This window comes from Planctomonas deserti (assembly GCF_003067705.1).
Classification (GTDB): Bacteria; Actinomycetota; Actinomycetes; order Actinomycetales; family Microbacteriaceae; genus Planctomonas; species Planctomonas deserti.
Genome location: NZ_QANL01000002.1, coordinates 398,241 through 628,926 on the forward strand (window position 1 = coordinate 398,241; position 230,686 = coordinate 628,926).

A 230,686-nucleotide genomic window follows, 5' to 3' on the forward strand; every position below is an offset into this window, starting at 1 on the left:
CCGAGATCATGGATCTCATCAACATCCTGCAGAAGATGGGCGCCATCATCTCGGTCGACACCGACCGCGTGATCCGCATCGAGGGCGTCGACCGCCTCGAGGGCTACACGCACCGCGCGCTCTTCGACCGCAACGAGGCCGCGAGCTGGGCCTCCGCCGCGCTGGCCACCGAGGGCGACATCTTCGTGGGCGGCGCGCGCCAGCAGGAGATGACCACGTTCCTCAACGTGTTCCGCAAGGTCGGCGGTGCGTTCGACATCGAGGACGACGGCATCCGCTTCTACCACCCGGGCGGACCGCTGAAGCCCGTGGTCATCGAGACCGACGTCCACCCCGGTTTCATGACCGACTGGCAGCAGCCGCTCGTCGTGGCCCTCACCAAGGCCAAGGGCGTCTCGATCGTGCACGAGACCGTCTACGAGCAGCGCTTCGGCTTCGTCGACGCGCTCGTGGAGATGGGCGCGACGATCCAGATCCACCGCGAGTGCCTCGGTGGGCAGCCCTGCCGGTTCGGCCAGCGCAACTTCAACCACTCCGCCGTGATCTCCGGCCCGACGCCGCTGAAGGGCGCCGACATCGTCGTGCCCGACCTCCGCGGCGGTTTCAGCCACCTGATCGCGGCGCTGAGCGCCGAGGGCACGTCCACGGTCAGCAACGTCGGCATCATCAGCCGGGGGTACGAGAACTTCATCGCGAAGCTCGAGCAGCTCGGGGCAGAGTTCGTTCTCGAAGGATAATGGGCGGATGCCCCGCCCCACCGCCTCTCCCGAACCCGCTCCGTCCCCGCGCCTGAAGGCGACACCCGAGAAGACCCGGCCGTCCATCTTCTGGGTGCTCGCCGCGCTCGCCGTGCCGCCCATGAACCTGGTGACGCGGTACCGCATCGAGGGTGCCGAGAAGCTGCCGCGCGAGGGCGCCTTCGTGCTCGCGCCGAACCACTACAGCGAGATCGACCCCGTCGTCATGGGTCACGCGGTGTGGCGGCTCGGCCGCGCCCCGCGGTTCCTCGCGAAGGCCGGCCTGTTCAGGATCCCCGTGGTCGGCTGGCTGCTGCGCCGGTCCGGCCAGATCCCCGTCGAGCGGGCGGGCACGGTGCGCGGCAGCGAGCCGCTCCGCGCCGCCAACGAGCTCGTGGAGAAGGGGCGCCTCGTCATCGTGTACCCCGAGGGGTCACTGACCCGGGACCCCGACCTGTGGCCCATGCGCGGCAAGACGGGGGCCGTGCGGATCGCCCTCGAGCAGGGAATCCCGATCGTCCCCGCCGCCCACTGGGGCACCCAGCAGCTGATGGGGCGGTACTCGAAGAAGATCTCCCTGTTCCCGCGGAAGACGATCCGCATCCGGATCGGCGACCCGGTCGACCTGTCCGCCTTCCGCGGTCGCGCCCTGGACTCCGGTACTCTCACGGAGGCGACAAGCGTCGTGATGGACGCCATCACGGCCCTGCTCGAGGACCTCCGGGGGGAGAAGGCGCCGGAGCAGCGCTGGGACCCGAAGATCAACAACCAGAAAGAGACCGGCCGGTTTGAGTAGTTCGCCGAAGGACGCGCAGCGCAGCGCCAAGATCGTCGTCCTCGGCGCGGGCAGCTGGGGGACGACCTTCGCGAAGGTCCTCGCCGACGGCGGCTCGCCGGTCACCATGTGGGCGAGGCGCGCGGAGCTCGCGACCGAGATCACGATCAGCAAGCGCAACAGCGACTACCTCCCCGGCATCAACCTGCCCCGCAGCCTCCGCGCGAGCGCGAAGCTCGACGAGGTGCTCGACGGGGCGACCCAGGTCTACATCTCGGTTCCCAGCCAGAGCCTCCGCGCCAACCTCGAGCAGGCCGCCGCGCTGATCCCCGACGAAGCGATCGTCGTCAGCCTCATGAAGGGCGTGGAGCGCGGCAGCGGCCTGCGGATGAGCCAGGTCATCGAGCAGACGCTCGGCATCGAGCCCGACCGCATCGCCGTCGCCTCCGGCCCGAACCTCGCCCTCGAGATCGCCAAGGAGCAGCCCACCGCGGCCGTGGTCTCGTCGAGCAACCTGGAGACGGCGCACATTGTGGCGCTCACCGCCTCCAACAGCTACTTCCGGTCGTTCGTGAACACCGACGTCATCGGCACCGAGTTCGGCGGGGTGCTCAAGAACCTGGTCGCGGTTGCCATCGGCATCGTGGACGGCGTCGGCTACGGGGAGAACACCAAGGCCTCGATCGTCACTCGCGGCCTCGCCGAGATGACCGACTTCGCCGTCGCCTACGGCGCCCGGCCGGAGACGCTCGCCGGACTCGCGGGCCTCGGCGACCTCATCGCCACCTGCGAGTCGCCGCTGTCGCGCAACAACACCGCGGGACGTCTGCTCGGCCAGGGCTACACGTTCAGCGACGTGGTGAACTCCATGCAGCAGACCGCCGAGGGCCTGGCGTCGGTCACGCCGATCCTCGAGCTCGCGGCCGCGCGCGGGGTGTCCATGCCCATCGCCGAGCAGGTGCAGCAGGTGCTGCAGGGGACGCTCGCGCCGCGGGACCTGGCGCCGCACCTGACCACCGATTCCGACACGCCCCAGGGGGAGTAGAGCATGTCCACGAAGATCACCGTCGCGCTTCTGTTCGGGGGACCGTCGAGCGAGCACTCCATCAGTTGCGCCACGGCGGGAGGCGTGCTGGCCGCGATCGATCGCGACCGGTTCGACGTCATCCCGATCGGGATCACGCGCGACGGCGCCTTCACGCTCGAGGACGACGACCCGGCGAAGTTCGCGCTGGACGCGACGGCTCTGCCCACGGTCGACGACAATGGCACGCGCATCCTGTGGCCGCAGAGCATGCTGTCCCGCGAACTCGCCGTCACGCTCGCGGACGGCACGGTGCGCGTCCTCGGCGACGTGGACGTCGTATTCCCCATCCTGCATGGACCGTACGGCGAGGACGGCACGGTGCAGGGCATGCTCGAGCTGCTCGGCCTGCCCTACGTGGGCTCGGGCGTGCTCGCGTCGAGCCTCGGCATGGACAAGCACTTCACCAAGACGGTGCTCCGCGCCGCCGGGATCGCGGTCGCGCCGTGGATCACCGTTCAGGGCCGCGAATGGAACGAGTCCGCGGACGCGGTGCGCGAGCGCGCGGGGGCCCTCGGCCTGCCCGTGTTCGTGAAGCCGGCGCGCGCCGGCTCGAGCGTGGGCGTCAGCAGGGTCGACGACTGGGCCGGGCTCGACCGCGCCATGACGATCGCCCTCGCGGAGGACAGCAAGGTGCTCATCGAGGCGGGCGTCGTCGGGCGCGAGGTGGAGTGCGCCGTGCTCGGCGGGCGCCCCGGCCAGCCGGCTCGCGCATCCGTCGCCGGCGAGATCGTGGTCTCCGGCCGCGACTTCTACGACTTCGACGCGAAGTACCTCGGCGCCCCCGGCATCGACCTCGTCTGCCCGGCGGAGCTGACCGAGGCGGAGCTCGCCGAGATGCAGGAGCTCTCGGTGCGGGCGTTCGAGGCCATCGACGGCGCGGGCCTCGCCCGGGTGGACTTCTTCCTCACCGCTGACGGCTTCGTGATCAACGAGCTGAACACCATGCCGGGCTTCACGCCGATCTCGATGTTCCCCAAGTGCTGGCTCGCCTCGGGCCTCAGCTACCCGGAGCTTATAACGGAGCTCCTCGACGTCGCGCTGGCCCGCGCGGATGTGTTCCGCGGCGCGGTGCCCGCCCCCGTCCCTTCCTCCGTCGCCGAGTAGCCGCGGGAGGCGCGTTCCGCGCATCCGCACCACATCGTGCCCCTGCCCAGGCAGGAGAATCCTGCCCAGCTAATAACTGGGCAGGATCCTTCTGCCTGGGCAGGATCGGGCGCGGGCCGTGGAGAGGGTTCGGGACCGGGACCGGGACCGGGGGCAGGCGCGCGTGCACGGTCCACACGGTCGCTGAGCCTGTCGAAGCGACGAGGCCGACCTCCTCGCGGGGCTCATCAACGTGATTCAGCAGATCCGCTCGACCCTCCGACGCAATTCAGCAGATCCGCTCGACTATCCGACGCAACTCAGCAGATCCGCTCGACTATCCAATGCAACTCAGCAGACCCGCTCGACCACCCGGCGCAATTCAGCAGATCCGCTCGACCACCCGACGCAATTCAGCAGATCTCGCCCGACACGCCGCTCCCGGCGTCGCGCCAACGGCGTGTCGCCTGAGATCTGCTGAGTTGCGTCAGGGGATGGGGAGCGCTGCACGTCGGAGTTCCTGCCGCGTCCCTTCGACAGGCTCAGGCTCAGGGACCGTCGCGCGCGGGCCGCCGAGAGGGTGGGTCCGCACCACATCGTGCCCCTGCCCAGGCAGGAGGATCCTGCCCAGCTAAAAACTGGGCAGGATCCTTCTGCCTGGGCAGGATCGGGCGCGGGCCCATCGGCAGGCTCAGGGACCGCAGCGCTCAGGGACCGCAGCGCTCAGGGACCGCAGCGCTCAGCGACCGCAGGGCCTCAGGGGCCGCAGCGCTCGGAGACCGCAGCGCTCAGGGACCGCGGGCCGCGGGACCGCGGCGGCCCCTAGCCCGCCGGGGCGACCGGGGCTTCGGTGCTCAGGAGCTCGGCCGGGTCGGTGCAGCCGCCCGTGGCCTCGATGCTCCCGCCGATCGCGTCGGACAGCGCGGCGAGCACGGACGATCCGGAGATGCCGCCGTCGTCGGGGTCCTCGTTCACGAACACCTCGACGGCCGGGTCGCGCCCGTAGGTCGTGTACGTCATGAGCGGCTGGCGGGAGTCGTCAATCACCCAGTCGACGCCGCTGACGCCGATGCAGCGCGCGGTGGTCGGCCCGGGCACGTCGACGCCGCAGCGCATCAGCACCGTCGAGTCGGGGGATCCCCACGCCGCGGTGCCCTGCGCGTCGGTCTCCCGGCTGCGCTGGCCCGCGACCTCCTCCGGCAGGTTCACGACGACGTCGGCGCACGCAGTGTCCGTCGCCGCGGGCGCGGCCTGCAACGGGACCTTCGGCGTGCACCCGGTCAGCAGGGCGGCCGCGAGAAGCGGAAGCAGTACGGGGGAGAGGCGCCGAGCGGTGCGCGATGCCCGCGAGGGGCGGGGGTGGCGCGGGGAACTCATTCCATCCACGCTACCGTGGAACGCGTGACCGCCCACGACACCCTCGGCTCCGTCGGGGAGCGCGCGGCCCTCGCCCGGATCTTTCCCCGCCTTCCCTCGGCCGACACCCAGCTTGTCGGCCCCGGAGACGACGCCGCCGTGCTCGCGGCGCCGGACGGCCGGTTCGTCGTGACGACGGACATGATGATCCACGGACCGGACTTCCGGCTCGCCTGGTCGAGCGCCCACGATCTCGGGGTGAAGGCCGCGGCCTCCAACCTCGCGGACGTCGCCGCCATGGGCGCCGTCCCCACCTCACTCGTCGTCGCGCTCGCGGTGCCCAAGTCGACGGAGGTCGCCTGGCTCGAGGCGTTCGCCGACGGCCTCCGCGACGGGGTGTCCGCGCTCGCGCCGGGCTGCGGCGTCGTCGGCGGCGACCTGTCGGTCTCGGATGCGCTCACCATCGTGGTCACGGCCTTCGGCGACCTCGAGGGCCGTGCCCCCGTCCTGCGCTCCGGCGCCCGGGGCGGCGACGTGCTCGCCGTCGCGGGCGTGCTCGGCCGCGCGGCCGCGGGCGTGCGCCTGCTGTTCAGCGAGGCGGTCCGCTCGGGAGACGGCACGGATGCGCCCGAGCCCGCCGCGGATCTCGCCCGCGCCCTGCGCAAGCGGCACCCGGAGGTCGTCGGCGCTCAACTCGCCCCGTCGCCGCCCATCGGCCTCGGCCGGGACGCGGCAACGGGCGGGGCGACCGCCATGCTCGACGTCTCCGACGGCCTCCTGCTCGACGCGTCCCGCATCGCGGCGGCGAGCGGCGTCGGCATCAACGTCTACACCGAGGCCCTCGCGGAGGACATGTTCTGGGTGTCCTCGGCGCATCCGGCGCTCCGCGATGTCGCGTACGACCTCGTGCTCACCGGTGGCGAGGACCACTCGCTCCTCGCGACGTTCCCGGCGTCCGCCCCGCTTCCCGCGGGCTTCCGCGCGATCGGGCTCGTCAACGACCACGCGGGCGTCGTCACGGTCGACGGCGCGCCGCACCGGGGGACCGGCGGCTGGGATCCCTACCGGGACTGGAACGGCTCGGCGGGCTGATCCTCGCCGGCCGGGGCGTGCGCCTCGGCCGAAGCCTGCGCCGCCGCGTCGCGCTCGCGGTCCCCGCTCGCGTCGGCGCCGGCCTCCTCGTCGGAGTGCACCGCGGACGCCCACCAGAGCGTCGTCTCGCCGTAGTCCTTGCGCCGGTCGAGCGCGATGCCGCTCGGCCACACGGGCTCCGGCGACCGGGAGGAGCGCTCGACCATCACGATCGCGCCCGGCCGGAGGCTGCGCACGAGGGAGGCGAGGGCCTTGCCGAGCTCGGACGGCCCGAGGTCGTACGGCGGATCGAGGAACACCACGTCGAAGCCGCCCGGCGTGTGGTCGAGGAAGGTCTGGGCGGCCTGCGCCGCGACGGTGATCTCCGGCTCGGCGCCCCGCGGCGCGACCCGCCGCACCAGGGCGGCATTCGCCTTGCAGATCGAGGCGGCTCCCGACGCGCGCTCGACGAGCGTCACGGCGCTGGCGCCGCGGCTCGCCGCCTCCAGGCCCAGTGCGCCCGACCCCGCATACAGATCGACGACGTGGGCGCCCGGCAGCACGTCGCGGGCGTCGAGGGCCGAGAAGATGGCCTCGCGCACGCGATCGCTCGTCGGCCGGGTGCCCGAGCGGGGCACCTTCAGCACGAGGGAACCGGCGAACCCCGAAATGATCCTGGTCATCGGATCGAGGCTACCTCCCGCCGCGGCCCCCGCCTGCCGCCCGCCCCGCCTGCCCTCGCGCATCCCGCCTCTCCACCCCTCCTCGCCGACCACCAGCCCGCGCCTCCCTCCCGTCACCGTTCGCAATTCAGGCTGAGCTGCGACACGCCGCGTTTCGAGGCCTCGAAACGCGGCGTGTCGCAGCTGAGCCTGAATCCGGAACGCCACCCCGAAGCTGAACCTGAATTCGGAACAGCACTCCGTAGCTGAGTCTGAATCCGGAACGCCACCCCGCAATCGAGCCCGAATCCGGAACAGGCCACCGTGCGGGGGAGGCGGAGGCGGGAGACGCCGCAGCGCACCGGCACCGCAGGGGAAGGGGACGGGCGGAACCGACAGCGGACGCGCTCCCGCGGCGAGCGGAAGTGGTAGGGATCCCACAACGGATTCGAGGCTCGACCACGGTGTCCCCACAATCGGGACCCATGGCACGAGTAGACCGGGCACAGCTGCCCTCCTTCACCAAGCAACTCTTCCTCGGGCAGGTCGCCGCCGAGACCGTCATGCCCTTCCGGCTCTTCGAGGGCGAGGAGAAGCTGCGCGTCGAGGCGCTCGCCGCCTGCGCGCGGGAGTACCTCGAGAACGATTACGACCCCAACCGCGCCGAGGCGGACCGCTGGGTCGGCGACGACACCATCCGCGACCTCGGCGAGCGCGGACTCCTCGGGCTCTTCGTCGACCCGAAGTACGGCGGCCAGGGCCTCAGCCAGAGCGGATACTGCCGCGTCATGGAGGAGTTCGGCCGCGCCGACGGCACGCTCGCGGTGGTCATGGGCGTGCACCAGTCCATCGGCACGAAGCCCCTGCACCTGTACGGGACGGACGACCAGAAGGCCCGCTGGCTGCCGGACCTCGCGGCCGGGCGCAAGCTGGCCGCCTTCGCGCTCACCGAGCCCAATGTCGGATCCGACGCGTACAACCTCGAGACCCGCGCGGAGCGGCAGAGCGACGGCAGCTGGCTGCTGAACGGGGAGAAGCGCTGGATCGGCAACGGCGACAAGGACGTGCTCACCGTCTTCGCCCGCAGCGAGCTCGGCCACGTCGCGCTCATCGTCGAGAAGGGGATGCCGGGCGTCACGACGGGGCCGCGCTTCGACACGCTGGGGCTGCGCGCCAACAGCCTGCAGCGCGTGTGCTTCACCGACGTCCGCGTGCCCGCCGAGAACCTGCTCGGCGAGCCCGGCGACGGCTTCCGCATCGCGATGAACACCCTCAACAACGGCCGGATGTCGATGGGCACGTCCATCGCGGGCGGCATGAAGCGCTTCCTCGACCTCACCCTCGAGCACGCGAACTCGCGCCACCAGTTCGGCCGCCCGCTCATCGACTTCGAGCTCGTCGAGGACAAGGTCGCCTGGATGAACACCCAGATCTACGGCCTCGAGTCGATGTCGTACCTCACGACGGGCCTCGTCGACCGCGGCGACAGCGACTTCTCGCTCGAGTCCGCCATGACGAAGATCGTGGCGAGCGACCTGGGCTGGTACGCCCTCAACCGCGCGGTGCAGGTGCACGGCGGCGAGGCCTACATGACGCAGAACCCGCTCTCCAAGGCGCTTCGCGACTTCCGGATCTTCCCCATCTTCGAGGGCTCGAACGACGTGATGCGCGCGTTCGTCGCGCTGGGCGGGCTGAAGGCGCTCTCGGAGGACCTGCCCGACGTGAAGAGCCTCAGCATCAGCGAGCCGGCGAAATCCATCGGCGTGCTGGCGCCGTACCTCGCGGGTCGCGTGAACCGGGCCCTCCGTCCGGACAGGGTGACGGGCGCCCACCCCGCGCTGGCCCGGCAGAGCGCCGCAATCGCCGACCAGACCGGACGGCTCCGGATCGCGGCGGAGTCGGCCCTGCGGAAGTACGGCAAGCGGGTGCAGGAGAAGCAGCTGATCCAGAAGCGGCTCACCGCCGTGGCCTCGGGCATCTACGCCCAGGTCGCGGTCGTCTCCCGCGCATCGGCCTCCTTCTCCCGCACCGGCGTGACGGCCGCCGCGGCGGAGAAGACCGTCGCGATCAACTTCTGCAAGAGCCAGGCGCGCGAGGTCGGCCGCCAGTTGCGGGCGCTCGAGCTCAACGACGACGCGTACACGCGGCAGATCGGCGGTCGCGTGCGCGACGCGGGAGGATACGAGTTCTCCCTGTGACGGCGGGCCTCCGCACCGGTCCCGACACTCGACGAGGCCAGTCGACGGGACCGCTCGGCGCGGGCCGCACGTCCCCCGGATCTCCCTGCTGCGGACGCGGACGCGTGACGTAGGATCAGGGCACGTCTGCGACGCTTCAGGAGAACCTGCGTGAACAATTACTCGGTCGCGGCTGCGACGAACTCCGCCTCCGGCGGTGCGACGGAGCAGTTCGAGGAGAGCGGTGCCGCTCTGTCGCTCGATGAGGTGCGCACGCTCGCGGACCGCATCATCGGCAACATCGAGTCCGTGATCTCCGGCAAGCACGAGGCCGCGCAGATGGCGCTCACGGTGCTGCTCGCCGAGGGGCACCTGCTGATCGAGGACGTGCCGGGCGTCGGCAAGACGGTTCTCGCCAAGGCGCTCGCGACCTCGGTGAACTGCACGGTCAACCGCATCCAGTTCACGCCCGACCTGCTGCCGTCCGACGTCACCGGCGTGTCCATCTACAACCAGGTGGAGCGCCGCTTCGAGTTCCAGCCCGGCGCGGTCTTCGCGAACATCGTCATCGGCGACGAGATCAACCGCGCCAGCCCGAAGACGCAGTCCGCGCTGCTCGAGTGCATGGAGGAGCACCAGGTCTCCGTCGACGGCGTCACCCACCCGCTGTCCTCGCCGTTCACCGTGATCGCGACGCAGAACCCCGTGGAGATGGAGGGCACGTACGCCCTGCCCGAGGCTCAGCGCGACCGGTTCATGGCCCGCATCTCCATGGGCTACCCGGACGCGGAGGCCGAGCTCGACATGCTGCACTCCCGCGACCTGGCGAGCCCGCTCGACGCCCTCGAGGCCGTGGCCACCGGCGAGCAGCTCGCCGCCATGATGGCGGCGGCGCGCACCGTGTTCGTGTCCCAGCCGGTCAAGCAGTACGCCGTGCACATCGTGCAGTCGACGCGCAGGCACCCCGAGCTCCGGCTCGGCGCGAGCCCGCGAGCCACCCTGCACCTGGTCCGCGCCGCCAAGGCCCGCGCCGCGCTCGAGGGGCGCGAGTTCGTGCTGCCCGACGACATCGACGCGCTCGCCGTCTCCGTGCTCGGGCACCGCCTCATGCCGACCAGCCGCGCGCTCGGTCAGCGCGGGCACGGCGCCGCGGCGGTCGCCGACGTCGTCGAGCGCATCCTCGCGGCCACGCCCGTGCCGCTCTCCGCGGGCGCCTAGGCGGCCAACGGCCATGTCCTCGCGGGGGCGCCACCCGGGCCGGACCTTCCGACCCCGCCTCAGCATGCGCGGCTTCGCGTTCCTGAGCGCGGCCGCCGCGTGCCTCGTGCTCGCCTACGTCCTCGACCGCCGCGAGCTGCTCGTCCTCGCGTTCTTCCTCGGCCTGATGCCCGCCCTCGGCGCCCTGCTGCTCTCGATCGGCCGTCCGCGCTTCTCCGTCACCCGCACCTTCCAGCCCGAGACCGTCGAGGCGGGCAGGCCCGTCCACGTGACGATCGGCGTCCGCAACACGGGCGGCACCGCGTCCCCGGAGGCGCGGTGGTTCGACACCGTCCCGCCCGATGCCGGGCGCACGCCGTCCGCCGAGCTCCCGGTGCTCGGCGGGTCACTCCTCCGGGCCGTCGCGGGCGCGGACGATGCGACCGAACTGACCTACGAGCTTCAGCCCGAGCACCGCGGCGTGTACCCGATCGGGCCCTTCGTGGTCGCGGGCCAGGATCCGTTCGGCCTCGTCCTGCGCACGACCGAGGTCGGCGGGTCTGACCCGCTCGTCGTGACGCCGCGCATCACGCCCCTTCCCGAGGTCCCGTTCGGCCGGGCCGTCGCGGACGGATCGGCCGCCGAGCTGCAGCGGCACGGCGTGATGGGCGACGACGACCTGATCACCCGCGAGTACCGCCCGGGCGACGCCAAGCGGCGCGTGCACTGGCGCAGCACCGCGCGCTTCGGCGAGCTCATGGTGCGCCAGGAGGAGCCCCGCAGCAACCCGGAGGCGGTCGTCTTCCTCGACACGCGACCGCGCAGCTATCCGCACGCGCACGGGATCGGGGTGTTCGACGGCGCGCTGCGGCACGCGGACGACTTCGAGCGCGCGATCGAGCTCTGCGCCTCCGTGACCCTGCACCTGCAGGGCGGCGGATACGAGGTCGACGTGCTGCAGTCGGCCGCGCGGACCGGCTGGCTGGTGCGCCCGCGCGAGGCGTTCGGCGCCCCCGGCGGCTCGGAGGAGTTCCTGGCGGGGCTCGCGGCGGTCGGCGCGCCCGGCGCCGTGGACCGCGGCTTCGCAGACCGGTTGAGCGGGGAGCTCCGCCACCGCGGCGGCGGCACGCCCCTCTTCGCCGTGCTCGGGTCGCCGAGCGCCGAGGAGGCGGAGCGGCTCGCCACGCTCCGCCCGCTCGCCGACCCGGCGGTCGCCTTCCTCGTCACGAACGACCCCGAGCCCGACGAGGAGTCGACGCTCACCGGAGCCGGGTGGACCTGCGTGCGCGTCGGCACGGGGGACGACCTCGCCGCGGCCTGGCGGCGCATCGGCGAGCGCGCGGTGCACCATGAGCACGTCTGACGTCCGCATGCCGTGGGCCGCCGCGCGCGGCCTGCTCTCGCTGCCGCGGGTCCCCGGATCGGCGTCGCTCAGCGCCGCCGTCGCCCTCCTGGCCCTCTCCGGCGTCGTGGCGCTGTCTCCCGTGTTCGCGCCGGGCGCGTGGTGGGCGCTCGCCGCCCTCGTAACGGCCGTCGTCGTCGGCGGCGGGGCGTGGCTGCGGGCGCTGCGGATGCCCACCCTCGTCTCCGCCACCGCCCCGGTGCTCGCCGCGGGGGTCGGCATCGTGCTCGCCTTCACGCAGGCGAGCCTGCTCGCGGGCGTCCTGCCCACCGAACGCACGCTGCGCAGCATCGAGGCGCTCGCCCGTGGCGGCGTCCGGTCCCTGCGCGACGGCGCGGCGCCCCTCGAGGTCGACCGGCCGGTCGCGTTCCTCCTCCTGCTCGGCGTCGCCCTGCTCGCCTTCGTCCTCGACGCGCTCACGTTGGTCGCGCGCGCCCCCGCCCTCGCCGGGGTGCCGCTGTTCTGGGTGCTGGCGATCGCGCCCCTGGTCGCGGGCGGGGCGTCGGCGTGGACGTTCGTGCTCGCCGCGGCCGCCTACGCCTTCCTGCTGCGCGCGGGCATCCGCTGGCGCGCCGACGGGCGCCGCTCCGCCGCCCACCCGGGCGGCACCGCCGCGGAGGGCGGGCCGTCGGGCAGCAGCGCGCCGAGTGCCGCAGCGACCCCGCGGGCGACCGGGACCGGCGGGGCGCACCGGGTGGCGGGTGGCCGCGCCGTCGCACTCGCCGCGGCCGCGATCGGCGGCGCCCTCGTGCTGCCGCTCGGCATGCCCACCTCGCTGCCCGCGCTCCCCGCGCTCTTCGGCGGAGAGTCCGGCGGCCGGGGCGGTGGGGCGCTGAATCCCATCGTCGCGCTCGAGGACGACCTCCGCGGGCGGAGCGACGTGCCCGTCTTCAACTACACGAGCACAAAGAACCGCCCCTCCTACCTGCGGTCGGCGGTCCTCACGTCCTTCGACGACACGACCTGGCAGCCGCGGCCCTTCCGACTCAACACGAACCGGACGCCGGACCGCATCGGCCCGCCCCCCGGGCTCACCGACCGGATCGAGACGGAGGCGGTGACGACCGAGATCCAGTTCATGGACGCGGGCAGCCGCTGGCTCCCCGTTCCGTACGCGGCCCGGTCGATCAGGGGCCTGAGCGGGGACTGGTACTGGGAGCCCGCGGCGCTCACCGTGCAGTCGCGCGACGCGTCGACCGCCGGGCAGCTCTACACGGTGGAGAGCGCGACGGTGGTGCCGACACGGGAGCAGCTCACCGCCGCGGGCCGACCCGATCCGCAGCGCCTGAGCGAGGAGCTCGACCTCCCGCGCGACGGCGTTCCGGAACCCATCACCGCCCTGGCGAACGAGCTGACCGCCGGCCTGACCAGCGACTACGCCCGCGCGGTCGCAATCCAGGACCACTTCCGCCGCGGCTCCTTCGACTACTCCGAGCAGGCGCCCGTGCGCGGCGGCTACGACGGCAGCGGTCCCGAGCTCATCGCCCGTTTCCTCGAGGAGGAGTCCGGCTACTGCATCCACTTCTCGTCGGCCATGGCGCTGCTCGCCCGCGTCGTCGGCATCCCCTCCCGCGTCGCCGTCGGCTACACCTACGGCGACCGCACGGACGGCGAGCGCGACGGCCGCCGGATCTGGGAGGTGACCGGACGGGACGCCCACGCGTGGCCCGAGCTGTACTTCGAGTCCGTCGGCTGGGTGCCGTTCGAACCGACGCCCGGCCGTGGCTCCGTGCCCGAGTACGCGTCCCCTGCCGCCGCCGAGCCCGGTGCGGATGACGTCGCCCCCGAGGCCGCCCCGTTCACCGGGCAAGCCGCCGACCCGCGGCAGCTGCGGGATGAGGCCCTCGGACTGAGCGCCGGCGCGGCGGCCGAGCGGGACTCCTGGAACGGGGTCGGCGCGGCGGCGTTGATCGCGCTCGCGCTGCTCGCCCCGGCGCTCGCCCGGGCGGCGGTCCGCCGCGCCCGCCTCCTGCGCATGCGGACCGGGCGCGGCACGGCGGCGGATGCGTGGCGCGAGGTGCACGACACGGCGCTCGACCTCCGGTTGCCCGGGCCCGCGGCGGACACCCCGCGGGCCTTCGCGACCCGGCTCGGGGGCATTGAGGGGCTCGGCGAACCCGAGCGCGACGCACTCGCGCGCATCCGGTCCGCGTACGAGCGCGAGAGCTTCGGCAGGCCGGGGAGCGCGGGCGGCGCCCCGCTTCCGCCCGACGCGGGAGCCGCGCTCGCCGGGGACGCGTCCCTCGTCGTCGCCGCGCTGACGGCCGCGGCACCGGTCCGGGTGCGGCTGGCCGCGGCCCTGCTGCCCGTCTCCCTGCTCCCGTCCAGACCCGGCCTCAGCCGCGCCGCCTAGAATCCCGCGCATGGCCCGCCGAGACCCCCTGCAGCACGCGCGAGCCGCCGCGCGCGCACTCGCCGCCCGCGCGCGCATCCTGCGCGTGCCGCGGCCGACCCTCCGCGGCGCCGGACTGCTCGCCGCGGGGGTGACGGCGCTCATCGTGGCGTACGCAACCGGTCGCCGGGAGTTCCTCTTCGTGTCCGTCGTGCTCGTGGCGCTGCCCGTGCTCGCCGCGGTCTACCTCCTGGCCGCGCGCACCCGGCTGACCGTGACGAGGTCGTTCGGCCCCGCCATCGTCGAGGCCGGCCGGCCGACGATGGTCGGCGTGCACGTGCGCAACGAGCTGCCCCTCGCCTCGGCGCCCGTCGTGTGGCGCGACCTCCTGCCCGCGCCGGTGGGATCGACGCCCCCGGGCGCCATGCCCGCCCTGAGCGGCTCCCGCTTCGGCGCCGACCGCTCCGGCGAAGCGGCGACGCTGCGCTACTCGCTGACCCCCGACCGCCGCGGCGTGTTCCCCATCGGGCCGCTCGTGCTCGACGAGCAGGATCCGTTCCGGCTGGTCACGCTCCGGCACGCCGTCGGCCCGGCCCACGACCTGGTCGTCACCCCGCGCATCAGCCGCCTGCCCACGGTCGCCCTCACCCGCGCGCTCAGCGACGGTGACGCGCACCAGGTGCACCGTCAGTCGAGCGCGGGCGAGGACGACGCCATCACCCGCGGCTACCTGGCCGGCGACCCGCTCCGGCGCGTGCACTGGCGGGCGACCGCGCGGCACGGCGAGCTGATGGTGCGGCAGGAGGAGCAGCGCAGCGACCCCGAGGCCGTGATCCTGCTCGACACCCGCGCCGGGCGGGGCGACGAGGACGCCGAGGCGTTCGAGCGGGCGGTCGAGTTCACCGCGTCCCTCGCGCTGCACCTGAGATCGATCGGCTGCGGGGTCCTCGTGCTCGAGACCGGGCGACCGGTCGCCAGCCGCGTCAGCAGCGACAGCGGCAACGAGGACGGCGCTCAGCGCGACCTCCTCGTGCGCCTCGCGGAGCTCGAGCGGGTCCCGGCCGACGACCGGGACGACGCGTTCCCGTCTGTCGCGGGGGAGTTGCGCCGCAACTCGTCGGCGACGCCCCTGTTCGCCGTGCTCGGGACGGTGACCGACGCCGACGCGGACCGGCTCCGGACGCTTCGGCACTGGTGCGACCCGGCCGTCGCGTTCCTCCCGCCCGGCACGCGCCGCGCATCCCGGCTGGCGCTCGAGGACGAGGGCTGGACCTGCATCACCCTGGATCCGGCCACCGGTCCCGCCGCGGCCTGGGCGGCCCTGGACCGCGTCGGGGCCGCCGCGTGACGGCCTACGGCGGCCCGGTCGCCGCGGCTCCCGCGCGCCGGTCCTCCCGCGTGGCGGAGAGCACGGTCCCCGGCGGCTGGCGGCTGCTCCTGCCTGTCTATCTCGCCCTCGCCGTCGGCGTGAGCGCGCTGACCCCGGTGCTCCGGCTCGGCGCGTGGCTTCCCCTCTCCCTGCTCGTCGTGGCCGTGATGCTCGGGGCCGGCGCCGTCGTCCGCTGGCTCGGCGGCCACGTCCTGCTGGCGAGCGGGGCGGTCGCGGGGTCCGGCCTGCTGCTCATCACGCTGATCTTCGGCCAGTCCACCGCCTTCCTCGGCATCGTGCCCACGCTCGACACGGCCCGCCTGTTCGCGCGGGTGTTCGAGCAGGGGACCGTGCAGGTGGTGGTCCAGGGGGCGCCGGCGACCCCGGTGCCCGAACTCGTCTTCCTCGTCGTCTGCGGCATGGCCGCGGTCGCCATCGTGCAGGACCTGCTCGTCTTCGCGCTGCGCGTGCCCGCGCTCACCGGCGTGGCCCTCATCGTGCTGCTCGCCATCCCCGGCTCAGTGCTCTTCACCGAGTTCGACCTCGCCGTCTTCGCCATCCTCGTCGCGCTCTACTTCTGGCTGCTGCGGGCGGACGTCCGGGTGCGGGAGCGCGAGGAGTGGCCCGCGCGGCCGGCCTCGGCCGCATCATCGGGCGGACCGGCGGTCGGCCGCCTGGGCGTGCGTGCCGCGGCGCTCGCGGCCGGGGCGGTGGTCGTCGCCCTCGTCGTGCCCAACGTCGTGCCCGCCTTCACCACGAGCGGCTTCACGGCCGCCGCGGGCACGGGCGGCACGGGCGGGATCAGCAGCGGACGGGTGAACCCCATCCTGAACCTCGGCGACGACCTGCGCCGGCCGGGCAACACCGAGGCGCTTCAGTACACGACGGACTCCGACGAGGACCTCTACTTCAAGCTCGCGACGCTCTCCCGCTTCACGGGCCGCACCTGGGCGCCGGAGCGCATCCTGCCCGACGAGCGGAACACCCTGAACGGCATCGCCCCCGCCCCCGGGCTTGCCGAGGCCACCCCGGTGACCGAGGTGGTCGTCGACGTGCGGGTGCAGGCGTCGAACACGCGCTGGCTGCCGGTGCCGTACTCGCCGACCGAGGTATCCGGCCTCGACGGCGACTGGTACTGGGAGGCCGACGGCATGACCATCGCGACGTCGAACGCCTCGACCCGCGGCCAGGACTACCGGGTGACCAGCGCGGTGCCCCAGCCGACCCGCGAGCAGCTCGCCGGCGTCGTCGCCCCCGCCGTTCCGTCGCCGTACCTGCAGCGGAACCTGGAGCTGCCCGAGGACCTGCCCGCCGTCATCCGCAGCACGGCCCAGGAGGTCACGGCGGAGGCGACGAGCGACTACGAGCGGGCACTCGCCCTGCAGGACTACTTCCGCTCCGCGGAGTTCCGCTACTCGGAGGAGGCGCCCGTTGAGGAGGGCTACGACGGCAACGGCATGGACGTCATCGCCCGATTCCTCGACGAGAAGATCGGCTACTGCGTGCACTACGCCTCGGCGATGTCGGTCATGGCGCGCGCCCTCGGCATCCCCGCCCGGGTCGCGGTCGGCTACCTGCCTGGCGACCGGCGCGGCACGGAGGACGGCCGGACGCGCTACCAGGTGGGCACGCAGGACCTGCACACGTGGCCGGAGCTCTACTTCGAGGGCGCCGGCTGGCTGAAGTTCGAGCCGACGCCGGGCCGCGGCGACCTCGCCGAGTACGCCTCCCCGGCCCCCGTCGACGCCCCGAGCGTCGAGCCGAGCGCCGCGCCGAGTGCGGCTGCCCCCGTCGCTCCCACGACGCCGCCCGATCAGACCCGGAACGACCCGGGCGCCGCGAGCGCCGCGAGCGTGGACGACGCGGGTGTGCCCGCGGGCGCGGTGGTCGCCGCGCTCCTGCTGCTCGCGCTGCTGGTCCCGGCCGCCCTGCGCGCGCTCCGCCGCTCGCGGCGTCGCACCGCCCTGCTCCGCGGTCGGGCGCCCGCGTCGCTCGCCTGGGCCGAGGTGCAGGACACGGCGCGCGACCTCGGGCTCCCGGTCCGGTCGACGGACACGCCCCGCGCCTTCGCCGCGGAGCTCGCCGAGCGGCTGGGGGTCGACGAGGCCGCTGGCGTCGCCCTGGCCGGCCTGCTCGAGGCGCTGGAGCGGGAGCGCTTCGCCGCCCCGGGGTCCGCCGCGGTCGTGACGCCGGAGCGCGGTCACCAGCTCGTGTCGTGGACGGCGGACGTGTCGGCGGCCCTCTCGTCGCACGCTCCGCGCCGCCGGCGGCTCGCCGCCGCGATGCTGCCGGCGTCGCTCGTCACCACCCTCCGGCCCGGGCGACCGCTGCGGGTGGGTCGTCCCGCCTAATCTGTAGGGATGGTCGGTTCGGCGCTCGATGCGAAGCTCGCGTCCGTGCTCGGCGGGCGCACCGCCACGGCCTTCGAGAAGGCATTCGGCATCCGCACGGCCGCGGACCTGCTCAGCCACTACCCGAGGCGCTACGCCAAGCGGGGTGAGCTGAGCGCCCTCGACGAGCTGCCGCTCGACGAGAACGTGACGATCATCGCCGAGGTGCGCGAGGTGCGCGAGCGCAGCATGAAAGCGCGCCGCGGCACCATCCTCGAGGTGCGGATCACCGACGGCAAGGGCTTCCTCACCCTCACGTTCTTCAATCAGGCGTGGCGGGCCAAGATGCTCGTCCCCGGCATGCGCGGCATCTTCGCGGGCAAGGTGACCGCCTACCGCGGCGCCCTGCAGCTCGCCCATCCGGACTACGAGCTGTTCGACCCGTGGGACGACGACCTCGGCCACGCGACGCCGAGTCCCGCCGCCATCCGCTGGGCCGAGTCGCCCATCCCCATCTATCCGGCGACGTCGACGCTCGCCAGCTGGCAGATCGCGAAGTCAATCGAGCTCGTGCTCGACGGGCTCGGGCCGGTCGCCGACCCCGTGCCCCCGGCCGTGCGCGCCGAGCGAGGGCTCGTCGACTACCGCGCGGCGCTCGAGGGCGTCCATCGCCCGAAGCGCGACGCGGACTGGCGGGCCGGCCAGCACGCCCTGCGCTTCCAGGAGGCGTTCGTGCTGCAGGCCGCCCTGCTGCAGCAGCGCGCCGCCAACCGGTCGTGGAACGCGACGCCGCGCACGCCCGTCGCCGGCGGGTTCCTCGAACGCTTCGACAGGCAGTTGCCGTTCGCGCTGACCGGCGACCAGCAGCTCGTGGGGGAGGAGATCGCGCGCGACCTCGCGGGCACCCACCCCATGAACCGTCTGATCCAGGGCGAGGTCGGCTCGGGCAAGACTCTCGTCGCCCTCCGCGCGATGCTCGCCGTCGCGGACAGCGGAGGGCAGGCGGCCCTGCTCGCCCCCACCGAGGTCCTGGCCGCCCAGCACCTGCGCTCCCTCGTGCGCGTGCTCGGCCCCAACCTGGCGGCCGAGCTCATGCCGACCCTCATCACGGGCCAGCTGCCCGTCGCCGAGCGGCGGAAGGCGCTGCTGCGCACGGTCGGCGGCCAGGCGCGCATCGTGGTCGGCACGCACGCCCTGCTCGGTGAGTCGGTGACCTTCTACGACCTCGGGCTCGTCGTCGTGGACGAGCAGCACCGCTTCGGCGTCGACCAGCGCGAGGCGCTGCGCCAGAAGGGCACGACACCGCCGCACGTGCTCGTGCTCACCGCCACCCCTATCCCGCGCACCGTCGCCATGACGGTCTTCGGCGACCTCGACATCTCGACCATCAGCGAGCTGCCGGCGGGACGCAAGGGCATCGAGACCTTCGTCGTGCCGCTCGCGGAGAAGCCCGACTGGATCAACCGGGTCTGGGCCCGGGTCTCGGAGGAGCTCGAGAAGGGGCACCAGGCGTTCGTCGTGTGCCCGGCGATCGAGCCCGCCCCGGCCGGCGCCTCCGGTGGCCCCGCCGGCACCGGCGGCGTGCGCGAGGACGACGACGTGGATCCGGATGCCGAGGCCGGCGCCCCGCAGCGGCCGCTCACGACCGTGGTGCAGCTGACCGCCGAGCTGCGCGCGCATCCGCTGCTCGCCGGCCGCCGGGTCGAGGGCCTGCACGGGCGGATGTCGAGCGACGAGAAGGATGAGCTGATGCGCGGCTTCGCCGCCGGGCGCATCGACGTGCTCGTGGCCACGACGGTCATCGAGGTGGGCGTCGACGTGCCGAACGCGTCCACGATGGTGGTGATGGATGCCGAGCGCTTCGGCGTCTCGCAGCTGCACCAGCTGCGCGGTCGCGTCGGCCGCGGCGGGGTGCCCGGCCTGTGCCTGCTCGTCACCGGCGCCGAGGAGAGCAGCCTCGGGCGCGAGCGGGTGGACGCCGTCGCGTCGACGCTCGACGGATTCGAGCTCGCCCAGGCCGACCTCGAGCTGCGGCGGGAGGGCGACGTGCTCGGCAGCTCTCAGTCCGGAGGACGCTCGTCGCTGCGGCTCCTGCGCGTCGTGCGCGACACGGACGTGATCGAGGCGGCCCGTGAGCAGGCGTCCGGCATCCTCGACGCCGACCCGAGCCTGTCCGAGCACCCGGAGCTCGCCGCGGCGATCGCACGACGGCTGGACGAGTCGACCCGCACCTTCCTCGCGAAGGCGTGACCGGCACCGCCGCCGGGCGTGAAACCTGGCTGCAACAGAGGGCCGTTAAGCTTGTCCCATGAGCAGAATCGCGGTCGTACCAGGTTCATTCGACCCCGTGACCCTCGGGCACCTCGACGTGATCGACCGCGCGGCCGGCCTGTTCGACGAGCTGCACGTGCTGGTCGTGCACAACCCCGCGAAGACCGCGCTGCTGCCCATCGCGGAGCGCGTGTCCCTGCTGCGCGAGGCCATCGCCGAGGCCGGGCTGCCGGACAACATCCGCGTCGAGTCCTGGAGCGTCGGCCTGCTCGTCGACTACTGCACCGACGTGGGCGCCAGCGTGCTTGTCAAGGGCATCCGCTCGCAGGTCGACGTCGCCTACGAGACGCCCATGGCCATCGTCAACCGCAACCTCGCGGGCGTCGAGACCGTCTTCCTGCTGCCGGACCCCGCCCACGCGCACGTCTCGAGCTCGCTCGTTCGCCAGGTCGCATCGCTCGGCGGGGACGTGTCGCCGTACGTGCCGCGGGTCGTCGCCGACCTGCTGCAGGGCGAGTCGCTGTCCTGAGCCGCCCGGCGGCGGGCGACTACACTCGTTCTCCGTGTCCAGATTCATCAAGACCCCGTACATGGTCAACGTCCGCGACATCGTGAACCGGCCGGGGGAGATGCGGGAGCACGATCTCACCATCGTCGTTCCGGAGCACCTCGGCGAGGGCCTGCTGCAGGTTCGCGAGGGCCAGGAGCTGCACGTCCACGTGCGCCTGGAGTCCGTTCACGAGGGGATTCTCGTGACCGGCGACGTCGAAACGATCGCTGAGGGACACACCGCGCGCACCCTCACGGAGATGCAGCAGACCATCGAAGTCGAGTTTCAGGAGTTATTCGCGTATTCTCTTGACGAAGCCTTCGACTATCAGGTTCTCGATGACCACGTGGATCTAGAACCTGTGATCAGGGATGCCGTAGTTCTGGAACTGCCGTTCCAGCCGGAACTGCCGGACGAACAGCTCGATTTCGAGCTGGGTTCGGGCATCAGCCTGGTCCTGTCGGACTCCGAGGACACCACCCCCGAGGTGGATGCCCGCTGGGCCGCGCTCGCGGGGTTCGAGGCTTCCACGGACAGCAGTGCGGGGGACACCACCACCGACACTGTCAAGGCCGAAAACGGCCCTGATCAAGAAAAGAGTTGAACCATGGCAGTTCCCAAGCGGAAGATGTCCCGCTCCAACACGCGCGCTCGTCGCTCGCAGTGGAAGGCCGAGGTCCCGAACCTCGTCAAGACCGTCGAGAACGGCCGCGTCACCTACAGCCTCCCGCACCGCGCGAAGGTCGTCGAGGACTCCGCAGGCACCGCCCTGTACATGGAGTACAAGGGCCGCAAGGTCGCCGACGTCTAGTCCGACCCGCACAACGCTTACCGGCGTGTCAGCCGTGATCCCGGACAGGGCCGCACTTCGTGCGACCCTGTCCGTGGACGTGAGTCCCGAGCTCCTCGAGCTCGCGCTGACGCACCGGTCCTACTCGTACGAGCACGGCAACATCCCGAACAACGAGCGCCTCGAGTTCCTCGGCGACTCGATCCTCGGGCAGGCCGTGACCGTGATGCTGTACCGCGATTTCCCGACCCTCGACGAGGGCGAGCTCGCGAAGCGGCGGGCGAGTCTCGTCAGTTCCGTCGCGCTCGCGGAGGTCGCGAAGTCCATCGACGTCGGACCGCACCTCCTGCTCGGACGCGGCGAGGAACTGACGGGCGGACGCGAGAAGTCGTCCATCCTCGCCGACACGGTCGAGGCGCTCATCGGCGCCGTGTACCTGGACGCCGGCGGCGACGCCGCGACAGACCTCGTGCTGCGCCTCATCTCCCCGCTGCTCGCCGACCCCGCGCGCTTCGGCGCCGCCATGGATCCGAAGACGAGCCTGCAGGAGGTCGCCGCCCGCGCGGGCGTCGCGGCCCCGGAGTACGCGGTGACCGACACCGGACCCGACCACCGCAAGCGGTTCCACGCCGTCGTGACCGTGCCCGGCCTGGTGACGGCCGAGGGCGACGGCACGAGCAAGAAGCAGGCCGAGATGGCCGCCGCGCTCGAGGCGTGGACCCTGCTCCAGGCCGACTCGCAGCGCGCCTAGGCAGCCCGTGCCCGAGCTCCCCGAGGTCGAGGTGGTGCGCGCCGGCCTCGAGCCCGCGGTCACCGGTGCCGTCGTGCACGGCGTCGAGGTGTTCGACGAGCGCTCCCTGCGGCGGCACGACCGCACGCGCGGCTCGTTCGAGTCCCTGCTCACCGGCGCCCGGATCGCCTCCGCGGTCCGCCGGGGCAAGTTCCTCTGGTTCCCCCTGGAGCCAGCCGCGGTCCCTGAGCCGCACGGGGTCCCTGAGCCCCGCACGGTCCCTGAGCCTGTCGAAGGGACGCAACGGATCTCGCCCGAGGGTCGATCCACGACCCCCGCACCCGCGGACCGGCGGCTCGCCCTCGTCACCCACCTCGGAATGAGCGGGCAGGTCCTCCTGCGTTCGCCCGGCGCCGCGGACGACGCCCTGCTCCGCATCCGGCTGCACATTGAGCATCCGGAGCACGGCGAGCTGTGGCTGCACTTCGTGGATCAGCGGATCTTCGGCTCTATGGCCGTCGACGCGCTGCTGCCCACGGAGGCGGGACTGCCGGCGGGGTTCGGCTCCGACCTGCCGCTGATCCCGTCGCAGGTCGCGCACATCGCCCGCGACCCCCTGGATCCGAACTTCGATGACGCCGCGTTCTTCCGCGCCCTCGCCCGGCGCAACACGGGCATCAAGCGCGCGTTGCTCGACCAGACGCTGGTGAGCGGCATCGGCAACATCTACGCCGACGAGGCGCTGTGGGCGTCGCGCATCCACTTCGACCAGTCGACGCGCGAGCTGTCCCGTCCCCGCGCGAAGACCCTGCTCGCGGAGGTGCGGCTCGTGCTCGCCCGGGCCCTCGCGGAGGGCGGGACCAGCTTCGACTCCCAGTACGTGAACGTGAACGGCGCGTCCGGGTACTTCTCGCACAGCCTAAACGCCTACGGGCAGCACGGGCGCCCGTGCCCCCGCTGCGGCAGGCTGATCGCCCGCGCGACCTTCATGAACCGGTCGAGTCACTTCTGCCCGTACTGCCAGCGCCTCCGCGCTCCGCGCACGGCCCGCCCCGCGTCCCCCTCTCCGTAGGGTTCCGCCGCCGGCCCGCGCAGGGTTCCGCCGGGGGCCTGCCTCCCTGCCCGCAACCGTGCCCATGCAGGTTCACGTGTACCCAACGCAGGCTGTCTCCCGCCTAACGCAGGCTCGGGCGAAACCACCACAGCAAGATTCCGCACTCCCGTGCTGGCCGAGGACAGCGCGAGCCTGTATTGCGTACATCCGGAGCCTGTGTTGGGTGCGCAAGGGGTGCGGAGGAGGGGTGGAAGGGGTGGTGGTGGCGCTGCGGGAGAGGCGCCCACGCTGGGGGTGCCCGGGGAGAGCGGGCGGGGATCCCCTGGATTGCGGACTAAGCCCGGTGCGGCACCGACGCCATCCCCGGCGCTGTCAAGTCAGCCACCGAACGCAACTCAGCAGATGTCGACAGGGGGGCGGCGTGTCGGTGCTCTGAGGCGGCGTGTCGCGACGGATCTGCTGAGTTGCGTCGATCTGAGGTCGGGATCTGCTGAGTTGCGTTGAGTAGGGCCGGGATTTGCTGAGTTGCGTCGGTGAAGGGCCGGGATCTGCTGAGTTGCGTCGGTGTGGGGTCGAGATCTGCTGAGTTGCGTCGGTCGGGGGTCGAGATCTGCTGCATTGCGCTGATCCGCGGTTGAGATCTGCTGAATTGCGTCGCCCTCCCGTCGTCGTCCACGGCTCGGCACGCGGGACCCGCACCCACCCCCTCAGGCGGGCGGGGTGGACTTCTTCCAGGATCCCTCGTAGCCGATCGCATCGAAGCCGAGGGCCTCGTTGACCCGGAGCATGTGGCGGTTCTCCTCCGCGTTGAACGTGACCACCAGCGGAGTCTCGGGCGCCTCCTCCGCGAGGTACTGCAGGTTCGCGGCCTTCAGCAGCATCCCGAGCCGGCGGCCGCGGTGCTCGTCGAGCACGATCGTCTCCTCCTGCTCCGTCGGCCTGGACCGGTCGGCGGGGACGGCCAGGCGGGTGAACGCGACCAGGCGCCCCGACGGCACGTGCTCGGCCGCCGCCGTGAGGAGGGTCCGGCCGCCGCCCTGCAGCACCTCCTCCTCCTCGACCACCCGCTCCTCGTCGTACCGCGCCTCGATCACGGCCAGTCCCGCGAGCGGCTCCGCCGTGCTCATGCGCGTGTACAGCGCGGCGAGGTCCGCGCGCCGCTCCTCCGGGGTCGGGCCGGTCCACACGACGACGCGGTAGTCGGATCCGGCGACGGCCGCCGCCCGTGCCCGGTGCGCCGCGAGCACGTCAGGGTCGACGGGCAGGCGCAGGATGCTGCCGCGCGAGACCTGCTCGAGCGTCATTCCGCGAGCGACCAGGAACCGGGCGCCGGGGTCGTCGGCGGCGACGCTGCCGTACCCGGTCGGCGGCACGAGGATGCCACCCGCACCCGCGCCAGCACCCGCCGCACCCCCGGTGACACCCCCGCCCGCGAACGCGTGCGCCACGAACCCCTGCAGCACTGACCGCCCCGTCTCGCGGTGCGCGCCCTCGACGGCATCGGCGAGGGCGGTCCCAATGCCGCGGCGCCTGTACTCCGGCAGCACCTCGACGAGGGCCCAGCACGCCGGGTCGTCCTCGTCGGTCGACCACTCGAGCACGCCGCGCCCCACGACGCGTCCGCCCGCGCGGGCGAGGAAGACCTGCCGGCGGTCGTAGCGCTGCAACCGGTACTGCGGCAGCAGCTCGTCAGCGCGCACCGCGAGCAGGTCGGTCTGGTACGTCGCGGCCTCGACCGCGTTGCGCACCTCGACCATCGCGGAGAAGTCCCGGCCGCCCGCTCCGTCGAGGCTGTCCGGGATCTGCAGCTCGTCGATGGCGAACCCGCTGGCAGTCATGCGCCCTCCCACGGCCCTCGTCGTCGCGGGCCGACGGCCGGAACGATACCGCGGCGGCCCGCCTCGCGCCTCCCCGAAAGCGGCCGGACCGTCGGGTACCGTGGTGGCTGCGCGCCCGCCGGGGCGCGGCGGCGGGAGAGCGACGTGTACCTGAAGAGCCTGACCCTCAAGGGGTTCAAGTCCTTCGCGCAGCCGACAACGTTCGCCTTCGAGACCGGCGTCACCTGCGTCGTCGGACCCAACGGATCGGGCAAGTCCAACGTCGTCGACGCGCTGGCCTGGGTGATGGGGGAGCAGGGCGCGAAGACCCTCCGCGGCGGCAAGATGGAGGACGTCATCTTCGCCGGCACGTCGACGCGGGGTCCGCTCGGCCGCGCCGAGGTGCAGCTCACGATCGACAACACCGACGGCGCCCTGCCGATCGAGTACTCCGAGGTGACGATCAGCCGCACGCTGTTCCGCAACGGCGGCAGCGAGTACGCGATCAACGGATCCGCCGTGCGCCTTCTCGACGTGCAGGAGCTCCTCAGCGACTCCGGCCTCGGCCGCGAAATGCACGTCATCGTGGGGCAGGGGCGCCTCGACAACGTGCTGCAGGCCACGCCGGAGGACCGCCGCGGCTTCATCGAGGAGGCGGCCGGCATCCTCAAGCACCGCAGGCGCAAGGAGAAGACCCTGCGCAAGCTCGAGGCGATGCAGGCGAACCTCACCCGGCTGAGCGACCTCGCCGGCGAGGTGCGGCGCCAGCTGAAGCCCCTGGGCAAGCAGGCGGAGGTGGCGCGCGAGGCGCAGACCGTCGCCGCCGTCGTGCGCGACGCCCGGGCCCGGCTGCTCGCGGACGACGTGGTCGCCCTGCGCGCGGCCCTCGACGACCACACGCGCACCGAGAACGAGCGCTCGACCGAGCGGATCGTGCTGCAGGAGCGGCTCGACCAGAACACGCTGCGCTCCGAGCGGATCACGGCCGAGCAGCGGGGCGACGCCGTGGACGCCGCCCGGCAGACCGCCTTCGGGCTCGAGCAGGTGCAGGACCGCCTGCGCAATCTCTTCGCGCTCGCGACGCAGCGCATCGCCCTGCTCGAGGCGCAGGCGGAGTCGACGGACGGCGCGCCCGGCGTCACGCCGCAGATGGTGTCCGACGCGGCGGCCGAGGTCGAGCGCCTGCGCGGCGCCGTCCAGGACGCGGAGCGTGCCCATGCCGAGAGCCGGGAGGCGACGGCCGCCGCGCGGGCCGCCCTCGACGCCGTCGACGTCGAGATCCAGCGGCAGAGCGAGCTGGTCTCCCGGTACGACCTCGACATCTCCAAGCTCACCGGCCAGGCGGACACCGCCAACTCCCGGCTCGCCGCCGTCCGCGGCGAGGTGCTGCGCCAGACGAACGCGCTCGAGGCGGCGAGCGACCGCCGGGAGGCCGCGAAAGCCCAGTTCGCGATCCTCGAGGCGGAGGCCGCGACGGCGGAGGTGGACGAGACGGACCTCGGCCAGGCCTACGAACAGGCGCAGAACCGCGTCGCCGAGGCCGAGGCCGAGATCGAGCGGATCCGCGAGGAGTTGCACACCCGCGAGCGGGAGCGCGACGCGCTCGCCGCGCGCACATCGGCGCTGTCCCTCGCCCTCGACCAGAAGGACGGCTCGAGCGAGCTGGTGGCAGCCCGGCTCGACGGCATCCGCGGTCTGGTCGCCGAGCACGTGCAGGTCGAGGCCGGTTACGAAGCCGCCGTGGCCGCCGCCCTCGGCAGCCTCGCGGACGCCGTGCTCGCGGAGACGCACGGCTCCGCCGCCGACGCCATCGCCCACGCCCGCCGGGCCGAGGCGGGCCGGGTCGAGATCGTGGTCGCCGACGCGGCGGGCGCCGTCGACGCGTCGACCGGGGCCGGTTCCGCGGCTCGTGCCCCGGCCAGGCCCGGCATCCGCGCCGCCGTCGACGTCGTCCGTGCGCCCGACGGCGTGCTCAGCCTGCTCGGCAGGACCCTGATCGCCGACGACCTGGACGCCGCGCGCACCGCCTGGGCAAACCTCGGCGAGGATCGCCCGCTCACCACGATCCTCACGCGGGAGGGCGACGTGCTCTCCAGCGCCGTCCTCCGCGGCGGGGCCGGCGCAAAGCGCTCGCGACTCGAGCTCGTGGCCGACCGGGACGCCGCGGCCGCCCGGCTCGCCGAGGTGACCGAGACCATCGATCGATCCCGGGAGGCGCTCGCCGAGCAGCGGGGCGTGCTGCAGACCGCGAAGGACCGGGCCAAGGGCGCCCTCGCCGCCCTCCGCGAGTTCGACGCGCAGCTGGCCGCGCAGACCGAGCGGCTCAACCGGCTCCGCGTGCAGGTGGAGGCCGCCGGCGCCGAGTACGAGCGGCTCGCGAAGGGCCTCGCCCTGGCGACAGAATCCGTTGCCGGGGCCGAGGCGAAGGCCGAGGCAGCGAAGGCGGAGCTGACCGCGGCCCGATCCTGCCCGCGCCCCGTGCTCGACGCGAGCGCGCGGGACGGCCTGGCCGCCGGGGTCGAGGCCGCCCGCGAGGCCGAGATCGAGGCGCGGCTGCAGGTCGAGACCGCCAGGGAGCGCGTGCGCGCGGAGCAGTCCCGGGGCGAGCAGCTCGCCCGGCAGCTGGAGCGCGAGCGGGCGGCGGCCGAGGCGGCGGCCCGTCGCGCCGTCCTGCGCAGGCGGCAGATGGAGGCGGCACAGGCCGTGCTCGACGCGCTGCCGCCTGTGCTCGCGCTCGCCGAGCGGTCCGCGTCCGCCGCCAAGCACGAGCTCGCCCGCGCGGAGCAGCAGCGCGCCGCCCAGAACGAGGAGCTGTCGGCCCTGCGGCGCGAGGAGTCGATGCTGCGCGAGCGGTTGCAGGCCATCACCGAGAACGTCCACGGCCTGGAGCTGCAGATCTACGAGAAGAAGCTGCACCTGTCGCAGCTGCTCGAACGGGCGGGGAGCGAGCTCGGCCTGGTCGAGGACGTGCTCGTCGCGGAGTACGGGCCGCACGTCCCCGTGCCCGCCGACGCGGCCATTCCCGGCGGCCCTGCCGGGAGCGCGGCCGGCTCCGCCTTCGACGACTCCGCCTCGGATGACGACGACGAGACCGACCCGGGGGACCGGTTCGCCGCGGCCACCGGATGGGGCGGCATCGCCGCCGGATCCGCGGAGCACGACGGATCCGCAGGGCCCGCCCAGAGCGCGGACGACGCCGGCGTGCCGTACAACCGGGAGGAGCAGAAGCGCCGCCTCGCCCAGGCGGAGCGCTCGCTCGCCCGGCTCGGCCGCGTCAACCCGCTCGCGCTCGAGGAGTTCGCCGCGCTCGAGCAGCGGCACCGGTTCCTCACCGAGCAGCTCACCGACCTCACCGACACCCGCAAGGACCTGCTCACGATCATCGAGGAGATCGACGACCGCATGCAGGACATCTTCGCGGCGGCGTTCGAGGACACGAAGAACGCGTTCAACGACGTCTTCCCGGTGCTGTTCCCGGGGGGCACCGGCAGTATCTCGCTCACGAACCCGTCCGACCTCCTGACCACGGGCATCGAGGTGTCGGTGAAGCCGGCGGGGAAGAAGATCGAGCGACTCTCACTGCTGTCGGGCGGGGAGCGGTCCCTCGCCGCGGTCGCCCTGCTCATCGCCATCTTCAAGGCCCGGCCGAGCCCGTTCTACATCATGGACGAGGTGGAGGCCGCGCTCGACGACGCCAACCTCGGACGCCTGCTGACCATCTTCGAGGACCTCCGCGAGACGTCGCAGCTGATCGTCATCACGCACCAGAAGCGCACGATGGAGATCGCCGACGCTCTGTACGGGGTGTCCATGCGTCAGGACGGCGTGTCTGCGGTGGTCGGCCAGCGCCTCTCGCAGGAGGCGAAGGCCTCCTAGCCGGGACCATCACGGTCCCTGAGCCTGTCGAAGGGACGGGACCTGCTCCGGTCGCGTCCCTTCGACAAGCTCAGGGACCGTATTCGCTCAAGGCCCGCGGCGGGTCGGCGACCGCAGCGGGTCAGGGACCGTATGCGCTCAGGAACCGTATCTCGCGCGGGGACCGCGCCGGCTCAGTACTGGCGGGTGTCCGCCAGGGAGACCACCCGGAGCCAGCGGTAGCCGTAGGCGCCGAGCGGCAGTTCGAGGCGGCCGTCCTCGGGCAGCGGCAGCGACTCTCCCGTGAGCAGGTCGTTGAGCACGCCGCCACCCTCGGGCACCTGCAGGGTGAGCGGCACGACGGCCGGATCGGACGCGAAGTTGTGCAGGGCGACGACCTGCCCGCCGTCGAGCGTCAGCGTGTGCGCGAGCACCGAGGGGCTCGGGGTGGGCAGGACCCCGAAGGCGCCCCAGCCGAACTCGGGGGCGTTGCGGTAGTGACGCACGAGGGTGCTGAAGAACGAGAGGAGGGAGTCCGGGTCACGGCGCTGGGATGTGACGTTCACGTGTGCGGGGCCGAAGCCGCCCTCGACCACGCCGCTGCGCAGCCGGGACTTGGGGGCGGCCGAGAAGCCGCCGTTCGTGCCCTCGTTCCACTGCATGGGCGTGCGCACCGCCATCCGGCCGGGCTGGTCGAGGTTCTCGCCCATCCCGATCTCTTCCCCGTAGAACAGCACGGGGGTGCCGGGCAGCGAGAACAGCAGGCTGTAGACCATGCGGATGCGCCGCGGGTCGCCGCCGACCATCGGAGGCAGGCGGCGCACGAGCCCGCGCCCGTACACCTGCATCCGCTCCTCGGGCCCGAAGGCGGCGAACACCTCCTGGCGCTCCTCGTCGGTGAGCTTGTCCAGGGTCAGCTCGTCGTGGTTGCGCACGAAGTTGGCCCACTGGCTGTCCGGCGACCCCGCCGGTCGCGACTGCAGCGCCTCGATGAGCGGCGTCACGTCCTCGCGGGCCAGCGACAGGTACAGCTTCTGCATGGTGATGAAGTCGAACTGCATCGTGAGCTCGTCGCCCTCGTCGCCGCCGAAGAATGTTTCCTGCTCGTCGCGCGGCAGGTTCACCTCGCCGAGCAGCACGCCCTCGCCGGACCGGCGGCCGAGGAAGGTGCGGAGGTCGCGCAGGTACTCGTGCGGATCGGGGAGCAGCTCGCTCCCGTTCGCCACGGCCGAGGTCTCCAGCAGGAACGGCACGGCGTCGACCCGGAAGCCGGAGAGGCCGAGCTGCAGCCAGAACCCCATGATCCTGGCGATCTCGTCGCGCACGGCGGGGTTCGTGATGTTCAGGTCGGGCTGCTCGCGATAGAAGATGTGCTGGTAGTACTGCCCCGTGCGTTCGTCGTACTCCCAGTTGCTCGTCTCGGCGTCGGGGAAGACCGGGGCGCCCTCGTCCTCCGGCGGCTCGTCACGCCAGACGTAGTAGTCGCGGTAGGGCGAGTCGCGGCTGGCGCGGGCGCTGCGGAACCACGGGTGCTTGTCCGAGGTGTGGTTGATCACCAGGTCGGCGATGACGCGGATGCCGCGATCGTTCGCCGTGCGGATGACCTCGACGAGGTCGCCCAGCGAGCCGAGCCGCGGGTCGACCGAGTAGAAGTCGACGATGTCGTAGCCGTCGTCGCGGCCGGGGGTCGGGTAGAAGGGCATGAGCCACAGGCACGTGATGCCGAGCTCGGCGAGGTAGTCGAGCCGGTTGGCGAGGCCGGCGAAGTCGCCGACGCCGTCGTCGTTCCAGTCCATGAACGTCTCGACGTCGAGGCAGTACACGACCGCGCTCTTCCACCAGAGGTCGCTCGTGTCGGTGATCCGCACGATCAGGCGTTCCGGAGGCGCGGCAGCACGTGCTCGCCGAAGGTGTCGAGGAATCGGTCCTGCTGCTTGCCCACGTGGTGCAGGTAGATGCGGTCGAAGCCGAGCTCGATGAACTCCTCGAGCCTGCGCACGTGCTCCCCGGGGTCCGAAGAGATGATGACGGAGGAGTGCATGTCCTCGGGGCGCACGTGTGTGCCGGCCGTGTCGAAGCCCTCCACCGAGTCGATGTCCCAGGCGAGGGGCGGGCCGACGACGTTCGAGCGCCACTGGTCGTAGGCGATGTCGAGCGCCTCGTCGTCCGTCTCCGCGTAGCTGAGGTGTACCTGCAGGATGAGCGGTCCCCGCCCGCCGGCGGAGCGGTACGCGTCGGCCCAGGCACGCAGGTCCTCGACCGGCTGGTTGATGGTGGCGGCGCCGTCGGCCCATTCGGCGGACCAGGCGGCGGTCTCGGGCGAGACGGACGGGGCGATCAGCGGCGGCGGGGTCGGCGGGAGAGACCACAGCTTGGCGCGGTCCACCGTCACGAGCCCGTCGTGACTCACCTCCTCGCCGGCGTGCAGGGCCCGGATGATGTCGACGCACTCACGGAGCCGCGCGTTGCGGATCGACTTGCGCGGCCAGCCCTGGCCGGTGATGTGCTCGTTCGCCGCCTCACCGCTGCCGAGCGCCATCCAGAACCGGTCGGGGAACATGGCCTGCAGCGACGCCGACGCCTGCGCGATGATCGCCGGGTGGTACCGCTGGCCCGGCGCGTTGACCACGCCGTAGCTGAGCGACGTCGCCTGCATGGCGGCGCCGAGCCAGGACCAGGCGAAGCCGGACTCGCCCTGCGCCGAGCTCCAGGGGGCGATGTGGTCCGAGCACATGGCCGCGTCGAACCCCACCTCCTCGGCGCGCTGGGCCGCCGCCAGCAGGATGGCCGGGGGGATCTGCTCGTGGGACGCGTGGAAGCCGAAGATCGTCATGAAGCCACCTGCCTTTCAGGTGCGACCCTATCGACGGCGTGTCTCCCGTCCTAGGGAATGGGCCGACGGGACCTCCGCGGGTGCGGAAACGTCAGGGGATGCGCGCCTCGGGCAGCGGGGCGTCCGTGGCGTCCGGGACGGGCTCCTCCGCGAAGGACACGTCGTTCACCGTGAGCACGCGCCAGCCGTCTGCGGTGCGCTCGACGAGGCTCGTCGCGGCGTTCAGGATCGGCGGGATCGGCGCGTCCGTCATCCGGCGCAGGATCTCTCGGATGAGCGTGCCGTGCGCCACCACGATCGCGCTGGCGCCGGGCAGGTCGGCGGCGATGCGGTCGAGCGCCGCGAGCCCGCGCTCGGCGACGGACGGACGCGGCTCGAGCTCCGGGAACTCGCCGTCCGGCCAGCGCGCCGCGGCCTCCCCGTCGGTCAGCCCCTCCGCTCCCCCGTAGTGCCGTTCGCGGAGCTCGTCGTACGTGCCGCCGAGCGCGATGCCGAGGCCGGCCGCCAGGATCTCGCCCGTCTCCCGGGCCCGCACCAGCGGAGAGGTGACGACCGCGTCCCACTCGGCCGGGGAGAAGCGCTGCACGGACTCCGCCGCCTGACCGCGACCCACGTCGTTCAGGGGCACGTCCGACGAGCCCTGCAGGCGGCCGGCGGCGTTCCAGTCCGTCTGACCGTGACGGGTGAGCGCGAGGGTGAGCACGGAGCGGGAGGGAGGGGTCACGGTCGGCAAGCCTAGACGCGAGAATCCGGCCTGGCCCGCCGCCGTTAGGCTTGCCCCCATGGCAGGCCGTTCAAACCCGTGGTCCCTCGGCAACGCGCTTCGCGGCATGTTCGCGAAGCCGACGATCGACGAGAACACCTGGGACGACCTCGAGACGGCCCTCATCACGGCCGACTTCGGCCCCGACATCAGCGAGGCCGTGATCGCCGATCTCCGCGAGCGCGTGCAGCGCTACGGCACGACCGACCCGCGCGACCTGCAGCTCATGCTGCGTGAGCTGATCGAGGAGCGGCTCGCGAACTACGACCCGACGCTGCACCTCAGCGAGCGTCCGGCCGTCATCCTCGTCATCGGCGTCAACGGGGTGGGCAAGACGACGACGATCGGCAAGTTCGCGAAGTTCCTCGGCAACTACGGGCGCAGCGTCGTGGTCGGCGCGGCAGACACCTTCCGCGCGGCCGCGGTCGAGCAGGTCGCAACCTGGGCCGAGCGCGCCGGCGCCGCCATCGTGCGCCCTCAGCAGCCGGGTCAGGACCCGGCCTCGGTGGCCTTCCAGACCGTCGAGTACGCCAAGCGCACGGGCACCGAGATGGTCATCATCGACACCGCGGGCCGCCTGCACACCAAGGGCGGGCTCATGGACGAGCTCAGCAAGATCCGCCGGGTCATCGAGAAGCAGGCGCCCATCGCCGAGGTGCTGCTCGTGCTCGACGCGACGACGGGGCAGAACGGCCTCGCCCAGGCGCAGGCCTTCATCGAGCACGCCGGCGTGACGGGCCTCGTGCTCACGAAGCTGGACGGATCGGCCAAGGGCGGGTTCGTGCTGAACGTGCAGGAGAAGACCGGCATCCCCATCAAGCTCATCGGGCAGGGCGAGCGGATCGGCGACCTCACCGGTTTCACGCCCCACGTGTTCGCTCAGAACCTCGTCGGCTAGCCCCCTCCTGGGCGGGATGCGCCCGCGCAGCGGTTAAACTGGGAGCACTATGGCCACTTTTGGAACCCTCTCCGACCGCCTCGCCGAGACGCTCAAGAACCTCCGCGGCAAGGGCAAGCTCTCCGCCGCGGACGTCGACGGCACGGTCCGCGAGATCCGCCGCGCCCTGCTGGACGCGGACGTGGCGCTCGACGTCGTGCGCGCGTTCACCGCGAACGTGCGGGAGCGGGCGCTCAGCGACGACGTCAACAAGGCGCTGAACCCGGCGCAGCAGGTCGTCCAGATCGTCAACGAGGAGCTCGTGGCCATCCTCGGCGGCCAGCAGCGTCGCCTCGAGTTCGCCAAGCGCCCGCCGACCGTCATCATGCTCGCGGGCCTGCAGGGCGCGGGTAAGACCACCCTCGCGGGCAAGCTGGCGAAGTGGCTCGTCAAGGACCACCACACGCCGATGCTCGTGGCCGCCGACCTCCAGCGCCCGAACGCGGTGAACCAGCTCCAGGTCGTCGGCGAGCAGGCCGGCGTGCCGGTGTACGCGCCCGAGCCCGGCAACGGCGTCGGCAACCCCGTGCGAGTCGCGAAGGACGCCGTCAAGCTCGCGATCGACCGCCAGCACGACATCGTCATCATCGACACCGCCGGCCGCCTCGGCGTCGACGCCGACATGATGAAGCAGGCCGCGGACATCCGCCGGGCGACGAACCCGGACGAGGTCCTGTTCGTCATCGACGCCATGATCGGCCAGGACGCCGTGGCCACGGCGAAGGCCTTCCAGGAGGGCGTCGACTTCACCGGTGTCGTGCTCACGAAGCTCGACGGCGACGCCCGCGGTGGTGCGGCGCTGTCCGTCGCCTCGGTGACCGGGCGCCCCATCATGTTCGCGTCCACCGGCGAGACGCTCGACGACTTCGAGCCCTTCTACCCCGACCGCATGGCGAGCCGCATCCTCGACCTCGGCGACATCCTCACCCTCATCGAGCAGGCCCAGGCCGCGTTCGACGAGGAGGAGGCGATGAAGGTCGCGGAGAAGATCGCGACCGACAACTTCACGCTCGAGGACTTCCTCAAGCAGATGCAGCAGCTTCGCGGCGCCGGCTCGATCAAGAAGATGATCGGCATGCTGCCCGGCATGGGTGCGATGAAGGACCAGCTCGACAACTTCGACGAGCGCGAGATCGTGCGCACCGAGGCCATCATCCAGTCGATGACCAAGGCCGAGCGGCAGAACCACAAGATCCTGAACGGCTCGCGCCGCCTGCGCATCGCGCGCGGATCCGGTGTCACCGTGACCGAGGTGAACCAGCTCATCCAGCGGTTCGAGCAGGCCGCCAAGATGATGCGCACCGTCGCCCGCGGCGGCATGCCGCAGATCCCGGGCATGGGCCCCATCCCCGGTCAGCACGGCGGCGCCAACCGGAACAAGCAGAACGCGAAGAAGAAGGGCTCGAAGTCGGGCAACCCGGCCAAGCGCGCGGCGGAGAACGCGGCGCTCGCCGCGGGGCAGAAGCCGGGCGGGGCGATCACCTCGGGCGGCGGCACGGGCTTCGGCCTCGGCGCGGCGAAGGGCGCGCCCTCCGAGGAGGAGCTGGCCTCCCTGCAGAAGCTCCTCGGCCGCTGACCTTCACGCTCCCTGAGCCTGTCGAAGGGACGACTTCGCGGTCCCTGAGCCTGTCAAAGGGACCTCTCCACGGTCCCTGAGCCTGTCGAAGGGACGTCCCGTTACGGTCCCTGAGCCTGTCGAAGGGACGGAACTCGCGTCGCTTCGACGAGCTCAGCGACCGTGGGGGCTCAGCCGCCGGAAGGGCTCAGCGAGCGTGGGGGCTCGGCAGCGTCCCGCTAGTCGCGGATGCCGTCCCGGAGCTCCTTCACCAGATGCGCCACGACCGCCTTCAGGCTGCCGCCGTGCTCCGCCGCCACGGCCTGCTGCCGCTGGTAGCTCGCGCCGCGGTCGAGGATGCTCGCGACGTCGCGGAGCTCCTCGAGGCAGCCGAGGTCGGCCGCCACGGGTTCGAGCCGCTCGAGCAGCCGGGTGGTGTCCTCGCGCACGTGGCACTCGTCGCCCGCGGCGTTCTGGATGATGATGGCGTCCATGCCGTAGCGCGCCGCGCGCCACTTGTTCTCGCGCACGAACCACGGCTGCATCTGCGGGATGTCCTCGCCGCGGTCGAGCATGCGCGACAGGTCCTCGACGAGGCACTGCACGAGCGCGCCGAGGGCGGCGACCTCGCGGACGGACGAGATGCCGTCGAACACGCGGACCTCGATGGTGCCCCACTTCGGCGACGGGCGGATGTCCCAGCGCAGCTCGCTGAAGTGGTCGATCACGCCCGTGTGGGTCATGTCCTGCACCATCTGCTCGTAGTTCGCCCACGCGCCGAACTGCGGGGGCAGGCCGGCGGTCGGCAGCTGCTGGAACATGAGGGCGCGGTTCGAGGCGTACCCCGTCGACTCGCCGACCCAGTAGGGGCTCGACGCGGACAGGGCCTGGAAGTGCGGGATGTATGTAAGCAGGCCGTTGAGGATGGGCAGCACCTTGTCGCGGTCCTCGATGCCCACGTGCACGTGCACGCCCCAGATCATCATCTGCCTGCCCCACCACTGGGTCCGGTCGATGAGCGTTGCGTAGCGCTCCTTGTGCGGAGTGACCTCCTGCTGGAACCACTGGCTGAAGGGGTGGGTGCCGGCGCACATCAGCTCGACGCCGAGCGGCTCGACCACCTCGCGCACCCGGTCGATGGTCCGGGCGAGGTCCGCGACGGCGTCCCCGACGCGCTCGTGCACGCCGCTGACCACCTCGACGGTGTTCGTCAGCAGCTCGGCGGCCACCTGCGGGAACACGCCGTCCTCGGTGCCGAGCGCCTCGAGCACGATGGGCGCCGTGGGCGCGAGCTCGCCGCTCGAGTGGTCGACGCACGCGAGCTCCCACTCGAGCCCCACGGTCGAGCGACGGGAGGGGGAGAACTCGATCTCCATGGCTTACCCGGTCCTTCCCGTTCGCCGCGGACGCGGCGCATCGGAACAATCCTGACACGCCGCCCACGACTTCCGGCCAGCGTCCTTCCTTCTCCCGCCAACGCCCGGGCGGCCGCGTCGCCGCCGACGGTCGGCGGCTACCGTGGGCGGATGGCCACGCTCCGACCGCAGACCCCGACCCCGGTCGCCGCACCCGTCGAGGGGTCCGGCCGGGTGCTCGCCGCCATCCTCATCACGCTGCTGGCCTGGGCGAGCGCGTTCATCGTCATCCGTGGGGCGGGAACGGAGTTCACCCCGGGCGCGATGGCGCTCGGTCGCCTGCTCGTCGGCGCCGTGTGCCTCAGCCTGCTCGTGCTCCGGCGGCCGCTCGTGCGCCTGACCGGGCGGGAATGGGTGCTGACCGCCGCCTTCGGCATCGCCTGGTTCGCCGCGTACAACGTCGCGCTGAACACCGCGGAGCAGACGCTCGACGCGGGGACGACGGCGATGATCGTGAACATCGGCCCCATCCTCATCGCCGTGGGCGCCGGACTCGTCCTGGGCGAGGGCATCCCGCGCTGGCTGGCCATCGGCGCGGGCGTCGCGTTCTGCGGGGTGCTGCTCATCGGCATCAGCACGGGCGCCGACGGCTTCGGAGACATCTCCGGCATCCTCTGGTGCCTGGTCGCCGCGGTCACCTACGCGGTCGGCGTGCTCTGCCAGAAGCCCGTGCTGCGCCGCGTCTCCTCAACGCAGCTCACCTGGATCGGCTGCGTCATCGGCGTCGTCGCCTGCCTGCCGTACGCGGGGGATCTGCTGCGCGACGTGAGCACGGCATCGACGGGGAGCATCCTCGGGGTCGTCTACCTCGGCGCGATCCCGACCGCGCTCGCCTTCACGACCTGGGGCTTCGCGCTCTCCAAGATGCCCGCCGCGCGCCTCGGCGTCTCGACCTACGTCGTGCCGCCGCTGACCATCATCCTGGGGCTGATCGTGTTCGGCGAGGTGCCCGGCCCGCTCGCCGTCATCGGCGGCGTCGTGTGCCTCGTGGGGGTCGCCCTGTCCCGGCGCTCGCCGCGGCTGCCCGGCTGAGCGACGCGTTACCCGAACGCCCGGAAAATCTGTCACAATGGTTAGTCGAGTCTGCGGCCGCCCGACCCTCTAATCAGGCGCCGTGCCGACTCCCTTCGAGCTTGTGCCGAGTGTGCCCCCACGCTCACGGCCATCAGTTCAACCACACACACATACATTCAGGAGAATTGTGGCTGTAAAGATCCGTCTGAAGCGCATGGGCAAGATCCGCGCTCCTTACTACCGCATCGTCGTCGCCGACTCGCGCACCAAGCGCGACGGTCGTGTCATCGAGGAGATCGGCAAGTACCACCCCACCGAGGAGCCCTCGTTCATCGAGGTCGACTCCGAGCGTGCGCAGTACTGGCTCGGCGTCGGCGCTCAGCCGACCGAGCAGGTCGCCGCGATCCTCAAGCTCACGGGTGACTGGGGCCGCCACAAGGGCGACGCCAGCGCCGTCAGCACCGTCAAGACCAAGGAGCCCAAGGCTGCCTTCGTCGCCGACGAGAAGAAGAAGCCCGTCCTGAAGCCCAAGGCCGAGAAGCCCGCCGCTTCGGAGGCGCCCGCGCCCGCCGAGACCGCTGACAGCGAGCAGGCGTAGTCCATGCTCGCTCCCGCTCTCGAGCACCTCGTCAAGGGGATCGTCGATCAGCCTGACGAGGTGCGCGTCGCGGCGAAGAGCTCGCCGCGCGGCGAGGTCCTCGAGGTGCGCGTGCACCCCGACGACCTCGGCCGCGTGATCGGCCGGGCCGGCCGCACGGCGAAGGCGCTCCGCACGCTCATCACCGCGCTGGCCGACGGCAAGCGCGTTCGCGTGGACGTGGTGGATACCGATTCCTAGTAGCAAGCAGACCGAACTCCGCGTCGGTCGCCTGACGAAGGCCCACGGCCTCAAGGGCGGACTGAAGCTGGAGCTGTTCACCGACGACCCGGCACGACGATTCGTGCCGGGCGCCGTGTTCTCCCTTCAGGTGCCCACCTCGTCCGAGTGGCACGGCAAGACCCTCGAGCTGGCCGAGCTGCGCTGGTACAACGCGCAGCCGGTCGGCTTCTTCACGGGGGTCTCCGACCGCAACGCCGCCGAGACGCTCGTCAAGGCGATCCTGTGGATCAGCCAGGACGAGTCGGAGCAGTCCGACGAGGAGGACGCCTGGTACGACCACCAGCTGGTCGGCCTCGGCGTCGTCCGCGATGGTGAGCGCATCGGCGTCGTCCGCCGCGTCGATCACCTGCCCGCGCAGGACCTGCTCGCGATCGAGGTCGCCTCGGGCGACGAGGTGCTCGTGCCGTTCGTGAAGGCCATCGTGCCCGCCGTCGACCTCGCCGCGGGCATCGTCACCGTGACCCCGCCCGCCGGACTCTTCGAGGAGCTGCCGGACGAGGATCCCGCGCCTCAAGCCGCGGCGGATGCAGCCGATGGCGACGACGCCGGTGACGCGGACGTGGACGCAACCGACGCCAATGCGACCGACGCCGAGGCGACCGACGCCGTGGCGACGGACGCCCCCGCTGCGGATGCCGGGGCCGAGGACGCCGACGCCGCGCCTGCCGACGCCGCGCCTGCCGACGTCGCGTCTGCCGAGGACGCGGCGCCGTCCGACGACTCGGCCCGCGACTGACACGCGGACCAATGCGCGTCGACATCGTCTCGATCTTCCCCGGCTACTTCGACGTCCTCGAGCTGTCGCTGCTCGGCAAGGCGAAGCAGACCGGGCTCCTCGACCTCGCTGTGCACGACCTGCGCGAGTTCACGCACGACCGGCACCGCACCGTCGACGACACCCCGTACGGCGGCGGCGCCGGCATGGTCATGAAGCCGGAGCCCTGGGGCGAGGCGCTCGACAGCATCCTTCCCCCCGAGCCGGCCGACGACGAGGCGCCCCTGGTGATTTTCCCGTCGCCCGCGGGGGAGCTGTTCACCCAGGCGATGGCTCACGAGCTCGCGGGGGAGAAGCACCTGGTGTTCGGCTGTGGCCGGTACGAGGGCATCGACCAGCGGGTGTTCGACCACACGGCGGAGCGCGCCCGCGTGCGCCTCGTCAGCATCGGCGACTACGTCGTCAACGGGGGAGAGGTTGCGGTGCTCGCGATGATCGAGGCCGTGGGCCGGCTCCTGCCCGGCGTCGTGGGCAACCCGCACAGCCTCGTCGAGGAGAGCCACTCCGACGGCCTGCTCGAGTACCCCAGCTACACCAAGCCCGCCGAGTGGCGCGGGCATCAGGTGCCGCCGATCCTGCTGAGCGGCAATCACGGTGCGATCGCGGCCTGGCGCCGTGAGCAGCAGCTCGAGCGCACCCGCAGGGTCCGCCCGGACCTCCTGCCCTAGCCGCCCCGGCCAGCACGGTCCCTGAGCCCGTCGGAGGGACGCAACGGACTCCGGGACGGCCATCACGTCCCTGAGTCCGGCACGGTCCCTGAGCCTGTCGAAGGGACGCAACGGACGTCGCTTCGACGGGTCCGCGATGGCATCCGCTCAGGGACCGCAAGCGCCGCCGGCGCCGCCCTAGTCGCGAGCGGTGAGGATCAGCGGGCCGTCGGGGGTGATGGCGATGGTGTGCTCCATGTGGGCACCGCGCGAGCCGTCCTGGCTGCGGAGGGTCCAGCCGTCCGGGTCGGTGAAGATGCGGTCGGTCGACTCGAGGAACCACGGCTCGATGGCGATGACGAGGCCCGGCTTCAGCGGCACGCCGCGGCCCGGCCTGCCGTTGTTGGCCACGTGCGGCTCGCCGTGCATGGTGCGGCCGACCCCGTGGCCGCCGAAGTCGGTGTTGATGCTGTAACCGGCCGCCTTCGCGACCGCGCCGATGGCGGCGGAGATGTCGCCGACCCGGCCCCCGGGCTGGGCGGCCGCGATGCCGGCCTCCAGCGCCGCGGTCGTCACCTCGATCAGGCGCACGTCCTCGGGGCGCGGCGTGCCGACGATGACGGTGAGCGCAGAGTCCGCGACCCAGCCGTCCACCGACGCGGCGAAGTCCAGGCTCAGCACGTCCCCGTCCTTCAGCACGTAGTCGAAGGGAAGGCCGTGCAGCACCGCGTCGTTCACCGAGGTGCAGAGCACCTTGCCGAAGGGACTCGCGCCGAACGACGGGTGGTAGTCGATGTAGCAGGACTCCGCGCCACGCCTGCGGATCTGGTCGTGCGCGAGCGCGTCGAGGTCGAGCAGGTTCACGCCGACGTCCGCGGCCTCCGCGAGGCGCACGAGCGTCTCCGCCACGAAGCGGCCTGCGGGCCGCATCTCCTCGATCTCGGCCGGAGTCTTCAGTTCGATCACCCGACAACTGTAGTTCGCGAGCCCCGGTGCCGGGCGTCGCCCACGATCAGGGGAGGTTGAGGCGGGGCGTCGTATTCTGGTGCCATGACCGCGCGGCGCGCCTTCTTCCACTGGCAGTTCGTCGCGGCCGTGCTGCTTCCCCTCTGGGTGCTTTTCGGCCGTGGCCTCTTCGGTGCTGCCGTCGGCTGGCAGTTCCTCCTGCTGATCGTGCTCATGCCGCTGCTCAGCCTCGCGATGTTCGCGGTCGGCGGCATCACCGCGGCACGCAAGGGCGTGCGGCAGGCCCGCGCCGTCTCCTGGCTCGACGTCGCCGTCATCGGCTCCTGGCACCTCGCGATTCTCGCGCTGGGCTTCTTCGTCGTCGACTCCAACGCCGGTGCCGACGTCCGCTCCTCCGCCTTCACCCGGGTCGCCGGGCAGGAGACGGCGGCGCTGTCCGAGGCGCTCGCCAATGTGTCGGGGGCGCTTGTGGTGATGCTCGCGATCGCCGCGTTCTGGGCGGCGGGCAGGCAGCTGGTCCGCGAGACCCGCGCGCGCGTCAAGAGCGCGATCCAGACCATCGAACGGGAGGCCGGCTGGGTCAATCCCGAGGGGCTGCCCTCCCGGCTCGCGGCGCCGCAGGGCCCCGCCGCCGGCCGGGTCATTCGCATCGACCCGCCCGACGCACCGCCCGCCCCGCGTCCCTAGCCTGACCGCTATCGAGCACAGCAGACGCGCTCGGCGCCGGTGCGCCTTTGCGGAAGGGCACCGCTCGTGACAGAATGACTGTTTGTGCTTGCGGCGGACCCTGCCATGGGGGAGTCCACCAGTTGCGTGAGCGCCATCCCCTCTTCGAAACACCTATAGCGCAGTCGACCCGTGGCGGTTGCAGAGAGCGAATCACCGTGCACATTCTCGACTCCGTCGACAAGGCCTCGCTGCGGTCGGACGTCCCCGACTTCCGCGCCGGCGACACCGTCAAGGTCCACGTGAACATCATCGAGGGCAACCGCTCGCGTATCCAGGTGTTCCAGGGCGTCGTCATCGGCCGCCAGGGCGAGGGCGTCCGCGAGACGTTCACCGTCCGCAAGGTGAGCTTCCAGGTGGGCGTGGAGCGCACGTTCCCCGTGCACTCCCCGGTCATCGACCACATCGAGGTCGTCACGCGCGGTGACGTGCGTCGCGCCAAGCTGTACTACCTGCGCGAGCTGCGCGGCAAGAAGGCCAAGATCAAGGAGAAGCGCTTCAACTAAGAGCGTCTGTCCAGACTCGAGCTCCCCAGCGATTACTATTGCTGGGGAGCTCGGGCGGTTAAATGACGGATAGTACGGTGCCAACGGATACAGAGTCCGTCGGCCGCAACGGCAAACCCCGTTTGCGGGGATGGAAGCTTTTCCTTCGCGACGTCGTGGTGATCTTCGTGATCGCCCTCGTCGTGTCGGTCCTCATCAAGACGTTCCTCGTGCGGTCGTTCTACATCCCCTCGGAGTCGATGTCGGACACGCTCGTGCAGAACGACCGGATCATCGTGAACCAGCTCGCGCCGGATCTGATGCACCTGCAGCACGGCGACGTCGTGGTGTTCAAGGATCCGGGCAACTGGTTGACCCCGACGCCGCCGGTGGAGCAGAACGCGTTCGCCGCGGCCGTCGACTGGACCCTCGCCCTCGTGGGCCTGTCCGCGCCGGACAGCAACGACCACCTCATCAAGCGGGTCATCGGCCTGCCCGGGGACCACGTCGTGTGCTGCAACGAGCTCGGCCAGCTCTCGGTGAACGACGTGCCGCTCGACGAGCCGTACGTGTCGCTGCCCGACGGTTCCACCGATGTGTCGAAGGACGACTTCGACGTCACGGTGCCGGCGGACTCCCTGTGGGTCATGGGCGACAACCGCTACAACTCGAAGGACTCGCGCTACCAGCAGGACACCCCGAGCCGCGGCTTCGTGCCCCTCGAGGACGTCGTCGGTCGCGCGCTGCTCATCAGCTGGCCCATCTCGCGCTGGACCTGGCTCGACAACGCCCCGGACACCTTCCGCGGGGTCGAGCAGGGCGCCGCGTCGGAATGATGGCCGTCGCCGACCCCACGCTGCGGGTGGAGCGCGCGCTCTTCCGCGACGGGGCTCAGTACGTGATCGGCCTGGACGAGGTCGGGCGTGGGGCTCTGGCCGGTCCCGTCGCCGTGGGCGCCGCCCTCATCCCCGGCTCACGGCGGAAGATCCCGGATGGTCTGCGGGACTCGAAGATGCTGAGCGAGAAGCGCCGCGAGGAGCTGGCGCCCATTGCCGCGTCCTGGGCGCTGCACTCGGCCGTCGGCCTCGCGACTTGCGACGAGGTGGACGAGCTCGGCCTCACGGTCTGCCTGGGGCTCGCCGCCCGCCGCGCGCTCGCGGCCCTCGCCGACTCCGGTGCGCCGATGGCGGAGGCCGTCGTGCTGCTCGACGGCAACTGGGACTACGTGAATCGCGGCGTGACGGATCAGGTGCCCGTCCGCACCCGCATCAAGGCCGACCGGGACTGCGCGTCGGTTGCCGCGGCGTCCGTGATCGCCAAAGTGCACCGCGACCGCCTGATGATCGATCGCCACGAGCTCGAGCCCCGGTACGGCTGGGCGGGCAACAAGGGGTACGCGAGCCCGGAGCACATGGCGGCGATCCGGGAGCACGGCCCGTCCGACTTCCACCGGCGCACCTGGCTGCATTCGCCCCCGGAGATGCTGCCCGGCATGGAAGACGTAGGATTGGTGAACCATGGATGACGACGAATTCGACGACTACGACCGCGAAGTCGAGTTGGCGCTCTACAAGGAGTACCGCGACGTTGTCGGCCAGTTCAAGTACGTGGTCGAGACCGAGCGCCGGTTCTACCTCGCGAACGACGTCGAGCTCGTGCGCCGCGACACCGAGCACGACTTCTACTTCGAGCTGACGATGACGGACGTCTGGGTGTGGGACGTGTACCGCTCCGACCGGTTCGTGAAGTCCGTGCGCGTGCTCACGTTCAAGGACGTGAACGTGGAGGAGCTCTCCTCGAAGGAGTTCGAGCTCCCCAAGGAGCTCGCGCTCGACGAGTAGCTCGCGCTCGGCCATTCCCGCAGTACCTCCGCGCTCCCGCAGTACTTGCGCGCTCCCCCATCACTTGCGCGCTTGTGCGTGCTCGCTGAGCCGCGACAGCCGCCGGTTCCTCGTGCCCCTGCCCAGGCAGAGGCGGCGTGCCCAGGTTCAACCTGGGCAGGATGCCCGTGCCTGGGCAGGAGCGCGTGGCCGGTGGTGCTCCGCCCCTGTGCCGCGGAGGGCCCAGCGCTGAGCGCTGCCCCTGTCCCGCACAGGGTCAGCTGACCCCGGGCTTCCGCACCGGATCTCGGCCCGCGGACCGACGGCAACCGCGTCGCGCCACCCTGTTCCCGGAAGGGCGGGGCGATGGCGGCGAAGGACGAGCTCGGGCGGCGCGGCGAGGATCTCGCCGCCGCACACCTGCGGGCGCAGGGATACCGACTGTTGGACCGCAACTGGCGCTGCGAGCTCGGCGAGATCGACCTCGTGCTCGAGCACGGCCCCGAGACGGTGTTCGTCGAGGTGAAGACCCGGTCCGGAACTGGGTACGGGCACCCGCTCGAGGCCGTCACCGTGGTCAAGCTCGCGCGTCTCCGGCGGCTCGCCTCGCTCTGGTGCGAGCGCCACGGCGCACAGCGCCGGGCCATCCGCATCGACGCCGTGTCCGTGATCGCCCTGCCGGGGACGGAGCCGGTCATCGAGCACCTCGAGCGGGTGTTCTGATGCCGCTCGGCCGCACGTTCGCCGTCTCCCTCGTCGGGCTCTCCGGCGCGCTCGTCGAGGTGGAGACCGACCTGTCGAGCGCCCTGCCCGGGTTCGTGCTCATCGGCCTGCCCGATGCGGCGCTCGGCGAGGCCAAGGACCGGGTGCGCGCCGCGTCCGCCAACTCCGACTGCCCTCTGCCGAGCCGCAAGCTCACCGTCAACCTCTCGCCGGCCGCGCTGCCCAAGCACGGGTCGGCCTTCGACCTCGCGATCGCGGTGTCGGTGCTCGCGGCGACCGGTGTCGCCTCCGCGGAGTCGGTGGAGCGGGTCGTGCACATCGGGGAGCTGGGGCTCGACGGGCGGCTGCGCCCGGTCGCCGGCGTGCTGCCCGCGGTGCTCGCCGCCGTTCGTTCCGGGCACACCCGCGTCATGGTGCCCTCGGGGAACGCGGACGAGGCGTCGCTCGTGCCCGGCGCCGAGGTCGTCGCCATGGCGTCGCTGCGCGACGCGGCCATCTGGCACGGCGCGGAGCTGGATCCGATCCCGGTCGACCCGCTGCCGGCGGCCGCGCTCACGGAGCAGCCGGACCCCGGACCGGAGCCTGACCTCGCCGACATCGTGGGCAACGAGGAGTCCGTCGCCGCACTGCTTGTCGCCGCGGCGGGCGCGCATCACGTGTTCCTGCTCGGGCCGCCGGGGGCAGGCAAGACGATGCTGGCGAGCCGGCTGCCCGGCCTGCTTCCCGACCTCGACGCCGACGCCGCGCTCGAGGTCAGCTCGGTCCGGTCGCTGTGCGGGGCACCCGTGGGCCGCGCGCTCGTCACTCGGCCCCCGCTCGAGAGCCCGCATCACACGGTCACGGCGGCGGCCATGGTCGGTGGCGGCAGCGGTCAGATCCGGCCCGGCGCGGCGGTGCGGGCGTCCCACGGCGTGCTCTTCCTCGACGAGGCCCCGGAATTCAGCGCCGCCGTGCTCGACACGCTCCGCCAGCCGCTGGAGAGCGGGGTCATCAGCATCCACCGGGCCAACGCGACGGCTCACTTCCCGGGGCGCTTCCAGCTCGTGCTCGCGGCCAATCCGTGTCCCTGCGGGAACTACGGTGCCCGGGACTCCGAGTGCACGTGCCCGCCCCACGCCCGACGCCGCTACCTCGCGCGCATCTCCGGTCCGCTGCTCGACCGCATCGACATCCAGCTGAGCGTGCGGCGCGTCACGGCGGCCCAGGTGGCGCTGTCCGCCGAGACCCCGCGGATGACGACCGCCGAGGGGCGCCGACGGGTGCTGCACGCGCGGGCGGCGGCGGGGGAGCGGCTCTCCGGCACCCCGTGGTCCGTCAACTCGCAGGTGCCCGGACCCTGGCTGCGCGGACCGGCGGCCCTCGGCGGACGCACGACCGCCGCACTCGACCGGGCGTTGGAACGCGGCGGGCTGACCATGCGCGGCTACGACCGGGTGCTCAGGCTGAGCTGGACGGTGGCCGACCTGGACGGCGCCGAGCGCCCCGCGGCGGAGCACGTCGGCCGCGCGCTGTACCTGCGCCGGGCGATGTCATGACAGCGTCGCCCTCCTTCGCCCCCGACCTTCCCGGGATCCGGCGGCTGGTGGCCGCCGTCGTGCCGCCCGGCGCGCCGCCTCCCGACGACCCGGACCACGCCCGCGACGCGCTGGCCCGGGCGGCGTGGACCGGCATCGCGGAGCCTGGTGACCGGGCGGCGACCCTGCTCGTGAGCGGGTTGGGCGCCTGGCGGGCGCTCGCGGCGGTGCACGCCGGAGCGACTCCCGCAGGCCTGCTCGCCGCGCTGTCGGAGACAGCGGAGGATGCGCTGGCCCTGCCCGAACGGGAGTGGACGGCGGCCCTGGCGCGATGGGCGCCGCGGCTCGACCCGTCGGCCGCGGAGCGCCACCTGCGGCAGGCCGCGATGGTCGGGGCTCACCTCCTCACCCCGTCGTCACCGCTCTGGCCGACCGGTGTCGACGACCTGGGGGAGCACGCGCCCATCGCCCTCTGGTTGCGCGGCATTCCCTCCGCGCTCCAGGCGTCGACGCGCTCCATCGCGCTCGTCGGTGCCCGTGCCGCGACCGGGTACGGGGACCACGTGGCGGTCGAGGCATCCGCGGGGCTCGTCGATCGGGGCTTCGCCATCGTGTCCGGCGCCGCGTACGGGATCGACGGCACGGCCCATCGGGCGGCCCTGGCGAGCGGCGGGACGACCGTCGCGATCCTTGCGGGCGGCGTGGACCGGTTCTACCCCAGCGGCCATGACGCTCTGCTCGCCCGCATCGCGAGGGAGGGCGCCGTGGTGTCCGAGCTGCCGTGCGGCTCCGCGCCGACCCGGTGGCGATTCCTCCAGCGCAACAGGCTGATAGCCGCGTGGAGCGGGGCGACCGTCGTGCTCGAGGCGGGCTGGCGGTCCGGATCCCTCAACACGGCCGGACACGCCGCGGCCCTCGGCCGTCCCCTCGGGGCCGTGCCCGGTCCCGTCACCTCCGTGTCGTCCGCGGGCTGCCATCGACTGCTGCGCGAGTACGACGCCGTCTGCGTCACGAACGCGGACGAGATGGCGGAACTGGCGAGCGGGCTCCGTACCGGAGCGGGCGTCGACGGGGGAGCCGCCACGAGGGTCGGGGCAACCACCGGGGACAGGGCGCCTGACGACCGAACGCGGGGGGCGAGCTCGGAGGAGCGGCGCGTGCTCGACGCCCTGAGCCGGCGGGCAGCGAGGAATGAGAGCGAGGTGGCCCGGCGCAGCGGGCTCTCCGTCGCCGCCGTCCAGTCCGCCCTCGGCGTGCTCGCGCTCGAGGGCCGGGTAGCCGAGCGCGCCGGCGGCTGGGTGCTGCGGGGAGAATAGCGCGGTCCGGATCGCCTATGCGCGCTATCACCTGTTCTCCATCTGCGGCTTTTCCGACCCTCGCGAAATGCGCATTCCGCCGACGAAGTAACGCGGCGGCCCGAACGCGCCGCTATTGCGGAGCGCGAGAGCTAGTCGCACCTTTGGCTCGGAGAATGCAAAGAATCCGCGCCGCGCTGTTAGAGAATTACTTTCTCTATTGCTTTTCCTGTAGCCTTTGGATGCCCAACAGAAATAGTGAGGGGATCACATGGCTCAGAAAGTCGTCACGACACTCGTCGATGACCTCGATGGCGTCGTCATCGAGGACGGAAAGGGCGAGACCGTCAATTTCGCCCTCGACGGCACCACCTATGAGATCGATCTGACCGAGGACAACGCGCGCAAGCTGCGCGATGCCCTTCAGCCGTTCGTCGACAGCGGCCGCAAAGCGAACCGCGGCACGACCGCCGCATCGCGCGGCATCAGCGCCAGTTCTCGCAAGAACAGCAAGGAAGAGCTCTCCGCGGCACGCGAATGGCTCAAGAAGGAGGGGCACCAGGTCTCCGACCGCGGTCGCGTGCCCGCGTCTCTGCTCGAGCTGTACCGCTCGCAGAGCCACTGACAGCACCCGCTTCACGCTGCGCGGCCCGGAAAAGCGCCGGGAGCAATGCACGTGCCGCAAGCACGCAAGCGGAAAGGAGAGGGAGCACCTCGATGCTTCCTCTCCTTTGCTGTGCGCGGGTCCGCGCGGGCGCCGATACCGCCTCGTGCGGCCTCTGCACCAATGCGCGGAGCACGTCCTCGATAAGGCGGGGAGTCCCGGCTCTATCCACGTCTCGAGGCGGCGCCCTCGCCGGACCCCTTTCCTGACTACCGATACCTGCGCGATGTGCAGAATCATTGCTAATTCGGCTATTGGCGAAAAGCCATCGACCGGAAAAAGAGATTTCCTCATTGCGGAAGGCTTCGCGTAGCACGTCGTTCCGCCTGCTGGGCGCGCTTTGTCGACGCGCCAAGGAATGCCGATACAGTGCGAACATGCGTGGTACGGACGATGGTGGGCCGCTGAGCGACGCGGTATCCGCATTCGCCGACCATCTCGCGGGAGAGCGCGGCTACTCCGCCAACACGGTCCGCGCCTATCGCTCGGACCTGACCGACCTCCTTCATTACGCAAGGTCGCGCGGCGCCGGCTCCCCGGGCGATCTCGACCTCGATCTGCTGCGCGACTGGCTCTGGCGGGGATCGCAGGCCGGACTCAGCAAGGCCACGCTTGCGCGCCGCTCCGCCGCGGCGAAAGGGCTTGCCGCGTGGCTGTCGCGGGAGGGGCTCGCCGACGCCGACTCGGGCGCCAGGCTGCGGGCTCCGCGACCCGGCCGCACGCTCCCGCGCGTGCTCACCGAGGGGCAGGTGACCGGCCTCCTCGCGGGGCTGGCCGCCCGAGCGGCGGAGGGGGACCCCCTCGCGCTCCGCGATCTCGCCGTCGTTGAGGTCCTGTACGCCGCGGCGCTGCGCGTGTCCGAGCTGACCGGCCTCGACCTCGACCAGCTCGATCAGGAGCGATTGACGCTGCGGGTGACGGGCAAGGGGTCGAAGGAGCGCGTCGTGCCCTTCGGTGTGCCGGCGCAGCGGGCGCTCGGGGACTACCTCCGCCGCGGTCGGCCGGCGCTGGCGACGGACGGCTCCGGTTCCGCCCTCTTCCTCGGCAGCAGGGGCGGGCGGATGGGGACCAGGACGGTCTACGCCCTCATAGCCCGCCTGCTCGAGGACCTTCCGGGCAGCGGACCGGCCGGGCCGCACGCGCTTCGGCACACGGCGGCGACGCACCTGCTCGACGGCGGGGCAGACCTCCGCGCCGTGCAGGAGATGCTGGGGCACGCAAGCCTCGGCACGACGCAGATCTACACCCACGTCTCCACGGAGCGGCTGCGCCAGAGCTACCGGAGCGCGCACCCCCGAGCCTGAGCCGGAGGTGCGCGCCGGGCAGTGACGCGAGTCCCGCGCCGTGGGCGCGGGGGTCAGCCGGCGGCGACAGCCTCCCGCGAACCCACGGCGAGCTTCTCGGCGGCGAGCAGCCTCGCGGCCTCCGAGGGCGTCGTTCCGCGGGCCTCGGCCTCGTCGAAGACGGCCGTGAGCGTCTCGCCGATGCCCTCGATGCGGGCGAACACGTCGGCGCGCTCGGCCCCCGGCTCGTTCATGTGGAAGAGGTAGATCACGCCGCCGGCGTTCACCACGAAGTCCGGCGCCCAGAGGATCCCGCGCCGGGCGAGGCGGTCGGCACCCGAGGGGGAGGCGAGCTGGTTGTTGGCGGGGCCCACCACCGCACGGCAGCGAAGGGAGTCGATGACGTCGTCGGTCAGGATGCCGCCGACACCCGCGGGCACGAAGACGTCCGTCTCGACCAGGTGCGCGTTCTGCGGCTCGACCCATTCCGCGCCGAGCTGCTCCGCGAGGGCGCGCTTCGCCGGGTACACGTCGGTGACCGTGAGCAGGGCGCCGTCCTCGGTGAGCCGGGTCGCGAGCCGCGAGCCGACCTGGCCCAGGCCGACGACGGTGAAGCGCAGCCCGCGGACGCTGTCCGAGCCCGTGAGGCGGCGCACCGTCGCCTGGATGGCGGAGTAGACGCCGATTGCGGTCGGCTCGGACGGCTCGCCGACGCCACCCGTTGCGGAGGGCAGTCCCACCACGTGCTGGGTGCGCTCGTGGACGACGGCCATGTCGTCCGACGTCGTGCCCACGTCCTCGGCCGTGTTGTACGCGCCGGCGAGGCTCTCGATCGCGTCGCCAAGATCGAGGAGCGCGTCCCTGCGCTGGGCCTCGTCGAGCACGCGGTCCGCGGGAACGCGGATGACCGACTTGCCGCCGCCGGCGGGCAGGCCCGCGGCGGCGTTCTTGAGCGTCATGGCCTCGGACAGGCGCAGCGCGTCGGCCAGCGCCTCCTCGCCCGAGTCGTAGTGCCACATCCGGCAGCCGCCGAGGGCGGGGCCGAGCCGGGTGGAGTGCACGGCCACCGTGATCTGGAGCCCGGAGCGGGGACCGCGCACGACGAGCACGCGTTCGTGCTCGAACTCGTCGATGAGTCGCGGGGTCGTGCGGGCGGTGTTCTGCAGGGTCATTCGTCGTCCTTCTCGCGCCTTGTGGGCGTCGTAGAGCGTGATCGGGGATGGGATCACATCACCTCCCCATCGTCGTGCAGAACGGCCGGCGGGTTCAACGGACTCCCCGAGGGGGAGCAGGATCGACCGCGGAATCCCGCCGAGCATCAGGAGCGGCGAGAGGTAGCGCCCGTGCCTGCGCACGCCGAAGTGCAGACAGGACGTTCCCGGGCAGTGCTCGCTCGCCACGACGACGCCGACCGGGTCGCCGGCCCGGACCGGATCCCCCTCGACCAGGGGCGACTCCACCGCCTCGAAACTCGACAGCAGCCCGTCCTCGTGCTCGATCGAGAGCACGGGGCGGTCGACGACCCGGCCCGAGAAGTAGACGACGCCCGGGGCGGGCGCGAACACCGTCGATCCTGCGGCGGCCGGGAGATCGATGCCGCGGTGGCCGCTGCCGTACGCGGTGAGCGGTGCGCGGAACGGCCGGAGGACCATGTGCGGGGGCGGCGTCGGCCACTGCCAGGCGGCGACCGCGAGCCCCGGCAGCGGCAGCGGGTGCGGCACGGGCGCCGCCGAGGACGGCGCGACGAGCGAGGCGGCCGCCATGGCGAGGCCCAGTCCGGCCCCGAGACCCGCGACCGAGCGCCGCCGGCGCCGCACCACACCGGCTTCCGCTCCCACGCTCACTCCGATGCTCGCCTCAGCACTCCCGCCGCCGGTCACCCCGACGGTCGCGGCGGCCCTCCCGTCACGCGCTACGCCCCGCGCCCGTGCCCTCGCCCGCATCCCGTTCCTCCCGTCCGCACGAGTGTCCGGCCGGGACGCGCCCGGCGGACGCCGGCGAAGATGCACGGGGGAGAGGAAGGTGGGAGGATCGCATGTTCGCGACAGGAGGATCATGACCACGGACGAGAAACCGCAGGCACCGCACCGGACCGCCGAGGACAAGAAGCTCACCAGGAGAGTGATCGGGCTCGCGGTATCCGCCGCGGTCGGTGGCTTCCTCTTCGGCTTCGACTCCTCCGTCGTGAACGGAGCCGTCGACGCCATCCAGGGCGAGTTCGAGCTCTCCGCCGTGCTGACCGGCTTCGCCGTCGCGTCGGCGCTGCTGGGCTGCGCGCTCGGCGCATACCTGGCCGGTCGCGTCGCGGACCGCTACGGCCGCATCGCGACGATGCTGCTCGGCGCCGCCCTCTTCCTCGTCTCCTCGCTCGGCGCCGGCTTCGCCTTCGCCGTCTGGGACCTCGTTCTCTGGCGCGTGGTCGGCGGCCTCGGCATCGGCATCGCGTCCGTTGTCGCGCCCGCCTACATCGCGGAGATCTCGCCCAAGCAGGTGCGCGGCCGGCTCGCGTCCCTGCAGCAGCTCGCGATCACCCTGGGCATCTTCGCCGCCCTGCTCTCCGACGCGCTCTTCGCCAACGGCGCCGGTGGTGCCTCCGAGCCGTTCTGGTTCGGGGTCGCCGCCTGGCGCTGGATGTTCCTCGCCTGCGCCGTTCCCGCGGTCGTCTACGGGCTGCTGGCCTGGAAGCTGCCGGAGTCGCCCCGCTACCTCGCGCAGAAGGGCGAGGGTGAGAAGGCCCGCTCGATCCTCGCGACCGTGTGGCCGAAGGACGACGTCGACAAGGCCATGCGCGACATCGAGTCGCAGATCCGCGAGGAGGACAAGGCCAAGCAGAGCTCCCTCAAGGGCAACCGCTTCGGGCTGCTGCCGATCGTCTGGATCGGGATCATCCTGTCCGTGTTCCAGCAGTTCGTCGGCATCAACGTGATCTTCTACTACTCCACGACGCTGTGGAAGGCGGTCGGCTTCGACGAGTCGTACTCGCTGACCATCTCCGTGTTCACCTCGGTGACCAACGTGCTCGTGACGCTCATCGCCATCGCGCTGGTCGACCGGATCGGCCGCCGCCCCATCCTGCTCGTCGGCTCGACGGGCATGGCGCTGTCGCTCGGCACCATGGCGCTCGCGTTCAGCCAGGCGATCATCACCGACGGCGAGCCCAGCCTGCCGGCGCCCTGGGGCATCATCGCCCTCGTCGCGGCGAACGTCTTCGTCGTGGCTTTCGGCGCCTCGTGGGGTCCCCTCGTCTGGGTGCTGCTCGGCGAGATCTTCCCGAACCGGATCCGCGCCAAGGCGCTCGGCGTCGCGGCCATGGCGCAGTGGATCGCGAACTTCCTCATCACCGTCTCGTTCCCCGCGATGTCGTCCCTCTCCCTCCCGCTGACCTACGGCATGTACGCCGCGTTCGCCGCGCTCTCGTTCTTCTTCGTGCTCGTGAAGATCCCCGAGACCAACGGCATCTCGCTCGAGGAGGCGGAGACCCTCTTCGTGCGGAAGGACAAGAAGCGGGCGGGCGCCGCGACCCGCTGACGCACCGGCCGCAACCGAATCGACCGACTCGACCGACGCCCGCGCGCCCCGTTCCGGGGCGTGCGGGCGTCCGGGTTCGCCCGCGGGGCGGTGCTACACTGTTCCGAGCAGCGCGATGCTTCGCGCTGACTACGCGTGCCCACTCGGTCGCCGCACCACTCGGTCCCTTCTGACCATCGACTCCCTCGAGGGAGACAGCGATGAAGGGCGGATGCGCGCCCGGGCACCAGGATTGGCCGCCGACCGGTGGTCAAAAGAAACCGATCAGCGTTCGCGCGGGCACCGCCGGACGCTAAGAGAAGGAGCACGGCCATGGCCGTCGTCACCATTCGCCAGCTGCTCGACAGCGGCGTTCACTTCGGGCATCAGACCCGTCGCTGGAACCCGAAGATGAAGCGCTTCATCTTCACCGAGCGTTCCGGCATCTACATCATCGACCTGCAGCAGTCGCTCGGCTACATCGACAAGGCCTACGACTTTGTCAAGGAGACGGTCGCCCACGGTGGCACCATCCTCTTCGTCGGCACGAAGAAGCAGGCTCAGGAGACCATCGCCGAGCAGGCGAAGCGCGTCGGCCAGCCCTTCGTGAACCAGCGCTGGCTCGGTGGACTTCTCACCAACTTCCAGACGGTGCACAAGCGTCTGAACCGCCTCAAGGAGCTCGACCTCGTCGACTTCGACGACACGACGCGCGGCTACACCAAGAAGGAGCTGCTCATCCAGCGTCGCGAGCGCGACAAGCTGGAGAAGACCCTCGGTGGTATCCGCAACCTCACGAAAACGCCGTCGGCGCTGTGGGTCGTGGACACCAAGAAGGAGCACCTCGCCATCGACGAGGCCAAGAAGCTCGGCATCCCGGTCATCGGCATCCTCGACACGAACTGCGACCCGGACGAGGTCCAGTACCCGATCCCGGGTAACGACGACGCCATCCGCTCCGTCGCGCTGCTGACCCGCATCATCGCGGACGCCGCTGCCGAGGGCCTCATCCAGCGCCACCAGAAGCCCGAGGAGGGCGCCGAGGCTCCCGAGCCCCTGGCCGACTGGGAGCGCGAGCTGCTGCAGCAGTCCACCGACGCCGCCGCTGCGACCCCCGCCGCCGAGGCGCCCGCGGCCGAGGCATCCGCCGAGCTGCCGACCGAGGAGAACGACGCGGACGCTCAGGCTTCCGCCGACCTCGCCGCCACGACGGACGAGTCCCTGACGGTCGAGGTGGCCCCGGAGACCCAGGCCGACGTCGAGGAGCGCATCGAGTCGCAGGCGACCGAGGACGAGAAGGCGCCGATCGCCTCGTCCGACAACAACTAAGGAGTTCGACATATGGCAAACTTCACTGCCGCCGATGTCAAGACGCTCCGCGACCGACTGGGCGCGGGCATGATGGACAGCAAGAACGCTCTCGTCGAGGCCGATGGTGACATCGAGAAGGCCGTCGAGATCCTCCGTCTCAAGGGTGCGAAGGGCAACGCGAAGCGTGCCGACCGCTCCACGAGCGAGGGCCTCGTCGCCGCCCAGGTCAACGAGGGCACCGCGACGCTCATCGAGCTCGCGTGCGAGACCGACTTCGTCGCAAAGGGTGACCGCTTCGTCGCCCTCGCCGACCGCGTGCTCGCCGCCGTGGCCGCTGCCGGATCCGACAGCGCCGAGGCCGGCAACGCCGCGTCCGTCGACGGCCGGACCGTCGCCGAGATCATCGGTGACGAGGCCGCCGTCATCGGCGAGAAGATCGAGCTGCGCCGCGTCGCGCTCGTGCCCGGTGACAACTTCGCCGTGTACCTGCACAAGACGTCGAAGGACCTGCCCCCGCAGGTCGGCGTCGTGGTCGGCTACTCGGGTGACGACGCGGAGACCGCGCGCAGCATCGCGCAGCACATCGCGTTCGCCAACCCCGAGTACCTCGCCCGCGAGGACGTCCCGGCCGACAAGGTCGACGCCGAGCGCAAGATCGTCGAGGAGATCTCCCGCGGCGAGGGTAAGCCCGAGGCCGCCCTCCCGAAGATCATCGAGGGTCGCCTGACCGGCTTCTTCAAGCAGGTCGCGCTCCTCGAGCAGGACTACGCGAAGGACAACAAGCTCACGGTGTCGAAGGTCGTCGCCGAGGCTGGTCTGACCATCTCGGGCTTCGCCCGGTTCAAGGTCGGCGCCTAGTCAGCTGCAGAACGACAGGGGAGCCCGGAACGCGTCACGCGGGCCGGGCTCCCCTTTGCACGCGCCGGGAGGCGCAGCGGATATCTTTGAACGCCGGAACGAACGAGGAGTGGATTAGCGGATGACACATCAGGCCAAGCGACGGGTGCTTCTGAAAGTTTCTGGAGAGTCGTTCGGCGGTGGCCAGATGGGGGTGGACCCCGACATCGTCAGCCAGCTCGCCCGTGAGGTCGCCGAGGCGGCCCAGGAGGTCGAGGTGGCGATCGTCACCGGTGGCGGCAACTTCTTCCGCGGCGCGGAGCTCTCCCAGCGCGGCATGGACCGGGGTCGCGCCGACTACATGGGCATGCTCGGCACGGTCATGAACGCGCTCGCGCTGCAGGACTTCCTCGAGCAGGCCGGCGCGGAGACCCGCGTGCAGTCCGCGATCGCGATGACCCAGGTCGCCGAGCCCTACATCCCGCGCCGCGCGGAGCGGCACCTGGAGAAGGGCCGCGTCGTGATCTTCGGCGCCGGCGCCGGACTGCCCTACTTCTCCACGGACACCGTGGCCGCCCAGCGTGCGCTCGAGATCAAGGCGGACGTCGTGCTCGTCGCGAAGAACGGCGTCGACGGCGTCTACACGGCCGACCCGCGGATCGACAAGGCAGCCACGAAGATCGACGAGATCACCTACTCGCAGGCCCTGCAGCAGGGCCTCAAGGTCGTCGACTCGACGGCGTTCAGCCTCTGCATGGACAATCACATGCCCATGGTCGTCTTCGGCATGGCCCCGGCGGGCAACGTCAAGGCCGCCATCCGTGGCGAGCGCATCGGTACGCTCGTCTCCAACTGACGCCTTTCCGGGTGCTCGGGCCCCTGCGCGCCCCCGCTACTAAGCTGGAATGCGGGCTTTCGTCCCGCTTGTACGTTTCGATGAAGGAGTACCACGTGATCGCCGATGTTCTGACCGAGACCCGAGACAAGATGGACCGGGCGGTCGAGGTGGTCAAGGAGGACTTCAACACCGTGCGCACCGGCCGGGCCAACCCGCAGCTTTTCCAGCGCGTGCTCGTCGACTACTACGGCAGCCCCACGCCGCTCGCCCAGCTCGCCTCGCTGCAGAACCCCGAGGCCCGCACGCTGCTCGTGACGCCCTACGACAAGACCGCGCTCAAGGAGATCGAGCGCGCGCTCGTCAACATGCCGAACCTCGGCGCGAACGTCGGCAACGACGGGGAGATCGTGCGCGTGACGCTGCCCGAGCTCACCCAGGACCGCCGCAAGGAGTTCGTGAAGATCGTCCGCGGCAAGGCGGAGGAGGCCCGCGTGTCCGTGCGCAACATCCGTCGCCGCGCGAAGGACGACCTGGACGCCCTGAAGAGCGAGGTCGGGGACGACGACGTCGCCCGCGCCGAGAAGGAGCTCGAGCAGATCACCAAGACCCACGTCGACGCGATCGACGACGCGCTGAAGCGCAAAGAAGTCGAACTCCTCGAGGTCTAGGCTCCTCGCGTGTCCGACAAGAAGTTCCGCGACCCCGCCGATCGGACACCCAGGACCGTCCGCTCGCCGCGGCGGCACTCGGGGCGGCTCACCCGGGCCGACTTCGAGGCCCAGGTCCAGGCGACGAAGGCCGACCTCACGGCGCAGGTGCAGGCCACCCGGGCGGACCTCACCGCGCAGGTGAAGGCGACCCGCGCGCAGATCGACGCGACGACCGAGCGCATCAACGCGCGGACGGGACGCAACCTCGCGTTCGCGATCCTGATCGGCCTCGTGCTCGGCGGCGCGGTGCTCGCGAGCCTGCTGATCGTCAAGGAGCTGTTCCTGCTCGTGGCGGCGGCGCTCGTCGCGTTCACCGCGTTCGAGCTGGCGACCGCCATGCGCCAGGCCGGGCGCGACGTGCCGCGGGTGCCCGTGGTGCTCGCCATGGTCGCGATCGTGCCCGTCACCTACTACCTCGGCTCTGCCGGTCAGTGGTTCGGAATCCTCGGCGCCATGGCCCTGGTCGCCCTTTGGCGGCTCGTGGAGATCGTCCTGCCGATGAGCTCGGCCGGCCGGCACGGGCTGCTGGCCGACCTCGGCGCCGGCACGTTCATCCTCGGCTACCTGGCGGGGCTCGGCAGCTTCGCGGTCGCCCTGCTCGCCCGGCCCGACGGTCAGTACTGGACGCTGGCCTTCCTCGTGGTCGTCGTCCTCTGCGACATCGGCGCCTACGCGAGCGGGCTGTCGTTCGGCAAGCACCCCATGGCGCCGACCATCAGCCCGAAGAAGACGTGGGAGGGCTTCGCGGGCGCCGTCCTCGCCGCCCTCGTCGGCGGCGTGCTGTTCGCCGTGCTCCTGCTCGACCAGCCGTGGTGGTTCGGCGTGCTCTTCGGGGTCGTCATCGTGCTCACCGCGACGATGGGCGACCTCGCGGAGTCGCTGCTGAAGCGCGACCTCGGGGTGAAGGACATCAGCTCCTGGCTGCCGGGCCACGGCGGCTTCCTCGACCGCCTCGACTCCATCCTCCCGTCCGCCCTCGCGGCCTACCTGCTGTTCGTGCTGTTCACGTGAGCCGCCGTTCGCGCGAGGCGCCGAAGCCCGCTCCCGGCACGGCGTCGCCCGGCACAGCGTCACCCGTCCCCGGCGCCGATGGCGTTCCCAGCACGTTCCCCCGGGTCGGCCGGTCGGCGCCGGGCTACGACGTCGCCCAGGTCGACGAGTTCCTCGCGCGGGCCCGGCGGGCGTACGACGGGGAGGGCGAGGCGGCCGGCATCGACGCCGCGGCCATCCGCCACACGTCGTTCCGCATGCGTCGCGGCGGGTACTCGCCGTCCCACGTCGACGCGGCGCTCGAGCGGCTCGAGGACGCCTTCGCGGCGCGCGAGCGCGAGCGCGGCGTCGCGCGGATGGGTCAGGAGGCCTGGCTCAGGCAGGCGCGGGACCGGGCGGCCGAGATCACCGGCCGACTGTCGCGGCCGGACGGCGAGAAGTTCCGCCGGGTGGGCAGGATGTCGGGCGGATACGACCCGGCCGAGGTCGATCGATTCCTGATCCGGGTGCAGCGATTCTTCGCGGACAACCGGCCGATGAGCGTCGACGAGGTGCGGCAGGTCGTGTTCCGCACCCGCCGCGGGGGGTACAGCGAGGCGCAGGTGGACCTCCTGCTCGACGCCGTGATCGACGTCATGCTCGCGGTGCGCTAGAGCCCGGATCCCGGTCGTGAGGCGGGCGCAATGCCCCCTCATAACAAAAGAGGTGCACTTCGGTAACTTTTTGATAAACTCAACGAGCTCATGAGTGAAAACACGACTGAACCCGCGCCGATTCCCGCCTCGTCCAACGTAGCAAAGCCCGTTCGAAGACCCAGGAAGCCGGCCCTCTTCGCCGTCCCTGTGCTCTCCCTGGCGGCCGCGGCCTCCATCGCCCTCGTGACCATGGTCGACCCGATGTCGAACGCCGTCGCGTCCGGCACCCTGGAGCCGAGCATCGCCGAGCTGAGCGCGCTGCACGCCCAGTCCGTCACGCTCGACGCGACGACCGCGACCGCCGCCGTCGCCCTCGCGCCGCGCGAGAACTTCAGCGTCATCGCACCCCCGCCGCCTCCGCCGCCCCCGCCCGCTCCGGTCGCCCCCGCCGAGAAGCCGAAGGCGGCAGCGGCGAAGCCGGCCGCCCAGAGCGCTGCGAGCAGCAACGTGAGCAGCGCGAGCGCTCCGGCTCCGGCCCCGGCGAAGCCCGCCCCCGCGGCGGCGCCGAACCCCGGATCCGCCCAGGCCGTCGCTCACGAGATGGTTCTCGCCCGCGGCTGGGGCGAGGAGCAGTACTCCTGCCTCGTCTCCCTCTGGAAGAAGGAGTCCGGCTGGCGCGTCAACGCCGAGAACCCCTCGAGCGGCGCGTACGGCATCCCGCAGGCCCTCCCCGGAAGCAAGATGGCCTCCGCGGGCGCCGACTGGGCCACCAACCCGGCGACGCAGATCGCCTGGGGGCTCGGCTACATCACCTCCCGCTACGACACCCCCTGCGGTGCCTGGGCGTCCAGCCAGTCGCGCGGCTGGTACTGACCCGTCCCGCTCGCATCCGGCCGGCACTGGTTCTCCCAGTGCCGGCCGGATTCGTTTTCGCCCCCGCCGCCCGGCCCTGGCCGGCACCGGGCGCGCACTCGGCCGACCGTAGGATGGTCCCTATGCCGCGCAGCAACCGTCCCCGGGGGAGACGGCGGGAGCCGGCAGACGAGCCGGACGACCTCGCCCGCCTCATGACGGGGTGGAAACGCACCGAGCGCCGTCGCACGGGCCTCTGGAACGTGCAGCCCATCGCGCCGGGCCGCGCGGACAAGGTGTACACCTGCCCCGGCTGCGGGCGCGACATCGCCCCCGGTACGGAGCACCTCGTCGCCTGGCGCGCCGACGGACCCCTCGGCGACATGAGCGACCTCGAGGCCAGGCGGCACTGGCACACGCACTGCTGGAAGGTGTCATGACGAACGAGCCCATCGAGATCCGATCCGGAACCGTCCTTCCCGCCCGGCGGGAGGACATCGAGCTGCGGACCGAGGACGGCCTCACGCTCGTCGGCGAGCTCGCGCTGCCCGCCGACCGGGATCCGGTCGCCACGCTCGTCACGCTGCACCCGCTTCCGACGGCGGGCGGCTTCATGGACTCGCACGTGCTGCGCAAGGCCGCGGCACGGCTGCCCGCCCAGGCGGACCTCGCCGTGCTGCGGTTCAACACCCGCGGGACCGAGTCGCCCCGTGGCACGAGCGAGGGCCGGTTCGGCGACGGCGTGACCGAGCGCGCGGACGTGGCCGCGGCCATGGACTTCGTCCTGCAGCGCGGCCTGCCGAACCCGTGGCTCGTCGGCTGGTCCTTCGGTACCGAGCTCGCGCTCAAGTACGGTCGCGATCACCCCGTGCACGGCGTGATCCTGCTCTCCCCGCCGCTGCACCGCGCCACGGAGCAGGACCTGCGCGAGTGGGCGGGGGACGTGCGCCCCGTCGTCGCGCTCATCCCCGAGTTCGACGACTTCCTCCGGCCCGAGGAGGCGGAGCGGCGGTTCGCCGTCGTGCCGGACATCGAGGTCGTGCACGTGGAGGGCGGCAAGCACCTGTGGGTGGGGGAGAAGCAGACCCACCGTGTGCTGACCGAGATCGTGTCGCGCGTGAACCCCGCGGCGCTGCCGCTCGAGGCGACCTGGAGCCCGTCCGAGGGCTGACCCGTGCGGCCGCCCGGGAGCGGCCTACACGGCCGTCAGCGCTCGTTCTGGCGGGGGATGAACACCTGCTTGATGATCAGCAGGATCGCGGCGGCGACGGGGATGGCGATGAGCGCACCGAGGATGCCGAGCAGCGTTCCACCGGTCAGCGCCGCGACCACGACGATGACGCCGGGGACCTTCACGGCGCGGTTCATGATGTTCGGGCTGAGGAGGTACGCCTCGACCTGCATGTAGACGAGGTAGTAGACGGCCGTGGCGATCCACGTGCTCTGCGACTCCGGCAGCAGCAGGAGCTGACCGAGCACGATGATGACGGAACCGGTGATGGTTCCGACGAGCGGCACGAGCGAGAAGAGGAACGCGATGAAGGCGAACACCGCGGGCAGCTGCGCGCCGATCGCGGAGAGGAAGATGAAGCTGAGCACGCCGTTGCACACGGCGAGCGTCACCTGCCCGACGACGAAGCGGCCGATGGACGTGGTGATCTGCTCGGTGATGTCGGCGAACCGGGCCCGCTTCGACGCGGGCACGAGCTGGTAAAGACCGCGCTTCATGCTGCCGAGCGACGCCACGAAGTAGAGCATCAGGATGATGACGATGACGGCGCCGAAGAGGCCGTTGACCACGGAGATGCCGGCCTGCAGCACGCCGTTGCCGATCAGGCCCGCGTTGTTCTGCAGCCAGGTCGCCCCCTGATCCACCGCAGCCTGCACGTCGAAGAAGGTGCCGAACTGGCGGTCGATGTCGTTGATGAGGCTCGAGTCCGCGAGCGACTCCACCAGCGCGTCCCACCTGCTGGTCAGCTCGCCGACCTGGTCGGCGATGGCCGGCACGATGGCGAAGATGATGCCGGCGAACGAGCCGAGGATCACGATCAGCACGGTGAGGATCGCGGCCGGGCGGGGCACGCGCCGCCGCTCGAGCATGGTGACCAGCGGGTCGATGCCGAGCGCGAGGAAGAGGGCGGCGCCGACGTAGGTGAGGATCGTGGTGAGCGAGCCGAGTGCGCTGCCGATGAGCAACGCGACCAGAACACCGAGGCCGGCCAGCAGGCCGAGGCGGAACGGGTTCTGAATCTTCATGCTGCCCCTGTCGAGCGTTCCGCGGTTGTTCCGGACACGCCCGTCGGGGCGTCACTCGGAATCCCGTGACGCCTCCGTCGAGCCGTCACGCGGGCCTGGCAGGCCCGTCAACCGTCTGAGTTGACCTTCTCCTCCGCCCGCGTCACCACGGTGCGGAGATTCTGGAAGTAGCCGGCGACCGCTTCCCGCTCGATCCTAATCTGGGCGAGCCGCTCCTCCGCGTCGGCGAGGGTCGAGCGGGTCTGCTCCTCGGCCTCGGCGACCATCGCGGCCGCACGCTGCTGGGCGGCGTCGAGCGTCTGGCGGGCGGCGGCGTCCGCGTTCTCCCGCACCGCACGGGCCTCGTCGCGCGCCTCGGTCTCGAGGGTCTCGACGGCCTGCCGTTTCTCCGCGGCGCGGGCGGTGATGTCCGCCAGCTCCGCGCGGGCCTCGTCCAGGTACTGCTGCGTCTCGGCGACCGCGCGACGGTGCCGGGCCAGCAGTTCGCGCTCGGACGCGTCCCGCCGCTCGGTGAGCTCCGCGTCGAGGCCGCGCCGTGCGCTCGCCTCCTCCGCGGCGAGGGCGGTGCGTGCGGCGCTCAGCTCCGCGGCGAGGACGGCCTCGGCCTCCTCCCGCCGGCGCTGCTCCTCGCCACGGCGCTGGGCGAGCTCGCGGTCCAGCTGGGCCCTGGCCGTCTCGATCCTGGTGGTGAGGCGGGTCCGGCCCTCCTCGATCTCCCGCGCGAGCTCGGCCCGCTGCCCGTCGACGTCGGCGCGCAGCGCCTCCCGCGCGGCCTCGATCTCCCGGGCCAGCGCCGAGCGCGCCGCCGTGATCTCGCTCTCCAGGGCCTCCCGCGCCTCGGCAGCCTCCGCGGCGGCGGCCTCCCGGGCGGCCTGCAGCTCGCGCTCGAGCCTGCCGCGTTCGACCTCGGTCGCCCGCGCGAGATCCGCCGCTTGCCGCCTGGCGTCCGCGACCTCGCGATCGGCGGTGGCGCGGAGTGCGGACACCTCGTGATCGGCTGCGGCCCGGAGGGCGGCAGTCTCGCGCTCCGCCGTCGAGCGGAGCTCCGCCACCTCGGTGACCACGGAGGCGCGGATGGCCCGCGCCTCGCGCAGCGCCTCGGCCTTCATCGCGCCCGCCTCGGCGTCGGCCCTCTCCAGGGTCTCCTCGGCGTGGGTGCGCGCGGACTCGATCATGGCGTTCGCCCGCGACGACGCGTCGGAGAGCATGCGCTCCGCGGCGCTGCGGGCGTCCGTGCGCACCTGGATCGCCTCGGTCTGGGCCTCGCGCCGCAGCCGGTCCGCCGTCTCGTCGGCCTGGACGAGCAGCCGGGTGGACTGCTGCTCGGCGAGGCGCAGCGTGCTTTCCAGACGGGTGCCGAGCCCCGAGTAGGTGGGACGCCCGACCTCCTCGAGCTCCCCGGAGAGCTCGTCGACCCGTGCCCGCAGTCGCTCGGCCTCGTTCGCCCGCTCCGTCGCGGCGGCCTTCGACTCGGCGACCTCGCGCCGCAGATCGGAGATGGCGCTGTCCACTTCCTCGCGGTTGTACCCCCGCATGGCCGATGTGAACTCGGTCTCCTCGTGCGCCACGTGATCTCCCTGCTCCCGTGTCCCCGCCGTAGGGTGGCGAAGGACGTAACGACTGTACCCGCTGATCGAAGGCACATTCCCTGCACCGGGGAAACGTCCCGGTTACTCTCTGAGAGAACGCGTTGTCGCCTCTCAGGCAGGTCCGCTATCTTCGAATGTCTTTGTTCGTTGCCATCCGGACCGAAAAGCCGAGCAGCCCGATGCGCTCGCCGCGGTCCGTGCAGCCTCCGTCTCGTGCATCCCCGCACGCGATTCGCGGTGGTCAGGCAACACGAGAGGAGTAAATCCGTGCGCTTCGTGTCCGCGATCGTCGCGTTCGTGGTCGCGGCCGTTCTGATCGGTCTGGGCATCGCCCAGCAGACCATCTTCGCCGCACCCGACAGCTTAACCGCCAGAGCCACCGTCTCGGGGGAGCCACGCTTCGCCGTCGTCGACGGGAAGACGCTGAATAGCAACCCGGGCCTGCAGACGATGCGGGTCGAGGGGAGCGGCACCGTCTTCGCCGCGTACGCCCGCACCGAGGACGTCGAGGCCTGGCTGGGGGACACCCCGTACGCGCGCCTCTCATTCTCCTCCGAGACGCGCGAGCTCTCGAGCCGTCTCGTCGAGCCCGAGGAGTCCGCGAGCGCGACTCCGGCGCCGGGGGAGACCGCCGCCGCGACCGACGCGCCGACCGCCGAGGCCACGCCCGACCCCGCCGCGACCGAGCCCGCCGAGCCCGCGGCCGAGCAGGCCGCGCCGAACCCCGCCGGGTCGGACCTGTGGCTGTCCGAGCGCACCGGCGAGGGCTCCCTGCGCATGGACACCCGCCTGCCCGACTCCGTGTCCGTGCTCCTCGCCTCGGACGGCACCGCCCCCGCCCCGACCGAGGTGTCGCTGACCTGGCCCGTCGAGAACCGCACGCCCTGGGTCGGTCCGCTCATCGTCGGTGGCATCCTGTTCGCCGTCCTGGGTCTCGTGCTCTACGTCCTCGCTCTGAACCACCTGCGGAAGACCCGCGGACCCCGTCGCAAGGGCGGCGACGGCGGGCTGCCCCGCGGCCGTTCCGGTCGTGCCGGCCGCACCGCCAGCCCGGTCGAGGCCGGAACGACGAAGCCCCGCCGGTCGGTGAGCCGCTCGATGACCGCCGCCGTGCCCATGATCCTGGTCCCCGGACTCCTGCTCACCGGCTGCTCCGCCGAGTCCTGGCCGGAGTTCCTGGGCGGCGCTCCCGCACCCACCACGGCGCCGTCACCGCGGTCGACCCTCGAGGAGGCGATCGAGAACGAGGACGCGCCCAACCCGGTGGTGTCCGAGCGTCAGCTCGACGTCATCATGACCCGCATCTCGGAGACGAGCACCCAGGCGGATGCCGCCATGGACGAGAGCCTGCTCCGCTCGCGCTTCTCCGGCCCCGCCATGGAGCAGCGTCTTGCGAACTACAGGATCCGCGCCAAGAAGGCGGACGAGCCCGTGCCCGTCGCCATCCCCGCCGACAGCACGATCCTCGCGCTCCCGCAGGCCACGGACACCTGGCCGCGGACCGTCTACACGATCGTGCAGAACGACGCCGTCGAGGGCGAGCCGACGCAGGCGCTCTTCCTCGTGCAGGAGACGCCGCGCGACAACTACACGGTGCGCTACGCGACGAACATCGTGACTTCGGAGCCGCTGCCGGAGGTCGCCCCCGCGGGCATCGGGGCCGCGCGGCTCGAGCCGGACGTCAAGCTGCTCACGATGCAGCCCGCCGACGTCGCGACGGCCTACGCCGACATCCTCGCCAAGGGCGACGCGAGCGAGTTCGCCGAGGCCTTCCAGAAGGAGGGCGATACCGTGCGGGACCAGTTCGGCCCCGCCGTGCAGGACAAGGCGAAGGCGGACCTCGGCCCGACCGGTACCATCGAGTTCACCAAGCTGGCCGGTGGGGCCGAACCCATCGCCCTGGCCACGATCGACGCCGGGGCCATCGTCGCGGTGAACATCAACGAGGTGGAGGTCACCAAGCCGACGGACCCGCGGGCCAGCCTCAAGGTCAACGGAGGTGCCACGGCCGCCCTGCTCGGGCTCGCCGAGACGACGAAGGGTGTGCAGTCGGTGTACGACGACCAGGCCCTGTTCTACGTCCCGCCGGTGAACTCGGGCCAGAAGATCGTGCTCCTCGGCTTCGAACAGCAACTCGTCTCGGCAAAGGAACTCCCATGAGCTCGGTACCCCCTTCCATCGCCAACCTCCGCGGCGCCGTCGACCTCTCCTCGCTCGTGAATCGGCCGGCGCCCGGGGCCCCCGCGGGCCCCGGTGCCGCGGGCACTCCCGGCGCCTCCGCGCCCGGCGGCGCTTCCGGCGCGGCCGTCGAGGTGCCGAGCCTGGTGCTCGACGGCAGCGACGCCAACTTCAGCGCGATCCTCGACCTGTCGTCGACCGTGCCCGTGATCGTCGTCCTCTGGTCGCCGCGGTCACCCGCCAGCGAGCAGCTCACGGTCAGCGTCGGCTCGCTGGTCGGCGCCTACGAGGGTCGCCTCCTGCTGGTCCGTGTGGACGTCGATCAGAACCCCCAGCTCGCCGCGGCCTTCCAGGCCCAGACCGTGCCGACGACGGCCGCAATCGTCGGCGGCCGCCCCGTGCCCCTCTTCACCGGAACGGTGGACGAGGTGGAGATGCGGGACGTGTTCGACCAGGTGCTGCAGCTCGCCGCCCAGAGCGGGGTCGCAGGCACCGCGGCCGTCGCCGGTGGCGCAGCTCCGGCCGAGGAGCCCGCGGAGCCGCCGCTTCCCCCGCTGCACGCCGAGGCGTACGACGCCATCGAGCGCGGCGACTACGAGGCCGCCGCGCAGGCCTACCGCACCGCGATCGCCCAGGACCCGCGCGACTCCATGGCCGTGGCGGGGCTGGCCCAGGTGAGCCTCCTCGCGCGCCTGCAGGGCAAGACCGCGGGGGAGATCCGGGACGCCGCGGGCCTGAACCCGACCGACGTGCAGGCGCAGCTCGACGTCGCCGACCTCGACCTGTCCGGCGGGCACATCGACGACGCCTTCGACCGGCTGCTCGCGCTGTTCCCAACGTGCGACCAGGACGGCAAGAACCTCATCCGCACGCGCCTCGTCGAGTACTTCGAGGTCGTGGGCGCGACCGACCCGCGCGTGGTCGCCGCCCGCCGTCGCCTCACCGCGCTCCTCTACTGAGCAGATCGGCTGGGAGCGATCGGTCAAGGGGATCGACTGAGCGGATCGGCTGAACCCCATCCCAGCACCGTCCCGGTCTCGCGGACCGGGCCGGACACGCGAAAGCCCGGGCAACGAACTCGTTGCCCGGGCTTTCGCGTTTCGCGGTCCTACTCCTCGGGCGACGTGCCCTCGGCCTCGGCGCTCTTCGGCGCCGCGGCCTTCGATCGCGTCGTTCTCGTGCGAGCCGGCTTCTCGGCCGGGGCGTCCGTCGCGGCCGCGTCCACCGCGGTGCCGGCCGCGCTCTTCGCGCGGGAGGTCCTGGTGCGGGTGGGCTTGACCGGGGTCGCGTCCGCGGCGGTGGCGTTTGCGACGGCATCCACCGGGGTCCCCGTTGCGCTCTTCGCGCGGGAGGTCCTGGTGCGGGTGGGCTTGACCGGGGTCGCCTCCGCCGCGGTGCCGTCCACGGGCGCCTCCGCGGCGGCACTCTTCGCGCGGGAGGTCCTGGTGCGGGTGGGCTTCGCCGGCGGAGTGTCCGCCGCGTCCGCCTCTGCGCCGTCTCCGGACGCACCGGCGACCGCGGCCCCGACCGCCGCGACGCCCACCGCCGCGGCGCCGACGACAGCCGCTCCGACCGCCGCCGCAGCGCCCTTGGCCGCGCTCTTCGCCCGCGGAGTGCGCGTGCGCTTGGGCTTCGCCTCGGGCGTCTCGGCCGACTCGGTCGGAGCCGTTGCCGCCGGTGCCGTCTCGCCTGCGGGGGTCTCGGCCGGGACCGTCTCCCCGTGGGCCTCGGCGGAGCGCTGCTCGGCCGCGGCCTGCGCCTCCGCGGCGTCGACGTCGACCGGGAGCTCGACAGGCGCCTCGACGGCGGCCGCGGCCTGCTCGGCGAGCAACGCGTCAGCTCGCTCGTCGCGGCGCAGCTTGAGCCAGAGTCCTGCGAGCGGGGGGAGGGTCAGCGTCGCGGACGCGGGGCGACCGGAGTACTCGCCCTCGACCGCCTCGACGGAGCCGAAGTTGCCGACGCCGGATCCGCCGTACGCCTCGGCGTCGGTGTTGACGATCTCGTCCCAGGTGCCGGCGAACGGCAGCCCGACCCGGTAGTCGCTCACCGGCTGGCCGCTGAAGTTGTGCAGGACGGCGATGGGGTTCCCGTCGCGGTCCCAGCGCAGGAACGACACGACGTTGAGCTCGGAGCTGTCGTTCAGCCAGTCGAAGCCGCCGGCCTCGTTGTCGCGCTGCCACAGCGGCGGGTTCTCCACGTAGGCGCGGTTCAGGTGCCCGACGAGGCTGTGGATGCCGCGGTGCACCGGCTGGTCGAGGATCCACCAGTCGAGGCCGCGCTCCTCGCTCCACTCGGACGGCTGCGCGAACTCCTGACCCATGAACAGGAGCTGCTTGCCGGGGTGAGCCCACATGAACGACAGGTAGGCGCGCAGGTTCGCGAGCTTCTGCCAGTGGTCGCCCGGCATCTTGCCGAACAGCGATCCCTTGCCGTGCACGACCTCGTCGTGGCTGATCGGCAGCAGGAAGTTCTCGCTGTTCGCGTAGACGAAGCTGAAGGTGATTTCGCCGTGGTGGTACGACCGGTACATCGGGTCGGTCTGCATGTACTGCAGGCTGTCGTGCATCCAGCCCATGTTCCACTTGAGGCCGAAGCCGAGGCCGTCCCCGCTGGTGGGGCGCGTGACGCCGGGCCAGCTCGTGGACTCCTCGGCGATCATGACGACGCCGGGGAACGTCTTGTAGACGGTCGCGTTGACCTCCTGCAGCAGGCCGATGGCCTCGAGGTTCTCGCGTCCGCCGAACCGGTTGGGCAGCCACTGGCCGTCCTCGCGGGAGTAGTCGAGGTAGAGCATGGAGGCGACGGCGTCGACCCGGAGGCCGTCGACGTGGAACTCCTCCATCCAGTACAGCGCGTTCGCGACCAGGAAGTTGCGCACCTGGGAGTGCCCGAAGTCGAAGACCAGGGTGCCCCAGTCCATCTGCTCGCCGCGCCGGGGGTCGGTGTGCTCGTACAGCGGCTGGCCGTCGAACTTGGCGAGCGCCCACTCGTCCTTGGGGAAGTGCGCGGGCACCCAGTCCACGAGCACGCCGATGCCGGCCTGGTGCAGTCGGTCGATGAGGTACTTGAGGTCGTTCGGGTGCCCGAAGCGCGAGGTGGGCGCGTAGTACGAGGTGACCTGGTAGCCCCAGGATCCGCCGAAGGGGTGCTCGGCGAGCGGCAGGAACTCCACGTGGGTGTAGCCGAGCTCGGTGAGGTAGGGGATCAGCTCGTCGGCGAGCTCGCGGTAGCCCAGCCCGGGGCGCCACGAACCGGCGTGCATCTCGTAGACGCTCATGGGGGAGTTGTGCGGGTCGCGCTCGGCGCGAGCGGTGAGCCAGTCGCCGTCGCCCCACTCGTAGTGCGACTCGCCGATCACCGACGCGGTGCGCGGCGGCACCTCGGTGAACCGGGCCATGGGGTCCGCCTTGCGGACCCAGTCGCCGGCCTGGGTGAGGATGTCGAACTTGTAGGTGCCGGAGTCGAGCCCGGGCACGAAGAGCTCCCACACGCCGTTGGAGTCGAGGCGGCGCATGGTGTGCTGCACGCCGTCCCAGCCGTTGAAGTCGCCGACGACGCGGACGGCCCGCGCGTGCGGGGCCCAGACGGCGAACGCGGTGCCGCGGGTCGCGCGGTTGACGCCCCAGTGCTCGCGCACGTGCGCGCCGAGGACGTGCCAGAGGCGCTCGTGCCGGCCCTCCCCGAAGAGGAAGGAGTCGACCTCGCCGAAGCTCGGCAGGTAGCGGTAGGGGTCGTCCGTCGTCCAGGTGCCGCCGTCGTCGTAGCTCGCCTCGAGCACGTAGTCCTGCAGCCCCTCGGTGTGCCAGCCCTGCCAGACGCCGTGCGCGAGGTGGGCGAGGTCGACCCGGACGCCGGTGTCGAGTACGGCGACCACCTGCCGGGCGAGGGGCCGGAACGCGCGCACCACGACGAGGTCGCCGCTGCCGCCCTCCTCGTGCACGGGGTGCTGGCCGAGCACGGAGTGCGGGCCGGTGTGCAGACCCGATGCGACGGCGACGAGCGCCTCGTCCGGGATATCGGGCAGGGTGGGCGCGTTGTCGTCCTGAGTGGTGCTCGCCATGGGCTTAGTTGGCTCCTTCGTCGGTCTGGGGGTCGCGCAGCACGCGCAGGATGTGCACGGGCTCGACGAATGCGTCGAGTCGCACGAAGTTGGCCGTCGACCAGTTCCACGTGTTGCCGGTGATCAGGTCCTCGACGCCGAACACGGAGTCGGCCGTCATGCCGAACTTCGTCGGGTCGAGGTACACGGTCGTCTCGCGCGCGGAGTGCGGGTCGAGGTTGGCGACGACGATGATGGTGTCGTCGACGCCCTCGGGCGTGAAGATCCCCTCGAGGTGCTTCGTGAACACCAGGATGGAGTCGTCGTCGCTCCAGTGGATCTCGGTGTTGCGCAGTTGACGCAGGGCCGGGTGCGCGCGGCGGATCTCGTTGAGCCGGGTGATGTACGGGGTGATCGTTGCGCCGAGCGACTCGAGCTTGTCCCAGTCCCGGGGCCGGTACTGGTACTTCTCGTTGTCGATGTTCTCCTCGGCGCCGGGCCGGGCGACGTTCTCGATCAGCTCGTAGCCGGAGTAGATGCCCCACGTCGGGGAGCCGGTCGCCGCGATGGCGGCGCGGATCTTGTACGCCGGCCGCCCGCCGAACTGGAGGTACGGCGTGAGGATGTCGTGCGTGTTCGCGAAGAAGTTCGGGTGCAGGTAGTCGCTGGTCTCGTGCGAGACCTCCCAGAGGTAGTCCTCGAGCTCCTGCTTCGTGTTGCGCCAGGTGAAGTAGGTGTACGACTGCTGGAACCCGATCTTCGCGAGGGTGCGCATCATCGCCGGGCGCGTGAACGCCTCGCTCAGGAAGATGACGTCCGGGTCGTCCGTCATGATCTGGTGGATGAGGCGCTCCCAGAAGACGAGCGGCTTGGTGTGCGGGTTGTCGACGCGGAAGATCTTGACGCCGAGGTCGAGCCAGCGGCGCATGACGCGCAGCATCTCGCGGTACGAGCCCTCGGGGTCGTTGTCGAAGTTCAGCGGGTAGATGTCCTGGTACTTCTTCGGCGGGTTCTCGGCGTAGGCGATCGATCCGTCCGGGAGCGTCGTGAAGAACTCGGGGTGCGTCGTGACCCAGGGGTGGTCGGGGGAGGCCTGCAACGCGATGTCGATCGCGAGCTCCATGCCGTGCTGCTTCACCTGCCGCACGAAGTAGGTGAAGTCCGCCTCGGTGCCGAGCTCCGGGTGGATGGAGTCGTGACCGCCGTCCGCGGAGCCGATGCCGTAGGGCGATCCCGGGTCGTTGGGGCCGGCGGTGAGCGTGTTGTTCGGGCCCTTGCGGTTCGTCGTGCCGATCGGGTGCACCGGCGGGATGTAGACGACGTCGAAGCCCATGTCGCGGATCGCGGGGAGCCGCGTCACGGCCGTGCGGAACGTGCCGCTCGTCCACGAGCCGTCCTCGTGCTGCACGGCGCCCTCGGAGCGGGGGAAGAACTCGTACCAGCCGCCGTAGCCGCTGCGCTCGCGCTCCACGACGATGCTGCGGGAGTCGGAGACGGTGGTGAGGCTGCGCAGCGGGTTGCGGTGCAGCTCGTCGATTACGCGGGGGTCGGTGGCCGCGGCGAACCGCTCCTCGACGCTGGACGACGTCTTCACCAGGCGCGCGCGGGCGTCCTTGAGCAGGCGGACGGCGGTTCGCGCCCGGCCCGGCTCGTCCACGGCGCGCTGCAGCAGCTGCTCGCCGAGCGCGAGCATGACCTCGACGTCGATGCCGGCGGGCACCTTGATCTCCGCGTTGTGCAGCCAGGTGCCGAAGTCGTCGGCCCACGCCTCGATGCGGTACGTCCAGAGGCCCTGGGTGTTCAGCTGGGCGCGCACGGCGTAGCGGTCCTGTCCCGGGTGGGCGGTGTCGACGTGCATGCGGTGGCGCGTGTCGCGGCCCTTGGGGTTCGTGAGGAGGAGGTCGACGCCGATGAGGTCGTGCCCCTCGCGGAACACCGTGGCGCCGAACGGCACGACGTCGGTCACGTACGAGGTGACCGGCCATAGGTTGTCCTCGATCTGCGGGCGGAGCGAGAGGATGGGAATCCGACCGATCACGGGCTGGTAGTCCTCGAGGACCCGTTCCTTCGGTGCCCTGGTGCGGGGCTTGGTGCTCGTCTTCGTCTCGTCGCTTCCCGACCGGGTCTTCGCTGTTTCTGCCACCTTTTGACCGTACCGAGAATTGGGGGGAATGTCGCGCTGGGCGAAGGCGGGCGCATCTCCTAGGCTGGCGCTCGTGCCGGGCGACGCCGGCACCGCCAAGGAGGCAGCAGTGAAGGCAATTCGCAGGTTCACCGTCCGCTCGGTTCTTCCCGAGTCCCTGAGCGCCCTGGGAGAGCTCGCGGCCAATCTGCGCTGGTCCTGGCACGAGCCGACCCGCCAGCTGTTCGAGAGCGTCTCGCCCGAGCTCTGGGAGCAGACCGGCAAGGATCCCGTCACCCTGCTGGGCGCGGTGGACCCCGCGCTCCTCGAGCGCCTCGCGGCCGACGACGACTTCGTCTCCCGGGCCAACGCGCAGCGCGATGAGCTGCGCCGCTACATCAGCGAGCCCCGCTGGTACCAGGGCCTGCCCGCGGACGAGGCGCCCGAGTCCATCGCCTACTTCTCGCCCGAGTTCGGCATCGCCGCGGCCCTGCCGCAGTACTCCGGCGGCCTCGGCATCCTCGCGGGCGACCACCTGAAGAGCGCCTCCGACCTCGGCGTTCCGTTGATCGGCGTCGGCCTGTTCTACCGCTCGGGCTACTTCTCGCAGTCGATCTCGCCCGACGGCTGGCAGCAGGAGACCTACCCGAACTTCGACCCGGACGGCCTGCCGCTCTCGGTGCTGCGCGACGAGGACGAGGAGCCGGTGATCATCCAGCTCGCGATCCCGCGCGGCCGCGTGCTGCGGGCCCGCGTGTGGCAGGCGCTCGTCGGCCGCATCCGGCTGCTCCTGCTCGACACCGACATCCCCGAGAACGAGGACGTGCTGCGGTCCGTCACCGACCGCCTCTACGGCGGCGGCGGCGAGCACCGGCTCATGCAGGAGCTTCTGCTCGGCATCGGCGGTGTGCGCGCCCTCAAGGTCTGGTCGCGACTGCGCAACGAGCCGGTGGCCCGCGTGTTCCACACGAACGAGGGGCACGCCGGGTTCCTCGGCCTCGAGCGGATCTCGGACATCATCGCCGGGGGCCTCACCTTCGAGGAGGCGCTGCAGCTCGTGCGCGCCGGCACCGTCTTCACGACCCACACGCCCGTGCCCGCCGGCATCGACCGGTTCGACCGCTCGCTCGTGAGCGACTACCTCTCCAGCGGGCTGCTCCCGGGCGTCGACGCCGAGGACGTGCTCGCGCTCGGCGCCGAGGACTACCCCGGCGGCTCGCCCAGCGTCTTCAACATGGCCGTCATGGGCCTCCGGCTCAGCCAGCACGCCAACGGCGTCTCCCTCCTGCACGGCGAGGTGAGCCGCGTCATGTTCTCCGGCCTCTGGCCCGGATTCGACCCCGCGGACGTGCCCATCACCTCCGTGACCAACGGCGTGCACGCGCCGACCTGGACCGACCCCAGGCTGCTCGACCTCGCCGAGCAGAAGCTCGGCACCTCGGACACGACGGCCGCCGACTGGGCCTCCGAGAAGGTCACCGACGAGGACCTCTGGCGCGTGCGCGGCGAGATGAAGGTGCAGCTCGTCGAGGACGCGCGCCGTCGGGTCGTCGCCGCCCACTCCCGGCAGAACCCGGGCGCCATCACGCCCGCCTGGCTCTCCACCGTGCTCGACCCGACGGTGCTCACCATCGGCTTCGCGCGCCGCGTGCCGACCTACAAGCGCCTCACGCTGATGCTGCACGACCGCGAGCGCCTGCGCTCCCTGCTGCTGCACCCCGAGCGTCCCATCCAGATCGTCGTCGCGGGCAAGTCGCACCCCGCGGACGAGGAGGGCAAGCGCCTCATCCAGCAGTTCGTGCAGTTCGCCTCGGAGCCGGACGTGCGCGGCCGGATCGTGTTCCTGCCCGACTACGACATCGGCATGGCGCAGCTGCTCTACCCGGGCACCGACGTGTGGCTCAACAACCCGCTGCGTCCGCTCGAGGCCTGCGGGACGTCCGGCATGAAGGCCGCCCTGAACGGTGGTCTCAACCTGTCCATCCTCGACGGGTGGTGGGACGAGTACTACGACGGCGAGAACGGCTGGGCCATCCCCTCCGCGGACGCCGCCGGCGACAGCGCCGAGCGCGACAAGCTCGAGGCCGACGCGCTGTACGACCTCATCGAGCACCAGATCGCGCCGCGCTTCTACGAGCGCGACGAGTCCGGCGTTCCCCGCCGCTGGGTGCAGTCGATCCGGCACACGCTGGCGACCCTGTCGCCCGAGCTGAGCGCCGACCGCATGGTGCGGGAGTACGTGCAGCGCAGGTACATGGTCGCGGCGGCATCCGAGCGCGTGCTCGAGAACGACGACCGCTCGGCGGCCCGCCGCCTGGCGGCGTGGAAGCGCCGCGTGTCGCACTCCTGGCCTCAGGTCCACGTCACGCACGTGGAGAGCGGCGGCCTCGACGGCACGCCCGAGGTCGGTGACGAGCTCGGGGTGCGCGCGCTCGTGCAGCTCGGCGGGCTGTCCCCGGAGGACGTCTCGGTCGAGGTCGTGTACGGCCGCAGCCGTAACGGCGACGAACTGACCGACACGCAGACGACGCCGCTCAGCGTCGACCTGAACGCGACGAGCGACGGGCAGAACGTGACCTACGCCGGAACGGTGCCGCTCGTGCGTGCCGGGTCCTTCGGCTACACGGTGCGCGTCGTCCCCCGGAACGACCTGCTGGCCAGCTCCGCGGAACTCGGCCTGGTCGCGGTCGCCTCCTAGTGCAGGGGCTCGGGGATCCCGCCACGGGATCCCCGAGCAGATCCCGCAGCGTTCCTGAGCCGCCGCGACACCACCCCTGACCCGCTCCCACGCGGTCCCTACGCCTGTCGAAGGGCGTCACGTCGCTTGGACAGCTCAGCGACCGATGACGTCCGGGCTTCGGCCCGCGAGCCGGGAGGTCAGGCGGTCGCGGACCCGGCCACCGTCGGGGCTTCGCCCTCGGCGCGGTAGAGGCGGAGGGACGGGCCGGCCACGGCAATGGCGGCGCCCGGCGCGTGGCTCGACTCCACCTGGTCCGCCATGGTGATCGCGCTGTCCCAGAGCAGGGTGTACTGCTCGACGCCCTCGTGCTGCGGCAGCGACACGGAGACGGGCCACTCGAGTCCGTTGACGACGAGTAGCACCCGGTTGAAGTCCTCGAACTCCGGGGTGGATGCCGCGAGGAACTGCAGCGTGCGGTGCTGGGGCGCCGCCCAGTACTCGTCGCGCATGCTCTCGCCGCGCGCGGTGTACCAGTGCATCTCGCTCGCGCTCGGCGTGCTCGCCTGCGACCTGGCGAAGCGCGCGGGGCGCAGGGCGGGGTTCTCCCGCCGCAGCCGCAGCAGGTGACGGGCCGTCTGCTGGAGGTCGCGCTGCCAGTCGCGCAGCTCCCAGGAGATCCAGGTGAGCTCGCTGTCGTGGCAGTACGCGTTGTTGTTCCCGCGCTGGGTGCGGCCGATCTCGTCGCCCGCCGTGATCATCGGGACGCCCGCGGACAGCAGTAACGTGCCCATCAGGTTCCGGATCGAGCGGAGCCGGTCGCGCATAATGCGCGGGTTGCTCGTGGGGCCCTCGACGCCGTGGTTGAACGAGCGGTTCCCGTCGGTTCCGTCCCGGTTCGACTCGCCGTTCATGACGTTGTGCTTGGTGTTGTAGGTGGCGAGGTCGGCCATGGTGAAGCCGTCGTGCGCCGTCACGAAGTTGATGGACGCGAGAGGGCCGCGCTCCGCCTCGAAGAGGTTCGACGAGCCGGCGAGGCGGGTGGCGAGCGCACCGGCTCCGGTCTCGGGGGAACCGGTGTGCCGCGCCCGCTGCAGGTCGCTCAGCCAGAAGCTGCGCACGTCGTCGCGGTAGCGGTCGTTCCACTCGCTGAAGCCGTGCGGGAAGTTGCCCGTCTGCCACCCGTCGATACCCACGTCCCAGGGCTCGGCGATCATCTTCACGTCCGCCAGATCCGGGTCGCCGACGATGGCGGCGAGGAGCGGGTGCTCGCGGTCGTAGCTGACCTGGGCGTTCCGGCCGAGCACGGGCGCGAGGTCGAAGCGGAAGCCGTCGACCTGCACGTCGTTCGCCCAGTACTTCAGCGAGTCGAGCACCATCTGCACCGGGGCGGCGCGGGAGAAGTCGACCGTGTTGCCGCATCCGGTCACGTCGATATACGCGCCGTCCTCGTGCCGGTGGCGGTAGTAGGTCGCGTTGTCGATGCCGCGGAAGCTGCGCTTGGGGCCGTCGAGGCCCTCCTCGGCGGTGTGGTTGTAGACGACGTCGAGGATCACCTCGAGGCCGGCCGCGTGCAGGTGCTTGACCATGCCCTTGAACTCGCGGAGGATCGCGTCCGGCCCGCCGGCCCGCGCCTCGGGCGACGCGTAGGAGGCATGCGGCGCGAAGTAGCTGAGCGTGTTGTAGCCCCAGTAGTTGACGAGCCCCTGCCGCACGAGCCGTCGCTCGGACACGTGCTGGTGCACGGGCAGCAGCTCGACGGCCGTGACGCCGAGTCCGGTGAGGTACTCGATCGTGCTCTCGTGGGCCAGCCCGGCGTAGGTGCCGCGCAGGTGCGCGGGGACTCCGGGGAACGTCTGCGTGAGGCCCTTCACGTGCGCCTCGTACACGACCGTGCGGTCGAGCGGGGTGTTCGGCTTGGTCACGGTGCCCCAGTCGAACGGGCGGGTCTCGGGGACGACCGAGCGCCACGAGTGGGCGGTGACGCGACGGAGCGCGCGAGCGTACGGGTCGAGGAGGTGCAGGGCCGGGTTGAACGCCGCCGTCGGACCACGCGGTCCGTCCACCCGCAGGGAGTACTGGGTGCCGGGGGAGAGGCTCCTGCTCCGGGCGCTCCAGACGCCGTGCGCGTCGCGTGCCATGGGAACGGTCTTCACGATCCAGTTCGGGTCGGCGTCGTCGAAGATGCACAGCTCCATCGACGTCGCGGACTCGGAGAAGACGCGCAGTTCGCCGCCCCCGGAGGTCTGTCGGACCCCCAGATCGTCCAGGCGGGCTATGACTGACATGAGACTTAGAGTAGGGGGCATGGCGGTCTATCTTGACCACGCGGCGACAACCCCCATGCTGCCCGAGGCGATCCGCGCCTTCACCGACGCGATGAGCCTCGTCGGCAACCCCGCATCCATCCACTCCCAGGGCCAGCAGGCCAGGCGGCTGCTCGAGGAGTCGCGGGAGACGGTGGCCGCCGCGCTCGACTGCGAGCCCATCGAGGTCGTCTTCACGTCCGGCGGCACCGAGGCCATCAACCTGGGCATCAAGGGCCTGTACTGGGAGCGCAACCGCGGCGATTCCGCCCGCCCGCGCATCCTCGTGGCGGGCGGCGAGCACCACGCAAGTATCGACACGGTGGAGTGGCTCGAGCGGTTCGAGGGCGCGCGGGTCGAGGAGCTGCCGCTCGACGCCCGGGGGCGCATCGACCTCGCTGCCGCCGAGGCGGCGCTGCGCGCCGACCCGGAGTCGATCGCCCTGCTCACCTTCCTCTGGGCGAACAACGAGGTGGGCACCATCGAGCCCGTCGAGGAGCTGGCCGCGCTCGCCGCATCCGTCGGCGTGCCCGTGCACGTGGATGCCGTGGCCGCGTTCGGGCACACGCCCGTCTCGTTCCGCCGCGCCTCCGCGGCCGGGGTGTCCGCGCTGTCCGTGTCGGCGCACAAGGTCGGCGGTCCGGTCGGGATCGGCGCCCTCGTGCTCGCGCGGCGCGCGACCGTCGTGCCGCTCATCCACGGCGGCGGGCAGCAGCGCCAGGTGCGCTCGGGCACCCAGGACGTGGCCGCGGCCGCCGCGTTCGCCGTCGCCGCGCGGGCCGCCGCCGAGAGGCTCGAGCCGACCGCCGAGCGCCTCTCCGCGCTCCGGGACCGCCTGATCCGCGGCGTGCGTGACCTCGTGCCGGACGCGCGCCTCAGCGGACCGGAGCCCGGACCGGAGCGGCTGCCGATCAACGCGCACTTCACCTTCCCCGGCTGCGAGGGCGACTCCCTCCTCTTTCTGCTCGATGCCGCGGGCGTCTGCGTCTCCACCGGATCCGCCTGCCAGGCCGGCATCCCGGAGCCGTCGCACGTGCTGCGCGCCATGGGCGTCGACGAGTCGGTCGCCCGGGGCGCGCTGCGCTTCACGCTCGGGCACACCTCGACGGAGGACGACGTGGACGCGCTTCTTGCCGCCCTCCCCGCGGCCTACGCATCCGCATCACGCGCGGGCCTCGCGGACCGGGCGGTGTCCCTGGGGCGCTGACCCGGGAACCTGATGCGGGAAGGGGTGCAGCGGGTGTGTGGGTGCGCGGCCCGCGTGTTCCCCTGCCCCCTCCTTCTTGACGCTCATCTGTTCTGACGTCCCTCGCAATTCAGCAGAATCCCCCGGACACGCCGTCTGTCGGGCCCCGGTGACGGCGTGTCGCAGGAGATCTGCTGAGTTGCGTTGAGCGCGGGCTGAGATCTGCTGAGTTGCGTCGGGTGTGGGGCTGCCCTGAAAATCAGGGCCTCTCGCGCAACTCAGCAGAATCCACCCGACACGCCGTCCACCCGGCATCCGAGACGGCGTGTCCGGCGGGATCTGCTGAGTTGCGTCGGGTGTGGGGCGGGATTTGCTAAGTTGCGTCGGGTGTGGGGCGGGATTTGCTGAGTTGCGTCGGGTGTGGGGCGGGATCTGCTGAGTTGCTTCGACACGCACCCCCAGCCCACGCACCCCAGCCCACGCACCCGCACCTACCCGCACCCCCAGCCCCCGTACCCGGGGCGCCGCGTACACTTGCCGGGTGAGAATTCTGGCGGCGATGAGTGGTGGAGTGGACTCCGCAGTGGCGGCCGCGCGAGCCGTGGAGGCCGGCCACGACGTCGTCGGCGTGCACCTCGCGCTCTCCCGGATGCCCGGCACCTTGCGCACCGGCAGCCGCGGCTGCTGCACGATCGAGGATTCGATGGACGCTCAGCGCGCCGCCAACGTCATCGGCATCCCCTACTACGTGTGGGACTTCTCCGAGCGCTTCAAGCTCGACGTCGTCGACGACTTCGTCGCCGAGTACACGGCGGGCCGCACCCCGAACCCCTGCATGCGCTGCAACGAGCGCATCAAGTTCGCCGCGCTGCTCGAGAAGGCGCTCGCGCTCGGCTTCGACGCCGTGTGCACCGGGCACTACGCCGCCATCGTCACGGATGCGGACGGCAACCGGGAGCTGCACCGCGCGAGCGACGAGGCGAAGGACCAGTCCTACGTGCTCGGCGTGCTCACGGCCGAGCAGCTCGCGCACGCGATGTTCCCGCTCGGCTCCACCCCCAGCAAGGCGGAGGTGCGCGCCGAGGCCGCCGCGCGCGGCCTCTCCGTCGCGAACAAGCCGGACAGCCACGACATCTGCTTCATCCCGGACGGCGACACCCGCGGCTGGCTCGCCGACCGGGTGGGCGCGACCCAGGGGGAGATCCTCGACCGCGAAGGCAACACCATCGGCAGCCACGAGGGCGCGCACGCGTTCACCGTCGGCCAGCGCCGCGGACTCTCGATCGGCACGCCCGCCCCCGACGGAAAGCCGCGATTCGTGCTCGAGGTGCGCCCGAAGACGAACACCGTCGTCGTCGGACCCAAGGAGGCGCTCGACATCGCCGAGATCGCCGGCTCCCGCTACACCTGGGCCGGCGCCGCTCCGCGCGATCCCGGGACGCCCTTCGCCTGCGAGGTGCAGATCCGCGCCCACGCCGACCCGGTGCCCGCCGTCGCCCGGGTGGTGCCGGCACCGACGCCGGACGATTCCGGTAGAACTGAACTCGTGATCACTCCCACCGAACCGCTGAACGGCGTCGCACCGGGCCAGACCGCGGTCGTCTACGTGGGCACCCGGGTGCTCGGCCAGACGACCATCGACCGCACGGTCAGCGCGGTCCCCGTCGGCGCGGTCCCGGTGGGCGCAGCCCCGTCGAGCCCGTCACGCTGATGGCGGCGCCGCTTCCCGAGGCGACGGACACCGCGCTCGAGGCGGCGCGGGAGGAGGCCGCCCGGCTGACCGAGCGCATCCTCGAGCTGCGCGACGAGTACTACGGCGGCAACGCCTCGACCGTGTCGGACGCCGACTACGACGCGATGGTGCGCCGGCTCGACGAGCTCGAGCGCGCGCACCCCGAGCTGCAGAAGCAGGACAGCCCCACCCAGACGGTCGGGGGCCGGGCGCAGACGACCCTGTTCGCGCCCGTCACGCACGCGGAGCGGATGCTCAGCCTCGACAACGTGTTCAGCGAGGAGGAGCTCGCCGAGTGGGCGGCCAAGGTCGTGCGCGATGCGGGGTCGCACACCGTGCGGTTCCTCAGCGAGCTCAAGATCGACGGCCTCGCCATCAACCTGCGGTACGAGAACGGCGTGCTCGTGACCGCCGCGACCCGCGGTGACGGCGTCGTCGGTGAGGATGTGACGCAGAACGTCCTCGCCATGGGCACCATCCCCGAGCGCCTGGCCGGCACGGACCACCCGCCGCTCGTCGAGGTGCGTGGGGAGATCTTCTTCCCGGTCGCGGCGTTCGACGAGCTGAACGCCCGCCAGTTGGCGGCGGGGGAGCGGGTCTTCGCGAATCCGCGTAACGCCGCGAGCGGATCCCTGCGCCAGAAGGTCGAGAACAAGTCCGAGGAGAAGGTGCGGCTCGTGCGCGAGCGCATCGCCGGCCTCCGGATGCTCGTGCACGGCATCGGCGCATGGCCCGTCCCCGAGCTGGAGCGTGCGACGGGCGTGACCACGCAGTCGCAGGTCTACGAGGTGCTGCGCGGCTGGGGCCTGCCCATCTCCTCGCACTTCCGGGTCTTCGACACCATCGAAGAGGTCGCCGGCTACGTGCGTGAGTATGGCGCGAACCGCGCGGCCGTCGAGCACCAGATCGACGGCATCGTCGTCAAGGTCGACGACCTCGGGCTGCACGAGGAGCTGGGCGCCACGAGCAGGGCGCCGCGCTGGGCGACGGCGTACAAGTACCCGCCCGAGGAGGTCAACACCAAGCTCCTCGACATCGTCGTCAGCGTCGGCCGCACCGGGCGGGCCACGCCGTTCGCGGTGATGCAGAAGGTCGAGGTCGCGGGCTCCGAGGTGCGCCAGGCGACCCTGCACAACCAGCAGGTCGTGAAGGCCAAGGGTGTGCTCATCGGCGACACCGTCGTGCTGCGCAAGGCGGGGGACGTCATCCCCGAGGTGCTCGGGCCGGTCATCGAGCTCCGCGACGGCACCGAGCGCGAGTTCGTCATGCCCGAGAACTGCCCCGAGTGCGGCACGCCGCTCCGGCCCGCCAAGGAGGGCGACATCGACCTGCGCTGCCCGAACGCGCGCAGCTGCCCCGCGCAGGTGCGCGGCCGGGTCGAGCACATCGCCTCCCGCGGCGCCCTCGACATCGAGATGCTCGGCGAGGTGTCCGCGGCCGCGCTGACCCAGCCCTTCGAGCCCGCCGACCCGCCGCTGCCCACCGAGGCCGGGCTGTTCGAACTCACGGTCGACGACATCCTGCCGATCAAGGTCGTGGTGCGCGACCCCGAGACCGGGCTGCCCCGGGAGAACGCCGACGGCTCGCCCAAGCTCATGACCCCCTTCCAGCGCACGGTGAAGAAGGAGGTCGTGCCGTCCGCCCGCGCGGTCGGCATGCTGAAGAACCTGGAGGAGGCCAAGACGAAGCCGCTGTGGCGCTTCCTCGTCGGCCTCAGCATCCGGCACGTCGGCCCCGTCGCCGCCCGCGCGCTCGCCGACCACTTCGGCTCCCTCGACGCCATCCGCTCCGCCACGCGCGAGGAGCTCGCCGCCGTGGAGGGCGTGGGCGGCATCATCGCCGACGCCCTGCTCGAGTGGTTCCAGGTCGACTGGCACGTGGACATCGTCGAGCGCTGGGCCGCGGCGGGGGTGCAATTCAGCACGCCGGGTCACGCCGGACCCGGCGCCGCGGCCGCGGCCGGGGGAGTGCTTGCCGGCATCACCGTCGTCGCCACGGGCTCCCTCGAGGGCTTCTCGCGGGAGGGGGCCCAGGAGGCCATCCTTGCCGCCGGCGGCAAGGCCGCATCGAGCGTCAGCAAGAAGACGGACTTCGTAGCGGCCGGACCCGGCGCCGGGTCCAAGCTCGGCAAGGCGGAGGCCCTCGGCGTGCGGATCATCGACGCCGCCCAGTTCCGCCTGCTGCTCGAGAAGGGACCGGGGGCGCTGGACGGGGGCGCGGAAGGCGCGCCGGACGAGGGCGGCGAGGCGCCGACCGGCGTGTGAGTGCGGGCCGGCCCCGCGGCACGCTCTTCGGTCATCCTCGACGCTGTCCCCCTGAGTGGGGTACATCTATTTCCCGGCATATGAATTAACTTGGTTGATACACGGTCGCGCGGCTTCGATCGAACGTGCGCATTACCATGGGGGTCCGTACACGTCTCGACACGTGAAGAAACTTGGTCTTTTGCGCACTCGAGGGGGGATGTACTCGGTTTGCTACTCAGTGCCAGTGCCCTTCTGCTCACCTCGGCTGCCTTCCCGGTGACCGAGGTTTTTCCTGCCCCCGTCGAGTACGAGGCTCCCCGCTCCGTCCAGGGGCAGCTCTACGAGGGGGCTCCGGACTTCCTCGCCGGGCTGCTCTTCCACCGCACGACGGCGTCCGCCGTCACCGCAGCCGACGCGCCCCTGGCGGCCGCCTCGCTCGCCGTGGCCGCGCCCGTGACCGCCGCGCCTGCCGCCCCGACGCTCGACTCGGTCCCGGCCGCCGCCGCGGCATCGGACACGGCCCCGGCCATCGATCCCGCCTCGGTGCTGCGGGCCCGGTCGTCCGCCTCCTCCTCGTCCGCGTCCGTGCCGTCGTCCGTGCTGATCCGCGACGCCGCCCGCGGTGCCCGGGGCGCCCAGGCGTTCGACACCTCCGTGCTCGCCGGGCTGAAGGGGCACGCGTTGCTGGGCAGCGTCGGGATGCTGTCCACCGCGCAGCTCGAGGCGTTCGTGACCGAGCACCCGCAGAAGGTGCGCGACCTCATCCGCACCCCGCCGGCGGGCTCTCAGGTCGCCAGCTGGTGGAAGAACCTCCCGCCCGCTCAGAAGCGCACGCTCGTGGCGGGCGCCCCCGAGATCGTCGGCAACCTCGAGGGCGTGCCGATCCCGGTGCGTGACGGCGCCAACCGCAGGTACCTGGAGGAGACGAAGGACGCCATCTTGGAGCGGCTCGACCGCGGTGTCGGCCGCGGTGTGCAGCAGACCCTCCTGCGCGACCTGCGGATGCTCGGGCAGATCGAGGCGGCACTGGGCGAGCGCAACGCCATGCCCGACCGCTCCCTGCTGACGCTGGACACGAAGTACCCCGGTCGTGCGGCCATCGCGCTCGGCGACCTCGCCACGGCCGACTACGTGACGTTCGTCGTGCCCGGCATGTTCTACTCCGTCACCGCGCACATGCGGGACTGGACGGACGCCGCGGCCCGCATCTACGACGAGCAGGCCGGCTTCCAGGGGCTGTTCCAGGAGAACCACACCGTCGCGACGGTCGCCTGGATCGGCTACCAGGCGCCGCACCTGATGAACATCGGCACTCTCGACCTCGCCAGGCAGGGCGCGGACTACCTGTCCAACGCGGTCGACGGGGTGCGGACCATCCAGGACACGGACCCGTTCGTCTCCGTCATCGCGCACTCGTACGGCACGACCACGACGCTCCTCGCGCTCTCCGACGGGAGCACCCGGGTCGACGCTCTCGGCCTGGTGGGCTCCCCGGGCAGTGCCGCACAGAGCGTCGACGAGCTCGACGTGCCCGCCCGCAATGTTTACGTGGGCGAGGCCGGGATGGACCCGATCGTGGACAGCGCGTTCTTCGGCAGCGACCCCGGCGCCGCCTCCTTCGGAGCGCAGAAGATGAGCGTCGCGGGATCCGTCGACCGGCTCACCAGCGAGGTGCTGAACCCGTCGCGCGGCCACAACGACTACTTCACGCCCGGCTCCGAGGCCATGCGCAACATGGCCCTGATCGGCATCGACAAGGGCCGGTGGGTCACGGACGGCACCCCGGACGACGCGGAGAAAACCCTCGCACTCGCGCGCTGACATACCGCATCGGCCCGGGAACCCCTCACACTCGAGCGGTGATACATTGACTCCCCATTCCGCGTGCGGATCGAGGGCCATGAACGTTCGCCTGATTGTCGCGCCAGCCGTCATCGTCGTAGCTGGCGCACTCTGCGGGTGCTCCGCGTCCGACGGGCTGACCGCCGAGGAGTCGCGCGACCGGTTCCACGCCGCCCTCGACTCGACGCAGGAGGCCCTCGGCGGCGCCTGGGAGGTGCAGGACGACGGCACGCCCCGGGGATGCGGCCTGCCGCTCTGGCAGGAGGGGGAGTCCTACGCGGGCCTGCGGGTCGGCCCGATGCCGGACGACGTGTCGGCTGCCGTGAGCACCGCGCGGAACGTCCTCCGGGATCAGGGCTACGACACGGCCGTCGGCGGCGTGGGAGACGTGACGGAGGTACGCGCCCGCGGAACCGGCACCGAGGTCATCATCTTCCGCATCACGGACGACGGCATGACCCTGCAGGGCGAGAGCGACTGCCGCCCGGGCTGATCGCGGCGTCGCCGAGCTTGGCCGCGCGTCCCCCAGCGCGACCGCGGCCGGCGCTCGGCGGGACGGGGCACGGAGGGCGCCACCCTACAATTGACCGGTACCCCCAGACCCTTCTCGAGACGGAGTCGCATGTCCGAAATCAGCGCGGAGCAGGTGGCGCACCTCGCCCACCTCGCCCGCATCGAGCTCAGCCCCGAGGAGATCGAGAGCCTCACCGCCGAACTGGGATCCATCGTCGACAACGTCGCGAAGGTGACCGAGGTCGCGACGCCCGACGTGCCGGCCACGAGCCACCCGATCCCGCTCGTCAACGTGTTCCGCCCTGACGTCGTGGGGGAGACGCTCACGCAGGAGCAGGCGCTCCGCGGGGCGCCGGAGCACGCCGAGGGCCGATTCAAGGTCTCCGCCATCCTCGGCGAAGAGCAGTAGGGACGAGCATGACCACCGCGAACGATCTGATCCATCTTCCCGCCGCCGACCTTGCCGAGCGCCTGTCCTCGGGCGAGGTCTCCTCGGTGGAGGCGACCCAGGCCCACCTCGACCGCATCGCGGCCGTCGACGGAGACGTCCACGCCTACCTGCATGTCGCCGGGGACGCCGCCCTCGAGCGCGCCGCCGAGATCGACCGCCTGCGCGCCGAGGGCGACGCCGGGCTCGGCCCGCTCGCCGGCGTGCCCGTGGCGATCAAGGACGTGCTCTGCACGCTCGACATGCCCTCGACGGCCGGTTCCCGCATCCTCGAGGGCTGGGTGCCGCCCTACGACGCGACCGTCGTGCGGAAGCTGCGCGAGGCGCACCTGATCCCGCTCGGCAAGACCAACATGGACGAGTTCGCGATGGGCTCCTCCACCGAGCACTCGGCCTACGGCCCCACCCGCAACCCGTGGGACCTCGACCGCATCCCCGGCGGCTCGGGCGGGGGATCCGCGGCCGCGGTCGCCGCGTTCGAGGCGCCCTTCGCGCTCGGCTCCGACACCGGCGGGTCGATTCGTCAGCCCGCGGCCGTCACCGGCTCGGTCGGCGTGAAGCCGACCTACGGCGGGGTCAGCCGCTACGGCGCCATCGCGCTCGCGTCCTCGCTCGACCAGGTCGGCCCGGTGTCGCGCACGGTGCTCGACTCCGCGCTGCTGCACGACGTGATCGGCGGGCACGACCCGCGCGACTCCACGTCCATCCCCGACGTCTGGCCCTCCATGGCGGACGCGGCACGGGCCGGGCGCCGCGACGGCGCACTGAAGGGCATGCGCATCGGCGTGGTGAAGCAGCTGAACGGCGAGGGCTTCCAGGCCGGCGTCACCCAGCGCTTCACCGAGGCGCTCACCCTGCTCGAGGGCGCCGGCGCCGAGATCGTCGAGATCGACGCGCCGAACTTCGAGTACGCGATCGCCGCGTACTACCTGATCCTCCCCGCGGAGGCGTCGAGCAACCTCGCCAAGTTCGACTCCGTGCGCTTCGGACTGCGGGTGAACCCGCCCGGCGGCGGAACGGTGGAGCAGGTCATGTCGGCCACCCGCGAGGCCGGCTTCGGCCCCGAGGTCAAGCGCCGCATCATCCTGGGCACCTACGCGCTCAGCGCCGGCTACTACGACGCGTACTACGGCAGCGCGCAGAAGGTGCGCACGCTCATCCAGCGCGACTTCGACGCCGCGTTCGGCCGCGTCGATGTGCTGGTGACGCCGTCGGCGCCCACCACGGCGTTCCGCCTCGGCGAGAAGCTCGACGACCCGCTGGCCATGTACCTGAACGACCTCACCACCATTCCAGCCAACCTCGCGGGCGTGCCCGGCATCGGCCTGCCGATCGGCCTCGCGCCGGAGGACGGGCTGCCCGTCGGCATCCAGTTCATGGCGCCGGCCCGGGCGGACGCGCGTCTCTACACGGTCGGCGCCGCGCTCGAGCAGATCCTCGAGGACCGCTGGGGCGGATCCCTTCTCTCGCAGGCTCCCGAGCTTGCCGTCGCGACCGCAGGAGGCACGAACTGATGGCCAAGCCAGAACTGATGGACTTCGATAAGGCCCTCGAGCTGTACGAGCCGGTGCTCGGCTTCGAGGTGCACGTCGAGCTCAACACCGCGACGAAGATGTTCTCGGACGCGCCGAACTACTTCGGCGGCGAGCCGAACACCAACATCACGCCCGTCGACCTCGGCCTCCCGGGCTCGCTGCCGGTCGTGAACGAGCAGGCGGTGCGCTACTCGATCAGCCTCGGTCTCGCGCTCGGCTGCTCCATCGCGGAGTCGAGCCGCTTCGCGCGGAAGAACTACTTCTACCCTGACCTGGCGAAGAACTACCAGATCAGCCAGTACGACGAGCCGATCGCCTACCGCGGCTCGGTCGACGTCGAGCTCGAGGACGGCCGGTCGTTCACGATCCCGATCGAGCGCGCGCACATGGAGGAGGACGCGGGCAAGCTCACGCACGTGGGCGGCTCGACGGGCCGCATCCAGGGCGCGGAGTACTCGCTCGTCGACTACAACCGCGCGGGCGTGCCCCTCGTGGAGATCGTCACCGACATCATCTACGGCGCCGACCGCGACGCACCGGAGCTCGCCAAGGCGTACGTGTCGACGATCCGCGACATTGTGGTCTCCCTCGGCATCTCCGACGCCCGCATGGAGCGCGGCAACCTGCGCTGCGACGCGAACATCTCGTTGAGCCCGCGTGGATCCGGCATCCTCGGCACCCGCACGGAGACGAAGAACGTGAACTCGCTGCGCTCGGTCGAGCGCGCGATCCGCTACGAGATCCAGCGCCAGGCGGCCATCCTCTCGGCCGGCGGCACGATCACGCAGGAGACGCGGCACTGGCACGAGGACACCGGCCGTACGTCCGCGGGTCGTCCGAAGAGCGATGCGGACGACTACCGCTACTTCCCCGAGCCGGACCTGCTGCCCGTGCAGCCGAGCGCGGAGCTGATCGAAGAGCTGCGGGCGGCCCTGCCGGAGGCGCCCGCGCTGCGCCGCCGCCGGCTGAAGGGCGAGTGGGGCTTCACCGACCTGGAGTTCCGCGACGTGGTCAACTCGGGGCTGCTCAACGAGCTGGCCGAGACGGTCGCGGCCGGAGCCGCGCCACAGGCGGCGCGCAAGTGGTGGACCGGCGAGATCGCCCGGCTCGCGAACGCCGCGGGGGTCGACTCCTCCTCGCTCGTGACGCCGCAGCAGGTGGCCGAGCTGATCGAGCTGATCGAGGCCGGCACGCTTACCGACCGGCTTGCGCGCCAGGTGCTCGAGGGCGTCATCGCCGGCGAGGGTACGCCCGCCGAGGTCGTGGACAAGCGGGGCCTCGCCGTCGTCTCGGACGACACTGCCCTGCTCGCCGCCATCGACGAGGCCCTTGCGGCCCAGCCGGACGTGCTCGCGAAGATCCGCGACGGCAAGGTGCAGGCCGCGGGTGCGGTCATCGGCGCGGTCATGAAGGCGATGCGCGGTCAGGCGGATGCCGCCCGCGTCCGCGAGCTGGTCCTGGAGCGCGCGAAGTAGGACGAGATGCGGTGCGGTGCCGCGGCGCGGTGCCTCCTCTGTGAGGGGGTGCCGCGCCGCCTCCGCACCGGCCCATACGGTCCCTGAGCCCGTCGAAGGGACGCAACGCGACGGGCTTCGGCGGTGCCCCACACGGTCCCTGAGCCTGTCGAAGGGACGCGCGTAGCCCGCCTCGTACGCCGCTCGATACGGTCCCTGAGCTTGTCGAAGGGACGCGCGTAGCTCGCCCGCCGGAGTTCTCCACACCCCCCACAACCCCGACACCCGTGGCGGAGGCGATGTCGGTGGTTCCTGGTTTGATGTCGGCATGGAAACACCGACGTTCCCACAAGAATCAACCCCACCACCGACCGAGGCAGAGACCTTCGCCGCGATGATCGACGCGGTGAGGATGTTCGAAGGCTTTTCGCGCTGGGCCGTCGCGTGCCGCGCGGAGGCGATCGACCGCGCACGACTGTGGACGGAAGCGACCGATCTCTCCGTTCCCACCACCGGCGGGCCGCGCTGGTCACCGAGGGTGGCCGGGAACAGGGTTCTGGTGACCGAGCTCGCCTGCGCGCTCCGCATCTCGGAGCGCGCTGCGGAGAACCTCGTCGCCGAGAGCCAGGCGCTCGTCCACGACCTCCCGGCGACCCGGAAGGCGCTGCAGGACGGTCGCATCGGCTACCGACACGCCCAAGTGTTGATCGACCACACGAACACGCTCCCGCCCGCGGGAGTGGCGGCGGTCGAGGAGGCGGTCCTGCCCAGGGCGGAGAGCCTGACCGTGCCGAAGCTCGACCGAGCTACCCGCGACCTGCGCGAGCGCCTCCACCCCGAGTCGATCACCGAGCGGCACACGAAGTCCGTCGCGGACCGGCATGTGGAGACCTGCCCGGCGAACGACGGCATGGCGTACCTGAACGCCTTCCTTCCCGCGCCGGAAGTGACGGGCATCGTGAACCGGCTGCGCGACATCGCCGAACAGCTCAAGGGTGAGCCGGGGGAGGAGAGAACGAGAACGCAGCTGATGGCGGACGCGTTCACCGACCTGCTCCTCGACGGCACCACGATCGCAGCGAACGCGTCCGACTCCACGGCGACGGGCGTGGCGGTGGAGGACCGTTCGACCCCGCGCATCGACGCGCCTATCGGGGGCGGCATCCGCCCGCGCGTGCTCGTGACGGTGCCGGTGCTCACTCTGCTCGGCCGCTCCGAGGAGCCGGGGACGCTCGAGGGGTATGGTCCGATCGACGCGGACACCGCGAGAAGGATCGCGGCGCGGGCGCCGAGCTTCACCCGCATCCTCACGCACCCCGAGACCGGTGCCGTGCTCTCGGTCGGGCGTGATCGGTACGCGGTACCGAAGGACCTGCGGACGTGGTTGCGGGTCCGGGACGAGACGTGCCGCTTCCCGGGCTGCAACCGGAGTGCCGCCGGGGCAGACGTGGATCACGTGACGGACTGGCAGTACGGCGGCGGCACCGACTACGGCAACCTCGTACATCTGTGCAGGCCGCATCACCGGGTGAAGCACCACACCGCATGGTCGTCGAGGTCCGCCAGCGGCGGAAGGGTGCGCTGGCTCTCCCCGAGCGGTCACGAGTACGAGACCCAGCCAGCGACGCAGGTCCACCCGTCCGCGCACAAGCGGCTGCAGGTGCAGGGGAGTGCGACACCGATCCCGGACGACCCTCCGTTCTAGCGCCGGCCACCCGGCTAGGCGAGGAAGGTCACGTCGCTTCGACAGGCTCAGCGACCGTGGGGCCACTCCCGCGCGCCCGGCACCACCACCACACGATCCCTGAGCCTGTCGAAGGGACGCAAGCGAGGCGTCTCGGGCCCATGGCCACCACACCGTCCCTGAGCCTGTCGAAGGGGCGTTGCCCGTGCTCGTGGTGCCTGCACTTCCGCAGTGACACCCTCCGTGCCGCCGTTGCTGCGGGGTCGGTGAGGGTTCCCGGAGAGCGGAGGCAGGGGCAGAGGGGGCTGCATAGAGTGGGCAACGTCAGCGATGGGAAGGAACGCATCATGGGCTTCTTGGACAGGATTCTTGGTCGGCCGGAACAGCCGGAGAACGAGCCGCCGCGGCGGTATGGCGCCGGGCTGGGCGCCAGCACCGGATCGCGTGCGGGTGCGAGTGCGGGGCGCAGCGAGGACGAGGTCGCCGTCGAGCGCTACCGCTACCTGTTGCGCACGGCGCCGCCCGAGACGATCGAGCAGGTGCACCTCGAGGCCTTCTCGAAGCTGAGCCCGGAGCAGCGGACGCTGCTGTTCGAGCAGCTGAAGGCCAACGCGCCCGAGGGTGAGCAGCCCGCGGACGACCAGGCCGCGACGCTCGCGCGCTCCGCGACCCGCTCCGAGATGCGCCAGCCCGGTACCCTCGAGCGCTCCTACCAGGGCGGCCAGGGCGGCCAGGGCGGCCGTGGCGGAATGGGCGGCGGCATGGGCGGCGGCATGGGGATGGGCGGCATGTTCGCCGGATCCCTCCTCGGCACGGTGGCTGGCGTCGTCGTCGGCTCCGCCCTCGCGCAGGCCTTCCTGCCCGACTCCTTCTCGGACACCGGTGCAGACGGGGCGGACGGCGGGGACGCTTCCGCCGACGGCGGGGACGCTGCCGCCGCAGACGGCGGCGGAGACACCGGCAGCGACTTCGGTGGCGGCGACGACTTCAGTGGCGGCGGAGACTTCGGTGGCGGCGGCGACTTCGGCGGCGGCGGCGACTTCGGCGGCTTCTAGCGCATCACCCACAACGACGATGACGCCGGCGCGAATCGCGCCGGCGTCATCGTTTCGTCCGGGGGGACGCTGTGGGATCAGTCCTCGAGGAACTCGTGCGCCGCCAGCTTGCGCAGGTGAGCGATCGTCTTGAGCTCCACCTGACGGATCCGCTCGCGTGTTACGCCGTGCAGGAGGCCGATCTGCTCGTAGGTCTTCGTCTGGCCGTCGACCAGGCCGAAGCGCATCGTGATGATCTCGCGCTCACGCGTGGGCAGCGATGCCACGAGCGATGCCACATGCTCGTTCATCATCGTGACGGAGACGGCGTCGAGCGGCTGCTCGGTGTCGGTGTCCTCGATGATGTCGCCGAACTCGCCGTCGCCCTCGTCGCCGAGAGCGGAGTGCAGGGAGAGCGGGTCGCGGCCGCGGTCGCGGAGGTCCTTGACCTTCTCGACAGGGAGGTCGACCTCCTTGGCCACCTCCTCGATCGTGGCGTCGCGGCCGAGCTCCATGCGCAGCTCCCGCTCCATGCGCGCGATCTTGTTGATCAGCTCGACCGTGTGCACCGGGATGCGGATCGTGCGGGACTGATCAGCCAGCGCCCGGGCGATGGCCTGGCGGATCCACCAGGAGCCGTAGGTCGAGAACTTGAACCCGGTGGTGAAGTCGAACTTCTCGACCGCGCGGACCAGGCCCATGTTGCCCTCCTGAATCAGATCCATGAAGAGCATGCCGCGGCCGGTGTAGCGCTTGGCGATGCTGACGACCAGGCGCAGGTTCGCGCTGACCAGGTTCTCCTTCGCGACCGCGCCGTCGTGGGCGAGCCACTTCAGGTCCCGGCGCAGCTGGTCGTCGAGATCGGTCTCGGTGTCGAGCTTCTCCTGCGCGAACACGCCGACCTCGATCCGCTTCGCGAGCGAGACCTCCTCCTCGGCCGTCAGCAGCGGCACCTTCGACAGCTGCCGCAGATAGTCCTTCACCGGGTCGGTCGAAGCGCCGACGATCCCTTCGGCGCGCGACTCGATCTCGTCGTCCTCGTTGAGAGCGATCCGCAGCGCTGCGTTCTCGTTGGTGGTCTTGATGCGTGCAGGTGCGTCTTCGATGAGCGTCATCGTTCTGTCCTTCCTCGTAACCCCAGATGTCCGAGCCAGCGACCCCCACCCCGTTGTGCGGCACACCCCCCGCTTGGGGGAGGGCGTGTCACCCTTTTGGGGGGTCACTAAGGTGAGCATAGCGTTATTTATAACGCTCGTCATGTTAATTACCCGAGAGCGGGACATGAACGCAATATGACGCAACTACTGAGGAATTCCGCCGCACTACTGAGTGGGGACAGTCCGATCGGATTGCCGGAAGCCCGGGTACCGACCGAATCGGCCGACGTTGCTTCGGAGCCGCCGGGGTCGGGCAGCGGGGGCCTCAGGGTGAACGAGGGTCACCCGATCGAGCGGCGCTGCTCAGACGCCCGCGGCCCCCCGGGAGCCGTTCAGTCCGCCGAGGATCTGCTCGCGCACCTTGCGGCGCAGCACCTTGCCGATGAGCGACCGCGGCAGCTCGTCGACGACGACGATGCGGCGCGGCACCTTGTACGCGCCGAGGCTGCTGCGGGCGTAGGCGCGGAGCTCTCCCTCGTCGAAGCGGGCGCCGGCCGCGAGCACGACCGCGGCGGCCACCTCCTCGTCCCCGCCCTCGCGGGGGATGCCGACGACGGAGACGTCCTCGACCCCCTCGTGGCCGCGCAGGGCATCCTCGACCTCGGTCGGCGACACGTTGAAGCCGCCGGTGATGATGAGCTCCTTGATCCGGTCGACGATGCGGATGAAGCCGTCCTCGTCCATGGTCACGATGTCCCCCGTACGGAACCAGCCACCGTCGAGGAGCACGGCGGCCGTCTCGTCCGGCTTGCCGTGGTATCCGGAGAAGACCTGGGGGCCGCGCACCACGAGCTCGCCCGCCTCGCCGATCGGGCGATCCCTGCTCGGATCGTCGGGGTCGACGACGCGCACCTCGGTGCTCGGCAGCGGCAGGCCTACGGTGCCGGCGCGCCGGGTGTCGCCCACGGGGTTCGCCATCAGCACCGGGGAGCACTCGGACAGGCCGTATCCCTCGACGAGGTAGCCGCCCGTCTGCTCCTCCCACGGCACGACCACGGACTCGGGCAGGGCCATGGCCCCGGAGATCGCGATATCGATGCCGCGCAGGGAGATCTTGCGCGAGTCGGCCGCGCGCTGCAGCTTCGCGTAGATGGGCGGCACGGCGGGCAGGAACGTGGGCGGGTGGCGCTGCACGACTTTCAGCACGAGGTCGGCGTCGAACTTGGGGAACAGCACGAGCCGCGAGCCCATGCTCATCGCGAAGGTGAGGCAGAGCGTCAGGCCGTAGGCGTGGAACATGGGCAGCACCGCGTAGACGACGGAGGTCCCGCGCGCGATCGTGGGCACCCACGCCCTGGCCTGTGCCGCGTTCGCGTTCAGGTTGGCGTGGCTGAGCATCGCGCCCTTGGGCGAGCCCGTCGTGCCGCTCGTGTACTGGATGACGGCGACGTCCTCGGCCTGGGGCCGCGGATGCTTCGGGTCGATGGCCGGGGTCGCGGCGATTGCGGACCAGTCCGTCGCGCCTCGGGCCGGGGCGGTGAGGGCCGCGCGCGACTCGCGCGCCCGCTTCACCGGCAGCCTCAGCGCGAGCCGGGTGCGAAGGCCCATGGCCCTCGTGACGTCGACGGAGATGATCGTGGTGGGCCGCAGCTCGTCGGGGAAGCCCTGCAGGGTGTCGCACACCTTGTCCCAGGCGATGGCGACCTTCGCGCCGTGATCCTCGAACTGGTGCCGCAGCTCACGCGGCGTGTACAGCGGGTTGTGCTCGACCACCGTCGCGCCGAGGCGCAGGACCGCGTAGAAGGCGACGACGTGCTGGGGGCAGTTCGGCAGCACGAGCGCCACGGTGTCGCCGTGCCGGACGCCCGCCCGCCGCAGCCCCTCCGCGGCGCGCGCGATCTGATCGAGCAGTTGCGCGTAGGTCGTCGTGGCGCCGAAGAACTCGAGCGCCACGTTGCCGGGGAAGCGGTTCGCCGACTCCTCGACGAGATCCACGAGGGACCCCTCCGGAACGACGACGTCGTGCGGAACGTTCGGGGCATAGCTGGACAGCCATGGGCGCGGTGTGTCGATGGTCACGAAAACACTCTATGGTTCCCCCGCGAACGGGCCCCTCAGGCGGCGGGGGCGGCGAGGGACCGGGGACGGAACCGGCCGCGGAAGCCAGTGAGCGGGGACGAAGGAGGTGTCGATTCCAGACGCCACGAGGCCCGGAAAGGGCAGCCTTCCCTCGCTAGACAGGGCTCCGGACCGGTGCTTGGCTGGCCGAATGAGCGAGCGGACGGACACGGTGGCCATTCCCGATCGAGCGGCGCTCGAGCCGCACGCGGCGAGCAGCGCGAGCCGGTTGAACTGGCTCCGCGCGGGCGTGCTGGGGGCGAACGACGGCATCGTGTCCGTGGCCGCGATCGTCGTCGGCGTGGCAGGCGCGACGTCCGCCGTCGCCCCCATCCTCACGGCCGGTCTCGCCGGTCTGGTCGGCGGTGCGATCTCCATGGCGCTCGGCGAGTACGTCTCGGTCAGCAGTCAGCGGGACAGCCAGCGCGCCAGCATCGCCCAGGAGCGCCGCGAGCTCGCCGAGGACCCCGAGGGCGAGCTGCGCGAGCTCACCGAGCTGTACCGAGCCCGCGGTCTCTCGCCGAGCACGGCGGAGGCCGTGGCCCGCGAGCTCAGCGAGAAGGACGCTCTGGCCGCGCACCTCTCCGCGGAGCTCAGCATCCACGAGGAGGACGTGGTGAGCCCGTGGCACGCCGCGCTCGCGTCCGCCGTCGCGTTCACCATCGGCGCGCTGCTGCCGTTCGCCGCGATCCTGCTGTCACCGGTGGAGGTGCGGGTTCCGGTCACGTTCGTCGCCGTGCTGCTCGCGCTGGCGTTCACGGGGGCGACGGCCGCACGCATCGGCGGCGCCCCGGCGACACGTGCCACCCTCCGCGTGGTCCTCGGCGGGGCGCTGGCGCTCGCCGCGACCTTCGCCATCGGCACCCTGCTCGGCACGAGCGGCGTGGTCTAGGTGGCATCCCCTCCGGCTGGAGCGGATTCGCTCTTCGCGGCCCCGTGGGGTCCGGGGCGGTTCCGGGTCTAGCCTGGTTGCACCCGACCGAAGGAGCCCCCCATGGCTGTCCTCAACCGTCCCCGCCGCGGCCGCATCATCGCCGGCGTCTGCGCCGGCCTCGCCCAGAGGCTGGGCTGGAGCCCGTTCCTCGTGCGCCTGATCTTCGTGATCTCGTGCGTGCTGCCCGGGCCGCAGATCCTCATCTACATCGCGCTCTGGATCCTCATGCCGTCGGACGACCGCCCGGTCCGCTACTAGGGCGCGCGGCTCCGGCCCGGACGGGGGAGCGGAACCCGATCACCCCTCGGACGCGAGGATCCGCTCCCGCACCGCGCGGCGCAGCACCTTGCCGATGAGCGTTGTCGGCAGCTCGTCGAGCAGCACGACGCGGCGGGGCACCTTGTAGGCGGTGAGCTGGCTCCGGCAGTGCGCCCGCACGGCCTCGAGGTCGAGGGTGGCGCCGGGCTGGGGCACGACCGCGGCGACGACGTCCTCGCCGCCCCCGGCGCGCGGGATGCCGACGACCGCCGCCTCCTTCACCCCCGGGAAGCTGCGGAGCGCCTCCTCGACCTCCGACGGCGCCACATTGAAGCCGCCGGTGATGATCAGCTCCTTGATGCGGTCCACGACCGTCACGAAGCCGTCCTCGTCCATGGTCACGATGTCGCCGGTGCGGAACCAGCCGTCGGCCAGCAGCACCTCCGCGGACTCGTCCGGCTTGCGCCAGTAGCCGGAGAAGACCTGGGGGCCGCGCAGCAGCAGCTCCCCGGGCTCGCCGATCGGGCGGTCCTGCGTCGGGTCCTCGGGATCGACGACGCGCGCGTCCGTGCTCGGGAAGGGTACGCCCACCGTGCCGGGCTTCCTGCTCGGGCCGATCGGGTTGCCGAGCGCGACCGGCGACGTCTCGGTGAGGCCGTAGCCCTCGACGAGGTAGCCGCCCGTGGCCTCCTCCCACCGCTCGACGGTGGCGATCGGGAGGTTCATGGCGCCGGAGATCGCGAACCGCGCGCTCGACAGGTCCACGCCGCGCTCGGCGGCCGTGCGGACGAGGCGGTCGTAGATGGGCGGGACGGCGGGCAGGAACGTCGGCGGGTGGCGCTTCGCGGCCGCGAGCACGAGGTCGACGTCGAACTTGGGGAACAGCACGAGCCGGGCGCCGATGCTCATGGCGAAGGTCAGGCACAGGGTGAGCCCGTACGCGTGGAACATCGGCAGCACGCCGTAGACGGTCTCCCGTCCCTCGACGAGACCGGGCACCCAGGCCCTGCCCTGCAAGGCGTTGACGCGGAGGTTGAGGTGGGTGAGCACGGCGCCCTTGGGCAGGCCGGTCGTTCCGCTCGTGTACTGCAGCAGCGCGGGATCTGTGACGCTGGGGCGCGGCACGGACGACCGGATGCGCGGCGCGTCGATCAGGTCGGCCCAGCGCGTCGCGCCCGTGACCTTCGCGGTGAGCGCGCGCCGGGTGGCGCGGATGCGGGGGAGCGGCAGGCGCAGGGCGGCCCGCTTGACGAACGGCATCGCGCTGGTCAGGTCGACGGAGACGATGTGCTCGAACGCGATGTCCGCGGGCATGCCCTGCAGCTCGCCGACCACGCGGTCCCAGGCGATGGCGACCCGGGCGCCGTGATCCTCGAACTGGTGCCGCAGCTCCCGCGGCGTGTAGAGCGGGTTGTGCTCGATCACGATGGCGCCGAGCCGCAGCACCGCGTAGAAGGCCACCACGTGCTGCGGGCAGTTGGGCAGCACGAGGGCGACGCGATCTCCCGCCGAGACCCCGAGCCGGCGCAGGCCCTCTGCGGCGCGCTCGATTTGCTCGCCCAGCTCGCCGTACGTCGTCTCCGCCCCGAAGAACTCGAGGGCGACCTTGCGCCGGAACCGGTCGACCGACTCCTCGATCAGGTCCACGAGGGATCCCGTGGGGATGTCGACGGTCTCGGGAACGCTGTCGGCGTAGCTGGACAACCAGGGCCGGGGACGGTCGGTGCTCACCCGGAGATCCTATTGAGGTTTCCCCTCACGCTGCCCGGCGCGGAGCACGGGCACGCGCTCGGCCGGTCGTCCCGCGGTGCAGCGCGGCACCCGGCGGCCGGCAACCCGGGTGGCACCTGTGAGCACGACGCACGCCGGTCCTCCCGCCCGTAGAGTCGACGGGCTCCATCGCGCACGAAAGAGGGACCATGACCGTAGAGCTCGTTCCCGTCGATGAGCGGATGCTCGAGCGGCTCATCGTGGTCGCCGTGACCGAGGCCGCCGCGGACGACGTCGTCCCGCCGCTCGACGACGCGGGCGGCTGGAACGAGAACCGACTCGTCTGGCTCCGGCAGTACCACCGCGACTGCCGCGCGGGGCTCGACGGCCCCGCCGGTCAGGCCACCTTCGCCGTGCTCGACGACGGCCACGTCGTGGGCTCCGTGCGGCTCGCGCTCACCGCAGACCCGCGCGAGCTGGAGACCGGCATGTGGCTCGCGCGCTCGGCCCGCGGCCGGGGCATCGGCGCCGAGGCGCTGAGCGCGGTCGCCGAGATCGCGCGCTCACGGGCGGATGCGGTGGTGCTGTGGCTGACGGAGGACCAGGAGGACGCCCGCCGGGAGCTGGAGCGCGTGGGCGCGGACCTCGGCCGCCCCGACGCCGACGGCATCCTGCGGGCGACCCTCAGGGTGGCGTCCTAGCCTCACGGCGCTCGCGCCCGCCGGTCTTCGCCGCACCCGTTAGTCGGCTGCCTGACCCGCACGCGCTCGCCTGCACACGCACCGCGTCCCTCCCGGCGGCTCCGCCACGGGGCTGAGACACTGGCGGGATGACCGACGCCGCCCCGACCCCGCGCACGCCGAACGACGATTCCGAGGTGACCGAGCTCGCGAGGCGGCTCATCTCCATCGACTCGGTCAACCCCGACCTGGTGCCGGGCGCTGCCGGGGAGACCGAGATCGCCGACTTCTGCGCCGGCTGGCTGTCCGACCGGGGCTTCGAGGTCACCCGCCTGGAGGCTACCCCCGGACGGCCGTCGATCGTCGGGAGACGATCCGGAACCGGCGGCGGCCGCACGATCCTGCTGAACGGGCACCTCGACACCGTCGGGGTGTCCGGCTACGAGGGGGATCCCTTCGGCGCCTCGATCGAGGACGGCCTCCTGTGCGGGCGCGGCGCGTTCGACATGAAGGGCGGCCTCGCCGCCCTGCTCGTCGCCGCGGCCCGGGCGGCCGGCGCGCGGCTGCGCGGCGACGTGCTCGTCGCGCTGGTCGCCGACGAGGAGTTCGGCAGCATCGGCACGGAGGAGGTGCTGTCCGCGTTCACGGCGGACGGGGCGATCATCGCCGAGCCGAGCAACCTGGAGGTCACGCTCGCCCACCGCGGATTCGCCTGGTTCGAGGTCGAGTTCACCGGGAAGGCCGCGCACGGCTCCATGCCGGAGCAGGGGGTGGACGCGATCGCCCACGCGGCGCGTTTCCTCGCCTCGGTCGGGGTGCTCGCCGAACGGCTCCGCAGCGGAGATCCGCACCCGATCCTCGGCCACGGGTCCGTGCGGGTCTCCACGATCGCCGGCGGCGTCGACGCGGCCACCGTCGCGCCCTCCTGCCGGCTCACGGTCGAGCGCCGCACGCTGCCGGGGGAGACAGCCGACGGCGTGGAGGCGGGGCTCCGTGCGCTGCTCGACGAGCTCGTGGAGGCCGATCCCGCCGTCGCCTACCGGCTCACCCGGCTCGTCGCGCGCGCGGCGTTCGAAGCGCCGCTGACCTCCCCGCTCGTCGAGATCGTCCTCGCCGAGACCGAGCGCGCCCTCGGCCGTCCCGCGGTCACCCGCGGCGAGCCGTTCTGGACGGATGCCGGGCTCTTCGCTGAGGCGGGCATCCCGACCCTGCTCGTCGGGGTGGACGGCGTCGGGGCCCACGCGACGCGCGAGGTGACCACCGTGGAGTCTCTCGCGCGGCTCGCGGCGCTGCTCGAGGGCAGTGTCCGGGAGTTCTGCCGCTGACGGGTGCAGACGCCTGCTCTCAGCGCGGGATGCGGTGCAGCGTCACCCGGCTCAGGTCGCCGTCGGTGACCGTCGCGGTGAGGTAGGTGCAGTGCGGCTGGCGCCGCCGGTCCGTGGGGGAGCCGGGGTTCAGCAGCCGCATCCCCTTCGGCGTGACGGTGTCCCAGGGGATGTGGCTGTGACCGAACACGAGCACGTCGACGTCGTCGAACGCCTCGTCCATGCGCCTCTCGCGCCCCGTCGCGGCCCCGGTCTCGTGCACGACGGCGAACCGGAGGCCGCCGATCCGTGCCCGGGCGACCTCCGGCATCCGGGCCCGCAGGTCCGGCCCGTCGTTGTTGCCCCAGCAGGCGATCAGCCGGGCCGAACGGGCCTCCAGGCGGTCGAATGTCTCCAGGTCGACCCAGTCGCCGGCGTGGAACACGACGTCGGCGGCGTCGACCGCGCTCCAGAGCTCCGGCGGCAGGTCCTTCGCGCGCTTGGGGAGGTGCGTGTCGGACATCAGCAGCAGTTCGGTCATCCTGCGCAGGCTACTCGGCGTTTCCTCCCGCTCGGTAGTCTCGGCGGGTGGCTTTCCTTCTCCGCGCCCTGACCGCCGATGACGCCCCCCAGATCACGGGGCTCAACAACGCGGCGGTGCCTGCCGTGCCCGAGATGACCGAGGAGGACCTCGACGCGCTGCGGGAGATGGCGGACGTCGCGCTCGCCGTGATCGACGAGGAGCGACCGCAGCAGGTGCTCGGCTTCGTGCTCGCGATGCACCCGGGCTCGCCCTACGACAGCGAGAACTACCGCTGGTTCGAGGAGCGGGGCGGCAACGGCCTATACGTCGACCGCATCGTGGTCGACGGCGCGGTGCGCGGCCGGGGACTCGGCCAGGTGCTCTACGCGAGCGTGTTCGGCGCCGCCGAGGCGGAGGGCCGGTCCGAGGTCACCTGCGAGGTGAACGTCGAGCCGCCGAACCCCGGATCGCTGGCCTTCCACTCCCGGCTCGGCTTCGCCGAGGTGGGCAGGCAGGCGACCAAGGGCGGCACGGTCGTGGTCGCGCTGCTGGCCGCGCCCCTGCCCCAGGCGCGCCGCGAGCTCGCCGGCGACTAGGACGCACCCTCGGAGCGGCCGGTGGCGCCCCGTGCGCCTCAGCCGCGGTGCGCCCCGCGGGAGAGCGCGGACGGCCACCAGATGCGCCGGTCGAGGTCGTAGGCGAGCGCCGGCACGAGGAGCGAGCGCACGACGAGCGTGTCGAGAAGCACGCCGAAGGCCACGATGAAGGCGATCTGCGCGAGGAACAGGATGGGGATGACGCCGAGCGCGGCGAACGTCGCAGCGAGCACGATCCCGGCGGACGTGATGACCCCACCGGTCGCGCTCAGGCCGTGCAGGACGCCGGCGCGCGTTCCCCGCGCGATGCTCTCCTCGCGGACCCGCGTCATGAGGAAGATGTTGTAGTCGACGCCGAGCGCGACGAGGAACACGAACGCGAACAGCGGCACCGAGGGGTCCGCGCCCGGGAAGCCGAAGACGCCGTCGAAGACCAGGGCCGAGACCCCGAGGGCGGCGGCGAAGGACACCGTGACGCTCAGGATCAGCAGCACCGGGGCGATGACGCTGCGCAGCAGGAGCATGAGGATCACGAGGATCACGGCGAGCACGATCGGGATGATCAGCGTGCGGTCGTGGATGCTCGTCTCGTTGGTGTCGAGTGCGGTAGCCGTCACGCCGCCGACCAGGGCGCCCGGGTCGACCTCCCGCACGGCCGTGCGGAGCTCGCGCACGGTCCGCTCCGCCTCCTCGGAGTCCGCCGCCGAGGTGAGCGTCGCCTGCAGCAGCACGCGGCCCCCCGACTCGGTGGGCGCCGCGCCGGGGACGATGCCCGCCGGGGCGCCGGTTCCGACGGGGAGGGTGCCGCTCGGGCTGTCGGCCGAGGCTGCGACCACGGAGTCGATCCCGTCCACCCCCGCGGCGGCGTCGGCCAGCGCATCGACGTCGTCGGCTGACCCGACGATGACCGCCGGGCTGCCGGTGCCGCCCGGGAAGTGCTCACCCAGCTCATTCTGGCCGTCCCGCGCCTCCGACGTGCCGAGCACGAGGTCGCTCTGCGGCACGCCGTTTGCGCGGAGCCCGAGCAGCCCCGCCGACATCAGGAGCAGCAGGATTGTGGACAGCACCCACACCGGGCGCGAGTGCCGTGTGATGAGCCGCGAGACCGCGGGCCAGATGCCCCGGCCGTTCGTGCCCGCGCTCGCGGGATGGGTGCTGCCGAAGGCCGGCCGGAGCGGCCAGAACGCGCCGCGGCGGAACACGTAGAGCAGGGCGGGCAGCAGGGTGAGGGCGCCGAGCACGCTGAAGGCGATGCCGATGGCGGCCACCGGCCCGAGCGCCTTGTTCGAGTTGAGGTCGCTGAGCAGCAGGCAGAGCAGGCCCGCGATCACCGTGCCACCGCTCGCGACGATGGGCTCGACGCTGCCGCGCAGGGCCGCCCGCGTCGCGTCCCACGGCTTCTCGTGATCGCGCAGCGCCTCACGGAAGCGCGACGTGTAGAGCAGCGCGTAGTCGGTCGCGGCGCCGATGACAAGGATGAACAGGATGCCCTGCACCTGCCCGTTGATCGTCACGACGTCCGCGTAGGCCAGCCACCACACCGCGAGGATGCTCGCGGACAGGGAGAAGATGGCGGTCCCGAGCACGAGGAACGGGAGCAGCGGCGAGCGGTAGACGAGCAGCAGGATGACGAACACCGCCGCGAGGGCGACGCCGAGCAGCAGTCCGTCGATGCCCGCGAACGCCGCGGTCAGGTCCGCCGTGAAGCCGGCGGGCCCGGTGACGAAGGTGTCCAGTCCCTCGGGTGCCCCGTCGGCGAGTGCCTCGCGGAGGTCCCCCACGGCCTCGTCCACCTCGGCGGAGCCGTCCAGCTGCGCGATGATCTCGACGGCTTTGCCGTCCTCGCTCGGGATGGCGGGACTCGTGCCCTCGACAGACTCGAGCTCGGCCAGCCGGGGTACGAGGTCCTCGACGTAGGCGCGATCCTCGTCCGTGAGTCCGCCGTCGCGGGTCACCAGGAGGATGCCGGGGGCGCCCTCGGACTCGCTGAAGTCGCCGACGAGGCCCTGCACCTGCGTCGCCTCGGAGCTCGCGGGCAGGAAGCTGGTCTGATCGTTCGTGGAGACCTCGCTGATCCGGCCGAAGTACGGGCCACCCACTGCGCCGACGCCCAGCCACACCAGGATCAGGACGACGGGGAGCAGGATGCGGATGGCGCGAGGGGGCATGACTCGACCGTATCAAATTAGTCAGCAGGCTGACTAATTTGCCTCATCAGTACGCGCAGGCCGGTCCGCGGGGGTGAGGCAGGACGTGCCGCCCTACGCCTGGGACTCGTCCGAGTCCTCGTCGTCCTCGGCGGCCGCGGGGTGCACGCGCTGCGCGCCGTGCTCGTCGCCGTCCGGCTCGACGCCGTAACGGTCCTCGCCGAGAGCCCGTACCGACCGCATGGCGTCGGCGAGGGAGGGGTCCTGTTGGTCGCTCATGTGCCCACCCTACGAGGTTCAGTGGTCGGCGGCTCGGCCACCCGTAGCGGGACCGGCGGCGGAGGGTCACAATCGACAGAGCATCCGACACGGCACTGCAGACAGCACGGGACACGGCGGGATGATCGTCGCAGAACGCTCTTTCGCACCACACGACTCGAGGGACACCCATGGGGAAGTACGTCGCTCTGCTTCGCGGGATCAACGTCGGAACCGCGAAAGGCGTCGCCATGGCCGACCTTCGTGCCGTGTTCTCCGAGCTGGGGTACGAGAACGTCGAGACGGTGCTCCGCAGCGGCAACGTCGTGTTCTCGTCGCCGAAGAAGCTGCCCGCGAGCGCGGCGGTGCAGATCGAGGACGCCCTCCTCCTGCGCACGGGCGTGCAGTCCTCCGTGCTCGTCTTCGACGAGGAGTCCTTCCGCGACATCGCCGACTCGAACCCCCTCGTGGACGTGAGCGAGGACGACTCCCGCCTCGTCGTGACCTTCCTCGGCCGGCCGCTCGAGGAGCACGAGCGGGAGTCGGCCGACATCGCCCGACCGGGGGAGTCGATGCTCGCCCCCGAGCAGCTCGCCATCGGCCGCAGCGCCCTGTACCAGTGGTGCCCCGACGGAATCCTGCAGTCGAAGGTGCCCGCCCGCTTCTGGAAGCAGTTCTCGCACGGGCTCACCCAGCGCAACTGGCGCACCGTCACGAAGCTGCTCGCGCGGCTCGAGGCCTGATCGGCGGAGCGCGGACCATGTGGCGAACCCCGGGCAAGACCTGGCGGGTGGCGGAGGACTCCCCGACCGACGTGCTCATCGCCCTGTACCTGCGCGACGCGGCGGGCCTGCTTCCCGCGGGCACCCCGCTGCTGCCGCCCATCGAGCCGCCGATCGCGCCCACCTTCGTGCCGCACTCGTCGTTCGCCTTGAACGCCGCGCGCGATCCGCGCCCCTCTCCGGAGCCCGGTCCGCAGGAGCGCGTCGACGCGCTGCGGCGGGAGTGGGAGGCCTGGTGGCAGCGGCTGGTGCGCCCGCCGAGCTATCCGAAGCTGTGGGACCTCGAGCCGCCGGGGTTCGATGCGTTCGCCGGATCCCCGGAGTTGCAGCAGCTGCTCAAGGAGCGGTTCCGCGACGCGCGGCGCTGGGCGGGCGCGCGGCACGAGGAGTTCGGCGACGCGGCCGTGGAGCGCATCCACCGGGGCGATCACGACGTGAACGCCGTCGTGGTCGCGCGCGAGCGGGAGCTCGGCCGCCGGGCGGAGCCCTTCCACCTCGATGTGCTCGTGCTGCCGGTGGCCGATCGCGACATCTGGATCATCGGTCCGTCGTCGATCGTCGTCAGCACCCGCCTGCGCAACGACTCCGCCGGCTTCCGGGAGGCGATGACCCCGCTGGTGCACGCGCTGGCGTGAGCCGCCCCGGCGCGCCGACCCCGTTCGGCCCTGCTGTTTCCGCGGCTCGGGAATCGGCGGTCGCTTCCCAGGGGCCGTGGTTAGGGTCGTCGACGTGGGTGGCGTGACTGAGGCATGGCGGACGAGGCTCCTGGAGCTCTTCTCGGGGACGGCGGACGGGCGACCGGCCTGGGTCACGGCCATCGAGGACGGCGACGACGGGGGCTACTTCGGCCCCGACTCGGCAGCGTGGGCGGTGCACGGCGGGATGCCGACGCTCGTCGCCGGCATCCGTGCGCTCCTCATGCAGACGCTGCATCCCGGCGCCATGGCTGGCGTGCACGACTGGTCGCGCTACCGCGAGGACCCGCTCGGCCGGCTCACCGGCACCATCCGCTGGCTCATCACCGTGACCTTCGCCGACACCGCGACGGCCATCGAGCAGAGCGAGCGCGTGAAGGGGTACCACGGGCGCGTGCGGGGCACCTACCTCGACGCCCGCGGCGAGGAGCGGCCCTACAGCGCCGGCGACCCCGAGCTGCTGTCCTGGGTGCACATCGTGTTCACCGACGCGTTCCTCTCGACCCACCGCATCTGGGGTTCGCCGATCCCCGGCGGCCCGGACCAGTACGTGCGCGAGTGGGCGAAGGCAGGGGAGCTCATGGGCGTGCCGACGCCGCCCCGCTCCGAGCAGGAGCTGCGGGAGCAGATCGCCGCGTTCCGCGACGCGGGGATCCTGAAGAGCGACGAGCGCGTCGCCGAGACAGTGCGCTTCATCCAGCACCCGCCGCTCCGCCGCGAGATGCTGCCCGGGTACCGCATCCTCTTCGCGGGGGCCGTCGCGTCGCTCGAGCCGGAGTACCGCGAGATGCTGGGGCTCAAGCTGCCCGCACTGGGGCCGATCCCGCTCCCCGCGATTGCGGCGACCCGGGTCACGCTGTCCGCCGTCGGCGCGGCGCTCGGCACCCGGTCGCCCAGCGAGGAGGCCGCGCGCCGGCGCATCGCCCGGGTGGCCGCCGCCCGCTCCGACGTCGCGGAGTGACGCCGCCTCCCTCCGCCCCTCCCGTCCTTTCCTCCCTCCCGTCCCTCTCTCTCGCCCCCGCCCGTCCCTCCCGAACCCCGCCGCCCGAGCTGTCCACGCTCGCCCCTCGGGGGAGTGTCGGTGGCGTCGGTTATCGTGCTGCTGACACGAGTCCGGAGGCGGTCGACCGATGAGCAAGAACGACGGCAGCAACCGTCAGGTCTCCGGTGACTCCGTCGACGACTCGGCGGCCACCATCCTGCACATCGACATGGACGCGTTCTTCGCGTCGGTCGAGCTGCTTGACCACCCCGAGCTGCGCGGCACGCCCGTCATCGTGGGCGGCACGGCAGGCCGGGGCGTGGTCACCTCCGCGACCTACGAGGCCCGGCGCTACGGCGTGCGGTCGGCCATGCCGATGTCGCAGGCGATGCGGCTCTGCCCGCGGGCGACGGTGCTGCCCTCGCACTACGAGAAGTACGGCGAGTACTCGAGGCGCGTCATGGAGATCTTTCGCAGCGTGACCCCGCTCGTGGAGCCGCTCAGCATCGACGAGGCGTTCCTCGACGTCGCGGGGGCCCGCCGCCTGTTCGGCTCGCCCGGGCAGATCGCGCGCGACATCCGCGCCCGCGTGCTCGACGAGACCGGCCTCACCTGCTCCGTCGGCGCGGCGTCGGCGAAGTTCGTCGCGAAGATGGCCTCGACCCGGGCGAAGCCCGACGGCATGCTCGTCGTGCCCGCGGACCGCACGCTCGAGTTCCTGCATCCGCTTCCCGTCGGCGCGCTCTGGGGTGTCGGCAAGACCACCCAGGAGTCGCTCGAGCGTCGCGGACTCCGGGTCATCGGCGACATCGCGGCGACGCCGCCGGACGCGCTGCGCCGGATGCTCGGCGAGGCCGCGGGGTCCAAGCTGCACGACCTGGCCTGGGGGCGGGACCCGCGGCGCGTGAACACCCACCGCGCGGAGAAGAGCATGGGCCACGAGAACACGTTCGGCGTCGACGTCGTGGATCCGGAGCGCGTGCGACGCGAGCTGCTCGGTCAGGCCGACCGCGTCGCGGTGCGGCTGCGCCGGGCCGGCTTCGAGGCCCGCACGGTCGCGCTCAAGCTGCGCTACGCCGACTTCACGACCATCACGAGGTCGCGCACCCTGGCGGAGCCGACGGACCTCGGCCGGCGCATCTACGAGGAGGTGCGCGACATCTACGAGGGCGTGCGCAAGCCCGGGGACCGGGTGCGGCTCGTCGGCGTGCGCGGGGAGCAGCTCGTCGAGGCCGGCGGCGCCGCGCTCTCGCTCTGGGACCCGGACGAGGGCTGGCGCGTCGCGGAGCGCACGGTCGACGCCGCGACCGAGCGCTTCGGCCGCGGGGCAGTGCGCCCCGCATCCCTTGTGAAGCCGCCGCGCCCCGCCGACTGACGCCCGCCGCCCCGTTCTCGCGGGCCCGCCCTGAAACCCTGTGCCTGAACTCTGTGCCGACCCACTGTTCCGGATTCAGGCTGAAACCACCACACGCCGCATACGGGGTGTCCCGTATGCGGCGTGTCGCAGCACGACCTGAATTGCGAAGGTTCGCGTGCCGGGAGCGCGGAAGTGCGGGCGCTCAGGCGTGCGGTGGTGCGGGGGATCAGACCGGGCGGCTCTCCGGCGAGTTGGTGAGGCTCGCGTCCGTCGACGCGAACTCGCCGATGGCGTCGTCGATCTTCGCCATCACGTCGGCGTCGAGCTTCACGCCGGCCGCCTTGACGTTGGACTCGACCTGCTCCGGGCGGGATGCGCCCATGATCGCGGAGGCGACGTTCTCGTTCTGCAGCACCCAGGCGATCGCGAGCTGCGCCATGGTGAGCCCGAGGTCGTTCGCGATCGGCTCGAGCTTCTGCACGCCCTCGAGGATGTCGTCGTTCAGGAAGCGCTTCACCATGTCGGCGCCGCCCTTCTCGTCCGTTGCGCGGCTGCCCTCGGGCAGCGGGGCGCCCGGCTTGTACTTGCCGGTGAGCACGCCCTGCGCGATGGGGGACCAGACGATCTGGGAGATGCCGAGCTCCTTCGAGGTCGGCACGACCTCCGCCTCGATGACCCGCCACAGCGCCGAGTACTGGGGCTGGTTGGAGATCAGCTGGAAGCCGAGCTTCGTCGCGAGCTCGTGACCGGCGCGGATCTGGTCGGCGGTCCACTCGCTGACGCCGATGTAGAGCGCCTTGCCCTGGCGCACGATGTCGGCGAACGCCTGCATCGTCTCCTCGAGGGGCGTCTCGTAGTCGTAGCGGTGCGCCTGGTAGAGGTCGACGTAGTCCGTCTGCAGACGGGTGAGCGAGCCGTTGATGGACTCCATGATGTGCTTGCGGGAGAGACCCACGTCGTTGTGTCCGGCGGGACCGGTCGGCCAGTAGACCTTCGTGAAGATCTCGAGCGACTCGCGGCGCTCGCTCTTCAGGGCGTCGCCGAGGACCTGCTCCGCAGCCGTGTTCGCGTAGGCGTCCGCGGTGTCGAAGGTCGTGATGCCGACCTCGAGGGCCTTGCGCACGCAGCTCGTCGCCACGTCGTTCTCCACCTGGGAGCCGTGGGTGAGCCAGTTGCCGTACGTGATCTCAGAGATCTTGAGACCACTGTTTCCGAGGTATCTGAATTCCATGAAGAAAGCCTAGGCTCGGGCGCTCCCCGATGCGGCCCGCCGCCCGGTTGTTCGCCGCCCACCCCCACCAACGGCTCCTGCCCAGGCAACGGGATCCTGCCCGGCTTGACGCTGGGCAGGGATCCGCTGCCTGGGCAGGGGCGTGGGGTTGTGCGGTGGTGCAGCGGTGCAGTGGTGCTGTCGTCCGGTGACGCGGGCGGGTCAGGCCGTGATCGGACCGAGGATCGCCGCCGAGTGGGCGGGCAGGCGGAGGTTCTCCTCGCCCAGGTCCACGTCGGGGGCGGTCGCGAACAGCAGCTGCGCGGGCTGGCCGAGCACCGGCAGGCCGGCCTCCTCGTCCGCGAAGTTGATCACGATGGAGAGCTCACCGCGGTTCAGCACGAAGACGCGCGACTCCTCGTCGTACTCGGTCGACGTCTCCGCGAAGCGCGGGTCCGTCAGGGCCGAGTACTCGCGGCGCAGCGCGATCAGGTCGCGGTAGACGCTGAACAGCCTCGCGTGCGTCGACTCCGAGGCGTCACCGGCCGAGCCGTACAGCTCCGACCAGTCGAGCTTCGAGTTCGTGAACGTCGACGGGTCCTGCGGGTCGGGCACGAGGGACTCGTCCCAGCCCATCCGCGCGAACTCCGCGATGCGCCCCTTTGCCGTGGCCTCCGCGAGCTCGGGCTCCGGGTGCGAGGTGAAGAACTGCCACGGCGTGGTCGCGCCCCACTCCTCACCCATGAACAGCATGGGCGTGAACGGCGAGGTGAGCGTGAGCACCGCGGCGATCGCGAGCTGGCCCTCGTCGAGGGTGGCGCTCAGCCGGTCGCCGATCGCCCGGTTGCCGATCTGGTCGTGGTTCTGGTTCGCGATCACGAGGCGCCACGTCGGGGTCTTCGCCCTGTCGATCGGGCGCCCGTGCACACGGCCGCGGAAGCTCGAGTACGTGCCGTTGTGGTAGAAGCCCTCGGTGAGCACCTTGGACAGCGCCTCGAACGAGTTGAAGTCCTCGTAGTACCCGGTCGTCTCGCCGGTGAGCGAGACGTGGATGACGTGGTGCATGTCGTCGCTCCACTGCCCGGTCAGCCCGTACCCGTTGGCCTCGCGGGAGGTGATGAGCTTCGGGTCGTTGAGGTCCGACTCCGCGATCAGCGTGAGCGGGCGACCGACGCTCGCCGAGAGCACGTCCACCTCGACCGCGAGCTCCTCGAGGATGTGCACGGCGCGCTCGTCGACAAGCGCGTGCACCGCGTCGAGGCGCAGACCGTCGACGTGGTAGTCGCCCAGCCACATCAGCGCGTTGTCGATGATGTAGTCGCGCACGTGGTCGGAGTGCTCGCCGTCCAGGTTCACCGACGAGCCCCACGTGTTCGCGCTCGCCTCGTGCAGGTACGGGCCGAACACCGGCAGGTAGTTGCCGGACGGGCCGAGGTGGTTGTAGACCACGTCCTGGATCACGCCGATGCCGCGGGCGTGGCAGGCGTCCACGAAGCGCTGGTAGGCGGCGGGACCGCCGTAGCCCTCGTGCACCGTGTACCAGAGGACGCCGTCGTAGCCCCAGTTGTGGGTGCCGTTGAACCCGTTGACGGGCAGCAGCTCTACGAAGTCGACGCCGAGGTCGACCAGGTGCTCGAGGCGGTCGATCGCGGAGTCGAGCGTGCCCTCGGGGGTGAAGGTGCCGACGTGCATCTCGTAGATCGTGCGCCCGGCGAGCTGGCGGCCGGTCCAGGCGGAGTCGGTCCAGGAGAACGCGTCGGGGTCGTACGTCTGCGAGAGCTTGTGCACGCCCTCCGGCTGACGCCGCGACCGCGGGTCGGGCAGCGGCGTGTCCGCGTCGTCGATCAGGTAGCCGTACCGCGCGTCGGGTCCGGCGTCCTCGACGGGCTCGGCGGGAACCCACCAGCCGTCCTCGGCGGGCGTCATGTCAACGCGTGAGCCGTTCAGCTCGAGCGTCACCTTCTCGGCCGAAGGCGCCCACACGTCGAAGCGATCGTCCGTCATTTCTGTCCTCCATCCATGCGCGCCAGGAGCGCTACCGGGTAGTGCGCGAGCAGGGCGGCGAGCCCGACGCGACCGCCCTCGACGGTCCGGCCGCCGACGTGGTCGACGTACCGGCCCTCGGGAACGGTGATGTGGGTGTCGCCCCAGCCGCCGCCGTCGGCGAGGCCGACGGGAAGGCGGGTCGCGACGGTGATCGCGCCGCCGCGGTCGAAGGCGAGCACGTGCTCCGCGGCCGCGCCCGTCGCGTACACGGGCTCGTAGCCCGTGAACAGGTCGGTGCGCTCGCGGCGCAGACGCAGGGCCCGCGCGGTGACGAGCAGCTTGGCGGCGCCCGTCTCGTCGATAGGCGGCTGCGCTCCAGCGCTGATGGCGTCGAGCGCGGCGCGGCGGGCGGTGAAGTCCACCGGGCGGCGGTTGTCCGGGTCGACGAGGCTCATCTCCCACAGCTCGCTGCCCTGGTAGACGTCGGGCACGCCGGGCGCGGTCAGCTGCACGAGCTTCGCGGACAGCGCGTTCGACCAGCCGTAGCCGCTCAGCCGGTCGTACAGACCGCTGATGATCGAGCCCGCGCGGGGGTCGTCGAACGCGGCGTCGACGAGCGCGTGCATGGCGCGCTCGAACTCCTCATTCGGCGCCGTCCACATCGTGGAGTTGCCGGCCTCGCGGGCGGCCTTCTCGACGTAGGCGTGCAGGCGGTCGCGGGACGCGGGCCAGGCGCCGAGGATCGTCTGCCAGATGAGGTTCTCGAACGGGCCGTCGTCGAGCGGCGCGATCTCGCGCAGCGACTCGAGATAGCCCGCCCAGGCGTCCGGCAGCTCGGACAGCACGTTCACGCGCGCCCGCACGTCCTCGCCACGCTTCGTGTCGTGCGTCGACATCGTGGTCATGGAGTGCGGCAGCTCCGCCTGGCGGCGGGCCTGGCGCTCGTGGAACTCGGGCACGGTGATGGCGAACTCGGACGGATTGGCCCCCACCTCGGTGAGGGACACGAGCCGGGTGTACCGGTAGAACGCGGTGTCCTCGACGCCCTTCGCCATGACCATGCCGCTCGTCTGCTGGAACCGGCGGGCGGCGGGGTGCGAGACGTCGGAGAGGACCGGCACGAGCACGTCGATGGCGTCGACGAGGTCCGGGCGGTAGTGCTTCGCGCGCTCCACCGCCTCGTCCAGGTGCTCGCGGCCGTAGGGGAGGTACGAGCGGTAGACGGGGAAGCAGGCGAGCAGCTCGGCCATCGCGTCCGCGAGGCGGTCGTCGGTCGAGCCGACGGACTCGGGCGCCGCCTTGCCCTCCGCGGGCTCGGGGTCGGGCATCACGCCGGGAAGGAGGCGGGTGAGCCGCAGCACCTCCGAGCGCAGGATGCCGTCGGCGATGGCGCGCTTGGTGCCATGCGTCATGTCCTCCCAGGAGACGGGGGACTGATCGTCGATGCCGCGGAGGCGCGAGTCGAGCACGTCGAGGCCGTCTTGGCCCTCGGGGTCGACGAACACCCGGTCGAGCGTCGCGAGCGCGTCGTATCCCGTCGTACCGGCGGTCTTCCACTCGGACGGCATGCGCTCGTCGCCCTCGAGGATCTTCTCGACGAGCACGTAGGCGCCGCCCGTGGCCTTCGCCAGCGACTCGAGGTACTCGCCCGGGTCGAACAGGCCGTCCGGGTGGTCGACCCGCAGGCCGTCGACGAGCCCCTCGGTGAACCAGCGCACGATCTCCTCGTGCGACTCGTCGAACACCCAGGGCACCTCGACCTTGATGCCGGCGAGCGTGTTCACCGCGAAGAAGCGGCGGTAGTTGAGCTCGGCGTCGGCGCGGCGCCAGTTCACGAGCTCGTAGTTCTGCCGCTCGTGCACGGTCTTGGCGTCCGACCCGTCGTCGGCGGTGCCGGGGGCGATGGGGAAGCGGTTGTCGTAGTAGTGCAGCTCCTTCGTGCCGGAGCCGTCAGGCGCGTCCGCGATCTCGAGCCGATCGAGCTCCTCGTCGCCGTCGCCGAGCACGGGCAGGCGCACCTTGCCCGCGCCGAACTCCCAGTCGACGTCGAACGCCTCCGCGTACCGGCTGTCCTGGCCGTGGGTCAGGAGGTCCCACCACCAGACGCTCTGCACGGGCGTGGCGACGCCGACGTGGTTCGGCACGATGTCGACGAGCACGCCGAGACCGAGAGAGTGCGCGACGTCCGCCGCGTGCTTCAGGCCCTCGGCGCCGCCGCGCACGGGGTCGACCCGGGAGTGGTCGGTCACGTCGTAGCCGTGGTCCGACCCCTCCTCCGCCTTCAGCAGCGGCGAGAAGTACACCCAGTCGGCGCCGAGGTCGCGCACGTACTGCAGGGTGTCCGCCGCGGCGTTCAGGTCGAACGACTCTCGGATCTGGAATCGGTAGGTGCTGATCGGAGTGCGCACTACAGCACCGGCTTTCCGCCGGTGGTGGCGGTCGGGGGCTGGACCGCGCCGGACGCGGCCTGGGCGAGGGAAGCCGAGACCGAGTGGTCCGGCTCGACCTCGGGCTGGAGGTAGGCGCGGAGCACGGCGAGGGACTTGCCCTGCAGCACGACCTCGGAGCCGGCGGGGACGGGGTCGGCGTCCGTGCCCTCGCCCGCGGTGTTCACCACGAGCTCCCAGGCGGGTGCGTACTCGTCCGTCGGCAGCGAGAAGGTCACGGCCTCGTCGTGCGCGTTGAAGAAGAGCACGAACGAGTCGTCGGTCACCCGCTCGCCGCGGGCGTCGCGGCCGCCGATGCCCTGGCCGTTGAGGAACACGCCGACCGTGCGGTCGAAGCCGGTGTCCCAGTCCTCGGGCTCCATGGCGTTGCCGTCCGTCTTCAGCCACACGATGTCGGGCAGGGGCTCGCCCTCGCCGCGGCGCACCGGGCGGCCGTCGAAGAAGCGACGACGGCGGAAGACCGGGTGGCTCTGGCGCAGCTGCGCGATCGCCGAGGTGAACTCGACGAGGGGCAGGTCGGCCTGGTCCCAGTGCACCCAGCTGATCTCGGAGTCCTGCGCGTAGGTGTTGTTGTTGCCCTGCTGGGTGCGGCCCAGCTCGTCGCCGTGCAGGATCATCGGCACGCCCTGCGAGAGCAGGAGCGTCGCGATGAAGTTGCGCTGCTGCTTGGCGCGGGCGCGATTGATGTCCTCGTTATCGGTCGGACCCTCTTCACCCATGTTCCAGGAGCGGTTGTGGGACTCGCCGTCGTTGTTGTCCTCGCCGTTCGCGTCGTTGTGCTTCTCGTTGTAGGAGACGAGGTCGCGGATCGTGAAGCCGTCGTGCGCGGTGACGAAGTTGATCGAGGCGACCGGGCGGCGCCCGTCGTGCTCGTAGAGGTCGGCGGAACCGGTGATGCGGGCGGCGAACTCACCGAGCGCGGACTCCTCGCCGCGCCAGAAGTCCCGGACCGTGTCGCGGTACTTGCCGTTCCACTCCGTCCACTGGGGCGGGAAGTTGCCGACCTGGTATCCGCCGGGTCCGACGTCCCAGGGCTCCGCGATGAGCTTCACCTGGGACACCACCGGGTCCTGCTGCACGAGTTCGAAGAAGGTGGAGAGCTTGTCGACGTCGTAGAACTCGCGGGCGAGGGTCGAGGCGAGGTCGAAGCGGAAGCCGTCGACGTGCATCTCGGTGACCCAGTAGCGCAGGCTGTCCATGATCAGCTGCAGCGAGTGCGGGTGGCGCACGTTCAGCGAGTTGCCCGTGCCGGTGTAGTCCATGTAGTACTGCGGGTCGTCGTCGACCAGGCGGTAGTACGCCTCGTTGTCGATGCCCTTGAACGACAGGGTCGGGCCGAGGTGGTTGCCCTCGGCGGTGTGGTTGTACACGACGTCGAGGATGACCTCGATGCCCGCCTCGTGCAGGGCACGGACCATGCCCTTGAACTCCTGCACCTGCTGGCCGCGCTCGCCGGCCGAGGAGTACTCGTTGTGCGGCGCGAAGAAGCCGATGGTGTTGTAGCCCCAGTAGTTGCGGAGGCCCTTCTCCAGCAGCGTGCTGTCCTGCACGAACTGGTGCACCGGCATGAGCTCGATGGCGGTCGTGCCGATCTTGCGCAGGTGCTCGATGATCGCCGGGTGGGCGATGCCGGAGTACGTGCCGCGCTGCTCCTCGGGAACCTCGGGGTGGAGCTGGGTGAGGCCCTTCACGTGGGCCTCGTAGATGATGCTCTCGTTGTAGGGCGTGCGCGGCGGGCGGTCGCCGGCCCAGTCGAAGAACGGGTTGATGACGACGCCGAGCATCATGTGCGGGCCCGAGTCGTCGTCGTTGCGGGAGTCCGGGTCGCCGAAGTTGTAGGAGAACAGCGACTGGTCCCAGTCGATCGAGCCGCAGGTCGCCTTGGCGTAGGGGTCGAGCAGCAGCTTGTTGGGGTTGCTGCGCTTGCCGGACTTCGGGTCGTACTCGCCGTGCACGCGGTAGCCGTACTTCTGGCCCGGCTGCACCTGGGGCAGGTAGGCGTGCCACACGAAAGCGTCGACCTCGGTGAGCTCGACGCGGGTCTCCTGACCGTCGTCGTCGATCAGGCATAGCTCGATGCGCTCGGCCGCCTCGCTGAAGATCGCGAAGTTCGTGCCACTCCCGTCGAAGGTCGCGCCGAGGGGGTAAGGGGAACCGGGCCAGGTCTGCATGCATCCTCCGGATGTAAGAAGTGGGGGGAGGGTTCAAAGGTATAGGAGGGGCGCGGCCGGTGCGGACGGCTCGAGAGGGGTTGACGACGCCGGGATTCCGGTTAGAAGGTGCCCCTTCCTGTGCGTCGGGTGAGAAGTCGTAGGGAACGACGCGACCCCGATTGCCGCGGCGTATGTTCGGACCCGTCACCGCAATCACCAACGAGAGGGGAACCGCTATGAGCACCGTCAAGTCGGATATCGACGTGAACGTCCCGATCAGCGTCGCCTACAACCAGTGGACCCAGTTCGAGTCCTTCCCGCAGTTCATGGGCGGCATCGACTCCATCACCCAGACCGATGACACGCACACGCACTGGAACGTGTCCATCGCCGGCATCAAGCGCGAGTTCGACGCCGAGATCACCGAGCAGAAGCCCGACGAGCGCGTGGCCTGGAAGAGCATCGGCGGCGAGCAGCACGCCGGCGTCGTGACCTTCCACCGCATCGCCGACGACCAGACCCGCGTCTCCGTGCAGCTCGACTGGAAGCCGGACGGCATCGTCGAGAAGGTCGGTGCCCTGCTGCAGGTCGACGACATCCAGATCGACCGCGACCTGCACCGTTTCAAGGAGCTCATCGAGTCCAACGGCTTCGAGACCGGCGCCTGGCGCGGCACCGTCGAGCGCGAGCCCGACGCGACCGGTCGCTGACCGGCGAATCGCGGCAGCACCAGCACCACGAACGACGAAAGGCCCGGCGGAGCGCCGGGCCTTTCGTGCGTCCGGGAGCGGGCGCTGCGCCGCGTCAGCGACGGCGGCCGGCCACGGCGGGGATGACGACCCAGAAGAGCAGGATCGCGGCGAGGGTGCCGACCGCCGTGACGATGCCCGCCGTCCTCGTCCAGACGACGTCGAAGATCAGCAGCGACACCCCGGAGATCGTCAGGGCGATGCCCACGAGGGCCGCCTGCAGGAAGCCGTGGCCGATGCGCACGATCGCGTCCTTCGCGCGCTTCCGGAACAGCCAGCGGTGCAGGCTCACGGGGGCGAGGCCGAGCGCCGTGGTGAGCGACGCGAGCACCACGAGCACGAGGTAGACGTCGACCTGGAACTCGTTCAGGTCCTCGAAGCGGGACTGGAACGCGACCGTGAGCAGGAACCCCGTGAGGATCTGGGTGCCCGTCTGCAGCACGCGGAGCTCCTGGAGCAGCTCGTTCCAGTTGCGGTCGAGGCGCTCGGCCTCGCTCTCCGAGCGGCCGTCGTCGCTGTAGTCGCCGCCTGCCGTCGCTCTGTCCGCCGTCACGACGCCTCAGCGTAGTTCGGGGACGGGGTCGGTGACGGTGCGCCACAGGTGCAGGGTGGCGTAGGAGCGCCACGGGGACCAGGCCCCGCCGCGCGCGGCCAGCTGCACCGGGACGGTCGGCAGGCCGAGCCGCGCGGCGGCCTGACGCACGACGAGGTCCGTCGCGAGCAGCACGTCCGTGTCGCGCAGGACGCGCATGGCGAGATAGTCCGCGGTCCAGGGTCCGATGCCCGGAAGCGCGACGAGGGACCTGCGCAGCTCGGCGCCGTCCACCGACTCGTCGACCCGCACCGCCCCCGAGGCGAGCGATGCCGCGACGAGCATCATGCTGTCGATGCGCCGGGCGGGCCCGCGCAGCACCTCACGGCCCCGCTCGGCGATGCGCTCGGCCGACGGGAAGACGTGGGTCACGTCGCCCGCGAGCGCCGCGGGCAGGGGGTCGCCGAGCGCGACGGCGAGGCGGCCCTGCACCGTACGGGCGGCCGCGATCGAGATCTGCTGGCCGAGCACCGTGCGGAACAGCGTCTCGTGCGGGTCGGGGCTGCCCGGGATGCGCACGCCAGGGGTGCGCCGGACCGCGGGGGCGAGCACGGTGTCCTCGGCGAGGGCGTCGTCGATGACGTCGGGTCGCGCGTCGAGGTCGCAGAGGCGCCGCACCCGCTGCACGAGCTCCGGCAGGTCGTCCGCGTGGGTCAGCCGGGCGGAGACGGACACCCCGGGCGGGGCGGGCTGCTCCGTCGGCGTGAGCGTCACGGTCGCCATGCCGAGCGGCAGCCGCATCGCCCTCGTGAACTCGGGCGCCGCCCACGCCTCCAGGCCGGGCACCGCGTGCGTCTCCAGGTAGCGGAACAGGCCGCGGCTGTCGAACGGCGGGTGCGCGCGGAGGCGGAAGCGAGCCGTCGCGATCCCCGCGGGGCCGTCCTCGCGCACGAGGTCGACGGGATCGGCGAAGGAGTTCACGGATCCACCGTGCCAGGGCGCGCCGCTTCGCCCAAGTCGGCGCGCGGCCAGCCGGCCGGCACGGTCGCGCCCGGACCCCGGCCCTGCGGGCGGGCGGGCGGGGAAGGCCCACCGGCGCGCGCTACCCTCGTCGCATGCGCAGCGACGACGTGCACGTGATGGTCGAGCCCTCGGGGGCCGAGGGGACGACAGCGGCCGGTGCCGCGGGGACCGCGGGAGGCCACCCCGTCCTGGACGCCCTCCGCCGGGAGCTCGGCGACGCGGTGAGCACCGATCCCGCCGAGCTCGACGCCACGCGCGAGGACAAGTCCGGCTGGCGGAGCGCCTCCCGGCCGCTCGCCGTCGTGCACGCGACGACCGTGGAGCAGGTGCAGGCGACGATGCGCATCGCATCCGCCACCGGAACGCCCGTCGTGCCCCGCGGCGCGGGCACCGGTCTCGCCGCGGGCGGCACGGGCGCGGCGGGCGAGATCGTGCTGAGCACGCTCCGCATGAACCGCATCCTCGAGATCTCCGAGGCCGACGAGCTCGCGGTCGTGGAGCCCGGCCTCATCAACGATGACCTCAACGCGGCGCTCGCGCCCTATGGGCTCTGGTATTCGCCCGACCCGGCGTCCAAGGCCATCTCGTCCATCGGCGGCAACATCGCCACGAACGCGGGCGGGCTGCTCTGCGCCAAGTACGGGGTGACCCGCGAGTCCGTGCTCGGTCTCACCGTCGTGCTCGCCGACGGGCGGCTGCTGCGCACGGGACACCGCACGGTCAAGGGCGTCACCGGGTACGACCTCACCGCGCTGCTCATCGGCTCGGAGGGGACGCTCGGCGTCATCGTGGAGGCGACGGTGAAGCTGCGCGCGCTGCCGACCGCGCCTCCCGCAACGATCGGCGCCTACTTCCCGACCGTGCGGGAGGCGGCCGCCGCGTCCGCGGCCATCACGGCCGCCAGGCTGCGGCCCGCCGCCATGGAGCTCATGGATCCCGCGTCGGTCGCGGCCGTCGACGCCTACCTCGGCACCGACGTCGGCGCCGGCGACCGGGCGTTCCTCCTGGTGCGGTTCGACGACCAGGCCGCGGCGCAGGACGCGGCGCGGGCGGTCGAGCTCGTGCGGGCGGAGGGCGGCGTCGCGGAGCTGACCTCGGATCCCGTCACCGGGGACCGGCTGCTGGCCTACCGCCGGGCGGTGCACCCGTCCCTCGAGGCGCGCGGCAACGTGCTCATCGAGGACGTCGCCGTGCCCCGGTCCCAGCTCGTCGCCATGTTCGACGAGATCGTCCGCATCGAGGCGGAGTACGACGTGCGCATCCCCACGGTCGCGCACGCCGGGGACGGCAACCTGCACCCCAACTTCGTGATCGACGCGGGGGCCGACGGCGTGCCGGACCGCATCTGGCGCGCGGCCGACGCGCTGTTCCGGTCCGCGGTCGCCCTCGGGGGAACGCTGACGGGCGAGCACGGGGTCGGCCTGCTCAAGAGCCGATGGCTGGAGGACGAGCTCGGCGCGGACTCGGTCGACATTCAACGGAGGCTCAAGGCCGTGTTCGACCCGGACAGCATCCTGAACCCGGGCCGCGTCTTCGGCTCCGGCATCGCGGCGCCCTGACCTGAGGCGACCCGAGGTCAGGGCGCAGAGCAGGCCCGGGAGGGATGCCGCGCCGACCCCTCGTGCGTAGGCTGAGCAGCCCATCGACCCGACGAGGAAGCAGCGCGCGTGTCCGACCCCTCCGGTTTCCAGCTCAACCAGTCGTCCCCCTCCGTGATCGCACAACACGCCGGCCACGCCGCACCCCGGCCGGCGGGGCGGCCCGCGCAGTCGGTCTGGAACCAGCCGGCGCCGCGGCCGTCCCTCGCGCTCACCGTGATCGGCGTCGTCGCGATCGTGCTGCTGTGCGTCGTCGGGCTCCTCGTGCTCGGCTACCTGAGCCTCGCGCTCGGGGCGACGGCCGTCGTCATCTGCGGGTTGCTCGCGCTCGTGCCGCTGCTCCTCGTGCTGCAGGTGGTGCGCTGGATCGACCGTTGGGAGCCGGAGCCGCGGGGCGTGCTGCTGTTCGCGTTCCTCTGGGGCGCCGCCGCGTCGGTCGCCATCGCGCTCCTGTTCGACCTCGCGTTCCAGCTGACCCTCGTGGCCACGAACAGCACGGCCCTGTACACCGAGTTCGGCGCGCTCGCCGTGCAGGCGCCGATCATCGAGGAGAGCGCCAAGGGCTTCGGCATCCTGCTCATCTTCCTCGTCGCCCGCAGGCACTTCGACGGCCCCGTCGACGGCCTCGTCTACGGCGCGACCATCGCCGCCGGCTTCGCCTTCACGGAGAACATCCAGTACTTCGGGCAGTCGCTCATCGAGGGCGGCACGTCGGGGCTGGCGAGCGTGTTCTTCCTCCGCGCCATCCTGTCGCCCTTCGCGCACGTGATGTTCACCTGCTGCACGGGCATCGCGCTCGGCTTCGGCGCCCAGCGCTTCGGCGTCGCCGGGGCGCTCGGCATGTGGCTGCTCGGCCTCGTGCCCGCCATCTTCCTGCACGCCCTCTGGAACGGCGGCTCCTACATCGCGGGGAACTTCCTCGCCTTCTACATCGCCCTGCAGGTGCCGCTGTTCCTCGTCGCCATCGTGATCGCCGTGCTGCTGCGTCAGCACGAGATGCGGGTGACCCGGCGCCGCCTCAGCGAGTACGCCGACGCGGGTTGGTTCACGCCCGCCGAGGTCGAGATGCTGTCCTCCTGGGAGGGGCGCCGCCGGGCGCGCGCCTGGGCACGGACCCAGGGGTCGGGCACGGCGGACGCCATGCAGCGGTTCACCCTCGACGCGACCCGCCTGGCGTACGCGAGGCACCGCATCCTTCGTGACCGGAATCACCTGGGCAAGCAGCGGGACGAGCGGCAGATCCTCGAGGCCGTGTCCGCGGACCGGTTCGCACTGCTGCACCCGACGGTCGCCGGCGCCCGGACCTGACTCGCAGCAGCGCGTCGCGCAGCGCCGGAAATGGTAATCCTGACGCACACAACGGGGCGCATCGCGAGCGGTTCACAGGCGATCCGCAGACCGAAGGCCGCTGTCGGGGGACCGGCATAGGGTCGGAAGTGCGTCGCCCGCCGGGGCGGCGTGCCGGCTGCAAGGCGGCCGGCCACCACCCACGCGGAAGGGGCGGCCATGCCGACCGACGACAACAGCACGCAGAACGACTCGGCGCAGAGCTCGGGCGAGACCCTCGGGGCGAAGAACGCCGAGCCCGCATCGAGTGCCGAGAAGGATCCCAGCGACTGGGTCACCGGCGACGAGCCCATGACCGGCGCTCAGCGCAGCTACCTCGACTCCCTGGCCCGCCAGGCCGGCGAGGAGCTGTCCGCCGACCTCACGAAGGCCGAGGCCTCGGAGCAGATCGACCGGCTCCAGGACGAGACCGGACACGGCAATTCCGGCAGCTGACGGAATACCAGAGCGGGCGCCGCGCGTCAAGTCCCTCTTGCGGGGGACGAGTATCCGATGTACTCGTAGAACACGCGCGCGCTCGCGCCGGGACGACGTCGTTCCGCCGCGCGTACGTCGAAAGGAAACGCCATGGGTGCCGTTATCTGGAAACGAATAGATTCTGATCGCTGGATGGGGGACGACGGAGGCAGGCCGCTCGGCGAGATCGTCGAGGCCGACCCCCACCGCTTCCTCCTGCGGAACGAGACCGGAGCCGAGATCGGCAGCTACCTCACCCTCCGCGACGCGCAGCGCGGGTTGCTCGCCGAGCGCTCCGCGTCGCCCGCCGACGTGCGGACCGAGGTCCGCACTGAGACCGGGTCGCGTCGTGAGGACGTGCTCGACATCGACCAGATCGGGCCGGACCTCGCTCGGGTGCGGGTGGACCTGCACACGATCGGGTTCGTCCGGAAGGTGGGCCGGGTCCACGTCGCGCTCGGCGGTCCGACGCTCCACCTCGCCGTGGAGGAGGGGCAGTTCTACTTCTTCGCCGACGCGGTGCGCTGCCTGCGCTCGCTGAAGCGGGAGTACTGAACTGCGGGAGTACGAGACAGCACGGCCGGCAGCACGGTCGAGCATGGAGGGGCCGGTCGCGATCGCGACCGGCCCCTCCATCCGCCCGGCCCGCCGTAACGGGAAAAGGGCGAGGTGGCGCGCCATTTAGGATGGACGCCATGGCCACGGGCGAGTCCTTCTACATCACAACGCCGATCTTCTACGTCAACGACGTCCCGCACATCGGGCACGCGTACACGGAGGTCGCGGCGGATGTGCTGGCCCGCTGGCACCGCCAGCGCGGCGACGACACCTGGTTCCTCACCGGAACCGACGAGCACGGCCAGAAGATTCTCCGCACGGCGACGGCGAACGACACCACCCCGCAGTCGTGGGCCGACAAGCTCGTGAGCGAGGCCTGGCAGCCGCTGCTCGAGGCCATCAACATCTCGAACGACGACTTCATCCGCACCACGGACGAGCGTCACGAGAACGGCGTGCGCATCTTCCTGCAGCGCCTGTGGGACGCTGGGTTCATCTACACCGGCGAGTACAAGGGCTACTACTGCGTCGGCTGCGAGGAGTACAAGCAGCCGAGCGACCTGGTCGACGGCACGGGGCAGTACGAGGGCCAGCTCGTCTGCGCCATCCACTCCATCCCTGTGGAGCTGCTCGAGGAGAAGAACTACTTCTTCCGCATGAGCGACTTCGCGGACCGCCTGCTCGCCCTCTACGAGGAGCGCCCCGACTTCGTGCAGCCCGAGAGCGCGCGCAACGAGGTCGTCTCGTTCGTGAAGCGCGGCCTCGACGACCTCTCCATCTCCCGCTCGAGCTTCGACTGGGGCATCAAGGTGCCCTGGGACGAGTCGCACGTCGTGTACGTCTGGTTCGATGCGCTCATGAACTACGCGACGGCCGTCGGCTTCGGAGTCGACGACGAGACCTTCGCCCGTCGCTGGCCGGCCACTCACATCGTGGGCAAGGACATCCTCCGGTTCCACGCGGTCATCTGGCCCGCGATGCTCATGGCCCTCGGCGAGGAGCCGCCCGCGCGCGTGTTCGGTCACGGCTGGCTGCTCGTCGGCGGCGAGAAGATGTCGAAGTCGAAGCTCACCGGCATCGCTCCCGAGGCGATCACGAGCACGTTCGGCATCGACGCCTTCCGCTACTACTTCATGCGCGCGATCAGCTTCGGCCAGGACGGCTCGTTCAGCTGGGAGGACCTCTCCGCCCGCTACCAAGCCGAGCTCGCCAACGGCTTCGGCAACCTCGCCTCCCGCGTGATCGCGATGGTCACCCGGTACCGGCAGGGGGCCGTGCCCGAGACCGGCGCCACCACGCCCGCGGACGAGCACATCTACGCCGTGGCCCGCGACGCCACCCAGCAGGCGGACGCCGCCATCGAGCGCCTCGCCATCCACGAGTCGCTCGCCGCCGTGTGGCAGCTCGTCGACGCCCTCAACGGCTACATCACGACGCAGGAGCCCTGGGCGCTCGCCAAGGACGAGGCGAACGCCGAACGGCTGGACACCGTGCTCGCCACGGCGGTGCACGGCCTCGGCGCGCTCGCCGTGCTGCTCGCGCCGGTGCTGCCGCAGGCCGCGAGCACCCTCTGGGGGGCGATCGGCGGGGAGGGCGAGGTCTCGGCGCAGGCGATCGACCACGCCTTCGAGTGGTCGGGATCCGGGCGTGTCACGCCGCTCGCGGCCCCGCTGTTCCCGCGGATCGAGGCGGACACGCCGGCCACCCCGACGCCCGCCACGAGCAAGGCCTAGCCGGCCGGTTCCCGGTTCCTGCCCCGCCACGCAATTCAGCAGATCCGGTCGAGCGGTCGGCGTGTCGAGCGGCCACGCGGCGTGTCGGCTCGAATCTGCTGAAGTGCGTCGATTCTGCTGACCAGCGTCCACAGGGTCGGGCTGCCGCCGTGCCCCTCGGCGCGTCCCTGCCGCATACCGTCCGCCCGGGTCGGCGTCCCGGGATCGCCCGCCCGCGGCGGCTAGGGTCGAGGAGGGCCGCCACCATCGAGTACGAGGAGCGACGCGCATGAGCAACGAGACCCCCGGCGCATCGGGCGGATTCAGCCACGGGCTGAGCACGGACACGAGCGCATACATCCGCAAGCGCGACACGAGCTCGGAGCACGGGCAGACCCGCGACCTCACCTACCCGCCGCTGCCGCCGGCGCTGGTCGTGCCGGTGTACGACAACCACGCGCACCTGGAGATCGCCGACGGCGAGAACCCCATGCACTACCGCGAGCACCTGGACCGTGCGTCCGCCGTGGGCGTGAAGGGCGTCGTGCAGGTCGGCGGTGACCTCGAGACGTCCCGCTGGTCCGCGGAGGTGGCCGCGCACGAGCCGCGCCTGCTGGCGGCGGTCGCCATCCATCCCAACGAGGCGCCGAACTACGACCGGGCGGGCACGCTCGATGACGCCATCGCCGAGATCGCGGAGCTCGCCACCCGGCCGCGCGTGCGGGCCGTCGGCGAGACCGGCCTCGACTTCTTCCGCACCGGCGACGAGGGCCGCAACGCCCAGTACCGCTCCTTCGAGGCGCACATCGAGATCGCGAAGCAGAACGACATCGCCCTCCAGATCCACGACCGTGACGCGCATGACGCGGTCATCCGCACGCTGAAGCGCGTCGGGGCTCCGCAGCGCGTGATCTTCCACTGCTTCTCCGGCGACGCCGACATGGCCCGGGAGTGCGCGGAGAACGGCTGGTTCATGTCGTTCTCGGGCAACGTCACGTTCAAGAACGCGCACGCCCTGCGCGAGGCGCTCGAGGTCGCCCCGCGCGCCCTGCTGCTCGTCGAGACGGACACCCCGTTCCTCACCCCGACGCCGCTGCGCGGCCGGCCGAACAGCCCCTACCTCATCCCGTACACGCTGCGGGCCATGGCGGCACACCTCGACACGGACGTGTCCATGCTCGCCGCCCAGATCTCGTCGAACACCGAGAACATCTACGGCCGCTGGGACGACGAGCCGGTCACCTCGCCGACCCCCGACCCCGCAGAGTCTTCATGAGTGAACCGGGACGCCTGCTCGGCCCGGCGGAGATCCGCGACCTCGCCGAGCTCCTCGGGGTCTCGCCCACGAAGAAGCTGGGCCAGAACTTCGTGCTCGACGGCAACACGGTCCGCCGCATCGTGAAGACGGCGCGCGTGCGGCCCGGCCAGACCGTTGTCGAGGTGGGCCCGGGACTGGGCTCGCTCACCCTCGGCCTGCTCGAGGTCGGCGCGTCGGTCGTCGCGGTGGAGATCGACGGCAGGCTCGCGGAGCAGCTGCCGATCACGGTCGAGCAGCTGCAGCCCGGGGCGCCGCTCACCGTGCTGCACCAGGACGCCCTGCGCGTGACGGAGCTGCCGGGCGACCCCACCGCGTTCGTGGCGAACCTGCCGTACAACGTGTCCGTGCCGGTGCTCCTGCACTTCCTCGAGCACTTTCCGAGCATCCGGTCGGGGGTCGTGATGGTCCAGTCCGAGGTCGGACTGCGCCTCGCGGCGGATCCCGGGTCGAAGGTCTACGGTGCGCCGAGCGTGAAGGCGGCCTGGTACGGCCGCTGGCGGACGGCCGGGCAGGTGAGCAGGCAGGTGTTCTGGCCCGTGCCGAACGTCGACTCCGTGCTCGTGGCGTTCGAGCGCGACGAGCAGCCGCGGGGCAGCGACGAGCTGCGCGCGCGCACATTCGCGCTCGTCGATGCCGCCTTCCAGCAGCGCCGCAAGATGCTGCGCCAGGCGCTGTCCGGCGTCCTCGGCTCGAGCGAGCGCGCGACCGCCGCGCTCAACGCCGCGGGGCTGGAGCCCACCGCGCGCGGCGAGCAGCTCGGCATCGCGGAGTTCGTCGCCCTTGCATCGGTCGCGCCGGACGTTCCTTAATGGCCGCACGGTCCGGGGAGCAGGCGGGCGCGGCGCCCGCGGCTCCGGCGAGGAGGAGATCGAGGATGATCGACGGGGTGGCCGGCCGGGAGGATGATCTCGGCGACCGCGCGATGCTGCAGGCAACGGGCAAGAGCTGGAACGAGTGGTACGAGGCGCTCGACCAGGCGGGCGCGACGAGCTGGTCGCATCCGCAGATCGCCGGTTGGCTCACGGATCGGCACGGCGTGCCCGGCTGGTGGGCGCAGGGTGTGACTGTCGGCTACGAGCAGGCGCGGGGGATGCGCAGGCCGGGCCAGATGGCGGACGGCACCTTCAGCGTCGGTGCGAGCAGGACGATGCCGTTCGAGCAGCTGCCGCTGCTGGACCGCGCCGTCGAGGTACTGACGTCCGCGCTCGGTGCGGAGCCGGTCGCAACGAGTCGTGAGGCGAAGTACGTCTCCGCGCGCTGGCCGCTCGAGCACGGCGAGTCGCTGCTCGCGCAGGTGAACCCGACCGCGGGCGGCCGTTCGTCGGTCGTGCTCACCCACTCCCGAATGCCAAGCGCCGAGGCCATGCCGCACGCGAAGGCGCGGCTGCGCGGGCTGCTGGACGCGATCGCGTCGGGTGCGGCGGGGGAGCGGTAGCGTCCCGCCCCGAGTGCGGAGACCGAAGCCCGGAGCGCGGAGGCCGGCGCCCGGCGCGACGGCATCCCGAATCCTCGACCCATCCGTGCCCCTGCCCAGGCAGCGGCCGTGTGCCCAGGTTGAACCTGGGCACGATGCCCGTGCATGGGCAGGGGCCCCCCGCCTCGGGACGCCCCCTCGAGACGCCGCCTCGGGACGCCGCGTCAGGCACCGTGGCAGGCTGGGAGGCATGACCTCTCCCGAACGCAGCACCTCGTCCCGCCTGTTCCTGATGCGGCACGGCGAGACGGAGTGGAGCATCAGCGGGCAGCACACGAGCCACACCGACCTGCCGCTGACCGAGGCCGGCGAGGAGCAGGCCCGGGCGCTCGGCAGGGCGCTCTCCGGGCACCCGTTCGGCCTCGTGCTCTCCAGCCCCCGCACGCGCGCCGCGCGGACCGCCGAGCTGGCCGGATTCGGCGACGTCGTGCAGGTGGACGAGAACCTCGTGGAGTGGGACTACGGCGCCTACGAGGGGCGGACGAGCGCCGACATCCAGGCCGAGCTCGGCCACGCCTGGAGCCTCTGGACCGACGGCGTGCCCGCCGGGGACACCCCGGGCGAGTCGTCGTCCGACGTGCAACGACGCGTGCGGGCGGCCATCGACCGGGCGCAGCCCGAGCTGGACGCGGGCCGCGACGTGCTCATGGTCGCGCACAGCCACCTGCTCCGCGCCCTCACCGCCGTGTGGCTCTCGCTGCCCGCGTCGAGCGGCGGGCTCTTCTCGCTGAGCACGGGCACGGTGAGCGAGCTGGGCTACGAGCACGGGCGGCCCGCCGTCAAGCGCTGGAACTGCCCGCCGGCTCAGCTGCCCGAGCTCTGAGGCGGTCCGGTCCCGGCGGCCGGATGCGCTCCGCCGCCCAGCCCGCCGCCGGGTGAACTTCGGCCCCCTCGGGGCTGGGCTAGGTTTGAAGCATGACCTCTGCGGCGGCCGGTTCCCGAACTGTCCACGCACGCGCCCCGGGGAAGATCAACGTCTTCTTCAAGGTCGGCTCCCTGCTCGAGGACGGCTACCACGACGTCGCCAGCGCCTACCAGGCGGTTTCCCTTTACGAGGACGTCTACGCGACCGCGGCCGACGACTTCTCGGTCACCTTCGGCGGCCCCATCGACACGTCCGGGCTCCTCACCGACGGCTCGAACCTCGCCATCAAGGCCGCGCGGATGCTCGCCCGCAAGACCGGGTTCCGCGGCGGCGTCGCGCTGCGGATCGACAAGAACGTGCCCATCGCGGGCGGGATGGGCGGCGGCTCCGCAGACGCCGCGGCCACCCTCCTCGCCTGCGACGCCCTGTGGCGCACCGAGGTGCCGCGGGAGGAGCTGCTCGCCCTCGCCGCCCGGCTCGGCTCCGACGTGCCGTTCGCGCTCGTGGGCGGCACCGCCATCGGCACCGGCCGCGGCGACCAGCTGAGCCCGGCGCTCGCCAAGGGCACCTTCCAGTGGGTGCTCGCGCTCGCCGAGTTCGGCATGTCCACCCCGGACGTCTACAGCGAGCTCGACCGGCACCGCGCGCGGCACGCCCGCGACATCTTCCCGGCCTCGCCGCAGCCGACCGTGGACACCAACGTGCTCCAGGCGCTTCGCGCGGGGGATGCGCAGATGCTGGCCGAGGTGCTGCACAACGACCTGCAGGCGCCTGCCCTGCACCTCGCGCCCGGCCTTGGCGCCGTGCTCGAGCTCGGCGAGGAGAACGGCGCGCTCGCGGGCATCATCTCCGGATCCGGTCCCACGGTCGCGTTCCTCGCGCCCGACCTCGACGGGGCGCTCGAGCTGCAAATCGCCCTCAGCGCGGCCCGGCTCAACGTGCTGCGCGTGACCGGTCCCGTCCACGGCGCCCGCCTCCTCCAGGAGCACTGAGCGCACGTTGCCGTCGTTGCCCCGTACGGTCCCTGCTCCGTACGGTCCCTGAGCTCGTCGAAGGGACGGTCGTCGGCCTGCGTCCCTTCGACGGGCTCAGGGACCGTGAGTGCTCAGGGACCGTGGGTGCTCAGGGACCGTGGGTGCTCAGGGACCGTGGGAGCCCAGGGCGTTCGCGCGGTCGAGAAGGACGCGCCGGTCGCGCTCGTTGAGCGTGAGCTCCGCCGCTCGCTCGAACTCGGCCCTCGCCTCGGCGGGGCGGCCGAGCCGCGCGAGCAGGTCCCCGCGCACGCTCGGCAGGAGGGCGTAGCCGGCGAGGGCGCCGCCCGCGACGAGGCCGTCGACGAGCCTCAGCGCGGCCTCCGGTCCCTCGGCCATCGACACGGCGACGGCGCGATTCAGCTCGACGACCGGTGACCCGGACGCCTCCGCGAGCTCCCCGTACAGCGCAGCGATGCGCCGCCAGTCCGTGGACTCCGCCCGGGGCGCGCGGGCGTGGCAGGCGGCGATGGCGGCCTGCAGCGCGTAGGGACCACGCGCGCCGAGCGCCTCCGCGCGGGCGAGCGCCGCCAGGCCGCGCCCGATGAGCAGCCGGTTCCAGCGCGACCGGTCCTGGTCGACGAGCAGGATCGGCTCACCGAGGTCCGTGGTGCGGGCCGCGAACCGGGAGGACTGCAGCTCCATCAGCGCGACGAGGGCGTGCACCTCCGCCTCCCGCGGCACGAGCTCGGCCAGGACCCGGCCCAGGCGAAGCGCCTCCTGGCACAGCGCCGGTCGCATCCAGTCCTCGCCCGCCGTCGCCGCGTAGCCCTCGTTGTAGATCAGGTAGAGCACCTCGAGCACCGAATCGAGCCGCTCCGGGAACTGGTCGCGGGACGGCACCTCGAACGGCACGTCGGCGTCGCCCAGAGTGCGCTTCGCGCGGGCGATGCGCTGCCCGATCGTGGCGCTGGGCACGAGGAACGCGCGCGCGATCTCCTCGGTGCTGAGCCCGCCGAGCAGCCGCAGTGTCAGTGCCACCCGGGCCGGGCGGGCCAGCACCGGGTGGCAGGCGACGAAGAGAAGGCGCAGCAGGTCGTCCTGCAGCGGTTGGTCGAGGGCCTCGGCATCCGGCTCGCCGACGCCGGGCCGCCCCTCGAGGCGGTGGGCGAGCTCGGCGTACTTCGCGCCCTGCCGCTCCTGCCGTCGCCAGTGGTCGACGGCCCGGTTCTTAGCGGTCGCCGTGAGCCAGGCGGCGGGGTTGCGCGGCACCCCCGCCTCGGGCCACTGCTCAAGTGCGGCGACGAGCGCGTCCTGAGCCAGCTCCTCCGCGAGGTCCACGTCCCGGGTGATGCGCACGAGCGCGCCGATCACGCGCGGACCCTCGATGCGCCAGATCGCCTCCACGGAGCGGCGCGCGGATCCGTCAGCGGCGAGGTCCGGCCCACCGGCGTCGCTCGCGTCGCTCACGTCGCTCACGGCCGGCCCGGTCAGCGCTCGTAGCGCAGCAGGTTGACGTAGCTCAGGTTCCACTCCTCGTCCAGGGTGAAGCCGAGCGGGGCGAGGCGCTCCGTGATGCCGGGGCGCCAGTCCTGACGGTCGCTCGTCACGAGCCACACGACGTCGACGCCCTCCAGCTCGTCGAGGCGGTCGCGCACACGGTGGCGCTCCTCCCAGAGCCGGCCCGTCTCGCCCGCAGGCGTCTCGAGGGTGAAGTCCTCGAGGCCCTCGAAGGCGTCCGGGTACGCGTAGCTGATCACCCTGCTCGTCGCGGTCGGATGCTTGCGCAGCGGACCGTAGATCACGGCCTCACGGGTGCCTGGCGCCTCCGCCGCCGTCGCCGACCGCTCCGCCGCCACGATGCGGGCGACCTCGGCCCACGACGACCTCTGCTTCGCCTCGGGCTGGCGCTGCGCCACGAACGTTGGGGCGGATAGCGCCGCGAGGAGCACGATGACGAGCGCCACCCGCCGCCCCCGGGCGACCGTCACGGCGCCGACGGCGAGCACGAGGGCGACACCGGGGGCCGTGAAGGTGAGGTAGCGCGGGGAGTAGAGCGGATCCATCAGCACGGACATGGCGACCAGCCCGAGGGGCGGGACGACGGCCCAGGGCACCGCGAGCTGCGCCAGGGTCGGCGCGAACGGGCTCGGCGTCACGGCGAGCGATGCGGCGGGGGAGGGGCCCCGGCGGCCGAGCGCGAGCACGATGGCGCCGAGGGCCGCGAGCGACCACGCGGCGGTCGCGAACCACGGGTTGCCGAGGAACAGCTGGGTCAGGAACACCGAGTGGAAGGAGTGGGCGCCGATCGGATCGATCCACGACACCTGACCGGACTGGGCGATGATCGCCGCGGCGAGGGGCAGGCAGACGAGCCCGGCGACGGCCGCGGCCGCGGCCCACCCCACGAGGGAGCGCAGCGCGTCGGCCCGCCGGCCGGTTCCGCGCGCACGCTCCCCCCGGGCGCTGACCGCGGCCCAGAGGAGCGTGACGCCGTGGCCGACGACGAGCAGGGCGAGGTAGATGAACACGGTGACGCTCGCGATGGCGAGGAGGCCGTAGGCGCTCCACCAGAGCGCCCGCGTGCGCCGGTTCTCGCCGGCCCGGCGGCAGGCGGAGGCGAGGACGAGGGTGAGGCAGACGGCGAGCGCGACGCTGAGCGCGTAGGAGCGGCCCTCCGCCCCCATCCAAGTGACCCGGGGGAAGAGGCAGAACGCGAGACCGGCGACGAGGGCGACGTTCCGCGTCGCCACGCGGCGGGCCAGGGCGACGAGGCAGCCGGCCGCCACCCCCGTGACGACCGCGCTCGGCAGACGCAGGGTGAAGGGCGTGTAACCGACGGCGTCGATCCACGCGTGCATGAGCAGGTAGTAGAGGCCGTGCACGGCATCGACGGTGCCGAGCATGCGCCACAGCTCGGGCCAGCTGCGGGTGGTCGCCGTGATCGTCGCGGCCTCGTCGTACCAGATGGACGGCACCCAGGAGAAGGCGATGGTCAGCAGGAAGCCGAACGCGCCGACGAGCAGCGCGTCGCGCCGCCCCGCCCGGCGGCCCGCGGCGACCGCGGCGGAGTCGGGCGGGAGGCCGGGCTGGGCAGCGGGCGTCGATCCCGTCGTTGCCTGCCCGGACGTCGCCGACCCTGACACAGACTGCTCCGACACGGACTGCCCTGACACGGACTGCCCGGCCGCGACTGCAGCGGCGGAGGCCCGCCCGCCCGGAAGCAGGTCCGTCCCCGCGATACCCCCGCCACCCGAGCTGTCCGGTAGGCGCGACCATCCCATGCGTCGAGGCTATGCGCTTCTCCTGAACAACGGAGCGGGTTTCGGGTCCGGGCCGTCGCCTAGGCTCTTCAGGTGGCTCACCTCCTCGGCGCGGAAGCGCTCTCCCTCGAATTCCCCACCAAGGTCGTCTTCGACCGCGTGACGATCGGGCTCAACGAGGGCGACCGCGTCGGCATCGTGGGGCGCAACGGCGAGGGCAAGTCGACGCTCATGCAGCTGCTGGCCGGGCGCATGGAGCCCGACGACGGTCGCGTCACCGTGCGCCGCGGACTGCGGATCGGCATGCTGCACCAGGCGGACGAGCTCGACTCCTCCCGCACGGTGGCCGACACGATCGTCGGCGGCATCGACGAGCACGAGTGGGCGGGCGACTCCCGGGCCCGCGACGTGATCGCCGGGCTCGCGTCCGACGTCGCCTGGGACGCGGAGGTGTCCAGCCTCTCCGGCGGGCAGCGGCGGCGCGTCGCGCTCGCCGCGCTCCTCATCGGCGACTGGGACATCCTCTTCCTCGACGAGCCGACCAACCACCTCGACGTCGAGGGCATCGCCTGGCTCGCCGCCCACCTGAAGCAGCGCTGGTCGCCCAACGCCGGCGCGCTCGTCGTCGTGACCCACGACCGGTGGTTCCTCGACGAGGTCGCGAACGCCACCTGGGAGGTGCACGACCGCATCATCGAGCCGTTCGAGGGCGGCTACGCGGCCTACATCCTCCAGCGTGTCGAGCGCGACCGGATGGCCGCGGCGACAGAGTCGAAGCGGCAGAACCTCATGCGCAAGGAGCTGGCCTGGCTGCGCCGCGGCGCCCCGGCCCGCACGAGCAAGCCCAAATTCCGCATCGACGCCGCCAACGAGCTCATCGAGAACGAGCCGCCCGTGCGCGATGCGGTGTCGCTCGCGTCCATGGCCATGCAACGCCTGGGCAAGGACGTCGTCGACCTGCTCGACGTGTCCGTCGCCTACGGTGAGAAGGAGATCCTCTCGCACGTCGAGTGGCGCATAGCGCCGGGGGAGCGCACCGGCGTGCTCGGCGTGAACGGCGCGGGCAAGTCCACGCTGCCCAGCCTCGTGGCGGGCTCCCTGCAGCCCACGAGCGGGCGGGTGAAGCGGGGCAAGACCGTGAAGATCGCGGTGCTCACCCAGCAGCTCGCCGAGCTGAACGACATCCAGAACGACCGGGTCAGCGAGGTCATCGGCCGGCAGCGGACCACGTACGTGACGGGCGGCAAGGAGGTGACGCCGAGTCAGTTGCTCGAGCGCCTCGGCTTCACGAGCGCCCAGCTCTCCACACCGGTCAAGGACCTGTCCGGCGGGCAGAAGCGGCGCCTGCAACTGCTGCTGATCCTGCTCGACGAGCCGAACGTGCTGATCCTCGACGAGCCGACGAACGACCTCGACACCGACATGCTCGCGGCGATGGAGGACCTGCTCGACTCGTTCCCCGGCACCCTGCTCGTGGTCAGCCACGACCGGTACCTCCTCGAGCGCGTCACCGACCAGCAGTACGCAATGATCGACCGTGGCTTCCGGCACCTGCCGGGCGGCGTCGAGCAGTACCTGCAGCTCCGGGCACAGCAGGTGCGCTCGGGGTCGGCGTCCGGCGGGACCTCCGCCGGTGCCACGGCGCCCAGCGCGGCCACCGCGGGCGGGCAGACGCTCGGCGGCGCCGAGCGTCGGGCCGCGGAGAAGGAGCTGTCGTCGTACACGCGGCGGCTCGAGAAGCTGGACGTGCAGATCCGCGCCCTTCACGCCGACCTCGCCCGCCACGACCAGGGCGACTACGAGGGGCTCGGGGCGCTCACGGCGCAGCTGCGCGACCTGGAGGCCGCGGTGGACGAGGCGGAGACGAACTGGATCGAGCTCTCGGAGCGCCTGGAGTCCTGACCCCAGGCGCGGCTGGCACGTTCCACCCGCGCCCCTTCATCACCCATTGATCGCCCCTGCCCAGGCAGGGGCATCGTGCCCAGGTTAAACCTGGGCAGGATGCCGGTGCCTGGGCAGGGACACAGCGGCCAGGGATGTTCCGCCGTGTTACGACCCGGCTTTGCGACGGGTTCGCGAGGCGTCTAGCGTCGGAGGAACGGACCCGCATCGAGGCGGCGCGGACCGGCACCCTCCCGTTGCGACACTCGTCCCTCGCGTCGACCACCGGCACGCGTTTCGGCGCCTACGCGCCTTGCGGGTCCCCAACGGAAAAGGACCTGCAATGAACAAGAAGCTCGTCGCGGCGCTCGCCGTGATCCCCCTGGTCGGCGCGCTCGCCGGCTGCTCCTACGGCTCGTCGAACGAGCCCGCCGCCCAGCCCGACGAGAACGGCGAGGTGACCGTCTCCATCGGCACCACGGAGGAGAGCCAGGACTACTGGACCGTCCTCAAGGATGCCGCCGCCGAGGAGGGCATCACCATCGAGACCGTGCAGTTCTCCGACTACACGCAGGCCAACCCGGCCCTCGACTCCGGCGAGATCGACCTGAACCTGTTCCAGCACCTCCAGTTCCTCGCCGAGTACAACGTCGGCACGGACAGCGACCTCACGCCCGTCGGCGCGACCCTCGTGGTGCCGCTCGGCCTCTACTCGAAGAAGCACACGTCCGTCGAGGACATCCCCCAGGGCGGCAGCGTCGCGATCCCGAACGACCCGAGCAACCAGGCCCGCGCCCTGCTCGTGCTGCAGGAGGCCGGCCTCATCTCGCTGACCGGCGGCGGCAACTCCCTGTCCACGCCGGCGGACATCGACACGACCGCGTCGAAGGTCACCGTGACGCCTGTGGACGCGGCGCAGACCATCCTGGCCATGGACTCCGTGGATGCGTCCATCGTGAACAACAACTTCGTGGCCGACGCCGGGCTCGACTTCGAGTCGTCGCTGTTCAAGGACGACCCGGCCAGCGACGCCGCGAAGCCCTACATCAACGCCTTCGTCGCCCGTGCGGACGACGCCGACAACGAGACGTTCCAGAAGATCGTCGACCTGTACCACACGCCCGAGGTCGAGGAGGCCGTGCTCGAGGGCTCCGGCGGTACCGCGGTGATCAAGGACGAGGACGGCGCCGAGCTGCAGGAGATCCTGAGCGGCATCGAGGACAACCTGCGCGAGAAGGCCAAGAGCTAGCCGTGCCCGCGATGGTGAGGTTCGACGGCGTCTCCAAGACGTTCCCGGTCGGCAAACAGACCGTCGTCGCGGTGGAGAACGTGAGCCTCACCATCGAGCAGGGCGAGATCTTCGCCATCATCGGCTACTCGGGCGCGGGCAAGAGCACGCTCGTGCGGCTGATCAACGGTCTCGAGCGCGTCACGTCCGGCACGGTGACGGTGGACGGCGTCGACGTGACAGCCCTGTCGGAGTCGAAGCTGCGCCCGGTGCGCAGCGGCATCGGCATGATCTTCCAGCAGTTCAACCTGTTCCGCTCCCGCACGGTCGCCGGCAACGTGGCGTACCCGCTGAAGGTCGCCGGCTGGCCGCGGGAGAAGCGGGCCGCGCGGGTCGCCGAGCTGCTCGAGTTCGTCGGACTCGGGGAGCGGGCCCGCTCCTATCCGGACCAGCTCTCCGGCGGCCAGAAGCAGCGCGTGGGCATCGCCCGCGCGCTCGCCACGTCGCCCAAGCTGCTGCTGGCGGACGAGTCGACGAGCGCGCTCGATCCGGAGACCACGCAGGAGGTGCTGCGCCTGCTGCAGAAGGTGAACCGCGAGCTCGGCGTCACGGTGGTCGTCATCACGCACGAGATGGATGTTGTGAGGAGCATCGCCGACCGCGTCGCCGTGCTCGACCGCGGCCGCGTCGTGGAGCAGGACACCGTGTTCGAGGTCTTCTCCAACCCGAAGACCGAGACCGCGCGCCGCTTCGTCGGCACGGTCATCCGCGACCGGCCGACGAGCGGGGACCTGACCCGCCTCCGCGCGAACCACAGCGGCCGCCTCGTGACGGCCCAGGTGCGCGAGGGCGGCCGCGTCGGCGCGATCCTCGCCGGCGCCGCCGAGCTCGGGGTCAGCTTCGAGATCGTCTACGGCGGCATCAGCGCCCTGCAGGACCGCTCGTTCGGCAGCCTCACCCTCGAGCTGCAGGGCCCGGATGCGGGCATCGACACGCTGCTCTTGCGGCTGCGCGAACACACCGACGTCGAGGAGGTGGCCGCCTGATGTTCGGCATCGACTGGGAGACCATCGGCCCGCTCTACGTCCGCGCCTTCGGTCAGACGCTCTACATGGTGTCGGTCGCCATGCTCGCGGGCGGTCTCGCCGGCCTCGTGCTCGGCACCCTGCTCTACACGACGAGGCGCGGCGGGCTGCTGCAGAACCGGCTCGTCTACAACGTCCTCAACTTCGTGGTGAACCTGATCCGGCCGATCCCGTTCATCCTGCTGCTCGCGTTCATCGGGCCGCTGACGCTCGCCGTCGTCGGCACGCAGATCGGCACCGAGGCCGTCATCTTCCCGCTCGCGATCGCTGCGTCCTTCGCCGTCTCGCGCATCGTCGAGCAGAACCTGGTGACGATCGATCCCGGGGTCATCGAGGCCGCACGGGCGATGGGCGCGAGCCCGCTGCGGATCATCCTCACCCTGCTCGTGCCCGAGGCCCTCGGGCCGCTCATCCTGGGTTACACGTTCATGTTCATCGCGGTGGTGGACGCGTCGGCCGTCGCGGGCATCATCGGCGGCGGCGGCCTGGGCGACCTCGCGATCGTCTACGGCTACCAGCGGTTCAACTACCCCGTGACGCTGCTCGCGGTCCTCACGATCATCGTGATCGTGCAACTGGTGCAGGTGCTCGGCAACGCCCTGGCCCGCCGGGCGCTGCGGCGTTGAGAACGGCTGCTGACCGCTCGGCCGATAACACCTAGGCTGCGGTTCCGCAGCTTCCGCCCGCCCGCGGCCGAGGTGTAGAACAGGGCGCAACAGGAGGGTGGCGCTCATGACGACTTCGGCATCATCGAACACGGCTCCCGACACGATCGTGCTGATCCACGGGTTCTGGGTCACGCCGCGCAGTTGGGAGCACTGGAAGGCTCACTTCGAGGGCAAGGGCTTCCGGGTCCTGACGCCCCCGTATCCCGGATTCGAGGGCGAGGTCGAGGCGCTCCGGGCGGATCCGACGCCGATCGAGCGACTCGACGTGCCGGAGCTGCTCGAGTCGATCGAGAAGAGGATCGGGACGCTCGAGAGGCCACCGATCATCATGGGTCACTCGGCCGGTGGGGCCTTCACGCAGATCCTGCTCGACCACGGATTCGGTGCGGCAGGGGTGGCGATCAACTCGGCGCCGACCGAGGGCGTGCGGGTGGTGCCGCTCTCGCAGATCAGGTCATCGTTCCCGGTGCTGAAGAATCCCGCCAACCGGCACAGGGCGGTCGGCCTGACCCAGGAGCAGTGGTACGACATCTTCGCGAACACCTTCACCGAGGAGGAGTCGCTGGCCCTGTACGAGCGGTATCACATCCCCGCCTCGGGAAAGGTCTTCTGGGGTAGTGCGCTCGCGAACATCCACCCCGGCAAGGACGACACCTACGTCGACTACCACAACGACGCTCGGGCGCCTCTGCTCTTCATCTCCGGGAAGCAGGATCCCCTCTTCCCGCCCAAGGTGGGCCATTCGAACGTCAAGCACTACAGGTCGAACACGGTGACCGAGATCGTCGAGTTCGACGGCCCCCACCTCCTGCCCGCCGTTCCGCATTGGCGGCAGATCGCGGATTTCGCGCTCGACTGGGCCCTGCAGCACGCGACCGCCCGGCAGACGACATCGTCATGATCCCGGCGGCGGGGTCCGAGCGCCGGGCGCTGCGGCGCTAGGTGCGGGCGCTGAGCCTGTCGAAGCGACGTGACGTCCCTTCGACGGGCTCAGAGACCGTGGGGTGCCGCGCTGGACCGTGGGGCGCCGCGCCGCGCCGTGCCGCGCGGTGCTGTGCTGTGCTGGGATTCCTAGCGCAGGGAGAGGCGGTCCACCCAGTGGGCGAGGAAGGCCGCGCCCGCCTCGTCGTGGATCGCGTCGCCGATCGTGACGATCTGGTACGGCCGCTCGAGCACGCCGTCGCCCGGCCGCACGTCGACGTGGGCGACGTCGTAGCCCGCCGCGTGCAGGTGGTCGGCCATCAGGTAGTCGCTACGCGAGTCGCCGACCGAGCGCCAGAGGCGCGGCAGGTCGCCGTGCCGGGCGAAGTACTCGAGAGCGCGCTCGGCGCCGCGGTCCTTGTCGAGCAGCACGGACTCGATGTCCGTGGAGATAATGGTCGGGTCGAGGCGGAACGGCACGTCGCCCCTGTCGTCGGGTCGTGAGCGGTCGCCGTAGCGCACGCCGAGCCCGTGCGTCGCGACCAGGTCGAACGCGGCGTCGTTGAAGGCGACCTGCGCCTCCCGGTAGGTCGCTGAGTCGACGTCGGTGCGCTGCTCGACGGAGATCATGGCGCGCTTCGTCTCGTCGAAGAACATCGTGTCGGCAAACTCGGAGGCGACGAGCCGGCGCACGTCGTCCACGACCGCGTCCGGCAGCGCGACGCTCGAGTCGACTGTGACCTCGGCCATGCCGTCCGCGGTGATCGCTGACCAGGCCGCGCCCTTCTCGAACACCGCGAACATGCGCGCGTTCTCGGCCAAGAGCGCGTCGGTGAGCCCCGCGGCGAACAGCGGCGTCATCACCTGCTCGCGCAGGAAGGCGTCCGACCGTCCCGTGATGAAGGCGATGGGGATGCCCGCCGCCGCCATGGTCACGAGATCCGCGACGATGGTCTCCTCCGCGATCGTGCGGGTGATGGGGCTCGCGATGGGGCCGTCGACGTCCAGGAGCAGTCCGAGGTTATGCACCACCCCATCCTGCCCTGCTCCCGGCCGAACGTCCGGCGGAAGTTCCGGTCGCACTCGCGGCCGTACCTCAGTCAAAGTCGAGGCTGAGCTTGCGGAGCAGGCCCGCCAGGCGCTCCTGGTCGGCGCGCGTGAGGGTGGCGAGCAGACGCGTCTCCTCGGAGACGAGGTCCGTGATGGCCGCGTCCACGCGGCTGCGACCGAGCTCCGTCATCTGCACGAGGATGCCGCGGCCGTCGTTCGGGTCGGTGCGGCGCTCGACGAGGCCGCGCGTGACGAGCCGGTCGATGCGGTTGGTCATGGTGCCGCTCGAGACGAGGGTCTGCTGCAGCAGCGCCTTCGGGCTCAGCTGGTACGGCGATCCCGCCCGGCGCAGCGCCGCGAGCACGTCGAAGTCCGGCGGCTCGAGGTCGGAGCCGGTGAATGCGCTCCGCCTGGCCCGGTCGAGGTGCTTGGAGAGCCGGTCGAGACGGGAGAAGACCTGCAGTGGCGAGAAGTCGAGGTCGGGCCGCTCACGAAGCCACGCGCTCACGATGCGATCGACCTCGTCGGTGTTGGGCATCCCCCCATTATCGGGCGAGGGGATGGGGCCGGGACCGGGCCGGCGGTGCCCGAGGCCCGACAGGCACCGAACCCAGGCGAACACCTCCGGGGCGTCTGGCAGACTGGATCGCGCGTTGCGGGCGACCGCTTCCGCGTTCCGCCTTGGTGTAATGGCAGCACGACAGCCTTTGGAGCTGTTAGGTCCAGGTTCGAGTCCTGGAGGCGGAGCTTCCTGTTCTCGTGTTCGTTCCACATCCATCCGGGGGAGAGCCAGTGCCCATCGAATCCTCGACGCTCGCCGTCGTCATCCTCGCCGCGGGGCAGGGCACGCGGATGCGGTCCCGCACCCCGAAGGTGCTGCACCCCCTTGCCGGCGTGCCGCTCATCGGCCACGTGCTCGCGACCGCGGACGAGCTGGAGCCCGCCCACGTCGTCACCGTCGTGCGGCACGAGCGCGACCTCGTCGCCGAGGTCGTGACCGCCCACGCGCCGCACGCCGTGCTCGTCGACCAGGACGAGCTGCCGGGCACCGGCCGGGCCGTGGAGCTCGCCCTCGAGGCGCTGCCCGGGTTCGACGGCACGGTCGTCGTGCTCAGCGCGGACGTGCCGCTGCTCGATGCCGCGACGGTCCGGGCGCTGCTCGAGGCCCACACGCTGGCGGGCAACGCGCTGACCCTGCTCAGCGCCGTGTTCGAGGACCCCACCGGCGGCGGCCGCATCGTGCGCGGCTCGGACGGGATGTTCGAGTCGATCGTCGAGCAGAAGGACGCCTCGGTGGAGCAGCTCGCGATCCGCGAGGTGAACGCGGGCATCTACGTGTTCGCGGCCCCCGCCCTGCGCGATGCGCTCGCCGGGATCGGCACCGACAACGCGCAGCGCGAGAAGTACCTCACCGACGCCGCCGCGGGCATCCGGGCCGCGGGTGGCGGCATCGAGGCCGTGCCGGTGACGGATCCGTGGCTCGTGCAGGGCATCAACGACCGCGTGCAGCTCGGCGACGTCGCACGCGAGCTCAACGCGCGCATCGTGCGCGGCTGGCAGCTCGCCGGCGTGACCGTGCAGGATCCGGCATCGACCTGGATCGACCTGACCGTGACCCTGGCGGAGGACGTCACCGTGCTCCCGGGAACCCAGCTGCGCGGCGCGACGGTCGTCGAGACCGGCGCCACGATCGGCCCGGACACCACGCTGGTGGACTGCGAGATCGGCGCGGGCGCCACCGTGAAGCGCACGGACGGCACGCTCGCCGTGATCGGCGCCGGCGCATCCGTGGGGCCGTTCGCGTACCTGCGGCCGGGCACCTACCTGGGCGCGGGCGGGAAGATCGGCACCTTCGTGGAGACGAAGAACGCCCGCATCGGCGACGGCTCGAAGGTGCCGCACCTCAGCTACGTGGGCGACGCGACGGTCGGCGAGGGCGCCAACATCGGCGCAGGCACGATCTTCGCGAACTACGACGGCGTCAACAAGCACCGCACCGAGATCGGGTCGCACGTGCGCACCGGCTCGCACAACGTCTTCGTCGCGCCGATTACAATCGGTGACGGAGCGTATACGGGAGCCGGATCCGTGGTGCGCAAGAGCGTGCCCGCCGGTTCCCTGGCCATCAACGTCGCTCCACAACGGAACATCGCCGGCTGGGTCGCATCGAACCGACCCGGGACTGCCGCGGCCGAAGCAGCATCCGCTGCTGAAACCGGTGGGAACGCTGGTAACACCGACGGCAGAGACTAGGAAACGGAGTCCCGTGGCGGACATCAAGATCACCGGCGAAAAGCGACTCGTTCTCGTCACCGGGCGGGCCCATCCCGAGCTGGCGGAGTCCATCGCCTCCGAGCTCGACACGGCCCTGGTGCACACGGACGCGAGGACCTTCGCCAACGGCGAGCTCTACATCCGCTACGACGAGAGCGTGCGCGGCTGCGACGCCTTCGTGATCCAGTCGCACACGGCGCCCATCAACGAGTGGCTCATGGAGCAGCTCATCATGGTGGATGCGCTGAAGCGCGCGTCGGCCAAGCGCATCACCGTCGTGGCGCCCTTCTACCCCTATGCCCGCCAGGACAAGAAGGGCCGCGGCCGCGAGCCCATCTCCGCCCGCCTGGTCGCGGACCTGTTCCGCGCCGCCGGCGCCGACCGCATCATGTCGGTCGACCTGCACGCCGCGCAGATCCAGGGCTTCTTCGACGGCCCGGTCGACCACCTGTTCGCGATGCCGGTGCTCATGGAGCACATGCGCAAGGAGCTCGACCCCTCCACCCTCACGGTCGTGTCGCCCGACATGGGCCGCGTGCGCGTGGCGGACATCTGGAGCGACAAGCTCGGCGCCCCGCTCGCCATCATCCACAAGCGCCGCGACCCCCGCGTACACAACCAGGTCACCGTGCACGAGATCGTCGGCGACGTGAAGGGGCGGGTGTGCCTCCTGGTCGACGACCTCATCGACACCGGCCGCACCATCGTCTCCGCCGCCGAGGCGCTCAAGAAGAACGGCGCGACCCGCGTGGTCGTCGCGGCGACGCACGCCGTGTTCTCGCCCCCGGCCATCGAGCTGCTGAGCTCGGCGCACATCGACTCCGTCGTCGTGACCGACACTCTGCCCCTGCCGCCCGAGAAGCGGTTCGAGAAGCTCACGGTGCTCTCGATCGCCCCGCTGCTCGCCCGGGCCATCCACGAGGTCTTCGACGACGGTTCGGTCACGTCGATGTTCGACGGCGCCGCCTGACCGACGCGCGATGGATCCGTTCCTGCTCCTTCTCCTGATCTTCGCCGTCTTCGTGCCGGTCGGCATCGTCCTGGCGCTCGTGGTGTTCCCGGCGATGCGCCGGAAGCGTGACCACGCCATCACGGCGGCGGAGGACCTGCGCAACGAGCCCCCGCTCGACCGCCCCTGAGGTCCGCGGCCGCGGTATACGGTTCCTGAGGATCACGGTCCCTGAGCTTGTCGAAGGGACGGGACACGCGCTCCGCTCCCAAGCAGGGGACGGATTCGCCTCAAGCGGCGGTGCGGGTCCGCACGACCTCGCGCGCCACGCGGCCCGAGGGGATGAGCCCCAGCGACACGATGTGCTCGTCGCCGCCGAATGCCCCGACCGAGTAGCACTCCCAGCCCAGGAAGCCGGGGCCGAACAGCTCGAACCGGGCGTCGAAGCCCTCGGCGTCCGGGATCTCGTAGGAGACCCAATCTGCGCAGGCCGTGTTTGCGGTGCGCGACGCGACCCCGATGGTCGTGACAACGCCGGGCAGCACGAGCCCCACGATCCCGAGCAGCACGATGACGCGCATGGCGTTCACCATGCGCCTGCTGCGCAGCGGCCTGCCCTCGTGCGGCTCGTAGCCGGACAGCTCGGGTTCGTCGTCGTGTTCGCTCATGCCTCCGACAGTCTCCCACGCCCTCCTAGGCTGGTCGGGTGACCCTTCTGACCAGGCGCCTCGGTATCGGCCACGCGATCGGAATCGGGCTCGCGTCGATGATCGGGGCGGGCGCGTTCTACGTGTGGGCGCCCGCGGCCCAGGCTGCAGGGTCGGGCCTCTTCCTCGGCCTGCTCATCGCCGGTATCGTCGCGACGCTGAACGCGCTGAGCTCGGCCCAGCTCGCCATGGCGCACCCCGTCTCGGGCGGCGCCTACGCCTACGGCCGCGCGACGCTCGGGCCGTGGTGGGGATTCGCGGCCGGCTGGCTGTTCCTTGCGGGCAAGACGGCGTCCGCGGGTGGCATTGCGCTCATCGCCGGAACGTACCTGTGGCCCGACCAGGCGCGGGTGACGGCCGTGCTCGCGATCCTGGTGTTCGCCCTCGTGAACATCACCGGCATCCGCAGCACGGGCCGGGTGAGCGTGGGCATCGTGACGGTCGTGCTGAGCGGCATCGCGGGCGTCGTCGTGGTGGCGCTTCTCACGCACGGGAACGACTTCGCCCTGCCGGGCTGGGGCTGGGGCTCGGGCGATGCGACTGCGGGCGGTGACGCGGCCGGTGACGCGGCTGGTGCGGGCCCGTTCGGCGTGCTTCAGTCGGCCGGCCTGCTGTTCTTCGCCTTCGCCGGTTACGCGCGCATGGCGACGCTGGGGGAGGAGGTGCGGGATCCTCGCCGCACCCTGCCCCGGGCCATCGTGGGCGCGCTGGCGATCGCGCTCGTCGTCTACGCCGTGCTCGGCGTGCTCTGCGTGGGCATCCTCGGCATCGATGGGCTCGCGCGCACGGCGGCGCCCGTTGCCGCGCTGGTGCCGGAGGGCTGGGCCCCGCTCGTCACCGTCGTTGCGGCGGTCGCGAGCCTGGGGTCGCTCATGGGGATCCTCGCCGGGCTCAGCCGCACCTCCCTGGCGATGGCGCGCGGGCGCGACCTGCCCGGCCGGCTGGGCTGGATCTGGCCGCGCACCTCCGCGCCGGCGGCCGCCGAGGCCACGATGGCGGTGCTGGCCATCCTCGGCGTCCTGCTCCTCGACCCGGTGCAGCTCGTCGGCTTCTCCGCGAGCTCCGTGCTCGGCTACTACGCGATCGCCCACCTCGCGGCGCGGGCCCAGCCCCCGGGGGAGCGATGGCTGCCCCGCGCGGTGCAGTACGTGGGCGTGGTGGGCTGCCTCGTCCTGTCCCTCACCCTCCCGCCCCAGTCGGTACTCGCGGCGGCCCTCGTCCTCGCGCTGGGCCTCGCTCTCCGGGCGGCCCGCCTCCGCGCCCGCCCGACCGCCTGAGTAGCGGTGAGTGCCGTCACGACTTTCCCCACACACGGTCCCTGAGCCTGTCGAAGGGACGGAAGGCGCGCGGGCTCTCACACCGGCCCACACGGTCCCTGAGCTTGTCGAAGGGACGAGAGGTGAGCCGCCTCTGACACGGCAAATACGGTCCCTGAGCTCGTCGAAGGGACGCACCGAACCCGGCTGCAGGAGTTTTCCACACCGTCCACAGCTGGCGGAGAGGTGATGTCGGTGGTGCCTGGTTCGATGTCGGCATGGAAACACCGACGTTCCCACCCGAACCCGCTCCACCCGGCACGCCGCCGGGTGCTCCCGAGACGTTCGCCGCGATGATCGACGCGGTCAAGATGTTCGAGGGCTTCTCCCGCTGGGCCGCCGCATGCCGCGCCGAGGCCATCGACCGAGCCCGCCTCTGGACGGAGGCCACGGACCTCTCCGTCCCCACCACCGGCGGGCCGCGCTGGTCGCCGCGGGTCGCCGGACACCGGGTCCTGGTCACCGAGCTCGCCTGCGCCTTGCGCATCTCGGAACGCGCGGCGGAGAACCTCGTCGCCGAGAGTCAGGCGCTCGTCCACGACCTCCCCGCGACGCGAAAGGCGCTGCAGGACGGCCGAATCGGGTACCGCCACGCCCAGGTGTTGATCGACCACACCAATACGCTCCCGGCTGCGGGAGTGGCGGCGGTGGAGGAGGCGGTGCTGCCGAAGGCGGAGAGCCTGACGGTCCCCAAGCTCGACCGCGCAACCCGGGACCTGCGCGAGCGCCTCCACCCGGAGTCGATCACCGAGCGGCACACGAAGTCGGTCACCGACCGGCACGTGGAGACCTGCCCGGCGCAGGACGGGATGGCGTGGCTGAACGCGTTCCTCCCGGCACCGGAGATCACGGGGATCGCGAACCGTCTGCGCGACATCGCTGAGGGGTTGAAGGCAGAGCCGGGGGAGGAGCGGACGAGGACGCAGCTCATGGCCGACGCGTTCACTGACCTCCTCCTCGACGGCACCACCACCGCGGCGCCCACCTCCGACACTGAGACGACGGCCGAGGCGGTGGAGCACAGGTCGACCCCGCGCATCGACGCGCCGATCGGGGTTGGCATCCGCCCGCGCGTTCTGGTGACCGTTCCGGTGCTCACGCTGCTCGGCCGCTCCGAGGAACCGGGCACGTTGGAGGGCTACGGACCCATCGACGCGTACACGGCGAGACGGATCGCGGCGAAGGCACCGAGCTTCACCCGCATCCTCACTCACCCCGAAACGCAAGCCGTGCTCTCAGTCGGCCGAGACCGGTACGCGGTGCCGAAGGACCTGCGGACGTGGCTGAGGGTGCGCGACGAGACCTGTCGCTTCCCCGGCTGCAACCGCAGCGCCGCCCGCGCGGACATCGACCACGTCACCGACTGGCAGTACGGCGGCGGCACCGACTACGGCAACCTCGTGCACCTGTGCCGGTCGCATCACCGGGTGAAGCACCACACCGCGTGGTCGTCGAGGTCGGCGGGCGGCGGACGGGTGCGCTGGCTCTCACCCAGCGGACACGAGTACGAGACGGAACCGGCGACGCACATTCGGCCGCCCAAGCGGAAGCGGTTGCAAACCCAGGGGAGTGCGGCACCGATCCCGGACGAGCCACCGTTCTAGAGGAAGCCGCTCAGTTGAGGTCGGAAGGAACGTCCCGTCGCTTCGACAGGCTCAGCGACCGTGGGGGTGGCTCCTGCGTGCAGGCGCCAGATACGGTCCCTGAGCTTGTCGAAGGGACGTCACCGAAGCGATGGCGTTGCGCCGCTTCGACAGGCTCAGCGACCGTGTGATGAGGTCCGCGCGCCCGTGCAGGAGTCGTGGGGTCGCTCCTGCGCGCCCGGCGCCCCGTACGGTCCCTGAGCTTGTCGAAGGGACGTCACCCGAGCGGTGGAGTTGCGTCGCGCCGACAGGCTCAGCGACGGTGGCGTGGGCTCATGTGCTCAAGACGTCATCGCCCTGAGGCAAGTGCGCAATTCAGGCTGAGATGCGACACGCCGCGCATCCGGGAGTCCCCAGATGCGGCGTGTCGGCCTTCAGGCCTGAATCGTGGACGCTGCGCAACGTAGCGCGCTCGCCCTCGGACCTAGTGCGTGTCGTCCGCCTCGATCTCGGTGCGGTCGCCGCTCCACAGGATGTGGAAGGTGCCCGCGCCGTCGATGCGCCGGTAGGTGTGGGCGCCGAAGAAGTCGCGCTGACCCTGGATGAGAGCAGCGGGCAGCCGCTCCGACGCGAGGGAGTCGTAGTAGCTGAGCGCCGCCGCGAAGCCCGGGACCGGGATGCCGGACTGCGCCGCCGTCACGACGATGCGGCGCCAGGCCGCCTCGCCGTCCGCTACGGCCTTGGCGAAGTACGGGTCCTCGAGCAGGGACGTGATGGTCGCGTTGTGCTCGTAGGCCTCGACGATGCGGTTGAGGAACTGCGCGCGGATGATGCAGCCGCCGCGCCAGATCTTCGCGATCGCCCCCTTGTCGATGTCCCAGTCGTACTCCTTGGCACCCGCGATGATGGCGTCGAAGCCCTGCGCGTACGCGACCACCTTGGACGCATAAAGTGCGGCCCGCACGTCGTCCTCGAAGCCTTCGCCGACCGATGCGATCTCAGGGCGGCTCTCGATCGTCGCGCGCACGGCCTTGCGCTGCTCGGGCTTGCTCGACACCGCACGCGCGAACACTGCCTCGGCGATGCCGCCGACCGGCACGCCGAGCGCGAGCGCGTTCTGCACGGTCCAGACGCCGGTGCCCTTCGAGCCGGCCTCGTCCACGATCACGTCGACGAGCGGCTTGCCCGTCTTGGCGTCGACCTGGCGCAGCACCTCCGCCGTGATCTCGATGAGGTAGGACTCGAGGTCCCCGCCGTTCCAGGCCTCGAACACGTCCGCGATGGCGGCGGGCTCGTGGCCCCCGACGCGGCGCAGCAGGTCGTACGCCTCGGCGATGAGCTGCATGTCGGCGTACTCGATGCCGTTGTGGATCATCTTCACGAAGTGACCGGCGCCGTCGGTGCCGACGTGCGTCACGCAGGGCTCGCCCTCCGCGACGGCGGCGATGGACGCAAGGATCGGGCCCAGCGTCTCGTAGGCCTGGGCGGATCCGCCCGGCATGATGCTCGGGCCCTTCAGCGCGCCCTCCTCGCCGCCCGAGATGCCGGCGCCGACGAAGTTGAGGCCGCGGTCACGCAGCTCGCGCTCCCGGCGGATCGTGTCCGTGAACAGGGCGTTGCCACCGTCCACGATGATGTCGCCCTCCTCGAAGTGCTCGGCGAGCTGGTTGATGACGGCGTCCGTGCCCGCACCCGCCTTCACCATGATGATCGCGGTGCGCGGCTTCTGAAGGGAGGCGACGAAGTCCTCGATCGTCTCCGAGGCCACGAAGCCCGCCTCCGGGTGCTCCTCGAGGAGCGCGTGGATCTTCGAATTCGAGCGGTTGTACACGGCGACCGTGTTCCCCTCGCGGCTCGCGAGGTTCCGGGCGAGATTAGAGCCCATCACCGCCAGCCCGACAACACCGATGTTCGCGACAGCCTGCTCGGCCATGAAGTCCTCCTCGTCGTGGTTCCTCGTCCAGAGTAGTGACTCCCCGCGTCCGAATAGCGACTCCCGCCCCGCAGGTACGTCTCGCGACGTAGCATGCCGCCATGAACGATCAGCGGAGAGGACGGCCGGGCATCGACGTACCGGACGCCCGCGGACGGACAGGATTGGATCGGGTCGGCCGGGACCTCACCCGGAACCCCGGCGTGCGCGTGACCGACGTTGAGCTCGTGGCGTCGGGCTGGCATGTGCTGCGCGCCACGACGTTCGACTACCGGCGCCGCGACGGGCAGTGGACGAGCGAGCGGCGGGAGACCTACGACCGGGGCAACGGCGCGTGCGTGCTGCTGTACGACGCCGCGCGTCGGACGGTGCTGCTCACCCGACAGTTCCGTTACCCCGCGTACGTGAACGGGCACGAGGACGGCATGCTCGTCGAGGTCGCCGCGGGCCTGCTCGACGAGGACGACGCCGAGACCGCGATCCGGCGCGAGGCCGAGGAGGAGACGGGTGTGCGGATCGGCGAGCTGCAGCACGTGCTCGACGCGTACATGAGCCCCGGCTCCGTGACCGAGCGGCTGCACTTCTACGCGGCCGCCTACGACGGCGCCGATCCCCACCGCGCCGATCCCGACCGGATAGGCGGCGGCATCGCGGACGAGGGCGAGGACATCGAGGTGCTCGAGCTCGGCTTCGCCGACGCGCTCGCCGCGATCCGTTCGGGCGAGATCGCCGACGCCAAGACGATCATGCTGCTGCAGTGGGCGGCCCTCGACGGCCCGTTCGCGGCCGATGCCGGCCGGCACACGCACGGGCAGGCGCGCGGGCACGAGCCGCGCGGCGGCGAGTACGGGCACGAGGACGAGCTCGAGGTCCAGCACGAGTACGAGTCGGCGGTGTTCACCGAGGCGATGGGGTCGACGGAGCCGCCCGAGACCGACTAGCCCCGAGACCGACGGAGCCGCCCGAGACCGACCAGCGCGGAGACCGACCAACGCCCAGACCGACTGGCGCCGAGAAGCCTCAGGAGGCGGCGGGCGCGAACTGCGTGCGGTACAGCTGCGTGTAGCGCCCCTCCGCGGTCAGCAGCTCCTCGTGGGTGCCTCGCTCGACGACGCGACCCTCCTCGATCACCAGGATCTGGTCGGCCTGGCGGATGGTCGACAGCCGGTGCGCGATCACGATCGACGTGCGGCCCACGAGCGCCTCCGCGAGCGCGGCCTGCACGGCGGCCTCCGAGGTCGAGTCGAGGTGCGCGGTGGCCTCGTCGAGGATGACGACCTGCGGCCGGGCGAGCAGCACGCGCGCGATCGTGAGCCGCTGACGCTCGCCGCCGGAGAGCCGGTAACCGCGCTCGCCGACGATGGTGTCGAGGCCGTCCGGGAGCTCCCGCACGAGGTCCGTCAGGCGCGAGCGCTGCAGCGCCTCCCACACCTCGGCGTCGGTGGCCTCGGGCCGGGCGAGGAGCAGGTTGGCGCGGATCGACTCGTGGAAGAGGTGGCCGTCTTGCGTGACGAGGCCGACGGAGCGGCGGATGTCCTCGGCGGAGAGGTCGCGCACATCGACGGAGGAGAGGCGCACCGTGCCCTCGTCCACGTCGTACAGCCGGGGTACGAGCTGCGCGATCGTCGACTTGCCCGCGCCGGAGGAGCCGACGAGGGCGATCATCTGCCCTGGGGCGACGCGGAAGGACACGTCGTGCAGCACCTCGACGCCGCCGCGCGTGTCGAGCACGGCGACCTCCTCGAGCGACGCGAGCGAGATCTTGTCGGCGGACGGGTAGGCGAAGCGCACGCGGTCGAACTCGACCGACACCCCGCCGTCCGGGATGGGCGTGGTCACCGGCTTCTCGGCGACGAGCGGCTCGAGGTCGAGCACCTCGAACACGCGCTCGAACGAGACCAGGGCGGTCATCACCTCGACGCGGGCGCTGGCGAGCGCGGTGAGGGGCGCGTAGAGCCGGGTGAGCAGCAGCGCGAGCGACACCACGGCGCCGGCCTCGAGGCCGCCGTCCGCGGCGATCACGCCGCCCATGCCGTAGACGACGGCGAGGGCGAGCGCTGACACCAGGGTGAGGGCAGTCACGAAGACCTGCTGCACGACCGCGATGCGCACGCCGATGTCACGCACGCGCGCGGCGCGGGCGTAGAACGCCGCCGACTCCTCGCGCGGTCGGCCGAACAGCTTGATGAGCGTCGCGCCCGGCGCGGAGAACCGCTCGGTCATCTGGGTCGCCATGGTGGCGTTGTGGTCCGCGGCCTCGCGGGACAGCCGGGCGAGCCGGGCGCCCATGAACCGGGCCGGGAGCAGGAACACGGGCATGAAGACGAGCGTCACCAGGGTGACCTGCCACGAGATGCCGAGCATCACGATGAGGGTCAGCACCAGGGTGACGACGTTGCCGACGACCGTGGAGAGCGTGTTGCTGAAGGCGCGCTGGGCGCCGATCACGTCGTTGTTCAGCCGGCTCACCAGGGCGCCCGTGCGGGTGCGGGTGAAGAAGGCGATGGGCATCTTCTGCACGTGGTCGTAGACGCTCGTGCGCAGGGCGAGGATGAGGTCCTCGCCGATGCGCGAGGAGAGCCAGCGCTGCAGCAGGCCGAACGCGGCCTCGCCCAGGGCGATGAGTGCGATGAACCCGGCGAGCCCGAGCACGACCGGCGGCGCGGACCGGGCCACGATGGCGTCGACGACCTGGCCGGCGAGCAGCGGCGACACGACGGCGAGCACCGCGGTGATGACGCTCGCGATGAGGAACACCACGAGCGAGGTGCGCAGCGGACGGGCGAACGCCGCGATCCGGGTGAGCGTCGCCCGCGTGAACGGCCGCCGGTCGCTGCCCGACCGGCTCGCGTTCCACATCGCCGACCGGGCGGAGCTCTCGATATCCATGCGGTCAACGGTACGTCCTCGCTGAGGAGCCGCTTCACCGCGTGGTTAGCGGCGGGGGCCCGGGCGCGGGAGGATCAAGCATGGCAACCACGCGACAGACCGAGATCGAGCGCAAGTACGACGTCGAGGAGGGCGGCGGACTGCCCGACCTGTCCGGGATCGAGGGCGTCGGATCGGTCGAGACCCGCGAGACGGTCACCCTGGAGGCCGTCTACGTCGACACCGAGCGGGGCGACCTCGCCCGCGCCGCCATCACGATGCGCAGGCGGTCCGGCGGCAAGGATGCCGGCTGGCACGTCAAGCTGCCCGCGGGAGCGGGACGCACGGAGCTGCACGCGCCGCTCGAGGACGGCACCATCGAGGGCGACGAGGTGGTGGCGCCCGCCGGGCTCCTCGACGCGGTGCGACTCGTGGTGCGCGGGCGGCCCCTCGTGCCCGTGGCGCGCATCCGGACCGAGCGCACTGCCCTGATCCTGCACGACGCCTCCGGCCGGGAGGTGGCCGAGGTCGCCGATGACGCGGTCACGGCGACGGACCTGCGGTCGGGCGAGGAGCGGTCCTGGCACGAGGTCGAGGCCGAGCTGCTGGGCATCGACGAGGACGGTGGCGCCGAGGACGGGGGCGTGCAGGACGGTGGCGCCGAGGACGGGGGCGTGCAGGACGGTGGCGCCGAGGATAGTGGCAGGCAGGACGCGGCGACCGGCACGCCCCGCACCGCGGAGTCAGGCGCGGCGCTGCTCGACGCGATCGAGCGGGCGCTGCTCGGGGCGGGCGCCGTGGCGTCGGCGAGCCGCTCGAAGCTGGCCCGGGCGCTCGGCCGGGACGACCTGACCGATGCCAGCACCGGCGGCGGCACCGGGGCGGGGTCGGGATTCGCTTCGGCAACGTCCTCGAAGCGGCCGAAGACGGCGATCGACGCCGTCGCGGCGTCCCTGCGCTCCCTCGTCGGCGACCTGCTCGCGGCCGACCCGGCCGTGCGGCGGGACGACGCCGAAAGCGTGCACGAGATGCGCAAGGTCGTGCGCCGGCTCCGCAGCGTGCTCGCGGCGTCCCGCCGGGTGCTCGACCGCGAGCAGGCGGACGCGCTGCGCGCACGCCTCGCGACCCTGGGCCGCGTGCTCGGCGAGGCCCGGGACGCCGAGGTCCGCGCCGCGCGGGCCACCACCGGCATAGACGCCCTGCCCGCCGACGTCGGGGACCGCCGGCTCCGCAACCGGCTGATCGCTAACGCGAGGCGCGACTACCGGCGCGCCCACCGAAAGCTTCTGACCTTCCTGTCCGGTCCGGAGTACTTCGGACTGCTCGACGCGCTCGACGAGTTCGTCGCGGCACCGCCCGCGGGCAAGCGCGCCGCGAGCCCGGCGGGGAAGGCGCTCCGCCGCGCCCTCGAGAAGGAGGTCGACCGCAGCCTCCGCCGCGCCGGCGAGGCGCGGTCCGCGGAGGCGGCAGACGCCATGGACGCCCAGCACGCGGCCCGCAAGGCCGCCCGGCGGCTCCGCTATGCGGCGGAGGCCGCGCAGGCGGGCGGTGGCATCCGCTCCCGCGGCGACATCGAGCGGGTCGCCGCCCTGGCCGCGGCCGCGGAGCAGGTGCAGGACGTGCTCGGCGACCACCGTGACGCCTCCGTCTTCGCCGAGCACGTGCGCGCGGAGTCCGGACGGGCGCACGCCGCGGGGGAGCAGACCTTCGGCTACGGCGTGCTCTTCAGCGGAGCGCGCCGAGCAGCGGACGACGCCGAGACGCGCGCCGAGGAGGCGGTCCGCGGCCTGCGCCGCGCCGCGAAGAAGCTGTAGCGGCGGCGAGCCGGGGCTCCTCACGCTGGGGGCCTCCCTACGCTGCGGGGCTCCTTACCCTGCGGGGCTCCTAGCCCTGCACGAGGTTGCGCATCGGCCGGTCGCCGAGCAGCGCCGCCACGTTCTCGTCGATGAGGGCGGACGCGCCGAGCGGCCGGCCGCCCGCCGCGTGCGGGGTGAGGATCAGGTTCGCCTCGTCCCACAGCGGAGAGTCCGCGGGCAGGGGCTCCAGGCTCGTCACGTCGAGCGCGGCGCCGGCCAGCCGCCGGGCGCGCAGCGCGTCGAGCAGGGCGTCCTCGTCCACCGTGCTGCCTCGGCCGACGTTGACGACCCAGGCGTGCGGCGGCAGCTGGGCCAGCCTGTCGGCGTCGAGGATCTTGGCCGTGCCCTCGGTCGCCGGCAGGATCATGATAAGCACGTCGGTGCGGGGCAGCTCGTCCGCCAGGTCCTCGGTCGCGATCACCCGCACGCCGTCCTGCTCCCGGGCCGAGGTCGCGACGCCGGTGACCTCGGCGCCGAGGGCGGTGAGGTGCGGCGCCAGCGAGGCGCCGATGCTGCCGAAGCCCCAGATCAGCACGTGGGCGTCCCGCAGCGTGCTGAAGAGGCCGGGGCTGGGCTCGCGCTGGACTCCGCCGATGTCGCTCGCCCAGCGGTGGCCGATCTGGGCCCGCACGAGCGTGTGCAGCCGACGCGCGGCCGCGAGCACGAGGGCAAGCGCGTGCTCGGCGACCGGGCGGTCGTGCAGGGACCGGCCGGAGGTCAGGATCACCTCGGAGTCGAAGCCCGCCGCCACCAGGGCGTCCGTGCCTGCGGAGAGCACCTGCACCCAGCGGACCCGGGTCAGGCGGCGGGCCGCGTCCTTGAGCAGGGCGTCGGGCGTGCCCCATACGATCAGGGCGTCGGCGTCCTCGTGTTCGGCCGCGATCGGCTCCGCCGGATCGTAGGAGACGTACCGCACGTCGTCCCGGGGTGCGAGGGCGAGGTCGATGCTCGTCGGTACGAGCACCTTCAGCGGGGCGCCGCTGCTCGCGGCCTCGCCCGTGGTTGCGTCGGCTGTGCTGGTCATGCGTCGTCTCCGATCGGGAAGGAAAGGCCGTGGCGATCGCCGAGCTCGCGGAGCTCCGCGACGGTCGCGGCGGGCAGCGGGATGCCGTCCCGCTCGCGCTGTTCAGCGGTTCTGTCCTCGGGCTCCCCGGGCACGAGCACCGAGGAGAACCCCGCGGCGGGCGCGACGGCGTGTGCGAGGTCGACGAGGCCCTGGATGCGGTCGGTGAACTCCGCCAGCGGCAGGAAGTGCTCGATGTCGAGCACGAGCAGCCAGTGGCCGATGTTCTGCGGCTTGCTGAAGTCGTTGTACATGTTGCCGAGGTCGCGCGCGACGGCGGCGCCGGTGAGCACGCCGCCGAGGATCTCGACGAGGAAGCCGAGGCCGTACCCCTTCGGTCCGCCTGCGGGCAGAAGGGCCGTGACCGCGTTGGCGTCCGTCGTCGGCTCCCCGTCGTCGTCGACGCCCCAGGTCGGCGGGATCGGCTTCCCGGCGGCCTGGGCGACGAGCACCTTGCCCATCGCGCTGGTGCTCGTGGCCATGTCGAGGCTGATGGGCTTGCCGCCGGTCGGGGCGGCGAAGGCGATCGGGTTCGTGCCGAGCAGGGCCTCGCGTCCGCCGTGCGGCACGACGATCGGCTCGGAGTTCGACACCACGAGCGCGACTGCGCCCTGCTCCGCGAGCCAGCGCGCGTAGAAGCCTGCAGCGCCGAAGTGCGTGCTTCCCCGCACGGCGGCCGTCGCGACGCCCGTCTCCCGGCTCACGCGCAGGGCCGCCTCGACGGCGGCGCGGGTCGCGATCTGGCCGGCCGCCCCGTTGGCGTCCACCGTCACCACGGAACCCTCGACGGTGACGATCGGCGCCGCGGCCGGGTCGACGAGCCGCTCGCTGATCCGGCGCTCGTACGCGGGCAGGCGGATGACGCCGTGCGAGTCCACGCCCCTCAGGTTCGCGTCGACGAGCGTGGCGGCGAGGTACGCCGCCTCGTCCCCGCCGTAGCCCCAGGTCTCGACGAGGCGGGAGACCCACTCCTCAAGGACGCCCCTGTCGAGCGTGACGTCTTCCGTGCTTCGGTCGTCCGTGGTGCTGCCGTCCGTGGTCATCGGACCCCTTCTCATCGTCGAGTTCTCGTCTCGGGCACCGCCGCCGCGGGCCAGCCGCCCGGCCACGCGGACACGCAATCGCCCGCACCGATCGTATCGGCCTCATTTAGCGTGCTGAAGAAAGAGCGCTCAGCCCTCGGTGCGCCTGGCCGGGGCGACGACCCGGATGACCGCGGAGTCGTCCCGCTCGCCCAGACCCTGGGCCTGCCCGAGGAGGAACAGTTGCTCGGCCGCGGCGGCAACGGGGGAGGCGAGCCCCGCGGCGCGCGCCGCCGTGCCGACGATGCCGAGGTCCTTCACGAAGATGTCGAGTCGGCTGAGCACCTCGGCGCCCTCCTCGTCGTAGGCCTCGAGCATCCGCGGCCCGCGGTTGGACAGCATGAACGACCCGGCCGCTCCGGCCTCCAGGGCGGCGAGCGTCGTCGCCCGGTCGAGCCCGAGCGCGTCGGCGAGCGCCAGTGCCTCCGCCGCGGCCGCGATGTGCACGCCGCAGAGCAGCTGGTTGACCGTCTTCAGCGCCTGCCCGTCGCCCGGTCGGCTGCCGACGACCGTGAGGGTGGAGGCGAGCAGCTCGAGCACGGGTCGCGCCTTCTCGAGTGCCGCGGGCTCGGCGCCCACCACGATGAGCAGGTCGCCCTGCCCGGCCCGCACCGGGCCGCCGGAGAGCGGGGCGTCCACGAGGGCAACGCCGTGCCTGCCGAGTGCCTCGACGGTGGGTGCGATGGCGTCGGTTCCGACCGTGCTCGTGAGGATCACGACCGCGCCGGGAGACAGCACCTCCGCGACACCGCTGGCCCCAAACAGCACGTCCTCGAGCTGCGCCGAGTTCCGCACGGCGAGCAGCACGGCGTCCGCGCCCTCGGCGGCGGCCCTGCCGGAGTCGAACCCGGAGATGCCGGCGTCGACGGCGAGCTGCAGGCGGTTCTCGGCCGGGTCGAAGCCGTGGACCGTGAGCTCGCTGGCAAGGCGGGTGGCCATGGGGAGGCCCATGGCGCCCAGGCCGAGCACGGCGACGGTGTACGAGGCCGACGGCCGGCCCGAGGGGCCGGGGGCGGACGACGAGGGGACGGACATGGGGGATCTCCGATCAGCCGGAAGCGGGGTGGATCAGGACGGGGTCGTGGTGCTCAGGGTCCGCACGACGTCGAGCAGGGAGCGGTCGTCGCCCACGTTGCCCGCGAACACGATGTAGGGGATGCCCCGGGCGGGGCCGTCGACCGGCTGCCACAGCGAGACGATGCCGGGCAGCATCGGCCCCCGCACCACCCCGTGCCGGATCTCGAGGCCGTGGGCGGCGACGTCGGACGAGGTGATGCCGCCCTTCGCGATCACGAAGCGGGGCGGTCGCGCCGCGAGGGTGCGCCGCACGACGTCGACGACGGCGGCGGAGACGGTGCGGGCGATTCGCAGGCTCTCCGCGGGGTCCTCGGTCTTCACGAGCAGGCGGCTGGTGTGCAGCACGACGTCGCCGTCGGCCAGGGCGTCCACGACGGTCTGGACGGTGGTGGCGACGTGGGCGGATCCGGATCCGGCGTCGGCGTCGGCGTCGAGCAGGCGCTCCACGTCGAGCTCGACCACGCGGGCGCCCCGGTGCTCCGCCACGAGGACGCCGAGCTGGCGCGTCGTGAGGCCCACGTGCGAGCCGACCACGATGAGGCCGCCGCCGGGTGCCGGATCCGTGCCGGCGTACGCGTCGGCCGCCGTGAGCGGCGCGCGCTCCTCCTGGCCGATGCGCGCCCGCACGAACGGGGGACCCACCCGGTACAGCAGCCGCTTGCCCCGGCGCTCCGCCTCCGCGAGGCCGAGGGCGAGCGCCCGCAGGTCGTTCTCGGTCACGGCGTCCGCCACGACGGGCGTGGAGTCCGCGGCGGACGACACGGCGTCCGCGATGCCGGCCGCGCCGCCCCGGATGATCGCGAGGTCGAGCACGATCACGGACCCGGCGGGGAAGCGGCCCGCGGACTTCTCCTCCACGTACTCGGCGAGGGCGGACGAGCGGAAGCCGAACGTGGCGTCGCGGGCGAACTCGGTCTCGGCGACGGGCACGAGCCCGCCCGCCTCGCGCATGTAGTGCACCCCGCCGATGGTCACCCGCCCGGCGTCGGGGAACGCGGGGACGATCACGACGCCGTCCGTGCGCTCGCCGGTGACCTCCCGCACGGTGTCGGCGAGCACGTCCGGCTCGAGCGGGAAGTGGCCGCGCAGGGTCGAGTCGCTCCGGCTGACGAAGCCGAGCTCCGTGCCGGTCTCGCCGGCGGCGGCGAGGGCGCTCCGGACAACCTGCCTGTTCCGCTCCGCGGTCTCGGCCGGGTCGAGGCTGCGGGTGTTGGTGAGCACGTAGATCGCGGGAGCGGCGCGGCCGTCGATGCGGTGGGTCAGCGCCCAGCGGAAGTCCTCCGGCTCCCACCGGGTGAGCACGGGAAGGTCCGCCACGGACTGGGTGCCGGTGGGGTCGTCGTCGAGGACGACGAGCACGCGGCCCGAGGCGGAGACGGACGCGGCGACCTCGGCCGGATCGACCGGCACCTCCGCCGGGAATCCTGCCAGAAGTTCCGACTCATCAATCACGGGGTGCCCCTCCGTCGCGGCGAACGATGCGGGAAAAAGTTCTTCCGGCGCGGCCATCCTACGGCGGTGATGCGGAGTAACCTCTGGCCCAGTCGAAGGAGACTCAAGGAGACGCCATGTCCGTGATCGTGATCCATTCCGACGCCGGCCCCCGTCTGCAGGGGGGTGTGCAATGACCTCGCCGCTGAACACCGACGGCACGATCGACGAGCTCGGCACGCGCACCCTGAAGAAGGTGCGGCGCCGGCTCATGCCGCTCATCGTGCTGCTCTACTTCATCGCGTACCTCGACCGGAACAACGTCGGCTTCGCCAAGCTGACCATGAGCGAGGACATCGGGCTCAGCGAGGCCGCCTACGGCCTCGGCGCCGGCATGTTCTTCATCGGCTACGCCCTGCTGGAGATCCCGAGCAACGGCGGCATGTACAGGTTCGGCGCCCGGCGCTGGATCGCCCGCATCCTCATCTCCTGGGGCATCTTCGCCACGGCGATGGCCCTTGTGAACGGCGAGCTGACGTTCTACATCATCCGCTTCCTCCTGGGGGCGGCGGAGGCGGGCTTCTTCCCGGCCATCCTCTTCTACCTCACGCTCTGGTTCCCCGCGGCGCAGCGCGTCGCGGTGCTCGGCATCTTCATCCTCGCCCAGCCCATCTCGAACGCGCTCGGCGCCCCGGTGTCCGGCCTGCTGCTCACCATGGACGGGATCCTGGGGCTGCAGGGGTGGCAGTGGCTGTACATCATCGAGGGCATCCCGGCGATCCTCCTCGGGATCTTCGCGCCCCGGCTGCTCACCGACCGGCCGAGCGACGCGCACTGGCTGGCGCCGGACGAGCGGCAGTGGCTGACCCGGGTGATGGACGCCGAGCTCGCCGCGAAGCAGTCCAGGGGCAAGCACAACTTCCTGCAGGGCCTCAAGGATCGCCGCACCATCGTCTACTCGGCCCTCTACTTCGGCCTCGTCTGCGGCATCTACGGCCTCGGACTCTGGCTCCCCACGATCGTGGCGGCGCTCGGCGAGTTCGGCTCCGTCCAGATCGGTTTCATCGTGATGATCCCGTACGTGGTCGCCGCCTTCTTCGTCTACTACTGGTCACGTCGGTCCGACCGGACGGGGAACCCGGCCTGGCACACGAGCGTCAGCATGGTCATGGCCGCGATCGGCCTGGTCGGCGCCGGCTACCTGCTCGACGTGAGCGCCGTCCTCGCCATGGCCTTCCTCACGCTCGCCGCCATGGGCATCTACTCCGCGATCGCGCCCTTCCTCTCCATGCCGTCCGCCGCCCTCACCGGCGCGGCCGCGGCCGCCGGTCTCGCCATGGTGAACTCGCTGGGCAACCTCGGTGGCTTCGTGGCGCCGTACGCGGTGGGCATCTTCAACGACGCCACCGGGAGCAACCAGAGCGGCCTCGTCTTCCTGTCCGTCGTGCTGCTGATCACCAGCATCGCGACCTACCTGTACGCGCGGAAGCGCCCCGAGGGGAAGTCGCAGCCCGGCATCCTCGTCGAGCGGCACGAGCCCGCGCCCGAGTCCGGCCTGGGAGGCTAGAACATGATCCAGATCCCCCCGTTCCCCGAACAGCGCACCGCGGTCCTGACCGGCGCGGGCTCGCCCCGCGGCATCGGCCGCGCGACCGCCGACCGCCTGGCGAGCCAGGGCTGGTGCGTCGCCATCCTCGACATCGACGGCGACGCGGCCCGCCAGGCGGCCGAGGACATCGGCGCCCGGCACGGCGTGCAGACGCTCGGCGTTCAGGCCGACGTCTCCGACCAGGCCTCGGTCGACGCGGCCGTCGCCGAGATCGAGTCCTCGTTGCCGCCCGTCGTGGCCCTCGCCAACCTCGCCGGCATCAGCTCTCCGACCGAGTTCCTTGACGAGACGCTCGAGGCCTGGGAGCGGGTGTTCCGCATCAACATGACGGGTACCTTCCTCGTGACGCAGCGCGTCATCCGCGGCATGGTGGAGCGCGGGCTCGGCCGGGTCGTCAGCGTCTCGTCCATCTCGGCGCAGCGCGGCGGCGGCACCTACTCGAAGGTCGCCTACAGCGCATCGAAGGGGGCGATCATCGGGTTCACCCGCGCGCTCGCCCGCGAAATGGGGCAGCACGGCATCACCGTCAACTGCGTCGCGCCGGGTCCTGTGGACACCGACATCATGGGCGGCACCCTCACCGAGGAGCGCAAGGACGCCATGGCGGCCGACATCCTCGTCGGCCGGGTCGGCACCGTGCACGACATCGCCGCCCTGCTCGCGTTCCTGGTGAGCGAGGACGCGGGCTACATCACCGCGGCGACCTACGACATCAACGGCGGACTGCAGGTGTCCTGAGGCCTCGCGTCTCGTGAGGCTGGCAGGATGGAGGGGTGAGCGACAGCAGTGCACGCAGCCCGATTGCCGGCGACGACGCGGTGAGTGGGGGAGCGACCCGCGGGAGCGAGAAGGCGCCCATCGTCGTGATGGGGGTGTCGGGATCCGGCAAGTCCACCGTGGGGAAGGCCGTCGCTGATGCGCTCGGTCGCACGTTCGTCGACGGCGACGGCCTGCACTCGCCGGAGAACCGGGCGAAGATGGCGTCCGGCGTGCCGCTGACCGACGAGGACCGCTGGCCGTGGCTGGACTCGGTCGCCGGCGTGCTCGCATCCCTCGACGACCAGGGGAACCACCCGGTGGTCGCCTGCTCCGCGCTCCGCCGCGCCTACCGCGACCGGCTCCGGGCCGCGACGCCGGGCATCGTCTTCCTGCACCTGCACGGGTCGCCCGCGCTGCTCGCCTCACGGCTGGGGCCGCGCAAGCACGAGTACATGCCCGCGTCCCTGCTGGCGTCTCAGCTCGACACCCTGGAGCCGCTGGCCCCGGACGAGCAGGGCGTCGTGGTGGACATCGCGCCGCCGCCCGCGCAGGTCACGGCCGCGGCGCTCCAGGCCCTGAGCCACTAGCACCCGACGGCCGCCGCCGGCCGGGAAGCCGACCGGGAAGCCGGCCGGGAAGCGCCGACGAGACGGACGCCGATCGGCCGAGCACCGAGCGGCCCGCTCAGCGGCCGAGCGGCTCCGTGGCTTCGTGGCTCCGTGTAGACTTCAGGATTGAACTTCGGCGAGGGACGCCCGAGGCGGTGCACAGCCGCCCCGACGGGTGTCCGTGATCGACGCGGTGGCGAGGCTCGCAGTCTTTCCTCACGCGCAAGCGTTCGAGTTGACCAATCCATCTATGCGGGCCCGCGGGCTCGCCAAGGAGTGTAAGAACCATGGCAAACGACAACCGTCTCGTCGCCGAGCAGCGCGAGAAGTTCGGCAAGGGCGCGGCCCGCAAGCTGCGCGCCGCCGGCAAGATCCCCGCCGTCCTCTACGGCCACGGCACCGAGCCCCAGCACCTCACCCTTCCGGGCCACGAGGTCATGCTGATCCTGCGCAAGGCGAACGCCGTGCTCGAGCTCGACATCTCCGGCGCCAACCAGCTCGCGCTGGTGAAGGACGTGCAGAAGGACCCCGTGCGTCAGATCATCGAGCACGTCGACCTCGTCGTCATCCGCGCCGGTGAGCGCGTCACCGTCGACATCCCCGTCACGGTCGAGGGCGAGCCCGCGGGCGACGGCGTCGTGACCGTGGAGAACACCACGCTGTCGATCGAGGCCGAGGCCACGCACATCCCCGAGCGACTCATCGTCAGCGTCGAGGGCCTCGCCGAGGGCTCCCACCTGCTGGCCTCGCAGGTGAAGCTGCCCGCCGGCTCCACCCTGCTCACCGACCCCGACACGCTCGTGCTCGCCGTCTCCAGCGGCGAGATGGACACCGAGACCGACGCCGGTACGGCTGAGGCCGAGGGCGACGAGGGCGTCGAGATCGAGGGCGAGGGCGGCGCCGCCAACGACGAGATGGTCGACGCGGACACCGAGAAGCCGACCGAGTAGTCTCGCCGCTTCCCGCGGAAGACGCTCACGTCTCGCGAGCCTGCCGGAACCGTCCACGGACGTTCCGGCAGGCTCGTTCCGCGTGCGGATGCAGAATCCGTGTGCGCGGGAGCAGAGGAGGAGAGAAGCGATGGAGAACAACACCTGGCTCGTGGTGGGCCTCGGCAACCCCGGACCCGGCTACGCGGGCAATCGCCACAACGTGGGCCAGATGGTGCTCGCCGAGCTCGCCGACCGGCTGCGCGCGACGTTCAAGTCGCACCGGACGAACGCCACGGTCGCCGAGGGGCGCACCTTCGCCGCGGGACCGAAGCTCGTGCTGGCCAAGCCCAACACCTTCATGAACGTCTCCGGCGGCCCCGTCGCCAACCTGCTCCGCTTCTACTCGCTGCAGCCGGACCGCCTCATCGTCGTGCATGACGAGCTCGACATCCCGTTCGACACGCTGCGCCTCAAGTTCGGCGGCGGGCACGGCGGCCACAACGGCGTGCGCGACATCATCGCGGCGGTCGGCACGGGCGACTTCATCCGGGTGCGCGTCGGCGTCGGCCGGCCCCCGGGCCGCCAGCCCGCCGCCGACTTCGTGCTGCGCGACTTCTCCTCGACGGAGCGCCAGTCGCTGCCGAACGTGCTCGCCGACGCCGCGGACGCGGTCGAGCAGATCGGCGCCGAGGGCCTCACCGCGGCTCAGCTGCGCTTCCACACCGCGGCGGGGTAGGAAAAGCCCACGGCTAGTCGACGCTAAGCAGGTCGTTCTCCTCGATCAGCTTCCGGGAGAGCACCTTGTAGCCCTCCTGCTCGAAGAAGACCGTGATGCGGTCCTCCTCGTGGCGCATCACGACACCGGGACCCCACTCGCGGTGCGTCACCGCGGCCTGCAGCGGATAGTCGTCGTCGCCCGCCTCCTCGAGCGCCTGCTCCTCGGTCGCCGGGACCTCGCCGCGGTCCAGCGGCGCCGGATCCTCGACGCCGAGCACGGTGGCCGCCTCGACGCGCGCCTCGCAGGTGTCGCAGTTGCCGCAGTCCGTGAGCCGCTCCTCGCCGAAGTAGCCGAGGAGGAACGCCCGACGGCAGTCGCGGGTCTCGGCGTACGCGCGCATCATCTCGAGCCGGCTGCGCTCGATGCGCTCGCCCTCCTCCGCGGCCTGGCGGGCGCGTTCCGCCGCCTCGTCGGCGCCCACCGGGTCGACGATGCTGACGCCCTTGCGGCCGGTCGCGACCACCCCCGCGTCGGCGAGCAGGTTCACGGGTCCGGTGACGGACCGGGTGGCCAGCTCGAGCTCGCGACCGATCTCCGCCGGCCGCACCGGACGCCCCGCGGCCTCGACGGCCCGGTACACGTTGCGGAGCCTGCCGCGATCGGCCGTGCGGGCGGTGAAGAACTTCTGCAGGGCCAGGTCCTCCGGCCGGTAGTGCAGGGCCGCGACCGCGGGCTCCCCGTCCCGGCCCGCCCGGCCGACCTCCTGGTAGTACTCGTCCACCGACTCCGGCACCGCGGCGTGCACGACGAAGCGCACGTTCGGCTTGTCGATGCCCATTCCGAATGCGGACGTGGCGACGACGACGTCGACCGTGTCCTCGTGGAACGCCTCGTGCACCTCCGCGCGCGCCTTCGCGCTCAGTCCGCCGTGGTACGCGGCGGTGCTGATGCCCCGCTCGGCGAGTTCCTCCGCGAAGACCTCGCTGGCCTTGCGGGTGGCGACGTAGAGCAGCCCGGGCTTCGGCAGGTCCGCGACCTGATCGAGCACGGCGGCCCGCTTCTCGCCGTCACTCTCGTGCCGCGCGACGTCCAGGCGGATGTTCGGCCGGTCGAACCCGCGGGTGAGCACGAGCGGGTCGTCCAGGCCGAGGCGCTCGGCGATCTCCCGCCGCACGGGGGAGGACCCGGTCGCCGTGAGCGCGATGACCCGCGGGCGGCCGAGGCGCTCGATCGCCGGTCCGAGGAACAGGTAGTCCGGACGGAAGTCGTGGCCCCACGAGGAGACGCAGTGCGCCTCGTCCACCACGAACAGGGCGACGCCGATGCCCTGCAGCCGCTCGATCACCTCGTCCTTGGCGAGCTGCTCCGGCGCGAGGAACGCGATGCGGGGCCCCTCGCCCTCGAGGATGCTCCAGGCCTCGTCGAGCTCCGCCGCAGTCCGGTTCGAGTTCAGGGCGACGGCGGGAGGGGCGTCCGGCGCGTCGGCGAGGCCGGCGACCTGATCCTCCTGCAGCGCGATGAGGGGGGAGATCACGAGCGTGAGGCCATCGAGCAGCGCGGTGGAGAGCTGGTAGATCGCGGACTTGCCGTACCCGGTGGGCATGACGCCGAGCACGTTGCGGCCGGAGAGCACCGCCTCGACCGCCTCGAGCTGCCCGGTGTGCAGGTCGTCCCAGCCGAAGGACTCCCGCGCGATCTTCTCGATCTGCCGGCGATCGGACTGCCGGCGATCGGACTGCCGGCGGTTGGAGCGGGCGTCGGTGGTGCGGTCTGCGGTGGTCCTCGTCACTCGATCCAGTGAAACAGGGCGAACCTGGAAGGACTCGGGGCTTGCAGAGGCGCCCGGCCCGGGCTAGGGCGGGCGCACCGTTCGCTGCCAGCGTGCCTTCCTGGACCGCGCTCGCGGGCGGGACGCGGGTGGGGGCACGTAGGCTTGTGCAGTGATTCTCCAGGGCCTGCTTCCGGCGTTGTGCCGCGCCTCCACGTTCGACGCCGCCCTCGCCTCGTCCCACCGGGACGCGGACTTCTCGCTCACGGACGGGCTCCGGGCGCCGCTGCTCGCCGCGCTCCTCGGGCGACGCGGCAGCGGCGCGCGCGACGGGGATCCGGCCGTGCCGGCGTCGCTGTTCGCGATCACCGCGACGGGCCGCGAGTCCGAGTCGTTGCGGGCCAGCCTTGCCGCCGTGGCGCCCGAGGCCGAGATCGTGGAGTTCCCGGCCTGGGAGACCCTGCCGCACGAGCGGCTCAGCCCGAGCGCGGAGATCGTCGGGAAGCGGCTGCGTGCCCTCCGCAGGCTGAAGGAGTGGGACGCCGCCCGCCTCCAGCAGGGCACCGCCGCGGCCGACGCCGCAGCGCGCCCGCTCGTGGTCGTGGCGTCCGTGCGCGCCGCCCTGCAGCCCGTCGCGTCGAACCTCACCGACCTGGATCCCGTGCTGCTGACCGTCGGCGGTCGCGGCTTCGACCTGTCCGCGCTGTCCCGCGACCTCATCGACCTGGCCTACGCGCGCGTCGACATGGTGACGCGCCGAGGCGAGTTCGCCGTGCGCGGCGGCATCCTCGACGTCTTCCCGTCGTTCGCCGACCACCCCGTGCGCGTCGAGTTCTTCGGCGACGAGGTGGACCAGATCCGCGAGTTCTCCGTCGCCGACCAGCGCTCGCTGCCGACGGACCTGACGTCGGTCGAGCTCGCCCCCAGCCGCGAGCTGCTGCTCACCGCCCCCGTCCGCCAGCGCGCGCGGGAGATGCGCGACGAGTTCCCCAGCCTGCGCGGCATGCTCGAGAAGATCTCCGAGGGCATCCCCGTCGAGGGCATGGAGAGTCTCGCGCCGGCCCTCGTCGAGCGGCTCGTCCCGGTGACGCACTACCTGCCCGCGGACACCGCGATCGCCGTCATCTCGCCGGAGCGGGTCGCGACCCGCGCGGTGAGCCTCGCCGAGACCAACCGGGAGTTCCTGTCCGCGGCGTGGAGCGCCGCCACGGCCGGGGCGGAGTCGCCCATCGACCTCGCATCGGGCGACTTCCTCAGCCTCTCCGACCTCCGCGCGACGAAGCGCGATCGCCCGTGGTGGACGCTCAGCCAGTTCCAGGCGACGGACGTGCTGCCCGAGGAGCTCGAGATCGACGAGATCCTCACCGTCCGCATCGACGCGGACCCCGTGCCCAGCTTCCAGGGCAACGCGATGGGCGCCATCGAGCACGTCGCCGAGCGGCTGCGCGCAGGCTGGACCGTCGGCGTCGTCGCCCGCGGCGCCGGCCTGGTGGAGCGGGCCGCGGACGTCCTCGGCGAGCACGAGCTGCCCGCCCGCATCGTCGAGGACTTCCCGGTGGAGCCGGAGCCCGGCATCGCCTACCTGGTGCAGGCCGGGCTCGACTCGGGCTTCGAGCTCGCCGAGACGAAGCTCGCCGTGCTCACGGAGGGCGAGTTCTACGGGCGGTCCGCCGGATACGACTCCCGCCAGGTCAAGAAGCTGGCCACCCGTCGCAAGAACGTCGTCGACCCGCTGCAGCTGAAGCCGGGCGACTACGTGGTGCACTCCACCCACGGCATCGGCAAGTTCCTCGAGCTGACGCAGCGCGAGGTATCCACGGGTGGCCGCAATGCCACGAAGCACAGCCGCGAGTTCCTCGTGCTCGAGTACGCCCCGAGCAAGCGCGGCTACCCGGGCGACAAGCTGTACGTGCCCACGGACCAGCTCGATCTGTTGAGCCGCTACGTCGGCGGCGAGGCCCCGTCCCTGTCCAAGATGGGCGGCAGCGACTGGGCCGCCGCGAAGGGCAAGGCCCGCAAGGCCGTGCGCGACATCGCGGTCGAGCTCGTGAAGCTCTACTCCGCGCGAATGGCGAGCAAGGGGCACGCGTTCCCGCCGGACACCCCCTGGCAGCGCGAGCTGGAGGAGGCGTTCCCCTTCGTCGAGACGCCGGACCAGCTGCAGGTCATCGACGAGGTCAAGGCCGACATGGAGCGGCCCATCCCCATGGACCGGCTGGTCTCCGGCGACGTCGGCTTCGGCAAGACCGAGATCGCCGTCCGTGCGGCGTTCAAGGCCGTGCAGGACGGCAAGCAGGTCGTCGTGCTCGTGCCGACGACGCTGCTCGTGCGCCAGCACCTCGAGACGTTCACCGAGCGCTTCGCCGGCTTCCCCATCCACATCCGGCCGCTCAGCCGGTTCCAGACGGACCGGGAGACCCGCGAGACCGTCAAGGGGCTCGAGGACGGGTCCATCGACATCGTCATCGGCACGCACCGCCTGCTCACCGACAAGATCTCGTACAAGGACGTCGGCCTCGTCATCATCGACGAGGAGCAGCGCTTCGGCGTCGAGCACAAGGACGCGCTGAAGAAGCTCAAGCACAACGTCGACATCCTCGCGATGAGCGCGACCCCGATCCCGCGCACCCTCGAGATGGCGGTGACCGGCATCCGCGAGATGTCGACGCTGGCCACGCCGCCGGAGGAGCGGCACCCCATCCTCACCTTCGTGGGCCCGTACAGCGAGCGGCAGGTGGCTGCCGCCGTCCGCCGCGAGCTGCTGCGCGAAGGCCAGATCTTCTTCGTGCACAACCGCGTGTCCAGCATCAACCGCATCGCCGCGCAGATCGCGGAGCTCGTGCCCGAGGCGCGCGTCGCCGTCGCGCACGGCCAGCTGCCCGAGCACGTGCTCGAGCAGGTCGTGGTCGACTTCTGGGAGCGCAAGTTCGACGTGCTCGTCTCGACGACGATCATCGAGACCGGCCTCGACATCGCGAACGCGAACACGATCATCATCGACCGCGCGGACAAGTACGGCCTCAGCCAGCTGCACCAGCTGCGCGGCCGCGTCGGCCGCGGGCGCGAGCGCGCGTACGCCTACTTCCTCTACGACGGGGACAAGCCGCTGTCCGAGACGGCGCACGACCGGCTGGAGACCATCGCCGCGAACAACGAGCTGGGATCCGGCATCCAGGTGGCGCTCAAGGACCTCGAGATCCGCGGCGCGGGCAACCTGCTCGGCGGCGAGCAGTCCGGGCACATCGCGGGCGTGGGCTTCGACCTGTACCTGCGCATGATCGGCGAGGCCGTCTCCGCCTTCCGCGGCGACGTCGCCGAGGGCCAGACCGAGCTGCGGCTCGAGCTTCCCGTCGACGCCCACATCCCCGAGGAGTACGTGGACAGCGAGCGGCTGCGGCTCGAGGCGTACCAGAAGCTGTCGACCGCGAGCGCGCCGACCGCAGGCGACGACCAGATCGACCGGGTGCTCGAGGAGCTCACCGACCGTTACGGCGAGCCGCCGGAGCAGGTCGTGAACCTCATCGCGGTGTCGCGGCTGCGGCGGATGGCGCAGAAGGCGGGCCTGTCCGAGGTCGTGGCCATGGGGCCCAACCTGCGCGTCGGCCCGGCAGACCTGCCGGACTCCGTGCAGGTGCGGCTGCGCCGCATGTACCCGGGCGCCAAGCTGTTCGCCCAGACCAGCGTCATCGCCGTGCCGATGCCGAAGGTGCACGGGGAGCCGCTCGGCGATGCCGAGCTCATCGCCTGGGTGAACCAGCTGCTCGAGGCGATCTTCGTGCGGGAGCCCGCCGCCGCCTCCTGATCGGACGAAACACCGGCTCGCGGGACTGGCAGAGTGGTCGCATGACCGATGCCTCCACTCCGTCCGACGTTCCCGGCGCCGAGAGCGAGCCCCGCGAGCAGAGCAGGCTCGACGAGCTCGTGGCCGTCACGGCCCGGCTGCGCGGTCCGGGCGGCTGCCCCTGGGACGCGGACCAGACGCACGAGTCGCTCGTGCGCTACCTCGTGGAGGAGACCTACGAGCTCATCGACGCGATCGAGACCGGCGACCGGGACGCCATGCTCGAGGAGCTCGGGGACGTGCTCTACTCGGTGCTGTTCCACGCCGACATCGCGGCGCACACCCCGGGGGAGGCATTCGACATCCAGGACGTCGCAGCGCACATGACGGCCAAGATGGTCGGCCGCCACCCGCACGTGTTCGGCGACGTCGAGGCGCGCACCGCGGACGACGTCGTGGGCTTTTGGGACGAGCTGAAGGCGCGGGAAAAGCCCGGCCGCACGAGCGTGCTCGACGGCATCCCTCAGGGGATGCCGGCCCTCGCGCTCGCCGACAAAGTGCTCGGGCGCGCCCAGAAGGTCGGGCTGCTCGACGACGGACCGGCGGCCGTTCCGGTGAGCACCGAGGACGAGCTCGGGCCGCTGCTGCTCGCCATCGTCGCCTCCGCCCGGGCCAACGGGCTGGACGCCGAGCGCGCCCTGCGCACGACGCTGCGCGGTCTGCAGGACGAGATCCGGGAGGCCGAGGCCGCCGCGACGGACGGCGTGGACGCCGCCGATGCGGGCGTCATCGGGGTCGTGGCAGGGGACCGCCCCGAGCCGGCCTGAGCGCCACCTGGCCACATCGCGGCCGATTCTAGGGTTGAGTGGAAGTGCACTTGATCCATCCCGTGAGGAGCACCAATGGCGAGGAAAGCGAATCCGAACCGACGGATCGTACTCCTCGACGGCATCACGGAGGCGCTCTACACCCGCCCCATCGGTGAGATCTCCTTCCGCACGCTCGCGGAGTCGCTCGGGGTGAGCACCTACACGCTCGTGTACCACTTCGGCACCCGCGAGGAGCTGCTGCAGGCGATCCTGCAGTCGATCACCGACCAGCAGACGGTCGCCCTGAAGCTCGTGGACGCGGAGCTGCACACCGTGGACGACCTCGTCGCCCACCTCGAGCACGCGTTCGACGTCATGGCGGACCCGGAGAACCGGCAGCTGCAGCGAATCGAGATCGAGGCCGCCATGCTCGGCGTGATGTCGCCGGACCTGCTGCCCGACGCCCGCAGGACCTTCGACACCTGGCTGCAGGTGATCAAGTCCGGCCTGACCGAGATCGGGCTCCCCGACGACAGGGCCGACATCGCCGCGCGGATGCTCGTCGACGGCATGTACGGCATCAAGTACGACCTGGTGTTGACGGCCGACGTCGAGCGCGCAACGGATGCCTTCCGCACCCTTCTCGACCGGTCCCGCCTTGCCCTGGGCGACGCCACCCGCCGCGACGCCTGATCGGGCCTCGCCCGTGTGGCCGGTCAGGCGATCCTGCTGCCCCTCGGCAGCCGCGCCGCCGGCGTGCGCGTGCGGGCGGTCGCCCAGACCAGCGCGCCCGCGCCGAGGACCACGTGGATCGCGAGGCCGACGAACCAGGTCGGCACGGTGCTCTCGAAGACCTCGCGGGACGAGGGGAACCTCCCGCTGTCGATTCCCCCCGCGCTGCCCTCCTCGCGCAGCTCGGTGCAGTAGTCGAACGTCGCGTCGAGATCGGGGGCGATCTGCGCCTGCCGCACGCCGACGGCCGTCGCGGTGAACAGGTCGGTCGGCTGATCGTCGGCGTCGAACTGACCGGCGGCCGAGTCGGCGAGCACGACGTACGGGTTGGCGGCGAGCACGCCCCAGTAGTAGTCGAACCGCGGCACCGTGTACGTCGTCACCGAGGGCGGCGAGCAGATGACTCCCTCCGGCAGCGGCACGTCCTCGTTCACGGACGCGACGTCGAAGGTGGTGGTCCTGGCCTCCGACGAGGTCGCCATGCCCGCGAGTGTGAACACGATGAGGGTGCCGATGCTGAGCGCGGCGACCGCGAGATAGGTCACGACGATGGAGAACAGCGGCCGGGTAAGGATGCCGGACAGGCCGACGCCGATGGCGGCGATCACCCCGAGCTCGACGGCGAGCACGAGGACCGAGACCGCGATCGTTCCGGGCCCCACGCCGCCCGCCACGACCGCGAAGAGGAGGAACGGCAGCGAGACCAGGAGGAAGGCGAGCGCGGTGAGCCACGCGGCCAGGAACTTGCCGAGCACGAGCTGCCCGGTCGTGAGCAGCGTGACCTGGGTCGTGGCGAGGGTGCCGGCGTCCCGGTCCCCGTTGATGGCGTTCCCGCTGAGGGCGGGCGCCACGAGCGTGCCGAGCAGCAGCACGAAGAACAGGATGCCGGAGAAGAGGAATCCGCCGAGCCCGTCCGAGACGCCGATGCTCAGCCAGAGCAGCACGGTGATGAGCGCGACGAGGGCCACGAAGACGCCGAGCAGCACGTACCAGGCCACACCGCGGATGCGCTGGCGGAGCTCGAGCGCGAGCACGGTGCCGATTCCGGAGAGGTAGGTGGTCACGAGCGGTTCCCACGGTGCAGGTCGAGGAAGGTCTGCTCCAGCTCGCCGAACGCGGGGGCGAAGGATGACACGGCGACGCCGCGGGTGACGAGCGCCGCGAGCAGCGCCGCGGCGTCCCCCTCGTCCCGCACGCCCACGAGGAGCCCCAGGTGGTCGGCGCTGATGCGCTCCGCGGGCACGCCGACGGCCCGCAGCGCGTCGGCGAGGGCGGTGGAGTCTGCGCCGTCGGCGGCCGCGGGATCCGCCCCCAGCGAGCGCACCCGCCACGGCCGGAGGCCGGCGCGGCTGGCCGCGATCCGCTCGGCCGAGACGCTGACGCCCGCGTCGAGGTAGACGGCGGACGTCGCCATCTCGTCGAGTTCGGCGAGCACGTGGCTGGAGACGAGCACCGTCCTGCCATCCTCCGCGAGCCGCTGCAGCAGCACCCTCAGGTCCACGCGGGCGGCGGGGTCGAGCCCGGACGCCGGCTCGTCGAGCAGCAGCACGGACGGATCGTGGACGAGCGCCCGGGCGAGGCTGAGCCGCTGCTTCTGTCCGCGGGAGAGCACCCGCGTGGGCTGCGCGGCCAGCTCGGTCAGCCCGACGAGCTCGAGCAGCTCCTCCGCGCGGCGGCGGGCCGCCGACTTCGGCAACCGGTACATCCGGCCCGCGATCTCGAGGGTCGCGCGCACCGGAAGGCTCGCCCACGAGCCCAGGATGTCCGGCATCCAGCCCATGCGGGCCCGCACCTCGTCGGGCTGGCGCACCGGGTCGTGTCCCGCGACCCTGATGTGACCGGCGTCCGGACGGAGCAGCGTTGCGAGCATGAGCAGCAGGGTCGTCTTGCCCGAGCCGTTCGGCCCGATGAGGGCCGTGATGGACCCGGGCTCGGCCGTGAGCGTCACGGAGCGGACGGCCTGGACGGCGGAGAAGGAACGGCTGACGCCGACGACCTCGATGCCCTCGCCCACGCCCTGCCTCCCCGGTGCCCGCCGCGCATGCGGCCCGCGCTCACCATATCGCCGGGCCGCATGTGCTCGCTCGGACAGGGCGTGCGGAGCGAAGTAGGGCGTGCGGAGAGAAGTAGGGCGTGCTGAGAGAATCGAGGCATGGCCTCCCCGATCAACCCGCCCCGCGGCATGCGCGACTTCCTCCCGGCAGAGAAGGCCAGGCGAGAGCACGCGCTCGCCGTGATCCGGCGCACCTACGCCGCCCACGGCTTCGACGAGATCGAGACGCCCGTGATGGAGGACATCGCGCGGCTGCACTCGGGGCTCGGCGGCGACAACGAGAAGCTCGCGTTCGCGGTGCTGAAGCGCGGGCTGTCCGGCGAAGAGCTGCACAGGGCCGCCGACGGGGGAGACGTGCTCGCCCTCGCCGACCTCGGCCTGCGCTTCGACCTGACGGTGCCGCTCGCCCGGTTCTACGCGTCGCATCGCACGGAGCTGCCGAGCGTGTTCCGCTCGGTGCAGGTCGCCCCGGTCTGGCGAGCCGAGCGACCGCAGAAGGGCCGCTACCGCCAGTTCGTGCAGTGCGACATCGACATCATCGGCGAGGCGGGCGAGCTCGCCGAGGTCGAGCTGATCTCGGCGACGGCCGCGACGCTCGAGGCGCTCGGACTGAGGGACTGCACCATCCGGGTCAACGACCGCCGCATCCTCACCGGCCTCCTCGAGCACTGCGGCTTCGACCCCGCGCGCTTCCCGGCCGTGCTCATCTCGGTCGACAAGCTCGACAAGATCGGTGCGGCGGGCGTGGTCGCGGAGCTGAGCGAGGAGGGCGCGGACGCCGCCGCCGTCCTCGGCGGCATCCTCGAGTCGTTCGAGCAGCACCTGGCCGACGGCGGAGTCGAGCTGACGACGCGGGCGATCACCGACATCCTCCCCGCGGGCATCGACCCCGACGCCGTCGCGGACCTGGAGACGCTCGCTGCCGGGCTGGCGGGCCTGCCGACCGGCGTGCGCCTCCGCTTCGACCCGACCCTCGTGCGCGGCATGGGGTACTACACCGGCACGATCTTCGAGATCGCGCATCCGGCGTCCGGCAGCTCGGTCGGCGGCGGCGGCCGCTACGACGGCATGATCGGGCGCTTCCTCGGCACGGAGGTGCCCGCCTGCGGCTTCTCCATCGGCTTCGAGCGCGTCGTCGACCTCGCGGAGCTGCCCGAGGAGCGGGCCGCGGACTCCGTCGCGCTCGTGCACGACGGCACGGTGCCGGCGGGGGTGCTGCTCGGTCTCAAGAACCAGCTGCTCGCCGAGGGGCGCCGGGTGCGGCTCGAGCGCCGCACCAAGAACATGAAGCTGCTCCTCGACGGACTCGCGACGGCGGGATTTGCCTCCTTCGCCTACGTCGAGGCCGGCGTAACCGACGCCTCCGCCCTGGCCCTGCGGCCCCTCGGCTGACGCCGGTCGGGCCGCCCGGCTCGTCACTAGACTGGCGAGCGGACTGCGGCGCGTCGCCGCTACCGGCGGACTCTTTCCGTCCGCCCCATGCATGTCCACCCCGCACAGAAGGAGACACACCTGTGGCACTCATCGAAGCAGTAGGCGCTCGCGAGATCCTGGATTCCCGCGGCAACCCGACCGTCGAGGTCGAGGTCCTGCTCGACGACGGCACCGTCTCGCGCGCGGCCGTTCCCTCCGGCGCCTCCACCGGCGCATTCGAGGCGTACGAGCTGCGCGACGGCGACAAGGACCGCTACCAGGGCAAGGGCGTGCAGAAGGCCGTCGCTGCGATCTACGACGAGATCGGTCCGGCGATCGAGAGCCTCGACGCCGCGGACCAGCGCCTGGTCGACGCGACCCTGATCGAGCTCGACGGCAGCGAGAACAAGTCCCGCCTCGGCGCGAACGCCATGCTCGGTGCATCGCTCGCCGTCGCCCGCGCCGCCGCGGACTCCGCGGACCTGCCCCTGTACCGCTACGTCGGCGGTGCGAACGCGCACACCCTGCCGGTGCCGCTGCTCAACATCATCAACGGCGGCTCGCACGCGGACAACGACATCGACGTCCAGGAGTTCATGATCGTGCCGCTCGGCGCGGACACCTTCGCCGAGGCCCTCCGCTGGGGCGCCGAGACGTACCACTCGCTCAAGTCGCTCCTGAAGTCGAAGGGCCTGGCCACCGGCCTCGGCGACGAGGGCGGCTTCGCCCCGAACCTGCCGAGCAACCGCGCGGCGCTCGACCTGATCATGGAGGCCATCGGCAACGCCGGATTCACCCCCGGCGAGGACATCGCGCTGGCCATGGACGTCGCGGCCACCGAGTTCTACTCGGACGGCGGCTACCAGTTCGAGGGCAAGACCTACTCGGTCGAGCAGATGAGCTCGTATTTCACCGAGCTCGTCGGCGCCTACCCGCTCGTGTCCATCGAGGACCCGCTGCAGGAGGAGGACTGGGAGGGCTACCAGCACCTCACGGCCGAGCTCGGCAAGCGCGTGCAGATCGTCGGAGACGACCTGTTCGTCACGAACCCCACGCGCCTGGCCAAGGGCCTCGAGCTCGGCGTCGCGAACTCGATCCTGGTGAAGGTCAACCAGATCGGCACGCTCACCGAGACGCTCGACGCCGTCACGCTCGCGCAGCACTCCGCGTACACCGCGATCCTCTCGCACCGCTCGGGTGAGACCGAGGACACCACCATCGCGGACCTCGCCGTCGCCACCAACGCCGGCCAGATCAAGACCGGAGCGCCTGCCCGGAGCGAGCGCGTGGCTAAGTACAATCAGTTGCTGAGGATCGAAGAGGAACTGGCCGAGGCCGCGACCTACGCAGGACGCACCGCCTTCCCCCGCTTCCAGGGCTAAGCACGTCAGTCCGCCGCGGGCGGGGAGGGCCTCTCGAAGGCGCTCCCCGCCCGCGTTCGCGTTCGGCGGACGCGTGGCCGGCATCCGGCACGCAGGTCCGCAAGCAGAAGGGAAGGCGCATGCCATCGTTCCCGACGAGGAACCGCGGCGCTTCGGCGTCCGGCAGGGACGCGGGCTCCGGCTCGGGATCCGGCGGCCGCGGCGACGCGGGTCGGGGCGGCTCCAGGCGTGTCCCCGTCGCCCTGCCGGAGTCGGACGAGGCCACGGGAAACTGGCTGCGCAGCATCCGCTTCTCGGGCTTCTCCATCATGGTGCTGTCGCTTCTCGTGCTGTTCATCGTCGTGCTCGCGCCAGGGCTGCGGATCTACCTCGAGCAGCGCCAGCAGCTCGCCGACCTGCGCGCCGCGGTCGCGGCCCAGGAGGAGGAGATCGACACGCTTCGGGACGAGCGCGCGCGCTACAACGACCCCGCCTACCTGAAGGCGGAGATCCGCGACCGGCTCTTCTACGTGATGCCGGGCGAGACCTCCTACCTCGTGATGGACGACCTCGGCCAGGCCGTGCCTGAGCGGTCCGCCCCCATCAGCGAGGACATCCAGGAGACCCGGGTGGACTGGGTGCAGACGCTCTTCGGCTCGGCGATGATCGCCGGCCTGAGCGACCTCCCGCCCGACCAGCTGACCACGACCGAGACGGTGCCAGAGTGACGACGCCCCCCTTCGACCCGCCCTCCGCCGAGGACATCGCCACCGTGTCCGCCCAGCTCGGGCGCCCGGCGCGCGGCGTGCTCGGCGTGAGCGCGCGCTGCGTCTGCGGCGCTCCGACCGTCGTCGCGACCGCTCCGCGGCTGGCGCACGGCGAACCCTTCCCCACGCTCTACTACCTGACCCATCCCGCGGCGACCGCGGCCATCTCGCACCTCGAGGCCGAGCACGTGATGGCGGACCTGCAGCAGTCGCTCGCCGACGACCCGGACCTCGCCGAGCGGTACGCCGCCGCGCACCGGGCCTACCTCGCCGACCGGGAGAGCATCGCCGTGGTGCCCGAGATCGCCGGGATCTCCGCCGGCGGCATGCCCACCCGCGTGAAGTGCCTGCACGCCCTCGCCGCCCACGCGCTCTCCGCCGGGCCGGGCGTCAACCCGATCGGCGACCTCGCCCTCGAGCGCGCGGACTGGTCGCCGCTCGTCTGCGAGTGCCGCGACTACACCGCGACGGAATGACCCGCGCTGCCGGGACCCGTGGTGCCGGACGCCACGTCCGGCGGGGGATGCTGCGCGGGCTGACCGCCGCCGTGCTGGCGATCGCGTCCGTCGCCCTGCCCACCCTCCCGGCCGCGCCGGCCGTCGCGGATCCCGTGCGCGACCGGCAGTACTGGCTCGACGACTACGGGGTCCGCTCCGCCTGGGACGTGACGCGCGGTGCGGGTGTCACCGTCGCGGTGATCGACACCGGGGTCGACGGCGGCGTGCCCGAGCTGAGCGGCGCCGTGATCGACGGCACGGACGTCAGCGGCCTCGGCGCGGCCGACGGCCAGACGCCGATCGGTTCGTCGAGCTCCCACGGCACGCTCGTCGCGTCCGTGCTCGCCGGCCGGGGCACGGGGGAGGGCAACGGCGTGATCGGGATCGCTCCGGAGGCGTCCCTGCTCAGCGTCTCCGTCGCCCTGGGCCCGGGAGCGCGGGACTCCGACGAGCAGATCGCGGACGCCGTCCGATGGTCCGTCGACCACGGCGCGGACGTGATCAACATGTCGCTGACCCGGAACTCGCTCGAGTGGCCCGAGAGCTGGGACGACGCCTTCCTCTACGCCTTCGAGCGCGACGTCATCGTGGTCGCCGCGGCGGGGAACCGCGGCAGCGGGACCACGGAGGTGGGTGCCCCGGCCACCATCCCCGGCGTCGTGACGGTCGCGGGCGTCGACCGGAGCGGCCGGGCGAGCTTCGACGCGTCGTCGCAGGGCATCACCATCGCGGTGGCCGCCCCGAGCGAGGAGCTGGTCGGGGTGACGCCCGGCGGCGGGTACGCCGTGTGGGGCGGCACCAGCGGCGCCGCGCCGCTGGTCTCCGGCCTCCTCGCGCTCGTGCGCGCATCGCATCCGGAGCTCGACGCCGACAACGTGATCAACCGGCTGATCCGCACCGCGCGGCCCGCGGGCAGCACGGTGCCGGACAACACCTACGGCTACGGGCTCATGGACGCCGCGGCCGCCGTCCGCGAGGAGGTCGCGCCGGTGACGGGCAACCCGGTCGGCGACCTCGCCGAGTGGATCCGGCTGTACCGTCGCGCCGAGGGGGTGCCCGCACCCCAGGCGACGTCCGTGCCGCCGCCGCCCGCGGTCGAGGCGACACCGGCGCCGCGGGACCCGGCGTCCGCCCTGCCGGTCGACCTCCGGGCCCTGCTCCCGTCCGCGTCGGACATCACGGAGGTCGGCGTGCCGGCCGCCGTGCTCGGCGGATTCGGTCTGCTCTTCGCGCTGTGCGGCGTCGCGGCGTGGCGGCAGCTCAGCCGCCTGCGCCGAAGCGGCGGGGCTGAGGAGCGGTCGGCGTCCGACTCGTAGCCCCCCGGCCGCAGCGGCTGCGGCGTGGCGGCGTGGCGCGAATTCAGCCGTCCGCCGGGCAAGTAGTAGCCTGTTCCAGTCAATCCCCATCTTGAGGAGCTTCAACCGTGCCCAAAATCCTGATCGTAGGCGGCGGCTATGCCGGTTTCTACACCGCGTGGAAGCTGGAGAAGTGGCTTCGCCCCGGCGAGGCCGAGGTCACCGTCGTCGACCCGCTGCCGTACATGACGTACCAGCCGTTCCTGCCCGAGGTCGTCGCCGGCTCGGTCGAGCCCCGGCACGCCGTGGTCTCCCAGCGACGTCACCTCAAGAAGACGAACGTCATCACCGCGAAGGTCACGGGCATCAACCACGCCTCGAAGACCGCCACGATCACGCCCGAGGTCGGCGAGCCGTGGGACTTCGCCTACGACATGATCGTCGTCACCGCCGGATCCGTGTCGCGCACGTTCCCGATCCCCGGCGTCGCCGACGAGGCCATCGGCCTCAAGACCATCGAGGAGGCGACCGCGATCCGCGACCGCATCCTCGGCAACTTCGACCGCGCGTCGACCCTGCCCGCCGGGCCCGAGCGCGACCGCCTGCTCACCTTCGTCGTGGTCGGCGGCGGCTTCGCCGGCATCGAGGTCTTCGCCGAGATGCGCTCGCTCGCCAGCGCGCTGCTCAAGTACTACCCGCAGCTCTCCTTCGAGGACACGCACTTCCACCTCATCGAGGCGATGGGCCGCATCATGCCCGAAGTGTCGCTGCCCACCAGCCACTGGGTGCTCAAGAACCTCGCCGAGCGCGGTGCCAACGTGCACCTCGACACGCAGCTGAAGTCCGCCGTCGGCGGCGTCATCGAGCTGTCGACCGGCGAGTCCTTCGAGTCCGACACCATCGTCTGGACCGCGGGCGTCATGGCGTCGCCGATGCTGAAGAACACCGACCTCCCGATCGAGGAGCGCGGCCGCCTGCGCGTGCGCGCCGACCTCCGCGTCGAGGGCGACGAGGGCATCGTGGCCGACGCCTGGGGCGCCGGCGACGTGTCCGCCGTCCCGGACCTCACGGGCAAGGGCGTCGGCGGCTTCTGCGTGCCGAACGCCCAGCACGCGGTGCGTCAGGGCAAGCTCATGGCGAAGAACATCGTGGCGCACCTGCGCGGCGAGGGCATCGCCGAGTACAAGCACGAGTCCATGGGCGCCGTCGCGGGCCTCGGTCTCGGCGTCGGCGTGTTCCAGTCCGGCAAGACGGCCGTCAAGGGCTTCCCCGCCTGGATCATGCACCGCGGCTACCACGGCCTCGCCATCCCGAGCTGGGAGCGCAAGATCCGCGTCGTCGGCGTCTGGGCGATGAACGTGGTCCTCGGTCGCGACATCGTCTCCCTCGAGGCGCGCGAGAAGCCGCGCCTGGCGTTCGAGACGTTCGCGTCGCGTCCCCGCCCCGCGGCCGACTCGGCAGCGGCCGCCGCGGCTGCCCCCGCGTCCGCCACCGTCACGGACACCACGAAGGACAAGCTGCCCGGCGCGGACGGCATCTCCGCCCCGGTGTACGCGAACCCCGGCACCAACTGATCGACGAACCACGCAGGAGGGCCCGGTGCGCACGAGCGCCCGGGCCCTTCGGCGTCTCCGGTACGCCTGGATAGGCTGATCCTGGCGCCGCCCGCCCCCGTAGCCCAATCGGCAGAGGCAGACGACTTAAAATCGTCGCAGTGTGGGTTCGAACCCCACCGGGGGTACCTGTCGCAACCACGTGGGTGGTGAAGCCCCGAGCTGCGCCATACTGCGTCCATGAGATTCACCACGACGGTGCTCGCGAGCGGCGGCACCACGACAGGGATCCCCGTGCCGGCCGAGATCGTCGAGGCGCTGGGCGCGGGGAAGAAGCCGCCGGTCACGGTCGCGATCGGCGACTACCGCTACCGCAGCTCGATCGCGAGCCGCGGCGGGCAGTACCTGATCTCGCTGAGCGCGGAGCACCGCACCGGCGCGGGCGTTGCCGCCGGGGAGGAGATCGAGGTCGACGTCGAGCTCGACACGGAGCCCCGGGAGGTCGCGATCCCCGCCGACCTCGCCGCGGCGCTCGACGCGGCCCCCGCGGCGGCGGTCGCCTTCCGCGCGCTCTCCTACAGCCGGCAGCTCCAGCACGTCCTCAGCGTGGACAGCGCGAGGACGGAGGAGACCCGTCGCCGCCGGATCGAGAAGGTGCTCGAGACGCTGAACGGATGAGATATCCCTCACCGGAAGCAATCGCTTATCCCTTTCTCCGAAGCAGGCCGTGTGTTCTCGCCGGATAAGCGGCAGAAAAGCGCCGCTACATCGGCGAGAGCTGATCAGCGACAGCGCAATAGCACGAGCCCCCATCCCAGAAGGTAATGGGGGCTCGTGCCCTGTACGGCAGATGTAACGAGAGGAAAGCCGGGCCGCAACCCGGTCATCCGCTACTGCTGCTGCTGGATCATCTCCGTGACGATGACGGCGCCGAGGATCATCGAGGCGATGCAGAGGGCGATGCCGATGAAACCGGTGATGATGCCGGCCAGGGCGAGCTTGCGGGCGCCGGGCTCGCTCCTGCGGCTGACAAAGCCGAGGATCACCGCGGCGATGCCGAAGAGGATCCAGAGGATCGGGAGGAACGGGCTGAAGACGACGCTGATGATGCCGAAGACGAGCGACAGCACGCCTTTCGTCTTCGAGCCGGTGCTGACATTGCTTCCGGGCGCGACTGAGGGGGTGGAGGACACGGGTAATCCAATCTCTTCGGGTTGGATGAATTACATCCGTGTCAATCCTCTGGCGGCCCCTCCGATAAGAGAAGCGGCGGGCGCGCCCCAGATACGGGGGCGCAGATCACGACCTTCTCCTGCAATTGCAGAGAAGTCGTTCCGGCTTCCCTTTTCCTACCCGCTCGGGTGGCAGTGAGTCACGCTCAGCCCCGGCGGTCCTCCACGGCAGCGCGGCGGCTGCGGGGGTTGAGGAGGGAGTGGTGGCGGCCGTAGAACCAGTAGATGGCGAGGCCGATCACAAGCCACACGCCGAACCGCACCCACGTCTCCCACGGCAGCGACAGCACGAGCCACATCGAGAAGATCACGCCGATCGCGGGCACCACGGGCATCAGGGGGAGGCGGAACGTCCGCGGCACCTCGGGCCGGCGGTAGCGCAGCACGATCACCGCGACGCAGACCACCACGAACGCGAGCAGGATTCCGATGTTCGTGAGCTCCGCCACGATCGTGATCGGGAAGAAGCCGGCGAACACCGCCGAGCCGATGCCGACGATCCAGGTCACTCGGGCGGGCACGTGGTACTTCGCGTCCGTCTTCGCGAACCACGGGGACAGCAGTCCGTCGCGGCTCATCGAGAACCACACGCGGGTCGCGCCGAGCATGAACGTGACCATGACGGTCACGATGCTCACGATGGCCCCGATCGCGATGAGGTTCGCGATCCCGGGCATCCCCACGGCCGCGAAGGCGCTCGAGAAGCCGCTCGTCGGGTCGATCTCGGTGTACTTCTGCATGCCGGTAAGCACGAGGGTCGCGAGCACGTAGAGCAGCATGGCGATGCCCAGCGACAGCAGGATCGCCTTCGGCATGTGCTTCGTCGCGTCCTTCGACTCCTCGGCCGCCGTGCTCATGGCGTCGTAGCCGAACACCGCGAAGAAGACCGTCGCCGCGCCCGTGAACGCCCCGCCGATGCCGTAGGGGAAGTAGGGGGAGTAGTTCGCGCTGTTGATCTGGAAGACACCCAGCACGATGATGAACACGACGAGCAGCACCTTCAGCCCGACGACGAACAGCTCGAATCGGGCGGCGTTGCGGATGCCGCGGGTCAGGATGAACGCCGTGCCGAGGCAGAGGACCACCGCGAACAGGTCGACGACGTGTCCCTCGCCGGTACCGGTGGCCCCGAGCATCCAGGCGGGCAGGTCGACGCCGAGCTGCTCCATGAGGAAGCCGAAGTAGCCGGAGACGCCGATGGCGACGACGGCCACGATGGCGGTGTACTCGAGCAGCAGGTCCCACCCGATGAACCAGCCCACGAGCTCGCCGAGGGAGGCGTAGCCGTAGGTGTACGCGGAACCGGCCTTGGGGATCATGCCGGCGAACTCGGCGTAGGACAGGGCTGCCGCGGCGCTCGCGACGCCGGCGATGAGGAACGAGATGAGCACGGCGGGGCCCGCCGTCTGGTTGGCGACCGTGCCGGCGAGGGTGAAGATGCCCGCACCGATGATGCCGCCGACCCCGATGGCGGTGAGCTGCCAGAGGCCGAGCGAGCGTTCGAGGCCGCCGCGCGGCTGCTCGTCCTCGATGAGGTCGATGGGCTTGCGGCGCGTGAGCGTTGCCCGGAGTCCGTGAGCCGGCGTTGTGGTCATGAGTCCTCCTCGACTCGGCCGCGGCCGGATGCGGGACTCCCGTCGTTCCCCCCTGAGGCGCGGACCGTATCAGTCTGGCCCTCGCGGGGGCGCGCTCCAAGAGGGGATATGGCGGGGGACGGTCAATGCTGGGGCTCGACGTAGCGGATCCACACCCAGGTGGCCACCGAGAGAGCGGCGAACACGACGGCGGTGACCGTGAGGGGGAGGAGCGACGCCGCCGAGGCCCGCGCCCCGGTCGAGGCGAGAGCGGCCGTGCCGATGGTGAGGACGACGATGGTCGCGCCCAGACGGAGCGGTACCGTGCCGCGAAGCAGCGAACGACCGAGCGGCGCGCCGAGCGGCAGCAGCGCGAGCACCGCGGACGAGATGCCCGCGAGGGTGACCGTCGACAGCGTCTCGCTCGTGAGCGAGGACCAGAACCCGTCCTGAGAGCCGAGGCCGGTGTAGGCGGACCAGGCCACGAGGCTCAGCAACGTGAGCGCGCCCGCCTGGACGAGCGCGACGCGGGTGCGCTCGGACTCGGTCGTCTCCCTGGCCAGGGCGAACCCCAGGACCTGCCCGACGATGAGCGGGGGCACGAGACCGGCGATCCGCGACAGCAGCACGGCGACCACGGAGATCAGCAGCATCACGGGGGCAAGCCGCACGTAGACTCCGACGCTCCGGAGGCGGCGGAACGCGTGAGCCACGAGGACGACGCCCACGAAGTTCACGATGGCGAGTCCCAGCCCGGTCGCCAGCAGCAGGCGCAGGAAGTTCTGCTGGTCGTCCACCCGGAGGGACGCGGCAACGAGCCCCGCCGCGCCGGCGAGGGAGGCGGCCGCCACGAGCCAACGGTTGGCCGGCTCGGCGGCGTGCGAGGGTTGGTTGCGCCCGGCGAGCCGGAGCGCGGGGACGCGTACGCGCCCGGCGAGGGAGCGTTGCAGCAGGACGGCCGGCAGGATCACCAGGATCAGGATGCCCAGCGCGATCCCGAGCGAGCTCAGCCAGCGCAGACCGGCGAAGGCGTCGGGCAGGGGATCGAGCGCCGAGCCGAACGAGCTCGGGGAGCTCCAGCCGCCTCCCGTGTCCGGGATCCGCGCCGGCGAGCCGCCGCTTCCGTCGCCGCTTCCACCGCCGGCGGCGGGCGGCACGGCGCCCTGCGGCGTCTCCTCCGGGGAGGCGGGCTCGTCCGTCTGCGGAGCGGCAGGGGTCGCGGACGGCGCCGCGGGCGTTGCGGTCGGCGTGGGGCGCGCCGGGGGCGTGAGGGACGATGCGCTCGGGGTCGGCGTCGGCGAGGCAACCGCCGTGGGGGCCTGGCCGGCGAAGATCCTCACCGTGACCGCCGGGCTCGCGTTGCCCGCCATGTCGCGCTGCAGGACGCTGATCTCGTTCTCCCCGGCGACGAGCCTGCCGCCCGAGCACGACCAGGTGCCGCCGCGCACGACGGTCGAGCAGACGGGGAAGACGCTCTGGTACAGGTCCACCGTGGCGCCCTCCTCCCCGGTGCCCGTGTATGTCGTCCCGCGGAGGGGCACCTGGGCGCCGGGCGTCGGGGTGGTGACCGTGGGCGGGGCGGGGGCGGTGCTGTCGATCACGACCGCCAGCGTCGAGGCAGCCGAGGGGCCGTCGCTCCACGGGGTCTGCTGCGTGGCGGTGACGGTGACGGCGCCGCTGGCGGGCACGGGGTCGAGCACGCAGGACCACGACGTGTCGGACCAGGGGATGGGGGTGCACCGGGAGCCGTTCGAGGAGGACGCCGCGACGGTCGCACCGATCACGGAGGTGCCGGTGATCACGCCGGCCGCCGTGCCGCGCAGGACGGGAGCGTTCAACACGCGGATCGTCGCGGGCGGCGAGGCGCTCGTGCCGCCCGCCGCCAGGGCGCGCACGTCGATGCTCTGGCCGCTGGGGAGCTCCGTGGCGGTGCAGGTCCAGGCGCTCGCCGCGCGCTGATCCGCCGCCGTCTCGCAGTAGGGGATGTCGTCGTTGCCGACGAGGAGGTGCACGTCGCTGCCGGGCGCCTTCGTGCCCGCGAACTCGCCGGACCCGTTCTTGACGACCTCGCGGGGGAAGTCGGTGATGACGGGTGTGACGGGAGTGGCCGGAGCCGCCGGAGCCTGGGGGACCGCCGGCGTCGGCGTGGGGGCGGCGGCCGTGTCGACCGCGGCCACGGCGGAGGCGGTCGGGAGCAGCGCCAGCGCTACCACGGCCAGCGTCGCCGTCATCACCGCCGTCGCCCGGGCGCGCAAAGACGCACCCCTCGTCTTCCGACTGCGCGAATACTGAACCTCGTGTTGCAACTGCTCCCCCACCTTGCACCTAGTAATAGGGAAAATCACAGGGAAGTCAACGCGGCGAGCCGGATATCAGTATTTGTTTCACACGCCTGAAATACGACGTGCGAGACTGCTCCTCCGCCGCCCCCGTTTCGGCCGCTGAGCCGCCCCCTCCGCAGCCCCTCGAGCGCCCCCGGGGCCGCCCTCGGGCGCTCGGCAGGCCCGGAGGAACGGCCAGTCGGCGCGGTTATAGTGATCGGATGGAATTGGTCATCGCCGCCGTCATCGTCGTCGTTGTCGCCGCCATCCTCGGCATCTATGTCTGGGCGTCCTACAACTCGCTCGTCGCCCTCAACCGGCGCGTCGACGAGGCGTGGAGCGACATCACGGTGCAGGTGAAGCGTCGCTCCGACCTCCTCCCGCGCCTCGTCGACGCGGTGCAGGGGTACGCCTCGCACGAGCGGGCCGTGTTCGACGACGTGACCCGGGCGCGCTCGGACACGATCGCGGCGCCGGACGCCACGGCCGCCTCCGCGGCTGAGAACCGCATGCAGACGGCGATCAAGAACCTGTTCCGCGTTGCGGAGGGCTATCCGCAGCTGCAGTCGAGCCAGGAGTTCCTGCGCCTGCAGGCGGACCTCGTGGAGACCGAGGACAAGATCCAGGCGTCGCGGCGCTTCTACAACGGTGGCGTGCGGGAGCTCAACAGCAAGGTGAAGTCCTTCCCTAACACCGTCTACTCCCGTCGCACCGGCATCACCCAGCGCAGCTTCTTCGAGGTCTCGAGCCTCGCGGCCATCTCCGAGCCGCCGCGCGTCCAGTTCTGATCCGCTGAGCCTCTAACTCGCTGAGCTCTGACCCCCTGAGCCTCTAACTCGCTGAGCCGCGCGCCCTGCCCTCCGCGCGGACGCTAGGCGAGCACCGCAGACAGCGCCGGAGAGAGGTTGCCGCGCCCGGTCACCGCGATGCCGTCGAGGCCCTGCCACCCGGCGGTCTCCCGCAGCACGGCCGCGATGCGTTCGACCTGCTCGTCGGACACGCCGCCGTCCTCCGTCCATGCGGACTGCACGCGGAGGATCCCCGCCTGCCGGTCGCTCTTCAGGTCGATGCGCCCCACCAGTCGGTCGTCGACGAGCACGGGGAGCACGTAGTAGCCGAACACGCGCCGCGGCTCGGGCGTGTAGATCTCGATGCGGTAGTGGAAGTCGAACATGCGCAGCGCACGCTCGCGCCGCCACACCACGGGATCGAAGGGCGACAGCAGGGCGACGTGCTCGATCCGGCGCGGGAGGCGCGCGTCCCGGGCGAGCCAGGTGGGCTGGGGCGAGCCGTTCCGCTCCCAGCCGGGCACCTGCACGGGCACGAGATCGCCGCTGTCGACGAGATCGCGGATGGCGGCCGCCGTATCCGCGGTGCCGAGGCGGAAGTAGTCCGCGATGTCGCTTCGGGTGCCGATCCCGAGGGCGACGGCGGAGCGCCGGACTAGCTCGCGCAGCGCATCCTCGCGGGGCACGTCGAGGGCGCGGACGGCCGGCGGCAGCACCTGCTCGGCGAGCGCGTAAATGCGCTCGAAGCGGTTACGGCCGGCGCTCACCACCTCGCCCCAACTAAAGAGGTACTCCAGGCCGAGCTTCACGTCCGACCACCCCCACCAGTTGCCCTTGCGCACGTTCGCGTCGTGCTCGATCATCCGGGCGGGCAGCGGCCCCTTGTCGGCCAGCTCGGCGCGCAGCCAGACGAGCAGCGCACCGTTGGCGTGCGGCCAGGCGTCCGGCGAGGCGTGCTGCCTGCTCCGGGTGTCCGCCATGCGCCAGCGGAACAGCGGCCAGTCCGCGACGGGCAGGAAGGCCGCCTCATGCGCCCAGTACTCCACGTAGCCCGACCCCCGCCGGTACAGCAGCCGGTCGAGCAGCGCCCGGTCGTAGCCGCCGAGCCGCGCGAAGACCGGAAGGTAGTGGCTGCGCTCGAAGACGTTGACCGAGTCGATCTGCAGCACGCGCAGCCGCTGGATGAGGAGGTTGAGCTGCCGGGTGCCGACCGGGGACGCCGATGGGCGGCCGAAGCCCTGCGCCGCGAGCGCCACGCGACGGGCAAGGGCCGGGGAGATCTGCTGCACCACGCTCCCGACCCTATCGAGCGGCACCGACACCGGCGGGGGCAGGAGTGCGGGGCGGGCGGGTGCCGCAGGCGCGCCGGATGCGGCCGCCGGCAACGGGGGCGCGGCGCGGTCGTCGGCGCGGCGGTCGCCCCGGGGCGGAGTCCTAGACTGTTGCGGTGATCCTCGGCAGGCGCAGAAGCAGGCGGGAGCCGCCGGTGGCTTCCGCTCGAGTGGAGCCCGTGATGCCGGCGGAGACCGCGGTGCCCGCGGTGCCGCCGCACCGCATCGGAGCGGGGTCCGTGCCCCCGGGCATGCAGATCGCCGCCTCGTGGTCCTGGCGGCTGCTCGTCGTGCTTGCGGTCGCCGCGGTGCTGGTCTACCTCGTCATCCAGCTGCGCGAGGTCATCATCCCCCTCTTCATCGCCGTCGTGGCGAGCGCGCTGCTCGTGCCGTTCTCCAACTGGCTGCAGCGGCACAGGTGGCCGAAGGGCATCGCGGTCGCCGTCGCGGAGATCGGCGTGATCGTGCTCGTCGGCGGGCTGCTCTACCTCGTGATCACGCAGGTCGTGTCGCAGTTCGACGACCTGCGCTCGCAGAGCATCGAGGCCTACCGCACGTTCCAGGACTTCCTCCGCGAGTCCCCGCTGCAGGTCAGCCAGAGGGAGTTCGACGACTACGTGCGCAGCGTGGTCGACTCCGTGCAGGCCGACAGCGGCGTGCTCGTGGGCGGCGCGCTCTCGCTCGGCTCGTCGCTCGGGCACATCCTGGCCGGGGTGCTGCTCGCGCTCTTCGCCGCGCTGTTCATCCTCATCGACGGCGGGGGCATCTGGCGCTGGATCGTGCACATCTTCCCGCGCCGCGCCCGGGACGCTGTCAACGGCGCCGGGGTGGCGGGCTGGAACACCCTGCAGAACTTCGTGAAGGTGCAGATCCTGGTTGCGGCCATCGATGCGATCGGCATCGGCGTCGGAGCGGCGATCATCGGCGTTCCGCTCGCGATCCCGATCGCCGTGCTCGTGTTCCTCGGCTCGTTCGTGCCCATCGTCGGCGCGGTCGTCACCGGCGCGCTCGCCGTGTTCATCGCCCTCGTCTACCTCGGCCTCGTCCCGGCGCTCTGGATGCTCGGTGTCGTGCTGCTCGTGCAGCAGATCGAGGGGCACGTGCTGCAGCCGCTCATCATGGGCACCGCAGTGAAGGTGCACCCGCTCGCCGTCGTGCTCGCGGTCGGCACGGGCGCCTTCGTCGGCGGCATCCCCGGCGCCTTCTTCGCGGTGCCGTTCGTCGCGACCGCGAACACCATGGTCAAGTACGTTGCCAGCGGCGCCTGGAAGAGTGAGCGCGGGTTGCCGCCTCGCCACGGGCTCCAGGTCGACGAGGAGACCGTCGCACCGCCGGCGAACCCGACCGCCGCACCCGAGCAGCAGCGCACCCTGCGCCGCCGCACGCGCACCAAGAAGGACCGAACCCGTGACTGACACCCCCCTGGCCGAGACCGAAGCCGACTTCGAGCGCGAGGTGCCCGAGACGGCCGGCCCGACTCTCGCCGACTTCGAGGCGGCCCGCACGGTCGTGGCGCGCGTCGCCGAGACGACGCCGATGGAGAGTTCCCGCTTCCTCGCGGAGGTGCTGGGCTCGCCCGTCTTCCTCAAGTGCGAGAACCTGCAGCGCACCGGGTCGTACAAGATCCGGGGCGCGTACAACCGCATCTCGAAGCTCACCGACGAGGAGAAGGCGCGGGGCGTCGTCGCCGCCTCCGCCGGGAACCACGCCCAGGGCGTCGCGTTCGCGGCGCGCGAGCTCGGCATCAAGGCCACGATCTTCATGCCGGTCGGCGTCGCCCTGCCCAAGCTGCAGGCCACCAGGCAGTACGGCGCCGACGTCGTGCTGCGCGGCCACACGGTCACCGAGCCACTGCAGGCGGCCGCCGAGTTCGCGGAGGCCACGGGCGCCGTCCTGATCCCGCCCTTCGACCACATGGACGTGGTGACCGGCCAGGGCACGCTCGGGCTGGAGATCCTCGACCAGGTTCCGGACCTCGACACCGTCGTCGTGCCCATCGGCGGCGGCGGCCTCGTCGCGGGCGTCGCGAGCGCGGTGAAGCAGCGCGCCGCGCGCGAGGGGCGCACCGTGCGCGTCGTGGGCGTGCAGGCCGCGAACGCCGCCGCCTATCCGCCCTCCCTCCGGGCGGGGGAGCCCACCGAGATCGTGATCAACGCGACCATCGCGGACGGCATCGCGGTGAGCCGCCCGGGCGCGCTCAACTTCCAGATCATCCGCGAGATGGTGGACGAGGTCGTGACCGTGAGCGACGACGACACGGCCCGGGCCATGCTCGTGCTGCTCGAGCGCGCGAAGCTCGTCGTGGAGCCCGCGGGCGCCGTCGGCGTGGCGGCCATCCTCACCGGTGCCGTCTCCAACGCCGGGCGCACGGTCGCGATCCTCAGCGGCGGCAACATCGATCCGCTCATGATGGAGCGCGTGATCGCCCGTGGCCTCGCCGCGTCCGACCGCTACCTGAAGCTCCGCGTCATGCTGCCGGACCGTCCCGGCCAGCTCGCCCGCACGTCGCAGATCATCTCCGAGGTCAACGCGAACGTCGTCGAGGTGCTGCACACGCGGCACGGCCGCGGTCTGCAGATCAGCGAGGTCGAACTCGAGGTCAGCGTCGAGACGCGCGGGCCGGAGCACAGCGCACAGGTGCTCGAGCGCCTGCGCGAGGCGGGCTACGACCCGCGGGTCGCCCAGGACTGACCGGGCTCCCCGCTAAGGCGGGGAGCCCGCACGCTACTCCTCCGGGTCGGCGGGGTCGAGCGGGGCGTGGTGGTCGCGGTTCGACGTGCCGCGCAGCCAGTAGCCGTCGACGACCGCGCGTGTCTTGTCGAAGCCGAGCTCGCGGCGAAGGTACCGGCGCACCGGGATGAGCGAGGTCGCCTCCCCGGCGGCCCACACGTAGGTGGAAGGGCCGAACCTCAGGCCGCGCACGACGGAGAGCAGGTTCCCGGCGCGCGCCGCGTCGTCCGGCTCCTCGATCAGGATCCACTCCACGCGCCTCACGGCCTCGGCGACGTACCAGCGGTAGCTGTCGTCCGGCACGACCACCACGGCGGTGACGGCGGCGTCCGCCGGGAGCAGCTCGATCCACCGCATCAGGGCGGGCAGCGCCGTCGGGTCGGCCACGAGCACGGCGGAGGCCAGGCCCTCCGGCGGGAGCTTCGAGCCGCGCGGGCCGCCGATCGTGAGGCGGTCCCCGACCGCGGCGCGGGTGGCCCAGGCCGTCGCCGGCGCGGTCTCGCCGTGCAGCACGAAGTCGATGTCGAGCTCGGCGGGGCGGTCGGCCGTCGCCGGGCGGAACGCGCGCGGGGTGAAGTCGCGCGCGATCAGCTCGCCACCGCCGGCGGTTCGCGGCCCCGAGGCCGTGAACTCGGGCAGGGTGAGCACGCCCGTGACCGGATCGGGGAAGAAGACCTTGACGTGATCCTCGGGTCCGTCGGCGGCGAATCCGTCCAGGTCGGCGCCCGTCAGGGTGATGCGGCGCATCGCCGGCGCGAGGTCGCGGACGGCCGCCACGGTGAGCGTGCGGCGCACGAGCGGGTGCCGCACGACCTCGCGCGGACGGAGGGTGCTGTGGAGCATGGGGGGTCCTGTCTGGTTCGTCCGGTGTGGGGTCTGCGGTCTGCGGAGGGGAGAGGCGGCGCCGGGGAGGCGATCAGTCGTAGTAGACGGCGATCCGCCGCCCGTCGAGCTCGTGCACCTGAACGTCGAGGTCGAACACCCGGCGCAACGGCTCCGGGGCGATGACCTCCTCGGGGGTGCCCTGCAGCACGACACGCCCATTCTTCATCGCGACGATGTGATCCGAGTATGCGGAGGCGAAGTTGATGTCGTGGATCACGAGCACGACGGCCTTGCCGAGCTCGTCGGCCGCTCGGCGGAGGAGGCGCATCATGTCGACCGCGTGGCTCAGGTCCAGGTTGTTCAGCGGCTCATCGAGCAGCACGTAGTCGGTGTCCTGGCACAGGACCATGGCCACGAACGCCCGCTGGCGCTGCCCGCCGGAGAGCTCGTCCAGGAAGCGGTCGCCCAGTTCGGTCAGGTCGAGGTAGGCGAGTGCCTCGGCGATGTGCCGCTCGTCCTCGACCGTGAGCCGGCCCGCGGAGTGCGGATAGCGGCCGAACGCGACGAGATCGCGCACGCTCAGGCGGGCGGTCAGGTGGTTCTCCTGGCGGAGGACGGAGAGTCTGCGGGCGAGCTCCCGGCTCGGGGCCCGGCTTACGTCGAGCCCGTGCACGGTAATGGTGCCGGCGTCGAGCAGGGTGAGCCGCGAGATGAGGGACACGAGGGTCGACTTGCCGGCCCCGTTCGGGCCGATGATCGATGTCACGCCGCCGATCGGCAGCCGCAGGTCGACGTCGTCCACGACCCGTAGCGTGCCGTACTCCTTCCGGGCGGCGGTGACCTCGATCATCGGCGGGCCCCCCGCATCACGAGCAGCAGGAACACGATGCCTCCGAGGAATTCGATCAGGACGCTGAGCACGGTACCCATGTCGAGGACGTGCTCGAGCACGGTCTGGCCGCCCACGAGCGCGAGAACGGCGAGCAGCACGGCGGCGGGCAGCAGCACCGCGTGCCGGTGGCTGCCCGTGAGCTGATGCGCCAGGCTCGCCACGAGCAGGCCGAAGAAGGTGACCGGGCCGACGAGCGCGGTCGAGACCGACACGAGCAGTGACACGATCACGAGCAGCCGCAGCACGAGCCGCCGATGGTCGACGCCGAGGGCGATGGCCATGTCACGGCCGAGCCCGAGCACGTCGAGGCTCCGTCGGTCGCGCCACAGCAGCACGCACGTCGCCGCGATGATCGCGGCCGAGATGCCGAGCAGGTCGGGCGGCACCGAGGTGAAGGTCGCGAACAGCCGGTCCTGCAGCACCGCGAACTCGTTGGGGTCGATCAGCCGCTGGATGAGCGCCGAGACGCTGCGGAACAGCACCCCGAAGACGATGCCCACGAGGATGAGCAGGTGCAGGCTCCTGCGTGCGCCGCCGAAGAGCCACCGGAACAGCGCGGTCGACAGCACGACCATCAGCAGCACCTCGCCCGCGAAGGACACGAGCGGCGGCAGGGCGGACAGGCCGGCCGTGCCGAGCGCGAACACGAGGCACGTCTGGATCAGGACGAACAGCGAGTCGAACCCCAGGATCGACGGCGTGAGGATGCGGTTCTCGGTCACCGTCTGGAAGAGGACCGTGGAGACGGCGATCGCGAACGCCACGAGCACGAGGGCGAGCAGCTTGCGGCCGCGGAACGCCAGCACGAAGTCCCAGCTGCCCTGGGCGTCCACCACGAGGAAGGCGACAACGGCGGCCACCGTGAGGGCGCCGAGCACGGCGAAGAGGATGCGCGTGCGGGCGCGCTCCGGCGCAGCGGGCGCGTGCGGGGCGGGCGGCACGAGGGTGCGGGAGCGCGCGTCACCCGACACGGGCGGGCTTCCGCAGCAGGAGGAACAGGAACAGGGCCGCGCCGACGACGCCGACCACGACGCCGATCGGGATCTCGTACGGGAAGCGCACCACCCGGCCGACGAGGTCGCAGGTCAGCACGAATCCGGAGCCGAGCACGGCGACCCAGGGAAGCGAGCGGCGGAGATGGTCGCCCATCAGCAGGCTCACGAGGTTCGGCACGACGAGGCCGAGGAAGGGCAGCCCGCCCACGACGACGACCACGACGGCGGTGACCAGGGACACGATCACGAGGCCGACCGCGAGCGTGCGCCGGTAGTCGAGGCCGAGATTCGTCGTGAACTCCTCGCCGAGGCCCGCGACCGTGAAGTGGTTGCCCACGACGTAGACGGCGACGGTGAGGACGCCGACGATCCAGAGCAGCTCGTACCTGCCGGCGATGACGCCGGAGAAGTCGCCGGTCATCCAGGCCGAGAGGGTCTGCAGCAGGTCGGCGTCGTAGGCGAGGTAGGTCGACGCCGCGCCGATGATGCCCGAGAGCATGAGGCCCACGAGCGGCACCAGCACCACGGACCGGAGCGGGAGCGAGCGCAGGATGCGCACGAACACGAACGTGCCCACGAGGGCGAACGCCGCGGCGACGAGCATCTTGACGACGAGGGGCATGCCCGGGGCGAGGATCGTCACGACGAGCAGGCCGAGCCCGGCCGACTCCGTCGTTCCGATGGTCGACGGCTCCACGAAGCGGTTGCGCACGAGCATCTGCATGACCAGCCCGCACATCGCCATGGCGGAGCCTGCGAGCAGGATCGACACCGTGCGCGGGAGCCGGCTGAGCAGCAGCATGTTCCAGGCGTCCGGGTCGCCCGCCAGGACCCGCGCGGGGGAGACGTCGGCCACGCCGACGAACAGGCTGACCCCGGCCAGCAGCAGCACGCCCGCGGCGGCGCCGTACAGGGCGACGCGTCCGAGCGCGGGCGCCCCTGCGGCGCTGCTCGGACGCGTCACAGCCACAGCGGTCGTCACGCCGTCGTTCTTCTCATCGAGCTGGTCCTCGTCGTTCTGTTCCTACTGCGTCTTCGGGTCGTCACTCGCCGAGGGCGGCGGCGACCTCGTCCGTCATGGCCTGCAGGGTGGGGAGGCCGCCGTTGACGATGTACCAGGCCACCGGGTCGACGTAGACGATGTGGTCGTTCTTGTAGGCCGTCGTCTGCTTGACGATCTCGTTGTCCAGCACGGCCTTCGCGGCGTCGGTCGACCCGCCGGTCGCGGCGTCTCGATCGACGACGAAGAGCCAGTCGGGGTTCGTCTCGAGCAGGAACTCGAACGACACCGCCTCGCCGTGGGTCGCCGCCTCGACGTCCTCGATGGCCGGCGTAATCCCGAGGTCGTCGTGGAGGAAGCCGAAGCGCGATCCCGGCCCGAAGGCGCTGACCTCGCCCGCGTTCGTCATGAGGATGAGCCCGGTGCCCGCGTCCGCGGCGACGTCCTGCACCTCGGCGATGCTGTCGTCCAGCGCCGCGACCATCTCGTCGACCTCGTCCTCGCGGTCGAAGATCCGGCCCAGGGTCTCCGCGTTCTCGACGACGGACGCGCGGAAGTCGGCGGCGTCATTGGAGAGGTCGACGGTCGGCGCGATCTTGCTGAGCTCCGGGTACACGGCGGCGGAGCGCCCGGCGACGATGATCAGGTCGGGCTCCGCGGCCTGCACGGCCTCGTAGTCGGGCTCGAACAGCGTGCCGATGTTCGCGTACTCGTCCGAGGAGTACTGCTCGAGGCGGCCGGGGAGGTTCTCCTTGGGCAGGCCCCACACGTCCACGTCGAGCGCGTCCAGCGTGGTGAGCGCCGCGAAGTCGAACGTGAGCACGCGCTCAGGATTCACCGGCACGGTGGTCTCGCCCTGGGCGTGGGTGACGGTGATCTCCGCGGGAGTCGCCTCTGCGGGAGCAGCCGACGCGTCCGCGGCCGCCGCCTCGGCCTGGTCGTTGGCGCTGGTGCCGCTGCAGCCGGCGAGCAGAAGGGCGCCGGCGGCGAAGGCGGCGAGGGACGAGGCGAGGCGGATGCGTGGCAAGACTGTGGTCTCCGTTCGTTGGCGTCCGCCCACCATACTTAGGATTGCCTTACCTCACCAAACCGGCCGCGCGGCGCCTCCGGTCCTGTCCGGAAACGCGAGAACCGCCCCGCCGCGCCTGGGCGCGAGGGGGCGGTTCGTCGAGGATCGGGCGGGATCAGCGCGGGACGTAGGTCTCCACGCTCTTGATCTCGACGGGGATCTGGCGACCGTTCGGCGCCGCGTAGCTCACGGAGTCGCCGACCTTGAGGCCGATGATGGCCATGCCGAGCGGGCTCTTCTCGCTGTAGACGTCGAGGTCGCTGTCGCCCGCGATCTCCCGGTTGCCGATGAGGAACTTCGTCTCGTCGCCGGCGATGTCCGCGGTCACGACGGTCCCGGGCTCCACGACGCCGTGGCTCACCGGTGCCTCGCCGACCTCGGCGCTGCGCAGCAGGGTGGTGAGTACGCGGATGCGCGCCTCGATCTTGCCCTGCTCCTCCTTGGCGGCGTGGTAGCCGCCGTTCTCCTTCAGGTCGCCCTCTTCACGGGCGATCTCGATGCGCTTGGCGATCTCGGTGCGGCCGGCGACGCTCAGGTGCTCCAGCTCGGCGGAGAGGCGGTCGAACGCCTCCTGGGTCAGCCAGGTGACTGACGTGTCCTGTGCCACGGTGACTCCTCGGGTACGCGTGAGCGCCCCGACGGTTCCGTCGGGGCGAACCAATCACACTACGCGAGCCAGCAGCGGTAGATCAACCCGGTCACGGCGGTGTCGATGGTGCGCACGCGCTCCGTGAACACGCGGGTGTAGCGATCCGCGGGCGGGATCTCGACGACCCTCCAGCCCACGACGGCCTGCTGCTGGCTGAGGGCCTGGACCGCGCAGTAGGAGGTGGATCCGACCGGCGCCGACACCTCGAACGTCACGTCGACCTTGTGGTCGTCGATCAGGGTGAAGGCGAGGTCGCGCTGCTGCAGTCCGCCGCGGGCGCTGTCCAGCCCGGCGAACACGACCCACGCCGCGAACACCACGACGAAGCCGGCCGCCACGATCCACATCGCCAGCCGCTGCCGGGAGCGGTTGCGGGGGGTGCGCCCGTACCGGGAGTCCAGGATGTCCGACGCCACAGTTTCTCCCCGATACCGACCGATACGCTTGAGCCCTCAGGTTATTCGCTTTCCCTAGGAGTCCCGTGACCCTCCGCTTGCTGGCCGTGCACGCCCACCCCGACGACGAGTCGAGCAAGGGCGCCGCGACCTACTCCCACTACGTCGCGCGCGGAGCCCGGGTGCTCATCGTGACCTGCACCGGGGGCGAGGCCGGCGACATCCTCAACAGCGCGCTCGAGCCGCGGGCGATGGCGGAGCGCGACCTGCCCGGGCTGCGCCGCCGGGAGATGGCGAACGCGCAGCGCGAGATGGGAATTGAACACCGGTGGCTGGGCTACGTCGACTCCGGCATGCCGAGCGAGGACGGCACGCTGCCGCCCGGGTCGTTCGCCTCGATCCCGCTGCACGTGTCGGCCGCGCCCCTCATCCGCGTCGTCCGCGAGTTCCGGCCGCACGTGCTGCTCAGCTACGACGAGAACGGCGGCTATCCGCACCCCGACCACATCCGTGCCCACCAGGTGGCCATGGAGGCCTGGCGCGAGTCCGAGAACGTCGAGAAGTACCCGGAAGCCGGGGAGCCCTGGCGCATCGAGAAGCTGTACTACGACCGCATCTTCAACCCGCGACGCATCCGCGCCGTGCACGAGGAGTACCTGAAGACCGAGCCGCCCGCGGAGGTGCTCGCGCAGATCGACGAGATGCGCTCCTGGATGGAGGACCGGCCCGACCTCGCCACCACGAGGGTGCCCGTCGGCGACTTCTTCGAGCACCGCGACCGCGCCCTGCGCTCGCACGCGAGCCAGGTGGCGCCGGACAGCAGCTTCTTCTTCTGGCCCAACGAGATCCAGCGGGCCGCGTGGCCCTACGAGGACTATCAGCTCGTCGAGTCGCGCGTGCCGACGGAGCTGCCGGAGGACGACCTGTTCGCGGGCATTGTCGACGACGAGCCGGACACGGTCACGTCGAGCACTGAGGTCACGCCGAGCACCGAGGTCACAACGAGCACTGAGGTCACATCGAGCACCGAGGAGAACGACCGATGACCGCCGCCGCGCTCGCCGCACACGTACAGATGGTGCTGGCCGCGACGCCGTCGCCCACCCCCGGCTTCGACCAGACGACCGTCACCCCGGGTGTTGCGGGCTTCCTCATCACGTTCGGTGTCGCCGCCGTGGCGCTGCTCCTCGCCCTCGACATGACCCGCCGGATCCGCCGCACCCGCTACCGCGAGGAGATCCGCGCGAAGCTCGAGGCCGAGCGTGACGGCCGCCCCGCCCCGGGCTCGGGAACGGGACCCGACGGCACCACCGGAACCGCGGGCGGTTCCGGAACCCGGTAGCTCAGACGGGCGGCTGCTAACAGGCTCTTCCGGCCTATCGAAGGGCCCTGCGGACGGGTGGGCGTCGCATACGGTCCCTGAACTCGTCGAAGGGACGGAACGGAACTGCGCGGCTTGCGTCCCTTCGACAAGCTCAGGGACCGTGTTGGGCTACTTGCGCCGCCATCGCGGTTCGGCTCTTCGTTGCCGGGCGCCATCGGCGCATGTGGTCCAGCCACGGCGGGGCTTGCACCTCGGGCGCGCCGGCGCGCATCCGGATCGCCCATCCCGAGGTGTCGATCGTCCGATGGTGGAACCAGCAGAGAAGCACCCCGTTGTCCGGATGCGTGGGTCCACCCTCCGCCGCCGCCGGGATCACGTGGTGCACCTCGCACCAGCCCGCCGGGATGCTGCAACCCGGAATCAGGCAGCCGCCGTCACGAGCGGTGATCGCCCGCCGCTGCGGAGCCGTGAAGCACCGCTCCGCCGACCCGAGCTTGAGAATGCGGCCGTTTCTGCCGATCAGCACCTTCTGGGTGCCCCCGCTGCACACCATCTGCTGCACCGTCGTGGGTGACAAAGGGGACTCGACGCCGTCCGCGTAGCCTGCGCCGCCGGTGTCCAGGTCCTCGGCGCGCACGGTAACGAGCACCGTCGGTGCGGCCCCGCCGACGGTCGGGGTGTTCCCGCTGCGAGCCATGGCGTCGAGGACGCCGATGAGGATGTCGTGCCGCTGCTGATCCTTCGACCGCGGATCCTTGACTGCGTTCTTATCCGCGAGCTCCTCGTCGGTGAGGAACGCCGGCGCCGTCGTCGGGGTCAAGTACGCGTCGAAGAGCCGCTTCACCCGGCCCGCCGCCTCCGGCAGCAACCCGCCGGACACCGGGACGAGCCCGTTGCGCTCCGGCCCGAGGCGGAAGCCGCGCTTGGCCATCGCATGCGCCTCGTCCGGCTCGAGCCCGTCGGGGTCAAGGGTGGCCCGCCAGACCGACGCCTGGATCCGGATCTCGTCCGCCGACGCCGGCATGCTGCAATCGGGGCTCGTTCCCGTGGCCGCGGCGACGAGCTCCTTCTCCGCGGCATCAAGAGCGTCCGGGTGCACCCGGTCCTGCAGGGGTGCGAGGTTCTTCATCAGCGCGATCGCGGCATCCACGCCGAGCTCGCCCGCTTCCAAGGCGGCGCGAACGTGGTCGAACTTCGCAGGCATCGCCGCGCCGGAGAGCGCCGTGTCGGGCCGCGTCAGTGCGGCGAGCCCCAGGCGCGCGGCTCCCGTCGCGCTCGACACCTGCGTGAGCCGCTGCAGGAGTTCGTTCGCCGAGCGGCAGCCTTTTCGAGCCGCCAACCCTGCGGGTCCATCCTCGGTCCGCGAGCGCGCCGCAATCTCGCCTGCGCCGGCGATCCGCAGGGCGTCGACGTGGCGGCCCAGCGCCTCGATCTCTCGGATGGCGGCGAGAAGTGCTTCATCGTCCAGTCCGCCCATGGACGCCACCGGGAGCGCGGTCGGGACCGCTTCCGTGAGGTCCACCAGGGTGGGGCTGTTCATGCGAACATTGTCGCACCTGCCACCGACAATCTGCCGTTGACCAGCTCAATCTGTGGAGAAGTGGTTGGATCGGGCTTGTGTGAAGGAGGGGAGCTCGCGGGTGGGGTCGCGTCTCTTCGACAGGCTCAGGGACCGAGTCAGGGATCGTGCGAGTCCCGTCCCTTCGACAAGCTCAGGGACCGTGTGGGGACCGGGCCGGACCAGGAGGATGCGGACCCACCTCCACGCACCCCCTCGACACGGAAAGCGGGCGGGTACCCGGCACCGAGGCCGGGTCCCGCCCGCTTCACACGCGCTGGCACCTACCGGTCGATGTCGACGTCCTTCGTCTCCTTGCCGATGAGGAGCGCGATGAAGGTGATCGCGGCCATGACCGAGAGGTAGACGCCCACGAGGAACGGGCTGCCCTCACCGAGGGTCCAGAGCCACACCGCGATGAACGGCGCGACCGCCGCGCCCAGGATCGACGCGACGTTGTACGAGACGCCGGACCCGGTGTACCGCACATTGGTCGGGAAGAGCTCGGGCAGCAGAGCGCCCATGGGGCCGAAGGTCATGCCCATGAGGGTGAATCCGACGATCAGCCACAGCATCACGCCGATGAAGCCCGCACCGAGCATCGGCACCCAGACGAGACCGAACACGATGATGGCGCCGGTCACGACGAGCAGGGTGCGACGGCGGCCGAAGCGGTCGGCCCAGGGTCCCGAGAGCATGGTGAAGATGCCGAAGAACACGACGCCGGCGATCATCATGAGCACGAACGTCGTGTAGTCGTAACCGAGGCCGCCGATCGGGGCGTCCGTAGCAGCCCGGCCATAGGACAGCGAGAACGTGGTCATCAGGTAGAAGAGCACGTAGGTCGCGAGCATGAAGAACGTGCCGAGCAGCAGCTCGCGCCAGTGGTTGCGGAACACCGCGGCCAGCGGCACGCGCACGAGGGCGCCGGTTGACGCCTTCTTCGAGAACGTCGCGCTCTCCACCAGGCGGAGGCGCACCCACAGGCCCACGATCACCATGACGGCGGAGAACAGGAACGGGATGCGCCAGCCCCATTCGAGGAAGGCGTCGGAGGGGCGGGTCGGGTCGTCGGACGGCAGCAGCGCGGCGATGATGAGGAACAGGCCGTTCGCGATGATGAAGCCGATGGGCGCGCCGAGCTGCGGGAAGGTGCCGTACCAGGCTCGCTTGCCCGCGGGGGCGTTCTCGGTCGCCACGAGGGCGGCACCGCTCCACTCGCCGCCCAGCGCGAAGCCCTGCGCGAGGCGCAGGATCACGAGCATCAGCGGCGCGAACCAGCCCACGGCGGGGTAGGTGGGCAGGACGCCGATGAGGAACGTCGCGATGCCCATCGTCAGGAGGGCGGCGACCAGCGTCGTCTTCCGGCCGTGCTTGTCGCCGAGGTGCCCGAAGACGACCGCGCCGAGGGGGCGGGCGACCATGGCCGCGCCGAAGATGGCGAACGAGGCCAGCAGGGCCGTCGAGTCGTTGCCGACGGGGAAGAAGAGATACGGGAACACCAGCACGGCGGCGGTCGCGTAGACGTAGAAGTCGTAGAACTCGATGGTCGTGCCGATGAGGCTCGCGAGGACGACGCGGGAGCGCGGATTGGCCGGCGTAGACGCGGCGCTGAGCTCTGTTGCAGAAATGGACATGTGTACTCCGAAGGGATGGGCGACAGTCAAGCGTAAGCCCCCAGTTCAGAGTGAACTCGCGGAATGGGCGCCAGAACGTCATGCGGCGTCAAGGAACATCGGGTCGAGATGCCGCCAGGGCCGGTCCAGTCGCTACCCTGCCGGTGTGACGGAGCATGAGCGCGAACTGACCGGCGGCAACGCATCCGGACGCGTCGTGCGCGTCGGCTCGACGGTGCGCAAGCCGTGGACCCCCGGTAGCGCTTCGGTGCAGGCCTACGTCGCCGAGCTCCGCGCCCGCGGGGTGGATGCCCCGGAACCGCTGGGGCGGGATGAGCGCGGACGGCAGATCCTCGAGTACGTCGACGGCCCGCTCGCCCAGGATCGCGTTCCCCTCGGCGACACCGAGCTGCGTCGGGTCGGGGCGATGGTGCGCGCCATCCACGACGCGAGCGAGGGCCTCCCGATCCCGGACGCCCTCACCGCCGGCATGCTGCTGCCCACCGAGGGGGCCGACCTCCTGTGCCACAACGACCTCGCGCCCTGGAACCTGGTTCTGGGGGAGCGGTGGGTCTTCATCGACTGGGACGGCGCGGGCCCGAGCACGCGCCTGTGGGATCTGGCGTACGCGGCACAGGCGTTCGCGATGCTCGTCGGCGGCGAGCCCGTCGAGACGGCCGCCCGGAGGCTGCGCGCGTTCGTGGGCGGGTACGACGCCGACCTGAGGCTCCGTGAGGCGCTCCCCGCGGCCATGGCGAAGCGGACCGCGGCCATGTTCGAACTTCTCCGGTCCTCGAGCGAGACCGGCACCGCGCCGTGGGCGGAGATGTATCGCAGCGGTCACGGCGAGCACTGGCGCGCCGCGGCCGAGTACGTCGCCGAGAACGAGGCGGCCTGGGCACGGGCCGTGACCGAAGCCCCCGCCGCCCACGGCACCCGTCGGCGGTAGCGGACGGATGCTGAACGCGATGCCCGAAGCGATGAGCCGCGAGAAACCGGAGGACTTCCGGAACGTGCGCACCAGCCGGCTCGTCCTGCGCCCCGCGGAGGAGGGCGACCTCGACGAGCTGCACCGGCTCTACGCGGATCCGGTCGTCTGGGGCCCCGACCCGATCAGCCGCCACGAGACCCCGACCCAGACCGCCGCGCTCATCCAGCGCTGCCGGGACGCGTGGCGGCTCGACGGGGTGGGGATGTGGGTCGCACGCAGCGCCGAGGCGCCGACGGCGGGCACGCTGGTCGGCTTCGGTGGCTGCTACCTGCGCCACGACGTCACCTGGAACCTCGGCTTCCGGCTGTCGCCGCCGTTCTGGGGCCATGGACTGGCTCAGGAGATCGTGTCCGCAGGCGTGGCCGCGGCGCGGGCGGTGCGCCCCGGGCTGCCGCTCACCGCGTACGTGCTTGAGGGCAACGAGCGTTCCCAGCGGGCGGTCGAGCGCACCGGGCTTCACCTCGTGTGGCGTGGTCCGGATGCGGGCAACCCCGATCCGCGCGCCGTACGGCTGCTCTACGCCGATCGAGCGCTCGACGCGGCACTGATCGACCTCCTCACGGCGGACTGAGAAATTGTTTGCCGAAGTTGTCGATTCCGTCGTCCGCCGTTCGACGCGATAGTAAGGAGGACGCGAAACGCGGCCCGCATACGAAGGAGAATCCCATGAAGTACATGCTCATCATGCGCTCGACGGACGAGGCGCTGAAGGCATCGAAGGACATCCCGTTCGAGGAGATCATCAACGAGATGGGCGCCTACAACGAGTCGCTCATCAACGCCGGCGTCATGCTCGCGGGCGAGGGTCTGGCCGACGTCAGCGAGGGATTCGTCGTGGACTTCGCGACCGAGCCGCCCGCGGTGACCGACGGCCCCTACGGCGAGACCCACGAGCTGTTCAACGGCTTCTGGATCCTGCAGGTCTCCTCGAAGGAGGAGGCCATCCAGTGGGCGAGCCGTTGCCCCCTCCGCGCCGGAAGCAAGCTCGAGGTGCGCCGCGTGACCGACGAGAGCGACTTCGCCGACTTCGCCGACAACGAGTACATCCAGAAGGAGGCCGGCTGGCGCGAGCAGGAGGAGCAGGCCGCGCGCAAGGCGTGACCCGCCCGATCGGTCGCGAACCATGGACGACAGCACCGACGCCCTGAGCGCGGACGCGGCCCGGACGGTCGACGCCATCTGGCGCATCGAGGGCGCGCGCATTGTCGCCGGCCTCGCGAAGATGGTCGGCGACGTCGGCCTCGCGGAGGATCTGGCGCAGCAGGCGATCGTCGACGCGCTCGAGCAGTGGCCGGAGTCGGGCGTCCCGCGCAACGCGGGCGCCTGGCTCACGGCGGTCGCCAAGCGGAAGGCGATCGACGGCTGGCGCCGGCGGGAGCGGCTCGACGACCGCTATCGCGCGATTGCGCACGACCTGGACGCGCGGGAGGACGAGGAGTGGGACCCGATCGGCGACGACGTGCTCCGGCTCGTCTTCACCGCCTGTCACCCGGTGCTCGCCCGGGACGCCCAGGTCGCGATGACGCTCCGGATGATCGGCGGGCTTACCACCGAGGAGATCGGGCGGCTGTACTTCGTGCCGGTCGCCACCGTGCAGCAGCGCATCGTGCGGGCGAAGAAGACGCTGAGCGCCGCGATGGTGCCGTTCGAGGTGCCCGATCCGCACGAGTGGAGCGCCCGGCTGGGGTCCGTGCTCGGGGTCGTCTATCTCGTGTTCACGGAGGGCTACGCGGCGACCTCGGGCGACCGCTGGATCCGCATCGACCTGGCCAACGAGGCGCTGCGGATCGGACGCGTGCTCGCCCGGCTCATGCCGCGGGAACCCGAGGTACACGGACTCGTCGCCCTCATGGAGTTCCAGGCGTCACGGTTCGCCGCCCGGGTGGCCCGGGACGGAACGCCCATCCTGCTGGCCGATCAGGACCGGTCTCGCTGGGATCGCGCGCAGATCGAGCGCGGCCGGGCGGCCCTGGCCCGCGCGGACGCCATCGGTCGCGGCCGGGGCTCCTATGCGCTGCAGGCCGCCATCGCCGAGTGCCACGCGGTCGCCCGCAGGTTCGAGGACACGGACTGGGAGCGCATCGTGCTGCTGTACGAGGCGCTCGGGCGGATCGCCCCGAATCCGGTCGTCGAGCTGAACCGTGCGGTCGCGGTGTCCATGGCCACCGGACCGGCGTCCGCCCTGCAGATCGTCGACCGGCTCGCGGCGGACGGTGCCCTGCGCGGATCCCACCTGCTGCCGAGCGTGCGGGGCGAGCTCCTCAGCCGGCTCGGCCGACGGGAGGAGGCGCGCTCGGAGCTCACCACGGCTGCCGGGCTCGCCGGGAACGAACGGGAGCGGGAGGTGCTGCGCGCGAAGGCGGCGGCACTCTGATCACCCATCCGGCCCGGCAGACGCGGCTCCGGTCCGCCCCCGCTCGCTCGAGAGAGGCGGTCAGGCGCCGTCGACCGGGTCGACGCGCCAGCGCATCAGCACGTTGCCCGACTCCTCCCACACGCGGGTGCCGAGGAGCTTGAGCGCCACGGGCGGCCGAGAGTCGAACAGCGACACCCCCTGCCCGCCGATGAGCGGGAAGGTGACGAGGTGCAGCTCGTCGACGAGCCCGGCCCGCATCAGGTCGTTCCAGAGCATGCGCCCGAGCAGCACGAGGATGCCGCGTCCATCGGCAGCCTTGAGCGCGGCGACCTCGGCCCGCGCGTCCGCCACGGCCACGACACGGGTGTTCCGGTACGGCGCGAGGTCCGCCTCGGTGATCGTGTCGGAGACGATGACCTTCTCGACCGCCTCGAACAGCGCGGCGAACTCGCGCCGGATGTCCGTGGCGCCCGGGTCGTCGCGCACCCCCGCCCAGTAGCCGAGATTCCCGAGCGACGATCGCCTGCCCGACAGCAGGACGACGTCAGAGGCCCGCAGCAGGCTCGTCGTGTAGTGGTCGAAGGTGTCGGCGTCCCGGTAGTCGGGGTGCTGGTGCTCGAAGAACGAGCCGATGTCGTGGTCGTCGTCCTCGTAGAGGCCGTCGACGGTGACGAAGTTGCAGACCGTGAGCGTGCGCATGGGGCCACGCTAGACCGGCGCGTGCGACTCAGGAGAAGGTCGGCGGGTTCACGGCCACGAGGAAGATGCCCAGCCAGTGGCAGAGGAACGCCAGCAGGGTGAGCGTGTGGAAGATCTCGTGGAAGCCGAAGTGACCGGGCCACGGGTTCGGGCGCTTCAGCCCGTAGATCACTGCGCCGATCGTGTAGAAGATGCCGCCGGCGATGATCAGCGTCATCATGGCCGGGTCCGCGGCGAAGAAGTCGCCGATGAACGGCAGGCAGGCGTAGCCGAGCAGGAGGTACAGGGGCACGTACAGCCAGCGCGGGGCGCCGATCCAGAGCACGCGGAAGGCGATTCCGAGGCCGGCGCCGCACCACACGAGCCAGAGCAGGAGTACCGACTTCTCCTGCGGCAGGGCCAGCACCGTGATGGGCGTGTACGACCCGGCGATGAGCAGGAAGATGTTCGCGTGGTCGATGCGCTTCAGCAGGCGCTTCATGGGCGGCGACCAGCGGAACCGGTGGTACAGCGCGGAGTTGCCGAACAGCAGCAGCGACGACGCGACGAAGATGCCGGTGCTCGTCTTCGCCGCCGCCCCCTCGGCCGCGAGGACGAGGATCACGCCGAGCACGATGGCGAGCGGGAACGTGGCCGCGTGGATCCAGCCGCGCCAGGTGGGCCGCGCGTCCTCCTCGGCCGGATGCTGGATCGCATCCTCGAGGACGGGGATGTTCGGCAGGTCGGCCGCCGGTTCCCTGTCCACCCGGCCGGTTCCCTCGTCCTGACGGCTGCTCTCCATGCTGGGATTTTAGGGGAACGGGGAAAGGGCTTCGGGACGGCCAGCCGAGGCGGGAAGGGGGCGCGCGTGGGCTAGCGTGATGGGGTGCGCAACCGCCCCATGCCCCTCGGCTCCGGCATCGTCTACCGGCTGTACGAGAAGGGCATCCGCAAGGGCCTGAGGCCGGAAGCCCTGCCGCACCACGTCGCCATGATCGTGGACGGCAACCGCCGCTGGGCCGCTCAGCGCATGCTCGAGACCGCGGCGCACGGGCACCGCGCGGGGGCGGCGAAGATCCAGGAATTCCTCGGCTGGTGCGACGACCTCGACATCCGCGTGGTCACGCTCTACCTGCTCTCGAACGACAACCTGACGGGCCGAGCGAGCGAGGAGCTCAACGAGCTGTTCGAGATCATCGCCCAGCTCATCGACGACCTGTCCTCCTCCCGGGACTGGCGCATCAAGCACGTCGGCACGACGGAGAACCTGCCCGAGCGCCTCGCGACCGCGCTGCGCGAGGGCGAGGAGCGCACGGCCTCGCACACCGGCCTGCACATCAACCTCGCCGTGGGTTACGGCGGCCGGCACGAGATCGCGGACGCGGTGCGCAGCATCCTCGCCGAGCACCAGAGCGCGGGCGGCACCATCGAGGAGCTGGGCGAGCTGCTCACGCCCGACCTGATCGGCGAGCACCTCTACACGAGCGGGCAGCCCGACCCGGACCTCGTCATCCGCACCTCGGGCGAGCAGCGGGTGAGCGACTTCATGCTCTGGCAGAGCGCCCACAGCGAGCTGTACTTCGTCGAGGCCCTGTACCCGGACCTCCGCGAGGTCGACTTCCTGCGAGCCCTGCGCGACTACTCCAAGCGCCACCGCCGATTCGGGACGTGACATGACCATCGATGCAGCGACCACCATCGACGGGTTCGTCGCCGACTTCGACGAGGAGCCGGGCTACCTCGACTTCGCCGCGGTCGGTCCGCCGTCGCGCTCGGTGATCGACGAGGAGCGCGGCCTGCTCGACACGCTCGCGCGCGCCCGCTTCGGCTCGCTGAACGGCGTGCGGAACCAGGGCACCCGGGTCCGGGCGGCCGTGTCGGCGCTGACCCGCGTGCCGGCCGACCGGATCGTCTTCCAGCCGAACACGAGCACCGGCCTCATGCACGCCCTCTTCGGGCTCACCGGTCCCGTGCTGCTGTCCGCCGCGGAGTTCCCCAGCGTGCCCTTCGCCGCGGTCCGCGCCCAGCAGGCCCTCGGCGTCGTGACGCCGCAGTGGCTGCCGACCCCGAACGGGCGCGTGACGCCCGCGGGCATCCGGGACGCGCTCACGCCCGAGACCGTCGCCGTCGCGGTGAGCCTCGTCGACTCCCGCACCGGCTACCTCGCCGACCTGGAGGGCATCCGCCAGGTCATCGGCACCCGCCTGCTGATCGTCGATGCGATCCAGGGCTTCGGCGTCGTGGACGCGCCCTGGGAGGTCGCGGACGTGATCGCGACGGGGGGCCAGAAGTGGGTGCGCGCGGGCTGGGGGACCGGTTTCCTTGCCCTCAGCGAGCGTGCCGCCGACACCCTCGTGCCGGTGATGTCCGGATTCGTCGGCACGCCGGATGACGACCTGCCCTGGGACGCGGTGCCCGACCCGGCGCGCGGCGCCCGCGCCTTCCGCACCACGAACCCGGACCCGCTCGCGGAGGCGCGCCTCGCGGTCGCGCTCGAGCGCATCGCGGACGCCGGGGTGCCGTCGATCTCCGCGCGCATCGCGCACACCGTCTCCCGGGTCATCGACCTGGCCGACGAGGCCGCGCTGGCCGTGGTGTCGTCGCGTGCCGAGAACGAGCGGGCCGGCATCGTGGTCGTGGAGCCGCCGGAGGATCAGCTGACCGCCCTCGGCGCCGCGCTGTTCAACCACGGCATCACGGCGACCGTGCGGCAGGGCCGGGTGCGCCTCGGCGTGCACGCGTCGACGTCGGACGAGACGCTCGACATGGTGCGCGCCGCGTTCACCTCGTTCGGCTCGACCATCACCTACTGAGCGCACGGCCGGCGCTTTCGGGAGATCCGGGGACGGTGCCCGGATCCGGTTCCGGATTGTTCACACGCGCGACACATTGGGTCGCGTGTCGCAGCAGCGGGGGTCCCCGGCGCGGACGTAGGTTCAACCCATCAGGTAAGGCACCTGGTCGAGACGGCCACACAAGTACGGCTCGATAGTGCTCCACTGGCCGACTCGCCGACTAATCCGAGGCACCGAAACGCCTCGGGGTTGGAGTGGTCGTGGCCGCAATGAACACGCAGAAGCCGATGCTCGCCGACGGGATCGCATCCCGCGAGACTCAGGACCAGGCGGAGCGCACGTACGTGCTCGACACGTCGGTGCTGCTGTCCGATCCCAAGGCGATCTTCCGCTTCGCCGAGCACGCCGTCGTGCTCCCGGTGATCGTCGTGACGGAGCTGGAGTCGAAGCGCAATGACCCGGAGATCGGGTACTTCGCCAGGCAGGCCCTGCGTCACCTCGACGACCTCCGGGTGCGGCACGAGCGCCTCGACTTCCCGATCCCCGTGGGCGACGAGGGCGGGAGCATCCGCGTCGAGCTGAACCACTCCAACATGGGCGTGCTGCCCTCAGGCCTGCAGCTCAACGACAACGACTCGCGCATCCTTGCCGTCGCCCTCAACCTCGCCAACGAGGGGGTCGCGGTCACCGTGGTCTCCAAGGACCTGCCACTGCGCGTCAAGGCCGCGTCGATCGGCCTCAGCGCGGACGAGTACCGGGCCGAGCAGGCCGTCGACTCCGGTTGGACCGGCATGGCTGACGTCACCCTCGGCTCGGAAGACATGGCCCAGCTGTACGAGGACGAGCGGCTCAGCACGGACGCGGTCATCGACCTCCCGGTGAACACCGGCGTGATCCTGCACTCGAACCGGGGATCCGCGCTCGCCCGCGTCACGTCCGCCGGCGAGGTGCGGCTCGTGCGCGGTGACCGCGACGTCTTCGGCCTGCACGGCCGCTCCGCCGAGCAGCGACTCGCGATCGACATGCTGCTCGACTCCGACGTGGGCATCGTCTCGCTCGGCGGCCGGGCCGGCACGGGCAAGTCCGCGATCGCGCTCTGCGCGGCCCTCGAGGCCGTGCTGGAGAAGCAGCAGCACCGCAAGATCATCGTCTTCCGCCCGCTCTACGCGGTCGGCGGCCAGGAGCTCGGGTTCCTGCCCGGTGACGCCACGGAGAAGATGAACCCGTGGGCGCAGGCGGTGTTCGACACGCTCGGCGCGCTCGTGTCCGAGAACGTGCTCGAGGAGGTGCTGGCCCGGGGCATTCTCGAGGTGCTGCCGCTCACCCACATCCGCGGACGCTCGCTGCACGACGCGTTCGTTATCGTGGACGAGGCGCAGTCGCTCGAGCGGAACGTTCTGCTCACGGTGCTCAGCCGCATCGGGCAGAACTCGCGCGTCGTGCTCACCCACGACGTGGCCCAGCGCGACAACCTGCGGGTCGGCCGGCACGACGGCGTCGCCTCGGTGATCGAGACGCTGAAGGGGCACCCGCTGTTCGCGCACATCACGTTCACGCGCTCCGAGCGCAGCGCGATCGCGGCCCTGGTCACGGAGCTGCTGGAGTCCAACGACGTCGCCTAGCGACGCGTGAACGACGAACCGCCCCGGCCGTGTGCCGGGGCGGTTCGTGTCCTCATGCGGGGACTACAGGCCGGGGGTCGACGCAATTCAGCAGATCCGCCCTCGTCCGCGGCGTGTCGGGGCCTCCGAACGGCGTGTCCTCCGGAATCTGCTGAGTTGCGTTGCAGGTCCTGCCGAGGTGCGGAGAGTGCGGGGACTACAGGCCGGGGGCGGTCATCCGCAGCACGTCGAGGGCCGTGTCCAGCTGCTCCTCGGTGACCTCGCCGCGCTCCACGTAGCCGAGGTCGATCACGGCCTCGCGCACCGTGAGCTTCTTCGCCACGGAGTGCTTCGCGATCTTCGCGGCCGCCTCGTAGCCGATCACGCGGTTCAGCGGCGTGACGATCGAGGGCGACGACTCCGCGAGGGCGAGCGCGCGCTCCGCGTTCACCTCGAGGCCGTCGACGGTCTTGTCGGCGAGCAGCACGGTCGACGTCGCGAGCGTGCGGATCGACTCGAGCAGCGCGGTGCCCATCACCGGGATCGCGACGTTGAGCTCGAACGCGCCGGACGCGCCCGCCCAGGCGATGGTCGCGTCGTTGCCGACGACGCGGGCGGAGACCATGAGCACGGCCTCCGGGATGACCGGGTTCACCTTGCCGGGCATGATCGAGGAGCCGGGCTGCAGGTCGGGGATGTGCAGCTCGCCGAGACCGGTGTTGGGGCCGGAGCCCATCCAGCGCAGGTCGTTGCAGATCTTGGTCAGGCTCACGGCGATCACGCGGAGCGCACCGGACGCCTCGACGAGCGCGTCGCGCGCGCCCTGAGCCTCGAAGTGGTCCTCGGCCTCGGTGAGGGGCAGGCCGGAGTCCTCGGCGAGCAGTTCGATGACGCGCTGCGGGAAGCCGAGCGGCGTGTTGATGCCCGTTCCCGTCGCGGTGCCGCCGAGCGGAACCTCCGCGACGCGGGGGAGTGCGGACTTCACACGTTCGATGCCGAGGCGGATCTGGCGCGCGTAGCCGCGGAACTCCTGGCCGAACGTGACGGGCGTGGCGTCCATGAGGTGCGTGCGGCCGGCCTTGACGGTGGTCTTCCACAGCTCCGCCTTGGCCTCGAGCGCGGTGGCGAGGTGCTCGAGGGAGGGGAGGAGGGAGTTGAGCAGCGCGTCCGTCACGGCGACGTGCACGGAGGTGGGGAAGACGTCGTTCGAGGACTGCGACGCATTCACCTGGTCGTTGGGGTGCACCGGCGAGCCCAGCACGGTGCTGGCCAGCGTCGCCAGCACCTCGTTCATGTTCATGTTCGACGAGGTGCCGCTGCCCGTCTGGTAGACGTCGATGGGGAACTGGTCGTGGTGCTCGCCCCCGATGATGCGGTTCGCGGCCGCCACGATCGCGTCCGCGACCGGCTGATCGAGGATCCCGAGCTCCGCGTTCGCGAGGGCGGCGGCGCGCTTGATCCGCGCGAGCGCGACGATCTGACCGGGTTCGAGGCGGCTGCCGGAGATCGGGAAGTTCTCGACGGCGCGCTGCGTCTGCGCGGCGTAGAGCGCCTCGCGCGGCACGCGCACCTCGCCCATCGTGTCGTGCTCGATGCGGTACTCGGTCTCGGGGGTGTCCACCACGGTGTGTTGTCCTTCTGGTCGGGGAATCGAGTCGTGAGCGAAGTCTGGGCGGGCGGGCGTCAGAGGATGCCGACGGCGGTGTCCGGCACCGCCGTGCCCTCGAGCAGCCGGTAGTTGGCGCCGACGATGCCGAGGGTGCCGTCCGCGATCGCGTCGCTGATCAGCTCCGAGCGCTCGAGGAGCTCCGCGATCGTGTTGCGCAGGTGCTGGCGGCCCACCTCGGACGCGTCCGTGTCGCCGCTGTGCGTCTCGCGCACGCGCTGCACGGCCGGGACGATCCGGTCGACGAGGGACGCGACGTGCGCCGGCAGCGGCGCCGCGTCGGGCGCCTGGGAGTCGATGGCGGCGCGCACGGCGCCGCACTCGTCGTGTCCGAGCACGACGATCAGGGGCACGCCGAGCACCGCGACCGCGTACTCGAGCGAGCCCAGCACGGACTCGGAGACGACCTGCCCCGCGTTGCGCACGACGAAGAGGTCGCCGAGGCCCTTGTCGAAGATGATCTCGGCGGCGAGCCGGGAGTCGCTGCAGCCGAAGAGGGCCGCGGAGGGCGTCTGCTTCAGCGCGAGCTGGGTGCGCCGCTCCACGTCCTGACGGGGATGCAGCGGCTCGCCGTTCACGAAGCGCGCGTTGCCGCGCACCATCTCGCCCCACACCTTTGCCGGAGTGCGCTGTTCAGTCATCGTTTCCCTCGGTCGGAATCTCAGCCGCGACGCCCTCGGCGAGGGTGCGGAACTCGTCGTCGTCTGCGGAGCCGTACAGCACGTACGCGGTGCCTCCGACGGTCGTCGCGAGCGCGTACTCCGCGAGGCCCGCATCCTCGCGCGAGCGGTTGTCGAAGATCGACCAGGTCAGGCCCGCGATCTCCTGGGTGCCGGACTCCCGGGCGCCCTCGACCTTCTGCAGCAGCCAGGTCGCGTTGGCCTCGATGCCCTCGCTGAACCCGATGTACTCGTTGGACGGCGTGAGGAAGCCGATGTACCACTCGGTGACCTGGTCGGCGGTCTGGGTGCGCAGTTCGGCAGCGTTGCTGCTCCAGCCGGTCGGTACGTCGGGCACGACGACGGGCTCGGACAGGGAGGCGGACGCCTCGATCGCTACCTGCCGGTAGTCGACATCGCCGCGCTCGGGTGCCTGGGCCCGCGGAACGAGCAGCACGACGACGAGGACGATGCCGAGCGTCGCGAGCAGGGCGTAGATCAGGTTGTTGACGGTCTGCCGCGCGCGGCGGTTCCTCGACGCCTGGGCCTTGCGGAGGGCGGTCTCCTCCGGCGTCTCGGGGCGGCCGAGCTCGGCGACGACCCTGCTCTGCTTGGCCATCAGGCGGCGGGGCCGGTGCCGGCGCGGGCCGCCTCCAGGCGGGCGCGGGCGCCGACGAGCCACTCCTCGCAGCGGGCGGCCAGCGCCTCGCCGCGCTCCCACAGGGCGAGTGCCTGCTCGAGCGTGGCGGAGCCCTGCTCGAGCTCGGCGACGACGCGCACGAGCTCGTCGCGGGCCTGCTCGTAGCTCAGGGCCTGGACGTCGGCGGGGGGTGTGGGCATGGTGCTAATCCTATCGAGCGGTGCGGGCGGTCCCGGCCGGTTCGCGGCGGCGATCAGGGTCGCCGAGCGGCCCGTCCGAGACGGCGGAGATGCTGCCCTCGGCCAGCCGCAGCACGAGGGTTGTGCCGAGCGGGGCGTCGTCGTCCGAGCGGACGATCGAGCCGTCGTCGCGCTGGGCGATGGCATAACCGCGGTCGAGGGTGCGCTGGGGGGAGAGGGCGCGCAGCTGGGCGGCGAGCTCGGACGTCGCCGTCGCGGCCGTGTCGATGGCCCGCGAGACGAGCTCGCTGCCGCGGGCGACGTAGCGGGTGAGCTCCTCGGCCCGGGAGTCGACGATCCAGTCGCTGCCGGCGAGCACGGGCCGCGTGCGCAACTGCTCGACGCGGTGGGTCTCGTGCCGCAGCAGTGCGCTGATGCACGACCCCATGCGGGCCCGCGCCTGCTGCACGCGGTTGAGCTCCTCGCTCACGTCGGGCACCACGCGCTTGGCCGCATCCGTGGGGGTTGACGCGCGGAGATCGGCGACCTCGTCGAGCAACGGGCGGTCGGCCTCGTGCCCGATCGCGGAGACCAGGGGGGTGACGCAGGCGGACGCCGCCCGCAGCAGCCCCTCGTCGCTGAAGCCGAGCAGGTTCTGGAAGTCGCCGCCGCCGCGGGCGACGATGATCACGTCGATCTCCTCGTCCGCGTCGAGCACCCGGATGGCTGCCGTCACGTCGGCGACGACCCGGTCGCCCTGCACGGCCGTGTGCACGACCCGGAACTGCACGGCCGGCCAGCGCAGCTGCGCATTGCGCAGCACGTCCTTCTCGGCGTCCGAGTCCTTGCCGGTGATGAGGCCGACGCGGCGGGGGAGGAACGGCAGCGGCTTCTTGCGCGCCGTCTCGAAGAGTCCCTCGAGGGCGAGCTGCGCGCGCAGGCGCTCGAGCCGCTCCAGGAGGTCGCCGAGCCCGACGTGGCGCATCTCGAACACCTGCATGGTGAGGGTGCCGCCCTTGGACCAGTAGCTGGGCTTGATGAGCGCGACGACCCGGTCGCCCTGCTTGAGGTCGGCGGGCACGCGGGCCTTCACCGACGACCACATCGTGAAGCCGACGGTGGAGTCCGCGGTCAGGTCCTTGAGCTTGCCGTAGACGTTGCCGCCGGACACGCCCCACTGCGTGATCTCGCCCTCGACCCACACGCTGCCGAGCCGGTCGATGTAGCCCTTGATCTTCGCGGACAGCAGCCCGATCGGCCACGGGTTGTCGACGGTGGGCGTCTGGTCCATGCCGTTTCCTCCGGTGCTCGCCGCGGGCGCCCTCCGTGAGAGGGGACTCAGTGTCTGATGAGGGTCCGCACGGTAGAATCGAGTAGTGACCGACGAAACCATCAGCCTGCCCATGCCCCGTATCCCGGGCGCTCGCAACAGGCTAAAGGATACCCCTGTCGCTGGCCGCAAACGTGTGCTGCTGGCTGCCCCCCGCGGCTACTGTGCGGGAGTGGATCGAGCGGTCATCGCCGTCGAGAAGGCCCTCGAGCACTACGGCGCACCCGTGTACGTGCGCAAGCAGATCGTGCACAACATCCACGTCGTGTCCGAGCTCGAGAAGAAGGGCGCGATCTTCGTGGAGGAGGTCGACGAGGTCCCGACGGGCTCGCACATCGTCTTCAGCGCCCACGGCGTGTCGCCGGCGGTCGTGCAGGGCGCGGCGGACCGCGGCCTGCAGGCGATCGACGCGACCTGCCCGCTCGTCACCAAGGTGCACCGCGAGGCCGTGCGCTTCGCGCGCGACGACTTCCAGATCCTGCTCATCGGACACGAGGGGCACGAGGAGGTCGAGGGCACCGCGGGCGAGGCCCCCGAGCACACGACCCTCGTCGGCAGCCCCGACGAGGCCGACACGGTCGTAGTGAAGGATCCGGACCGCGTCGTCTGGCTCTCGCAGACCACGCTCTCGGTCGACGAAACCATGGAGACGGTGCGCCGCCTCCGCAAGCGCTTCCCGAACCTGCAGGACCCGCCGAGCGACGACATCTGCTACGCGACGCAGAACCGCCAGGTCGCGATCAAGAAGGTCGCGACGGACGCCGATCTCGTGATCGTGGTCGGATCCGCGAACTCGTCCAACTCCGTCCGCCTCGTCGAGGTCGCGCTGGAGTACGGCGCCAAGGCCGCGTACCGGGTCGACTACGCGAGCGAGGTCAAGCAGGAGTGGCTCGACGGCGTCGAGACCGTCGGCGTCACGTCCGGCGCGTCCGTGCCCGAAGAGCTCGTGCAGGAACTGCTCGAGGACCTGGCCGCCGCCGGATACGGCGACGTCACCCAGGTCAAGACGGCGGAGGAGGACCTGATGTTCTCGCTGCCCAAGGAGCTGCGCAAGGACATCTCGGGTCGTACCGACGCCCGCGCCATCGGTGGCCGCGTGCGGGCGACCGCATGACCGACGCCCAGCCCGGCTCCGGCGCCGCCGAGCAGCGCCCCACCTCGGGGCCCGCTCCGCGCTGGGGCGAGTACGCGCCGCTTCCCCCGGCGCCGCCCGAGCCCGCCATCCACCCGGTCGGCCCGGCCCAGCAGACCCCGATCCCGCCGGCGCCCACCCGGGCCGCCGGCGGCGCCCCGGTCCGCAAGCGCCGCACCTGGGACCTCGTGCTCACCATCGCCCTGCTCGCGTACGGTCTGATGACCGTGCTTGCGAGCCTCGGCGGCGCGAGTGATCTCGGCAGCACGCTCGACCAGGTGTACGCGATCCAGGGGCTGGGCGACTACGAGCCGTCGGCGCTCGCCGCCTCGCTCACGGGCGTCGCGAACCTCGCGCAGGTGCTGTTGCTTGCGCTTGCCGCGTTCGTGTCCTACCGCCTGCTGAAGGCCGGGCGCATCGCGTTCTGGGTGCCGCTCGTCGCGGGCGCCGTCGCCTCCCTGCTCGTCGGCGTCCTCGGCCTGACCCTCATGCTCGGGGATCCGACGTTCCAGGAGTACCTCGGCTCCGTCGGTTAGCCCGCTTCCCGGGCCACACAGCCCTCCACCTCCCGTTTTCCTGTGGTTTTCATGCAAAGGAATGGAATCGGTATTTCCTTGGTTGGGAACACCGTGGGTCCGCACCGGCATTTCGCCCCTGCTGCGCTCACGACCGATTCTTCCTCCACAGAACGAGAGAGCGAGCGACACATGACGAAGATTGCGATCATCATCGGCAGCACCCGACCGGGACGCAACGGCGAGGCCGTGGCGAAGTGGGTGCTCGAGCGCGCGAACGCGCGCGGCGACGCGGACTACGAGCTCGTCGACCTCCTGGACTTCAACCTGCCCCTCCTGGACGAGGCCATCCCCGCGTCCATGGGCCAGTACCAGAACGCGCACACTCGCGAGTGGGCCGCGCGGGTCGCTGAGTTCGACGGCTACGTCTTCGTGACGCCGGAGTACAACCACGGCACCACGGGTGCGCTGAAGAACGCCATCGACTTCGTCTACGCCGAGTGGAACAACAAGGCCGCCGGGTTCGTGAGCTACGGTTCCGCGGGCGGCACCCGCGCCGTCGAGCACCTCCGCCTCATCATGGCCGAGCTGCAGATCGCCGACGTGCGCGCCCAGGTGGCGTTCAACCTCGCGACCGACTTCCGCAACTACTCGGAGTTCACGCCCGCCGCGTACCACGAGGGCAACCTCGACCTCATGCTCGACCAGCTGAACGCGTGGGCCACGGCCCTCGAGTCCGTGCGTCAGCCCGCCGAGGCCGTCGCCGCGTAACACGACGAACGCGCCGGTCGCTCCGCAGGGGAGCGGCCGGCGCGTTCGCGTGTCCGGGGGTGCCGTCGCGGATGCACGCAACGCAGGCTTCCGCACAGGGCGTCTTGCGAGGTTCCGGGGCGGACGCGGTGATTCACGGTCGCTGAGCCTGTCGAAGCGACGTATCGGGACTCTCGGCGGTCGCGGCACGTCCCTTCGACAAGCTCAGGGACCGTATCGGCCGGCGGACGCGCGTGTTCACGGTCGCTGAGCCTGTCGAAGCGGCGGGACCCGGCCGCGGATCGGGTTGCGTCCCTTCGACGAGCTCAGGGACCGTATCGGCCGGCGGACGCGCAGCATCACGGTCGCTGAGCCTGTCGAACCGTCGCGACCCGGCTCGCGGAGTGGGTTGTGTCCCTTCGACGAGCTCAGGGACCGTGTCGGTGGCTCAGGGACCGTATGAGCTGCGTTCGCGCTCGCGGTCAGGCGCCGAAGCGGGCGTGCAGGTGGATGGCCGAGTCCACCGAGACGTGGACGTCCCGCAGGCGGGCGCCCGCGAAGGTGTAGGTCGCGAGGTCGATCCGGCGCCCGTTCCAGGGCGCGATCATCGAGTCGGCCCTGCTCACGACCGCGGCGACGAGCGGGTTGCCGCTCGAGAGGTCGACGTTCGAGATGGTGAGCGCGAGGGCCTCGTCGACCTGGGCGCGCCCCGTGACGGTGACCTTCGCCGAGAGGAACGACTTGCCGACGGTGGCGTCCGCCCGCAGATCGAGCCCGCGGGTGCCCAGCGCGGCGACCGCGACGCTCAGGCTCTTCAGGCTCAGTCCCATGCCGCCGAGCCGCGCGGAGAGCTCGTCGGCGACGAGGCGCTCCAGGTCGGCGACCGCGGCCGTGACGTCCACGCGCGCGGACGCCGGGGCATCCTGACCGGAAGCCCCCGTGGCCGCGTCCTCGACGGCGAGCCAGAGCGACCCGTCGCCCGAGGTGTTCCAGGTGACGGGCACGTGCTCGGCCTCGGCGGCGATCGTGACCGGAAGCCCGCGGAGCACGGCGGGGGAGCCCGTGAGGCTGAGCGCCTCGATCGTGGCACGCGTGGACGACGCGATGGGCCCGGGCTCGATGTCCTTCGCGGAGGACGCGTCGATGCCGGTGATGTCGGCCGCGACGCGCGAGATCGAGCCGTCGGCGCCCGGCTCCGCGTTCACGGGAACCGGCGAGCCGGACGCGGGCGCGAGCACGCGGCCCAGGCCGGCTCCGAGACGCGCGCCGAGCTCGTCGGCCGACGCGGGAACGGGGCCGGGACCGAGCGGGATCACCGGGTCACTTGCCGGAGTGCCCGGCGGAGCCGAGCTGGCGGGTCGCGTCGACGACGCGCTGGGCCATGGCCGTCTCCGCCTTCTTGCCCCAGGCGCGGGGGTCGTAGACCTTCTTGTTGCCGACCTCGCCGTCCACCTTGAGGAAGCCGTCGTAGTTCCGCAGCACGGTGTCGGCGATGGAGCGGCTGTACGCGTACTGCGTGTCCGTGTCGATGTTCATCTTCACGACGCCGTTGCTCACGGCCTGGCTGATCTCCTCGTCGGTGGAGCCGGATCCGCCGTGGAAGACGAGGTCGAGCGGCTTCTCGCCCGTGCCGTACTTCTCCTGGATGCCGCGCTGGATCTCGCCGAGCAGTTCGGGGCGCAGCTTCACGTTGCCGGGCTTGTAGACGCCGTGCACGTTGCCGAAGGTGAGGGCGGCGATGTAGCGGCCCTCGTCGCCGAGACCGAGCGCCTCCACGGTCGCGATCACGTCGTCGAGCGTCGTGTACAGGTGCTCGTTGATGTCGTGGCTGACGCCGTCCTCCTCGCCGCCGACGACGCCGATCTCGACCTCGAGGATCGAGCTGATGTTGCGCATGCGGGGGAGGAGCTCCTTCGCGATGCGGAGGTTCTCGTCGAGGGTGACGGCCGAGCCGTCCCACATGTGGGACTGGAAGATCGGGTTGCGGCCGGCCTTCACCTCGGCCTCGGAGGCCTCGATGAGGGGAAGCACGAAGCCGTCGAGCGCGTCCTTCGGGCAGTGGTCCGTGTGCAGGGCGACGGTCACGGGGTAGTTCTTCGCGACCTCGTGGGCGAACGCGGCGAAGGCCAGCGCGCCCGAGGCGCGGTTCTTCACGGTGTGGCCGGCGAAGTAGTCGGCACCGCCCGTGGTCACCTGGATGATGCCGTCCGACTCCGCCTCGGCGAAGCCCTGCAGCACCGAGTTGATGGTGGAGGAGGAGGAGACGTTGACGGCCGGGTAGGCGAACCCCTTCGTCTTGGCCTTGTCGAGCATCTCGGCGTACTGCTCGGGCGTTGCGATGGGCATGGAACTCTCCTTCGGTCCGGCTATCCGGCGGACTGCACCGCCTCGGACGAGTCTATTGATCCCGACCCGGCCAGGCGCCGCCCGGCCGTGCCCATGTGGTCGGCCATGGCGTCCGCGGCGGCTGCCGCATCCCTCGCCCGCAGGGCCTGGTACACCCGGGTGTGCTCGTCGAGCGCGTCTCGGGCCTGCCGGGGATCCTGTAGGGCACGTTCGGCCCACACCCGCAGGAGCGAGCGGATGCTCTGCAGCAGGTCGAGCAGCACGCGGTTGTCGGTGCTGAGCGCGATCTCCAGGTGGAACAGGACGTCCGCCTCGATGAAGGCCGAGAGGTCGTCGACCGTGCGCTCCATCACCTCGAGGTGACCGCGCAGGCGGTCGAGCGCCTCGTCGGTCATGCGGTCCGCGGCGAGCCGGGCGGCGTAGATCTCGAGCTCGCCCCGCACCTCGATGAGCTCGCGCGTGCGCGGCTCGCCGAGCATCATGCCCCAGCTGAGGGTCTGGGGGAGGAGCTCGGACGCGGATCCGCGCAGGTAGGTTCCGGAGCCGGGACGCACGTCGACGATGCCGAGGATCTCCAGAGCTGCGAGCGCCTCGCGCACGGCCGACCGGCCGACCTCGAGGGACGCCGCGAGCTGACGCTCGGGTGGCAGTCGCGTGCCGGGCTCGATGGCACCGCTCGTGAAGTGGTCGAGCAGGCGCTTGGCCACGGCGGACACCGCCGACCCGCTGGGCATGACGCCCAGGGCGGCGCTGATCTCCGTAACGCTGTCATTGCGATAGGCGGGCACGCGGTAACCGTATCAATCCCCGCAACCGGTTGACCGAATTAGATCTAAACCGGTCAACCGGTTGACAAGTGGCGGAACCGGCATCGATACTGATTGCCGCGTGCCCGAACCGGGGTGCGGTACCGACGTGGGTACATCCCAGCTAAGGAGTCAATGTGGACGCCCGTTCACCCGGCACGGCCGCAGGCCAGTCGGCCGTAGAGAAGTCCGCGATCCGCAAGGTCGCCGTCCGCCTCGTGCCCTTCGTGGCGCTGATGTTCTTCATCAACTACCTCGACCGCACCGCCATCGGTTTCGCCTCGCCGAACGGCATGAACGACGACCTCGCCCTGTCCGCAGCCCAGTTCGGCTTCGCGTCCGGCGTGTTCTTCATCGGCTACATCCTGCTCGAGGTGCCGAGCAACCTCGCCCTGCACCGTTTCGGCGCCCGCCGCTGGCTCGCCCGCATCATGGTGTCCTGGGGCATCGTCGCGCTCCTCTTCACCTGGGTCGGCAACTTCGAGCAGCTCGTCGTGCTCCGCTTCCTGCTCGGTGTCGCTGAGGCCGGCTTCTTCCCCGGCGCCATCCTCTTCCTCAGCCTCTGGGTCCCGGCGCAGCACCGCAGCAAGATCCTCGCGCTGTTCTACCTGGCGCAGCCGCTCACCACGGTCATCGGCGCCCCGCTCGCCGGCCTCCTCATCCAGCAGGAGGGCGTGTTCTTCGGCCTCGAGGGCTGGCGCTTCATGTTCTTCGGCGTCGCCATCCCCGCAATCATCGTCGGCATCATCGCCTGGTTCTACCTGAAGGACAGCCCCCGCGACGCGAAGTGGCTGACGACCGAGGAGCGCGACTGGCTCACCAACGCGCTCGAGACGGAGAAGGCCGCGACGAGCAAGCAGAGCGGTCACGTGAGCATCCGCCACGCGTTCAGCAGCGGCCGGGTCTGGACCCTCTCGTTCATCTACTTCGGCTTCATCTACGGCCTGTACGCGCTCGCCTTCTTCCTGCCGACCATCATCGAGGGCTTCCAGTCCGAGTTCGGTACCGAGTTCGACGTGTTCCAGAAGGGCCTCATCACCGCGGTCCCGTACGTGCCCGCCGCCATAGCCCTGTACTTCTGGTCCCGCGACGCGACGCGCCGCGGCCTGAAGACCTGGCACATCGTCATCCCCGCCCTGGTGGGCGCCGCCAGCATCCCGCTCGCGCTGTTCGCGGGATCCCCGGCCCTCACGATCGCGATCATCGCGATCACCGCCATGGCGATCTTCTCCGCCCTGCCCAACTTCTGGACGCTGCCCACCCGGTTCCTCACCGGCGCCGCCGCGGCCGCGGGCATCGCGCTCATCAACACGGTGGGCAACCTGGCCGGCTTCTCCGCTCCGTACCTCACCGGTGCGATCGCGGACTGGACCGGCGGGTTCGAGGTCCCGATGTTCGTGGTCGGCTTCTTCATGCTGCTCTCCGCGATCCTGATGCTCGTCCTGTCCCGCCGCGGCACCACCGGCAACGCCGGCCCCGCGGTCGACGGTCACGAGGTCGCCGTCGGCACCGCGCCGATCGGTCACTGACCGGTCGGTGGCCCGCCCGCAGCCGCCCGTATCGGGGCGGGCGGGCCACCGCACCGCGCAGTCCCCGCGACGCGGACGCGCAGCTGCACCGCCGCACCGCCGCACCGCCGCACCGCCGCACCGCCGTGATGCCGTCGCCGGGAACCCGGTGGCGACACCGTCCGGCCGTACCACTACTTCCTCGCGCACTGGAGCCCATCCCCTCATGACCCGCCTGTTCAACGACCCGCACGACTTCGCCGACGAGATGATCGACGGCTTCGTCGCCGCCAACCGCTCCCGCGTGCGTCGCGTGCCGGGCGGCGTCGTGCGGAGCACCCGCTCCGAGCCCGGCACCGTCGCCGTCGTGATCGGCGGCGGGTCCGGCCACTACCCGGCCTTCGGCGGCCTCGTCGGCCAGGGCCTCGCCCACGGCGCAGCGATGGGCAACCTGTTCGCCTCGCCCTCCGCCCAGCAGGTGCACTCCGTGGCCACGGCCGCGCACGGCGGCGGGGGAGTGCTGCTCAGCTACGGCAACTACGCGGGCGACGTGCTGCACTTCACGCAGGCCGAGGAGCGACTGCGCGCCGAGGGCGTCGACTGCCGCACGGTCGTGGTGACCGACGACGTGTCGAGCGCCCCGCTCGCCGAGAAGCACAAGCGCCGCGGCATCGCCGGCGACCTCACCGTCTTCAAGTCCGCGGCCGCCGCCGCCGAGGCGGGCTACCCCCTCGACGAGGTGGTGCGCGTCGCGCAGTCGGCCAACGAGCGCACCCGCTCGTTCGGCGTCGCATTCTCCGGCTGCACGCTGCCCGGCGCGAGCGAGCCCCTCTTCACCGTGCCCGAGGGCCGCATGGCCATCGGCATGGGCATCCACGGCGAGCCCGGCATCGGCGAGTCCGGCGTGCCGACGGCCGACGAGCTCGCGCAGCTCTTCGTGTCCACCCTGCTCGGCGAGCTTCCCGAGGGCGTCCCTGGCCCCCGCGGGCAGCGCGTCGCCGTGCTGCTCAACGGCCTCGGCGGCGTGAAGTACGAGGAGCTCTTTGTCGTCTACCGCCGCGTCGCGCAGCTGCTCGAGGCCGAGGGGCTCGAGGTCGTCGAGCCCGAGGTCGGCGAGCTCGTGACGAGCTTCGACATGGCCGGCGCATCCCTCACCCTGTTCTGGCTGGACGACGAGCTCGAGCGCCTCTGGAACGCGCCCGTCGACACCCCTGCGTACCGCAAGGGCTCCGTCCTGCCCGCCGAGCAGCTGGCCGAGGCCGAGCTCGTCGAGGACGCCGCCGTCGCCGTGCCGCCGTCGACCCCGGAGTCGCGCGAGGTCGCCGTGCTCGCCCGCACCGCCATCGACGCCATCGCCCGGGTCGTGGACGAGAACGTCGAGGAGCTCGGCCGCATCGACGCGGTCGCCGGAGACGGCGACCACGGCATCGGCATGCAGCGCGGCTCGCGAGCCGCCAGCGCGGCGGCCGCCGAAGCCCTCGCCGCGGGGGCGGGAGCGCAGACCCTGATCGAGCGCGCGGCGGACGCCTGGGCGGATCGCGCGGGCGGCACGTCCGGCGCCCTGTGGGGCGTCGCCCTCCGCGCCGTCGCCTCCCACCTCGGGGACCAAAGCCGTCCCGAGGCGGCCGCGGTCGCATCCGGGGTGCAGGCGGCGAAGAATGGGATCATGACCTTCGGCAAGGCCGAGGTGGGCGACAAGACCATGGTCGACGCGCTCGTCCCGTTCAGCGATGCGCTGAGCCGAGAGGTCATGGCGGGTGCACCCCTTGCGGTGGCCTGGTCGTCCGCAGCGGACGCCGCGACCTCCGCGGCCGCCGCCACGGCGGACCTGCTGCCGCGCATGGGACGTGCCCGTCCGCACGCTGAGAAGAGCCTCGGCACACCGGACGCGGGCGCATACTCGTTCGGTCTCATCACAGAGGCAATAGCCGCGGTGCTCGCGGCCGGAGGCACCGGCACTCCCGGTGCGGGATCCGCCGCGTCGAGCACCGCAGAACAGGGAGAAACGAAATGACCGAGAAGCTTCGCCTTGTCGTCGGAAGCGACGACGCCGGATTCGACTACAAGGAGGCCCTCAAGCGGGACCTCGAGGGCAGCGACCTCGTCGAGTCCGTGACCGACGTCGGCGTCGACGCCGACGGCCACACCGCCTACCCGAAGGTGGCCATCGCGGCCGCCGAGCTCGTGGCCGAGGGCAAGGCCGACCGCGCCCTGCTCGTCTGTGGCACCGGCCTCGGCGTCGCCATCTCCGCCAATAAGGTCAAGGGCATCCGTGCCGTGACCGCGCACGACAGCTTCTCCGTCGAGCGTGCCGTGCTGAGCAACAACGCCCAGGTGCTCACCATGGGGCAGCGCGTGATCGGCCTCGAGCTCGCCCGCCGCCTCGTCCGCGAGTGGCTGACCTACCGCTTCGACGAGTCGAGCGCGAGCGCCGACAAGGTGCGCGTCATCGACGAGTACGAAACCACCGGCTCCTGCTGATGGCGCCCCGCGTCACGGTCGGCGTGAGCCTGAAGATGTACTTCGGGCATCGTCAGGCTATCGACTGGTGCCGCAGCGTCCGCGCACTCGCGGAGTCGCACCCGGCGGTCGCGAACGGATCCGTCGGGCTGTTCGTCATCCCGAGCTTCGTCGCGATCGCCCCGGCCGTCGCCGAGCTCGCGGGCACGCCCGTGCTCGTCGGCGCGCAGGATCTCTACTCGGAGGACCGGGGCGCGTTCACCGGTGAGGTGAGCGGCGCGGAGCTCGCGGAGGCGGGCGCCCGCGTCGTCGAGGTCGGCCACGCCGAGCGTCGGCGCCTGTTCGGCGAGACCGAGGAGGTCGTGGCTGCGAAGACCGCCGCCGCCCTCCGCAACGGCCTCACCCCGGTGCTCTGCATCGGGGAGGCCGCGAACACGGGAGCCGCCGACGCCGTGGCCGAGTGCGAGCGACAGCTGTCGAGCGCCCTGGCCGACGCCCCAGGCGGCGCCGTGATCGTGGCGTACGAGCCCGTCTGGGCGATCGGGGCCGAGCGTCCGGCCGAGGCGGAGTACATCCGCCGGGTGACCTCCGAGCTGCGCCGGGTCGTGGCGGGACTTCCGGGCAGGGACGGCAGCGCCGTCATCTACGGCGGCAGCGCCGGCCCGGGCCTGCTCACCGAGCTGGGCGACGACGTGGACGGACTGTTCCTCGGCCGCTTCGCGCACGACCCCGCCGCCCTCGGCGCGGTGCTCGACGAGGCAGCGGCTCTGGCCGCGACGCGCGCCGAGACCGTGGAGGCCGGGCGATGATCGGGCTCAGCACCTACGCGTTCTTCTGGCAGCACTCCGAGCGCGCTCCGCAGCCGCTGACGCTGGAGGAGATGCTGCGCCGCACCCACGCGCTCGACGTCGAGGTGTTCCAGATCTGCGACTTCCAGCCGCTTCTCGGCTACTCCGAGGCGCAGCTGCGCGACGTGCTCGCCCTCGCGGACGACCTCGGCATCCACCTGGAGCTGGGCACCCGCGGCGTGCAGGCCGAGCACCTCGCCCGGTTCCTGCGCATGGCGGAGATTCTGAAGGTCGGGCTGGTGCGGAGCATGATCAACACCGCCGATCACCGCCCTACCCTCGCCGAGGCGCAGCGCCTGCTCGAGGAGGCCCTGCCGGCGTACGAGGACCTGGGCGTGAACCTGGCGCTCGAGACCTACGAGCAGATCAGCTCGAAGGATCTGGTCTCGCTCGTGGAGACCGTCGCCAGCCCGAGCCTCGGCATCTGCCTTGACCCGGCCAACAGCCTCGCCGCGCTCGAGACCCCGAACGAGGTCATCGACCGGTGCGCGTTCTGGACGACGAACATCCACGTCAAGGACTTCGCGTTTACCCGACGCGACGGCTGGGTCGGCTTCACCCTCGAGGGGGCGGAGCTCGGCTCGGGGCTGCTCGACTACGAGTACCTCATGCGCACGGTCGATCCGCAGTCACGCGGCATCAACCGCATCATCGAGCACTGGCTGCCCTGGCAGGGCTCCTTCGAGGAGACCGCGCAGATCGAGAACCGCTGGACCGAACACAACCTCGCCTATCTAAGGAGTAATGAATGAGCACGACCACCTCGACCCACACCATCGCCGTCATCGGCGCCGGCGGCAAGATGGGCATGCGCGTGTCCAACAACCTGCAGAAGACGGACCACACGGTCTTCTACAGCGAGAACTCGCCCGCGGGCCAGGAGCGCATCGCCGCGACCGGCCGCACGGTGACCGACACCGAGACCGCGGTCACCGACGCCGACGTCGTCATCCTCGCCGTGCCGGACGTGGTGCTCGGGGCCGTGTCCGCCTCGGTCGTGCCCCAGCTGAAGAGCGGCGCCATCGTGCTGACCCTCGACCCCGCCGCCGCGTACGCGAACCTGCTGTTCAAGCGCGACGACATCGAGTACGCGGTCGCCCACCCCTGCCACCCCTCCGTCTTCGTCGAGCGCCACACGCCCGAGGAGTACGCGGACACGTTCGGCGGCATCGCCGCGAAGCAGGAGGTCGTCGCCGCCCTCGAGTCCGAGAACGCCGAGGCCCGCCAGGTGGCCGAGGAGGTCATCCGTGTGATCTACGCGCCCGTCATCGACGTGCACTGGGTGACGGTCAAGCAGCTTGCCTACCTCGAGCCCACCCTCGTCGAGACGGTCGCCTGCATGGTCGGCGACCTGCTCCGCGAGGCGCTGCACGAGACCGTGCACACGGTCGGCGTGCCCGAGGCGGCTGCCCGCGCCATGCTCCTCGGCCACACCCAGGTCGCGCTCGCGAACACCCTGAAGGGCGACAACCCCTTCTCCGACGCGTGCCTCATCGCCATGGAGTACGGCCGCGAGTCGATCATCAAGGACGACTGGAAGAAGATCTTCAGCGACGACCAGCTCGACCACGTGATCACGCGCATGCTGCACCTCAAGGAGATCGTGCGCTAGACCCGTGTCGGATGCGGGGGCCGCCCGAGCGGCGGCCCCCGCCCCTAAGCTCGGCCCCGGGCACCGTTGCCCTTCCCGCGGTGGTCCACCAGCTGTATCGACCCAGTCAGAACCGATTCGGAGCACCCCATGGTGAGCACTGAGACCGCATCCCTCTTCCTGCACCCCGACCGCAACCTCGGCATGGAGCTCGTGCGGGCCACCGAGGCCGCGGCCATTCGCGCGGCACCGTTCATCGGGCGCGGGGACAAGAACGCCGCGGACGGCGCCGCCGTCGACGCGATGCGCAAGTTCCTCGGCACCGTGCACTTCGACGGGCTCGTGGTGATCGGCGAGGGCGAGAAGGACAAGGCGCCCATGCTCTTCAACGGCGAGCACGTGGGCAACGGGCGCGGACCGGCGTGCGACATCGCCGTGGACCCCATCGACGGCACCAGCCTGACCGCGGCCGGCCGGCCCAACGCGCTGTCCGTCATCGCGGTGTCCGACCGCGGCAGCATGTACAACCCGGCCGACGTGTTCTACATGGACAAGATCGTCACCGGCCCCGAGGGCATCGGCCTTGTCGACCTGCGCCGCCCGATCGGCGACAACCTGCGCGCCCTGGCGGCGGCGAAGGGGAAGCCCGTCGAGGACATGCTCGTCGCCGTGCTCGACCGGCCCCGGCACGCGCAGCTCATCGAGGACATCCGGGCGGCGGGCGCCGGAACCCGCCTGCTGCTCGACGGCGACGTCGCTGGCGGCGTGAACGCGGCCCGGCCGGGGTCGCGCATCGACATGTGCGTCGGCGTGGGCGGAACGCCCGAGGGCGTCATCACGGCGTGCGCGGTGAAGGCGCTGGGCGGCTTCATCCAGGGCAGGCTCCACCCGCAGAGCGAGGCGGAACACACGGCAGCGCTTGCCGCCGGCCATGACCTCGACCGCGTGCTCGAGGCCGACGACCTCGTGAGCGGGTCCAACACCTACTTCGTCGCGACCGGCGTGACCGACGGCTTCCTCCTCGACGGGGTGCGCCGCGCCGGGCCGGTCATCTCGACGGAGAGCATCGTGCTGCGCTCCCACTCGGGCACGGTCCGCCGCGTGGCGGCCGACCATCTCATCGAGAAGTGGCTCTAGCTCGCCCGCGCTGAGAGACGTCACCCACGGTCCCTGAGCCCGCCGAAGGGACGCAACACCCGCGCTTCCTGTGCCGCCCCGACGGTCCCTGAGCCTGTCGAAGGGACGCGGCGTTCGTACGGTCCCTGAGCCCCCCACGGTCCCTGAGCCTGTCGAAGGGACGTCCGGCGACCCGCCCCCGTCGCGCGTTGTTCCCCCTGCCACTTTCAGGATATGGCCGCCCCCGGGGCTTGCCGCAAGGGCCCGGTCCGGCGCCAGGATGGTCGGCCGTGGCGGGCGGAGCCGCCGCGAGGAGGGGGACCGGAATGACGGACGTGATCATCGTCGGCGGGGGACCGACCGGCATGATGCTGGCGAGCGAGCTGCGGCTGCACGATGTCGACGTGCTCGTGCTGGAGAGGGATGCGGAGCCGAGCGCGATGGTGCGCTCGTTGGGCCTGCATCCGCGGAGCATCGAGATCCTCGATCAGCGCGGCCTGCTCGACCGGTTCCTCGCGCACGGCACGCGATACCCCGGCGCCGCGCGCTTCGCGGGCATCGACCGGCCCTGGCCTCCCGACCTCGATACGGCGCACGGATACGTGCTCGGCATCCCGCAGCCGGTCACCGATCGCCTCCTGACGGAGCGCGCCGTGGAGCTCGGCGCCGACATCCGCCGAGGTGCGGAGATGATGGGCGTCGAGCAGGACGACGACGGCGTCACCGTCGAGCTCGCGGACGGCGCGCGGTTGCGTTCCACCTGGCTGGTGGGCTGCGACGGCGGCCGCAGCCGGGTGCGGCGGCTGCTGGGGATCGCGTTCCCCGGCGAGCCCGCACGGAACGAGTGGCTGCTCGGGGAGGTGGAGGTCACGACGCCGCCCGACGAGGTGGCCGCCGCGGTGGAGGAGATCCGCAGGACGCACCGCGGCTTCGGTGTGGGCCCGGCCGGGAACGGACTCTTCCGCGCGGTCGTGCCCGCGGGAAGCGTGTCCGAGGACCGGAGCACGCCGCCCACCCTGGACGAGCTCCGCACACAACTTCGCGCGTTCGCGGGCACCGACTTCGGGGCGCGCTCCCCGCGCTGGCTCTCCCGCTTCACCGACGCGACCCGGCTGGCCGAGTGCTACCGCGAGGGTCGGGTATTCCTGGCCGGCGACGCCGCGCACGTGCACCCGCCGCTCGGCGGCCAGGGGCTGAACCTCGGCATCCAGGACGCGTTCAACCTCGGCTGGAAGCTCGCCGCGGCGGTCGCCGGCTGGGCGCCGATCGGGCTCCTGGACAGCTACGACACCGAGCGCCGCCCGGTGGCGGACGACGTGCTGACCATCACCCGCGTGCAGTCCGAGCTCATCTTGCCGGAGCCCGGGCCCCGGGCGGTGCGCCGCCTCCTGCAGGAGCTGATGGGCGTCGAGGAGGTGAACCGCCTCCTGATCGAGAGGATCACCGGCATCGGGATCCGCTACGACGTCGGCGCCACTCACGAGGGCCATGAGAACGGCACGCGCGACGGCCATCGCGGGGACGGGGACGCCCTGCTCGGCAGGCGCCTGCGCGACATCGCGCTGTCCCGGGGTCGGCTCTACGAGCGGATGCGCGACGGTCGCGGGCTGCTGCTCGACCGCATCGGCGTTCTCTCCATCGCCGGCTGGGAGGACCGGATCGACCGCGTCACAGACGTCGGCGACGAGCTGAACGTGCCCGCCGTCCTGCTGCGCCCCGACGGCCACGTGGTGTGGGTCGGCGACGATCAGCGGGATCTGCTCAATCGGCTGCCGCGCTGGTTCGGCGCCCCCGCGCTGGGCTGAGGCCTACTCGCGGGCGCCCTCGAGCTCGTCACGGATGCCGGCCAGCTCGTCGCGGGCCCCGTCGAGCTCGGCGAGCAGCTCCATGGCCGTGAGGTCGCGCGTGGTGTCCTCGATGACCGCGAGCGGCGGCAGGAGCTTGGACGAGTCGAGCGCGCTGAGCCGGCGCGCGGACGGCAGCACCTGCCGCTCGAGGGAGCCGACGAAGCGGTTGTAGTCCGCGACGGTGCCCTTGATGGAGCGACCGAGCTTGTCCACGTGATTCGCGGTCGTGGCGATGCGCGAGTACAGCTCGCGGCTGAGGTCGAACAGCTCCTTGGCGTCCTCGGTGAGCACGCTCTGCTGCCAGCTGAACGCGACGGTCTTCAGCACCGACCACAGCGTCACGGGGGAGGAGAGGGCGACGCGCTTGCTGAACGCGTACTCGAGGATGGACGGGTCGGCCTCGAGCGCGGACGCGACGAGGGACTCGCTCGGGATGAAGGCGATGACCATCTCGGGGCTCGAACCGAGCCCGGACCAGTAGGTGCGGCTGCCGAGGGTGGTGATGTGGTCGCGCACAGCCTTCACGTGCTGCTGCACGAGGCGCTCGCGTCGGGCGAGCTCGGGGGCCGGTGCGCTCGCCGGGATGGCGCTGGCCTCGAGATAGGAGGTGAACGGCACCTTCGCGTCCACGGCGATGCTCTTGCCGCCGGGCAGGTGCACGACCATGTCGGGCCGGCCGGCGCCCGCATCCGAGCTGATGCTGGACTGCACGTCGAAGTCGACGCGCTCCAGTAGTCCGGCGGCCTCAACCACGCTGCGCAGTTGGGTCTCGCCCCAGACGCCGCGGGTGCTGTTCGAGCGCAGCGCGGCAGCCAGCGACTCGGCCGTGGCCCGCAGCCGCTCCTCGGACTCCGTGGCGGCCCGCAGCTGCTCGCTCAGCTCGCCGTACTGCTGGTGGCGCTGCTCCTCGAGCTCCTGCACCTTGCGCTGCACGGCCTGCAGGGTCTCTTGCACGGGGCTCAGAGCCACGAGCACGCGGCCGTCGGACTCGGCGCGCTCGGCCTCTGCGGCCTGCAGCTCGCGGAGACGGGTCTGGAAGTCGCGCAGGCGCTCCTCCTGCTGGGCGGACTGCTCGCGATGCATCCGGCCCGTCTGCTCGAGCCGTTCGCGGAACTGCGACTCCGAGCGCTCGAGCTGCTCCCGGCTTCCGGCGAGGGCGGCGCGCATGGCCGCGAGCTCGGCGCCGAGCTGCGCCCGAGCGGACTCCTCGGCGGCGCGGAGTTCGCTCAGCTCGGCGCGGTGCCGGGCGTCGACGAGTGCGGGGTCGACGCCGTCACCGTCCCGCTTCGACTCGGCGGCGCGGCGGGCGAGCAGCATGGCCGTCGCGAGCGCGCCGATGGCACCTCCGACCAGGAGGCCCAGGATCAGGAACAGCAGCGCATCCATGCCCTCAGTGTCCCGCCGACCACCGACATCACCCGGCAGCCCGCGCCGCGCCGCCCCGCCGCTGTGCACAACTCGTACGCCGCCCTGTCCCGACTTCAGGCTGAGCCGTCGCCGCCCTGTTCCGGAATTCAGGCTGCGCCGTCGCCGCCCTCTTCCGGACTCAGGCTGAGCGGCGACACGCCGTGTTTGGGAGCCTCGAAACGCCGGCGTGTCGCAGCTGAACCTGAATCGTGAACGGCAGCCGCTGGGGAGGAGGGGTTGGGGTACCTCCAGCACCCCCGCAACTAGCCCGACGCGGCGCGCCCGTCAGCTCAGCTCGGTGACGAATCCAATCGTGTTGCCGTCGAGGTCGGTCAGCTCGAAGTAGTCGACGACGCCCTCGACATGCTGCAGCTCCGACACAGGCAGGCCGAGACCAAGGAACCGCTGCCGCTCGCCGGAAGCATCCGCGACGCTGAGATTGACCGAGATGCCCTCGACGCCCGCGCGCTCAGGCGACTCCGCCAGCTGCAGCCAGAACGGGCCGAGGTCGAACTCGCTCAGTCCGTCCATCGGCACGAGATCGGGTTCGCCGAGCTCGAAGGCCGCGCGGTACCAGGCGACGGCGAGGGTCAGATCCTTCACGGGGATACCGACGGTCACGGACTTCAGCTGCATGCAAGGAACCTATCGCCGGGTGACGCGCGACCGCACTAGCCCTGAGCATCGACTCCCGCAAATCGAGCAGGGGCGAGCCGACCGGTAGAACGGGGCGGACAGGCGCAACCGCTGAGCGCGTCAGCTCAGCGCCATCGCGCGGTTGAGCGCGCGCTCCTGCTTCTCGGCCCGCGCGCGCACCTTGGCGAGCGCCGCCTCGTGGCTGATCGTGCCGATGGTGACGCCGGCCGCATCCGCGAGGTGCGACATCGTCTCCACCTCATGCCGCTTCGCCGCGTGGATGACGATGGCCGCGCAGGCCTCGGCGTCGGCGAGGGCGTCGTGGTGTGCGAAGTCCTCGAAGCCAGCGGCCATCGCGGCGACGGGCAGGCGGTAGGAGTCGAGGTGGTAGGTCTTGCGCGCGACCTGCAGGCTGCACAGGTAGGAGTACTCGGGGCACATCAGGCCGCTCGCGATGCAGGCCGCTGAGAGCACGCCCATGTCGAACTGGGCGTTGTGAGCGACGAGGTGGTCGTCCTCGGCGAAGGCGACCAGGTCGTCCAGCTGGTCAGCCCAGCCGAGGGCGGCGATCACGTCCGAGGCGCGGATCCCGTGGATGCGCGTGTTCCACTCCGAGAACTCGTCGTGCCCCAGTGGCGGGCGGATGAGCCACCCCGCGCGATCCACGACGCGACCGCCTCGTACCTTCACCAGCCCCACGGAGCACGCCGAGGCGCTCGAGGAGTTGGCGGTCTCGAAGTCGATTGCGGTGAAGTCCAGTGACACGCTGGTCATGCTGACACGGGCCTCCGACGCTGCCGGGTTGCCACGCCCTGACCCCGTGCAGAGGTATCGCGAGTGCGGCGGCCGACCCCATCCACAGGAGCGGCGGGATGCAGCGCCCGCGCCACCCGGAGGGCCCGCGCATCTCCTCCCCGTACGATGGACTCCCGTGGCTCTCACTATCGCAATCGTCGGGCTGCCCAATGTGGGCAAGTCCACCCTCTTCAACGCCCTGACCAAGAACCAGGTGCTCGCCGCGAACTACCCGTTCGCGACCATCGAGCCGAACGTCGGCGTGGTGAACCTCCCCGACCCGCGCCTCGACGTGCTGGCGGGCATCTTCAGCAGCGAGCGCATCCTGCCCGCGCCGGTGTCCTTCGTCGACATCGCCGGCATCGTGCGCGGCGCGAGCGAGGGGGAGGGGCTCGGCAACAAGTTCCTCGCGAACATCCGCGAGGCGGACGCGATCGCGCAGGTCATCCGCGGCTTCGAGGACTCCGACGTCGTGCACGTCGACGGCCGCGTGGATGCCGCGAGCGACATGGAGACCATCAACACCGAGCTGATCCTCGCCGACCTCGAGACGCTGGAGCGCGCCGAGGCCCGGTACGAGAAGGAGATCAAGGGCCGCAAGCTCGACCCGAGCGTGCTCGAGACCGCGAAGGCCGCCCACGCCTACCTCGACACGGGCAAGCCGCTGTCGTCGTCGAGCATCGACCTCGAGCCCGTCCGCGAGCTCGGCCTGCTCACCGCGAAGCCTTTCATCTACGTCTTCAACGTGGACGAGACCGTGCTCACCGACGACGCGAAGAAGGCCGAGCTCGCCGCCCTCGTCGCGCCGGCCGAGGCCATCTTCCTCGACGCGAAGATCGAGTCCGAGCTCATCGACCTCGACCCCGAGGATGCCGCGGAGCTGCTCGCCAGCACCGGCCAGGACGAGAGCGGGCTCAACCAGCTCGCCCGCATCGGCTTCGACACTCTCGGCCTGCAGACCTACCTCACGGCGGGTCCCAAGGAGACCCGCGCCTGGACCATTCACAAGGGCTGGACGGCCCCGCAGGCCGCCGGCGTGATCCACACGGACTTTCAGAAGGGCTTCATCAAAGCCGAGATCGTCTCCTTCGACGACCTCGTCACCGCCGGCTCGATGGCCGAGGCCCGTGCCAAGGGCAAGGCCCGCATTGAGGGCAAGGACTACGTGATGCAGGACGGTGACGTCGTGGAGTTCCGCTTCAACGTGTAGCTCGAGCGAGTTAGCTCGGAGGCGAACCCGTCTCGCTTCACCTGAACGAAGGAATCACATGCCTGTACTCGCCATCATCGGAGCCGGACCGGGACTCGGGGCGGCTGTAGCGCGACGGTTCGGGCGCGAGAGCTTCTCCATCGCCCTGATCTCCCGCAATCAGTCGAAGCTCGACGCGATGGTCGCGGACCTCGAGGCGAGCGGCCTCACGGCGCGTGCTTACACCGCGGACGTGCGAACGCCAGCGGCCCTCGAGGACGCCCTCGCGCGTGCCGCCGCCGAGCTGGGCCCGGTCACCGCTCTGCAGTACAGCCCCTTGCCCTCCCGCGACTACCTGAAGCCGGTGCTCGACCTGACGCCGGAACTGGCGCTGGAGGCCCTGCAGTTCTCCGCTCTCGGACTCATCCACGCGGCCCGCGCGGTGCTCCCCGCCATGCGTGAGGCGGGAAGCGGCAGCATCCTCCTCATCAACGGCGGAACCTCGGTGAAGGCACGCGCCGGCTTCGCGGGGACCTCGATCGCGTTCCCCGCCGAGAGCGCCTACGGTGAGATGCTGCACGACGCGCTCGAGGACGAGGGCGTCAACGTCCGGCAGCTCGTGATCCCGGGGGGTATCCCCAAGCTGCAGCTACCCAACGGCATCGACGACGTCGCCGACCGCATCTGGGACCTGCACGCCGGTGCGGCTCCGTTCCGCACCATGCTCATCCCGCTCGAGGAGGGCCGCGAGTAAGCCCAGGCACGGCGACCCCTGGCGGCGGGGGCGGCCGAGTGGCATGATGCGGTCATCCTTCGAATAGGGGGGCCATGATGGCCGGCCGTGGTGCTCTTCGACCAGGCCGCCGCTCCCGGGCAACGACGCTCCGGCTCCTGGCGGTCTTACTTGTGCTCGCATTCGGCGTGGGGTTCACCGCTCCCGCCCGAGCAGTCGACTACGGACACGACGTCTCGTGGCCGCAGTGTCCTGGCGGTCTTCCGATGCCGCCCGAGGACACGGAGTTCGTGGTCGTGGGTCTGACGAACGGACTCGCGTTCACCGAGAACCCGTGCCTCGCGGGGCAGTTCCAGTGGGTGCGCGACCGGGGCGTCCGGGCTCAGGCCTACGCCATGGCCACGTTCCCGACGACGGCGCAGTACACCACCTACGGCGACGACGGACCCTGGCCCGCGATCACGAGGCCGGACCGGCTGCGCAACGTCGGCTACGCGGAGGGGCGCGCCGCCATCGCGTCCGTCGACGAGGTGCGCTGGCGTCCGGAGAGGATCTGGGTCGACGTCGAGCCCCGCCCCCGGCAGCCCTGGCCCAGCTCGACAGCGGCACAGCGGCAGGAGAACCGGTACGTCATCTCCGGGCTCCTGGCCGCACTGAGAGACGCCGGATACCCGACCGGCATCTACTCCTACGCGAGCGGCTGGGAGGAGATTACCGGATCGTGGCAGCTTCCGGACGTGCCCGTCTGGTCGCCCGCGGGGCGCCTCGACCGCGCCAGCGAGGCATCTGACCTGTGCCTGAATCGCAGCTTCTCCGGCGGCCCCGTGCACCTCACGCAGTGGACCGACGGCACCTACGACTACGACATGACGTGCACCGGGGTCTATCAGGCCCACGTCGCGACGATCGGCTGGCAGTCGAGCGTCTCGGACGGCGCGACGGCGGGCACGACCGGTCGGTCGCTGCCGATGGAGGCGCTGCGCCTCTCTGTCGCAGGTGACCGCCTATCCGGCGACATCCTGTGGCGAGGGCATGTGCAGTCGATCGGATGGCAGCCCTGGACGACGTCGGCCTCCGCGATCGGGACCACCGGGCGCGGACTGCGCCTGGAGGCATTTCAATTGCGCCTGACGGGTGACCTGGCCTCGCAGTACAGCATCCGGTATCGGGCCCACGTTCAGGACATCGGCTGGCAGCCGTACGGGGTCGACGGAGCCACCGCCGGCACGGTCGGGCAGAGCCGCCGGGTGGAGGCCGTCACGATCGAGCTGGTTCCGAAGGTCGCACCGGCGTTCACCGCCGTGTACGCCGCCCACGTGCAGGACCTCGGCTGGACGGCGAACGTGTCGGACGGGACCGTCGCCGGCACCACGGGCCGGTCCCTCCGGGTCGAGGCGCTGCGCCTGAAGGTCTCCAGCACGGCCTTCGCTGGGGACGTCGAGTGGCGGGGGCACGTGCAGTCGATCGGTTGGCAGCCGTGGACGTCCTCGGCCAATCCCATCGGCACGTCCGGGCAGCGGCTGCGCCTGGAGGCGTTCGAGATCCGGCTGACCGGCGAGATGGCGAACCGGTACAGCATCCACTACCGCGCCCACGTGCAGGACGTCGGCTGGCAGTCCTGGGTCACGGACGGCGGAACCGCGGGCACGACGGGTGCGGGCAAGCGGATCGAGGCGGTGCAGATCCTCCTCGCGCCCCGGTAGCGCGGCTTGCGCGAGTTCCCGCCGAGGACAGGACCGGTGAATCCCTCCCCTACCGGTGGATCCCTCGCCTACCGGTGGATCCCTCGCCTACCGGTGGATCCCTCGACTGCCGCCGCAGCGTGCCGTCAGCTACCCGCGGCCCTGCGGACGTAGTCAGTGATCGTCTTCTCGGTCTCCGGGGTCAGCGCCTTCAGGGCGAACGAGGTGACCCAGAGGTCGCCGTCGTCGAGCTGCGCGGCCTCCTCGAAGCCGAGCGTTGCGTACCGTGTGGTGTACTTCGACGCGGCCTTGAAGAAGACCACGATCTTGCCGTGCTCGTCCGCGTAGGCCGGGAAGCCGTACCAGGTCTTCGGCAGAAGTTGCGGGGCGACGTCGGCGACGATGCGGTGGATGCCCTCGGCGAGGGTCCGGTCCTCGTCCGGCATCTCCGCGATCGCCTCGCGGACGGCCTGCTCGCCCGCGGCCCGCGACTTCCCGGCCTTCTCCTGGGCGCGCAGTTCCGCGGCCCGCTGCTTCACAGCCTCGCGTTCCTCCTTGGACAGTCCGGCGGTGCTCTCAGCCATGTTCTGCTCCTTTGCGGTCTGGTCCTGGGCCCTCCGCGGCCCTGGCATCACGTTACGACTGTTCCTCCCCGGTCCGCTTCCCCGGGTCCGCTCGGCCGTCCGCCAGGCCGTGTGCCGATCCTTCTGCGTGAGGACGCGGCGAGGAGCCCACCGGGCCCGGATGCATCCGCGCCCACGCCGAGGTCGCACACACGTCGGGGGCGTAGCGTTCGGGAGGCTTCGCTCCAGCTGTAACCCGGGCGCGAGGCCGCCGGTCAGCACGCAGGAAGTGGGATCCGTCATGGAGATATCGCGCACGGCACCGCCGCTGCCGGGTTACACCGTCGCCGCCCAGGAGTGGCGGCGGGTCGCGTTCGTCCACTGGCGGGTTCCGGTGGAGCGGGTCGCTCCGCTCTTGCCGCGCGGGGTCGTCCCCGACGTCTTCGATGGTTCCACCTGGGTAGGCCTGATCGCCTTCGAACTGGGGGATGCGCGGGTAGGACCGCTCACCGTGGGCGCACGCTGGGGATCCTTCACCGAGGTCAACGTGCGGCTGTACGGGGTGGACGAGCAGGGGCGGCGGGGCGTCGTGTTCCGGTCGCTCGAGGCGTCGAGCCTGCCGGCGGTGCTCGCGGCTCGAGCCCTCTTCTCCCTCCCGTACATGTGGGCCCGTAGCGAGCACCGGCCCCGCCCGGGCGGCTGGGAGTACGCGTCGCGCCGCATCGTCCCGTTATCGGCGGAGCCGGGTCCGCGGTTCCAGCTCGCCGTCACGGTCGACCCGACCCGCACGGTGGACGACGAGCTGTCGCAGTTCCTCACCGCCCGGTGGGGGCTCTTCCAGGAGCGATTCGGCCGCACGCAGTGGCTGCCGAACGAGCACGAGCCGTGGGTGCTGCACCCGGCCGGGGTGACGTTCCTCCACGACGAGCTGATGGCGGCCGCGGGGCTCCCCGGCGTCGTCGACGGGCCGCCGGACTCCGTGCTCTTCAGCCCGGGCGTGAACTCGAGGTTCGGCCGGGGCAAGTGGCTCAACTAGTGCGAGGACGACCGACGCGGGTTCGGTTCCTGGATCACTGGGGGCGCTGAGGTCGCGCCTTCCTCCGCAAGGGGGCAAGGACCGCGTGTTTTGTGAGTACAGGCGTACTAACATAGAATGCGACATGCGCGACCGGCGCTGCAGGAGGGACAGCCGTGGTACTCGGTGCGATCGTGGCGTGCGAAGTGGCCTTCTGGGTCTTCCTCGTGGGGGGCCTGGCGGCACGCTACCTGCTCCACCGGCCGCGCCTGGGGGCGCTCCTCCTCATCGGAGCGCCGGTGGTCGACGTGCTCCTGCTCGCCCTCGTCGCCGTCGACCTTCTGGGCGGGGGCCACGCGTCC

At 71.5% G+C, this 230,686-nt stretch carries 198 protein-coding genes, 2 tRNA genes and 2 pseudogenes (2 of these 202 only partly in view); 135 read left to right on the forward strand and 67 right to left on the reverse strand.

The window, feature by feature from the left end:
• The 4 genes in view from murA to DAI20_RS08120 are tightly spaced (at most 7 nt apart) and all read left to right on the forward strand, a layout consistent with a single transcriptional unit that may run on beyond the window.
• Positions 1-737 carry the 3' portion of a UDP-N-acetylglucosamine 1-carboxyvinyltransferase gene (murA, locus tag DAI20_RS08105; RefSeq protein ID WP_108250072.1) on the forward strand. The gene continues 634 nt to the left of window position 1, outside the view, so only the last 737 of its 1,371 coding nucleotides appear in the window; its start codon lies off the left edge, out of view; its stop codon occupies positions 735-737.
• 7 nt (positions 738-744) lie between these two features.
• Positions 745-1,533: a lysophospholipid acyltransferase family protein gene (locus DAI20_RS08110; protein WP_108250073.1), complete on the forward strand. Its 789-nt coding sequence runs from the start codon at positions 745-747 to the stop codon at positions 1,531-1,533.
• Positions 1,526-2,557, forward strand: coding sequence for an NAD(P)H-dependent glycerol-3-phosphate dehydrogenase (locus tag DAI20_RS08115; protein WP_108250074.1), 1,032 nt, complete (start codon positions 1,526-1,528; stop codon positions 2,555-2,557). Before DAI20_RS08110 ends, DAI20_RS08115 begins: the two co-directional genes overlap by 8 nt.
• A 3-nt stretch (positions 2,558-2,560) precedes the next feature.
• Positions 2,561-3,703 (forward strand): D-alanine--D-alanine ligase family protein, encoded by a 1,143-nt coding sequence (locus DAI20_RS08120; RefSeq protein WP_108250075.1) that lies wholly within the window; start codon positions 2,561-2,563, stop codon positions 3,701-3,703.
• Between the two features lie 801 nt (positions 3,704-4,504).
• Here the strand turns inward: DAI20_RS08120 and DAI20_RS08125 are convergent.
• Positions 4,505-5,059, reverse strand: coding sequence for a DUF3515 domain-containing protein (locus DAI20_RS08125; RefSeq protein ID WP_108250076.1), 555 nt, complete (start codon positions 5,057-5,059; stop codon positions 4,505-4,507).
• Positions 5,060-5,083: 24 nt separating this feature from the next.
• On the opposite strand from DAI20_RS08125, the gene DAI20_RS08130 reads away from it, so the two are divergent.
• Positions 5,084-6,130: a thiamine-phosphate kinase gene (locus tag DAI20_RS08130; RefSeq protein WP_240605972.1), complete on the forward strand. Its 1,047-nt coding sequence runs from the start codon at positions 5,084-5,086 to the stop codon at positions 6,128-6,130.
• Here DAI20_RS08130 and rsmD read toward each other — a convergent pair.
• Positions 6,100-6,792: a 16S rRNA (guanine(966)-N(2))-methyltransferase RsmD gene (rsmD, locus tag DAI20_RS08135; RefSeq protein WP_108250078.1), complete on the reverse strand. Its 693-nt coding sequence runs from the start codon at positions 6,790-6,792 to the stop codon at positions 6,100-6,102. The two genes, DAI20_RS08130 and rsmD, sit on opposite strands and share 31 nt — an antisense overlap.
• A gap of 464 nt (positions 6,793-7,256) precedes the next feature.
• Here rsmD and DAI20_RS08140 point away from each other — a divergent pair, with 464 nt between their 5' ends.
• From DAI20_RS08140 to mutM, 12 genes are all read left to right on the forward strand, one after another.
• Positions 7,257-8,969, forward strand: a complete 1,713-nt coding sequence (locus DAI20_RS08140; protein WP_108250079.1) for an acyl-CoA dehydrogenase family protein — start codon at positions 7,257-7,259, stop codon at positions 8,967-8,969.
• A gap of 231 nt (positions 8,970-9,200) precedes the next feature.
• Positions 9,201-10,166, forward strand: coding sequence for an AAA family ATPase (locus tag DAI20_RS08145; protein ID WP_240606021.1), 966 nt, complete (start codon positions 9,201-9,203; stop codon positions 10,164-10,166).
• 64 nt (positions 10,167-10,230) lie between these two features.
• Complete coding sequence (locus DAI20_RS08150) at positions 10,231-11,508, forward strand: DUF58 domain-containing protein (RefSeq protein WP_108250080.1); 1,278 nt, start codon at positions 10,231-10,233, stop codon at positions 11,506-11,508.
• Positions 11,495-13,900 (forward strand): transglutaminase TgpA family protein, encoded by a 2,406-nt coding sequence (locus tag DAI20_RS08155; protein WP_159084973.1) that lies wholly within the window; start codon positions 11,495-11,497, stop codon positions 13,898-13,900. Before DAI20_RS08150 ends, DAI20_RS08155 begins: the two co-directional genes overlap by 14 nt.
• 10 nt (positions 13,901-13,910) lie before the next feature.
• Positions 13,911-15,227 carry a DUF58 domain-containing protein gene (locus tag DAI20_RS08160; RefSeq protein WP_108250082.1) on the forward strand — a complete coding sequence of 439 codons (1,317 nt, stop codon included), beginning with the start codon at positions 13,911-13,913 and terminating at the stop codon, positions 15,225-15,227.
• A complete protein-coding gene (locus tag DAI20_RS08165; protein ID WP_108250083.1) occupies positions 15,224-17,599 on the forward strand; it encodes a transglutaminase TgpA family protein in 2,376 nt (791 codons plus the stop codon). Before DAI20_RS08160 ends, DAI20_RS08165 begins: the two co-directional genes overlap by 4 nt.
• A gap of 9 nt (positions 17,600-17,608) precedes the next feature.
• Positions 17,609-19,828 carry an ATP-dependent DNA helicase RecG gene (locus DAI20_RS08170; protein ID WP_108250084.1) on the forward strand — a complete coding sequence of 740 codons (2,220 nt, stop codon included), beginning with the start codon at positions 17,609-17,611 and terminating at the stop codon, positions 19,826-19,828.
• Between the two features lie 58 nt (positions 19,829-19,886).
• Positions 19,887-20,378, forward strand: coding sequence for a pantetheine-phosphate adenylyltransferase (gene coaD, locus DAI20_RS08175; protein WP_108250085.1), 492 nt, complete (start codon positions 19,887-19,889; stop codon positions 20,376-20,378).
• Positions 20,379-20,412: 34 nt separating this feature from the next.
• A complete protein-coding gene (locus tag DAI20_RS08180) occupies positions 20,413-21,003 on the forward strand; it encodes a YceD family protein (protein WP_108250086.1) in 591 nt (196 codons plus the stop codon).
• Positions 21,004-21,006: 3 nt separating this feature from the next.
• Positions 21,007-21,210: a 50S ribosomal protein L32 gene (rpmF, locus tag DAI20_RS08185; protein ID WP_108250087.1), complete on the forward strand. Its 204-nt coding sequence runs from the start codon at positions 21,007-21,009 to the stop codon at positions 21,208-21,210.
• Positions 21,211-21,235: 25 nt separating this feature from the next.
• Entirely contained in the window at positions 21,236-21,940 is a 705-nt protein-coding gene (rnc, locus tag DAI20_RS08190) for a ribonuclease III (protein WP_108250088.1), read from the forward strand.
• 7 nt (positions 21,941-21,947) lie between these two features.
• Positions 21,948-22,991, forward strand: a complete 1,044-nt coding sequence (gene mutM / locus DAI20_RS08195) for a bifunctional DNA-formamidopyrimidine glycosylase/DNA-(apurinic or apyrimidinic site) lyase (protein ID WP_108250089.1) — start codon at positions 21,948-21,950, stop codon at positions 22,989-22,991.
• Between the two features lie 689 nt (positions 22,992-23,680).
• On the opposite strand, the gene DAI20_RS19085 is transcribed toward mutM, so the two are convergent.
• Entirely contained in the window at positions 23,681-24,811 is a 1,131-nt protein-coding gene (locus DAI20_RS19085; RefSeq protein ID WP_108250090.1) for a GNAT family N-acetyltransferase, read from the reverse strand.
• 144 nt (positions 24,812-24,955) lie between these two features.
• Between DAI20_RS19085 and DAI20_RS08205 the strand changes: the two genes are divergently transcribed.
• Complete coding sequence (locus DAI20_RS08205; protein WP_108250091.1) at positions 24,956-28,666, forward strand: chromosome segregation SMC family protein; 3,711 nt, start codon at positions 24,956-24,958, stop codon at positions 28,664-28,666.
• 173 nt (positions 28,667-28,839) lie between these two features.
• Here the strand turns inward: DAI20_RS08205 and DAI20_RS08210 are convergent, their stop codons facing one another.
• The 3 genes from DAI20_RS08210 to DAI20_RS08220 all read right to left on the reverse strand — a co-directional run bounded on the left by DAI20_RS08210 (position 28,840) and on the right by DAI20_RS08220 (position 32,202).
• The gene (locus tag DAI20_RS08210; protein ID WP_108250092.1) at positions 28,840-30,513 is read right to left on the reverse strand and encodes an alpha-amylase family protein; all 1,674 of its coding nucleotides are present in this window, start codon (positions 30,511-30,513) and stop codon (positions 28,840-28,842) included.
• Between the two features lie 2 nt (positions 30,514-30,515).
• Positions 30,516-31,478 (reverse strand): TIGR03885 family FMN-dependent LLM class oxidoreductase, encoded by a 963-nt coding sequence (locus DAI20_RS08215; protein ID WP_108250093.1) that lies wholly within the window; start codon positions 31,476-31,478, stop codon positions 30,516-30,518.
• Between the two features lie 91 nt (positions 31,479-31,569).
• Entirely contained in the window at positions 31,570-32,202 is a 633-nt protein-coding gene (locus DAI20_RS08220; RefSeq protein WP_240605973.1) for a histidine phosphatase family protein, read from the reverse strand.
• A 58-nt stretch (positions 32,203-32,260) separates the two neighbouring features.
• Between DAI20_RS08220 and ftsY the strand changes: the two genes are divergently transcribed.
• On the forward strand, positions 32,261-33,139 hold the full coding sequence (gene ftsY / locus DAI20_RS08225) for a signal recognition particle-docking protein FtsY (protein ID WP_108250095.1): 879 nt from the start codon (positions 32,261-32,263) through the stop codon (positions 33,137-33,139).
• Between the two features lie 49 nt (positions 33,140-33,188).
• The gene (gene ffh, locus DAI20_RS08230; protein ID WP_108250096.1) at positions 33,189-34,754 is read left to right on the forward strand and encodes a signal recognition particle protein; all 1,566 of its coding nucleotides are present in this window, start codon (positions 33,189-33,191) and stop codon (positions 34,752-34,754) included.
• 218 nt (positions 34,755-34,972) lie between these two features.
• On the opposite strand, the gene DAI20_RS08235 is transcribed toward ffh, so the two are convergent.
• Positions 34,973-36,109 carry a glutamate--cysteine ligase gene (locus DAI20_RS08235; protein WP_108250097.1) on the reverse strand — a complete coding sequence of 379 codons (1,137 nt, stop codon included), beginning with the start codon at positions 36,107-36,109 and terminating at the stop codon, positions 34,973-34,975.
• A 150-nt stretch (positions 36,110-36,259) separates the two neighbouring features.
• Between DAI20_RS08235 and DAI20_RS08240 the strand changes: the two genes are divergently transcribed.
• The 5 genes and pseudogenes from DAI20_RS08240 to trmD all read left to right on the forward strand — a co-directional run bounded on the left by DAI20_RS08240 (position 36,260) and on the right by trmD (position 39,485).
• The gene (locus DAI20_RS08240; RefSeq protein ID WP_108250098.1) at positions 36,260-37,180 is read left to right on the forward strand and encodes a DMT family transporter; all 921 of its coding nucleotides are present in this window, start codon (positions 36,260-36,262) and stop codon (positions 37,178-37,180) included.
• Positions 37,181-37,349: 169 nt separating this feature from the next.
• Positions 37,350-37,760: a 30S ribosomal protein S16 gene (rpsP, locus tag DAI20_RS08245; protein WP_108250099.1), complete on the forward strand. Its 411-nt coding sequence runs from the start codon at positions 37,350-37,352 to the stop codon at positions 37,758-37,760.
• A 3-nt stretch (positions 37,761-37,763) separates the two neighbouring features.
• Complete coding sequence (locus tag DAI20_RS08250; RefSeq protein ID WP_108250100.1) at positions 37,764-38,000, forward strand: RNA-binding protein; 237 nt, start codon at positions 37,764-37,766, stop codon at positions 37,998-38,000.
• Positions 37,987-38,589: pseudogene (gene rimM, locus DAI20_RS08255) on the forward strand (ribosome maturation factor RimM); the annotation flags it as partial. The gene DAI20_RS08250 and the pseudogene rimM, both read left to right, overlap by 14 nt.
• A 200-nt stretch (positions 38,590-38,789) precedes the next feature.
• Positions 38,790-39,485, forward strand: coding sequence for a tRNA (guanosine(37)-N1)-methyltransferase TrmD (gene trmD / locus DAI20_RS08260; protein WP_108250102.1), 696 nt, complete (start codon positions 38,790-38,792; stop codon positions 39,483-39,485).
• A 177-nt stretch (positions 39,486-39,662) separates the two neighbouring features.
• On the opposite strand, the gene map is transcribed toward trmD, so the two are convergent.
• Complete coding sequence (map, locus tag DAI20_RS08265) at positions 39,663-40,430, reverse strand: type I methionyl aminopeptidase (RefSeq protein ID WP_108250103.1); 768 nt, start codon at positions 40,428-40,430, stop codon at positions 39,663-39,665.
• A gap of 84 nt (positions 40,431-40,514) precedes the next feature.
• On the opposite strand from map, the gene DAI20_RS08270 reads away from it, so the two are divergent.
• From DAI20_RS08270 to DAI20_RS08315, 10 genes are all read left to right on the forward strand, one after another.
• Positions 40,515-41,117: an MFS transporter gene (locus DAI20_RS08270; protein ID WP_108250104.1), complete on the forward strand. Its 603-nt coding sequence runs from the start codon at positions 40,515-40,517 to the stop codon at positions 41,115-41,117.
• Between the two features lie 197 nt (positions 41,118-41,314).
• Positions 41,315-41,662 carry a 50S ribosomal protein L19 gene (gene rplS / locus DAI20_RS08275; RefSeq protein ID WP_108250105.1) on the forward strand — a complete coding sequence of 116 codons (348 nt, stop codon included), beginning with the start codon at positions 41,315-41,317 and terminating at the stop codon, positions 41,660-41,662.
• 62 nt (positions 41,663-41,724) lie between these two features.
• Positions 41,725-42,477, forward strand: a complete 753-nt coding sequence (lepB, locus tag DAI20_RS08280) for a signal peptidase I (RefSeq protein ID WP_108250106.1) — start codon at positions 41,725-41,727, stop codon at positions 42,475-42,477.
• Positions 42,477-43,166: a ribonuclease HII gene (rnhB, locus tag DAI20_RS08285; protein ID WP_108250107.1), complete on the forward strand. Its 690-nt coding sequence runs from the start codon at positions 42,477-42,479 to the stop codon at positions 43,164-43,166. Before lepB ends, rnhB begins: the two co-directional genes overlap by 1 nt.
• Complete coding sequence (locus DAI20_RS08290; protein WP_108250108.1) at positions 43,159-43,482, forward strand: DUF2469 family protein; 324 nt, start codon at positions 43,159-43,161, stop codon at positions 43,480-43,482. Before rnhB ends, DAI20_RS08290 begins: the two co-directional genes overlap by 8 nt.
• A 345-nt stretch (positions 43,483-43,827) precedes the next feature.
• Positions 43,828-44,184, forward strand: a complete 357-nt coding sequence (locus DAI20_RS08295; protein ID WP_108250109.1) for a YraN family protein — start codon at positions 43,828-43,830, stop codon at positions 44,182-44,184.
• The gene (locus tag DAI20_RS08300; protein WP_108250110.1) at positions 44,184-45,719 is read left to right on the forward strand and encodes a YifB family Mg chelatase-like AAA ATPase; all 1,536 of its coding nucleotides are present in this window, start codon (positions 44,184-44,186) and stop codon (positions 45,717-45,719) included. Before DAI20_RS08295 ends, DAI20_RS08300 begins: the two co-directional genes overlap by 1 nt.
• Positions 45,716-47,014: a DNA-processing protein DprA gene (gene dprA, locus DAI20_RS08305; RefSeq protein ID WP_108250111.1), complete on the forward strand. Its 1,299-nt coding sequence runs from the start codon at positions 45,716-45,718 to the stop codon at positions 47,012-47,014. The genes DAI20_RS08300 and dprA overlap by 4 nt, the downstream gene beginning before the upstream one ends.
• Before the next feature lie 250 nt (positions 47,015-47,264).
• A complete protein-coding gene (locus tag DAI20_RS08310; RefSeq protein WP_108250112.1) occupies positions 47,265-47,618 on the forward strand; it encodes a histone-like nucleoid-structuring protein Lsr2 in 354 nt (117 codons plus the stop codon).
• A gap of 416 nt (positions 47,619-48,034) precedes the next feature.
• A complete protein-coding gene (locus DAI20_RS08315; protein ID WP_108250113.1) occupies positions 48,035-48,961 on the forward strand; it encodes a tyrosine recombinase XerC in 927 nt (308 codons plus the stop codon).
• Between the two features lie 53 nt (positions 48,962-49,014).
• On the opposite strand, the gene DAI20_RS19140 is transcribed toward DAI20_RS08315, so the two are convergent.
• Positions 49,015-50,778, reverse strand: coding sequence for a Glu/Leu/Phe/Val dehydrogenase dimerization domain-containing protein (locus tag DAI20_RS19140; RefSeq protein ID WP_159084974.1), 1,764 nt, complete (start codon positions 50,776-50,778; stop codon positions 49,015-49,017).
• A gap of 217 nt (positions 50,779-50,995) precedes the next feature.
• Here DAI20_RS19140 and DAI20_RS08325 point away from each other — a divergent pair, with 217 nt between their 5' ends.
• The 10 genes from DAI20_RS08325 (at position 50,996) to DAI20_RS08370 (ending at position 59,791) form a co-directional block, all read left to right on the forward strand.
• Complete coding sequence (locus DAI20_RS08325) at positions 50,996-52,468, forward strand: sugar porter family MFS transporter (RefSeq protein WP_108250115.1); 1,473 nt, start codon at positions 50,996-50,998, stop codon at positions 52,466-52,468.
• Between the two features lie 312 nt (positions 52,469-52,780).
• On the forward strand, positions 52,781-53,776 hold the full coding sequence (rpsB, locus tag DAI20_RS08330) for a 30S ribosomal protein S2 (protein ID WP_108250116.1): 996 nt from the start codon (positions 52,781-52,783) through the stop codon (positions 53,774-53,776).
• 12 nt (positions 53,777-53,788) lie between these two features.
• On the forward strand, positions 53,789-54,616 hold the full coding sequence (gene tsf / locus DAI20_RS08335) for a translation elongation factor Ts (protein WP_108250117.1): 828 nt from the start codon (positions 53,789-53,791) through the stop codon (positions 54,614-54,616).
• A 121-nt stretch (positions 54,617-54,737) separates the two neighbouring features.
• The gene (pyrH, locus tag DAI20_RS08340; RefSeq protein WP_108250118.1) at positions 54,738-55,451 is read left to right on the forward strand and encodes a UMP kinase; all 714 of its coding nucleotides are present in this window, start codon (positions 54,738-54,740) and stop codon (positions 55,449-55,451) included.
• Between the two features lie 95 nt (positions 55,452-55,546).
• Positions 55,547-56,101, forward strand: a complete 555-nt coding sequence (frr, locus tag DAI20_RS08345; RefSeq protein WP_108250573.1) for a ribosome recycling factor — start codon at positions 55,547-55,549, stop codon at positions 56,099-56,101.
• 9 nt (positions 56,102-56,110) lie between these two features.
• Complete coding sequence (locus DAI20_RS08350) at positions 56,111-57,154, forward strand: phosphatidate cytidylyltransferase (RefSeq protein ID WP_240605974.1); 1,044 nt, start codon at positions 56,111-56,113, stop codon at positions 57,152-57,154.
• Entirely contained in the window at positions 57,151-57,786 is a 636-nt protein-coding gene (locus DAI20_RS08355; RefSeq protein ID WP_108250119.1) for a DivIVA domain-containing protein, read from the forward strand. Before DAI20_RS08350 ends, DAI20_RS08355 begins: the two co-directional genes overlap by 4 nt.
• A 189-nt stretch (positions 57,787-57,975) precedes the next feature.
• Positions 57,976-58,641, forward strand: a complete 666-nt coding sequence (locus tag DAI20_RS18940; RefSeq protein WP_240605975.1) for an aggregation-promoting factor C-terminal-like domain-containing protein — start codon at positions 57,976-57,978, stop codon at positions 58,639-58,641.
• A gap of 122 nt (positions 58,642-58,763) precedes the next feature.
• Positions 58,764-59,060 (forward strand): Rv1322 family protein, encoded by a 297-nt coding sequence (locus DAI20_RS08365; RefSeq protein ID WP_205781394.1) that lies wholly within the window; start codon positions 58,764-58,766, stop codon positions 59,058-59,060.
• Complete coding sequence (locus DAI20_RS08370; protein WP_108250120.1) at positions 59,057-59,791, forward strand: alpha/beta hydrolase; 735 nt, start codon at positions 59,057-59,059, stop codon at positions 59,789-59,791. The genes DAI20_RS08365 and DAI20_RS08370 overlap by 4 nt, the downstream gene beginning before the upstream one ends.
• A gap of 35 nt (positions 59,792-59,826) precedes the next feature.
• Here DAI20_RS08370 and DAI20_RS08375 read toward each other — a convergent pair whose 3' ends face one another.
• Positions 59,827-60,876 carry an AI-2E family transporter gene (locus tag DAI20_RS08375; RefSeq protein WP_108250121.1) on the reverse strand — a complete coding sequence of 350 codons (1,050 nt, stop codon included), beginning with the start codon at positions 60,874-60,876 and terminating at the stop codon, positions 59,827-59,829.
• A 107-nt stretch (positions 60,877-60,983) separates the two neighbouring features.
• Complete coding sequence (locus tag DAI20_RS08380) at positions 60,984-62,444, reverse strand: coiled-coil domain-containing protein (protein ID WP_108250122.1); 1,461 nt, start codon at positions 62,442-62,444, stop codon at positions 60,984-60,986.
• 288 nt (positions 62,445-62,732) lie between these two features.
• Between DAI20_RS08380 and DAI20_RS08385 the strand changes: the two genes are divergently transcribed.
• Together DAI20_RS08385 and DAI20_RS08390 are read left to right on the forward strand one after the other, a co-directional pair.
• The gene (locus DAI20_RS08385; RefSeq protein WP_108250123.1) at positions 62,733-64,625 is read left to right on the forward strand and encodes a DUF8094 domain-containing protein; all 1,893 of its coding nucleotides are present in this window, start codon (positions 62,733-62,735) and stop codon (positions 64,623-64,625) included.
• A complete protein-coding gene (locus DAI20_RS08390) occupies positions 64,622-65,602 on the forward strand; it encodes a tetratricopeptide repeat protein (protein WP_108250124.1) in 981 nt (326 codons plus the stop codon). Before DAI20_RS08385 ends, DAI20_RS08390 begins: the two co-directional genes overlap by 4 nt.
• 149 nt (positions 65,603-65,751) lie before the next feature.
• On the opposite strand, the gene glgB is transcribed toward DAI20_RS08390, so the two are convergent.
• On the reverse strand, positions 65,752-68,703 hold the full coding sequence (gene glgB / locus DAI20_RS08395; RefSeq protein ID WP_159084975.1) for a 1,4-alpha-glucan branching protein GlgB: 2,952 nt from the start codon (positions 68,701-68,703) through the stop codon (positions 65,752-65,754).
• A gap of 4 nt (positions 68,704-68,707) precedes the next feature.
• Positions 68,708-70,681 carry an alpha-1,4-glucan--maltose-1-phosphate maltosyltransferase gene (locus DAI20_RS08400; RefSeq protein ID WP_240606023.1) on the reverse strand — a complete coding sequence of 658 codons (1,974 nt, stop codon included), beginning with the start codon at positions 70,679-70,681 and terminating at the stop codon, positions 68,708-68,710.
• Between the two features lie 253 nt (positions 70,682-70,934).
• Here DAI20_RS08400 and glgP point away from each other — a divergent pair, with 253 nt between their 5' ends.
• Positions 70,935-73,502 (forward strand): alpha-glucan family phosphorylase, encoded by a 2,568-nt coding sequence (gene glgP / locus DAI20_RS08405; protein WP_108250125.1) that lies wholly within the window; start codon positions 70,935-70,937, stop codon positions 73,500-73,502.
• A 179-nt stretch (positions 73,503-73,681) separates the two neighbouring features.
• On the opposite strand, the gene glgX (DAI20_RS08410) is transcribed toward glgP, so the two are convergent.
• Complete coding sequence (gene glgX, locus DAI20_RS08410; RefSeq protein ID WP_240605976.1) at positions 73,682-75,769, reverse strand: glycogen debranching protein GlgX; 2,088 nt, start codon at positions 75,767-75,769, stop codon at positions 73,682-73,684.
• Positions 75,770-75,788: 19 nt separating this feature from the next.
• On the opposite strand from glgX (DAI20_RS08410), the gene DAI20_RS08415 reads away from it, so the two are divergent.
• The 10 genes from DAI20_RS08415 to DAI20_RS08460 all read left to right on the forward strand — a co-directional run bounded on the left by DAI20_RS08415 (position 75,789) and on the right by DAI20_RS08460 (position 89,482).
• A complete protein-coding gene (locus tag DAI20_RS08415; RefSeq protein ID WP_108250127.1) occupies positions 75,789-76,994 on the forward strand; it encodes a cysteine desulfurase family protein in 1,206 nt (401 codons plus the stop codon).
• Between the two features lie 520 nt (positions 76,995-77,514).
• Positions 77,515-78,684 carry a tRNA 2-thiouridine(34) synthase MnmA gene (mnmA, locus tag DAI20_RS08420; RefSeq protein ID WP_205781395.1) on the forward strand — a complete coding sequence of 390 codons (1,170 nt, stop codon included), beginning with the start codon at positions 77,515-77,517 and terminating at the stop codon, positions 78,682-78,684.
• Positions 78,684-80,969: an NAD-dependent DNA ligase LigA gene (gene ligA, locus DAI20_RS08425; RefSeq protein WP_108250129.1), complete on the forward strand. Its 2,286-nt coding sequence runs from the start codon at positions 78,684-78,686 to the stop codon at positions 80,967-80,969. Before mnmA ends, ligA begins: the two co-directional genes overlap by 1 nt.
• 258 nt (positions 80,970-81,227) lie before the next feature.
• Entirely contained in the window at positions 81,228-82,772 is a 1,545-nt protein-coding gene (locus DAI20_RS08430) for an alpha/beta hydrolase (protein WP_108250130.1), read from the forward strand.
• A 79-nt stretch (positions 82,773-82,851) separates the two neighbouring features.
• Complete coding sequence (locus DAI20_RS08435; RefSeq protein WP_108250131.1) at positions 82,852-83,286, forward strand: hypothetical protein; 435 nt, start codon at positions 82,852-82,854, stop codon at positions 83,284-83,286.
• Positions 83,287-83,415: 129 nt separating this feature from the next.
• Positions 83,416-83,715 (forward strand): Asp-tRNA(Asn)/Glu-tRNA(Gln) amidotransferase subunit GatC, encoded by a 300-nt coding sequence (gatC, locus tag DAI20_RS08440; RefSeq protein ID WP_108250132.1) that lies wholly within the window; start codon positions 83,416-83,418, stop codon positions 83,713-83,715.
• Positions 83,716-83,723: 8 nt separating this feature from the next.
• The gene (gene gatA / locus DAI20_RS08445) at positions 83,724-85,268 is read left to right on the forward strand and encodes an Asp-tRNA(Asn)/Glu-tRNA(Gln) amidotransferase subunit GatA (protein WP_108250133.1); all 1,545 of its coding nucleotides are present in this window, start codon (positions 83,724-83,726) and stop codon (positions 85,266-85,268) included.
• Positions 85,268-86,764: an Asp-tRNA(Asn)/Glu-tRNA(Gln) amidotransferase subunit GatB gene (gene gatB / locus DAI20_RS08450; RefSeq protein WP_108250134.1), complete on the forward strand. Its 1,497-nt coding sequence runs from the start codon at positions 85,268-85,270 to the stop codon at positions 86,762-86,764. The genes gatA and gatB overlap by 1 nt, the downstream gene beginning before the upstream one ends.
• 307 nt (positions 86,765-87,071) lie before the next feature.
• Positions 87,072-88,448 (forward strand): HNH endonuclease signature motif containing protein, encoded by a 1,377-nt coding sequence (locus DAI20_RS08455; RefSeq protein ID WP_108250135.1) that lies wholly within the window; start codon positions 87,072-87,074, stop codon positions 88,446-88,448.
• 326 nt (positions 88,449-88,774) lie between these two features.
• Positions 88,775-89,482, forward strand: a complete 708-nt coding sequence (locus tag DAI20_RS08460; protein ID WP_108250136.1) for a hypothetical protein — start codon at positions 88,775-88,777, stop codon at positions 89,480-89,482.
• Positions 89,483-89,559: 77 nt separating this feature from the next.
• Here DAI20_RS08460 and DAI20_RS08465 read toward each other — a convergent pair whose 3' ends face one another.
• Positions 89,560-90,576: an RNA polymerase sigma factor gene (locus DAI20_RS08465; RefSeq protein ID WP_168927681.1), complete on the reverse strand. Its 1,017-nt coding sequence runs from the start codon at positions 90,574-90,576 to the stop codon at positions 89,560-89,562.
• Between the two features lie 345 nt (positions 90,577-90,921).
• Positions 90,922-92,637, reverse strand: a complete 1,716-nt coding sequence (locus DAI20_RS08470; RefSeq protein ID WP_108250138.1) for a long-chain-fatty-acid--CoA ligase — start codon at positions 92,635-92,637, stop codon at positions 90,922-90,924.
• A gap of 190 nt (positions 92,638-92,827) precedes the next feature.
• On the opposite strand from DAI20_RS08470, the gene DAI20_RS08475 reads away from it, so the two are divergent.
• Together DAI20_RS08475 and DAI20_RS08480 are read left to right on the forward strand one after the other, a co-directional pair.
• Positions 92,828-93,568 carry a VIT1/CCC1 transporter family protein gene (locus tag DAI20_RS08475; RefSeq protein ID WP_108250139.1) on the forward strand — a complete coding sequence of 247 codons (741 nt, stop codon included), beginning with the start codon at positions 92,828-92,830 and terminating at the stop codon, positions 93,566-93,568.
• Between the two features lie 102 nt (positions 93,569-93,670).
• A complete protein-coding gene (locus DAI20_RS08480) occupies positions 93,671-93,868 on the forward strand; it encodes a PspC domain-containing protein (RefSeq protein ID WP_108250140.1) in 198 nt (65 codons plus the stop codon).
• Between the two features lie 39 nt (positions 93,869-93,907).
• On the opposite strand, the gene DAI20_RS08485 is transcribed toward DAI20_RS08480, so the two are convergent.
• On the reverse strand, positions 93,908-95,599 hold the full coding sequence (locus DAI20_RS08485; RefSeq protein WP_108250141.1) for a long-chain-fatty-acid--CoA ligase: 1,692 nt from the start codon (positions 95,597-95,599) through the stop codon (positions 93,908-93,910).
• Between the two features lie 188 nt (positions 95,600-95,787).
• Between DAI20_RS08485 and DAI20_RS08490 the strand changes: the two genes are divergently transcribed.
• Positions 95,788-96,279, forward strand: coding sequence for a GNAT family N-acetyltransferase (locus DAI20_RS08490; RefSeq protein WP_108250142.1), 492 nt, complete (start codon positions 95,788-95,790; stop codon positions 96,277-96,279).
• A 128-nt stretch (positions 96,280-96,407) separates the two neighbouring features.
• Complete coding sequence (locus DAI20_RS08495; protein WP_108250143.1) at positions 96,408-97,583, forward strand: ArgE/DapE family deacylase; 1,176 nt, start codon at positions 96,408-96,410, stop codon at positions 97,581-97,583.
• 19 nt (positions 97,584-97,602) lie between these two features.
• Here the strand turns inward: DAI20_RS08495 and DAI20_RS08500 are convergent, their stop codons facing one another.
• Positions 97,603-98,103 (reverse strand): metallophosphoesterase family protein, encoded by a 501-nt coding sequence (locus DAI20_RS08500; protein WP_108250144.1) that lies wholly within the window; start codon positions 98,101-98,103, stop codon positions 97,603-97,605.
• 47 nt (positions 98,104-98,150) lie between these two features.
• On the opposite strand from DAI20_RS08500, the gene DAI20_RS08505 reads away from it, so the two are divergent.
• Positions 98,151-98,681 (forward strand): GNAT family N-acetyltransferase, encoded by a 531-nt coding sequence (locus DAI20_RS08505; protein WP_240605977.1) that lies wholly within the window; start codon positions 98,151-98,153, stop codon positions 98,679-98,681.
• A gap of 38 nt (positions 98,682-98,719) precedes the next feature.
• Here the strand turns inward: DAI20_RS08505 and DAI20_RS08510 are convergent, their stop codons facing one another.
• Together DAI20_RS08510 and DAI20_RS18480 are read right to left on the reverse strand one after the other, a co-directional pair.
• Positions 98,720-100,849 carry an MMPL family transporter gene (locus DAI20_RS08510; RefSeq protein ID WP_108250145.1) on the reverse strand — a complete coding sequence of 710 codons (2,130 nt, stop codon included), beginning with the start codon at positions 100,847-100,849 and terminating at the stop codon, positions 98,720-98,722.
• 93 nt (positions 100,850-100,942) lie between these two features.
• Positions 100,943-101,107: a hypothetical protein gene (locus tag DAI20_RS18480; RefSeq protein ID WP_159084976.1), complete on the reverse strand. Its 165-nt coding sequence runs from the start codon at positions 101,105-101,107 to the stop codon at positions 100,943-100,945.
• Positions 101,108-101,277: 170 nt separating this feature from the next.
• Between DAI20_RS18480 and DAI20_RS08515 the strand changes: the two genes are divergently transcribed.
• From DAI20_RS08515 to DAI20_RS08530, 4 genes are all read left to right on the forward strand, one after another.
• Positions 101,278-101,829: a DUF1697 domain-containing protein gene (locus tag DAI20_RS08515; RefSeq protein WP_108250146.1), complete on the forward strand. Its 552-nt coding sequence runs from the start codon at positions 101,278-101,280 to the stop codon at positions 101,827-101,829.
• 17 nt (positions 101,830-101,846) lie between these two features.
• Positions 101,847-102,503 (forward strand): hypothetical protein, encoded by a 657-nt coding sequence (locus DAI20_RS08520; protein WP_108250147.1) that lies wholly within the window; start codon positions 101,847-101,849, stop codon positions 102,501-102,503.
• 94 nt (positions 102,504-102,597) lie between these two features.
• Entirely contained in the window at positions 102,598-103,524 is a 927-nt protein-coding gene (locus tag DAI20_RS08525) for an oxygenase MpaB family protein (RefSeq protein WP_108250578.1), read from the forward strand.
• A gap of 169 nt (positions 103,525-103,693) precedes the next feature.
• A complete protein-coding gene (locus tag DAI20_RS08530; protein WP_108250148.1) occupies positions 103,694-104,920 on the forward strand; it encodes a DNA polymerase IV in 1,227 nt (408 codons plus the stop codon).
• Between the two features lie 208 nt (positions 104,921-105,128).
• On the opposite strand, the gene DAI20_RS08535 is transcribed toward DAI20_RS08530, so the two are convergent.
• The 4 genes from DAI20_RS08535 to glgX (DAI20_RS08550) form a co-directional block, all read right to left on the reverse strand.
• On the reverse strand, positions 105,129-106,133 hold the full coding sequence (locus tag DAI20_RS08535) for an aldo/keto reductase family protein (RefSeq protein ID WP_108250149.1): 1,005 nt from the start codon (positions 106,131-106,133) through the stop codon (positions 105,129-105,131).
• A 201-nt stretch (positions 106,134-106,334) separates the two neighbouring features.
• Complete coding sequence (treZ, locus tag DAI20_RS08540; RefSeq protein WP_108250150.1) at positions 106,335-108,116, reverse strand: malto-oligosyltrehalose trehalohydrolase; 1,782 nt, start codon at positions 108,114-108,116, stop codon at positions 106,335-106,337.
• Entirely contained in the window at positions 108,113-110,506 is a 2,394-nt protein-coding gene (gene treY / locus DAI20_RS08545) for a malto-oligosyltrehalose synthase (RefSeq protein WP_108250151.1), read from the reverse strand. The genes treZ and treY overlap by 4 nt, the downstream gene beginning before the upstream one ends.
• Complete coding sequence (glgX, locus tag DAI20_RS08550) at positions 110,506-112,716, reverse strand: glycogen debranching protein GlgX (protein WP_108250152.1); 2,211 nt, start codon at positions 112,714-112,716, stop codon at positions 110,506-110,508. Before glgX (DAI20_RS08550) ends, treY begins: the two co-directional genes overlap by 1 nt.
• Positions 112,717-112,934: 218 nt before the next feature.
• On the opposite strand from glgX (DAI20_RS08550), the gene DAI20_RS08555 reads away from it, so the two are divergent.
• A complete protein-coding gene (locus DAI20_RS08555) occupies positions 112,935-113,408 on the forward strand; it encodes an SRPBCC family protein (RefSeq protein WP_108250153.1) in 474 nt (157 codons plus the stop codon).
• A 94-nt stretch (positions 113,409-113,502) separates the two neighbouring features.
• Here DAI20_RS08555 and DAI20_RS08560 read toward each other — a convergent pair whose 3' ends face one another.
• Positions 113,503-114,000: a DUF6328 family protein gene (locus DAI20_RS08560; protein ID WP_108250154.1), complete on the reverse strand. Its 498-nt coding sequence runs from the start codon at positions 113,998-114,000 to the stop codon at positions 113,503-113,505.
• 6 nt (positions 114,001-114,006) lie between these two features.
• Positions 114,007-114,960, reverse strand: a complete 954-nt coding sequence (locus DAI20_RS08565) for a DNA-3-methyladenine glycosylase family protein (RefSeq protein ID WP_240605978.1) — start codon at positions 114,958-114,960, stop codon at positions 114,007-114,009.
• 134 nt (positions 114,961-115,094) lie between these two features.
• On the opposite strand from DAI20_RS08565, the gene DAI20_RS08570 reads away from it, so the two are divergent.
• From DAI20_RS08570 to DAI20_RS08615, 10 genes are all read left to right on the forward strand, one after another.
• Complete coding sequence (locus DAI20_RS08570) at positions 115,095-116,561, forward strand: FAD-binding oxidoreductase (protein WP_240605979.1); 1,467 nt, start codon at positions 115,095-115,097, stop codon at positions 116,559-116,561.
• A 108-nt stretch (positions 116,562-116,669) separates the two neighbouring features.
• Positions 116,670-117,908: a PrsW family intramembrane metalloprotease gene (locus DAI20_RS08575; protein WP_240605980.1), complete on the forward strand. Its 1,239-nt coding sequence runs from the start codon at positions 116,670-116,672 to the stop codon at positions 117,906-117,908.
• 198 nt (positions 117,909-118,106) lie between these two features.
• On the forward strand, positions 118,107-118,382 hold the full coding sequence (locus tag DAI20_RS08580) for a DUF3072 domain-containing protein (protein ID WP_108250155.1): 276 nt from the start codon (positions 118,107-118,109) through the stop codon (positions 118,380-118,382).
• A 174-nt stretch (positions 118,383-118,556) separates the two neighbouring features.
• Positions 118,557-118,958 carry a hypothetical protein gene (locus DAI20_RS08585; RefSeq protein ID WP_108250156.1) on the forward strand — a complete coding sequence of 134 codons (402 nt, stop codon included), beginning with the start codon at positions 118,557-118,559 and terminating at the stop codon, positions 118,956-118,958.
• 140 nt (positions 118,959-119,098) lie between these two features.
• Entirely contained in the window at positions 119,099-120,694 is a 1,596-nt protein-coding gene (gene metG, locus DAI20_RS08590) for a methionine--tRNA ligase (RefSeq protein WP_108250157.1), read from the forward strand.
• A gap of 268 nt (positions 120,695-120,962) precedes the next feature.
• Positions 120,963-121,949 carry a TatD family hydrolase gene (locus DAI20_RS08595; protein WP_108250158.1) on the forward strand — a complete coding sequence of 329 codons (987 nt, stop codon included), beginning with the start codon at positions 120,963-120,965 and terminating at the stop codon, positions 121,947-121,949.
• A complete protein-coding gene (gene rsmA, locus DAI20_RS08600; RefSeq protein WP_108250159.1) occupies positions 121,946-122,800 on the forward strand; it encodes a 16S rRNA (adenine(1518)-N(6)/adenine(1519)-N(6))-dimethyltransferase RsmA in 855 nt (284 codons plus the stop codon). Before DAI20_RS08595 ends, rsmA begins: the two co-directional genes overlap by 4 nt.
• A gap of 65 nt (positions 122,801-122,865) precedes the next feature.
• Positions 122,866-123,426: a hypothetical protein gene (locus DAI20_RS08605; RefSeq protein WP_108250160.1), complete on the forward strand. Its 561-nt coding sequence runs from the start codon at positions 122,866-122,868 to the stop codon at positions 123,424-123,426.
• 229 nt (positions 123,427-123,655) lie between these two features.
• Positions 123,656-124,288 carry a histidine phosphatase family protein gene (locus DAI20_RS08610; protein WP_108250161.1) on the forward strand — a complete coding sequence of 211 codons (633 nt, stop codon included), beginning with the start codon at positions 123,656-123,658 and terminating at the stop codon, positions 124,286-124,288.
• A 92-nt stretch (positions 124,289-124,380) separates the two neighbouring features.
• Positions 124,381-125,322: a 4-(cytidine 5'-diphospho)-2-C-methyl-D-erythritol kinase gene (locus DAI20_RS08615; RefSeq protein ID WP_108250162.1), complete on the forward strand. Its 942-nt coding sequence runs from the start codon at positions 124,381-124,383 to the stop codon at positions 125,320-125,322.
• Positions 125,323-125,469: 147 nt separating this feature from the next.
• On the opposite strand, the gene DAI20_RS08620 is transcribed toward DAI20_RS08615, so the two are convergent.
• Both DAI20_RS08620 and DAI20_RS18485 read right to left on the reverse strand, forming a co-directional pair.
• Positions 125,470-126,771, reverse strand: a complete 1,302-nt coding sequence (locus DAI20_RS08620) for an RNA polymerase sigma factor (protein ID WP_108250582.1) — start codon at positions 126,769-126,771, stop codon at positions 125,470-125,472.
• 20 nt (positions 126,772-126,791) lie between these two features.
• Complete coding sequence (locus DAI20_RS18485) at positions 126,792-128,585, reverse strand: glycosyltransferase family 39 protein (protein ID WP_159084977.1); 1,794 nt, start codon at positions 128,583-128,585, stop codon at positions 126,792-126,794.
• A 72-nt stretch (positions 128,586-128,657) separates the two neighbouring features.
• Between DAI20_RS18485 and DAI20_RS08630 the strand changes: the two genes are divergently transcribed.
• The 5 genes from DAI20_RS08630 (at position 128,658) to DAI20_RS08650 (ending at position 134,327) form a co-directional block, all read left to right on the forward strand.
• Positions 128,658-130,466 (forward strand): ABC-F family ATP-binding cassette domain-containing protein, encoded by a 1,809-nt coding sequence (locus DAI20_RS08630; RefSeq protein ID WP_108250163.1) that lies wholly within the window; start codon positions 128,658-128,660, stop codon positions 130,464-130,466.
• A 322-nt stretch (positions 130,467-130,788) separates the two neighbouring features.
• Complete coding sequence (locus DAI20_RS08635) at positions 130,789-131,694, forward strand: MetQ/NlpA family ABC transporter substrate-binding protein (protein WP_108250164.1); 906 nt, start codon at positions 130,789-130,791, stop codon at positions 131,692-131,694.
• 11 nt (positions 131,695-131,705) lie between these two features.
• Positions 131,706-132,719 carry a methionine ABC transporter ATP-binding protein gene (locus tag DAI20_RS08640; RefSeq protein WP_168927682.1) on the forward strand — a complete coding sequence of 338 codons (1,014 nt, stop codon included), beginning with the start codon at positions 131,706-131,708 and terminating at the stop codon, positions 132,717-132,719.
• Positions 132,719-133,384 carry a methionine ABC transporter permease gene (locus DAI20_RS08645; protein ID WP_108250166.1) on the forward strand — a complete coding sequence of 222 codons (666 nt, stop codon included), beginning with the start codon at positions 132,719-132,721 and terminating at the stop codon, positions 133,382-133,384. Before DAI20_RS08640 ends, DAI20_RS08645 begins: the two co-directional genes overlap by 1 nt.
• A 106-nt stretch (positions 133,385-133,490) precedes the next feature.
• Positions 133,491-134,327, forward strand: coding sequence for an alpha/beta hydrolase (locus DAI20_RS08650; RefSeq protein ID WP_108250167.1), 837 nt, complete (start codon positions 133,491-133,493; stop codon positions 134,325-134,327).
• A gap of 170 nt (positions 134,328-134,497) precedes the next feature.
• Here DAI20_RS08650 and DAI20_RS08655 read toward each other — a convergent pair whose 3' ends face one another.
• Positions 134,498-135,376: a hypothetical protein gene (locus tag DAI20_RS08655; RefSeq protein WP_108250583.1), complete on the reverse strand. Its 879-nt coding sequence runs from the start codon at positions 135,374-135,376 to the stop codon at positions 134,498-134,500.
• 67 nt (positions 135,377-135,443) lie between these two features.
• Positions 135,444-135,935, reverse strand: a complete 492-nt coding sequence (locus DAI20_RS08660) for a MarR family winged helix-turn-helix transcriptional regulator (RefSeq protein WP_108250168.1) — start codon at positions 135,933-135,935, stop codon at positions 135,444-135,446.
• A gap of 137 nt (positions 135,936-136,072) precedes the next feature.
• Between DAI20_RS08660 and DAI20_RS08665 the strand changes: the two genes are divergently transcribed.
• The 4 genes from DAI20_RS08665 to DAI20_RS18490 all read left to right on the forward strand — a co-directional run bounded on the left by DAI20_RS08665 (position 136,073) and on the right by DAI20_RS18490 (position 138,810).
• A tRNA-Gln gene (locus tag DAI20_RS08665) sits at positions 136,073-136,144 on the forward strand.
• 51 nt (positions 136,145-136,195) lie between these two features.
• A complete protein-coding gene (gene glmU, locus DAI20_RS08670; protein WP_108250584.1) occupies positions 136,196-137,650 on the forward strand; it encodes a bifunctional UDP-N-acetylglucosamine diphosphorylase/glucosamine-1-phosphate N-acetyltransferase GlmU in 1,455 nt (484 codons plus the stop codon).
• A 13-nt stretch (positions 137,651-137,663) separates the two neighbouring features.
• Positions 137,664-138,641: a ribose-phosphate diphosphokinase gene (locus DAI20_RS08675; RefSeq protein ID WP_108250169.1), complete on the forward strand. Its 978-nt coding sequence runs from the start codon at positions 137,664-137,666 to the stop codon at positions 138,639-138,641.
• 10 nt (positions 138,642-138,651) lie between these two features.
• Positions 138,652-138,810 (forward strand): hypothetical protein, encoded by a 159-nt coding sequence (locus DAI20_RS18490; protein ID WP_159084978.1) that lies wholly within the window; start codon positions 138,652-138,654, stop codon positions 138,808-138,810.
• Between the two features lie 100 nt (positions 138,811-138,910).
• On the opposite strand, the gene DAI20_RS08680 is transcribed toward DAI20_RS18490, so the two are convergent.
• On the reverse strand, positions 138,911-139,288 hold the full coding sequence (locus tag DAI20_RS08680) for a hypothetical protein (RefSeq protein ID WP_108250170.1): 378 nt from the start codon (positions 139,286-139,288) through the stop codon (positions 138,911-138,913).
• A 38-nt stretch (positions 139,289-139,326) separates the two neighbouring features.
• On the opposite strand from DAI20_RS08680, the gene DAI20_RS08685 reads away from it, so the two are divergent.
• Together DAI20_RS08685 and DAI20_RS08690 are read left to right on the forward strand one after the other, a co-directional pair.
• The gene (locus DAI20_RS08685) at positions 139,327-140,604 is read left to right on the forward strand and encodes an APC family permease (RefSeq protein ID WP_205781396.1); all 1,278 of its coding nucleotides are present in this window, start codon (positions 139,327-139,329) and stop codon (positions 140,602-140,604) included.
• A 257-nt stretch (positions 140,605-140,861) separates the two neighbouring features.
• Positions 140,862-142,247, forward strand: a complete 1,386-nt coding sequence (locus tag DAI20_RS08690; protein WP_108250171.1) for an HNH endonuclease signature motif containing protein — start codon at positions 140,862-140,864, stop codon at positions 142,245-142,247.
• Positions 142,248-142,710: 463 nt separating this feature from the next.
• Here the strand turns inward: DAI20_RS08690 and gnd are convergent, their stop codons facing one another.
• Positions 142,711-144,159: an NADP-dependent phosphogluconate dehydrogenase gene (gene gnd, locus DAI20_RS08695; protein WP_108250172.1), complete on the reverse strand. Its 1,449-nt coding sequence runs from the start codon at positions 144,157-144,159 to the stop codon at positions 142,711-142,713.
• A 101-nt stretch (positions 144,160-144,260) separates the two neighbouring features.
• Here gnd and DAI20_RS08700 point away from each other — a divergent pair, with 101 nt between their 5' ends.
• Positions 144,261-145,100: an NUDIX domain-containing protein gene (locus DAI20_RS08700; RefSeq protein WP_108250173.1), complete on the forward strand. Its 840-nt coding sequence runs from the start codon at positions 144,261-144,263 to the stop codon at positions 145,098-145,100.
• A 79-nt stretch (positions 145,101-145,179) separates the two neighbouring features.
• Here the strand turns inward: DAI20_RS08700 and DAI20_RS08705 are convergent, their stop codons facing one another.
• The gene (locus DAI20_RS08705; RefSeq protein WP_108250174.1) at positions 145,180-147,048 is read right to left on the reverse strand and encodes an ABC transporter ATP-binding protein; all 1,869 of its coding nucleotides are present in this window, start codon (positions 147,046-147,048) and stop codon (positions 145,180-145,182) included.
• Positions 147,049-147,128: 80 nt separating this feature from the next.
• Between DAI20_RS08705 and DAI20_RS08710 the strand changes: the two genes are divergently transcribed.
• Positions 147,129-148,841: a CYTH and CHAD domain-containing protein gene (locus DAI20_RS08710; RefSeq protein ID WP_108250175.1), complete on the forward strand. Its 1,713-nt coding sequence runs from the start codon at positions 147,129-147,131 to the stop codon at positions 148,839-148,841.
• Positions 148,842-148,911: 70 nt separating this feature from the next.
• Here the strand turns inward: DAI20_RS08710 and DAI20_RS08715 are convergent, their stop codons facing one another.
• The 4 genes from DAI20_RS08715 to DAI20_RS08730 form a co-directional block, all read right to left on the reverse strand.
• Entirely contained in the window at positions 148,912-149,907 is a 996-nt protein-coding gene (locus tag DAI20_RS08715) for an NAD(P)-dependent oxidoreductase (protein ID WP_205781397.1), read from the reverse strand.
• Entirely contained in the window at positions 149,904-150,989 is a 1,086-nt protein-coding gene (locus tag DAI20_RS08720) for an Ldh family oxidoreductase (protein ID WP_159084979.1), read from the reverse strand. The genes DAI20_RS08715 and DAI20_RS08720 overlap by 4 nt, the downstream gene beginning before the upstream one ends.
• A 129-nt stretch (positions 150,990-151,118) precedes the next feature.
• Positions 151,119-152,063, reverse strand: a complete 945-nt coding sequence (locus DAI20_RS08725; protein WP_108250177.1) for an NAD(P)-dependent oxidoreductase — start codon at positions 152,061-152,063, stop codon at positions 151,119-151,121.
• 33 nt (positions 152,064-152,096) lie between these two features.
• On the reverse strand, positions 152,097-153,557 hold the full coding sequence (locus DAI20_RS08730; RefSeq protein ID WP_108250178.1) for a four-carbon acid sugar kinase family protein: 1,461 nt from the start codon (positions 153,555-153,557) through the stop codon (positions 152,097-152,099).
• A 172-nt stretch (positions 153,558-153,729) separates the two neighbouring features.
• On the opposite strand from DAI20_RS08730, the gene DAI20_RS08735 reads away from it, so the two are divergent.
• From DAI20_RS08735 to pth, 5 genes are all read left to right on the forward strand, one after another.
• Positions 153,730-155,103 (forward strand): MFS transporter, encoded by a 1,374-nt coding sequence (locus DAI20_RS08735; protein WP_108250179.1) that lies wholly within the window; start codon positions 153,730-153,732, stop codon positions 155,101-155,103.
• 3 nt (positions 155,104-155,106) lie between these two features.
• On the forward strand, positions 155,107-155,883 hold the full coding sequence (locus tag DAI20_RS08740; RefSeq protein WP_108250180.1) for an SDR family NAD(P)-dependent oxidoreductase: 777 nt from the start codon (positions 155,107-155,109) through the stop codon (positions 155,881-155,883).
• Positions 155,884-155,918: 35 nt separating this feature from the next.
• Complete coding sequence (locus DAI20_RS08745) at positions 155,919-156,491, forward strand: gluconokinase (RefSeq protein WP_240605981.1); 573 nt, start codon at positions 155,919-155,921, stop codon at positions 156,489-156,491.
• 308 nt (positions 156,492-156,799) lie between these two features.
• Positions 156,800-157,462, forward strand: coding sequence for a 50S ribosomal protein L25/general stress protein Ctc (locus tag DAI20_RS08750; RefSeq protein ID WP_108250181.1), 663 nt, complete (start codon positions 156,800-156,802; stop codon positions 157,460-157,462).
• Positions 157,463-157,592: 130 nt separating this feature from the next.
• Entirely contained in the window at positions 157,593-158,180 is a 588-nt protein-coding gene (gene pth / locus DAI20_RS08755) for an aminoacyl-tRNA hydrolase (protein WP_108250182.1), read from the forward strand.
• Between the two features lie 13 nt (positions 158,181-158,193).
• Here pth and DAI20_RS08760 read toward each other — a convergent pair whose 3' ends face one another.
• Entirely contained in the window at positions 158,194-159,951 is a 1,758-nt protein-coding gene (locus DAI20_RS08760) for a RecQ family ATP-dependent DNA helicase (RefSeq protein ID WP_205781398.1), read from the reverse strand.
• A 151-nt stretch (positions 159,952-160,102) separates the two neighbouring features.
• On the opposite strand from DAI20_RS08760, the gene mfd reads away from it, so the two are divergent.
• The 3 genes from mfd to DAI20_RS08775 all read left to right on the forward strand — a co-directional run bounded on the left by mfd (position 160,103) and on the right by DAI20_RS08775 (position 165,213).
• The gene (gene mfd, locus DAI20_RS08765; RefSeq protein ID WP_108250184.1) at positions 160,103-163,732 is read left to right on the forward strand and encodes a transcription-repair coupling factor; all 3,630 of its coding nucleotides are present in this window, start codon (positions 160,103-160,105) and stop codon (positions 163,730-163,732) included.
• Positions 163,733-163,773: 41 nt separating this feature from the next.
• Positions 163,774-164,538: a nucleoside triphosphate pyrophosphohydrolase gene (locus DAI20_RS08770; protein WP_108250185.1), complete on the forward strand. Its 765-nt coding sequence runs from the start codon at positions 163,774-163,776 to the stop codon at positions 164,536-164,538.
• A gap of 75 nt (positions 164,539-164,613) precedes the next feature.
• Entirely contained in the window at positions 164,614-165,213 is a 600-nt protein-coding gene (locus tag DAI20_RS08775) for a TetR/AcrR family transcriptional regulator (protein WP_108250186.1), read from the forward strand.
• 23 nt (positions 165,214-165,236) lie between these two features.
• On the opposite strand, the gene DAI20_RS08780 is transcribed toward DAI20_RS08775, so the two are convergent.
• Together DAI20_RS08780 and DAI20_RS08785 are read right to left on the reverse strand one after the other, a co-directional pair.
• A complete protein-coding gene (locus DAI20_RS08780) occupies positions 165,237-166,316 on the reverse strand; it encodes an ABC transporter permease (RefSeq protein WP_108250187.1) in 1,080 nt (359 codons plus the stop codon).
• Entirely contained in the window at positions 166,313-167,266 is a 954-nt protein-coding gene (locus DAI20_RS08785) for an ABC transporter ATP-binding protein (RefSeq protein WP_108250188.1), read from the reverse strand. The genes DAI20_RS08780 and DAI20_RS08785 overlap by 4 nt, the downstream gene beginning before the upstream one ends.
• 138 nt (positions 167,267-167,404) lie before the next feature.
• On the opposite strand from DAI20_RS08785, the gene hisS reads away from it, so the two are divergent.
• The 8 genes from hisS to DAI20_RS08825 all read left to right on the forward strand — a co-directional run bounded on the left by hisS (position 167,405) and on the right by DAI20_RS08825 (position 174,869).
• Positions 167,405-168,697, forward strand: a complete 1,293-nt coding sequence (gene hisS, locus DAI20_RS08790; protein ID WP_108250189.1) for a histidine--tRNA ligase — start codon at positions 167,405-167,407, stop codon at positions 168,695-168,697.
• A 122-nt stretch (positions 168,698-168,819) separates the two neighbouring features.
• Positions 168,820-170,100, forward strand: a complete 1,281-nt coding sequence (gene eno, locus DAI20_RS08795; protein ID WP_108250190.1) for a phosphopyruvate hydratase — start codon at positions 168,820-168,822, stop codon at positions 170,098-170,100.
• 119 nt (positions 170,101-170,219) lie between these two features.
• The gene (locus DAI20_RS08800; protein WP_108250191.1) at positions 170,220-170,807 is read left to right on the forward strand and encodes an FtsB family cell division protein; all 588 of its coding nucleotides are present in this window, start codon (positions 170,220-170,222) and stop codon (positions 170,805-170,807) included.
• Positions 170,804-171,322, forward strand: coding sequence for a DUF501 domain-containing protein (locus tag DAI20_RS08805; protein WP_108250192.1), 519 nt, complete (start codon positions 170,804-170,806; stop codon positions 171,320-171,322). Before DAI20_RS08800 ends, DAI20_RS08805 begins: the two co-directional genes overlap by 4 nt.
• Positions 171,319-172,659: a S8 family peptidase gene (locus DAI20_RS08810; protein WP_108250193.1), complete on the forward strand. Its 1,341-nt coding sequence runs from the start codon at positions 171,319-171,321 to the stop codon at positions 172,657-172,659. The genes DAI20_RS08805 and DAI20_RS08810 overlap by 4 nt, the downstream gene beginning before the upstream one ends.
• Before the next feature lie 107 nt (positions 172,660-172,766).
• Positions 172,767-174,212, forward strand: a complete 1,446-nt coding sequence (locus DAI20_RS08815) for an NAD(P)/FAD-dependent oxidoreductase (RefSeq protein ID WP_108250194.1) — start codon at positions 172,767-172,769, stop codon at positions 174,210-174,212.
• Between the two features lie 93 nt (positions 174,213-174,305).
• Positions 174,306-174,379 (forward strand) — tRNA-Leu (locus DAI20_RS08820).
• A 52-nt stretch (positions 174,380-174,431) separates the two neighbouring features.
• Positions 174,432-174,869: a DUF1905 domain-containing protein gene (locus DAI20_RS08825; RefSeq protein ID WP_108250195.1), complete on the forward strand. Its 438-nt coding sequence runs from the start codon at positions 174,432-174,434 to the stop codon at positions 174,867-174,869.
• A 212-nt stretch (positions 174,870-175,081) separates the two neighbouring features.
• Here the strand turns inward: DAI20_RS08825 and DAI20_RS08830 are convergent, their stop codons facing one another.
• The 3 genes from DAI20_RS08830 to DAI20_RS08840 all read right to left on the reverse strand — a co-directional run bounded on the left by DAI20_RS08830 (position 175,082) and on the right by DAI20_RS08840 (position 179,252).
• Positions 175,082-175,384, reverse strand: a complete 303-nt coding sequence (locus DAI20_RS08830; RefSeq protein ID WP_159084980.1) for a DUF4190 domain-containing protein — start codon at positions 175,382-175,384, stop codon at positions 175,082-175,084.
• 185 nt (positions 175,385-175,569) lie between these two features.
• Positions 175,570-177,018: an amino acid permease gene (locus DAI20_RS08835; protein WP_108250197.1), complete on the reverse strand. Its 1,449-nt coding sequence runs from the start codon at positions 177,016-177,018 to the stop codon at positions 175,570-175,572.
• Positions 177,019-177,140: 122 nt separating this feature from the next.
• Entirely contained in the window at positions 177,141-179,252 is a 2,112-nt protein-coding gene (locus DAI20_RS08840; RefSeq protein WP_159084981.1) for an Ig-like domain-containing protein, read from the reverse strand.
• A gap of 287 nt (positions 179,253-179,539) precedes the next feature.
• Between DAI20_RS08840 and DAI20_RS08845 the strand changes: the two genes are divergently transcribed.
• The gene (locus tag DAI20_RS08845) at positions 179,540-180,106 is read left to right on the forward strand and encodes a LemA family protein (RefSeq protein ID WP_108250199.1); all 567 of its coding nucleotides are present in this window, start codon (positions 179,540-179,542) and stop codon (positions 180,104-180,106) included.
• A gap of 83 nt (positions 180,107-180,189) precedes the next feature.
• On the opposite strand, the gene DAI20_RS08850 is transcribed toward DAI20_RS08845, so the two are convergent.
• Entirely contained in the window at positions 180,190-181,398 is a 1,209-nt protein-coding gene (locus DAI20_RS08850) for a winged helix-turn-helix domain-containing protein (protein WP_108250200.1), read from the reverse strand.
• Positions 181,399-181,592: 194 nt separating this feature from the next.
• On the opposite strand from DAI20_RS08850, the gene DAI20_RS08855 reads away from it, so the two are divergent.
• Positions 181,593-182,852, forward strand: a complete 1,260-nt coding sequence (locus tag DAI20_RS08855; RefSeq protein ID WP_240605982.1) for an AI-2E family transporter — start codon at positions 181,593-181,595, stop codon at positions 182,850-182,852.
• Positions 182,845-184,128, forward strand: a complete 1,284-nt coding sequence (ilvA, locus tag DAI20_RS08860; protein WP_240605983.1) for a threonine ammonia-lyase — start codon at positions 182,845-182,847, stop codon at positions 184,126-184,128. Before DAI20_RS08855 ends, ilvA begins: the two co-directional genes overlap by 8 nt.
• Before the next feature lie 33 nt (positions 184,129-184,161).
• Here ilvA and DAI20_RS08865 read toward each other — a convergent pair whose 3' ends face one another.
• The 7 genes from DAI20_RS08865 to DAI20_RS08895 all read right to left on the reverse strand — a co-directional run bounded on the left by DAI20_RS08865 (position 184,162) and on the right by DAI20_RS08895 (position 190,013).
• The gene (locus DAI20_RS08865; protein ID WP_108250202.1) at positions 184,162-185,010 is read right to left on the reverse strand and encodes a siderophore-interacting protein; all 849 of its coding nucleotides are present in this window, start codon (positions 185,008-185,010) and stop codon (positions 184,162-184,164) included.
• 73 nt (positions 185,011-185,083) lie between these two features.
• A complete protein-coding gene (locus tag DAI20_RS08870) occupies positions 185,084-185,842 on the reverse strand; it encodes an iron ABC transporter ATP-binding protein (protein ID WP_108250203.1) in 759 nt (252 codons plus the stop codon).
• Positions 185,839-186,855 carry an iron chelate uptake ABC transporter family permease subunit gene (locus DAI20_RS08875; protein ID WP_240605984.1) on the reverse strand — a complete coding sequence of 339 codons (1,017 nt, stop codon included), beginning with the start codon at positions 186,853-186,855 and terminating at the stop codon, positions 185,839-185,841. Before DAI20_RS08875 ends, DAI20_RS08870 begins: the two co-directional genes overlap by 4 nt.
• A complete protein-coding gene (locus DAI20_RS08880) occupies positions 186,845-187,861 on the reverse strand; it encodes an ABC transporter permease (RefSeq protein ID WP_240605985.1) in 1,017 nt (338 codons plus the stop codon). Before DAI20_RS08880 ends, DAI20_RS08875 begins: the two co-directional genes overlap by 11 nt.
• A gap of 61 nt (positions 187,862-187,922) precedes the next feature.
• Positions 187,923-188,906: a siderophore ABC transporter substrate-binding protein gene (locus tag DAI20_RS08885; protein WP_240605986.1), complete on the reverse strand. Its 984-nt coding sequence runs from the start codon at positions 188,904-188,906 to the stop codon at positions 187,923-187,925.
• A 157-nt stretch (positions 188,907-189,063) separates the two neighbouring features.
• Positions 189,064-189,555 carry a transcription elongation factor GreA gene (gene greA / locus DAI20_RS08890; protein WP_108250205.1) on the reverse strand — a complete coding sequence of 164 codons (492 nt, stop codon included), beginning with the start codon at positions 189,553-189,555 and terminating at the stop codon, positions 189,064-189,066.
• Positions 189,556-189,614: 59 nt separating this feature from the next.
• Positions 189,615-190,013 (reverse strand): DUF4307 domain-containing protein, encoded by a 399-nt coding sequence (locus DAI20_RS08895; protein WP_108250206.1) that lies wholly within the window; start codon positions 190,011-190,013, stop codon positions 189,615-189,617.
• A gap of 65 nt (positions 190,014-190,078) precedes the next feature.
• Here DAI20_RS08895 and mca point away from each other — a divergent pair, with 65 nt between their 5' ends.
• On the forward strand, positions 190,079-191,038 hold the full coding sequence (gene mca, locus DAI20_RS08900) for a mycothiol conjugate amidase Mca (protein WP_205781399.1): 960 nt from the start codon (positions 190,079-190,081) through the stop codon (positions 191,036-191,038).
• Positions 191,035-191,334, forward strand: a complete 300-nt coding sequence (locus tag DAI20_RS08905; protein ID WP_108250207.1) for a hypothetical protein — start codon at positions 191,035-191,037, stop codon at positions 191,332-191,334. Before mca ends, DAI20_RS08905 begins: the two co-directional genes overlap by 4 nt.
• A gap of 133 nt (positions 191,335-191,467) precedes the next feature.
• On the opposite strand, the gene DAI20_RS08910 is transcribed toward DAI20_RS08905, so the two are convergent.
• Entirely contained in the window at positions 191,468-192,856 is a 1,389-nt protein-coding gene (locus DAI20_RS08910; RefSeq protein ID WP_108250208.1) for an HNH endonuclease signature motif containing protein, read from the reverse strand.
• A gap of 302 nt (positions 192,857-193,158) precedes the next feature.
• Positions 193,159-194,511, reverse strand: a complete 1,353-nt coding sequence (locus DAI20_RS08915) for an MFS transporter (RefSeq protein WP_108250209.1) — start codon at positions 194,509-194,511, stop codon at positions 193,159-193,161.
• A 145-nt stretch (positions 194,512-194,656) separates the two neighbouring features.
• On the opposite strand from DAI20_RS08915, the gene DAI20_RS08920 reads away from it, so the two are divergent.
• The 4 genes from DAI20_RS08920 to DAI20_RS08935 all read left to right on the forward strand — a co-directional run bounded on the left by DAI20_RS08920 (position 194,657) and on the right by DAI20_RS08935 (position 197,855).
• Positions 194,657-195,439: a phosphotransferase gene (locus DAI20_RS08920; RefSeq protein WP_240605987.1), complete on the forward strand. Its 783-nt coding sequence runs from the start codon at positions 194,657-194,659 to the stop codon at positions 195,437-195,439.
• 19 nt (positions 195,440-195,458) lie between these two features.
• Positions 195,459-196,052 (forward strand): GNAT family N-acetyltransferase, encoded by a 594-nt coding sequence (locus DAI20_RS08925; protein WP_240605988.1) that lies wholly within the window; start codon positions 195,459-195,461, stop codon positions 196,050-196,052.
• A gap of 95 nt (positions 196,053-196,147) precedes the next feature.
• Complete coding sequence (locus DAI20_RS08930; RefSeq protein ID WP_108250211.1) at positions 196,148-196,582, forward strand: YciI family protein; 435 nt, start codon at positions 196,148-196,150, stop codon at positions 196,580-196,582.
• A 22-nt stretch (positions 196,583-196,604) separates the two neighbouring features.
• On the forward strand, positions 196,605-197,855 hold the full coding sequence (locus tag DAI20_RS08935; protein WP_168927683.1) for an RNA polymerase sigma factor: 1,251 nt from the start codon (positions 196,605-196,607) through the stop codon (positions 197,853-197,855).
• A 60-nt stretch (positions 197,856-197,915) separates the two neighbouring features.
• Here DAI20_RS08935 and DAI20_RS08940 read toward each other — a convergent pair whose 3' ends face one another.
• Both DAI20_RS08940 and trhA read right to left on the reverse strand, forming a co-directional pair.
• Positions 197,916-198,536 (reverse strand): dihydrofolate reductase family protein, encoded by a 621-nt coding sequence (locus tag DAI20_RS08940; RefSeq protein WP_108250212.1) that lies wholly within the window; start codon positions 198,534-198,536, stop codon positions 197,916-197,918.
• Between the two features lie 28 nt (positions 198,537-198,564).
• The gene (trhA, locus tag DAI20_RS08945) at positions 198,565-199,317 is read right to left on the reverse strand and encodes a PAQR family membrane homeostasis protein TrhA (RefSeq protein ID WP_108250213.1); all 753 of its coding nucleotides are present in this window, start codon (positions 199,315-199,317) and stop codon (positions 198,565-198,567) included.
• Positions 199,318-199,416: 99 nt separating this feature from the next.
• Between trhA and DAI20_RS08950 the strand changes: the two genes are divergently transcribed.
• The 3 genes from DAI20_RS08950 to phoH2 all read left to right on the forward strand — a co-directional run bounded on the left by DAI20_RS08950 (position 199,417) and on the right by phoH2 (position 202,932).
• On the forward strand, positions 199,417-200,187 hold the full coding sequence (locus DAI20_RS08950; RefSeq protein WP_108250603.1) for an isoprenyl transferase: 771 nt from the start codon (positions 199,417-199,419) through the stop codon (positions 200,185-200,187).
• Position 200,188: 1 nt separating this feature from the next.
• Entirely contained in the window at positions 200,189-201,328 is a 1,140-nt protein-coding gene (locus DAI20_RS08955) for an aminotransferase class V-fold PLP-dependent enzyme (protein WP_108250214.1), read from the forward strand.
• 251 nt (positions 201,329-201,579) lie between these two features.
• The gene (gene phoH2 / locus DAI20_RS08960; protein ID WP_108250215.1) at positions 201,580-202,932 is read left to right on the forward strand and encodes an RNA 5'-3' helicase PhoH2; all 1,353 of its coding nucleotides are present in this window, start codon (positions 201,580-201,582) and stop codon (positions 202,930-202,932) included.
• Between the two features lie 196 nt (positions 202,933-203,128).
• On the opposite strand, the gene DAI20_RS08965 is transcribed toward phoH2, so the two are convergent.
• The 5 genes and pseudogenes from DAI20_RS08965 to xseA all read right to left on the reverse strand — a co-directional run.
• Complete coding sequence (locus DAI20_RS08965; protein WP_108250216.1) at positions 203,129-204,535, reverse strand: class II fumarate hydratase; 1,407 nt, start codon at positions 204,533-204,535, stop codon at positions 203,129-203,131.
• A gap of 59 nt (positions 204,536-204,594) precedes the next feature.
• The gene (locus DAI20_RS08970; RefSeq protein WP_108250217.1) at positions 204,595-205,218 is read right to left on the reverse strand and encodes a carbonic anhydrase; all 624 of its coding nucleotides are present in this window, start codon (positions 205,216-205,218) and stop codon (positions 204,595-204,597) included.
• Complete coding sequence (locus tag DAI20_RS08975) at positions 205,211-205,855, reverse strand: DUF4245 domain-containing protein (protein ID WP_108250218.1); 645 nt, start codon at positions 205,853-205,855, stop codon at positions 205,211-205,213. Before DAI20_RS08975 ends, DAI20_RS08970 begins: the two co-directional genes overlap by 8 nt.
• Complete coding sequence (locus DAI20_RS08980) at positions 205,855-206,076, reverse strand: exodeoxyribonuclease VII small subunit (protein WP_108250219.1); 222 nt, start codon at positions 206,074-206,076, stop codon at positions 205,855-205,857. The genes DAI20_RS08975 and DAI20_RS08980 overlap by 1 nt, the downstream gene beginning before the upstream one ends.
• 18 nt (positions 206,077-206,094) lie before the next feature.
• Positions 206,095-207,346, reverse strand: a pseudogene (gene xseA / locus DAI20_RS08985) (exodeoxyribonuclease VII large subunit); the annotation flags it as partial.
• A gap of 112 nt (positions 207,347-207,458) precedes the next feature.
• Here xseA and DAI20_RS08990 point away from each other — a divergent pair.
• The 3 genes from DAI20_RS08990 (at position 207,459) to DAI20_RS09000 (ending at position 209,803) form a co-directional block, all read left to right on the forward strand.
• On the forward strand, positions 207,459-208,499 hold the full coding sequence (locus DAI20_RS08990; protein ID WP_108250605.1) for a 4-hydroxy-3-methylbut-2-enyl diphosphate reductase: 1,041 nt from the start codon (positions 207,459-207,461) through the stop codon (positions 208,497-208,499).
• A complete protein-coding gene (locus DAI20_RS08995) occupies positions 208,496-209,053 on the forward strand; it encodes a DUF6264 family protein (RefSeq protein WP_108250221.1) in 558 nt (185 codons plus the stop codon). The genes DAI20_RS08990 and DAI20_RS08995 overlap by 4 nt, the downstream gene beginning before the upstream one ends.
• Positions 209,054-209,224: 171 nt before the next feature.
• Complete coding sequence (locus DAI20_RS09000; protein WP_108250222.1) at positions 209,225-209,803, forward strand: NADPH-dependent FMN reductase; 579 nt, start codon at positions 209,225-209,227, stop codon at positions 209,801-209,803.
• Positions 209,804-210,264: 461 nt separating this feature from the next.
• On the opposite strand, the gene DAI20_RS09005 is transcribed toward DAI20_RS09000, so the two are convergent.
• Genes DAI20_RS09005 through DAI20_RS09015 form a run of 3 tightly spaced genes read right to left on the reverse strand, consistent with a single transcriptional unit; the run spans position 210,265 to position 212,916 of the window.
• Positions 210,265-211,098: a hypothetical protein gene (locus DAI20_RS09005; protein ID WP_108250223.1), complete on the reverse strand. Its 834-nt coding sequence runs from the start codon at positions 211,096-211,098 to the stop codon at positions 210,265-210,267.
• Positions 211,099-211,102: 4 nt separating this feature from the next.
• Complete coding sequence (gene fbaA, locus DAI20_RS09010; RefSeq protein WP_108250224.1) at positions 211,103-212,128, reverse strand: class II fructose-bisphosphate aldolase; 1,026 nt, start codon at positions 212,126-212,128, stop codon at positions 211,103-211,105.
• Between the two features lie 20 nt (positions 212,129-212,148).
• The gene (locus tag DAI20_RS09015; protein ID WP_240605990.1) at positions 212,149-212,916 is read right to left on the reverse strand and encodes a FadR/GntR family transcriptional regulator; all 768 of its coding nucleotides are present in this window, start codon (positions 212,914-212,916) and stop codon (positions 212,149-212,151) included.
• Positions 212,917-213,071: 155 nt separating this feature from the next.
• Here DAI20_RS09015 and DAI20_RS09020 point away from each other — a divergent pair, with 155 nt between their 5' ends.
• The 8 genes from DAI20_RS09020 (at position 213,072) to rox (ending at position 222,262) form a co-directional block, all read left to right on the forward strand.
• Positions 213,072-214,463: an MFS transporter gene (locus DAI20_RS09020; RefSeq protein ID WP_205781400.1), complete on the forward strand. Its 1,392-nt coding sequence runs from the start codon at positions 213,072-213,074 to the stop codon at positions 214,461-214,463.
• A gap of 205 nt (positions 214,464-214,668) precedes the next feature.
• Positions 214,669-216,456, forward strand: coding sequence for a dihydroxyacetone kinase family protein (locus DAI20_RS09025; RefSeq protein WP_108250225.1), 1,788 nt, complete (start codon positions 214,669-214,671; stop codon positions 216,454-216,456).
• Positions 216,453-216,923, forward strand: a complete 471-nt coding sequence (locus tag DAI20_RS09030) for a ribose-5-phosphate isomerase (RefSeq protein ID WP_108250226.1) — start codon at positions 216,453-216,455, stop codon at positions 216,921-216,923. The genes DAI20_RS09025 and DAI20_RS09030 overlap by 4 nt, the downstream gene beginning before the upstream one ends.
• Entirely contained in the window at positions 216,923-217,711 is a 789-nt protein-coding gene (locus tag DAI20_RS09035; protein WP_108250227.1) for a triose-phosphate isomerase family protein, read from the forward strand. The genes DAI20_RS09030 and DAI20_RS09035 overlap by 1 nt, the downstream gene beginning before the upstream one ends.
• Positions 217,708-218,502: a sugar phosphate isomerase/epimerase family protein gene (locus tag DAI20_RS09040; protein ID WP_108250228.1), complete on the forward strand. Its 795-nt coding sequence runs from the start codon at positions 217,708-217,710 to the stop codon at positions 218,500-218,502. The genes DAI20_RS09035 and DAI20_RS09040 overlap by 4 nt, the downstream gene beginning before the upstream one ends.
• Positions 218,499-219,362 (forward strand): phosphogluconate dehydrogenase C-terminal domain-containing protein, encoded by an 864-nt coding sequence (locus DAI20_RS09045; RefSeq protein WP_108250229.1) that lies wholly within the window; start codon positions 218,499-218,501, stop codon positions 219,360-219,362. Before DAI20_RS09040 ends, DAI20_RS09045 begins: the two co-directional genes overlap by 4 nt.
• A gap of 129 nt (positions 219,363-219,491) precedes the next feature.
• Complete coding sequence (gene glpX / locus DAI20_RS09050; RefSeq protein WP_108250230.1) at positions 219,492-220,478, forward strand: class II fructose-bisphosphatase; 987 nt, start codon at positions 219,492-219,494, stop codon at positions 220,476-220,478.
• Between the two features lie 305 nt (positions 220,479-220,783).
• Positions 220,784-222,262, forward strand: coding sequence for a rifampin monooxygenase (rox, locus tag DAI20_RS09055; RefSeq protein ID WP_108250231.1), 1,479 nt, complete (start codon positions 220,784-220,786; stop codon positions 222,260-222,262).
• 3 nt (positions 222,263-222,265) lie between these two features.
• Here rox and DAI20_RS09060 read toward each other — a convergent pair whose 3' ends face one another.
• The 3 genes from DAI20_RS09060 to DAI20_RS09070 form a co-directional block, all read right to left on the reverse strand.
• Positions 222,266-223,690 (reverse strand): DNA recombination protein RmuC, encoded by a 1,425-nt coding sequence (locus DAI20_RS09060; RefSeq protein WP_108250232.1) that lies wholly within the window; start codon positions 223,688-223,690, stop codon positions 222,266-222,268.
• A 306-nt stretch (positions 223,691-223,996) separates the two neighbouring features.
• On the reverse strand, positions 223,997-224,347 hold the full coding sequence (locus tag DAI20_RS09065) for a VOC family protein (protein WP_108250233.1): 351 nt from the start codon (positions 224,345-224,347) through the stop codon (positions 223,997-223,999).
• Between the two features lie 120 nt (positions 224,348-224,467).
• Positions 224,468-225,112 (reverse strand): exonuclease domain-containing protein, encoded by a 645-nt coding sequence (locus tag DAI20_RS09070; protein ID WP_108250611.1) that lies wholly within the window; start codon positions 225,110-225,112, stop codon positions 224,468-224,470.
• A gap of 166 nt (positions 225,113-225,278) precedes the next feature.
• Here DAI20_RS09070 and ychF point away from each other — a divergent pair, with 166 nt between their 5' ends.
• The 3 genes from ychF to DAI20_RS09085 all read left to right on the forward strand — a co-directional run bounded on the left by ychF (position 225,279) and on the right by DAI20_RS09085 (position 228,767).
• Positions 225,279-226,352 (forward strand): redox-regulated ATPase YchF, encoded by a 1,074-nt coding sequence (gene ychF / locus DAI20_RS09075; protein ID WP_108250234.1) that lies wholly within the window; start codon positions 225,279-225,281, stop codon positions 226,350-226,352.
• Between the two features lie 58 nt (positions 226,353-226,410).
• The gene (locus DAI20_RS09080; RefSeq protein ID WP_108250235.1) at positions 226,411-227,085 is read left to right on the forward strand and encodes an SDR family NAD(P)-dependent oxidoreductase; all 675 of its coding nucleotides are present in this window, start codon (positions 226,411-226,413) and stop codon (positions 227,083-227,085) included.
• Between the two features lie 245 nt (positions 227,086-227,330).
• Positions 227,331-228,767, forward strand: a complete 1,437-nt coding sequence (locus tag DAI20_RS09085; RefSeq protein ID WP_240605991.1) for a hypothetical protein — start codon at positions 227,331-227,333, stop codon at positions 228,765-228,767.
• Positions 228,768-228,892: 125 nt separating this feature from the next.
• Here the strand turns inward: DAI20_RS09085 and DAI20_RS09090 are convergent, their stop codons facing one another.
• Entirely contained in the window at positions 228,893-229,330 is a 438-nt protein-coding gene (locus DAI20_RS09090) for an iron chaperone (protein ID WP_108250236.1), read from the reverse strand.
• A 280-nt stretch (positions 229,331-229,610) separates the two neighbouring features.
• Here DAI20_RS09090 and DAI20_RS09095 point away from each other — a divergent pair, with 280 nt between their 5' ends.
• Both DAI20_RS09095 and DAI20_RS09100 read left to right on the forward strand, forming a co-directional pair.
• Positions 229,611-230,345, forward strand: coding sequence for a YqjF family protein (locus DAI20_RS09095; protein ID WP_108250237.1), 735 nt, complete (start codon positions 229,611-229,613; stop codon positions 230,343-230,345).
• A gap of 155 nt (positions 230,346-230,500) precedes the next feature.
• Positions 230,501-230,686, forward strand: partial view of a hypothetical protein gene (locus DAI20_RS09100; RefSeq protein ID WP_108250238.1) — the start only. Its footprint extends 372 nt past the window's final position; 186 of the gene's 558 nt are visible here — the first part of the coding sequence; its start codon is at positions 230,501-230,503; its stop codon lies beyond the right edge, outside the window.

Excerpts from the sequence above, each read along its gene's own strand:
- DAI20_RS08110 (WP_108250073.1), top strand. The coding sequence starts at position 745 with ATGCCCCGCCCCACCGCCTCTCCCGAACCCGCTCCGTCCCCGCGCCTG.
- DAI20_RS08120 (WP_108250075.1), top strand. The coding sequence starts at position 2,561 with ATGTCCACGAAGATCACCGTCGCGCTTCTGTTCGGGGGACCGTCGAGC.
- DAI20_RS08125 (WP_108250076.1), bottom strand. The coding sequence starts at position 5,059 with ATGAGTTCCCCGCGCCACCCCCGCCCCTCGCGGGCATCGCGCACCGCT.
- rsmD (WP_108250078.1), bottom strand. The coding sequence starts at position 6,792 with ATGACCAGGATCATTTCGGGGTTCGCCGGTTCCCTCGTGCTGAAGGTG.
- DAI20_RS08140 (WP_108250079.1), top strand. The coding sequence starts at position 7,257 with ATGGCACGAGTAGACCGGGCACAGCTGCCCTCCTTCACCAAGCAACTC.
- DAI20_RS08150 (WP_108250080.1), top strand. The coding sequence starts at position 10,231 with ATGCGCGGCTTCGCGTTCCTGAGCGCGGCCGCCGCGTGCCTCGTGCTC.
- DAI20_RS08155 (WP_159084973.1), top strand. The coding sequence starts at position 11,495 with ATGAGCACGTCTGACGTCCGCATGCCGTGGGCCGCCGCGCGCGGCCTG.
- DAI20_RS08160 (WP_108250082.1), top strand. The coding sequence starts at position 13,911 with ATGGCCCGCCGAGACCCCCTGCAGCACGCGCGAGCCGCCGCGCGCGCA.
- DAI20_RS08170 (WP_108250084.1), top strand. The coding sequence starts at position 17,609 with ATGGTCGGTTCGGCGCTCGATGCGAAGCTCGCGTCCGTGCTCGGCGGG.
- coaD (WP_108250085.1), top strand. The coding sequence starts at position 19,887 with ATGAGCAGAATCGCGGTCGTACCAGGTTCATTCGACCCCGTGACCCTC.
- rpmF (WP_108250087.1), top strand. The coding sequence starts at position 21,007 with ATGGCAGTTCCCAAGCGGAAGATGTCCCGCTCCAACACGCGCGCTCGT.
- DAI20_RS19085 (WP_108250090.1), bottom strand. The coding sequence starts at position 24,811 with ATGACTGCCAGCGGGTTCGCCATCGACGAGCTGCAGATCCCGGACAGC.
- DAI20_RS08215 (WP_108250093.1), bottom strand. The coding sequence starts at position 31,478 with ATGACGATCTTCGGCTTCCACGCGTCCCACGAGCAGATCCCCCCGGCC.
- ftsY (WP_108250095.1), top strand. The coding sequence starts at position 32,261 with ATGGCAGGCCGTTCAAACCCGTGGTCCCTCGGCAACGCGCTTCGCGGC.
- ffh (WP_108250096.1), top strand. The coding sequence starts at position 33,189 with ATGGCCACTTTTGGAACCCTCTCCGACCGCCTCGCCGAGACGCTCAAG.
- DAI20_RS08235 (WP_108250097.1), bottom strand. The coding sequence starts at position 36,109 with ATGGAGATCGAGTTCTCCCCCTCCCGTCGCTCGACCGTGGGGCTCGAG.
- DAI20_RS08240 (WP_108250098.1), top strand. The coding sequence starts at position 36,260 with ATGGCCACGCTCCGACCGCAGACCCCGACCCCGGTCGCCGCACCCGTC.
- DAI20_RS08250 (WP_108250100.1), top strand. The coding sequence starts at position 37,764 with ATGCTCGCTCCCGCTCTCGAGCACCTCGTCAAGGGGATCGTCGATCAG.
- trmD (WP_108250102.1), top strand. The coding sequence starts at position 38,790 with ATGCGCGTCGACATCGTCTCGATCTTCCCCGGCTACTTCGACGTCCTC.
- DAI20_RS08270 (WP_108250104.1), top strand. The coding sequence starts at position 40,515 with ATGACCGCGCGGCGCGCCTTCTTCCACTGGCAGTTCGTCGCGGCCGTG.
- lepB (WP_108250106.1), top strand. The coding sequence starts at position 41,725 with ATGACGGATAGTACGGTGCCAACGGATACAGAGTCCGTCGGCCGCAAC.
- rnhB (WP_108250107.1), top strand. The coding sequence starts at position 42,477 with ATGGCCGTCGCCGACCCCACGCTGCGGGTGGAGCGCGCGCTCTTCCGC.
- DAI20_RS08290 (WP_108250108.1), top strand. The coding sequence starts at position 43,159 with ATGGATGACGACGAATTCGACGACTACGACCGCGAAGTCGAGTTGGCG.
- DAI20_RS08295 (WP_108250109.1), top strand. The coding sequence starts at position 43,828 with ATGGCGGCGAAGGACGAGCTCGGGCGGCGCGGCGAGGATCTCGCCGCC.
- DAI20_RS08300 (WP_108250110.1), top strand. The coding sequence starts at position 44,184 with ATGCCGCTCGGCCGCACGTTCGCCGTCTCCCTCGTCGGGCTCTCCGGC.
- dprA (WP_108250111.1), top strand. The coding sequence starts at position 45,716 with ATGACAGCGTCGCCCTCCTTCGCCCCCGACCTTCCCGGGATCCGGCGG.
- DAI20_RS08310 (WP_108250112.1), top strand. The coding sequence starts at position 47,265 with ATGGCTCAGAAAGTCGTCACGACACTCGTCGATGACCTCGATGGCGTC.
- DAI20_RS08315 (WP_108250113.1), top strand. The coding sequence starts at position 48,035 with ATGCGTGGTACGGACGATGGTGGGCCGCTGAGCGACGCGGTATCCGCA.
- DAI20_RS08325 (WP_108250115.1), top strand. The coding sequence starts at position 50,996 with ATGACCACGGACGAGAAACCGCAGGCACCGCACCGGACCGCCGAGGAC.
- rpsB (WP_108250116.1), top strand. The coding sequence starts at position 52,781 with ATGGCCGTCGTCACCATTCGCCAGCTGCTCGACAGCGGCGTTCACTTC.
- tsf (WP_108250117.1), top strand. The coding sequence starts at position 53,789 with ATGGCAAACTTCACTGCCGCCGATGTCAAGACGCTCCGCGACCGACTG.
- pyrH (WP_108250118.1), top strand. The coding sequence starts at position 54,738 with ATGACACATCAGGCCAAGCGACGGGTGCTTCTGAAAGTTTCTGGAGAG.
- DAI20_RS08365 (WP_205781394.1), top strand. The coding sequence starts at position 58,764 with ATGCCGCGCAGCAACCGTCCCCGGGGGAGACGGCGGGAGCCGGCAGAC.
- DAI20_RS08370 (WP_108250120.1), top strand. The coding sequence starts at position 59,057 with ATGACGAACGAGCCCATCGAGATCCGATCCGGAACCGTCCTTCCCGCC.
- DAI20_RS08375 (WP_108250121.1), bottom strand. The coding sequence starts at position 60,876 with ATGAAGATTCAGAACCCGTTCCGCCTCGGCCTGCTGGCCGGCCTCGGT.
- DAI20_RS08390 (WP_108250124.1), top strand. The coding sequence starts at position 64,622 with ATGAGCTCGGTACCCCCTTCCATCGCCAACCTCCGCGGCGCCGTCGAC.
- glgB (WP_159084975.1), bottom strand. The coding sequence starts at position 68,703 with ATGGCGAGCACCACTCAGGACGACAACGCGCCCACCCTGCCCGATATC.
- glgX (WP_240605976.1), bottom strand. The coding sequence starts at position 75,769 with ATGTCAGTCATAGCCCGCCTGGACGATCTGGGGGTCCGACAGACCTCC.
- DAI20_RS08415 (WP_108250127.1), top strand. The coding sequence starts at position 75,789 with ATGGCGGTCTATCTTGACCACGCGGCGACAACCCCCATGCTGCCCGAG.
- ligA (WP_108250129.1), top strand. The coding sequence starts at position 78,684 with ATGGCGGCGCCGCTTCCCGAGGCGACGGACACCGCGCTCGAGGCGGCG.
- DAI20_RS08435 (WP_108250131.1), top strand. The coding sequence starts at position 82,852 with ATGAACGTTCGCCTGATTGTCGCGCCAGCCGTCATCGTCGTAGCTGGC.
- gatC (WP_108250132.1), top strand. The coding sequence starts at position 83,416 with ATGTCCGAAATCAGCGCGGAGCAGGTGGCGCACCTCGCCCACCTCGCC.
- gatA (WP_108250133.1), top strand. The coding sequence starts at position 83,724 with ATGACCACCGCGAACGATCTGATCCATCTTCCCGCCGCCGACCTTGCC.
- gatB (WP_108250134.1), top strand. The coding sequence starts at position 85,268 with ATGGCCAAGCCAGAACTGATGGACTTCGATAAGGCCCTCGAGCTGTAC.
- DAI20_RS08455 (WP_108250135.1), top strand. The coding sequence starts at position 87,072 with ATGGAAACACCGACGTTCCCACAAGAATCAACCCCACCACCGACCGAG.
- DAI20_RS08460 (WP_108250136.1), top strand. The coding sequence starts at position 88,775 with ATGGGCTTCTTGGACAGGATTCTTGGTCGGCCGGAACAGCCGGAGAAC.
- DAI20_RS08465 (WP_168927681.1), bottom strand. The coding sequence starts at position 90,576 with ATGACGCTCATCGAAGACGCACCTGCACGCATCAAGACCACCAACGAG.
- DAI20_RS08475 (WP_108250139.1), top strand. The coding sequence starts at position 92,828 with ATGAGCGAGCGGACGGACACGGTGGCCATTCCCGATCGAGCGGCGCTC.
- DAI20_RS08480 (WP_108250140.1), top strand. The coding sequence starts at position 93,671 with ATGGCTGTCCTCAACCGTCCCCGCCGCGGCCGCATCATCGCCGGCGTC.
- DAI20_RS08490 (WP_108250142.1), top strand. The coding sequence starts at position 95,788 with ATGACCGTAGAGCTCGTTCCCGTCGATGAGCGGATGCTCGAGCGGCTC.
- DAI20_RS08495 (WP_108250143.1), top strand. The coding sequence starts at position 96,408 with ATGACCGACGCCGCCCCGACCCCGCGCACGCCGAACGACGATTCCGAG.
- DAI20_RS08500 (WP_108250144.1), bottom strand. The coding sequence starts at position 98,103 with ATGACCGAACTGCTGCTGATGTCCGACACGCACCTCCCCAAGCGCGCG.
- DAI20_RS08510 (WP_108250145.1), bottom strand. The coding sequence starts at position 100,849 with ATGCCCCCTCGCGCCATCCGCATCCTGCTCCCCGTCGTCCTGATCCTG.
- DAI20_RS18480 (WP_159084976.1), bottom strand. The coding sequence starts at position 101,107 with ATGAGCGACCAACAGGACCCCTCCCTCGCCGACGCCATGCGGTCGGTA.
- DAI20_RS08515 (WP_108250146.1), top strand. The coding sequence starts at position 101,278 with ATGGGGAAGTACGTCGCTCTGCTTCGCGGGATCAACGTCGGAACCGCG.
- DAI20_RS08520 (WP_108250147.1), top strand. The coding sequence starts at position 101,847 with ATGTGGCGAACCCCGGGCAAGACCTGGCGGGTGGCGGAGGACTCCCCG.
- DAI20_RS08530 (WP_108250148.1), top strand. The coding sequence starts at position 103,694 with ATGAGCAAGAACGACGGCAGCAACCGTCAGGTCTCCGGTGACTCCGTC.
- DAI20_RS08535 (WP_108250149.1), bottom strand. The coding sequence starts at position 106,133 with ATGGAATTCAGATACCTCGGAAACAGTGGTCTCAAGATCTCTGAGATC.
- treZ (WP_108250150.1), bottom strand. The coding sequence starts at position 108,116 with ATGACGGACGATCGCTTCGACGTGTGGGCGCCTTCGGCCGAGAAGGTG.
- glgX (WP_108250152.1), bottom strand. The coding sequence starts at position 112,716 with ATGCAGACCTGGCCCGGTTCCCCTTACCCCCTCGGCGCGACCTTCGAC.
- DAI20_RS08555 (WP_108250153.1), top strand. The coding sequence starts at position 112,935 with ATGAGCACCGTCAAGTCGGATATCGACGTGAACGTCCCGATCAGCGTC.
- DAI20_RS08570 (WP_240605979.1), top strand. The coding sequence starts at position 115,095 with ATGCGCAGCGACGACGTGCACGTGATGGTCGAGCCCTCGGGGGCCGAG.
- DAI20_RS08580 (WP_108250155.1), top strand. The coding sequence starts at position 118,107 with ATGCCGACCGACGACAACAGCACGCAGAACGACTCGGCGCAGAGCTCG.
- DAI20_RS08585 (WP_108250156.1), top strand. The coding sequence starts at position 118,557 with ATGGGGGACGACGGAGGCAGGCCGCTCGGCGAGATCGTCGAGGCCGAC.
- metG (WP_108250157.1), top strand. The coding sequence starts at position 119,099 with ATGGCCACGGGCGAGTCCTTCTACATCACAACGCCGATCTTCTACGTC.
- DAI20_RS08595 (WP_108250158.1), top strand. The coding sequence starts at position 120,963 with ATGAGCAACGAGACCCCCGGCGCATCGGGCGGATTCAGCCACGGGCTG.
- rsmA (WP_108250159.1), top strand. The coding sequence starts at position 121,946 with ATGAGTGAACCGGGACGCCTGCTCGGCCCGGCGGAGATCCGCGACCTC.
- DAI20_RS08605 (WP_108250160.1), top strand. The coding sequence starts at position 122,866 with ATGATCGACGGGGTGGCCGGCCGGGAGGATGATCTCGGCGACCGCGCG.
- DAI20_RS08610 (WP_108250161.1), top strand. The coding sequence starts at position 123,656 with ATGACCTCTCCCGAACGCAGCACCTCGTCCCGCCTGTTCCTGATGCGG.
- DAI20_RS08615 (WP_108250162.1), top strand. The coding sequence starts at position 124,381 with ATGACCTCTGCGGCGGCCGGTTCCCGAACTGTCCACGCACGCGCCCCG.
- DAI20_RS18485 (WP_159084977.1), bottom strand. The coding sequence starts at position 128,585 with ATGGGATGGTCGCGCCTACCGGACAGCTCGGGTGGCGGGGGTATCGCG.
- DAI20_RS08635 (WP_108250164.1), top strand. The coding sequence starts at position 130,789 with ATGAACAAGAAGCTCGTCGCGGCGCTCGCCGTGATCCCCCTGGTCGGC.
- DAI20_RS08640 (WP_168927682.1), top strand. The coding sequence starts at position 131,706 with ATGGTGAGGTTCGACGGCGTCTCCAAGACGTTCCCGGTCGGCAAACAG.
- DAI20_RS08645 (WP_108250166.1), top strand. The coding sequence starts at position 132,719 with ATGTTCGGCATCGACTGGGAGACCATCGGCCCGCTCTACGTCCGCGCC.
- DAI20_RS08650 (WP_108250167.1), top strand. The coding sequence starts at position 133,491 with ATGACGACTTCGGCATCATCGAACACGGCTCCCGACACGATCGTGCTG.
- DAI20_RS08660 (WP_108250168.1), bottom strand. The coding sequence starts at position 135,935 with ATGCCCAACACCGACGAGGTCGATCGCATCGTGAGCGCGTGGCTTCGT.
- DAI20_RS18490 (WP_159084978.1), top strand. The coding sequence starts at position 138,652 with ATGGATCCGTTCCTGCTCCTTCTCCTGATCTTCGCCGTCTTCGTGCCG.
- DAI20_RS08680 (WP_108250170.1), bottom strand. The coding sequence starts at position 139,288 with ATGAGCGAACACGACGACGAACCCGAGCTGTCCGGCTACGAGCCGCAC.
- DAI20_RS08690 (WP_108250171.1), top strand. The coding sequence starts at position 140,862 with ATGGAAACACCGACGTTCCCACCCGAACCCGCTCCACCCGGCACGCCG.
- gnd (WP_108250172.1), bottom strand. The coding sequence starts at position 144,159 with ATGGCCGAGCAGGCTGTCGCGAACATCGGTGTTGTCGGGCTGGCGGTG.
- DAI20_RS08700 (WP_108250173.1), top strand. The coding sequence starts at position 144,261 with ATGAACGATCAGCGGAGAGGACGGCCGGGCATCGACGTACCGGACGCC.
- DAI20_RS08705 (WP_108250174.1), bottom strand. The coding sequence starts at position 147,048 with ATGGATATCGAGAGCTCCGCCCGGTCGGCGATGTGGAACGCGAGCCGG.
- DAI20_RS08710 (WP_108250175.1), top strand. The coding sequence starts at position 147,129 with ATGGCAACCACGCGACAGACCGAGATCGAGCGCAAGTACGACGTCGAG.
- DAI20_RS08715 (WP_205781397.1), bottom strand. The coding sequence starts at position 149,907 with ATGACCAGCACAGCCGACGCAACCACGGGCGAGGCCGCGAGCAGCGGC.
- DAI20_RS08720 (WP_159084979.1), bottom strand. The coding sequence starts at position 150,989 with ATGACCACGGACGGCAGCACCACGGACGACCGAAGCACGGAAGACGTC.
- DAI20_RS08725 (WP_108250177.1), bottom strand. The coding sequence starts at position 152,063 with ATGTCCGTCCCCTCGTCGTCCGCCCCCGGCCCCTCGGGCCGGCCGTCG.
- DAI20_RS08735 (WP_108250179.1), top strand. The coding sequence starts at position 153,730 with ATGACCTCGCCGCTGAACACCGACGGCACGATCGACGAGCTCGGCACG.
- DAI20_RS08740 (WP_108250180.1), top strand. The coding sequence starts at position 155,107 with ATGATCCAGATCCCCCCGTTCCCCGAACAGCGCACCGCGGTCCTGACC.
- DAI20_RS08750 (WP_108250181.1), top strand. The coding sequence starts at position 156,800 with ATGGCAAACGACAACCGTCTCGTCGCCGAGCAGCGCGAGAAGTTCGGC.
- pth (WP_108250182.1), top strand. The coding sequence starts at position 157,593 with ATGGAGAACAACACCTGGCTCGTGGTGGGCCTCGGCAACCCCGGACCC.
- DAI20_RS08770 (WP_108250185.1), top strand. The coding sequence starts at position 163,774 with ATGACCGATGCCTCCACTCCGTCCGACGTTCCCGGCGCCGAGAGCGAG.
- DAI20_RS08775 (WP_108250186.1), top strand. The coding sequence starts at position 164,614 with ATGGCGAGGAAAGCGAATCCGAACCGACGGATCGTACTCCTCGACGGC.
- hisS (WP_108250189.1), top strand. The coding sequence starts at position 167,405 with ATGGCCTCCCCGATCAACCCGCCCCGCGGCATGCGCGACTTCCTCCCG.
- DAI20_RS08800 (WP_108250191.1), top strand. The coding sequence starts at position 170,220 with ATGCCATCGTTCCCGACGAGGAACCGCGGCGCTTCGGCGTCCGGCAGG.
- DAI20_RS08810 (WP_108250193.1), top strand. The coding sequence starts at position 171,319 with ATGACCCGCGCTGCCGGGACCCGTGGTGCCGGACGCCACGTCCGGCGG.
- DAI20_RS08825 (WP_108250195.1), top strand. The coding sequence starts at position 174,432 with ATGAGATTCACCACGACGGTGCTCGCGAGCGGCGGCACCACGACAGGG.
- DAI20_RS08835 (WP_108250197.1), bottom strand. The coding sequence starts at position 177,018 with ATGACCACAACGCCGGCTCACGGACTCCGGGCAACGCTCACGCGCCGC.
- DAI20_RS08845 (WP_108250199.1), top strand. The coding sequence starts at position 179,540 with ATGGAATTGGTCATCGCCGCCGTCATCGTCGTCGTTGTCGCCGCCATC.
- DAI20_RS08865 (WP_108250202.1), bottom strand. The coding sequence starts at position 185,010 with ATGCTCCACAGCACCCTCCGTCCGCGCGAGGTCGTGCGGCACCCGCTC.
- DAI20_RS08870 (WP_108250203.1), bottom strand. The coding sequence starts at position 185,842 with ATGATCGAGGTCACCGCCGCCCGGAAGGAGTACGGCACGCTACGGGTC.
- DAI20_RS08905 (WP_108250207.1), top strand. The coding sequence starts at position 191,035 with ATGACCGCCGCCGCGCTCGCCGCACACGTACAGATGGTGCTGGCCGCG.
- DAI20_RS08910 (WP_108250208.1), bottom strand. The coding sequence starts at position 192,856 with ATGAACAGCCCCACCCTGGTGGACCTCACGGAAGCGGTCCCGACCGCG.
- DAI20_RS08915 (WP_108250209.1), bottom strand. The coding sequence starts at position 194,511 with ATGTCCATTTCTGCAACAGAGCTCAGCGCCGCGTCTACGCCGGCCAAT.
- DAI20_RS08925 (WP_240605988.1), top strand. The coding sequence starts at position 195,459 with ATGCCCGAAGCGATGAGCCGCGAGAAACCGGAGGACTTCCGGAACGTG.
- DAI20_RS08930 (WP_108250211.1), top strand. The coding sequence starts at position 196,148 with ATGAAGTACATGCTCATCATGCGCTCGACGGACGAGGCGCTGAAGGCA.
- DAI20_RS08935 (WP_168927683.1), top strand. The coding sequence starts at position 196,605 with ATGGACGACAGCACCGACGCCCTGAGCGCGGACGCGGCCCGGACGGTC.
- DAI20_RS08940 (WP_108250212.1), bottom strand. The coding sequence starts at position 198,536 with ATGCGCACGCTCACGGTCTGCAACTTCGTCACCGTCGACGGCCTCTAC.
- trhA (WP_108250213.1), bottom strand. The coding sequence starts at position 199,317 with ATGGAGAGCAGCCGTCAGGACGAGGGAACCGGCCGGGTGGACAGGGAA.
- DAI20_RS08950 (WP_108250603.1), top strand. The coding sequence starts at position 199,417 with ATGCCCCTCGGCTCCGGCATCGTCTACCGGCTGTACGAGAAGGGCATC.
- DAI20_RS08955 (WP_108250214.1), top strand. The coding sequence starts at position 200,189 with ATGACCATCGATGCAGCGACCACCATCGACGGGTTCGTCGCCGACTTC.
- phoH2 (WP_108250215.1), top strand. The coding sequence starts at position 201,580 with ATGAACACGCAGAAGCCGATGCTCGCCGACGGGATCGCATCCCGCGAG.
- DAI20_RS08970 (WP_108250217.1), bottom strand. The coding sequence starts at position 205,218 with ATGACTGAACAGCGCACTCCGGCAAAGGTGTGGGGCGAGATGGTGCGC.
- DAI20_RS08975 (WP_108250218.1), bottom strand. The coding sequence starts at position 205,855 with ATGGCCAAGCAGAGCAGGGTCGTCGCCGAGCTCGGCCGCCCCGAGACG.
- DAI20_RS08980 (WP_108250219.1), bottom strand. The coding sequence starts at position 206,076 with ATGCCCACACCCCCCGCCGACGTCCAGGCCCTGAGCTACGAGCAGGCC.
- DAI20_RS08990 (WP_108250605.1), top strand. The coding sequence starts at position 207,459 with ATGCCCCGTATCCCGGGCGCTCGCAACAGGCTAAAGGATACCCCTGTC.
- DAI20_RS08995 (WP_108250221.1), top strand. The coding sequence starts at position 208,496 with ATGACCGACGCCCAGCCCGGCTCCGGCGCCGCCGAGCAGCGCCCCACC.
- DAI20_RS09000 (WP_108250222.1), top strand. The coding sequence starts at position 209,225 with ATGACGAAGATTGCGATCATCATCGGCAGCACCCGACCGGGACGCAAC.
- fbaA (WP_108250224.1), bottom strand. The coding sequence starts at position 212,128 with ATGCCCATCGCAACGCCCGAGCAGTACGCCGAGATGCTCGACAAGGCC.
- DAI20_RS09025 (WP_108250225.1), top strand. The coding sequence starts at position 214,669 with ATGACCCGCCTGTTCAACGACCCGCACGACTTCGCCGACGAGATGATC.
- DAI20_RS09030 (WP_108250226.1), top strand. The coding sequence starts at position 216,453 with ATGACCGAGAAGCTTCGCCTTGTCGTCGGAAGCGACGACGCCGGATTC.
- DAI20_RS09035 (WP_108250227.1), top strand. The coding sequence starts at position 216,923 with ATGGCGCCCCGCGTCACGGTCGGCGTGAGCCTGAAGATGTACTTCGGG.
- DAI20_RS09040 (WP_108250228.1), top strand. The coding sequence starts at position 217,708 with ATGATCGGGCTCAGCACCTACGCGTTCTTCTGGCAGCACTCCGAGCGC.
- DAI20_RS09045 (WP_108250229.1), top strand. The coding sequence starts at position 218,499 with ATGAGCACGACCACCTCGACCCACACCATCGCCGTCATCGGCGCCGGC.
- glpX (WP_108250230.1), top strand. The coding sequence starts at position 219,492 with ATGGTGAGCACTGAGACCGCATCCCTCTTCCTGCACCCCGACCGCAAC.
- rox (WP_108250231.1), top strand. The coding sequence starts at position 220,784 with ATGACGGACGTGATCATCGTCGGCGGGGGACCGACCGGCATGATGCTG.
- DAI20_RS09060 (WP_108250232.1), bottom strand. The coding sequence starts at position 223,690 with ATGGATGCGCTGCTGTTCCTGATCCTGGGCCTCCTGGTCGGAGGTGCC.
- DAI20_RS09065 (WP_108250233.1), bottom strand. The coding sequence starts at position 224,347 with ATGCAGCTGAAGTCCGTGACCGTCGGTATCCCCGTGAAGGATCTGACC.
- DAI20_RS09080 (WP_108250235.1), top strand. The coding sequence starts at position 226,411 with ATGCCTGTACTCGCCATCATCGGAGCCGGACCGGGACTCGGGGCGGCT.
- DAI20_RS09085 (WP_240605991.1), top strand. The coding sequence starts at position 227,331 with ATGCCGCCCGAGGACACGGAGTTCGTGGTCGTGGGTCTGACGAACGGA.
- DAI20_RS09090 (WP_108250236.1), bottom strand. The coding sequence starts at position 229,330 with ATGGCTGAGAGCACCGCCGGACTGTCCAAGGAGGAACGCGAGGCTGTG.
- DAI20_RS09095 (WP_108250237.1), top strand. The coding sequence starts at position 229,611 with ATGGAGATATCGCGCACGGCACCGCCGCTGCCGGGTTACACCGTCGCC.